This window comes from Chryseobacterium sp. MA9 (genome assembly GCF_024399315.1).
Classification (GTDB): domain Bacteria; phylum Bacteroidota; class Bacteroidia; order Flavobacteriales; family Weeksellaceae; genus Chryseobacterium.
Genome location: NZ_CP075170.1, coordinates 461,374 through 692,059, shown reverse-complemented (window position 1 = coordinate 692,059; position 230,686 = coordinate 461,374). Strand labels below are relative to the sequence as shown.

At 36.3% G+C, this 230,686-nt stretch carries 212 protein-coding genes, 2 tRNA genes and 1 riboswitch (2 of these 215 running past the window's edge); of the genes, 98 read left to right on the top strand and 116 right to left on the bottom strand.

Annotated features, from left to right (window positions below):
- Both KIK00_RS03135 and KIK00_RS03130 read right to left on the bottom strand, forming a co-directional pair.
- Positions 1 to 40 carry the start of a vancomycin high temperature exclusion protein gene (locus KIK00_RS03135; protein ID WP_370647742.1) on the bottom strand. The gene continues 518 nt to the left of window position 1, outside the view, so 40 of the gene's 558 nt are visible here — the first part of the coding sequence; its start codon is at positions 38 to 40; the stop codon falls past the left edge of the window.
- Positions 41 to 96: 56 nt separating this feature from the next.
- Positions 97 to 1,221, bottom strand: coding sequence for a ferredoxin--NADP reductase (locus tag KIK00_RS03130; RefSeq protein ID WP_255815100.1), 1,125 nt, complete (start codon positions 1,219 to 1,221; stop codon positions 97 to 99).
- 33 nt (positions 1,222 to 1,254) lie between these two features.
- On the opposite strand from KIK00_RS03130, the gene KIK00_RS03125 reads away from it, so the two are divergent.
- The 13 genes from KIK00_RS03125 to KIK00_RS03065 all read left to right on the top strand — a co-directional run bounded on the left by KIK00_RS03125 (position 1,255) and on the right by KIK00_RS03065 (position 14,566).
- Entirely contained in the window at positions 1,255 to 1,815 is a 561-nt protein-coding gene (locus tag KIK00_RS03125; RefSeq protein WP_255815099.1) for a TlpA family protein disulfide reductase, read from the top strand.
- 25 nt (positions 1,816 to 1,840) lie between these two features.
- A complete protein-coding gene (locus KIK00_RS03120) occupies positions 1,841 to 2,812 on the top strand; it encodes an iron ABC transporter permease (protein ID WP_255815098.1) in 972 nt (323 codons plus the stop codon).
- A gap of 296 nt (positions 2,813 to 3,108) precedes the next feature.
- The gene (locus tag KIK00_RS03115) at positions 3,109 to 3,486 is read left to right on the top strand and encodes a GxxExxY protein (protein WP_255815097.1); all 378 of its coding nucleotides are present in this window, start codon (positions 3,109 to 3,111) and stop codon (positions 3,484 to 3,486) included.
- Between the two features lie 99 nt (positions 3,487 to 3,585).
- A complete protein-coding gene (locus KIK00_RS03110) occupies positions 3,586 to 4,509 on the top strand; it encodes an ABC transporter ATP-binding protein (RefSeq protein ID WP_255815096.1) in 924 nt (307 codons plus the stop codon).
- 165 nt (positions 4,510 to 4,674) lie between these two features.
- Complete coding sequence (locus tag KIK00_RS03105) at positions 4,675 to 5,127, top strand: MarR family winged helix-turn-helix transcriptional regulator (RefSeq protein ID WP_034694513.1); 453 nt, start codon at positions 4,675 to 4,677, stop codon at positions 5,125 to 5,127.
- Positions 5,128 to 5,181: 54 nt separating this feature from the next.
- The gene (locus KIK00_RS03100) at positions 5,182 to 7,575 is read left to right on the top strand and encodes a 3-hydroxyacyl-CoA dehydrogenase/enoyl-CoA hydratase family protein (protein ID WP_255815095.1); all 2,394 of its coding nucleotides are present in this window, start codon (positions 5,182 to 5,184) and stop codon (positions 7,573 to 7,575) included.
- A gap of 120 nt (positions 7,576 to 7,695) precedes the next feature.
- On the top strand, positions 7,696 to 8,877 hold the full coding sequence (locus KIK00_RS03095) for an acetyl-CoA C-acyltransferase (protein WP_255815094.1): 1,182 nt from the start codon (positions 7,696 to 7,698) through the stop codon (positions 8,875 to 8,877).
- Between the two features lie 36 nt (positions 8,878 to 8,913).
- Entirely contained in the window at positions 8,914 to 9,156 is a 243-nt protein-coding gene (locus KIK00_RS03090; protein WP_370647731.1) for a four helix bundle protein, read from the top strand.
- Between the two features lie 165 nt (positions 9,157 to 9,321).
- Positions 9,322 to 11,100, top strand: coding sequence for an acyl-CoA dehydrogenase family protein (locus KIK00_RS03085; RefSeq protein ID WP_255815093.1), 1,779 nt, complete (start codon positions 9,322 to 9,324; stop codon positions 11,098 to 11,100).
- Between the two features lie 204 nt (positions 11,101 to 11,304).
- Positions 11,305 to 11,616 (top strand): hypothetical protein, encoded by a 312-nt coding sequence (locus KIK00_RS03080; protein ID WP_255815092.1) that lies wholly within the window; start codon positions 11,305 to 11,307, stop codon positions 11,614 to 11,616.
- 28 nt (positions 11,617 to 11,644) lie between these two features.
- The gene (locus tag KIK00_RS03075; protein WP_255815091.1) at positions 11,645 to 11,980 is read left to right on the top strand and encodes a YegP family protein; all 336 of its coding nucleotides are present in this window, start codon (positions 11,645 to 11,647) and stop codon (positions 11,978 to 11,980) included.
- 80 nt (positions 11,981 to 12,060) lie between these two features.
- Entirely contained in the window at positions 12,061 to 12,507 is a 447-nt protein-coding gene (locus KIK00_RS03070; protein WP_047375800.1) for a phosphohydrolase, read from the top strand.
- 10 nt (positions 12,508 to 12,517) lie between these two features.
- Positions 12,518 to 14,566: a M48 family metallopeptidase gene (locus KIK00_RS03065; RefSeq protein WP_255815090.1), complete on the top strand. Its 2,049-nt coding sequence runs from the start codon at positions 12,518 to 12,520 to the stop codon at positions 14,564 to 14,566.
- On the opposite strand, the gene KIK00_RS03060 is transcribed toward KIK00_RS03065, so the two are convergent.
- Positions 14,563 to 15,279 carry a DUF2490 domain-containing protein gene (locus tag KIK00_RS03060; protein ID WP_255815089.1) on the bottom strand — a complete coding sequence of 239 codons (717 nt, stop codon included), beginning with the start codon at positions 15,277 to 15,279 and terminating at the stop codon, positions 14,563 to 14,565. The genes KIK00_RS03065 and KIK00_RS03060 overlap by 4 nt on opposite strands.
- A gap of 71 nt (positions 15,280 to 15,350) precedes the next feature.
- Positions 15,351 to 17,162 (bottom strand): TonB-dependent siderophore receptor, encoded by a 1,812-nt coding sequence (locus KIK00_RS03055; protein ID WP_255815088.1) that lies wholly within the window; start codon positions 17,160 to 17,162, stop codon positions 15,351 to 15,353.
- 628 nt (positions 17,163 to 17,790) lie between these two features.
- On the opposite strand from KIK00_RS03055, the gene uvrA reads away from it, so the two are divergent.
- Together uvrA and KIK00_RS03045 are read left to right on the top strand one after the other, a co-directional pair.
- Positions 17,791 to 20,583, top strand: a complete 2,793-nt coding sequence (gene uvrA, locus KIK00_RS03050) for an excinuclease ABC subunit UvrA (protein ID WP_255815087.1) — start codon at positions 17,791 to 17,793, stop codon at positions 20,581 to 20,583.
- A 128-nt stretch (positions 20,584 to 20,711) separates the two neighbouring features.
- Entirely contained in the window at positions 20,712 to 21,479 is a 768-nt protein-coding gene (locus KIK00_RS03045) for a methyltransferase domain-containing protein (RefSeq protein WP_255815086.1), read from the top strand.
- 64 nt (positions 21,480 to 21,543) lie between these two features.
- Here KIK00_RS03045 and KIK00_RS03040 read toward each other — a convergent pair whose 3' ends face one another.
- Positions 21,544 to 22,185, bottom strand: coding sequence for an NAD(P)-dependent oxidoreductase (locus tag KIK00_RS03040; RefSeq protein ID WP_255815085.1), 642 nt, complete (start codon positions 22,183 to 22,185; stop codon positions 21,544 to 21,546).
- Between the two features lie 344 nt (positions 22,186 to 22,529).
- Between KIK00_RS03040 and KIK00_RS03035 the strand changes: the two genes are divergently transcribed.
- From KIK00_RS03035 to KIK00_RS03020, 4 genes are all read left to right on the top strand, one after another.
- Positions 22,530 to 23,639 carry an epoxide hydrolase family protein gene (locus KIK00_RS03035; RefSeq protein ID WP_255815084.1) on the top strand — a complete coding sequence of 370 codons (1,110 nt, stop codon included), beginning with the start codon at positions 22,530 to 22,532 and terminating at the stop codon, positions 23,637 to 23,639.
- Between the two features lie 8 nt (positions 23,640 to 23,647).
- The gene (locus KIK00_RS03030; RefSeq protein ID WP_255815083.1) at positions 23,648 to 24,424 is read left to right on the top strand and encodes an alpha/beta fold hydrolase; all 777 of its coding nucleotides are present in this window, start codon (positions 23,648 to 23,650) and stop codon (positions 24,422 to 24,424) included.
- A gap of 97 nt (positions 24,425 to 24,521) precedes the next feature.
- Positions 24,522 to 25,952 carry a S41 family peptidase gene (locus tag KIK00_RS03025; protein ID WP_255815082.1) on the top strand — a complete coding sequence of 477 codons (1,431 nt, stop codon included), beginning with the start codon at positions 24,522 to 24,524 and terminating at the stop codon, positions 25,950 to 25,952.
- A gap of 426 nt (positions 25,953 to 26,378) precedes the next feature.
- Positions 26,379 to 26,450 (top strand) — tRNA-Arg (locus tag KIK00_RS03020).
- Between the two features lie 225 nt (positions 26,451 to 26,675).
- On the opposite strand, the gene KIK00_RS03015 is transcribed toward KIK00_RS03020, so the two are convergent.
- Positions 26,676 to 27,116: a lysozyme gene (locus tag KIK00_RS03015; RefSeq protein ID WP_255815081.1), complete on the bottom strand. Its 441-nt coding sequence runs from the start codon at positions 27,114 to 27,116 to the stop codon at positions 26,676 to 26,678.
- Positions 27,117 to 27,693: 577 nt separating this feature from the next.
- Between KIK00_RS03015 and KIK00_RS03010 the strand changes: the two genes are divergently transcribed.
- From KIK00_RS03010 to KIK00_RS02990, 5 genes are all read left to right on the top strand, one after another.
- Positions 27,694 to 28,047 (top strand): hypothetical protein, encoded by a 354-nt coding sequence (locus KIK00_RS03010; protein ID WP_255815080.1) that lies wholly within the window; start codon positions 27,694 to 27,696, stop codon positions 28,045 to 28,047.
- A 98-nt stretch (positions 28,048 to 28,145) separates the two neighbouring features.
- Positions 28,146 to 30,488: a TonB-dependent siderophore receptor gene (locus KIK00_RS03005; protein WP_255815079.1), complete on the top strand. Its 2,343-nt coding sequence runs from the start codon at positions 28,146 to 28,148 to the stop codon at positions 30,486 to 30,488.
- Positions 30,489 to 30,491: 3 nt separating this feature from the next.
- The gene (locus KIK00_RS03000) at positions 30,492 to 31,937 is read left to right on the top strand and encodes a DUF3526 domain-containing protein (RefSeq protein WP_255815077.1); all 1,446 of its coding nucleotides are present in this window, start codon (positions 30,492 to 30,494) and stop codon (positions 31,935 to 31,937) included.
- Entirely contained in the window at positions 31,938 to 33,284 is a 1,347-nt protein-coding gene (locus KIK00_RS02995; protein WP_255815076.1) for a DUF3526 domain-containing protein, read from the top strand. It abuts the gene before it with no gap.
- A complete protein-coding gene (locus KIK00_RS02990; RefSeq protein ID WP_255815075.1) occupies positions 33,278 to 33,973 on the top strand; it encodes an ABC transporter ATP-binding protein in 696 nt (231 codons plus the stop codon). Before KIK00_RS02995 ends, KIK00_RS02990 begins: the two co-directional genes overlap by 7 nt.
- Positions 33,974 to 34,052: 79 nt before the next feature.
- On the opposite strand, the gene KIK00_RS02985 is transcribed toward KIK00_RS02990, so the two are convergent.
- Entirely contained in the window at positions 34,053 to 35,348 is a 1,296-nt protein-coding gene (locus tag KIK00_RS02985) for a deoxyribodipyrimidine photo-lyase (RefSeq protein WP_255815074.1), read from the bottom strand.
- A 173-nt stretch (positions 35,349 to 35,521) separates the two neighbouring features.
- Between KIK00_RS02985 and KIK00_RS02980 the strand changes: the two genes are divergently transcribed.
- On the top strand, positions 35,522 to 35,764 hold the full coding sequence (locus KIK00_RS02980) for a hypothetical protein (RefSeq protein ID WP_255815073.1): 243 nt from the start codon (positions 35,522 to 35,524) through the stop codon (positions 35,762 to 35,764).
- 67 nt (positions 35,765 to 35,831) lie between these two features.
- On the opposite strand, the gene KIK00_RS02975 is transcribed toward KIK00_RS02980, so the two are convergent.
- The 3 genes from KIK00_RS02975 to KIK00_RS02965 all read right to left on the bottom strand — a co-directional run bounded on the left by KIK00_RS02975 (position 35,832) and on the right by KIK00_RS02965 (position 38,036).
- Positions 35,832 to 36,596: a hypothetical protein gene (locus KIK00_RS02975; protein ID WP_255815072.1), complete on the bottom strand. Its 765-nt coding sequence runs from the start codon at positions 36,594 to 36,596 to the stop codon at positions 35,832 to 35,834.
- Positions 36,593 to 37,087 (bottom strand): MarR family winged helix-turn-helix transcriptional regulator, encoded by a 495-nt coding sequence (locus KIK00_RS02970; RefSeq protein ID WP_255815071.1) that lies wholly within the window; start codon positions 37,085 to 37,087, stop codon positions 36,593 to 36,595. Before KIK00_RS02970 ends, KIK00_RS02975 begins: the two co-directional genes overlap by 4 nt.
- A gap of 100 nt (positions 37,088 to 37,187) precedes the next feature.
- Entirely contained in the window at positions 37,188 to 38,036 is an 849-nt protein-coding gene (locus KIK00_RS02965) for an AraC family transcriptional regulator (protein ID WP_255815070.1), read from the bottom strand.
- Between the two features lie 70 nt (positions 38,037 to 38,106).
- Here KIK00_RS02965 and KIK00_RS02960 point away from each other — a divergent pair, with 70 nt between their 5' ends.
- Together KIK00_RS02960 and KIK00_RS02955 are read left to right on the top strand one after the other, a co-directional pair.
- Positions 38,107 to 39,483, top strand: coding sequence for an MFS transporter (locus tag KIK00_RS02960; protein ID WP_255815069.1), 1,377 nt, complete (start codon positions 38,107 to 38,109; stop codon positions 39,481 to 39,483).
- A 38-nt stretch (positions 39,484 to 39,521) separates the two neighbouring features.
- The gene (locus KIK00_RS02955; protein ID WP_255815068.1) at positions 39,522 to 39,911 is read left to right on the top strand and encodes a hypothetical protein; all 390 of its coding nucleotides are present in this window, start codon (positions 39,522 to 39,524) and stop codon (positions 39,909 to 39,911) included.
- Between the two features lie 282 nt (positions 39,912 to 40,193).
- On the opposite strand, the gene KIK00_RS02950 is transcribed toward KIK00_RS02955, so the two are convergent.
- The 3 genes from KIK00_RS02950 to KIK00_RS02940 all read right to left on the bottom strand — a co-directional run bounded on the left by KIK00_RS02950 (position 40,194) and on the right by KIK00_RS02940 (position 43,348).
- The gene (locus tag KIK00_RS02950; protein WP_255815067.1) at positions 40,194 to 41,354 is read right to left on the bottom strand and encodes an MFS transporter; all 1,161 of its coding nucleotides are present in this window, start codon (positions 41,352 to 41,354) and stop codon (positions 40,194 to 40,196) included.
- 204 nt (positions 41,355 to 41,558) lie between these two features.
- Positions 41,559 to 42,473 carry an AraC family transcriptional regulator gene (locus KIK00_RS02945; protein WP_255815066.1) on the bottom strand — a complete coding sequence of 305 codons (915 nt, stop codon included), beginning with the start codon at positions 42,471 to 42,473 and terminating at the stop codon, positions 41,559 to 41,561.
- Positions 42,474 to 42,550: 77 nt separating this feature from the next.
- Positions 42,551 to 43,348 carry an SDR family oxidoreductase gene (locus KIK00_RS02940; RefSeq protein WP_255815065.1) on the bottom strand — a complete coding sequence of 266 codons (798 nt, stop codon included), beginning with the start codon at positions 43,346 to 43,348 and terminating at the stop codon, positions 42,551 to 42,553.
- A gap of 134 nt (positions 43,349 to 43,482) precedes the next feature.
- On the opposite strand from KIK00_RS02940, the gene KIK00_RS02935 reads away from it, so the two are divergent.
- Positions 43,483 to 46,824, top strand: a complete 3,342-nt coding sequence (locus KIK00_RS02935; protein ID WP_255815064.1) for a DEAD/DEAH box helicase — start codon at positions 43,483 to 43,485, stop codon at positions 46,822 to 46,824.
- A 100-nt stretch (positions 46,825 to 46,924) separates the two neighbouring features.
- Here the strand turns inward: KIK00_RS02935 and KIK00_RS02930 are convergent, their stop codons facing one another.
- The 6 genes from KIK00_RS02930 to KIK00_RS02905 form a co-directional block, all read right to left on the bottom strand.
- Positions 46,925 to 48,235, bottom strand: coding sequence for a T9SS type A sorting domain-containing protein (locus tag KIK00_RS02930; protein ID WP_255815063.1), 1,311 nt, complete (start codon positions 48,233 to 48,235; stop codon positions 46,925 to 46,927).
- A 228-nt stretch (positions 48,236 to 48,463) separates the two neighbouring features.
- Positions 48,464 to 49,639 carry an acetyl-CoA C-acyltransferase gene (locus KIK00_RS02925; protein ID WP_255815062.1) on the bottom strand — a complete coding sequence of 392 codons (1,176 nt, stop codon included), beginning with the start codon at positions 49,637 to 49,639 and terminating at the stop codon, positions 48,464 to 48,466.
- Between the two features lie 151 nt (positions 49,640 to 49,790).
- Complete coding sequence (locus KIK00_RS02920; protein WP_255815061.1) at positions 49,791 to 50,291, bottom strand: endonuclease V; 501 nt, start codon at positions 50,289 to 50,291, stop codon at positions 49,791 to 49,793.
- An 11-nt stretch (positions 50,292 to 50,302) separates the two neighbouring features.
- Positions 50,303 to 50,665: a glyoxalase gene (locus KIK00_RS02915; protein ID WP_255815060.1), complete on the bottom strand. Its 363-nt coding sequence runs from the start codon at positions 50,663 to 50,665 to the stop codon at positions 50,303 to 50,305.
- A complete protein-coding gene (locus KIK00_RS02910; RefSeq protein WP_255815059.1) occupies positions 50,662 to 51,111 on the bottom strand; it encodes a GNAT family N-acetyltransferase in 450 nt (149 codons plus the stop codon). The genes KIK00_RS02915 and KIK00_RS02910 overlap by 4 nt, the downstream gene beginning before the upstream one ends.
- Positions 51,112 to 51,201: 90 nt before the next feature.
- Positions 51,202 to 52,242 (bottom strand): M28 family metallopeptidase, encoded by a 1,041-nt coding sequence (locus KIK00_RS02905; RefSeq protein WP_255815058.1) that lies wholly within the window; start codon positions 52,240 to 52,242, stop codon positions 51,202 to 51,204.
- Between the two features lie 161 nt (positions 52,243 to 52,403).
- Here KIK00_RS02905 and KIK00_RS02900 point away from each other — a divergent pair, with 161 nt between their 5' ends.
- On the top strand, positions 52,404 to 53,543 hold the full coding sequence (locus KIK00_RS02900) for an aminotransferase class I/II-fold pyridoxal phosphate-dependent enzyme (RefSeq protein WP_255815057.1): 1,140 nt from the start codon (positions 52,404 to 52,406) through the stop codon (positions 53,541 to 53,543).
- 136 nt (positions 53,544 to 53,679) lie between these two features.
- On the opposite strand, the gene KIK00_RS02895 is transcribed toward KIK00_RS02900, so the two are convergent.
- The 12 genes from KIK00_RS02895 to KIK00_RS02840 all read right to left on the bottom strand — a co-directional run bounded on the left by KIK00_RS02895 (position 53,680) and on the right by KIK00_RS02840 (position 66,795).
- A complete protein-coding gene (locus KIK00_RS02895; protein WP_255815056.1) occupies positions 53,680 to 56,412 on the bottom strand; it encodes a sodium-translocating pyrophosphatase in 2,733 nt (910 codons plus the stop codon).
- Between the two features lie 339 nt (positions 56,413 to 56,751).
- Positions 56,752 to 57,363 carry an inorganic pyrophosphatase gene (locus KIK00_RS02890; protein WP_047375226.1) on the bottom strand — a complete coding sequence of 204 codons (612 nt, stop codon included), beginning with the start codon at positions 57,361 to 57,363 and terminating at the stop codon, positions 56,752 to 56,754.
- A gap of 17 nt (positions 57,364 to 57,380) precedes the next feature.
- Positions 57,381 to 57,893, bottom strand: a complete 513-nt coding sequence (locus tag KIK00_RS02885; protein ID WP_047375228.1) for a hypothetical protein — start codon at positions 57,891 to 57,893, stop codon at positions 57,381 to 57,383.
- A 24-nt stretch (positions 57,894 to 57,917) separates the two neighbouring features.
- Complete coding sequence (locus KIK00_RS02880; protein WP_255815055.1) at positions 57,918 to 59,093, bottom strand: hypothetical protein; 1,176 nt, start codon at positions 59,091 to 59,093, stop codon at positions 57,918 to 57,920.
- 82 nt (positions 59,094 to 59,175) lie between these two features.
- Positions 59,176 to 60,108 (bottom strand): phytanoyl-CoA dioxygenase family protein, encoded by a 933-nt coding sequence (locus KIK00_RS02875; RefSeq protein ID WP_255815054.1) that lies wholly within the window; start codon positions 60,106 to 60,108, stop codon positions 59,176 to 59,178.
- A gap of 72 nt (positions 60,109 to 60,180) precedes the next feature.
- Entirely contained in the window at positions 60,181 to 61,095 is a 915-nt protein-coding gene (locus tag KIK00_RS02870; protein ID WP_255815053.1) for a hypothetical protein, read from the bottom strand.
- Positions 61,092 to 61,769: a DNA repair protein RadC gene (gene radC / locus KIK00_RS02865; RefSeq protein ID WP_255815052.1), complete on the bottom strand. Its 678-nt coding sequence runs from the start codon at positions 61,767 to 61,769 to the stop codon at positions 61,092 to 61,094. The genes KIK00_RS02870 and radC overlap by 4 nt, the downstream gene beginning before the upstream one ends.
- 30 nt (positions 61,770 to 61,799) lie before the next feature.
- Complete coding sequence (locus tag KIK00_RS02860; RefSeq protein WP_255815051.1) at positions 61,800 to 62,312, bottom strand: murein L,D-transpeptidase catalytic domain-containing protein; 513 nt, start codon at positions 62,310 to 62,312, stop codon at positions 61,800 to 61,802.
- An 82-nt stretch (positions 62,313 to 62,394) separates the two neighbouring features.
- Complete coding sequence (locus KIK00_RS02855; RefSeq protein WP_255815050.1) at positions 62,395 to 63,063, bottom strand: ABC transporter ATP-binding protein; 669 nt, start codon at positions 63,061 to 63,063, stop codon at positions 62,395 to 62,397.
- Between the two features lie 299 nt (positions 63,064 to 63,362).
- A complete protein-coding gene (locus KIK00_RS02850; RefSeq protein ID WP_255815049.1) occupies positions 63,363 to 64,958 on the bottom strand; it encodes a pyruvate dehydrogenase complex dihydrolipoamide acetyltransferase in 1,596 nt (531 codons plus the stop codon).
- 86 nt (positions 64,959 to 65,044) lie between these two features.
- Positions 65,045 to 66,046 (bottom strand): pyruvate dehydrogenase (acetyl-transferring) E1 component subunit alpha, encoded by a 1,002-nt coding sequence (gene pdhA, locus KIK00_RS02845; RefSeq protein WP_255815048.1) that lies wholly within the window; start codon positions 66,044 to 66,046, stop codon positions 65,045 to 65,047.
- Positions 66,047 to 66,363: 317 nt separating this feature from the next.
- On the bottom strand, positions 66,364 to 66,795 hold the full coding sequence (locus KIK00_RS02840) for an NIPSNAP family protein (protein WP_255815047.1): 432 nt from the start codon (positions 66,793 to 66,795) through the stop codon (positions 66,364 to 66,366).
- Between the two features lie 198 nt (positions 66,796 to 66,993).
- Between KIK00_RS02840 and KIK00_RS02835 the strand changes: the two genes are divergently transcribed.
- Genes KIK00_RS02835 through KIK00_RS02825 form a run of 3 tightly spaced genes read left to right on the top strand, consistent with a single transcriptional unit; the run spans position 66,994 to position 69,906 of the window.
- Positions 66,994 to 67,596, top strand: coding sequence for a phosphatase PAP2 family protein (locus KIK00_RS02835; protein ID WP_255815046.1), 603 nt, complete (start codon positions 66,994 to 66,996; stop codon positions 67,594 to 67,596).
- 8 nt (positions 67,597 to 67,604) lie between these two features.
- The gene (locus tag KIK00_RS02830; protein ID WP_255815045.1) at positions 67,605 to 68,096 is read left to right on the top strand and encodes a BlaI/MecI/CopY family transcriptional regulator; all 492 of its coding nucleotides are present in this window, start codon (positions 67,605 to 67,607) and stop codon (positions 68,094 to 68,096) included.
- Positions 68,097 to 68,121: 25 nt separating this feature from the next.
- The gene (locus tag KIK00_RS02825) at positions 68,122 to 69,906 is read left to right on the top strand and encodes a DUF4153 domain-containing protein (RefSeq protein WP_255815044.1); all 1,785 of its coding nucleotides are present in this window, start codon (positions 68,122 to 68,124) and stop codon (positions 69,904 to 69,906) included.
- Positions 69,907 to 69,963: 57 nt separating this feature from the next.
- On the opposite strand, the gene KIK00_RS02820 is transcribed toward KIK00_RS02825, so the two are convergent.
- Complete coding sequence (locus tag KIK00_RS02820; RefSeq protein WP_255815043.1) at positions 69,964 to 70,722, bottom strand: hypothetical protein; 759 nt, start codon at positions 70,720 to 70,722, stop codon at positions 69,964 to 69,966.
- A gap of 139 nt (positions 70,723 to 70,861) precedes the next feature.
- Entirely contained in the window at positions 70,862 to 71,227 is a 366-nt protein-coding gene (locus tag KIK00_RS02815) for an RNA-binding protein (RefSeq protein WP_047384580.1), read from the bottom strand.
- Positions 71,228 to 71,590: 363 nt separating this feature from the next.
- Here KIK00_RS02815 and KIK00_RS02810 point away from each other — a divergent pair, with 363 nt between their 5' ends.
- From KIK00_RS02810 to KIK00_RS02770, 9 genes are all read left to right on the top strand, one after another.
- Positions 71,591 to 72,004, top strand: a complete 414-nt coding sequence (locus KIK00_RS02810) for a DUF6157 family protein (RefSeq protein ID WP_255815042.1) — start codon at positions 71,591 to 71,593, stop codon at positions 72,002 to 72,004.
- 98 nt (positions 72,005 to 72,102) lie between these two features.
- The gene (locus tag KIK00_RS02805; RefSeq protein WP_255815041.1) at positions 72,103 to 72,498 is read left to right on the top strand and encodes an acyl-CoA thioesterase; all 396 of its coding nucleotides are present in this window, start codon (positions 72,103 to 72,105) and stop codon (positions 72,496 to 72,498) included.
- Complete coding sequence (locus tag KIK00_RS02800) at positions 72,495 to 73,055, top strand: AraC family transcriptional regulator (protein WP_255815040.1); 561 nt, start codon at positions 72,495 to 72,497, stop codon at positions 73,053 to 73,055. The genes KIK00_RS02805 and KIK00_RS02800 overlap by 4 nt, the downstream gene beginning before the upstream one ends.
- Before the next feature lie 157 nt (positions 73,056 to 73,212).
- Positions 73,213 to 76,077 (top strand): heavy metal translocating P-type ATPase, encoded by a 2,865-nt coding sequence (locus KIK00_RS02795; RefSeq protein WP_255815039.1) that lies wholly within the window; start codon positions 73,213 to 73,215, stop codon positions 76,075 to 76,077.
- 4 nt (positions 76,078 to 76,081) lie between these two features.
- Positions 76,082 to 76,813 (top strand): DUF72 domain-containing protein, encoded by a 732-nt coding sequence (locus KIK00_RS02790; protein WP_255815038.1) that lies wholly within the window; start codon positions 76,082 to 76,084, stop codon positions 76,811 to 76,813.
- Positions 76,814 to 77,111: 298 nt separating this feature from the next.
- The gene (locus KIK00_RS02785) at positions 77,112 to 77,978 is read left to right on the top strand and encodes a polysaccharide deacetylase family protein (RefSeq protein WP_255815037.1); all 867 of its coding nucleotides are present in this window, start codon (positions 77,112 to 77,114) and stop codon (positions 77,976 to 77,978) included.
- A gap of 75 nt (positions 77,979 to 78,053) precedes the next feature.
- Positions 78,054 to 78,713, top strand: a complete 660-nt coding sequence (locus tag KIK00_RS02780; RefSeq protein WP_255815036.1) for a YggS family pyridoxal phosphate-dependent enzyme — start codon at positions 78,054 to 78,056, stop codon at positions 78,711 to 78,713.
- Positions 78,714 to 78,769: 56 nt separating this feature from the next.
- On the top strand, positions 78,770 to 79,954 hold the full coding sequence (locus tag KIK00_RS02775; RefSeq protein WP_047375267.1) for a sigma-54 dependent transcriptional regulator: 1,185 nt from the start codon (positions 78,770 to 78,772) through the stop codon (positions 79,952 to 79,954).
- Between the two features lie 101 nt (positions 79,955 to 80,055).
- Entirely contained in the window at positions 80,056 to 81,417 is a 1,362-nt protein-coding gene (locus KIK00_RS02770) for an MATE family efflux transporter (protein WP_255815035.1), read from the top strand.
- 161 nt (positions 81,418 to 81,578) lie between these two features.
- Here KIK00_RS02770 and KIK00_RS02765 read toward each other — a convergent pair whose 3' ends face one another.
- Together KIK00_RS02765 and KIK00_RS02760 are read right to left on the bottom strand one after the other, a co-directional pair.
- Positions 81,579 to 82,082, bottom strand: a complete 504-nt coding sequence (locus KIK00_RS02765) for a GNAT family N-acetyltransferase (RefSeq protein WP_255815034.1) — start codon at positions 82,080 to 82,082, stop codon at positions 81,579 to 81,581.
- Positions 82,083 to 82,348: 266 nt separating this feature from the next.
- On the bottom strand, positions 82,349 to 82,912 hold the full coding sequence (locus tag KIK00_RS02760; protein WP_255815033.1) for a Crp/Fnr family transcriptional regulator: 564 nt from the start codon (positions 82,910 to 82,912) through the stop codon (positions 82,349 to 82,351).
- A gap of 76 nt (positions 82,913 to 82,988) precedes the next feature.
- On the opposite strand from KIK00_RS02760, the gene KIK00_RS02755 reads away from it, so the two are divergent.
- Positions 82,989 to 83,693, top strand: coding sequence for an HAD family hydrolase (locus KIK00_RS02755; RefSeq protein WP_255815032.1), 705 nt, complete (start codon positions 82,989 to 82,991; stop codon positions 83,691 to 83,693).
- A gap of 136 nt (positions 83,694 to 83,829) precedes the next feature.
- Here the strand turns inward: KIK00_RS02755 and KIK00_RS02750 are convergent, their stop codons facing one another.
- Complete coding sequence (locus KIK00_RS02750; RefSeq protein ID WP_255815031.1) at positions 83,830 to 86,232, bottom strand: S9 family peptidase; 2,403 nt, start codon at positions 86,230 to 86,232, stop codon at positions 83,830 to 83,832.
- 119 nt (positions 86,233 to 86,351) lie between these two features.
- On the opposite strand from KIK00_RS02750, the gene KIK00_RS02745 reads away from it, so the two are divergent.
- Positions 86,352 to 86,504 carry a hypothetical protein gene (locus KIK00_RS02745; RefSeq protein ID WP_255815030.1) on the top strand — a complete coding sequence of 51 codons (153 nt, stop codon included), beginning with the start codon at positions 86,352 to 86,354 and terminating at the stop codon, positions 86,502 to 86,504.
- 64 nt (positions 86,505 to 86,568) lie between these two features.
- Here the strand turns inward: KIK00_RS02745 and KIK00_RS02740 are convergent, their stop codons facing one another.
- Positions 86,569 to 86,997, bottom strand: a complete 429-nt coding sequence (locus tag KIK00_RS02740) for a DoxX family protein (protein ID WP_255815029.1) — start codon at positions 86,995 to 86,997, stop codon at positions 86,569 to 86,571.
- 66 nt (positions 86,998 to 87,063) lie between these two features.
- Positions 87,064 to 87,939 (bottom strand): GTPase Era, encoded by an 876-nt coding sequence (gene era / locus KIK00_RS02735; RefSeq protein WP_255815028.1) that lies wholly within the window; start codon positions 87,937 to 87,939, stop codon positions 87,064 to 87,066.
- A 213-nt stretch (positions 87,940 to 88,152) separates the two neighbouring features.
- Here era and KIK00_RS02730 point away from each other — a divergent pair, with 213 nt between their 5' ends.
- Together KIK00_RS02730 and KIK00_RS02725 are read left to right on the top strand one after the other, a co-directional pair.
- The gene (locus KIK00_RS02730) at positions 88,153 to 88,716 is read left to right on the top strand and encodes a Crp/Fnr family transcriptional regulator (RefSeq protein WP_255815027.1); all 564 of its coding nucleotides are present in this window, start codon (positions 88,153 to 88,155) and stop codon (positions 88,714 to 88,716) included.
- A 246-nt stretch (positions 88,717 to 88,962) separates the two neighbouring features.
- Positions 88,963 to 89,295, top strand: a complete 333-nt coding sequence (locus KIK00_RS02725) for a multidrug efflux SMR transporter (RefSeq protein WP_077414420.1) — start codon at positions 88,963 to 88,965, stop codon at positions 89,293 to 89,295.
- A 132-nt stretch (positions 89,296 to 89,427) separates the two neighbouring features.
- Here the strand turns inward: KIK00_RS02725 and KIK00_RS02720 are convergent, their stop codons facing one another.
- The 5 genes from KIK00_RS02720 to gpmI form a co-directional block, all read right to left on the bottom strand.
- Positions 89,428 to 90,195 carry a class I SAM-dependent methyltransferase gene (locus tag KIK00_RS02720; protein ID WP_255815026.1) on the bottom strand — a complete coding sequence of 256 codons (768 nt, stop codon included), beginning with the start codon at positions 90,193 to 90,195 and terminating at the stop codon, positions 89,428 to 89,430.
- Positions 90,195 to 91,004 (bottom strand): type I methionyl aminopeptidase, encoded by an 810-nt coding sequence (map, locus tag KIK00_RS02715; protein ID WP_255815025.1) that lies wholly within the window; start codon positions 91,002 to 91,004, stop codon positions 90,195 to 90,197. Before map ends, KIK00_RS02720 begins: the two co-directional genes overlap by 1 nt.
- Before the next feature lie 80 nt (positions 91,005 to 91,084).
- Positions 91,085 to 91,516: a BT0820 family HAD-type phosphatase gene (locus tag KIK00_RS02710; protein WP_047422710.1), complete on the bottom strand. Its 432-nt coding sequence runs from the start codon at positions 91,514 to 91,516 to the stop codon at positions 91,085 to 91,087.
- 99 nt (positions 91,517 to 91,615) lie between these two features.
- Positions 91,616 to 92,593, bottom strand: coding sequence for an acyl-ACP desaturase (locus KIK00_RS02705; RefSeq protein WP_047375291.1), 978 nt, complete (start codon positions 92,591 to 92,593; stop codon positions 91,616 to 91,618).
- A 150-nt stretch (positions 92,594 to 92,743) separates the two neighbouring features.
- Entirely contained in the window at positions 92,744 to 94,285 is a 1,542-nt protein-coding gene (gene gpmI / locus KIK00_RS02700) for a 2,3-bisphosphoglycerate-independent phosphoglycerate mutase (RefSeq protein WP_255815024.1), read from the bottom strand.
- Positions 94,286 to 94,546: 261 nt separating this feature from the next.
- Between gpmI and KIK00_RS02695 the strand changes: the two genes are divergently transcribed.
- Complete coding sequence (locus KIK00_RS02695; RefSeq protein WP_255815023.1) at positions 94,547 to 94,870, top strand: translation initiation factor; 324 nt, start codon at positions 94,547 to 94,549, stop codon at positions 94,868 to 94,870.
- Positions 94,871 to 94,872: 2 nt separating this feature from the next.
- On the opposite strand, the gene KIK00_RS02690 is transcribed toward KIK00_RS02695, so the two are convergent.
- From KIK00_RS02690 to KIK00_RS02680, 3 genes are all read right to left on the bottom strand, one after another.
- Positions 94,873 to 95,772, bottom strand: coding sequence for a leucine-rich repeat domain-containing protein (locus KIK00_RS02690; protein WP_255815022.1), 900 nt, complete (start codon positions 95,770 to 95,772; stop codon positions 94,873 to 94,875).
- A gap of 58 nt (positions 95,773 to 95,830) precedes the next feature.
- On the bottom strand, positions 95,831 to 97,984 hold the full coding sequence (locus KIK00_RS02685) for an alkaline phosphatase PhoX (protein ID WP_255815021.1): 2,154 nt from the start codon (positions 97,982 to 97,984) through the stop codon (positions 95,831 to 95,833).
- Positions 97,985 to 98,254: 270 nt separating this feature from the next.
- On the bottom strand, positions 98,255 to 100,084 hold the full coding sequence (locus KIK00_RS02680) for a cytochrome-c peroxidase (RefSeq protein ID WP_255815020.1): 1,830 nt from the start codon (positions 100,082 to 100,084) through the stop codon (positions 98,255 to 98,257).
- 232 nt (positions 100,085 to 100,316) lie between these two features.
- On the opposite strand from KIK00_RS02680, the gene KIK00_RS02675 reads away from it, so the two are divergent.
- Both KIK00_RS02675 and KIK00_RS02670 read left to right on the top strand, forming a co-directional pair.
- On the top strand, positions 100,317 to 100,802 hold the full coding sequence (locus KIK00_RS02675; protein ID WP_255815019.1) for a hypothetical protein: 486 nt from the start codon (positions 100,317 to 100,319) through the stop codon (positions 100,800 to 100,802).
- Positions 100,803 to 100,824: 22 nt separating this feature from the next.
- The gene (locus KIK00_RS02670; RefSeq protein WP_255815018.1) at positions 100,825 to 101,679 is read left to right on the top strand and encodes a nucleoside phosphorylase; all 855 of its coding nucleotides are present in this window, start codon (positions 100,825 to 100,827) and stop codon (positions 101,677 to 101,679) included.
- Between the two features lie 176 nt (positions 101,680 to 101,855).
- Here KIK00_RS02670 and KIK00_RS02665 read toward each other — a convergent pair whose 3' ends face one another.
- Positions 101,856 to 102,617, bottom strand: coding sequence for an NAD-binding protein (locus KIK00_RS02665; protein WP_255815017.1), 762 nt, complete (start codon positions 102,615 to 102,617; stop codon positions 101,856 to 101,858).
- Complete coding sequence (locus KIK00_RS02660; RefSeq protein ID WP_255815016.1) at positions 102,614 to 103,042, bottom strand: MarR family winged helix-turn-helix transcriptional regulator; 429 nt, start codon at positions 103,040 to 103,042, stop codon at positions 102,614 to 102,616. Before KIK00_RS02660 ends, KIK00_RS02665 begins: the two co-directional genes overlap by 4 nt.
- A gap of 192 nt (positions 103,043 to 103,234) precedes the next feature.
- Here KIK00_RS02660 and KIK00_RS02655 point away from each other — a divergent pair, with 192 nt between their 5' ends.
- Positions 103,235 to 103,501, top strand: a complete 267-nt coding sequence (locus tag KIK00_RS02655) for a hypothetical protein (RefSeq protein WP_255815015.1) — start codon at positions 103,235 to 103,237, stop codon at positions 103,499 to 103,501.
- Positions 103,502 to 103,545: 44 nt separating this feature from the next.
- Here the strand turns inward: KIK00_RS02655 and KIK00_RS02650 are convergent, their stop codons facing one another.
- Positions 103,546 to 104,103: a DNA-3-methyladenine glycosylase I gene (locus KIK00_RS02650; RefSeq protein WP_255815014.1), complete on the bottom strand. Its 558-nt coding sequence runs from the start codon at positions 104,101 to 104,103 to the stop codon at positions 103,546 to 103,548.
- 138 nt (positions 104,104 to 104,241) lie between these two features.
- Between KIK00_RS02650 and KIK00_RS02645 the strand changes: the two genes are divergently transcribed.
- Together KIK00_RS02645 and KIK00_RS02640 are read left to right on the top strand one after the other, a co-directional pair.
- A complete protein-coding gene (locus tag KIK00_RS02645) occupies positions 104,242 to 104,541 on the top strand; it encodes a hypothetical protein (protein WP_077414446.1) in 300 nt (99 codons plus the stop codon).
- A gap of 120 nt (positions 104,542 to 104,661) precedes the next feature.
- Positions 104,662 to 105,474: an enoyl-ACP reductase gene (locus tag KIK00_RS02640; RefSeq protein WP_255815013.1), complete on the top strand. Its 813-nt coding sequence runs from the start codon at positions 104,662 to 104,664 to the stop codon at positions 105,472 to 105,474.
- A 229-nt stretch (positions 105,475 to 105,703) separates the two neighbouring features.
- On the opposite strand, the gene KIK00_RS02635 is transcribed toward KIK00_RS02640, so the two are convergent.
- The 6 genes from KIK00_RS02635 to KIK00_RS02610 all read right to left on the bottom strand — a co-directional run bounded on the left by KIK00_RS02635 (position 105,704) and on the right by KIK00_RS02610 (position 116,216).
- The gene (locus KIK00_RS02635) at positions 105,704 to 107,143 is read right to left on the bottom strand and encodes a glycoside hydrolase family 30 beta sandwich domain-containing protein (protein WP_255815012.1); all 1,440 of its coding nucleotides are present in this window, start codon (positions 107,141 to 107,143) and stop codon (positions 105,704 to 105,706) included.
- A 39-nt stretch (positions 107,144 to 107,182) separates the two neighbouring features.
- Positions 107,183 to 107,992 carry a family 16 glycosylhydrolase gene (locus KIK00_RS02630; protein WP_255815011.1) on the bottom strand — a complete coding sequence of 270 codons (810 nt, stop codon included), beginning with the start codon at positions 107,990 to 107,992 and terminating at the stop codon, positions 107,183 to 107,185.
- An 80-nt stretch (positions 107,993 to 108,072) separates the two neighbouring features.
- On the bottom strand, positions 108,073 to 110,295 hold the full coding sequence (gene bglX / locus KIK00_RS02625; RefSeq protein ID WP_255815010.1) for a beta-glucosidase BglX: 2,223 nt from the start codon (positions 110,293 to 110,295) through the stop codon (positions 108,073 to 108,075).
- A gap of 9 nt (positions 110,296 to 110,304) precedes the next feature.
- Entirely contained in the window at positions 110,305 to 111,729 is a 1,425-nt protein-coding gene (locus tag KIK00_RS02620) for a glycoside hydrolase family 30 beta sandwich domain-containing protein (protein ID WP_255815009.1), read from the bottom strand.
- A 3-nt stretch (positions 111,730 to 111,732) separates the two neighbouring features.
- Positions 111,733 to 113,283, bottom strand: coding sequence for a RagB/SusD family nutrient uptake outer membrane protein (locus KIK00_RS02615; RefSeq protein ID WP_149388708.1), 1,551 nt, complete (start codon positions 113,281 to 113,283; stop codon positions 111,733 to 111,735).
- 11 nt (positions 113,284 to 113,294) lie between these two features.
- Positions 113,295 to 116,216, bottom strand: coding sequence for a TonB-dependent receptor (locus KIK00_RS02610; RefSeq protein ID WP_255815008.1), 2,922 nt, complete (start codon positions 116,214 to 116,216; stop codon positions 113,295 to 113,297).
- A gap of 176 nt (positions 116,217 to 116,392) precedes the next feature.
- Between KIK00_RS02610 and KIK00_RS02605 the strand changes: the two genes are divergently transcribed.
- From KIK00_RS02605 to KIK00_RS02590, 4 genes are all read left to right on the top strand, one after another.
- Positions 116,393 to 117,577, top strand: coding sequence for a sugar MFS transporter (locus tag KIK00_RS02605; protein WP_255815007.1), 1,185 nt, complete (start codon positions 116,393 to 116,395; stop codon positions 117,575 to 117,577).
- 16 nt (positions 117,578 to 117,593) lie between these two features.
- Complete coding sequence (locus KIK00_RS02600; protein ID WP_255815006.1) at positions 117,594 to 118,382, top strand: NUDIX domain-containing protein; 789 nt, start codon at positions 117,594 to 117,596, stop codon at positions 118,380 to 118,382.
- Positions 118,383 to 118,510: 128 nt separating this feature from the next.
- Entirely contained in the window at positions 118,511 to 119,689 is a 1,179-nt protein-coding gene (locus tag KIK00_RS02595; RefSeq protein WP_255815005.1) for an acyl-CoA dehydrogenase family protein, read from the top strand.
- Between the two features lie 160 nt (positions 119,690 to 119,849).
- Positions 119,850 to 121,808 (top strand): T9SS type A sorting domain-containing protein, encoded by a 1,959-nt coding sequence (locus KIK00_RS02590; RefSeq protein ID WP_255815004.1) that lies wholly within the window; start codon positions 119,850 to 119,852, stop codon positions 121,806 to 121,808.
- A gap of 140 nt (positions 121,809 to 121,948) precedes the next feature.
- Here KIK00_RS02590 and KIK00_RS02585 read toward each other — a convergent pair whose 3' ends face one another.
- The 6 genes from KIK00_RS02585 to KIK00_RS02560 all read right to left on the bottom strand — a co-directional run bounded on the left by KIK00_RS02585 (position 121,949) and on the right by KIK00_RS02560 (position 130,252).
- Entirely contained in the window at positions 121,949 to 124,312 is a 2,364-nt protein-coding gene (locus KIK00_RS02585; RefSeq protein WP_255815003.1) for a patatin-like phospholipase family protein, read from the bottom strand.
- Positions 124,313 to 124,494: 182 nt separating this feature from the next.
- Positions 124,495 to 127,182 (bottom strand): PD-(D/E)XK nuclease family protein, encoded by a 2,688-nt coding sequence (locus KIK00_RS02580; RefSeq protein WP_255815002.1) that lies wholly within the window; start codon positions 127,180 to 127,182, stop codon positions 124,495 to 124,497.
- Positions 127,179 to 127,715 carry a DUF922 domain-containing protein gene (locus KIK00_RS02575; protein ID WP_255815001.1) on the bottom strand — a complete coding sequence of 179 codons (537 nt, stop codon included), beginning with the start codon at positions 127,713 to 127,715 and terminating at the stop codon, positions 127,179 to 127,181. The genes KIK00_RS02580 and KIK00_RS02575 overlap by 4 nt, the downstream gene beginning before the upstream one ends.
- Complete coding sequence (locus KIK00_RS02570) at positions 127,715 to 128,119, bottom strand: hypothetical protein (protein ID WP_077414471.1); 405 nt, start codon at positions 128,117 to 128,119, stop codon at positions 127,715 to 127,717. Before KIK00_RS02570 ends, KIK00_RS02575 begins: the two co-directional genes overlap by 1 nt.
- 62 nt (positions 128,120 to 128,181) lie before the next feature.
- On the bottom strand, positions 128,182 to 128,817 hold the full coding sequence (gene rsmG / locus KIK00_RS02565; RefSeq protein WP_255815000.1) for a 16S rRNA (guanine(527)-N(7))-methyltransferase RsmG: 636 nt from the start codon (positions 128,815 to 128,817) through the stop codon (positions 128,182 to 128,184).
- A gap of 97 nt (positions 128,818 to 128,914) precedes the next feature.
- On the bottom strand, positions 128,915 to 130,252 hold the full coding sequence (locus tag KIK00_RS02560) for a M20/M25/M40 family metallo-hydrolase (RefSeq protein ID WP_255814999.1): 1,338 nt from the start codon (positions 130,250 to 130,252) through the stop codon (positions 128,915 to 128,917).
- Between the two features lie 229 nt (positions 130,253 to 130,481).
- Here KIK00_RS02560 and KIK00_RS02555 point away from each other — a divergent pair, with 229 nt between their 5' ends.
- From KIK00_RS02555 to KIK00_RS02535, 5 genes are all read left to right on the top strand, one after another.
- A complete protein-coding gene (locus tag KIK00_RS02555; protein ID WP_255814998.1) occupies positions 130,482 to 131,675 on the top strand; it encodes a pyridoxal phosphate-dependent aminotransferase in 1,194 nt (397 codons plus the stop codon).
- Between the two features lie 33 nt (positions 131,676 to 131,708).
- The gene (locus KIK00_RS02550) at positions 131,709 to 134,648 is read left to right on the top strand and encodes a pitrilysin family protein (protein WP_255814997.1); all 2,940 of its coding nucleotides are present in this window, start codon (positions 131,709 to 131,711) and stop codon (positions 134,646 to 134,648) included.
- A 147-nt stretch (positions 134,649 to 134,795) separates the two neighbouring features.
- Entirely contained in the window at positions 134,796 to 135,428 is a 633-nt protein-coding gene (locus KIK00_RS02545; RefSeq protein WP_103235396.1) for a peroxiredoxin, read from the top strand.
- A gap of 129 nt (positions 135,429 to 135,557) precedes the next feature.
- A complete protein-coding gene (locus KIK00_RS02540; RefSeq protein WP_047384463.1) occupies positions 135,558 to 135,866 on the top strand; it encodes a co-chaperone YbbN in 309 nt (102 codons plus the stop codon).
- Positions 135,866 to 136,114 carry a hypothetical protein gene (locus KIK00_RS02535; RefSeq protein WP_002980002.1) on the top strand — a complete coding sequence of 83 codons (249 nt, stop codon included), beginning with the start codon at positions 135,866 to 135,868 and terminating at the stop codon, positions 136,112 to 136,114. The genes KIK00_RS02540 and KIK00_RS02535 overlap by 1 nt, the downstream gene beginning before the upstream one ends.
- Positions 136,115 to 136,588: 474 nt before the next feature.
- On the opposite strand, the gene KIK00_RS02530 is transcribed toward KIK00_RS02535, so the two are convergent.
- Genes KIK00_RS02530 through KIK00_RS02520 form a run of 3 tightly spaced genes read right to left on the bottom strand, consistent with a single transcriptional unit; the run spans position 136,589 to position 138,841 of the window.
- A complete protein-coding gene (locus tag KIK00_RS02530; RefSeq protein WP_255814996.1) occupies positions 136,589 to 137,278 on the bottom strand; it encodes a Bax inhibitor-1 family protein in 690 nt (229 codons plus the stop codon).
- A gap of 44 nt (positions 137,279 to 137,322) precedes the next feature.
- On the bottom strand, positions 137,323 to 137,757 hold the full coding sequence (locus KIK00_RS02525) for a peptidylprolyl isomerase (protein ID WP_255814995.1): 435 nt from the start codon (positions 137,755 to 137,757) through the stop codon (positions 137,323 to 137,325).
- A gap of 49 nt (positions 137,758 to 137,806) precedes the next feature.
- Positions 137,807 to 138,841, bottom strand: coding sequence for an acyl-CoA reductase (locus KIK00_RS02520; protein ID WP_255814994.1), 1,035 nt, complete (start codon positions 138,839 to 138,841; stop codon positions 137,807 to 137,809).
- A gap of 59 nt (positions 138,842 to 138,900) precedes the next feature.
- On the opposite strand from KIK00_RS02520, the gene KIK00_RS02515 reads away from it, so the two are divergent.
- From KIK00_RS02515 to KIK00_RS02480, 8 genes are all read left to right on the top strand, one after another.
- Positions 138,901 to 139,251 carry a 4Fe-4S dicluster domain-containing protein gene (locus KIK00_RS02515; RefSeq protein ID WP_047375361.1) on the top strand — a complete coding sequence of 117 codons (351 nt, stop codon included), beginning with the start codon at positions 138,901 to 138,903 and terminating at the stop codon, positions 139,249 to 139,251.
- Positions 139,252 to 139,360: 109 nt separating this feature from the next.
- Complete coding sequence (serC, locus tag KIK00_RS02510; protein WP_209784798.1) at positions 139,361 to 140,425, top strand: 3-phosphoserine/phosphohydroxythreonine transaminase; 1,065 nt, start codon at positions 139,361 to 139,363, stop codon at positions 140,423 to 140,425.
- A 123-nt stretch (positions 140,426 to 140,548) separates the two neighbouring features.
- Entirely contained in the window at positions 140,549 to 141,514 is a 966-nt protein-coding gene (locus KIK00_RS02505; protein WP_255814993.1) for a D-2-hydroxyacid dehydrogenase, read from the top strand.
- A gap of 2 nt (positions 141,515 to 141,516) precedes the next feature.
- Positions 141,517 to 142,761 carry a DUF1015 domain-containing protein gene (locus KIK00_RS02500; RefSeq protein ID WP_255814992.1) on the top strand — a complete coding sequence of 415 codons (1,245 nt, stop codon included), beginning with the start codon at positions 141,517 to 141,519 and terminating at the stop codon, positions 142,759 to 142,761.
- A gap of 55 nt (positions 142,762 to 142,816) precedes the next feature.
- Positions 142,817 to 144,220, top strand: a complete 1,404-nt coding sequence (locus tag KIK00_RS02495) for a M28 family peptidase (RefSeq protein WP_255814991.1) — start codon at positions 142,817 to 142,819, stop codon at positions 144,218 to 144,220.
- Position 144,221: 1 nt separating this feature from the next.
- On the top strand, positions 144,222 to 145,580 hold the full coding sequence (locus KIK00_RS02490; protein ID WP_255814990.1) for a M20/M25/M40 family metallo-hydrolase: 1,359 nt from the start codon (positions 144,222 to 144,224) through the stop codon (positions 145,578 to 145,580).
- A gap of 2 nt (positions 145,581 to 145,582) precedes the next feature.
- Positions 145,583 to 146,941: a M20/M25/M40 family metallo-hydrolase gene (locus KIK00_RS02485; RefSeq protein ID WP_255814989.1), complete on the top strand. Its 1,359-nt coding sequence runs from the start codon at positions 145,583 to 145,585 to the stop codon at positions 146,939 to 146,941.
- A gap of 820 nt (positions 146,942 to 147,761) precedes the next feature.
- Positions 147,762 to 147,992, top strand: a complete 231-nt coding sequence (locus KIK00_RS02480) for a hypothetical protein (protein WP_255814988.1) — start codon at positions 147,762 to 147,764, stop codon at positions 147,990 to 147,992.
- Between the two features lie 183 nt (positions 147,993 to 148,175).
- Here KIK00_RS02480 and KIK00_RS02475 read toward each other — a convergent pair whose 3' ends face one another.
- From KIK00_RS02475 to KIK00_RS02460, 4 genes are all read right to left on the bottom strand, one after another.
- Positions 148,176 to 148,397: a hypothetical protein gene (locus KIK00_RS02475; protein WP_255814987.1), complete on the bottom strand. Its 222-nt coding sequence runs from the start codon at positions 148,395 to 148,397 to the stop codon at positions 148,176 to 148,178.
- A 139-nt stretch (positions 148,398 to 148,536) separates the two neighbouring features.
- Entirely contained in the window at positions 148,537 to 149,574 is a 1,038-nt protein-coding gene (locus KIK00_RS02470; protein ID WP_255816646.1) for a peptidylprolyl isomerase, read from the bottom strand.
- Positions 149,575 to 149,655: 81 nt separating this feature from the next.
- Positions 149,656 to 150,168 (bottom strand): FKBP-type peptidyl-prolyl cis-trans isomerase, encoded by a 513-nt coding sequence (locus KIK00_RS02465; protein ID WP_255814986.1) that lies wholly within the window; start codon positions 150,166 to 150,168, stop codon positions 149,656 to 149,658.
- A 193-nt stretch (positions 150,169 to 150,361) separates the two neighbouring features.
- Positions 150,362 to 151,432: a branched-chain amino acid aminotransferase gene (locus tag KIK00_RS02460; RefSeq protein ID WP_255814985.1), complete on the bottom strand. Its 1,071-nt coding sequence runs from the start codon at positions 151,430 to 151,432 to the stop codon at positions 150,362 to 150,364.
- Positions 151,433 to 151,517: 85 nt separating this feature from the next.
- Here KIK00_RS02460 and mnmD point away from each other — a divergent pair, with 85 nt between their 5' ends.
- The gene (gene mnmD / locus KIK00_RS02455; RefSeq protein ID WP_255814984.1) at positions 151,518 to 152,192 is read left to right on the top strand and encodes a tRNA (5-methylaminomethyl-2-thiouridine)(34)-methyltransferase MnmD; all 675 of its coding nucleotides are present in this window, start codon (positions 151,518 to 151,520) and stop codon (positions 152,190 to 152,192) included.
- A 110-nt stretch (positions 152,193 to 152,302) separates the two neighbouring features.
- Entirely contained in the window at positions 152,303 to 152,719 is a 417-nt protein-coding gene (locus KIK00_RS02450) for an NUDIX domain-containing protein (protein WP_079241390.1), read from the top strand.
- Positions 152,720 to 152,740: 21 nt separating this feature from the next.
- On the opposite strand, the gene KIK00_RS02445 is transcribed toward KIK00_RS02450, so the two are convergent.
- Positions 152,741 to 153,445, bottom strand: a complete 705-nt coding sequence (locus KIK00_RS02445; RefSeq protein WP_255814983.1) for a DUF4294 domain-containing protein — start codon at positions 153,443 to 153,445, stop codon at positions 152,741 to 152,743.
- 51 nt (positions 153,446 to 153,496) lie between these two features.
- Here KIK00_RS02445 and KIK00_RS02440 point away from each other — a divergent pair, with 51 nt between their 5' ends.
- Positions 153,497 to 154,570, top strand: a complete 1,074-nt coding sequence (locus KIK00_RS02440) for a M42 family peptidase (RefSeq protein ID WP_213279125.1) — start codon at positions 153,497 to 153,499, stop codon at positions 154,568 to 154,570.
- A 90-nt stretch (positions 154,571 to 154,660) separates the two neighbouring features.
- A complete protein-coding gene (gene rpe, locus KIK00_RS02435) occupies positions 154,661 to 155,311 on the top strand; it encodes a ribulose-phosphate 3-epimerase (protein WP_047375387.1) in 651 nt (216 codons plus the stop codon).
- Positions 155,312 to 155,529: 218 nt separating this feature from the next.
- Here rpe and KIK00_RS02430 read toward each other — a convergent pair whose 3' ends face one another.
- From KIK00_RS02430 to KIK00_RS02420, 3 genes are read right to left on the bottom strand one after another with little or no spacing between them, the layout of a single operon-like run.
- Positions 155,530 to 156,015: a DUF1772 domain-containing protein gene (locus KIK00_RS02430; protein ID WP_255814982.1), complete on the bottom strand. Its 486-nt coding sequence runs from the start codon at positions 156,013 to 156,015 to the stop codon at positions 155,530 to 155,532.
- A gap of 35 nt (positions 156,016 to 156,050) precedes the next feature.
- On the bottom strand, positions 156,051 to 157,148 hold the full coding sequence (locus KIK00_RS02425; RefSeq protein ID WP_255814981.1) for a DUF692 family multinuclear iron-containing protein: 1,098 nt from the start codon (positions 157,146 to 157,148) through the stop codon (positions 156,051 to 156,053).
- A gap of 3 nt (positions 157,149 to 157,151) precedes the next feature.
- On the bottom strand, positions 157,152 to 157,373 hold the full coding sequence (locus KIK00_RS02420; RefSeq protein WP_255814980.1) for a hypothetical protein: 222 nt from the start codon (positions 157,371 to 157,373) through the stop codon (positions 157,152 to 157,154).
- A gap of 154 nt (positions 157,374 to 157,527) precedes the next feature.
- Between KIK00_RS02420 and KIK00_RS02415 the strand changes: the two genes are divergently transcribed.
- Both KIK00_RS02415 and KIK00_RS02410 read left to right on the top strand, forming a co-directional pair.
- Entirely contained in the window at positions 157,528 to 158,784 is a 1,257-nt protein-coding gene (locus KIK00_RS02415; RefSeq protein ID WP_255814979.1) for an alpha-L-fucosidase, read from the top strand.
- A gap of 176 nt (positions 158,785 to 158,960) precedes the next feature.
- Positions 158,961 to 159,374 carry a hypothetical protein gene (locus KIK00_RS02410; protein WP_255814978.1) on the top strand — a complete coding sequence of 138 codons (414 nt, stop codon included), beginning with the start codon at positions 158,961 to 158,963 and terminating at the stop codon, positions 159,372 to 159,374.
- A gap of 78 nt (positions 159,375 to 159,452) precedes the next feature.
- Here the strand turns inward: KIK00_RS02410 and KIK00_RS02405 are convergent, their stop codons facing one another.
- The 9 genes from KIK00_RS02405 to KIK00_RS02365 all read right to left on the bottom strand — a co-directional run bounded on the left by KIK00_RS02405 (position 159,453) and on the right by KIK00_RS02365 (position 168,375).
- Positions 159,453 to 159,869, bottom strand: a complete 417-nt coding sequence (locus KIK00_RS02405) for a nucleoside-diphosphate kinase (protein ID WP_034687444.1) — start codon at positions 159,867 to 159,869, stop codon at positions 159,453 to 159,455.
- Positions 159,870 to 160,460: 591 nt separating this feature from the next.
- Positions 160,461 to 161,387 (bottom strand): ribosome small subunit-dependent GTPase A, encoded by a 927-nt coding sequence (gene rsgA, locus KIK00_RS02400; protein WP_255814977.1) that lies wholly within the window; start codon positions 161,385 to 161,387, stop codon positions 160,461 to 160,463.
- Between the two features lie 197 nt (positions 161,388 to 161,584).
- A complete protein-coding gene (locus KIK00_RS02395) occupies positions 161,585 to 162,667 on the bottom strand; it encodes a chorismate mutase (protein WP_255814976.1) in 1,083 nt (360 codons plus the stop codon).
- Between the two features lie 400 nt (positions 162,668 to 163,067).
- The gene (locus KIK00_RS02390; RefSeq protein WP_255814975.1) at positions 163,068 to 163,643 is read right to left on the bottom strand and encodes a hypothetical protein; all 576 of its coding nucleotides are present in this window, start codon (positions 163,641 to 163,643) and stop codon (positions 163,068 to 163,070) included.
- A 38-nt stretch (positions 163,644 to 163,681) separates the two neighbouring features.
- Positions 163,682 to 164,767 (bottom strand): DNA polymerase III subunit gamma/tau, encoded by a 1,086-nt coding sequence (gene dnaX / locus KIK00_RS02385; protein WP_255814974.1) that lies wholly within the window; start codon positions 164,765 to 164,767, stop codon positions 163,682 to 163,684.
- Between the two features lie 98 nt (positions 164,768 to 164,865).
- Positions 164,866 to 165,498, bottom strand: coding sequence for a TetR/AcrR family transcriptional regulator (locus tag KIK00_RS02380; RefSeq protein WP_047375406.1), 633 nt, complete (start codon positions 165,496 to 165,498; stop codon positions 164,866 to 164,868).
- Positions 165,499 to 165,503: 5 nt separating this feature from the next.
- Positions 165,504 to 166,760, bottom strand: coding sequence for an aminotransferase class I/II-fold pyridoxal phosphate-dependent enzyme (locus KIK00_RS02375; RefSeq protein WP_255814973.1), 1,257 nt, complete (start codon positions 166,758 to 166,760; stop codon positions 165,504 to 165,506).
- 421 nt (positions 166,761 to 167,181) lie between these two features.
- A complete protein-coding gene (locus tag KIK00_RS02370) occupies positions 167,182 to 167,544 on the bottom strand; it encodes an AraC family transcriptional regulator (RefSeq protein WP_255814972.1) in 363 nt (120 codons plus the stop codon).
- A gap of 93 nt (positions 167,545 to 167,637) precedes the next feature.
- The gene (locus KIK00_RS02365; RefSeq protein ID WP_255814971.1) at positions 167,638 to 168,375 is read right to left on the bottom strand and encodes a response regulator transcription factor; all 738 of its coding nucleotides are present in this window, start codon (positions 168,373 to 168,375) and stop codon (positions 167,638 to 167,640) included.
- Between the two features lie 88 nt (positions 168,376 to 168,463).
- Between KIK00_RS02365 and KIK00_RS02360 the strand changes: the two genes are divergently transcribed.
- The 3 genes from KIK00_RS02360 (at position 168,464) to KIK00_RS02350 (ending at position 173,465) form a co-directional block, all read left to right on the top strand.
- Positions 168,464 to 169,111: a DUF1349 domain-containing protein gene (locus tag KIK00_RS02360; protein WP_255814970.1), complete on the top strand. Its 648-nt coding sequence runs from the start codon at positions 168,464 to 168,466 to the stop codon at positions 169,109 to 169,111.
- 746 nt (positions 169,112 to 169,857) lie between these two features.
- The gene (locus KIK00_RS02355) at positions 169,858 to 172,848 is read left to right on the top strand and encodes a sensor histidine kinase (RefSeq protein WP_255814969.1); all 2,991 of its coding nucleotides are present in this window, start codon (positions 169,858 to 169,860) and stop codon (positions 172,846 to 172,848) included.
- A 5-nt stretch (positions 172,849 to 172,853) separates the two neighbouring features.
- Positions 172,854 to 173,465, top strand: coding sequence for a response regulator transcription factor (locus tag KIK00_RS02350; protein WP_255814968.1), 612 nt, complete (start codon positions 172,854 to 172,856; stop codon positions 173,463 to 173,465).
- A gap of 108 nt (positions 173,466 to 173,573) precedes the next feature.
- On the opposite strand, the gene KIK00_RS02345 is transcribed toward KIK00_RS02350, so the two are convergent.
- Positions 173,574 to 174,419, bottom strand: coding sequence for a hypothetical protein (locus KIK00_RS02345; protein ID WP_255814967.1), 846 nt, complete (start codon positions 174,417 to 174,419; stop codon positions 173,574 to 173,576).
- Between the two features lie 273 nt (positions 174,420 to 174,692).
- On the opposite strand from KIK00_RS02345, the gene KIK00_RS02340 reads away from it, so the two are divergent.
- The 4 genes from KIK00_RS02340 to KIK00_RS02325 all read left to right on the top strand — a co-directional run bounded on the left by KIK00_RS02340 (position 174,693) and on the right by KIK00_RS02325 (position 178,833).
- Complete coding sequence (locus KIK00_RS02340) at positions 174,693 to 175,649, top strand: AraC family transcriptional regulator (RefSeq protein ID WP_255814966.1); 957 nt, start codon at positions 174,693 to 174,695, stop codon at positions 175,647 to 175,649.
- 114 nt (positions 175,650 to 175,763) lie between these two features.
- The gene (locus KIK00_RS02335) at positions 175,764 to 176,966 is read left to right on the top strand and encodes an MFS transporter (protein ID WP_255814965.1); all 1,203 of its coding nucleotides are present in this window, start codon (positions 175,764 to 175,766) and stop codon (positions 176,964 to 176,966) included.
- A gap of 196 nt (positions 176,967 to 177,162) precedes the next feature.
- The gene (locus KIK00_RS02330; protein ID WP_255814964.1) at positions 177,163 to 177,576 is read left to right on the top strand and encodes a hypothetical protein; all 414 of its coding nucleotides are present in this window, start codon (positions 177,163 to 177,165) and stop codon (positions 177,574 to 177,576) included.
- A gap of 345 nt (positions 177,577 to 177,921) precedes the next feature.
- The gene (locus tag KIK00_RS02325; RefSeq protein ID WP_255814963.1) at positions 177,922 to 178,833 is read left to right on the top strand and encodes a PhzF family isomerase; all 912 of its coding nucleotides are present in this window, start codon (positions 177,922 to 177,924) and stop codon (positions 178,831 to 178,833) included.
- 104 nt (positions 178,834 to 178,937) lie between these two features.
- On the opposite strand, the gene KIK00_RS02320 is transcribed toward KIK00_RS02325, so the two are convergent.
- Positions 178,938 to 179,585, bottom strand: a complete 648-nt coding sequence (locus KIK00_RS02320) for a DUF1062 domain-containing protein (protein WP_255814962.1) — start codon at positions 179,583 to 179,585, stop codon at positions 178,938 to 178,940.
- 517 nt (positions 179,586 to 180,102) lie between these two features.
- Here KIK00_RS02320 and KIK00_RS02315 point away from each other — a divergent pair.
- Both KIK00_RS02315 and KIK00_RS02310 read left to right on the top strand, forming a co-directional pair.
- Positions 180,103 to 181,518 (top strand): aldehyde dehydrogenase family protein, encoded by a 1,416-nt coding sequence (locus KIK00_RS02315; RefSeq protein ID WP_255814961.1) that lies wholly within the window; start codon positions 180,103 to 180,105, stop codon positions 181,516 to 181,518.
- A 127-nt stretch (positions 181,519 to 181,645) separates the two neighbouring features.
- The gene (locus KIK00_RS02310) at positions 181,646 to 182,443 is read left to right on the top strand and encodes an AraC family transcriptional regulator (RefSeq protein WP_255814960.1); all 798 of its coding nucleotides are present in this window, start codon (positions 181,646 to 181,648) and stop codon (positions 182,441 to 182,443) included.
- A gap of 198 nt (positions 182,444 to 182,641) precedes the next feature.
- On the opposite strand, the gene metE is transcribed toward KIK00_RS02310, so the two are convergent.
- On the bottom strand, positions 182,642 to 184,945 hold the full coding sequence (metE, locus tag KIK00_RS02305; RefSeq protein WP_255814959.1) for a 5-methyltetrahydropteroyltriglutamate--homocysteine S-methyltransferase: 2,304 nt from the start codon (positions 184,943 to 184,945) through the stop codon (positions 182,642 to 182,644).
- A gap of 176 nt (positions 184,946 to 185,121) precedes the next feature.
- Positions 185,122 to 185,308: riboswitch (cobalamin riboswitch) on the bottom strand.
- 195 nt (positions 185,309 to 185,503) lie between these two features.
- On the opposite strand from metE, the gene KIK00_RS02300 reads away from it, so the two are divergent.
- Positions 185,504 to 185,965 (top strand): Lrp/AsnC family transcriptional regulator, encoded by a 462-nt coding sequence (locus KIK00_RS02300; RefSeq protein WP_047375447.1) that lies wholly within the window; start codon positions 185,504 to 185,506, stop codon positions 185,963 to 185,965.
- Between the two features lie 83 nt (positions 185,966 to 186,048).
- On the opposite strand, the gene KIK00_RS02295 is transcribed toward KIK00_RS02300, so the two are convergent.
- The 4 genes from KIK00_RS02295 to KIK00_RS02280 all read right to left on the bottom strand — a co-directional run bounded on the left by KIK00_RS02295 (position 186,049) and on the right by KIK00_RS02280 (position 188,606).
- On the bottom strand, positions 186,049 to 186,591 hold the full coding sequence (locus tag KIK00_RS02295) for a hypothetical protein (RefSeq protein ID WP_255814958.1): 543 nt from the start codon (positions 186,589 to 186,591) through the stop codon (positions 186,049 to 186,051).
- Between the two features lie 98 nt (positions 186,592 to 186,689).
- Entirely contained in the window at positions 186,690 to 187,058 is a 369-nt protein-coding gene (locus KIK00_RS02290; protein ID WP_255814957.1) for a hypothetical protein, read from the bottom strand.
- A 48-nt stretch (positions 187,059 to 187,106) separates the two neighbouring features.
- Positions 187,107 to 187,700 (bottom strand): dihydrofolate reductase family protein, encoded by a 594-nt coding sequence (locus KIK00_RS02285; protein WP_255814956.1) that lies wholly within the window; start codon positions 187,698 to 187,700, stop codon positions 187,107 to 187,109.
- Positions 187,701 to 187,733: 33 nt separating this feature from the next.
- Positions 187,734 to 188,606 carry an alpha/beta fold hydrolase gene (locus KIK00_RS02280; RefSeq protein ID WP_255814955.1) on the bottom strand — a complete coding sequence of 291 codons (873 nt, stop codon included), beginning with the start codon at positions 188,604 to 188,606 and terminating at the stop codon, positions 187,734 to 187,736.
- A 283-nt stretch (positions 188,607 to 188,889) separates the two neighbouring features.
- Here KIK00_RS02280 and KIK00_RS02275 point away from each other — a divergent pair, with 283 nt between their 5' ends.
- A complete protein-coding gene (locus KIK00_RS02275; RefSeq protein ID WP_156118360.1) occupies positions 188,890 to 189,033 on the top strand; it encodes a hypothetical protein in 144 nt (47 codons plus the stop codon).
- 378 nt (positions 189,034 to 189,411) lie between these two features.
- On the opposite strand, the gene KIK00_RS02270 is transcribed toward KIK00_RS02275, so the two are convergent.
- From KIK00_RS02270 to KIK00_RS02240, 7 genes are all read right to left on the bottom strand, one after another.
- A complete protein-coding gene (locus KIK00_RS02270) occupies positions 189,412 to 190,320 on the bottom strand; it encodes a hypothetical protein (protein WP_255814954.1) in 909 nt (302 codons plus the stop codon).
- 10 nt (positions 190,321 to 190,330) lie between these two features.
- Positions 190,331 to 191,179, bottom strand: a complete 849-nt coding sequence (locus tag KIK00_RS02265) for a hypothetical protein (RefSeq protein ID WP_255814953.1) — start codon at positions 191,177 to 191,179, stop codon at positions 190,331 to 190,333.
- A gap of 10 nt (positions 191,180 to 191,189) precedes the next feature.
- Positions 191,190 to 192,086 (bottom strand): hypothetical protein, encoded by an 897-nt coding sequence (locus KIK00_RS02260; protein ID WP_255814952.1) that lies wholly within the window; start codon positions 192,084 to 192,086, stop codon positions 191,190 to 191,192.
- An 831-nt stretch (positions 192,087 to 192,917) separates the two neighbouring features.
- Positions 192,918 to 193,382 (bottom strand): cyclophilin-like fold protein, encoded by a 465-nt coding sequence (locus KIK00_RS02255; protein WP_255814951.1) that lies wholly within the window; start codon positions 193,380 to 193,382, stop codon positions 192,918 to 192,920.
- Positions 193,383 to 193,392: 10 nt separating this feature from the next.
- A complete protein-coding gene (locus tag KIK00_RS02250; protein WP_255814950.1) occupies positions 193,393 to 194,439 on the bottom strand; it encodes an alpha/beta hydrolase in 1,047 nt (348 codons plus the stop codon).
- A gap of 109 nt (positions 194,440 to 194,548) precedes the next feature.
- Positions 194,549 to 194,989, bottom strand: a complete 441-nt coding sequence (locus tag KIK00_RS02245; protein ID WP_255814949.1) for a DapH/DapD/GlmU-related protein — start codon at positions 194,987 to 194,989, stop codon at positions 194,549 to 194,551.
- A gap of 257 nt (positions 194,990 to 195,246) precedes the next feature.
- Positions 195,247 to 195,687: a nuclear transport factor 2 family protein gene (locus KIK00_RS02240; RefSeq protein ID WP_255814948.1), complete on the bottom strand. Its 441-nt coding sequence runs from the start codon at positions 195,685 to 195,687 to the stop codon at positions 195,247 to 195,249.
- 119 nt (positions 195,688 to 195,806) lie between these two features.
- Between KIK00_RS02240 and KIK00_RS02235 the strand changes: the two genes are divergently transcribed.
- On the top strand, positions 195,807 to 196,199 hold the full coding sequence (locus KIK00_RS02235; RefSeq protein WP_255814947.1) for a helix-turn-helix domain-containing protein: 393 nt from the start codon (positions 195,807 to 195,809) through the stop codon (positions 196,197 to 196,199).
- Positions 196,200 to 196,224: 25 nt separating this feature from the next.
- On the opposite strand, the gene KIK00_RS02230 is transcribed toward KIK00_RS02235, so the two are convergent.
- On the bottom strand, positions 196,225 to 197,046 hold the full coding sequence (locus tag KIK00_RS02230) for an AraC family transcriptional regulator (protein ID WP_255814946.1): 822 nt from the start codon (positions 197,044 to 197,046) through the stop codon (positions 196,225 to 196,227).
- 187 nt (positions 197,047 to 197,233) lie between these two features.
- On the opposite strand from KIK00_RS02230, the gene KIK00_RS22875 reads away from it, so the two are divergent.
- The gene (locus tag KIK00_RS22875) at positions 197,234 to 197,359 is read left to right on the top strand and encodes a recombinase family protein (RefSeq protein ID WP_370647730.1); all 126 of its coding nucleotides are present in this window, start codon (positions 197,234 to 197,236) and stop codon (positions 197,357 to 197,359) included.
- Between the two features lie 206 nt (positions 197,360 to 197,565).
- Here KIK00_RS22875 and KIK00_RS02220 read toward each other — a convergent pair.
- The 8 genes from KIK00_RS02220 to KIK00_RS02185 form a co-directional block, all read right to left on the bottom strand.
- Positions 197,566 to 197,650, bottom strand: a tRNA-Ser gene (locus KIK00_RS02220).
- A gap of 213 nt (positions 197,651 to 197,863) precedes the next feature.
- Positions 197,864 to 198,358 (bottom strand): hypothetical protein, encoded by a 495-nt coding sequence (locus tag KIK00_RS02215; RefSeq protein WP_255814945.1) that lies wholly within the window; start codon positions 198,356 to 198,358, stop codon positions 197,864 to 197,866.
- 57 nt (positions 198,359 to 198,415) lie between these two features.
- Positions 198,416 to 198,970, bottom strand: a complete 555-nt coding sequence (locus tag KIK00_RS02210) for a hypothetical protein (protein WP_255814944.1) — start codon at positions 198,968 to 198,970, stop codon at positions 198,416 to 198,418.
- Entirely contained in the window at positions 198,970 to 203,754 is a 4,785-nt protein-coding gene (locus KIK00_RS02205) for an RHS repeat-associated core domain-containing protein (protein ID WP_255814943.1), read from the bottom strand. The genes KIK00_RS02210 and KIK00_RS02205 overlap by 1 nt, the downstream gene beginning before the upstream one ends.
- Before the next feature lie 18 nt (positions 203,755 to 203,772).
- Entirely contained in the window at positions 203,773 to 205,032 is a 1,260-nt protein-coding gene (locus tag KIK00_RS02200; RefSeq protein WP_255814942.1) for a lipopolysaccharide assembly protein LapB, read from the bottom strand.
- A 6-nt stretch (positions 205,033 to 205,038) separates the two neighbouring features.
- The gene (locus KIK00_RS02195; protein WP_255814941.1) at positions 205,039 to 207,189 is read right to left on the bottom strand and encodes a type VI secretion system Vgr family protein; all 2,151 of its coding nucleotides are present in this window, start codon (positions 207,187 to 207,189) and stop codon (positions 205,039 to 205,041) included.
- Between the two features lie 568 nt (positions 207,190 to 207,757).
- Positions 207,758 to 209,524: a S41 family peptidase gene (locus tag KIK00_RS02190; protein ID WP_255814940.1), complete on the bottom strand. Its 1,767-nt coding sequence runs from the start codon at positions 209,522 to 209,524 to the stop codon at positions 207,758 to 207,760.
- 72 nt (positions 209,525 to 209,596) lie between these two features.
- Positions 209,597 to 210,100 carry a DinB family protein gene (locus tag KIK00_RS02185; protein ID WP_255814939.1) on the bottom strand — a complete coding sequence of 168 codons (504 nt, stop codon included), beginning with the start codon at positions 210,098 to 210,100 and terminating at the stop codon, positions 209,597 to 209,599.
- Positions 210,101 to 210,273: 173 nt separating this feature from the next.
- Here KIK00_RS02185 and KIK00_RS02180 point away from each other — a divergent pair, with 173 nt between their 5' ends.
- Together KIK00_RS02180 and KIK00_RS02175 are read left to right on the top strand one after the other, a co-directional pair.
- The gene (locus KIK00_RS02180; protein WP_255814938.1) at positions 210,274 to 211,407 is read left to right on the top strand and encodes a lipopolysaccharide assembly protein LapB; all 1,134 of its coding nucleotides are present in this window, start codon (positions 210,274 to 210,276) and stop codon (positions 211,405 to 211,407) included.
- Positions 211,408 to 211,496: 89 nt separating this feature from the next.
- Positions 211,497 to 211,832, top strand: a complete 336-nt coding sequence (locus KIK00_RS02175; protein ID WP_255814937.1) for a nuclear transport factor 2 family protein — start codon at positions 211,497 to 211,499, stop codon at positions 211,830 to 211,832.
- A gap of 179 nt (positions 211,833 to 212,011) precedes the next feature.
- Here KIK00_RS02175 and KIK00_RS02170 read toward each other — a convergent pair whose 3' ends face one another.
- From KIK00_RS02170 to KIK00_RS02155, 4 genes are all read right to left on the bottom strand, one after another.
- On the bottom strand, positions 212,012 to 212,575 hold the full coding sequence (locus tag KIK00_RS02170) for a DUF6624 domain-containing protein (protein WP_255814936.1): 564 nt from the start codon (positions 212,573 to 212,575) through the stop codon (positions 212,012 to 212,014).
- A 63-nt stretch (positions 212,576 to 212,638) separates the two neighbouring features.
- Positions 212,639 to 213,193, bottom strand: coding sequence for an AAA family ATPase (locus KIK00_RS02165; RefSeq protein WP_255814935.1), 555 nt, complete (start codon positions 213,191 to 213,193; stop codon positions 212,639 to 212,641).
- A 64-nt stretch (positions 213,194 to 213,257) separates the two neighbouring features.
- Positions 213,258 to 214,253, bottom strand: a complete 996-nt coding sequence (locus tag KIK00_RS02160) for an MsnO8 family LLM class oxidoreductase (protein ID WP_255814934.1) — start codon at positions 214,251 to 214,253, stop codon at positions 213,258 to 213,260.
- 49 nt (positions 214,254 to 214,302) lie between these two features.
- Entirely contained in the window at positions 214,303 to 214,659 is a 357-nt protein-coding gene (locus KIK00_RS02155) for a helix-turn-helix domain-containing protein (protein ID WP_047375509.1), read from the bottom strand.
- Between the two features lie 106 nt (positions 214,660 to 214,765).
- Here KIK00_RS02155 and KIK00_RS02150 point away from each other — a divergent pair, with 106 nt between their 5' ends.
- Positions 214,766 to 215,908 (top strand): MFS transporter, encoded by a 1,143-nt coding sequence (locus KIK00_RS02150; protein ID WP_255814933.1) that lies wholly within the window; start codon positions 214,766 to 214,768, stop codon positions 215,906 to 215,908.
- Positions 215,909 to 215,957: 49 nt separating this feature from the next.
- Here the strand turns inward: KIK00_RS02150 and KIK00_RS02145 are convergent, their stop codons facing one another.
- From KIK00_RS02145 to KIK00_RS02130, 4 genes are all read right to left on the bottom strand, one after another.
- Positions 215,958 to 216,122, bottom strand: a complete 165-nt coding sequence (locus KIK00_RS02145; protein ID WP_156118363.1) for a hypothetical protein — start codon at positions 216,120 to 216,122, stop codon at positions 215,958 to 215,960.
- A 91-nt stretch (positions 216,123 to 216,213) separates the two neighbouring features.
- Positions 216,214 to 216,489, bottom strand: coding sequence for a hypothetical protein (locus tag KIK00_RS02140; protein WP_255814932.1), 276 nt, complete (start codon positions 216,487 to 216,489; stop codon positions 216,214 to 216,216).
- Positions 216,490 to 216,608: 119 nt separating this feature from the next.
- Positions 216,609 to 216,848: a hypothetical protein gene (locus KIK00_RS02135; protein WP_255814931.1), complete on the bottom strand. Its 240-nt coding sequence runs from the start codon at positions 216,846 to 216,848 to the stop codon at positions 216,609 to 216,611.
- A gap of 61 nt (positions 216,849 to 216,909) precedes the next feature.
- Entirely contained in the window at positions 216,910 to 218,205 is a 1,296-nt protein-coding gene (locus tag KIK00_RS02130; RefSeq protein ID WP_255814930.1) for an Ig-like domain-containing protein, read from the bottom strand.
- 235 nt (positions 218,206 to 218,440) lie between these two features.
- Between KIK00_RS02130 and KIK00_RS02125 the strand changes: the two genes are divergently transcribed.
- The 7 genes from KIK00_RS02125 to KIK00_RS02095 all read left to right on the top strand — a co-directional run bounded on the left by KIK00_RS02125 (position 218,441) and on the right by KIK00_RS02095 (position 225,766).
- Positions 218,441 to 219,322, top strand: a complete 882-nt coding sequence (locus tag KIK00_RS02125) for a cupin-like domain-containing protein (RefSeq protein WP_047375519.1) — start codon at positions 218,441 to 218,443, stop codon at positions 219,320 to 219,322.
- A 138-nt stretch (positions 219,323 to 219,460) separates the two neighbouring features.
- Positions 219,461 to 220,174: a hypothetical protein gene (locus KIK00_RS02120; RefSeq protein ID WP_255814929.1), complete on the top strand. Its 714-nt coding sequence runs from the start codon at positions 219,461 to 219,463 to the stop codon at positions 220,172 to 220,174.
- A 70-nt stretch (positions 220,175 to 220,244) separates the two neighbouring features.
- Complete coding sequence (locus tag KIK00_RS02115; RefSeq protein ID WP_255814928.1) at positions 220,245 to 220,781, top strand: TetR/AcrR family transcriptional regulator; 537 nt, start codon at positions 220,245 to 220,247, stop codon at positions 220,779 to 220,781.
- 14 nt (positions 220,782 to 220,795) lie between these two features.
- Positions 220,796 to 221,329: a Crp/Fnr family transcriptional regulator gene (locus KIK00_RS02110; RefSeq protein WP_255814927.1), complete on the top strand. Its 534-nt coding sequence runs from the start codon at positions 220,796 to 220,798 to the stop codon at positions 221,327 to 221,329.
- A gap of 67 nt (positions 221,330 to 221,396) precedes the next feature.
- Positions 221,397 to 221,780: a hypothetical protein gene (locus KIK00_RS02105; protein WP_255814926.1), complete on the top strand. Its 384-nt coding sequence runs from the start codon at positions 221,397 to 221,399 to the stop codon at positions 221,778 to 221,780.
- Between the two features lie 133 nt (positions 221,781 to 221,913).
- On the top strand, positions 221,914 to 224,724 hold the full coding sequence (locus KIK00_RS02100) for a TonB-dependent receptor (protein WP_255814925.1): 2,811 nt from the start codon (positions 221,914 to 221,916) through the stop codon (positions 224,722 to 224,724).
- Between the two features lie 7 nt (positions 224,725 to 224,731).
- The gene (locus KIK00_RS02095; RefSeq protein ID WP_255814924.1) at positions 224,732 to 225,766 is read left to right on the top strand and encodes a phytase; all 1,035 of its coding nucleotides are present in this window, start codon (positions 224,732 to 224,734) and stop codon (positions 225,764 to 225,766) included.
- Between the two features lie 129 nt (positions 225,767 to 225,895).
- On the opposite strand, the gene KIK00_RS02090 is transcribed toward KIK00_RS02095, so the two are convergent.
- Positions 225,896 to 228,145, bottom strand: a complete 2,250-nt coding sequence (locus KIK00_RS02090) for an excinuclease ABC subunit UvrA (protein ID WP_255814923.1) — start codon at positions 228,143 to 228,145, stop codon at positions 225,896 to 225,898.
- A 51-nt stretch (positions 228,146 to 228,196) separates the two neighbouring features.
- On the opposite strand from KIK00_RS02090, the gene KIK00_RS02085 reads away from it, so the two are divergent.
- The gene (locus KIK00_RS02085; protein ID WP_255814922.1) at positions 228,197 to 228,619 is read left to right on the top strand and encodes a MarR family winged helix-turn-helix transcriptional regulator; all 423 of its coding nucleotides are present in this window, start codon (positions 228,197 to 228,199) and stop codon (positions 228,617 to 228,619) included.
- A gap of 10 nt (positions 228,620 to 228,629) precedes the next feature.
- Here KIK00_RS02085 and KIK00_RS02080 read toward each other — a convergent pair whose 3' ends face one another.
- The 3 genes from KIK00_RS02080 to KIK00_RS02070 form a co-directional block, all read right to left on the bottom strand.
- A complete protein-coding gene (locus tag KIK00_RS02080; protein ID WP_255814921.1) occupies positions 228,630 to 229,352 on the bottom strand; it encodes a sterol desaturase family protein in 723 nt (240 codons plus the stop codon).
- Positions 229,353 to 229,431: 79 nt separating this feature from the next.
- On the bottom strand, positions 229,432 to 229,701 hold the full coding sequence (locus KIK00_RS02075) for a hypothetical protein (RefSeq protein ID WP_255814920.1): 270 nt from the start codon (positions 229,699 to 229,701) through the stop codon (positions 229,432 to 229,434).
- 174 nt (positions 229,702 to 229,875) lie between these two features.
- Positions 229,876 to 230,686, bottom strand: partial view of a S41 family peptidase gene (locus tag KIK00_RS02070; protein ID WP_255814919.1) — the 3' portion only. It continues 527 nt past the right edge of the window; 811 of the gene's 1,338 nt are visible here — the last part of the coding sequence; its start codon lies off the right edge, out of view — the gene reads right to left on this strand; its stop codon occupies positions 229,876 to 229,878.

Sequence of the window (230,686 nt, the reverse complement as noted above, 5' to 3'; positions counted from 1 at the left end):
TGGTAAGCCCGAAAACCCACACATTACAGAAACATATCATCAGAATACCCAATTCCAATGATATAAAACCCAGGTTAAATATGTTCCTAATGACTCTCAACTAAGATCAAAGTTAAGCTTTATTTTTTTACTTTTCACAATAGACATGCAAGCCAATATATGCCCCTGCTGTTCTTCTCGTTCAGTAAGATACTCATTCTCCAGCAGTTCCACTTCTCCGTCTTCTAAAGAACATTCACAGCTTCCACAGATTCCGGATTTGCATGAATAAGGAACCGGGAACTTCTGAATCAGAAGCTGCTGTAAGATTTTATCCTTGTTATCAGGAAGATAAGTAGTATATTTTTTCCCGAGCATGGTAAATTCAATCTCTATATCTTCAATCAAAGGAAATTCTTTTTCTACAGGATAAATATCATCATTAAATTCCTCAAAAAGTTCAAAATGGATGTTCTTTTTCGGAATTCCATGGTGATAGCAGGCATTGGCCAGTGTCTTGATCATTTCTCCTTTTCCGCAAATCAGCACTTCGTCTACAGCATCCCAGATCGTAGATTCTTCATCTGTATCGTCCAAATGGAGAATCTGATTAATGATAAGATTTAATTTTTTGGCATCCAATCTGCCATAAAAAAACTGATCCCCTGTTTTCTCCTGCGAGAAGAAGTAAAATATCTGAAGCCTGTCACCGCATGTTCTGGCAAGATTATCCAATTGATCACGGTACACCAGATCTTCTGAACTTTTATTTCCAAAAAATAAAAACAGCCGGGTTCTGGGTTCTGTGTGAAGAATATTCTTGAAGTGGCTCAAAATCGGGGTAATTCCAATACCTGCAGCAAAGGCTACAATTGTTCTGAATTCACTTGGCTTAGAAACCAATGTAAATCTTCCTCCAGGTTCACTCACCCATAGTACATCACCCACATTATAGTTTTTAAATAACTGGGAAGCAGCACCTTCAGGAGAATTCATCTTTATTCCCAGACCTATTTTTCCTTCATAAGGTGCCGAAGTCATTGAATAATCATTAATAACCTCTTTACCATGTGCTTGAAATTTTATACTAACGAACTGCCCCGCTTCAAATCTGAAATTTTCTTTTAAATTCTCAGGAATATCAAACTCCAGAGAAAAAGTATTTTTGGTCAGCTCTTCCTTTTTCGCTATTTTTAACGGATGAAACTGTATCAGTTTTCCTTTATAGATTTGTTGTTCCATAACTTCAATTCAAAAATAGATAAAAAATAATTTATGAAGAAGATAATTTTATCCACGTTACTCCTTACTGCATTGTACAGCTGTAAAAAAGAAGGCCAGAAAACTGAAAATATTGCAGCTTCAGATTCTCTTTCTGTAACCCAACCTACAGGTGCTGAGGAAAGTACGTATATCCCCAAAGAACTTTCTCCTGAAAATGTAAGTCAGTATTTAGCAAAAAATAATGATACTTTATATGTCACCAACTTTTTTGCAACCTGGTGCGGTCCCTGCATGAGAGAAATTCCTAGTTTTAAAAGTAAAATGGAGGAGCTGAAGAGCAAACCCGTAAAATTCACTTTCATAAACCTTGACGACAAAGCTGACTGGGCTGGTGCTGTAAAGAATTTTGCAACAGAAAATAAACTGGGGAAAAATGTTATCCTACTTGATGGACAAAAACTAGATCAAAATTTCTTCTCTTCCAATTTCAAACAATGGGACGGAGGTTCTATTCCTTTTACTTTCATGAGAAAAGGAGATAAAACCGATGAATATCTGGGAATGATGACGGAAGATGTATTAAATTCAAAAATCGATTCTTTCTTACAATAAAAATAGACTGAACTCTTTCTGAATTATGTTAAAAAGATTTAAAATCCTGTGTTTGCTATTTGTGATTGCCATTATTATGAGTGCTGTCATCAATCTGAACACAGGATTTTTAAGTTTAAGCTTCCAGGATTTTTTTCTGGATTCTGCTCATAATCAAATCGCTGAAATCCGCATCAACCGTGTTTTGGTAATGATGCTGGCCGGAATTTCAATTCCTACTTCAGGTTTTCTGATGCAGGAATATTTTCAAAACCCGCTGGCAGGACCTGATATATTGGGAATCACTTCAGTTGCCAGCTTGTCTGTTGCCTTTTATATTTTCTTTTCCCACAATATTTTACTTCCTGAGTTTTTACAGAACAGTTTTCTCAGTTTATCAGCCATTGGAGGAAGTTTTCTCTTAATGCTGATATTGCTGTCGATGTCTAACAGATTTCAGGACAAATCTTATCTTATTATTTTCGGATTTCTGGTATCTGCTTTTGCCGGAGCAATTGTATCACTGCTTCAGTTTTATGCCGAGAATCAAAGCTTGAAAAACTATATATTATGGTCTTTCGGAGCCAATAATATGGTGACCAGAAACCAGATTTATGTGTTGTTTGTTTTGGTTTTAATTGGGGTATTTATCTGTTTCAGAGCTATAAAACCACTTATTGGAAACTCTCTCGGAAACTCCTATGCACAAAGTTTAGGGGTAAATCTGAAACAGCTGAAGCTTCTGATAATAGTTGCTTCCTCGCTCCTTTCAGCTTCAGTTACTGCATTTCTGGGACCTATTCTTTTTATCGGAATTATTGTTCCTCACTTTTGCAGACTCATCTATAATCCATCCAAATTATGGCAGCAATGGATTCTTAATATGTTTCTGGGAATACTGATTATGTTATTTTTCTCAGTTATTGCAGAAAAAACCCAAATCCCTTTGAATGTAATAAGCTCTGTATTTGGAATTCCTGTGATTCTGATGATGCTTTTGAAGCAGAATAAAGTGTAATTTTTTTGTTGGAGAGCGCAAAGACGCAAAGATTTTATCTCCGATAAAATTGAAAACTGCATATTTAAATCATAAAATTATACACACATGCTTGCTGAAAATCTTTGATTTTCTTGCGCTTTAAAAATATACACAACGTATTACAAACCTTTGCGCCTTTGCGTTTACCTAAACAATAAAACTATACTCACACTTTCCGAAGGTTTTTAATTTTCTTATACATCATAGATTACAGTCTTCCATCTCACAATTATTAACCAACAATTCATATATTTAGATTCAACAAAACACCACAAATGACAGAAAATGAATTATCAAAAGTAGTTTTTGAAACCGGTTTAAAGATTCATAAAAAACTTGGAGCGGGACTCTTTGAACATGTATACAAAGAATGTATGTTCTATGAATTAACAAAATCGGGGTTTATGGTAGAAAAGCAAAAACTTTGTCCCATCATTTATGAAGATTTGAAAATAGAGAACGCTTTCAAACTTGATATGATGATTGAAAACAAATTAATTTTAGAAATAAAAACTGTCGATTACATTAGCCCAACTCATAAAGCGCAACTTTTAACTTATTTAAAAATGACAAACTGTAAATTAGGCATGTTGCTTAACTTTCAATCTGATGTTTTCAAAAACGGAGTGACAAGAATCGTGAACAGCTTATAGATCATACAGAATAAAAATTTAGAAAAGTCAAATTCCCTGCGCCTTAAAAACACTATTTTTGTAAAACATTTTAATCTTTTGCAGATAACTAACAAGAGCATGCACTTACAGATCAAACAGGCAAATATCGGTTACAATACAACCTTAATCTCCAATGCCAATGCGGACTTGAAGCTTGGTGACGTATGCCTGCTGATTGGTAACAACGGTGTAGGAAAAACAACATTAATCAAATCTATTCTGCACCAGCTGCCTTTACTTAATGGGGAAATTTCTATTCATGGAAAAAATGTAAAAAGTCTTTCTGTAAAAGAAATTGCGGAGAATATTGCTATTGTTTTTTCAAAATCGGTCATTCCGCAGCATTATACGGTTGAAGATCTTATCTCTCTGGGAAAATACATCTACTACCCTTTTTATTTTGAGCTAAAAAAAGAAGACCGTGAAGAAGTTGCCCACATCATTGAAGAACTGGATTTAAACCAATACAGATCTGCCCTTCTGAAAAATCTCTCAGACGGAAACCTTCAGAAGGCATTTATCGGACGTGCGATAACACAAAACTCTCCGATCATCATCCTGGATGAACCAACTACCCATCTGGATGAGAAAAACAAAATCATTATTCTTAAAACTTTAAGAAAACTGGCCAAAGAACAAAATAAACTTATCCTGTTTTCTTCTCATGACTGGCGACTGGCCAAAGAGTTTGCAGACAAAATATGGTATGTAAAGGAAAACCATTTGTATTCAGGGATTGTTGAGGATATTTTACTTCAGCATAATGAGCTTACCAACGCATCATTATTTCAAATCAATGAGACTTTTATTCCGTCTTTTATTTCTGCACCGCAGTTTCACAAGGAAATGCTGTATTCTCTCCTTCAAAAAAACTTCCAAAAAGACCTGTCTGACCTAAATTTCGAGTTTCAAAACGGTTTTTGGGTAATTATTAAAGATTCCTCTACTTACCAATGTGAATCTTTTGAAGAAATCATCAATTTAGTCTCAAACATTCATTAATACTAAGTTTTCTTTGATTAATCCATATACTATGCATGCATAGTATTATGCTAATCATACAATTTAATCTATTTATTATCAGCTTATTAACAAAATTTAACGTTAGTAAATACTATGCATGCATAATATTTACTAAATTTGGGTAAAACCATTGGCGCAAAAATGATGGATAATAATAAAGAAAAAATAGAAAACGTAGATTTAATTTTAAAACAGACCTGGTTGGCTGTTTCTAAAATGTACACAGAACTAGCTCAGGAACATGATTCCACAGCGGTACAGGCACTTACTCTTCTTAAAATTGATCCAAAAGAAGGAACCCGAAGTACCAATCTTGGTCCAAAGATGGCTATTGAACCCACTTCATTAACGAGAATTATCAAACTTCTGGAAGATAACGGATATATCTATAAGGAAAAGACAACCACTGATAAAAGAGAGGTTATCATTAAGCTTACAGATAAAGGATTAAACTCCAGAAACATGTCAAAAGAAGTTGTTGTCAACTTCAACAAGAAGGTGATGGAAAAAATAGCCCCGGAAAAGCTGGATGCCTTCAAAGACGTGATGACCGAAATAATGAAAATAGCAAACGAATTATTAAACAACAGAAAATAAATTATGATGAAACCTTTGGGTATCATATAATATTATAAAAATAAAAATTTACATATGAAAAGAAGAATCAAACATGTAACGGTTCTTGGTTCAGGAATTATGGGAAGCGGTATCGCTGCTCACTTCGCCAACATCGGTGTTGAAGTATCACTCTTGGATATTGTTCCTTTTGAACTTACTGAAGCTGAACAGAAAAAAGGTTTGACCAAAGATGATAAGGTAGTAAGAAACAGAATTGCTTCCGAAAACTTTGAAAAACTTAAAAAAGCAAGTCCTGCACTTCTTTATTCACCAAAGTTTGCAGACAGAATTAAAATCGGAAACTTCGATGATGATCTTCCGAAAATAAAAAACACAGACTGGATCATTGAAGTAGTAGTAGAAAGACTTGACATCAAGAAGTCTGTATACGAAAAGATTGAACAGTTCAGAAAACCGGGAACACTGATTTCTTCTAATACTTCCGGTATTCCTATTCACTTCCTTACTGAAGGAAGAAGCGAAGATTTCAAAAAATATTTCGCAGGGACACACTTCTTCAACCCGGTAAGATACCTTCCTCTTTTAGAGATTATCCCTACCAATGATACAGCTCCTGAAATTATAGATTTCTATATGAACTACGGGGCGAAATTCTTAGGTAAAACTACTGTTTTAGCCAAAGATACACCTGCTTTCATCGCCAACAGAATTGGAGTGTTCTCTATGATGGATCTTCTTCATAATGTACAGAAATTAGGACTTACCGTTTCTGATGTTGATAAATTAACAGGTCCTGTAATTGGACGTCCGAAATCTGCCACGTTCAGAACAGCTGACGTTGTAGGCCTTGATACATTGGTAATGGTAGCCAATGGAGTTCGTCAGAGCGGTGCTGAAGCCAATGATTTCAATGATGTTTTTGCTCTTCCGGGCTATATCCAGAAAATGATGGATAATAAATGGCTAGGTTCAAAAACAGAACAAGGTTTCTATAAAAAAGTGAAAAACGCAGAAGGAAAATCTGAAATTCATGGATTAAACCTTGATACTTTAGAGTATGAACTTCAAGGAAAATCATCATTCCCTACTTTAGAATTAACAAAAGCTATTGATAAACCAATTGACAGATTCAAAGTTCTGATCGGAGGTAAAGATAAAGCCGGTGAATTGTATAGAAAATCTTTAGGAGCATTATTCGCTTACATTTCACATAAAGTTCCTGAAATCTCTGACGAAGTTTACAAAATTGACGATGCCATGAGAGCTGGTTTCGGATGGGAAAACGGACCATTTGAAATCTGGGATGCTGTAGGCGTTGCAAAAGGTATTGAACTGGCAAAAGATGCAGGCTACGAAGTTTCAGACTGGGTCAAAAACGTAGAGACCTTCTATAAAGTAAATGATGAAGGACAAAGCATTTATGTTGACAAAAACTCAGGAGAATACAACAAAATCCCTGGTCAGGATGCATTCATTATCTTAGACAATATCAGAAAAAATAAAACGCTTTGGAGTAATTCCGGTGCTGCTATTGAAGATTTAGGAGACGGAATCATCAACTTCGAGATCCGTTCAAAAATGAACTCTCTTGGAGGCGAAGTTCTTGATGGATTAAACAGAGCGATTGATTTAGCAGAAAAAGAATATGACGGATTAGTTGTAGGAAACCAAGGAGCTAACTTCTCAGTAGGAGCTAACCTTGCTATGATCCTTATGATGGCTATCGAGCAGGATTGGGATGATTTGAATATGGCAATCGCTTACTTCCAGAAATCAATGATGAGAGTACGTTACTCCTCTATTCCTGTAGTTGTTGCTCCTCACGGAATGACTCTCGGTGGAGGATGCGAAATGACAATGCACGCCGACCGAGTGGTTGCAGCAGCAGAAACGTACATCGGACTTGTAGAAACCGGAGTTGGTGTAATTCCTGGCGGAGGTGGTACTAAAGAATTGACTTTAAGAACTTCCAGAGAATTCCACAGCGATGATGTTAAAAACAACAGACTTCGTGAAGCTTTCATGAACATCGCAATGGGTAAAGTAGCTACTTCTGCTTATGAAGCTTACGATATGGGAATCCTTGAAAAAGGGAAAGACATCGTTTCTGTAAGCAAAAACAGACAGATTGCAGAAGCTAAAAAAGTAGCAAAACTATTGGCAGAACAAGGATATACTCAGCCAATCGAGCAAAAAGTAAAAGTTCTTGGTAAAGATGCATTAGGAATGTTCTATGTAGGAACTGACCAGATGTTAACCGGAAACTTCATCTCTGCACATGATAAGAAAATTGCAGATAAACTAGCCAACGTAATGGTAGGTGGAAATCTATCTGAACCAACAGTTGTTACAGAACAATACTTGCTGAATCTTGAAAGAGAAACCTTCCTTCAGCTTTGTGGAGAAAGAAAAACTTTAGAAAGAATCCAGTACATGTTACAGAACGGAAAACCATTAAGAAACTAATCATTTCAAAAAAATAATTAACGAACACTTTGTCATTCCGAAGGAATCAAAACATTGGAAAGATGCTTTTTAGCATGACAAACAGTATGGTTAATTTTTATAACAATTAATAATAAAACAATGTCAAAGACAGCATATATAGTAAAAGGTTTCAGAACTGCCGTTGGAAAAGCTCCAAAAGGAAGTTTAAGATTTACACGACCTGATGTCATGGCGGCTACCGTTATTGAAAAATTAATGGCTGAGCTACCACAATTAGATAAAAACAGAATTGATGACCTTATCGTAGGAAATGCAATGCCGGAAGCTGAACAAGGGCTGAACGTTGCACGTCTGATCTCTTTGATGGGATTAAATACGGATAAAGTTCCGGGCGTAACCGTCAATAGATATTGTGCTTCAGGAAGTGAGGCCATTGCTATTGCTTCTGCAAAAATTCAGGCTGGAATGGCAGATTGCATCATCGCCGGAGGTACTGAATCGATGTCATACATCCCAATGGGAGGTTACAAACCGGTTCCTGAAACGGATATCGCAAAAACAAACCCGGATTACTACTGGGGAATGGGTTACACTGCTGAAGAAGTAGCAAAACAGTATAATATTACGAGAGAAGAACAGGATCAGTTTGCTTTTGAATCTCACATGAAAGCTTTAAAAGCTAATCAGGAAGGAAAATTTGCCAGCCAGATTGTTCCGATTCCTGTAGAATATAACTTCCTGGATGAAAATCAGAAACTGCAGACTAAAAAGTTTGATTTTTCAGTAGATGAAGGTCCAAGAGCTGATACTTCTTTAGCTGGTTTAGCAAAATTAAGACCTGTATTTGCCAACGGAGGAAGTGTAACTGCCGGAAACTCTTCTCAAATGAGTGACGGAGCTGCTTTCGTAATGGTAATGAGTGAGGAAATGGTAAAAGAATTAGGATTGGAGCCTGAAGCAAGATTAGTTGCTTATGCTGCTGCCGGACTTGAACCTAGAATCATGGGAATGGGACCTATCTACGCTATTCCTAAAGCATTAAAACAAGCAGGATTAGAACTAAAAGATATCGACTTGATCGAACTTAATGAAGCTTTTGCTTCTCAATCCGTTGCCATCAAGAAAGAATTGGGCTTAAATCCTGATATCTTAAACGTAAACGGAGGAGCTATTGCACTTGGACACCCGCTGGGATGTACAGGAACCAAGCTAACAGTTCAACTTCTTGATGAAATGAGAAGAAGAGGTAACAAATACGGAATGGTTTCCATGTGTGTGGGAACAGGACAAGGAGCGGCTTCTATTTTTGAACTACTTTAATTAATTATAGATTTTAAATTATAAATTTTTGATGTGATGGGGTTCAAAGAAGACAGTTTGATCCAAATAAAAACTTTTGATTTTGCCTTAAGAATAATTAAATTTTATACTGAGTGTAAATCTCAAAACGAGTTTATTTTATCAAAACAAATTCTTCGTTCTGGAACTTCCATTGGAGCAAATGTAGAAGAAACTGTAGCTGCTCAATCTAAAAAAGATTTCATATCAAAGCTTTCTATATTGCAAATAAAGAAGCGAGAGAAACAAGATATTGGCTGAAACTTATGATTCTTCCAATCTTGTTCAAATTGAGATCAATTCATATTTAAAAGACATTGAAATGATCATTAATATTTTGACTAAAATCATTAAAACATCATCTGAAAATTTATAACAATAAAATCTAATTTAAAATTTATAATCTAAAATTTAAAATAATAACAAATGAGCAATATACTTAAAGGTGGGGAATTCCTAATCAAACAAATTCCTGCAAACGAAATTTTCAGTGTTGAAGAACTGAACGAAGAGCAAAAAATGCTTCGTGATTCGGCAAAAGAATTCATAGACAGAGAGGTCGTTCCTCAAAGAGAACGTTTCGAAAAGAAAGATTATGCATTCACCGAAGAGACAATGCGCAAATTGGGTGACATGGGATTGTTGGGGATTGCTGTTCCTGAAGAATACGGAGGTCTTGGAATGGGCTTCGTGACCACAATGCTTGCCTGCGATTACATTTCCGGAACTACAGGTTCATTAGCAACAGCTTATGGAGCACATACGGGAATCGGAACTCTTCCTATCGTTCTTTACGGAACTGAAGAGCAGAAGAAAAAATACCTTCCGGATTTAGCAACAGGAGCAAAGTTTGGGGCTTACTGCCTGACAGAGCCGGATGCCGGTTCTGATGCCAACTCAGGAAAAACAAGAGCAAAACTTTCCGAAGACGGAAAACACTATATCATCAATGGCCAGAAAATGTGGATTTCTAATGCAGGATTTGCAGATACATTTACATTATTCGCTAAAATTGATGATGATAAAAATATCACAGGTTTCGTAATCAACAGATCTGAACTTGAAAACCCTGAAAGTCTAACTTTCGGAGAGGAAGAGCACAAATTAGGTATCCGTGCATCTTCTACCCGTCAGGTTTTCTTCAATGATATGAAAATCCCTGTGGAAAATCTTTTAGGAGAAAGAAACAATGGTTTCAAAATCGCTTTAAATGCATTGAACGTAGGCCGTATCAAATTGGCAGCAGCTTGTCTTGATGCACAAAGAAGAATCTTAAACCACTCTATCCAGTACTCTAACGAAAGAAAACAGTTTGGTGTTTCTATTTCTACTTTCGGAGCAATCCGAAAGAAACTGGCTGAAATGGCAACGGGAGTTTTCGTAAGTGAGGCAGGTTCTTACAGAGCAGCTAAAAACGTTCAGGATAAAATAGACGAATTAGTAGCAAGTGGATTAAGCCACCAGGAAGCAGAATTGAAAGGTGTAGAAGAATTCGCTGTAGAATGTTCCATCCTTAAAGTATTCGTTTCTGACCTTGCTCAGCATACAGCAGATGAAGGAATTCAGGTATATGGTGGTATGGGATTCTCTGAAGATACTCCTATGGAAGCAGCATGGAGAGATTCAAGAATTTCAAGAATCTATGAAGGTACCAATGAAATCAACAGATTATTAGCTGTAGGAATGCTTATCAAGCGAGCAATGAAAGGTGAATTAGATCTTTTATCTCCTGCAATGGCAATCAGCAAAGAATTGATGGGTATCCCTTCATTTGAAGTTCCTGATTATTCAGAATTCATGAGTGAGGAAAAAGCAATTATTGCAAATCTTAAGAAAGTATTTCTGATGGTTTCCGGAGCTGCACTTCAGAAATTCATGATGGATATTGAGAAACAGCAGCATTTATTATTGAATGCTTCTGAAATCCTAAACCAGATTTATATGGCAGAATCTGCAGTATTAAGAGCTGAGAAACACTTCTCACCTGAATCTGTAGAAGCAGCGATGGCTCAATTGAACCTTTACAAAGCTGTTGAGAAAATCATCACTGCCGCTAAAGAAGGAATCGTTTCTTTCGCTGAAGGAGATGAACAGAGAATGATGCTTTCCGGATTAAGAAGATTCACGAAGTATACCAACCATCCGAATGTAGTAGCTTTAACTGAAAAAGTGGCGGCTCACTATATCGAAAAAGGAGCTTATTAGGCTTTAATACCATAAATTTGATTCAAAACGCCTCATTTTTGGGGCGTTTTTTATATATTTAAAATATAAACCAAACATAAAATTACAATTATACGTTATCATTATTCTTTAATATCCGGCTGAATGGAAGTTTAAAAAACTTTAAATATCAAAAATTTTTGTTAATTTTATTATAACTAAAAATCATAAAACGCGAAACATAACATGAAGACATTATTTCCCCTATTCCTTATATCTGCTGCTCTGACTGCGCAAAAAAAGGAAAACTTAATTCCTATTCCCAAAACAGATACCCTAAAAATTGTCAGCAAAGGGAAATTTCCCGGATACTTTGCATTGAAATCAGATAAGTCCCAGAAAGGGCTGTATAAAATGCTGATCAAAAAACCCAGCGACACTATGGTATATCTGGCTTTGAAAGAACCCGAAAAGGACTATTCACAATACAAAATTCTAAACGCTATTACGCCTGATAAACTCCAGATAAATCCAAAGAAGCGCGTACCATTCAAATAATACAACACAAATTCAAAAAACTATAAACATGGGAAAATTTATTATCTCTAAAAGAACAAACGGAGACTTTCAGTTTAACCTCAAAGCAGGAAACGGGCAGGTTATTTTAACCAGCCAGGGTTACAGCACAAAACCATCATGCGAAAACGGAATAGGATCTGTAAAGACCTATTCACAGGAAGATTCAAAATTTGAAAGAAATACAGCCAACGACGGCAGATGTTATTTCAATCTTAAGGCAGGAAACGGACAAATTATAGGAACTAGCCAGATGTATGAATCCGACAACGGCATGGAAAACGGAATAGAATCTGTAAAAAACAATGCTCCACACGCTCATATAGAGGATGAAACAAATCTTTAAAATGAATTGAAATAATCTTAATAAAAATGTCTTATTTTTTTAAGGCATTTTTTATTTTTGTACTCTATTTTTCATTAGAAATGACAAAAGAAGAATTACTGAATAGAGCAATCAAAATTGCCGACAAAGCCCATAAAGGACAAACCGATAAATATCATGCCCCTTACATAGCCCACGTAATGCGTGTAATGAATTATGGTAAAACACTGGACGAAAAAATCGTTGGAGTACTGCATGATGTAGTAGAAGACCATCCGGAGGAATTCAGTCTGGACTATTTAAGGTCTGAAGGGTTTCCTGAATATATCATTTTCGCCATCAGCTGTCTTACAAAGTTTGATCCGGAAGAAGATTACGATGATTTCATTAAAAGAACAGAAAGATCTCTGCTCTCTGTTGCAGTAAAACTGAATGACCTTCGTGACAATATGGATCTTAGAAGAGTAAACAGAGAGCTCACACCTAAGGATATTAAAAGATTCAACAAATATCTGAAAGCCTATCGCTATCTGATAGAGAAATATTAATAAAAAACACATGACTAATAACCTACCTAAAATTTCATCAGCTTATCAATCCAAGCTGGTATCTGCTATTGTATCTATTTCGGTTTTTTTCCTGATCTATCTGATACTTATACTCGCCTCTCTCCTGATGATCTTCTTATTAGGATACGGGGCAATAAAACTGTTAAGTGTTTCTCTCAATTACTTCACAGTTTTTGGTGCAGCAGGATTATTAAGTGTTGGAGTTTTTGTGTTTATATTTCTTGTTAAATTCATTTTTAAAAAGACGCATTACAGCACCCGCCACCTGATAGAAGTCAACAGATCCCACCAGCCTGCACTGTTTGCCATTATTGATGAAATCATAGCTGAAACCAAAGTAAAAGCACCACAAAAAGTTTTTCTTTCACCCGATGTAAATGCCAGTGTAAGCTATAACTCTGTTTTCTGGAGTATGTTTTTGCCGGTAAAGAAAAATCTGACGATTGGGGTTGGACTTATCAATTCAACCAGTGTAGGAGAATTAAGGACCATTTTAGCCCATGAATTTGGACATTTCTCTCAAAAAAGCATGAAGGTGGGCGGTTATGTGAATCAGGCTGAAAAAATAATTTTTGAAACGGTTTACAATAATAAAGAGTATGAAAACTTCATATTGGAATTTTCGGGAGGCAATGCTGTTTTTAAAATTTTTGGTCTGATATCAGTCAGTTTCATCAATGCATTCCAATCTGTTCTTAAAAGTATCTCAAACTTTCTTTTCAAAAATCATGCTTCTCTCCAGAGAGAAATGGAATACCATGCTGATGCAATTTCAACCTTCATTACCAATCCTGAAGAGCAGGCTTCATCTTTATTAAGGCTGGAATTAAGTGATGCAGCTTTTAATTATTCTTTTAATTTTTATGTTGAAAGCCGGCAAAAATATCTTCCAAAGGATATTTATAAGAACCAGATTTCTTTAATGAAAATTTTATGTGAAAGAAATAATCATCCTTATGTAAACGGACTTCCTAAAATAGATGCCGAAGATCTTACCCGATATAATAAATCCAGAATAGAAATTGAAGATCAATGGACTTCACATCCCGATATCCTAAAAAGAATTGAAAGGATTAAAACAAACGAAACAAGGAATACAGCTGCAGACCACAGATATGCAAAAGAAATCATCAGTGGTTTTGATAATATCTGCGAAATCATGACCACAAAACTCCTTACTTTACGCTGTGTAAAAAATGTAGGAGAAGTGATAGATGATGAAAACTTTGTAAAACTTTATCTGGATAATATTACCTATCAAACTTTCAGCTCAGATTTTAACGGGTATTACGAAAGACATAATCCTATTGTAGAAAATATTGATTCTGTAATTTCAAGTTCCTTACCTCATCAGTCTTCTGATCTTTTCAGTGACAAAAAAGTATCTTTAATCTACGAGAAATCCGGAATAGAGAGTGATATACAGACTCTGCAGTACCTGGCGTCCTATCCGAAAGAAATAAAAACCTTCAGATTTGATGGCAGTCTATACAAATCAAAAGATGCCGGAACCCTTATTCCTAAATTGGAAAACCAACTGATAAGGGTAAAAGAAGAGCTTCTGGAAAACGATAAAGCAATCTTTCAGCATTATTACCGTATTTCTAATGAGGATCTGAAAAAAGATCTGCTCGCCAAGTATAAAAACCTGGCGGTCATAGATAAAGAATATGATGATTTCCAGAAAAGTCTTAATGAGTTTACCGCATATCTGCAGTTTATGACAGTCACTTTACCCTTTGACGAAATCCGTAAACATAGAGCCAAGCTATTAAAAGCAGAAGAACCCTTTAAGCAAAAAACCAGAGAACTTCTTGAAAACTCAGCTTATAGGGAAGCCTTAACCGATGAAGATAAAACCCTTTTTCAGGAATTTGTAGATTCTGAATATATTTACTTCAACAAAGACAAATATCTTGAGCATGAGGTAGGTTCTGTATCTTCACTGATTGAAAAATATAGGGCATTACTCAATGATCACTATTTTAATTCTAAGCTGGATTTATTAAATTTTCAATCAAGTTTAAATAAGAATTAATCCGCACCAGGGAAATCGTAGGTTTTCGTGTGATGATCTGTTCCATCTATATTGATGTTTAAAGCAAGGTAGATAAAATGTAAATTTTTATTCCCTTTCGCTTCAAATTCACGCTGCCAAAGATATCCGCTCACGATTCCAAAATAATCATCAATCTGATAGCCGAAACCACCATAAACTCTGTTTCTGGCAAAACTAGGCTTCATCGGGCTTACAAAGAAGACTTCATCATATGCATTAGCGAAGACAGTTCCTTTCTTAATGGTTTTGGAATTTAAAGGAACACTTACATTCAGACGATATCTGTAACGCATTCTCTGGGAAGTAAGATCTGTTTTGGGCTCATAGAACCAGCTTTTTTCAACACGAAAACGGTTTTCAAACTTTACGATGCCTTTTTTAATATCAATGACATCCTGAAGCCATACTCTGAACTCCTCTCTGCTTAAGCTGTGCTCTTTATAGTTCACATATCTTCCCAATCCTACAAAAGGTTTGTGGTTTTTGGTAAGATTATACCCTAGCCCTCCTTTTATCTCATAATAATCAGGGTAGGTATAATCTTCGTTGCCACGCATCTGTCCTTCTGCATAAAGGAAAAATTTCGGATGAAACTTATAGGTCAGAGTCACTGCATTGAAGCTGGAAATGTGTTCCTGTGCTTTAAAAAAAGAAATTCCAAGTAGTAAACCTAGGCCTATAAGACGTTTCATAAAAAATTTTTGCAAATGTATATTTTTTAACAATTTGTTAATATTAACTTTCATTAATATTGAATTAACACCTACTTAATATTAATTGTATAAGAAAACCCAATGTGGAACCACCTTTGCGGCATTGCCACTCCAAACGCTTCCGTATAGTTTGTATTGGTAATATTGTTAATCAAAACATAAACTGAGTAGTCTTTTTTAGCAAAACTCAACTTTTCATCAACAAGATTATAAGTTCCCAGATTCACTCTTTCGTTGTAACGGTAAACAAGCTCATTGGTAAAGTTTTTCAGGAATTTCACCTCTAATTTGGAAATAAACTGATGTCTCAGATTGTCCAGAATATATCTTGAAACCAAACCATTTTTTTCTTCATATTGGCTGTCAATATAAGTATATCCAATCGTATACTTTAGCCAGTCTACCGGTCTGTGGCTCCACTCTGCTTCAATCCCTTTAGTTTTGATATCTCCTACATTTTCTGCAAACCAGACTTTGTCTTTCAGGTCATTTTTAACCCAATCAATAGAATTGCTGGAATTTCTTAAAAATCCGCTTATTTTAGCTAAAATCCTGTTGTTCTGATATTGATATCCAACTTCTGATGATACTGCATTTTCAGGCTGTAAATCAGGATTTCCCTGTTCCGTTCTACTGACATAATAAAGTTCGGTAAAGGTTGGTATACGGTGTACTTTCGCAATATTTCCGTAGATTTTATTATTAGGATTAAAGTTATAGCCGACATCCAGCCCAGGATAAAAGAAATTCCCTTCTTTAGAATAGTTGGCCCAGGAGATCCCCGGACTGATGTTAAGTTTCTTATCCAGTAATGAAAAATGATGTTCAAAGAAAACCTGAGATACAAAGCGGTTTCTGTCACCCAGATTACTGCTCGCCAGAAATTCTTTTCTAAGCTCTACCCCAATTCCGGTTGTTCCCAATCCCCACTGGTAGCTGGAATTCACTTCGCCACCTACATTATTTCCAATGTGCATATTTCTGTAAAAATCCGGATCCCATCTGTCATAAAGATACATATCCTGCCCTCTTCTCCAGTATACATTTGAATTAAGTTTCAGCTTTCCAAAAGTCTGCTGATGTGCTACACTTACAATAGAAGCCTGTGTTTCCTCATATTGTTTTGTTGCAGTGCTGGAAGCATAAAAACCATTGGCCCCGAATTTCTTTTCCGAAAAACCAGCCTGTACTCTCACATCTCCATTTTTGATATTCAGTTTTCCCTGATAAAAGACATTCCTGATCTCATAATCAGTATTAAACATATATCCTTCCGAAGAAGCAGAATTGGCCTGAAGAGAGTTGGTAAACTTTTCATTTCCTATCTGAGCATTGAATCCAAGACCGTAAGTACTGAAATCTCCTCCATCCGCACTGATTTTCACTTTTTTTCCAGGAACAGCTTTGGTAATAATATTAATAACACCGGCATAAGCATTCTGTCCAAAACGTCTGGCAGCCGGCCCTTTTATGATTTCTATTCTTTCTACGTCATCAAGATCCACCGGGATATTCATATTATTATGTCCGGTCTGGGAGTCATTCATCCTGATTCCGTTCAGAAGCAGAAGAACCTGCTCAAAAGAACTTCCCCGGAAACCAATATCACTCTGCACCCCATTGGCACCTCTCCTTCTGATGTCCATTCCTGGCACCTGCTGAAGGATTTCATCGATACTTTTAGCAGGAGAATTTACAATATCTTCTCTGCTGATAACGCTGATATTCTGATTGGCACTTTTATAAGGTGTAGAGATAAATTTTCCCTGAAATTCAATGCTTTCAATATCTGTTGTCTTCTCCTGTGCATTTACCCAAAGTAAAGATCCCAGAAAAAAAGCACTTCCTATCTTTTTGATCATAATCGTTTCCGTAGTTTTTTATAACAGATCCCAAAAGTAAGGGAGTTCACCAAGACAGACAAATGATAGTTGTCATAAAAAAAGATGCAGCGTAATGCTGCATCTTTGTGAGGGAGTAATTCTATCTTTTCTTCATTAAATGTGTAACCAGATCTCTGAATAATTTTCTCATTTCTATATTACATATTTAAGAGTACAATTTTAAATAATTTTAAAACACAAAACAATAGTTCAATAAAAAAATATAACATAATTTCTAAAACTATATTGAATACTGTAAAATAAACAACAAAACAAGAATAAATCACAAAACCTACTTCATTTTATTATTTTCCAATGATTATATTTCAATTTTACCCTCCTAATTTACTGCTTATGATAATAATTTTTAACAATAAGATATGCATAAAATTTCCAGTAAAAATTCGTAATTTTGTGGGTCTTAATTTTTATGATGAAACTATTCTTTTCAACTGTATTTTGAAACTGTATTTTTTAATAAAATAATGTTACAGTGATCAGATAGATTCGGGATTCAATTGATGACAGCCCTGAAATATTCAGTGGCAAAACACCATTATACTGGCGGCCTTAATGCTGTACAGTCACCTTTATGAATAAACAAAATATGGCTAATACAACAGAAATAGACATAAAAAAACAGATCTTCGTTAAGAATGCACATCTTAACAATCTGAAACATATAGATGTCCTGATCCCGAAGAATAAACTGATTGTTATTACAGGAGTTTCAGGAAGCGGGAAGTCATCTTTGGCCTTTGATACCATTTATGCTGAAGGGCAAAGAAGGTATGTTGAAAGTTTAAGTTCTTATGCGCGTCAGTTTTTGGGAAAATTAGAAAAGCCAAAAGTAGATGATATCAAAGGACTTGCGCCGTCTATTGCAATCCAGCAGAAAGTAATTTCTTCCAATCCGCGTTCTACTGTAGGAACATCTACGGAGATCTACGATTATATGAAGCTTCTTTTTGCCAGAATCGGGAAAACCTTTTCTCCTGTTTCGGGAGAAGAAGTAAAAAAAGATTCGGTTTCTGATGTGGTAGATTTTATCAAAGCTTCCAAAAAAGATACTTCTTTTTTATTAACAGCTCCTTTGGAATATGATGCTGACAATTTCAAAGAAACCCTGAATATTTTGAAACTGGCAGGTTTCACAAGACTTGAAATCAACGGAAACTTAGCAGGAATTGAAGATCTGGAAAGCTTTGGATTTACCCCTGAAAAAGGAATGACGATCAATCTCGTTATTGACCGTTTCTCCTATGAAGAAGACGAAAGCTTTTTACAAAGACTTGCAGACTCTATTCAGATGGCATTTTATGAAGGACGCGGCTATTGTTCGTTAAAAAATACAGATACTGAAAAAGTAAAAGAATTCTCCAATAAGTTTGAACTGGACGGAATGGAGTTTCTTGAACCGAATGTTCATTTTTTCAGCTTTAATAACCCATATGGAGCATGTCCTGCATGTGAAGGATACGGAAAAGTAATCGGAATAGATGAAGATCTTGTAGTTCCCAATAAAACATTATCCATCTACGAAGATGCCGTTGTAAGCTGGAGAGGTGAAACCATGAGTGAGTGGAAAAAAGACTTCATCAAAAAAGCAGGAGACTTCCCTATTCATAAACCATATCACCAATTAACAAAAGAACAGAAAAACTTCCTTTGGAAAGGTGACGGAAAAAGCAGTTTCCCATCCATCAATAATTTCTTCAAAATGCTTGAAGAAAACCTTTATAAAATCCAATACAGAGTAATGCTTTCCCGCTACAGAGGAAAAACACTTTGTCCTACGTGTGAAGGATTGAGGCTTCGTGAAGAAACCAGCTGGGTAAAAGTAGACGGGCACAATATCCAGTCGATGATTGAACTTCCTTTGGATGAACTGGCTCCGGTAATCAATGGACTAAAGCTTTCTGATCATGACAAAGAGGTTGCTAAAAGACTGATCTATGAAATCACTACCCGTCTTGAATTTTTATTAAAGGTAGGATTAGGATATTTAACATTAAACAGGACTTCCAATACCCTTTCAGGAGGAGAAAGTCAAAGAATCAACTTAGCAACCAGTTTAGGAAGTTCTTTGGTAGGTTCTATTTATATTCTGGATGAACCTTCTATTGGTCTTCACTCTAAAGACACGGAAAATCTGATTGAAGTATTGAAAAATCTTCGAGACCTTGGAAATACCGTAATTGTAGTAGAACACGATGAAGATGTAATGAGAGCCGCTGATTATATTATTGATATTGGCCCTGAAGCAGGTTACCTTGGTGGCGAACTGGTATTTGCCGGAGATTATAAAGATCTGAAAAAAGCAAACACTCTTACTTCAGAATACCTTACCGGAAGGCTGGAAATTGAGGTTCCGAAGAAACGAAGAAAAGGAAAAGAATGGATTCACATTAAAGGAGCCCGTCAGAATAACCTTAAAAATATAGATGTAGATGTTCCGTTGGAAAGCCTGGTTGTAATTTCCGGAGTTTCAGGAAGCGGAAAATCTACTTTGATGAAAGAAATCCTTACGAATGACATTCAGATTCAACTTGGAATGGGTGGTAAAAAAGGAGACTATGATTCTGTAGAATTCCCAAAAAAACTGATCAAAAATATTGAACTTATTGATCAGAACCCGATTGGAAAATCATCCCGTTCAAACCCGGTAACCTATTTGAAAGCTTATGACGACATCCGTGATCTTTTTGCCAAGCAGAAAGTAGCGAAAATGATGGGGTATAAACCTAAACATTTCTCTTTTAACGTAGATGGCGGAAGATGTGATGAATGTAAAGGAGAAGGAGTTATCAATGTTTCTATGCAGTTTATGGCTGACATTGAGCTTGAATGCGAGGTTTGTAAAGGAACACGATTCAAAAATGAGATCCTTGAAGTAAAATTTGACGAGAAAAACATTTCGGATATCCTTCATATGACCGTAAATGAAGCCCTGGAATTCTTTAAAGACAATAATGAAGAGAAGATTGTAACGAAACTGAGACCTCTTCAGGAAGTTGGTTTAGGATATCTGCAGCTTGGACAAAGCTCTTCTACGCTTTCCGGTGGTGAGGCACAGCGTGTGAAACTGGCTTCATTTCTTGTAAAAGGGGTAACAACGGATAAAACCTTATTTATCTTTGATGAACCTTCCACAGGACTTCACTTCCATGATATTCAGAAGCTATTGAAATCACTGCAGGCATTGATTGATCTTGGACATTCGGTGATTGTTATTGAGCACCAGCCTGATATCATCAAAAGTGCCGATTACATTATTGATATCGGTCCGGAAGCAGGAAAACATGGCGGAGAAGTTGTATTTGCAGGAACACCTGAAGATCTGACAAAAAATAAAAAATCTCACACAGCAAAATACATCAAGGAAAAACTTGAACAATAAATTAAAAGCGACTGTTTCTGACGGTCGCTTTTTTTATATGGATTTAAAATAATGGCTGGTAACATTTTCGGCACTTATTTTTGAGATAGATTCTTTACCTTTATAGTATCATTTTCAAAATTATTTTTATGCCCTGGAATCCCGAACTATACGACCAATACAAAGATGTACGCTACAAACCCTTTTACGATTTAGCAGCATTAATCAAGCCTGAAAGCAATATAAAAGCTATTGACTTAGGCTGCGGTACCGGAGAACAAACTTCTATCTTAACAGAAAAACTAACAGGTTCTACATTTTTAGGAATTGATTCATCAGCAGAAATGCTTGAAGAATCGAAGAAGTATGAAAATGAAAATCTACATTTTAAACTTCAGACCATTGAAGAAACAGCCAAGTCTGATCAGAAATGGGATCTTGTCTTTAGTAACGCCGCTTTACAATGGGCTGATGATCACGAAGCTTTATTTCCTAAAATCATTGGACTGCTATCCCCCGGAGGTCAGTTAGCTATTCAGATGCCCGTTCAGAAAGAAAATATCCTGAATCAGATTCTAACGGAAATGGCAGATGAAGAGCCTTATGTATCACAGTTAAATCATTTCAACCGTGATTCGCCAGTACTTTCAATGGATGATTATGCACAGATACTATTTGATAACGGAATTCAGGATATAGAAATATTTCAGAAGGTATATCCTATCATTGCCGATGATCACGAGGCCTTATATGCATTCATTTCAGGAACTGCACTATTGCCCTATCTGGAACGTTTGGAAGGAGATCAAAAAGAAGGTTTCATTACTGAATTTAAATCACGCATAGCACAAAGGTTTACAAAATACCCGGCCATCTATGCATTTAAACGCATCCTGATGTATGGACATAAACAATAAAGATCTTTATACTAATTAAAAGAAGCTGTCACAATATTGTGGCAGCCTCTTCTTTACATATTCTTTACTCTTTCAGATTATACAAAAACGGACTCTTCCTTATATATTCAGAATCCTCGATCTGAGAAGCTAAAAATTCCGCCAGATCTGCAGCACTGATACCTTCACCTTTACAGTCTGTAAGGCTTGTTTCCTTTGGGAAATTTTCTTCTGTAAGATGAATTAGTGGTAATCTTACTAAAGTCCAGTTGAGGTGGCTTTCAAAAAGAAGTTCATACTCTTTTTGTTTGTCAGCTGTTGTCTCAGGATAGTTCTGATACATCCAGTCTGTAGCCATTTTTACCCTTTCATTTTTATGATCTGCTGATGTATTTACACTCAAACCAGTAGTTACAATATACCGGCTGACTCCATAATGATTCATCGCCCGGATAATATTTTCCGCAGCATCACTGAATATAGATTTCTCTCCTTTTGGCTGCCCCAAAGTGCTCATTACAACACCAGTTCCTTCAATCAATGAACGGACAGCTGTTTCATCTCTTACATCTCCTTTTACCACTTCAATTAAGGAATTTTGAATAGTAAAATTTTCAGGATGTCTTATTAAAAGTTTAAGGGAGTATCCTTTTTTCAAAAGGTTTTGTATCAGATACTGTCCGGATTTTCCTGTTCCGCCGATAACGGCAATTTTATAAGTATTCATAATGATTTTTTTAATATTAAATATCAATAATCAACGGCAGATTAACCGCTAATGACCGTTGATACTACAATTGACATATTGCCTTTGCTTTTTAGATATGATATAATAAATGTATTGGGCTCAGAAATTGAACCTAAGATTTTCAGGTTAAAAATATACCTGAATAATAGTAATATGTATTACGAGATTTTAATGGATTAAAGTTACCTATTTTTCATCATTAAAAAATCAAAAAATTTATGATTTTGACAACATTTATTAAAAGAGAAAGTTTTTAACTTTGATAACATTCTTACTATCAATATATTCCGAAAAATACACTTACACCAAAATAAAATAGTAATATGGAACCATTTACAGTAAACATTCCCGAATCGGTTATAACCGATCTGAAAAACCGTCTGCAAAATGCCCGCTGGCCCGGAGAGTCCGAAAATTCCGGATGGAACTACGGCACAAGCGAAACTTATCTGAAAGAACTTACCCAGTATTGGATCAACGATTACGACTGGAGAATGCATGAGCACCAGCTGAATCAACATCCTCAGTATACAACCCGCATAAACGGAGTTTTGATTCATTTTCAATACATTAGAGGAAAAGGCTCAAATCCAAAACCGCTGATCCTTACTCATGGCTGGCCAGACAGCTATTACCGTTTTCATAAAATTATCCCTTTGCTAACAGAAGGTGAACAGAGTTTTGATCTGATTATCCCTTCTATTCCTGGATTTGGCTTTTCTGACAAAACAGCGGTCAGCAGTGAAAGAGTCGCTGATCTTTGGAAAAAACTGATGACCGAAGTACTTGGATATGGAAAATTTTGTGCTGCCGGAGGAGATATTGGTATGAGCGTTGTAAAATCATTAACTTCAAAGTATCCTGAAGTACTGGAAGCCGTTCATCTTACAGATGTAGGATATCCTACTGGTCAGGAAGATCCAGCAACAATGAGAGAAGATGAGCAGGCATTCGCTCAGTTTGTACAGCGATGGTGGTACAGTGAAGGAGCTTATGCAATGGTACAGTCTACCAAACCTCAGTCTCTTGCTTATGGACTGAACGACTCTCCTATCGGACTTGCAGGCTGGATTATAAGCTTTATCAACGCCGGATCGCCACCGGAATTAATAGAAACTGCTTTTGGAGGAAAAGATGAAATCCTCACCAATATTATGATTTACTGGGTAACCCAAACAATAGGATCTTCTGCCAGAATGTACAAAGAAGACGCTGCTGCTTTATGGAGCGGAACTCACGTTCATCAAAAAAGCAATGTTCCGGCCGGAGTGCTTGTATTTCCCCGTGAAGCTCAGTTTCCCAAAGAATGGGCAGAACGTTTCGTGAATGTGACCAGCTTTAAAAAGATGAGTGAAGGAGGTCATTTTGCTGCACTGGAATTACCTCATATATTTGCAGATGAACTAAGATCATTCTTTTATTCTGTTAAATAAAACAATCCATGAAGTACTCCTTTTCTATTCTTTTTGCTATTCTTCTTTTTATAACCAGTTGTGCTGTACAAAATAGAAATAATCAAAGTCATGATTATGAAGTAAAACTGGATACGTTAACTATGTTTAACCAAAGCAGAAACCGTAAGATTCCTGTTGCCTTTTATTATCCAAAAACTGATAAAAAGATTCCCGGCCAGCAGATTGTCATCTTCAATCATGGGTATGGTTTCAATAAAGGCGGAGATTATTTTGTGTATTCTTATTTAACGGAAAAACTGGCTTCAAAAGGTTATTTTACGGTAAGTATTCAACATGAGCTGACGACAGACAGCCCTTTACCAACAGAAGGAAATTTACAGTTGGTAAGAAGGCCTTTCTGGCAAAATGGTTCGGATAACATTCTGTTTGTAATTAATGAACTTAAAAAGACAAAACCGGAACTGGATTATAAACATCTGACATTAATAGGACATTCCAATGGCGGTGATATGGCGGCGTTATTCAGTAATCAGCACCCTAATCTGGTGTATAAACTGATTACAATGGATAACCGGAGAATGTTCCTGCCGAGAACTTCAATTCCTAAAATTTATACTTTACGTTCTAACGATTATCCTGCTGATGAAGGAGTACTACCAAGCGAAACAGAGCAAAAAAAGTATTCTATGACAGTACAAACAACCTCCATTAACCATGGTCATATGGACAATAAAGGCAGTGATGAAGAGAAAAAAATCTTAAATGATTTTGTTTTAAAATACCTTTCTGAACAATCATTATAAGTCTAAAATTTGTTAATCCTTCTAAACCATTACTAAAATTTGTTAACAGAGTGTAAATTTGTTGACAAGTTCTTTATTTTAGCCAAAATTAATAACTATGAAAAAATTGACCTACACTATTATAGCAGCATTTCTGTTCTGCTCAGTGGAAGCTCAAATACAAAATGCTGGTTTTGAAAACATGACAGATGGCTTACCCAATCACTGGAATATTAAAAAAACAGATTCATACGAAGGAAAAATAGATTACACTCAATACTTCGGAGGAAAAGCCTCGATGCAGCTTATAGGAAAGTCTGATGATACCAAAAACTTTCAATCTTTTTCCCAAAAAGTTCCTCTAGACATTCAGCAATTAGAGAAAATAGAAATCAGTGCTTATGTAAAATCTGAGAATACTAATGGAACAATCAATCTATGGACTCAGGTAAAAGATGAAAATGGTAAAATGATTGACTTCGGAAACTCAGAATCACAGCGAAAGTCCATTGCTGTGAACAAAGACTGGACAAAATATTCTTTGATTTTCACTGTTGATAAAAATGTAAAAAGCCTGCTTCTTGGTGGGGTATTTACAGGGAACGGAACAGTTTGGTTTGATCATTTTGAGCTCAATAAAATTGCGTTTTCAAAAGAGGAGCCTTCAAAAGCTTCTGCAAAATACATTCAGGAGTTTAAAGATATTGTGAAAAAGAATTCTATTTTTTCAGATAAATTAGATTGGAAGAATATTGATACCAATCTGAATTATCTCTCAAAAGGAATGAAAACAGTTGATGATACAGATACCGCTTTAAATTATATCATCAAAAGCCTGAGAGAGGCTGGTGATAATCATTCTTTCATTGATGGCAAAGAACGTACAGAGAAGCAAAAAATTGCCAATACTAATGATGCAAGGCCTGATTCCAGACTGATCGATCAAAACATCGGATATGTTTCAGTTCCCGGTTTTGCTTCTTTAAATACAGAAGTTGGGGATGCTTTTGCCTTACAGATTCATAATATGATTAAAAAGCTGGACTCTGAAAATACGATTAAAGGCTGGATTGTAGACCTGAGAACCAACACCGGAGGAAATATGTACCCTATGATCAGTGGACTTGGCAGCCTTATAGGTGAAGGAACACTGGGGTATTTTGTCTACAATGGTAAAAAGAGTCCATGGATCTATAAAAACAGAAAGTTTGGTCCGCATAAAATTGAGGAACCCTATGAGCTTAAGAGCGGTCAGTCAAAAATAGCAGTGCTGATTGGTCCAAGTACAGCAAGCTCCGGAGAAGCTACTACCATTGCTTTTATTGGGAAGAACAATGTAAAATTAATTGGACAGCCTTCAGCAGGATATACTTCAGCAAACAGACCTTATCCTTTAAGTGATGGTAAAAGCCTTGCCCTGGCTACTTCTTACGAAATGGACCGTAATGAAAAAGTCTATTACGGAAAGATAGATCCGGACATTCCTGTAGAACCGAAAGAAGGACAGGATATGGATATTGAGGCAGCAAAAACCTGGATTTTAAACTAGCTGCAAAGTTATCCACAACAAATTGTGGATAACTTGTGAATTTTAACATTAAATTCATATTTCGTATTAAAATTATTACTACATTTACTATGTAATAAAAATCGAAGTGGAAACTTTATTTGCTTTTCTTACTACTATTGAAATTGCAATTAAATTTGAAATAAAAATTTAAGCACAGCATTGTCGGCTGTGCTTTTTATTGTTGTCTAATTAAAAAAATGAGATGTATTTATCTACTGGATCTGCCTCTAAAGGGCAGATTCTTTTATCCTACAGCTCTTTTATAGAAGCATTTTCGTAACTTTACTATATGTCAAAGACACAAAACGGCACAATAAAAAAATTCTCAAACATCTGTGCAATCTGTGGTTAAATCTCCCACGCTTGTATCACATCAAATAGTTTGTAATTTTATTACCCAAACCAGGCCTCATAGTTCAATGGATAGAATAAAAGTTTCCTAAACTTTAGATCCAGGTTCGATCCCTGGTGGGGCTACTTATATATTTAATACTTTCCAAACAAAAAACCTCCTATGCATTAGGAGGTAAAAAAATGTCTCTTTTCAACTAATTTGAATTATTCAATCTTCAAATATAATGCAAACAGGAATTTACGGATATGACTGTAGTCATAACTCTACGGGAAACCATAATGATTGAGTCTGGAATCTAACGGCTTTTTTAGCTAATAAATAATTCCCACCTAACAATGGGGGATTATTTATTTCGTGAAAAACAGATCAGCTTCAGCCTTTCTTCTTCGGATAAGACCATTTAAAACTTTTCCTCCAGCGGTAATGTATCTCGTAGTAAACCAATTTCTGATTTCTAAATCTGCTGCTCTTTTATTGATGAGAGAAAACAGAGTCTCAGATCCTCCGGTATTATAAGCATGAGAAACTAAAGCATCAAACTGATTCTGATTAAGTGCTATTCTCACTTTTGAGTTCACTATCTTTTCATAAGTTGGCAGGACTGCAGCGAATAATTCTACTCCTTTTTCTTTACTGATTGCAGTATCTTTCATGGTTACTTTCTTTCCTCCCGGATAGTAAGTGTTACCATACCCTATTGTCGGAATTCCTGCAGAATCCAGATAAGGCTTAGCGCTGAAGCCTTCAAATGATACAATCAGATTTATTCCTTTTTGTGATGTTTTCATTTATTTCGTTTTTATATTCAGCAAAATTAAAATTGTAAATCCCAAAATCGTGAGGAAAAAACCCTATTTTAATTCTAGCGCTACTATTTCTTCCTTTTAAATACGTTTTCTTTTTTATACGGTCTCACTGAGAAATTTTTGTGCTTATGTGAACATCTGTGTTACCACTGACTTTAATAGCTTGTAAGGTATTCGGTTCTCAATATTGTAAATTTCAATGGACTTTTCAACTTTACTTTCTATTTTTTAGCGGACATTTTGTTGAATTTGCTCAATCTCTGAATTTATTGAGGTTGTAACTTATAGCTTAATATAAAAACAAAAAACCTCCCGAATCATCGGAAGGTTATACTGTAATTTGTCAGAAATATGAAATTTCGATGGGCCAAATATAACAAGTGTTTATATCACAAAATATGATCCAGATCATACTGTTACGGAAAATATCTCATGCATCCAACGGAGGATAAAATTATTAGGTTTATAGTTGCAGTTTTTATTTTTACTTAAAAATATCTGTTACTTTTCATTCATCGTTCAATTTTTATCAAATTAAATTGTACTTTTGTTTTCTATTATGCAAAAATTTCTCAGAGTCTTTTTTGTTTTCTCTTTACTTCTGATATTTATTTCTAATGTCAGCGGCATAACAACGTGTTTTGATCACGCTAATCATGCCAAAAGTAAAGTGATCTATAAAAAAGGTTCCAAAGAAGAGAAAATCCCTACCTTTTCACAGGACGATGAATGTCAGTGTGCGCTTCATATGCATATGAGTAATGTTCTCCTTCCTGAACCTTTGGATATGGATTTTGCCATCGATATTACAAATGACAACGAAATGCCTCAGCCCAAAGCTATTTCATACCGTTGTCTTCTCGACTTCTTCAGCTCACGGGCTCCCCCATCTTCATTTTTCGCAGCAGCATAATTTATACTGCTCTCATTTTTCATATACAGATTTTTTAGTCTGTACTGTTATTCCGTGGATACCTGTGTTTTCACACAATTAAAGATATCCTTTTATTAATGGGCGTTTTCATTGCCCGTACATCCCTGTTCATGACTACCAGTAATTTTAATTATCCGGGAATAATTCTTTGTATTTCCCAAAATTCTGTGAAACTTTTAAGTTTAAGTTTCATTACCGCCTCCTCATTTCTGTATGCTCAGTCCCATCCTGAAGATTCTTTATCTACAGTGGTACAAACGGTTGAAATTATCGGAAGAAAGTCTAAAGATTATACTTCCGACTACTCTTTTGCCGCCACCAAGATTGCTATGAAAAACAAAGATCTGCCTTTAACTCTTAATACGGTTACCAAGGAACTGATCACCGACCGCCAGGCCTTTCAGCTTGGAGATGTTATGAAAAATGTGAACGGAGTCTCTCCTTCCAGTTATTACAACCAATACAATATCCGGGGAATCAGTCAAAATGAAGAGGGACAGATTATCAATGGGATGCGGACCAGACAGTATTATTTTTTACAGCCTATGACTTCCAATATAGAACGTGTGGAAGTTTTCAAAGGTCCTGCAAGCATTACCATGTCCAGTGTAGATCCCGGAGGAACAATTAATATGGTTACCAAAAAACCATTGTCTGCTTCCCGTCACGAGATCAGTTTATCAGGAGGCAGTTTTGATACGTACCGCGTCACCACAGATCTTACAGGCCCTTTAAATAAGAGTAAAACCTTGCTGTACCGTTTTAATGGTGCTTACCAAAATGCTCAGTCGTTCAGGGATCATGTCAAAAACAGCGGTGTTTTAATTTCTCCTTCCATCACATTTGTTCCGAATGAAAAAACATCTGTGAATGTAGAAATGATTTTCAATGATCTTTATGGAAACCTGGACAGAGGGCAGCCTATTTTTGGCGCCGTTGCAGGAAAAACAGATCTGAACAGTACTCCAAGAACATTGAATCTGGGAGCTCCTGATGATTTTTTCAAAACCAGGGAACTGATTATAATGGGAAGTGCTGCCCATCATTTTAACGAAGCTATCAGTTTTAATGCCTCTTATATGAAGCAATACTGGAGAGAAAATCTACAGGAACACCGAACAACCAATTCCTTTGTTCCTGATATGGATAACAAACCGGTTTCCAGCCTCGCGATGATGCAGTTTGTACAAAGAAAGCAAAGTTGGGCAACGGAAAATATTAATGCTTATTTTAATTTTAAATTCAAAACAGGGGCTGTTCAGCATCAGGCTTTAATAGGCTATGACAGTCAAATCTGGGAAAAGCGTAAAGGCGGACAGCAGAATGCCGCAAGAGGTTTTCTATTGAAGAACGGCTCTGTAGCTTCTTCTTACAAACCTGCTAATGCCGCTGATTACCAGACTTTCAATTACAACGGAATACTCATTCCTAAACCCAACGTCACTCCATTTGATCTGAATCCTGGTGCAGAAAATTATCAGGGTAATGATTTTAATACTTTGAATGTCATAACACCCCTGCCTTCTGCTCTTACAACCACACATGCCGCTTATATCCAGCATTTTTTCACATGGAAAAAGTTCAAAATTCTATCAGGAATACGTCAGGAATGGTTTCAGGACATTACCAATTTCAAGGAATCCAATGAGTCTTCATTCCGGAATAATAAACTTCTGTACAGATTCGGGATAACATACAGTCTTACAGATCATATCAATTTTTACGGAACTTATCTTACCGGATTCCAGCCGCAATCCAATACGGTAACATTAATGCCCAATACCTCCAGCCTTACAGGATCTGCTGCCAGATTTAAACCTTTGACATCAGATCTTAAAGAACTGGGAATGAAAGCGCAGCTTTTCGGGAGGGTATCATTGAATATTGCCGTATATGAGATTAACCAAAGAAATATTTTAATCAATGCCAACAATCCTTCCGAACCTGATGAGCTTGTACAGCGAAGAGCCGACCGGAGTCGTGGATTTGAAGCTGAGTTTTCCGGACATATTCTTCCTCAATGGCATATTTACGGAGGTTACAGCTATATTGATGCTAAAATATTGGATGATACGAATCCTGATCTTGTGGGAAAAAGGAAAGAAAATACTTCTAAAAATTCTTTCAATATCTGGACGCGCTACAACTTTTCAACCATAGAGCTGATAAAAGACTTTGGTATTGGAGCGGGAATACTTTATCAGAGTTCAAAAGTGCCGTGGTTTACAAGAAGTTTTGAACTTCCGGCATATGCTACTATAGATGCTGCCTTGTATTATACTCCTGCAAAATCTGTACAGCTGGCTTTTAACCTGAATAATATTGCCAATAAAGCCTACTGGATCGGAGCTCAGAATTACCTCAGGTTGTTTCCGGGAACACCAAGAAACTATTTACTAACCGCTATTTATAAATTTTAAATTATGGCTATTTCAAACTTACAACTGATGGTAAGAAAGACCTGGCAAGACCTGTTTAAGGGGAAACAGAACCTTCTTATCACCATCACTGTACTCCTCTTCTGTATGCTGAGCATCGGCATCGGTTTTACAAAATACACCGATTCCTTTTCAAAAATAAAGGAATACCGGGAAGAAGTCCGTGAACACTGGGAACACAGACCTGATAAGCATCCGCACCGTATGGCACATTATGGTTATCTGGTTTTCAGAATCGGGCATCCGCTGAATATTTTTGACAATGGGCTAGACGACTATCTTGGAAACGTCATATTCCTGGAAGCTCATAAACAGAATACAGCCAATCTTTCGGAAGCCGGGAGTTCAGGTGCTTTGGTCAGGTTCGGAGCTTTCAGCAGTGCTTTTATTCTGCAGAGTATTGTTCCTCTGATTATTCTTTTTCTAGGGTTTGGATTAATAGTACAGGAACGTGAGAACGCCACCTTAAAAATCATCAGTGTACAGGGCGCTTCGGGAAGAGATATTGTCTGGGGAAAAGTTCTGGGACTGTGGCTGTTTTCTCTATGTTTCCTGATTCCGGTAATTCCGGTAATTTTTGTGGCTGCGTTGCTGTCACAAACCACAGATTCAGCAGATATTTTAATCCGATTGTCATTCCTGCTGCCCGCTTATATGATGTATTACTTTTTCATCAGCACCTTAACGGTTATCGTTTCTGCGATCAGTAAAAGTACATCTTCAGCACTGATCACTCTTATTGGTTTCTGGCTTCTTTTTATTATTGTTTTGCCTAAAGGGATTCAGTTTGCTGCCCAGAATTTATATCCGGCTCCTTCCCGTATTGCTTTTGAAACCAATCTGGAAAAAGATATTTTAAAATCTGGGGACAGCCACAATCCTGACGACCCTCATTTTAAGAAAATTAAAGATTCTTTACTTGCTCATTATAAAGTAAACACCACCAATGAACTTCCTTTTAACTATGGTGGATTTGTCATGAAAGAAGGAGAAAAGATAAGTTCCCAAATTTATATCAGACATCAAAAAGAATTGCAGACCATTTACCACAGACAACAAAATCTCACTGATATTTCAGGATTAATTAATCCTGCCATTGCTCTTAAAAATTTTTCCATGATAGCAACGGGCACTGATTTTTTCTCTTATACTCAATTTCAAAAGCAGGCTGAAGAGTACCGCTACCAAATGGCTCAGCATTTAAATGATCTACAGATTGAGCATATCAGCAATATAAAACCGGAGAAAGGAGGACCGCCTGCTGTGATTGATAAAGACAACTGGAAAAAATTCCCGGACTTTAATTATCAGTATACTGCTGTTTCGGACAGCTTGAAAGAGCAGTTCATCCCTGCTGTTGCTTTAGTTCTTTGGTTAGCAATATGCATTGCCTCAATTGAAATAAGTGGAAGAAAATTAAAATTAATCTAAATGAATCGTTATTTATATACCCAATTTTACCGTAACAAAGCCTACATCATTGCATTGTTATTTTTGTTCATGGCCGGGATTATGGCTATTTACACAGGGAAAAAATTTCTGGACAGGAATGAAGATATCATTTCCAAAAGCGGAGCATTCCAGAAAGAAAGCATAGAAAGGAACACGAAGTTTCATAAAGATGATCTGGGGTTGGTTCTTTATTATATTAAATTTAATCTGGTGAATGAAACTCCCAGACTGGCTGCTTTAAATATCGGAATGCGTGATTTAAATCCTTCGATACAGGGAGTAACCATCCGAAACCTTGAGGAACAGCGTTATAATTCTGATTTTTATAATCCTGCCAATGCTGCTGTCGGAAACTTTGATTTCAGTTTTGTAATTGTATTCCTTTTCCCATTGGTGATTGTCGCCTTCTGCTATAATCTGATTTCTGAAGAAGAAGAAAGAGGAACCTGGAAGCTGCTTTCGGTACAAAGTGGCAATTTACAAAAGCTTCTTGATCATAAAATGCTCATCCGGCTGGGTGCTGTAACGGCTGTGTACCTGGCTTCAATAACTATCGCTTCAGTTTGGATAAAAATACCTTTAGACCTTTATTATATTGCTTTTGTGATCAGTGGATGGCTTTATATCCTATTCTGGTTTGTTCTCTGCAGATGGATTATTTCTTTCCGGAAATCATCAGCTCATAATGCACTGATCCTTCTTATTGTATGGGTAAGCATCAATTTTATTATTCCGATGAGCAGTAATATCCTGATCCAAAAGATCTATCCCGTTCACGAATCCCTTAAAGCTGTCATGGAACAGAGAGAAGGCTATCACAACAAATGGGATGAAGCCAAACGTCCTACTATGGAAAAGTTCTATAAGGTATATCCTCAATACAGAAATTTCAAGGTGGAAGAAAATGATACTTTTACCTGGACCTGGTATTATGCCATGCAGCATATGGGAGATCTGGAGTCTGCAAAATCTTCAGAACTGTATACTGAAAAAATGCAGAAACGAAATCAGGCAGCAACCTATTTAGGCTATTTTCTTCCGAATCTTCATACTCAGCTCGTAGAGAGTCATCTGGCGAAAACTGATATGAATAATCAATTGCAGTATGCTTCTTCACTTAAGAAATTCCATGAGAAAAAACGGTTGTTCTTCTACCCGCTTATTTTCTCGGTAAAGAATGCCGAATCTATAAACTGGGCACAGCAAACCATACAGTTATCCAGCTTGTCTGAACATTTGAAATATGCTCAGCTATTCCTGCCCTACCTTGTATTCATTGCTTTATTCATGATCCTTTCACAAAACAAATACAGAAAACTATGTTAAAAACAATCAACTTACATAAAAAATACAACGATTTTACAGCCCTTCATTCTCTTAATCTGGAAGTAAAGAAAGGAGAAATTTTTGCTCTTCTGGGACAAAACGGAGCCGGAAAAAGCACAACAATAAATATTCTTCTGGGACTTATTAAAGCCACTTCCGGAGATGCTTTCATTAATAATATATCTGTAAAAGATGAACCTCAAAAAATTAAAAAGCATCTGGCTTACATTCCTGAAACAGTGCTTTTATATCCACATCTTACAGGAATAGAAAACCTTGATTTTTTCTCCAAAATTGCAGGATTTGATTATCAGCAAGAAGAATTATCTGCACTCCTTAAGCGCACCGGATTACAGGAAACAGCTCATCATAAAGCATTGGGAGGTTATTCTAAAGGAATGCGCCAGAAAGTAGGAATTGCCATTGCCCTCGCCAAAGACGCAAAAGTATTGCTCCTTGATGAACCTACAAGCGGATTGGATCCCATAGCCACCGCAGAATTTACAGAAATAGTGCGCCAGCTCGGTAAGGAAGGCCGAACTGTTTTGATAGCTACCCACGATATTTTCAATGCTGTAAGTGTAGCTTCCAATATCGGAATTATGAAACAGGGAGAGCTTGTACAGAACTTACCTTCCAAAACATTTACAGCTCAGGAACTACAGGAGCTGTATCTGAAAACGATTTAATATTCAGTTACTTTCATATTAATATCAATTGGTTGATGCCCGGTGACATTTTTGTTACCGGGCATTTTGCTGATATTAATTATGCCAGTGCTTTCTTGTATTCGGACAAAGCTCTTTCGCGGGCCAAATTATGCTCTACTATAGGAGAAGGATATGCTGGCGTATTCCATTCCGGAAGCCATTTTTTTATATAAAGCAGGTCTTTATCAAATTTTTCAGCCTGAGCTGTCGGATTGAAAACCCTGAAATAAGGAGCTGCGTCACAACCGCTGCCTGCTGCCCACTGCCAGTTTCCATTGTTGGCAGACAGATCATAATCATTGAGTTTTGAGGCAAAATAGGCTTCACCCCAACGCCAGTCGATCAACAAATGCTTACAGAGAAAACTCGCCACAACCATTCGCACACGATTATGCATATATCCTGTCTGGTTAAGCTGTCTCATTCCGGCATCTACAATGGGATATCCCGTAGTTCCTTTGCACCAGTGTTTAAATTCTTCTTCATTGTTCCGCCAGTTGATATTATCATACTGTTTTTTGAAGGATTGATGTACCACCTGTGGAAAATGATACAAAATATGCATAAAAAACTCACGCCAGATCAATTCTGAAAGCCATGTCGCATTATGATTCAATGCAAAGGCAACACATTTCCTGATACTTATCGTTCCAAAGCGTAAAGCTATTCCCAGCTGTGTGGTATGCTGTAAGGCCGGATAATCGCGGTATTTATCATAACTATCTATAATGGAGGCATCCAGAATCGGTTTTGTAAAATCAATTTCCGTTTTTTTGAAACCTATTTCCTTTAAAGTAAGGATATCAGAGTATTCCTGTGAAAAGAGGTTTTTAAAGTTTAATTGTACAGATTTATAATGTTCAGGAGTTAATGCTTCCCGCCATTTCTTTGCAAAAGGAGTGTAAACGGTATAGGGGGAACCGTCTTTTTTAATAATCTGGTCTTTATCAAAAATTACCTGATCTTTATAAGCTTTAAAAGGAATATTCTTTTCTGTAAAAAAATAATAGGCTTCTTTATCTCTCTCAATTGCCTGAGGTTCATAATCCCGATTGCAGAAAACGCCCTGAATATCATATTCTTCTGATAATTCCCTGAATATCTCTATGGGTTTACCATAATATACATTAACTCTTGAATGATGCTTTCTCAATGAAATATTGATATCTGTCAAGGCCTGATGGATATAATCAACCCGGCGGTCTTCTTTATCTTCCAACTTTTCAAGAATATCAGTATCAAATATAAAAATGGGCATTACCGGAGCATCAGATTGGAGGGCCTGGGAAAACCCTACACTGTCTTCCATCCTTAAATCCCGTCTGAACCAGAAGAGGGTCACTTTATGTTTCATGTAATTCAAACTACTTTATCATTCTATCGTTATAATACTAACTATGGATAAAGATACAGATTTTACTAAATAGAGTTTTTTAATACGTCATATTATTCAGCTCTAATATTGAGCTATGATGAATATCAATTAAAATTTTCCGACATTTGTCAGATAAATAGATACCCGCAGCAATGGAAGAATTTGAAGTACCGGTAACCTATAAGGGTAAAGAACTGCTTTTCAACGGAAAGCTTGCCACATTCTCTTATGGATATAAATTATATGTAGATGTGGATGGAACTGAAGTCGTTATCGAACGTGATGATCACGGTGACTTAAGAGCTCTCCTTCCGGATGCTGCTTCGGAAAAAAATATAGATAAAGGTCTTATAGAAGCGGTTATTGAAGTATTTAAAGAACTTCAGGTTTTATAATCTGTTCTGAATAAAAAAGAGATTTTGAAAGATCTTTTTTTTATTCAAGTATGCTTTTTCATTTCGTTTATTCAAACACTACATAATTTACCTTATCTACGCCAGTATTTCCCGTTTTTTCATGATATGCATACAGTACCAGTTCATAATTTCCCGGAGAACTGATGATATGGCTTCCTTCAAAAAGATTGGTTGAAACCAGTGACATGTCTATATTTTTTAGAAATTTTCCGTCTTTTTTCAGAATTCCTTTCACTTCAATCTCATCGGAATTCCATACACCTCCTTTATCTATGACACATCCGCACATCATAACAATATTAGCCTGAAACAGGAAAGGTTTATCTTTAATATTGTTCAATGCAATATATTGATGCGTTCTTGGTTTCAGAATATCAATAATGTATCCCGGAATTTCAAGGATAATACCTTCTCCTAAAATATGCTTCCCGGGAATCAGCCACAATTCTGTGCTTACAACCGCCTGAGCCTGTTTGTTGTTCAAAGGAGAAATTACTTCTATATTTACAAATGTGGGTTCATCAATATCCAAAGCAGCCATAAAACCTCCGGTCTGTTCATCTGCAATGGAGTTTCCTCTGACTTTGGGTGTTTTCATAATCAGATCAGTATTTCCGGTACTTCCTGTTGTATTTCCTTCTGCCAGAATTCTTTGATTAAGTTTGTTTCTGATAATGATATGAGCTCCACCCAATGAAGTTCCTATAAATTTGGCATCTCTCGCTTTTGCTCTTATCATAATTTTTGTTTCCGTTGCCGAAATCATAAGATTGGAAAAAAGAAATGCAGTGATGAGAATTAATGCTTTCATGATTTGATTGATTTTAAATATTCATGTTTAAACCTATGATAGAAAGATTCTTCTTTTAATTCCTGATCAATATGATCCAGATAAGTTAAAATCCCCAGATCTTCCGATAATACTTTCAGGATTGTCTTTTCACAACTGTCCCATATCTGCTCCAGCTGAGGAAGCATTTCAATGGCTTTTGGAGATAGTGAAATGATCTGCTTCCGTTTATCCGCAATGTCTTTTTTGATGATGAGATAACCATTTTCATTCATTTTTTTGACAATAACTACAACAGATGGATGTGAATATCCCAGCGGTTCAGCAATATCGGTAATTGAAATTTCTCCTTTTTTTTGCAGCAGCATAAAAACCAGATACCAATTGGGTTCAACATCAATATTAAATTCTTTATAAAATTTCCGAACATCATGGGACATTCTGTCACTGATTCTTTTCAGCCTGCTGTCCAAAGCTTTATATCCTAATTCTTTAATAAAGTCAAAATCCATCTGAAATATATTTGCTGTAAATATATAAAAATATAAAGTCAACTATATAGTTAACTTTATATTTTTTTTTACTGAATTAAAAATCTTAATAAAAAAGGTTCTATTTGAAGTTTTTCCTGTATTCACCAGGAGTCACTCCCCTATATTTTTTGAAAAGTTTAGAAAGATGGCTTTCATCACTGAACTGGAGTTCATAAGCAATTTCACTTAGTCGGATACTGCTGTATTTTAGATATGTTTCTACCAATTTCAGTCTATAATCCAGCAGATAGTCCTGATAGGAAACTCCAGTTTGCTGTTTAAAATACTCTCCGAAATAATTCCCGGAAATTCCGAAATGCTCAGCAATAATCTGAATTCCCGTTTTTTCACGATCCTTTATATGCTGTTGAATATAAGTGATGATCTTCATTATCGAAAAGGCTTTGCGGTTTTCCTGAAGGTCAGAAGTTTCGCTCTGAATAATATTCCGGGCAATCAGGTTCAGAAGGATCGACATACAGTTACGGATAATAAGATAATCTTCCGCTTTGTTTTTAAACTCACTGGTGATCTGAAGGATAAGGGTTTCAGCAAAATGTTCATCATTTCTATTGCGGAAAACACATCCTGCCTTGGCGTGATAATTATTGCTGATATACTGCAATTTGTACAAATTTTCACAACTTTCAATACGGTCTGCTTCCAGACGGATTTTATCGATAAACTCAATTGGACACTGAATACTGATAAGCTGAGCGGCTTCACTTTGAAAGCGGTATACTTCCTGCTGTGGAATAATGAAAAGCTTACCCTGCGAGAAATCAATACTGCGATCATCATACGCAAGTGTACCTTTGCCTTTGACGATATAAATGAATGAGAGAAAAGTCTTTGTTTTAAAAGCTGTTTCTCCCTCTTTCAATGTTATTTCTCTTACATCAATTCCTTCAAGATGTAGTCCTTTCATTACACACTGGTTTTTCCTCCAAAAGTACAATTTTAACAGAATATAAGCGGGTATTTTTGCATAAAAAAATATGAATACATATCCTAAACGGTGGCAGGCACTCAATTTTTTGATCGCAGGTGCTTTTCTCTCGCCTCTGGATTATTTTATTGTCAACATGGCTTTGCCGTCTATCAAAAAAGCATTCAGTGCCAGCGATCATCAGCTTCAGATGGTTATTGCCATTTATGGGCTTACTTATGCAGCGCTTGTTGTTTGTGGCGGACGGCTGGGTGACATTTACGGCCGTAAAAAGGTGTTTATATCAGGATTATATACTTTTCTGTTTTCATCCCTCGCCTGTGCATTTTCTCCTGATGTTACATGGCTGATCATTTTCAGACTGTTTCAAGGAGTTGGAGCATCACTGCTTGCTCCTCAGGTGCTGGCCTCTATAAAGGATCTTTTCAGCAGTCAGGAGCAGCCTAAAGCAGTAAGCCTTTTCAGTTCGGTATTTGGTCTTGCTTCTGTGGTTGGACAATTGCTTGGCGGAGTTCTTTTAAGTATGCATTGGGGAAGTTTTTCATGGGAAATGGTATTTCTTGTGAATGTACCGATTACGGGTATATGTATTCTAGGGATCCATTTTACGATGAACGATGGTAATAAGAAAGAAGAGACAGGTATTGACTTTACAGGAACTTTATTATTAATTCTGGCTTTACTTATGCTTATCTGCCCTCTTATTTTTGGACAAAAATTTGAATGGGCATGGTGGATTTTTGGAATTCTATTTACCGGAATATTCTTAGTAATCACCTTTCTAAAATACGAGATAAAGCAGCTGAAAAAAAATCGCCCGGTACTTATAGATCCGGCACTCCTGCAGCATAAACCTTTTGCATTAAGCCTTCTGATCATTTTCTTTTACAATTTTACCGCAGGCTTATTCATTTGCTATCCTTATTATTTGCAGCAGTTTCTTCATAAGAATTCAATGGAGACAGGACTGGCCATTATTCCCTATGGGATTGCTTTTTTTCTGGGACCTTTGATTACCGCCCGGATAAAACTGAGCGCTGCTAAAATGATCTACGTAGGATTGGGATTGTTGATGACAGGCTTTGTGATAAGTGCAGCAGTTTTTTATTTTCAGCAAAAACCATCTTTAATCACTCATATCACTTTGTTTATAGCCGGATTCGGGCATGGTACCATTATGCCGGTTATGATGCGTACAGCCATTTCTCTGGTTTCTAAAGATAAAGCAGGACAGGCTTCCGGTTTGGTAAGCATCGGCATTCAGATTGGAAGTGTGACCGGAGGAGCTGTTATTGGAACATTATTTTTTAATCTGATAAAAATTCTGGGATTCTCAGAGGCATTTGCAGCGGCAATTGGAATGATAGGTGCTTTTCAGCTGGTTGGGCTATGGGCAGGAAGCAGATTAAGAAAAATCATTGATTAAAAGATAAATTTAAATCAAAAAATATAATACATTTAATTATGAACAATACAGAAAAGATCATTTGGGAAATTGAAGAATTTCACAGGAATATTGAAAAATGGTTTCAAGGCAAAACAGAAAATCAGAAAAGTCTTTATAAGGAATTATTATCCGGATTCTCTCCAGATTTCAAGATGATTAATGGAAACGGAGATACTGTTACTCTACCTATGTTTGGAGACTGGCTGCCAACTGTATTTGGAAAGTTTCCGGAACGAAATATTCAGGTTGAGAATATAGAAATAAATCATTCTGAGTATCATGGGCTTGCCACTTATGTTGAAACACAGGTTACGGGAGAAACGACAACCAAAAGAAAATCATCAGCAGTTTTTCTGCTCAATGAAGAAAAGGCTTTGTGGCTTCATCTCATAGAAAACTGGATATAAATATTCATAATTTTATAACAGCCCTGTTTATCCTTAGATACCCAGGGCTGTATAATTTTAATAGCTGAATTCTTTTGGTTATCAGACCACGGGGAATATAAAATACAATCGCAGAAGTTTTTTCTTTCAAAGTTCGGAATCATGAAGGCACTGACATCGGCTTTTCTAATAAAGATAAAGAGTTTTTAGAAACAGTATTTTTGAAATGCAAGATTAACCAACAATAATGAACCAGAAAATGTCAAAATCTCCTGACAGATATCAAAATCGACCTGTAAACTTTTAATTTTTATTTCTGAATACTTTCATCTGTCCGGCCATAACCGCCAGTAAAATCCCAAAACAGGCAAAAAGGCCGTATGAATACCTGAGATCAAAACTTTCAGCAATATATCCGATAAGAGGCGGCCCCATCAGAAATCCTAAAAACGAAATGCTGGATACAAATGATAATGCAATGCTTGGTGCTATCGTACTCACTTTTCCAACTGTGCTGTAAACGGACGGCACACTTAGCGAACTTCCAAGACCTATAATCATAAAAGCAATGATACATATCCACAGTTCCGGGAAGAAAACACTTAGAAAAAGTCCTCCGCTCATCAATATTCCACAACATTGCAGAACAATCTTTTTTCCATATTTTTCAATGATCCTGTTCCCGATAAAACGACCTAAAGTCATCATTAAAATAAAACTTGTATACCCCAGTATAACAAGGTTTTCAGGAGCTTTAACTATAGTTTGAAAATAAACCCCGCTCCAATCGAACATAGCACCTTCAATCGCCATACTCAGAAATCCTATAATTCCCAAACCAACCAGTGTAGGATTCACAGCCTTGAATATTGAACGGGTTTGCGGTTCTGCTTTGTGGATAATATTGGTCAGATTTCTTTTACTGTAGAGCCAAAGTATTCCTACCAGAATAAAAATAACAGCAAAATGGTAAAAAGTTCCTACATGAAGGTTGATCATCAACAGACCAACTACAGCCCCCGTAAGACCTGCAAAGCACCAGGCTCCGTGGTAGGAAGAAAGAAGAGATCTTTTGGTAATAGATTCTATTTCAATTGCCTGCGTATTGACCGCTATATTGCACATATTCCCGGAAATGCCAAAGAAGAACAGAACAGCCGCCAGCGTCCAGTAAGAAGGCGATAAACCGATCAACAAAAGAAAAAAAGGATATAGTAAAAAAACTCTTTTAATAATCCCGCTGCTTCCGTACACACTGATCAGTTTTCCGGCCAAAACCATTGTTGAAAGCTGTCCTATCGGCATGAGAAGCAAAAGCGTTCCCAGTTGTGCTTCATTGATAGAAAGTGCAGTTTTAATGATAGGAATCCGGCTCGCCCAGGAAGAAAAAACAAGCCCATGGGCAAAGAAAAGTAAAAAACAGGCTGTTGGCATTTTTGCATTAAAAGATTCTTTCTCATTCATTATAGCAGGGTAATAAAAATTCCTTTTGCAAATTTAAATAGGCACACCCATTAAAATCTAGTCCGTTTTTGTCATTTTTATGTTCCATTTTAACCAATAGGCAAGAATGTAGTTGTGCTTGCTTAAAATCTGGCATTTTTTCTTTTTATAAATTATTATTTACAGAACAAAAAAACACCCAGCATTTAGCCGGGTGATATCTATCTAATTGAATGATTGCCTGTAACTCAGAGGTGTTTTATCCGTTTTCTTTTTAAACAGTTTATTGAATGACTGTGGATGCTCAAATCCCAGGGCATAAGCTACTTCAGATACAGAAAACCCTGTAGTGGTAAGATATTCTTTCGCCTTTTCAATCAGTTTTTCATGAATATGCTGTTGGGCATTCAGTCCGGTCAGATTGCGAAGCATATCGCTCAGATAATGAGGAGAAAGATTGAGTGTTGAGGCCAGAAATTCTACTGTAGGAAGACCTTTATTTAATGTTTCCTGCTGATTAAAATAATCTTCCAGCACAACATCCATTTTGGTCAACAGATCACTATTTACAGCCTTTCTTGTGATAAACTGTCTTTTATAAAAACGGTTACTGTAATTGAGAAGAACATCAATATAAGAAACAATAACGTCCTGACTTACTTCATCTATGGCCGTATTTAGTTCATTTCCAATATGATCAAGCAATCCGGTTATCGTTGTTTTTTCCTGATCCGATAAATGCAGCGCTTCATTCGTATCATAAGAAAAGAACCCAAAGTTTTTGATATTCTTTGCTAAAGGATAACTTCTGATAAAATCCGGGTGCACCAGTAAAGTATAACCGCAATATTCTGCATTTTCATCAGTGGAAAGAACCTGCCCAGGTGCTGTAAACATCATTCCTCCCTCATTAAAATCATAATATCCCTGTCCATAACCCATTTTTCCAACAGTAGAATATTTATATGAAATTTTATAAAAATTCAGGATAAAGCTTCTCTTCAGCATATCCTTTTTAATGCTCATTTTCGTATTATCCACAAGACTTACCAACGGATGAAGCGGTTTAGAAAGCTGCAGCATATCGTGCAGTTCCGATATGGATGAAATTTTCAGAGGAATGTTATCTTTCTTTTCCATGATATAAAATTATAAATTATTTGGTGTAAAAGACAGTATAAATGTGATTTACTTTATACTGTCTTCCAAAAACCTGACTAAATAAACTGTTTGCCAAACTGCTCTCTGAATGCTTCATCACCTAGCTCAAGGCGCTGTGCATAGATCGCTTTAGCATCTTCTCCTGCTACATATCTCAGCTGTTTTTTGCCGTCTGTAGCAGCCTCATACACCACTTCTGCAATCTGCTCCGGTGTAGAAGCAGCTTCCATCATACCTTCCATTTTAGAAAACAGAGAATTCGTCATCTCTTCATAAGCAGGGCTGGATGCTGAGTCCAGAGAGCGGCTTACAAAATCGGTCTTGATTCCTCCTGGAGAGACTGTTTTAATATCAATTCCTAAAGTATTAAGTTCAAAAGCTAAACTTTCGCTCCATCCTTCAAGCGCCCATTTGGTAGCATGATAAGTAGAACCCAACGGGAATGCAACCAGTCCTCCTATAGACGTTGTAGAAATGAACATTCCTTTTTTCTGTTCTCTGAAGTAAGGAATAAATGCCTGTGTAACACGTATAACCCCTAATAAATTCGTGTCCAGCTGCTTTACGATCTGCTCATCCGTAAGAGCTTCCAAAGGCCCTATAAGGCCATATCCTGCATTATTGTAAACCACATCAATATCCCCCAGCTCAAGAGCCTGTTTAGCAGTTGACTTTATCTGCTCCGGATTGGTAACATCCAATGGAAGTACAGTTACATTCTCTAAACCTGCAAGATCAGCAGCAGCTTCAGGGTTTCTCATGGTAGCGATTACTCTCCATCCATTGTTTTGAAATAATTGGGCAGTTGCTTTTCCTAATCCTGTAGAAGCACCTGTTATAAAAATTGTTTTCATTTTTCTTTGTTTAAAATTATAGGACAAAGTTCAGCATTAAAAGAAACGCAGGAGTTGCCAAAATGGGGTAAGCTGTAGCCAAAACGGATTCTTAAATACATTTGTTTTTTGTAAGTTTGTCTCCATCTATTTTTATGGCAGAATATATTCTTGACAACATCAATATCAGTACACTTTCTGTATATGACCTACTGAAACATACCTCAGACAGTGCATTTATCGGAATCAGGGATTTCCGTGAGATCTATCCGGCTGCTATTGAAAACAATACAGGAATATTTACAAAGCAATCTTCATTACAGGATTTTCCAATGGTCAGCATCAGCAAGGTTGGCAGTTCATTACTCTGCTCCTGCACCTGTGATAACCAGAAAAACCAGCTTTGTTCCCATCAGGCAGAAATTATCCATTGCATTATTGAGGATAAAAATTACCGCCTGTTTTTTGATGATATTCTCCGTAAAAAAGTCCTTCTCTCTAAAGCCAAGATATATGGACTGGAAAATGAGCCGGACCTGGATCAATATTTTCAGATTGAATACAGGGATCATAAAGTTGAAATTCTTCCTAAGATCAAGGAAATGCTTCCTGTAGATGAGGTGATGCTTCAAAGAAATCTTCTTCCTCAGCTTCCTTCCAGACTGGATGAACTGGCTGTACTGGAAACAGGAAAAAAACAGATATTGGTTATCGGTAAGCACCGTTATTATAATCACATGACCTTCTCCCTGATGGAAGCGGAAATAACTCAGACAGGCAAGATTAAAAATCCTGTGACTTCTGTAGATGCCATGCAGTTGATCTGGAAAGCAGAGAAACCTGCAGACATTAAATTTTATACAGCCATCACCTCTTTCCAGAATAATTACAATGAAGATTACAATCCTTCAGAACTGGAAGCTTTAAAGCTTATTGTACACAATCCTTTGCAGCTGGAAGTCTATTATCACGACCGGGAAATTGCAGAAACAGTTTCCGCAAAGTCACTTTCTCAAGTTGAATTGAATACTTTAGATGCCGAGGTTCAATTATCTGTATTTAAGAAAGATCCGTTTTACGAAATAACAGGAGAAATACAGTTTAATGATATTTCTGTTCCTTTCAAAAATATTGTACTCAGAAATGAATATTTTGTTTATAACAGAAACACTTTCAGCTTTGTAGACCATCCTGACATGCTCAGAATCATCAGATTCTTTAAGGCAAATAATGAGATTTTACTGATCCATTCTTCAAAATACGAAGCGTTTATGCAAAATATTCTCTCTGCCGTTGAAGAACGTATTCACATAAATTACAGCTACATACAACCCGCAACAAAAGTACAGCTTGAATATAAAAATTATCAAACTGAAAGAGTCGTTTATCTCAGCCAGCAGGAAAATTATATAGGAATCACACCGGTAATGAAATACGGAGACGTAGAAGTTCCTGTCTATTCCCGGAAGCAGCTTTTTGATACGGATCAGAATGGAAATCCCTTTAAAATAGAGAGAAATGAATCGTTAGAAGCCCGCTTTACTTCTTTGATCATGCAGCAGCATCCTGATTTTGAAGAGCAGATGGACGGCTATCAGTATTTTTATCTTCACAGGGATAAGTTCCTGGATAACAACTGGTTTCTTGATGCATTTGAGATCTGGAGGAATGAAGGGGTAACTATACTGGGCTTTAATGAAATAAAAAACAATAAATTAAATTCCCACCGGGCTAAAATCAACATTCAGATTACCAGTGGACTGGATTGGTTTAATGCTAAGTTAAAAGTGGGGTTTGGTCCTAAAGAAGCCTCTTTAAAACAGCTTCACCGAGCGATCCGGAATAAAAGTAAATTTGTTCAGCTGGACGATGGCAGTCTGGGAATTCTCCCTGAAGAATGGATCGGAAAGATTGCAGCTTACTTTCATGCAGGGGAAATTGACGAAGAGCTCTTAAAGATTCCAAAAATCAATTTTACAGAAATTACCTCATTATTTGAAAAGGAAATCCTGAGCCAGGAGGTTCAGGAGGAACTCACCACATATTCCACTAAGTTCTCAAAAGTAAAAAACATTCCCAAAGTCAATATCCCGGCTGAACTGAACGCTGAGCTCAGAGACTATCAGCATGAAGGACTGAACTGGCTTAATTTTCTTGACGGATTCAACTTCGGAGGGTGTCTCGCAGATGATATGGGACTTGGGAAAACCATTCAGATCATTGCTTTCATTCTGTCACAGCGTGAAAAACGAGGTCATACCTCCAATCTTATTGTAGTTCCCACTTCCCTGCTTTTCAACTGGCAGGACGAGATCAGCAAGTTTGCACCTTCTATAAAAGTTCTGCTTCATTATGGTGCAGACCGGCCAAAGACAACCGCTCATATGTCTGATTATGAAGTAGTCCTTACCACATATGGGATGCTTCTTTCAGATATTCGTTTTCTGAAAAATTTTAATTTCAATTATGTGTTTCTGGATGAATCGCAGACCATTAAAAATCCGAACTCGGAAAGATATAAAGCGGCGCGGCTGCTTCAATCGAGAAACAGGATTGTACTTACCGGTACTCCTGTTGAAAACAGCACTTTTGATCTTTACAGCCAGCTTTCATTCGCTTGTCCGGGTCTTTTAGGAAGCAAACAGTATTTTAAAGACATTTATGCTATTCCTATTGATAAATTCGAATACAGTAAACGGGCGGTAGAGCTTCAGCAAAAGATAAAGCCCTTTATCCTCAGAAGAACCAAGAAACAGGTGGCTAAAGAGCTTCCTGAAAAGACAGAAACGGTTATCTACTGTGAAATGAATGCAGAACAGCGCAAAATCTATGACGCTTATGAAAAAGAGCTTCGCGAGTTTATTGCAGCCAATGATGATGATGACCTGAACAAAAACAGCATGCATGTTCTTACGGGACTTACCAGGCTCAGACAAATCTGTAATTCTCCTGTTTTGATGAAAGAGGGATATTCCGGTGAAAATGCTGTAAAAATCGAGATTTTGATGGAACAGATCCTTGGAAAATCAAAAGATCATAAAATCCTGGTCTTCTCACAGTTTGTCGGAATGCTGGATTTGATAAAAACACAACTGGAACGCCGCAATATTCAGTTTGAATATCTTACAGGGCAGACTAAGGACAGAGGAGAAAGAGTAGCGAATTTCCAGAAAAATGATGATATCCGGGTATTTCTGATCAGCTTAAAGGCTGGCGGTGTTGGACTCAATCTAACACAGGCTGATTATATTTACCTTGTAGATCCCTGGTGGAACCCTGCGGCTGAGAACCAAGCTATTGACCGAAGTTACCGTATAGGACAGACCAAAAATGTAATTGCTGTAAGGATGATCTGTTCTAATACTGTGGAAGAAAAAATTCTTACGCTTCAGAAAAAGAAAAAGCAGCTGGCTCAGAATCTGCTCACTACAGACGGAAAGAAACTTCAGGGATTCTCTAAACAGGATCTTATGGATTTATTGGAATCCGGATCGTAATAGAATATTTTAAGTTCTTTGTCATAAAAAAACCGACAGGTAAACGACCTGTCGATTAAAAAACAAAAATTGATATGGATATGATTTAGATATGATGTGTCTATCTTTTGATAATTTTTTCTGTGACTGTTTTGTGATTTTTTGTCAGGATTTTAATAAAATATGTTCCAGGAATAAAATTGTCCATAGAAACTGTCATCGAGCTACCCTCCGATATTTTCTGACCGGACATATTGTAAATTTCATATTTCTCCAACCCTTCTTTCATCCTGATTGTTACCGAATCTGCTGTCGGGTTCGGATATATTTTAACACTGGCTGAAGCATCTTTGGAAACTTCCATTATTGAAAGACTTTCCGGCTGAATATCAATCGTATAATCTTCCGCCTGCCCGATAAACCATCCTGAAGGGCAAGGAAGATTCTCCAAAGTTCCCATCCATGAATTTGATTCATAGGCTTTCACCAGTCTGAAACGGATTTCTCCAAGCTGTGCTCCTGCCGGAATTGTAATATTACCGGATGTAATTCCTGATTCTGTCGTAGTAACCGGATTGGAATTGTCCAGATAACCCAGATTAAACTTTTCATCAGCATCAAACTGATTATTATGGTTGAAATCAATGTAAGCATAAACAGATACGGTATTTTGTCCTTGAGTACCTCCTGTTACCGTTATAGGATAATTATTTCCGCGGTTTACAGTAAAAACAGTCGCCGTAAAATTTTCAAGAACATCTGAATTACCATCAATAGCACTGTTTCTTACAGTTCCTGCAAATTCTACCTTACTTATTTCGCTTACCGTAAGGCTGGTCACATTTTCAGCACCACAGTAAGGAGCTGGGAAATTAGTTGTATTTCCTACAATATTGACGGTATAATCTTCAGTCTGCCCTGCTCTTAAACCTGAATCACAGGCTGTGCTGATAGAATTGGCAGCATTAGGATCAGAATAAGCCTGAACATTTGTATTCTTGAGTACCCTCATTCTTGTACTCCCACTGGAAGCATTTGCAGGAATCATTATTGTACTGTTGATTGTAAAAGCATTGGCTGGATTGGCTGCTTCAAGTCTTCCGATATAAAAGCTTTCTCCTGCATCGTCAAAATTACCATTCTGATTAAAGTCTATAAAAACAACTATATCACTCGGAAATGTACTGGAAGGACCTTTCACTGATATCGGATAAGAATTTCCAGACTGCAAATCTGTAGATATGGAAGTAAAATCTTCGTAAATTTGTGCATTTCCCGACGAAACTGATGATGAATTATTAATGTTTCCGAAAGTAACACTACTGATCATATTACTGTCTGCTCCATACTGAAATGAAGGCATGCAATATTGCAATTGAGCATTCGCCAGTGAACAAAGCACAATGCTAGAAAAAGTAGTTATTTTTTTCATTTTTTAGTTTAATTTCTTGAGACAAATTTATATTTATTTAGAATTAATAAAAATAACAACGTAATGATATTTGTCAGTTTTGTGAAAACAGGTCATTAACCATAGAATAATTTTTATCGGATAATCCAATTTACTAATGGATAATCAATATGTTATAAATAAAAAAGACCTTTCTCAATTATTACTCAAGAAAGATCTTTTTGTTATAAAGAATGAGATTTATCCGTTTTAACTTACATTTTCGATAAGAACAGCAGATGCTCCACCTCCTCCATTGCAGATAGCAGCTATTCCAAATCTTCCTTGTTCCTGAAGAAGCACATTGACTAAAGTTGTTATAATCCGGGCTCCTGAAGCACCAATCGGATGTCCAAGAGCAACCGCTCCACCGTAAACATTTACATTATTAAGGTCATAACCCAAAATCTGCTGATTGGATAAAATCACTGAGGAATACGCTTCATTAATCTCGAAATAATCAATATCGGATAAACTGAGACCTGTTTGTTTCAGCACCTTTTGAATGGCAATAGACGGAGAAGTGGTAAACCATTCCGGGGACTGAGCCGCATCTGCATATGCAATGATTCTGGCTAAGGGCTTAAGATTATGCTGTTGTAGAGCCTCTGAAGATCCTAATAATATTGCTGCAGCTCCGTCATTCAAATTACTGGAATTAGCGGCTGTAAGTGTACCATCTTCTTCAAATGCCGGCTTCAAAAGAGAAATCTTCTCCGGAATAAGTTTGTCGATATCTTCGTCTTTATCTACGATTATAGGCCCTTTCTTTCCGTTAATTGATATCTGGATCAATTCATTGCTGAACTTACCGTTTTTCGTTGCTTCCTGAGCCCGATGATAGGAAAGCAAAGCGTATTCATCAAGCTGCTGCCGTGTTAATCCATATTTTTTCACACCCAATTCAGCTGCACTTCCCATATGGAAATCATTGTATACATCCCACAGACCATCTTTGATCACGCCATCTGTAAGACTGGTATCTCCTAATTTTGTTCCCTGACGAAGTTTAACGTAATGAGGAACATTGCTCATACTTTCCATGCCACCGGTCATCACAATATGTTCCAGACCAAGCTGAACCTGCTGAGCACCAATCATTGCCGACTTCATTCCGGAAGCACAGACTTTGTTTACTGTTGTTGCATCTTTATCTACGGGAATTCCTGCAAAAATAGCGGCCTGTCTTGCAGGAGACTGGCCCAGTCCGGCACTGAGTACATTTCCCATATACACACTGTCTATAAGCTCCGGAGCCAATCCGATATTTTCATAAGTGTTTTTAATTGCAACTGCTCCAAGCTGAGGAGCTGTAAGTCCGGACAGGCTTCCCATAAAACCACCCACTGGAGTTCGCTTTGCAGCTAATATGAATACTTCTTTCATTTGAATTACTTTTAATACCGATCGGTATATTTATAATTAAAAAAATTCCCTTTACTTTCACAAGGGATTAATACAAAGATAATTAAAATATACCGATTGGTATATTGAAAGTTTAAAAAAAATCTTACTTATTACAGTAAGACCTTAATTTTTATGTTCTACTTAGCTGATCCAATTTTTTAAGCAGCGTTGGCATTCTGTAAATACCATGCATTTGTTCTACTTTCAACTGAACTTCATCTACATCCATTCCTTTGGCGGTCACAAAAAGTGGTGTTTTACTTTCTCCCCGAAATACACTTCTCCTTTGGGAATCCGGAGTTGTAAATTCATTTTTTGCGATTCCAATAATAGGACACTTTTCTTCCAATGCTTCGTAGAGGTGTCCGCCTAAGCCTATTTTTCCGTCATTGTCAAGAGTAACATATCCGTCAACAATGATAATATCTTCCGGTTTTAGTGTAATTTTCGTTAGCAAACTTAAAATACAGGGTAATTCTCTTTTGTAAAATGCCCCGCTTTCATATTCTGAACTCACAGCAGTCTGCTCTATAAAAACTTCCACTTCTTTTTCAGACGTCCAGTTCTCAAATGCAATACACACGGTATTGGCATAATCCTCATAATAATAAGTATCAAATGCGTAAATCATATTCTATTCCCTTAAAAAAACTCACCGAAATGCCACAAAATCCCTGAAGGATCATGCACAAAGCATTCTTTTCCCCACTCCATGGTTCTTACAGGAGTAAGCTTTACATTCTCATAAGTATCTGTAAGCTTTAAAGATAAAAGCTCCTTCCAGAATTCATCTGTATTGGCCACTTCCATAAAGATCATGGTATTATCAACCCAATCTTTTGTATAATAGTCCTGAAGATAAAAGCCTACTTCTTCCCGCATAAACAGCGATAGTTTGGACTCCAGAACAACTTCTTCAAATCCGAGATCTCTGTAAAAGTTTCTGCTGATTTCAAAATTCTGTGCTCCGATAAAAGGTCTGATGGATTTTAGTTTCGGTGTCATACTGTTTTATTTTTCCAGTGTTCATAGGTTATTTCAAACTTGATCTCTCCTTTTCCATGGGTTCCTGTTTCCTTCCATCCTGATTTTCTGTAGAAATTCTCAGCCCGTGTTCCGGGTGAAGTACCAAGCCATAGATCGTCTTTTGTTTGTTCAAAGTACCAGTTGAGCATGATGTCATGAAGTTTTCTGCCGATTCTCTGGTTTTCAAAGTCAGGATGTACAAACAAAGCCCAGATATTGTTTTCTTTCAGGTCAGCAATGGAAAAGCCTACAATCTGACCTTCTGCCTCACATACCCATCCTTTTCCCCTATGAAAAAGAAATTCCTCGCAGTCTTTATCTGTAACCAAACCTGGATCTGACAATGTGTTTTCCTTCACAGAATTTCTTACGATCTGAATCTGTGGAATATCTTCTGGCCTTGCTTCTCGGATTACTATGTTCATGGTGATTGTTTTGTTGATAAGCGCAAAGGCGCAAAATATTTTTATTCTTAATCCTTGTCAAGGATTCCTTATGTAATTTAAATTTTCTGATTATTTTCTGTCAACCACAATTCTTTCTTCCCTGTTGGCAATATCCCAGGCTGTTGTAAAAATAAGCTGGGTTCTTTTCTCCAATAGCTGATAATCAATCTTTTCAGGATCATCCGTTGGTTTATGATAATCTTCATGAATACCATCAAAGAAGAATGCTACAGGAATATTATGTTTGGCGAAATTATAGTGATCTGAACGGTAGTATAATTGTTCGGGATCATTCAAATCATCGTATTTGTAATTAAGTTCCAGATTATTGGTTCTCTTGTTGGCAGCTTCATTGATTACTTTGAGCTGAGAACTTAACATTTCAGAACCTATGACATACACATATTGTTTTCCTTTGTTGGCAGGATCATCACGCCCTATCATATCAATATTAAGGTCAACAACGGTATTGGCTAATGGGAAAACAGGATTTTCGGAATAATATTCTGAACCAAACAATCCGTGCTCTTCGCCTGTAACATGTAGAAAAAGGATCGATCTTTTAGGCCCTTTTCCTGCTTTTTTAGCCTGCTGGAATGCCTTGGCTATTTCCATTACAGCTACAGTTCCGCTTCCGTCATCATCTGCTCCGTTGTATACTACTCCATTTTTTGTTCCTACGTGATCATAGTGTGCAGAAACCACAACAATCTCTTCCGGTTTTTCGCTTCCTTCGATAAAAGCTAAAATATTTTCAGAATCAGGAAGGTTGCCTCCACCTCTCTTTCTCATAAATTCAGATGGAACTTTCTGATAGTAGGAGCCTAATGCTTTAGGTCCGGAAATACCAAGATTTTTATAGTAATTAATCATATACTCTCCCGCTTTCTTCTGTCCTTTACTTCCTGTATCACGTCCTTCCATATCATCTGCTGCTATGACATACAGATTTTTCTTTAAATCCTCAGCGTTAATCACCTTGTATGCATTGTTGAATGCCTTGCTGTGTTTTGTAGAAACAGGATGTGAAGAATCCCCCTCAGGTATTTTTGCCGTTCCACAACTAGTCACTACAGCCATGGCAAATAACGGGATAAGTATTTTTTTCATAAAGAATAAATTTCTTAAAAGTAACAATTTTTATTGAAACCCAACATGAGGGATCAAAATCACAAAATCATATGTTATCCATTCTAAAATTGACAATAATTCAACACAAAGCCAATTGTGGTGTTAATTTTTTATTATATTTGATTACAATACAAAAATAAATGGATAAAATTTACGGATTTACTCATTATTCCTTTTTTACGGAAATGTCCGAACTGGCAACCAGACACGGAAGCTTTGATCTTTCTCTGGGGCTTCCTGATTTTGATATTGATGAACGACTTAAAATATTTTTAAAAGAAGCTGCCGAAAAAGACACTTATCACTATGAACCTCTTGCCGGCAATTCTATTCTGATCGAAAGTATCATCCGTTTCAATGCAAAACGGACTCACAGAATTCCTGTTACAGCTAAGGAAACTACCATTGTTCCATGTGCAACCTTTGCTTTATATACTTCCCTCAAATCAATTATAAATCAATATGATGAAGTGATTATTATTCAACCGTCATATTACACTTATGGACCTGCTGTTGTCATGAATGGAGGAATTCCTGTTTATTATGATCTTGGCAGTGATTTTATGATCAACTGGGATTTGTTTAAAAACTGTATTACTGAAAAAACTAAAGCCGTCATTGTAAATTCTCCCCAAAATCCAACCGGAAAAGTCTGGAAAAAGGAAGACTGGGATCAGTTATATGAGCTAATTAAGGACCGTAATATCTATTTGATTTCTGAAGAGATATATGATACTTACTGCTATGACGAAACTGAACACTACAGTTCTTTCATACATCCTGAGCTTAGGGAAAAGACGTTTTGTATTTTTTCTTTTGGTAAAATGTTTCATACTTCCGGATGGAAAGTCAGTTATATGCTTTCTTCCGAAGCTTTAACCGCAAAGTTTCAATGCCATCAACAGTATATTTCTTACAGTGCCAATGCTCCGGCGCAATATGCTATTGCAAAGTATCTGGATGTATTTGATCCGGCCATCAATAAAGAAATAATGCAGAATAAAAGAGATATTTTTAATCAGCTGATTCAGGAAACTCCCCTGCAAGTAGAGCAACAGGCGGAAGGAAGTGTTTTCCAGATCGTTAATTTCAGGAATATTTCCGCAACAATGACTGATGTAGAGTTTTCAAAATGGCTTACGATTGAGAAAAAAGTATCTTGCCTTCCACTTTCGGCTTTTTACAATTCAAGACAGAATTCTGATTATGTAAGGTTTAGTTTTGCTAAAAAGGATGAACTGATTATCCAGGCTTTGGAACATTTAAAAAGGAATCTTTGATTTTTTCACGTATTTCCCCCCCGAATTACACAGATTTTTACAGATAATTGTGGCTATTTTATTTTCTTTGCTAAGTTTTATAAATATAATAAGAAAAGCACCGCCAAGGCGGTGCTTTTCTTATATTTTAATGATTTTAAAGAGCCAGAACTCTTACATCAATTCTTCTGTTTTTTGCTTTACACTCATCAGTGTCATTGGCTTCACATACTGGATGCTGTGAACCATATCCTTCAGCTTCCACTCTGTCTGCAGAAACACCCAGCTCCAGTAATTTAAGTTTTGCTGTTTGTGCTCTTAAATTAGACAGCTGAAGATTGCTTTCTTCATTACCGCTGTTATCTGTATATCCACCTAATTTTATTTTCAGGTCAGGATATGCATTTAAGATTTCGGCTAAAGTATTCAACTGTAGCTCATAACCTGCTTTCAGATCACTGGAACCTGTTTCAAAATAAAGATTTTCAATCGTGTACCATTTATTAGGGTCTAAGGCAGATTTATCTTTTTGTTTCACCACATTATAAAGCTGGTAAAGCTGACTTCCATCTCCTATAGCAATTGTTTTTCCACCATCCAGTTTAATTTTCTGAATATTTCCTGTTTCATACACAAAGTCACCGCTTTCATTAAGATGCCCCTGAACTACACCAGGGGAAACCGGAACTGTTGTAAGATCTGTATGGCCAGCTGCTGTAGCCGCAGATACTCCGGTAAGGCTTTCAATCTTTGCCTTTCTATTGGCTTCGATTTTATCTTTATGCAATACTGCTAAAGTAGGTGCAATTACCAAAGAAACGATGGACATTAATTTGATCAGGATATTCATGGACGGTCCGGAAGTATCTTTAAAAGGATCTCCTACTGTATCTCCTGTTACAGATGCTTTATGTGGTTCTGAACCTTTGTAATAGGTCTGCCCATTAATATCCACCCCTTTTTCAAATGATTTTTTAGCATTATCCCAGGCTCCTCCTGCATTATTCTGGAACATTCCCATCAAAACACCACATACCGTAGCACCAGCCAAAAATCCTCCCAACACTTCAGGACCGAAAATAAATCCGATTAAGAGTGGAGAAATGATCGCTATAGCACCAGGCAGCATCATTTTTCTGATAGATGCATCTGTAGAGATGGCAACACATTTTTCATATTCAGGTTGTGCCTTTCCTTCTAAAATCCCAGGAATTTCACGAAACTGTCTTCTTACTTCTTCTACCATGGCCATTGCAGCTTGTCCAACCGCAGTGATTGCCAATGATGAAAAGATAAACGGTATCATTCCACCAACAAATAGACCGGCCAAAACATCCGCTCTGTAAATATCAATTCCGTCAATTCCAGCAATTCCTACAAAAGCGGCAAATAATGCTAATGCTGTCAACGCTGCTGAAGCAATTGCAAATCCTTTTCCGGTAGCTGCCGTTGTATTTCCTACAGCATCCAGGATATCTGTTCTTTCACGTACTTCTTTGGGAAGTTCACTCATTTCTGCAATACCGCCTGCATTATCAGCAATAGGCCCAAAAGCATCAATCGCCAGCTGCATAGCAGTAGTAGCCATCATTCCTGCCGCTGCAATAGCAACTCCATAAAGTCCGGCACACAGATAAGATCCATAGATCCCCCCTGCCAATACGATAATCGGAAGTAAAGTAGATTCCATACCAACGGAAAGCCCCCCGATAATATTTGTTGCATGTCCCGTAGAAGACTGTCTTACAATGCTGGAAACGGGTCTTTTACCCATTGCTGTATAGTATTCTGTAATAATACTCATTAAAGTCCCTACAACCAATCCTACCATTATAGCACCAAATACTCCCATTTTAGTAAACTCATGGCCTCTTAGAACCATTTTTTCAGGAAGGATATAAGTTACCAAGAAGTAAGATGAAATGGCTGTAATAACAATACTTCCCCAGTTTCCAAGATTTAAAGCATTCTGTACACTGGAAGTGGATGAGCCTTCATTATCATTAATCTTCACAAACAAAGTTCCGATCATTGAAAATATAATTCCTGTTCCTGCAATCAGCATCGGCAGAAGGATTGGAGCAAAACCTCCGAAGGCATCATCGGAAACAGTTTCTCTACCTAATACCATAGTTGCCAGAACCGTTGCGACATAAGATCCGAAAAGGTCGGCACCCATTCCCGCTACATCTCCTACGTTATCTCCTACGTTATCTGCAATAGTTGCAGGATTTCGGGGATCATCTTCGGGAATTCCGGCTTCTACTTTTCCTACAAGGTCAGCACCTACATCTGCCGCTTTTGTATAAATACCACCTCCTACTCTTGCAAAAAGTGCTATGGATTCTGCACCTAAAGAAAATCCGGTAAGAATTTCAATGGTCTTTTCCATTTCAAGAGAATCTACTGTGGCATCAGGTGCAAAAATCTGCTTAATAATCAGGAATAGTGATCCTAATCCTAAAACAGCAAGTCCGGCAACCCCCATTCCCATAACAGAACCTCCTGTAAACGATACTTTAAGAGCTTTCGATAGCGAAGTTCTTGCTGCTTCTGCTGTCCTGACATTGGCTTTGGTGGCTATTTTCATTCCGATAAAGCCTGCTGATGCGGAAAATACAGCCCCTACAGCAAAAGCAATTCCAATACTCCAATGTGAGTTAGCATTGCTTGATCCCATTACGGCAAGTAAAATGGCGACTATCACCACGAAATACATTAAGATTTTATATTCAGCCTTTAGAAAAGCCATTGCACCGTCTGCAATATGGCCGCTGATTATTTTCATTTTTTCATTTCCGGCATTCTGTTTATTTACCCAGTTGCTCTGAAGAAATGTATAAAGTAACGCTACGACACCAAAAATTGGCACTAACACAAATAGATCCATAGTTTAATATTTTTTTGGTAATAGAAAATTAAATATAATAAATAATTACCATCAAAGCATTAAAAAACTTAACAGTATGATGTTTATCATCCAAAATAATCATAATTCTGCAATGAAATAATGTGGGTCAAAATCTGTGAAAAAACGGTATTGAATAAAGGTTTCAGAGAATTTATCTGAATGAAAATTCTTTGAATAATTTCAACTATTCAGATTTAATAATTGAATAAAAAAGCTTGCTTAACGTCTGTAATTTCCTGAAAGAGCTTTACTTTATATCAATAAAAAAGGATAAACAGAAATCTGTTTACCCTTTTGTTGTATTGAATTAAGAGAATTTTATCCTCCGAATTTATCTGCATAGTCTGTTTGAGAAGCTTTAATCACTTTTCTTGCGTGCTCAGCTCCGTAAACCTCCTGGATTCTGCATTTTGCAGGCTCATCCGGTAAGTTTTTATACGTAAGGAAGTAGTGCATTAATCTTTTTACTTCAGCTTCTGGCAATTCAGAAATATCTCTGAAGTGTCCGAAAGCGTGGTCATTAATCATTACTGCAACGATTTTGTCATCAGCTTCACCTCCGTCGATCATTTTAAAACCTCCAATTGGAATAGCTTCCATCAATAAACCTCCTGCATGGATGTTGTGAGAACTTAAAACACAAATATCAAGAGGGTCATGATCTCCCATTGTAACATCAGTAGCTCCTGATTCTACAGCAAGTCTCATTACTTCCTTATCACAGTATGTTCTAGGAACAAAACCATATAAAGCAGGAATGATGTTAGAGAATTTCTGTGGTCTGTCTACTTTTAAGTATCCAGTTTCTTTATCTACTTCATATTTAATAGTATCTGAAGGAACAATTTCCACAAATACGTTTACAACATTTGGCGCATCTTCTCCTGCAGAAATTCCGTGCCATGGATGTGCTTTAAAATTTGGAATCATTATTTATCTGTTATTTTTTAAGTTATTATTAAAATTTCTTTTCTTAAGTCTTCTATTGTTTCAACTATATAATCGTTGCCTTCCATGTAGTTCATGATGAAAATCGTTTTGAACTCATCCAGCTGAACCTCTCCTTTCAATCCATCATATGTCTTGTGAAGCAATTCTATGATCGCATTTTTAGAATCTACGATATTCTTCCATGAATTTTTTGTGATATATAACTGCTGTGAAGAGTTATATTCAAATTCTTCATTAATTGTTTTTTCGGTAAGGAAAATAAATTCATGAACGGCTAGTTCTCTATCAAACCTCTGGATAAGGTTTGATGGTTTCATTCTGTCCAGAAACAGGGTCATTCTTTCGTAAGAATGTGCCTTATTCTCAGAATTAGACTTCACGGTGAGTAGTTTGATTTCCTGATTTTTAAGGGTAATGTACGAGTGTACAAATTGTCTGAGCAAAACCAGAAAAGGAATTGCAATAATCAATGCAAATGCATACGGTAGATATCCTGAAAGACTCGTCATAATTTTAGACTGCAAAATTACTAATTATTTTCCGTCTTCTAAAGAGTTTTTAAATATATCCACTCTAGAACTTTGTATATAAATTAATGCCAGTATAATTACGAGATAAAAGCCTAGCATCATCCTATTTACCAAAGACGGAAAAACCAAAAATCTCAGCATGACCGTTACATAAATAATTGCAAAAAACAAAACCTGGGCCTGATTCTTTTTATTATGGAATGAAAAGTGATTAGCCAGAATAATGACGATAAAAATCAACAGAACCGGAAAATAGGAAGCGTTGAATTCCAACATTATATTACTTTTAATAAAGTGAAAATAATCTGAAAAAGAAAACGGATCAGGCTGTGAGACAGGATAAATCTGCACTTTAGTAAACTGATTCATAAAGAGTGTAGACCATGAAACCTGATTAAAAATCTGTATTAAAAAGAAAGAAAGAAACAGATATCCGTATGATATCAATAATGAAGCTGTTTTCACCTGAAGCTTGTTTCTATAAAGATAAATAAGGCCATACAGGAAAGAATAAAAAATAAAATATTCCGGTCTTGTAAGAATACACAGCATGGCAAAGATACCAGCAAGAAAGAAATTTCTTCTTATTAAGAATACATAGAAGCTCAAAAGAAGCAACAGGCATGATAAAGAATCTGCAGAGACATGTCTGCCCGACTCCTGAAAGGGTTTGAACAGAGAAATTAAAATCGTAATGATAAAAGCAAGACTATAATTTTTCAGAATTTTTATCAAAAAACTGAAAATCAGAATAAGAATCAGGGCGTAAGAAATAATTGAAATTAAAGAGTTGGAAGCAGATGCACTGAAACCTAATTTAAAGAACGACCAATTGATGAAATTATAAAAAGGTTTTACTACAAAAAGCTGTAATTCTTCTTCATAGGCTTTAGGATTTTGTGATAATATTTTGTAATAAGTACTTTCGCCCTTCGCCACTTCTTTTACCATTGGGTCTACAGGTCCTAATCCTGCAAAATCAGGATTCTTTTCCCGCAGTTCATCATATACTTTCTGATGAATCTCTTCAATTTTCATTTCGGGATATTCTGTTTTATAAATCAGTCCCATATAGGCTTCCATATCAGTATTGTAATAATGGTTGGTATATAGGTAGTATGACATAAAGCATACATAGATTGAAAATATAAAAACAAGAATATTTTCCCTTTTTTTCATTTGTTGATATTATAAGTATACAAATGTAAAAAAACTATCATTGAAACTTATATTCTTATAAAAAAGCTTTTATGATAAAGGATTACAATTCAAACAATGCAGGTCTTTGGGTCACTTCATGATAACAAACGCTATTTTCATCAAAGAAGTGATAAACAAGGCTCTTTCTTGTTCTGTTTTTATCCGTATGAGGCTCACCACCGTGAAGAATATTCGCATGCCATATTAATAGATCTCCTTTTTTTGCCTTAAAGACTTCTTTTTTCAATCCCAGTTCCTTTACCTTATCCTCAAGGAATGTTTCATAAGCTCTGTAACTTTTCTTACCGATTTTCAAGGCTGTACCTTCGTTATCGTAATCAGAATTAAGGAAATAAGGCAATTTATGGCTCTTAGGAATGTAATGAAGAGCACCATTCGTTTCATCTACATCTTCCAGGGCAATCCATACTCCCAGTAATCCTCCCAAAGGATAAGTCGTCATGTGAATACTGTCCGAATGTGTTTTTTGTTGGCTTCCGTTGATGAAGTTGATACTTTGAAAGAGTTTGGATTTTCCGTCCAGTAAAACAGATAAAAATTCCAGCAGTTCCTTGTCACTTCCAATGTTTTTAATAATCTCTGAATGATGAATGGCAAACATCAGTTTTCCTCCGTAAATAAACTTCAGTGTACCATCCTCCATGAGCTTATCAATTTCTGTATTGATTTGATCAGCCGTTTCCGGAGTCAGGAAGTTTCTCAGAATCATATACCCATTATCGTCATACTGAAGAGCACTTTCTCTATTTTCTCCCGTCAGTTTCTTAAAAAAAGGAGTTTCTGCAAGTTTTACATAATCTACCTTTCTATCGCTGACAGGAAGATTAACAAAATCTTTACTCGAAATACTTGAAAAATAGCTCTTATTAATACCGTATTTTTTATACAGTGGAATATTATGTTTTAACTTATTTTTTTTAAACAAGTTATAAAGCATATATGATAGTTTGTACTGACGAATCTGTTGTAACATAGCTGTTTTACTAAGGATTTATAAAGTTACGGAATATTACTTAATTAGAACCAATCTAAACAATGCTTTTCATCATAAAAATGGCTTCCTTCTCATTATAAGGTAACCTAATTTTTTAAAGAGGTTCTTTTTTGAATTTTCAATAATTGCGTAAGGTCTTAATTCCGGACGAAACCCTCTGAAAAACTCTTCAATATTAGGTAGCTCTCCTCCTTCAAAATCAAAAATATGAGTTTCGATATTTTCTTTAATAACAGTATCAATCAGCACTGATGCTCCTGATAATTTGACGTAATCTTTATCATTAAAATTACCCAAAAGTGCTACCATATTACAATCCGTATAAGTAGCAATTACGTTGACAATCTTGTTTTGATAATAAAAAGCCGTAAACTTCAGGTAATCCAACTTATGAAAACTTTCAAAAATCCTCATGAATTCGGACAAATCATTGTCTTTGCTCAGTCCTATCGTGTTGGCTTCTATAAAAGTCTTTGCTTTGTCAAAAGAAATTGTTTTAACTTCTGATTCTCTTAAAATTTCTTCATTTAAACGAAGTTTTCTTTTTCTTTTGGGGGAATAATTGGTACGTACTTTCTCGTAAGCATCAGGATACAATAAAAAGTTCTTCTTAATTCTGATCTTCGTTCGGAGCTGATTTACATCATTGAACGGATAGGCCCTGATCATGTAATTTTTTTCCAGATATTCTAAAAAAGCCTCATTAAGGTCAACATCATCTTTAGTGGAAAAAATACCAAGTTGCTGGCAAAGTTTCGGATTATGAACAATTTTCATCCCATATTTTCTTACAAAAGGTACAGGCATCACAGCTTCATAATCCTTATAAACCAGAATTTCCCATGGCATTGTAGAAGTTGTATCTAAAAAATCTTTTGTAGCAGAATATTTTCTTTGTTCGGAGTTTTCTAAACATTGAGCATATTTTGCAAAATCAATTTCATGGTATTTCAATCTTCTAATCATAATAATCCTGAGTCCGAGAAACTAAAATAGGAATCCTGCGTGACAATAATATGGTCTAAAAGCTGAATACTTAATGTATTTCCTGCTTCTTTTATTTTTTGTGTAATATTGATATCTTCCCGGCTTGGTTTTAGACTTCCGGAGGGATGGTTGTGGGCAATAATAATACCTGTTGAAAAATGATCCAGCGCTGTTTTATATAGAGTTCTTACATCTACAATAGACTGGCTTATGCCTCCCTGAGTCAATTGTGAAACATGAATCACTTTATTGTTACTATTCAGTAAAATAGCCCAGAATTCTTCTGTTCTTAGATCTGAAAGCTGGTTTCTAAGAACCACATAAGCATCATGGCTGTTACCAATGATAGTTTTCTCAGGAATTTCCTGTACTGCTCTCCTTCTTCCGATCTCTAAAGCTGAAATAATCGAAACGGCTTTTGACTCTCCGATTCCTTTAAATTTCATCAGATCTTTAGCAGAAAGTAAACTTAATTGGTGCCAGCTGTTATTGACAGAGGCTAAAATTTTCCGTGCCAGTTCCAGCGCATCTTCTTCTCTATTTCCACTTCCCATAATAATAGCCAACAGTTCAGAATCAGAAAGGGAGCCCTTACCTTTCTGTAAAAACTTTTCTCTGGGTCTGTCATCTTCAGCAAGGAGTTTTATGGCCATGGAAAAATAAATTATAATGAATATTATCGATTAATAAAAAGCATATAAGATCACCGGTTTTGCAGATGGATCAATATATTTTGCTGTTTCTTTAAGAGCATTCACCGAAAGCATCGGACATCCTAAGCTTAAACATGCCGGAGTCTGAGATTCTACATCCGGAATACATCCGTAAGAATGAAGGACAATTGCCCTTTGCATTGCATTGCTGTTGGTAGAATCAAGGCCTTTTAACCGGTAAGCTTTACCAAACTTTCCTATATAGCTTTCTCCAATGACATATTTTCCAAGAGATGACTGATAGGAACCTTCAACATTACTGAATTTTAAAGCATCTGACTTTGGAATGACTGAACCTGAACCATGGGATACGACAGCCTGCTGTACAATGGTATTATTTTTCAGATTATAAATGAAATAACGGTATTTTCCGGAAGGTATCTTAAAATTGATAAAAACAGCCAGATCCTGATTATACTCTTTTCCTTTAATATAATTTTTAATCTCTAAAATTTTTTCCTGAGGCACGTGTCGTGAATTCAACTGCTGTGATTCAGTTTTTGAACAGGAAATTAAAATTATAAAAAGAAAAATAAAGTGTTTCATTATCTGGTATTATATACTTCTATTCTATAATCATTCCGTCTTTCATAACGAGTTTTCGGTCTGTGATTTCTGCGAGATTTGGATTGTGGGTAACAATGACAAATGTTTGGTTGTATTTGTCTCTAAGATCGAAAAACAACCTGTGAAGATCATCTGCGTTCTTGGAATCCAGGTTTCCCGTTGGTTCATCCGCAAAAATAATTTTGGGTGAATTGATTAAAGCTCTCGCCACAGCTACTCTTTGCGCTTCTCCACCTGAAAGCTGATTGGGTTTATGCTGTAATCTTTGTTCTATTTTTAAATCTTCAAATAAAGCATAAGCCTTTTCAAGTGCTTCTTTTTCATTAGCTCCGGCTATTTTTGTTGGAAGCAGTACATTTTCCAGCGCTGTAAACTCCGGAAGAAGCTGATGAAACTGAAATACAAAACCGATATTCTGATTTCTGAACTTTGAAAGCTGTTTATCATTCATATTAATAAATGATTCTCCTGCTATTTCAATTTCAGTATCATATTTGTTTGATTGGGTTGGATGATCCAAAGTTCCTAAAATCTGCAGTAACGTAGATTTACCTGCTCCTGATTCTCCTACAATAGAAACCACTTCGCCTATTTTGATATGAATATCAACTCCTTTCAGTACTTCTAAATTCCCATAAGATTTATGGATATTTCTTGCTTTAATCATGATTCAAAAATAGTAAATTGCCTCCAAATAAAAAACCGCTTTTTGAAGCGGTTTATATTTTATTTTAGTTTTATTACGATTAGATTTTCCTAATCCATTTATATAGGTCTTTTCTATTAATTTTTTTAATTATTTCCTTCATATTTTGGTGATAAAACTTATGTGAAAAAGTATTATTTTCTTTTTTAGAGTTTATTTTTCTAAACCTAATAAGGTTTTATTAGGAATCTGGATTTTAATTTACCCAAAAACAAAAACCTCCCAAGTTGGGAGGTTTTACTATTTTTCATTTCAGAAAATTACAGTAACAATGTTAATGGACTTTCTAAATATGTTCTTAATGTCTGTAAGAATTGAGCACCTGTAGCACCATCTACCACTCTGTGATCACATGCCAATGAAAGTTTCATTGTGTTTCCAACTACGATCTGACCATCTTTTACGATTGGTTTTTCGATAATTGCTCCTACTGAAAGGATTGCAGAGTTTGGCTGGTTGATAATACTTGTAAAGGTTTCGATTCCGAACATTCCTAAGTTAGAAATAGAGAATGTAGATCCTTCCATTTCGTTAGCTTTAAGACCTTTACTCTTAGCTCTTGATGCCATATCTTTCACAGATGCAGAAATCTGAGTATATGTCATCTGATCTGTATTTTTCAATACAGGAACTACCAATCCGTCTGGAATAGCTACTGCTACACCAATGTTGATATTTCCTCTGTGGATGATCTTATCACCTGCCCAGCTTGAATTTACCTGAGGGTGTTTTCTTAAAGCAATTGCAGTCGCTTTAATAATCATGTCATTGAAAGAGATCTTAGTATCAGGTAAAGAATTGATTTCTTTTCTTGCTTCAATGGCTTTATCCATGTTGATCTCAACCATCAGATAGTAGTGAGGTGCAGAGAATTTACTTTCAGAAAGACGTTTTGCAATAATATTTCTTACCTGTGAGTTTGGAGTCTCTGTATCTTCACCTTGTACGAAGCTTACTGCAACAGGAGCAGCGCTTGCTGCCGGAGCTGAAGCAGCCGGTTTCGCAACTGGCTGATAGTTTTCAATATCTTTTTTAACAATTCTTCCGTTTTCACCAGATCCCTGAACACTGTTGATATCAACCCCTTTATCCTGAGCCATTTTCTTAGCCAGTGGAGAAATTGCTACTCTGTCAGAAGATGAAGAGTCTGCAGCAGGAGCCGTCTTTTCTTCTGTTTTAACTTCTGCTTTTTGTTCAGCTGGTTTTTCAGTTGATGTGGCTGCAGCTTTTGGAGCTCCTACAGCGGAAACATCTGTTCCTGCAGGGCCAATAATTGCTAATACGGAATCAACCGGAGCAGCACCTCCTTCTTCTACACCTTGCTTCAATAATACTCCATTGAATTCGGATTCGAAATCCTGTACCGCTTTATCTGTTTCGATTTCAGCAAGAAGATCTCCTTCTTTTACTGTATCGCCTATATTTTTGTGCCATTTAGCTACTTTACCTTCTGTCATTGTATCAGAAAGTCTTGGCATTGTAATAACTTCTACTCCAGCCGGAACTTCTGTAGCAGCAGGTGCAGCAGTTTCTGATTTGGGCTGTTCTTCTGATTTTTTTTCTTCAGTTCCAGCAGCGGGAGCAGCAGCTCCACCTGTCAATCCTGAAATATCTTCTCCTTCATTCCCGATAATAGCCAAAACAGAGTCTACAGCAGCAGCGCCTCCTTCTTCTACACCTACGTATAAAAGGGTACCTTCTATTTCAGATTCGAAATCCTGAACTGCTTTATCAGTTTCAATTTCAGCTAAAATATCTCCTTCTTTTACTTTATCTCCTACTTTTTTATGCCATTTTGCCACCTTACCTTCCGTCATCGTGTCGGACAGGCGGGGCATCGTAATTACTTCTGCCATAATTTTCTAATATGATAATTTGTTAATGTGATGATGAGAGAATTAAAAAATCTAATTCATTTTCAAATTCTCAAATTATCTAATTATTAATTTTCTAATTTGTCTAGGAATGGATAGTTTTCCTGAGCATATACATACTCATAGATCTTTTCTGCCTCTGGATATGGAGAATTTTCCATAAATTCGATACACTCATCAACAAAGTCTCTTGACTTATTATCCATAGCTTCCAAATCTGCTTCTGTAGCCCATCCGTTTTCTAAAATTCTGTGTTTTACTAGCTCGATTGGATCATCGTTTTTATGAATTGCCACTTCTTCTTTAGATCTGTATGGCTCAGCATCAGACATAGAGTGTCCTCTGTAACGGTAAGTTCTTGCTTCAATAAATGTAGGTCCGTCTCCTCTTCTTGCTCTTTCAATTGCTTCATAAGCAGCTTCAGCTACTTTTTCAGGATCCATTGCATCTACAGCAAGACAAGGCATTTCGTATCCTAATCCTAGTTTATAGATATCTTCGTGGTTAGCAGTTCTTTTTACGGAAGTTCCCATTGCATATTGGTTGTTTTCTACCACAAATACTACAGGAAGTTTCCAGTTCATTGCCATGTTGAATGTCTCATGTAAAGAACCTTGTCTTGCAGCTCCGTCTCCAAAGAAACAGATGTTCACTGCTTTTCTGTCGAAATATTTATCTGCAAAAGCAATACCTGCACCCAAAGGAATTTGTCCTCCAACGATACCGTGTCCTCCGTAAAAACGGTGTTCTTTACTGAAAATGTGCATAGATCCACCCATACCTCCGGATGTACCTGTAGCTTTACCGCAAAGTTCAGCCATGATTCTTTTAGGATCTACTCCCATCGCCATTGGATGGATGTGGCATCTGTAAGCAGTAATCATACTATCCTTTGTAAGATCCATGGCATGCGTGAATCCTGCAGGGATAGCTTCCTGACCGTTATACAAATGTAAAAATCCTCTGATCTTTTGTTTTAGGTAAAGAGAACGGCATTTGTCTTCAAACCTTCTCCACATTGTCATATCTTCATACCACTTCAGGTATACCTCTTTAGAAAATTCTTTCATGTGTTAGCTCTTGCTTTTTTATGATGAAATAGTTGAGCAAAATTATGAAAAAAACTTTGTTTTTATTCTATACATAGATAACTTTTCGTTTTTTCTGTAAAATCTATTTGCAGGCCGAATGGATTATTCTTAATTTTCGACCCCTTGAAAGCTTGATAAAGCAGCGTTTTATCCGTTACATTCTTACCGCGATATATAAGGAATCAGCCTATCCATATGGCTTTTCTGAAACAACACATGATTCGGAGATCTCAGAATTCGTTACTTTTTGTTCTCCTATTTCTTTCCTCTTTAATTATTGTTAATATATCTTTTGGTTATTTCAACAGCTTCTTTTCCGGGGAAAAATCTGTAAGTTTCAGGGTTCTGTCTTCAATTTCATTAACGAAATTACCATATTGCTTTGCTGTTCTGGCTTTAATTTCCTTCCATTCTTTATCTGCCATAAATCCTTCCCACGCAGTTTTCATTGTATCTTCATCTTTCCACTCAAGCAGATAAACAAATTCTGTTTTTTCCCTGAATTCCGATTCCCAGATCGCTACAATAGTAAATCCATATTTCTTCATGATACTGAGTGCATGATCCCGGAAACGGTCCAGAAAAACCTGCTTATTCTCTTTGGGAACTTCATAAATTCTTAACTGATGTACAGGAACCGGCATCGCAGAAATATTTTCCTGAGAAAACTTTTGTCCAAAAATAAAACAACCTGCAATTATCAAGAGAAATGTGAATAGATGTTTCATTATGTAAGATTAAAACTGGTTAGTTAAAGGTATACATTTTCAGCAAAATCTAATATTAATTTAATATAGTTGAAAATATTTAATTCGATCAAAAGCAACTGGCATTGAATCGTTTTCATATGATCGAGTACCTTTCATACCCTGTTTTTCGTTTGTTTTTTGAGGTTATAATGGTATATTTGATTTTTAAACTTGATTATGGAAGAAAAGCAGTCTTCATTACTACATAAAATTTCAAAAGTCATTTCTGACTTCTTTAATCCTCTGGTCTCTCTGATTATTTTTTTTATATATATGAGCATCAGGGAATATACCCTTAAAGATTCTATGATGAACTTCATTCCTATATTAGCTATGATTATTATTCCCGTTGTCATTTGGCTGGTATGGAATGTGAAAACAGGAAGATATACCAATATGGATGTATCCAACCGGGTTCAAAGAAAAACACTGTATATATTTATCGCAGTATGTGTGATTGCTTATCTTATTTTCCATTACATCAGAAACGGATCTGTTGATTTTGTCATGCTGTTTATTTTAATACTTCTGTTTGCTCTTCAGGTCAGCAATCTTTTCATCAAAAGCTCAATGCATACCGCATTCAATATATTTGTAGCAGCGTTATTTTTTAATCTTGACTGGAAAATGGGTCTGCTATGGCTGGGAATTGCCGCTTTGGTCGGGATTACCCGCGTTATTTTAAAACGTCATACGGTAAAAGAAGTATTTATGGGGGCTGGAATAGCTTTTATGGTATCTTTTATCTATCTTTATTGCAATATTCAATTTCAACATTAGAGTACTCTATGAAAATAAATCATCTTACTGCCGCAGAAGAAAACTTTATGAAGCTGTTTTGGAAAATGGAATCTTTCTATCTGAAGGACGTTATGGAGCAGCATCCGGAACCTAAACCACACCAGAATACGGTTTCTACTTATTTGAAAATATTGGTTGAGAAAGGCTATCTATCCACTGTAAAAGAAGGAAGAATTTTCAAATATTCAGTGCTTGTTCCTTTGGAAGGATATAAAAAATTCCTATTGAAAGAACTTTCGCATAACTTCTTTAATAATTCAGGGAAAGAAATCCTGGAGTTTTTATTAAGCGAAAAATTAATCTCCCAGGAAGATATGAAAGGATATTTTGATTTAAAAATCGAAATAAAACCAGCAAAAGTTGAAGAACCAAAGTTTGAAATTGCTGAAGAAATCTTAAGTCCTAAAAAAGAGAAGAAGACCAAAGGAAAAGAGAAAGAAAAGGAAAAAGACAAAAAGAAAAAGAAGAAAAAAGATTAATCTTACTGTCAAAAAACACCAAATCATGAAAACAAAATTCCAGGAAACTTTAAGCCGGGCCAATGAAGTAATCCTTCGTTACCCAATGGTTCTTGCAGTGGCTTTATTAGCTGCAATTGGTGCTATCTGCATTGCTGAAACAGAGCTTGAGGAAGTCACAACGTACATCAAGTTCACTATTTGTGCCTGTCTCGGAATTTCAATGATGTTTGCTCTGAAAATGGTATCACAGAGAATCGGGAAAGAATTACTATTACACCTATGTGGTGTTGCTTTTCTTATTGGGTTTTATTGTATCCTGCCAAATAAAAAGAATAATTTCACTGAGGTTTATGCTTATATCATTGCAGTTACGGCTCTTCTCTCCCACTTATTGGTTTCTTTTGTTCCGTTTCTTGAAAAAGACAGGGAACTCAGATTCTGGCAGTATAACAAAAATCTTTTTGTCAATTTCTTCCTTACTGTAGTATTTACAGGGGTTTTGACCGGCGGAGTTGAATTGGCCATTTTAGCTGTTGATAAACTTTTTGATTTTCATTTTCATCACAGGATTTATACCGATACATTTTTTGTTCTGGCTATTTTCGGGAGCAGTTTTATTTTCCTTTTATTTAGTGACAAAGGTTTAAATAATCTTGAAAAAGATGGAACATATCCTGTTGTTTTAAAGTTTTTCACTCAGTTTATTTTGATTCCGCTACTTCTTATTTACGTAGCGATTCTTTATTTTTATTCTTTTAAAATCCTGATCAACTGGCAGCTTCCAAGAGGCTGGGTTTCTTATCTTGTGCTAGCGTACAGCATTGTTGGGATTCTGGCATTACTGCTGGTACATCCGTTAAAAGAGGAAAATGCGAAATCATGGGTTAAGATATTTTCAAAAGCATTTTATTACACCATTGTTCCTTTGATCATCCTGCTTTTCACAGCTATTTTTACAAGAATTCTGGAGTATGGCTATACAGAACCAAGATATTTTGTTTTCCTTCTTGCACTTTGGCTGCTGAGTATTGTTGTTTACTTTATTTTCAGTAGAAAGGCAACAATAAAGTTTATTCCCGTCAGCTTATTTATATTTGGAGCTTTTGCTTTAATTTTCCCTTATCTCAATGCTTTCAGTGTTGCCAAGAGAAGTCAGAAGACAGAACTGATGAATATTTTAAATCAAAATCAGTTAATCAGTGCCGGTAAAATTAATTTTAATAAAAAAGTTACGGATACAGTCCGTAATGAAATTGCTGATAAATTTGAATTTCTGGCGGAGAGAAAACAAAGTAAATTTTTATTAAACCTCTTGAATCAAAAAGATCAGTCCGAGTTATCCGATAATATTGAAAAGGGTACATTTTATAACATTAATTATAACATTCAAAATAAATTTTCGGATGTAAATATCACCGTTAAAAATAAGCCTTACGAGCTGAACAGAATTGTTCTTGTTCCTGAAAAGCAAATTATAGGAATCGAAAACTATCAATATTTACTTTCTTTCCATCGTTACAGCAGAGATCCGCAGAAGCTGAATGAAGACCAGTTTGAACTTACAGATCAGCTGACTGATAAATTCTCATTGAGACTGAGATTAAATTCTAAGGAAGAAGTAGATTTCGGACCAAAAATCATTCAATTATTTGAAGAAAATAAAAACAAAAACGGAACCGTAAAAGTTCCTGATCTGGCAATGGAATCTGATTTGGGCAAATACCATGTCAAACTTATTTTCAGTGAAATTACAAGAGAAAAATATTCCGATAATGAGCTGGCCAGCATTTATTATGAGAATGTTTATATCCTGATAAGATTAAAATAATGAATAAAAAAAGACTGCCACAAGAGACAGTCTTTTTTTATTGTATATAAAAACGGTTTATCTATTGGTTCCGGAGCTCCATAGTGGAGAATTTCTTCCGTAGATCACAAGGTTCCCGTCATTTTGTACTGTAAGTTTTGTAGCACCTCTGTTCTCTGTATTTGAACTCCAAACAGCTCTATTATAAGAATCATATACTACCAGATTTCCGTCACCCTGAAATTCAGCTTTGCTTCCTCTGTTATCAGTTGCTGTAGCCCAGATAGCATTCCCGTTTCTATTAGCCAAAACAAGATTACCATCATCCTGAAATACCAGATAATAGCGTCCGTCTGAAGAATAAAGTTTTGCATCCTTACGGAATCTGTAGCCTGTTGACACATAATCTTTATTGCCGTAACGATCACGATTACCCCAGCCATTATTGTTTCTGATACCGCCTTTAGATGCCCATAGAGGATTAGACCCATTATAAATAACAAGATTACCATCATCCTGAACAGATAATTTGTCAGCTCCTTTACCGTCAGTATTTGAACTGAAAGCAACTCCGTTCCCACGTGAATATACTACCAGATTACCATCTTCCTGAAAAATTGCTCTTACGCCTCTGTTGGTAGTTTTCGATTCCCATGCAGGAGAACCGGATCTGTTATAAAAAACGAGGTTTCCATCATTCTGGAAGATCAGATAATACTCATTGTTATCTGCCCAGTATTTTTTATCCTGTCTCAATGTCTGCCCTGCATAAATGCTTTGTGCATTGATCAGCAACCCGCCAAACACCATCATTAATGCTAATAAATGTTTTTTCATTATAATTACTTTTTGATTGATTGATAATTTTCTAAAATTATGCCAAAACACTTCAATATTTCAATACAAAACTCTAATCAAATGATTTACTGGAAATTAAATTACATAAAAAAAGCGGCTTAAAAGCCGCTTCATATTTTTACCAACGATTTCCGCCGCCTCCGCCACGGTTGTTGTTACCACCACCATAGCCTCCGCCACGGTTGTTGTTACCACCACCATAACCTCCGCCACGGTTGTTGTCGAAGCTTCTTCTTGGTTTTTCTTCTCTAGGCTTAGCCTCAGATACGTTTAGAGCTTTTCCGTTGAATTCTTTTTGATTAAGAGCTTCAATAGCCTGCTGTCCTTCTTCATCACCCATCTCTACGAAACCGAAACCTCTAGAACGACCAGTTTCTCTGTCTGTAACGATTTTAGCTGATGATACATCACCAAATTCTGCGAATAGATCGTGCAACTCATACTCTTTAGTTGCGTAATTGATGTTTGAAACAAAAATGTTCATTTTGAATAAATTAAAAAATTAATAAAAATTTGGTATATAAAAGAAAAACAACATAAATTAATGAACAAATATTGATTCCAAATATAAACGTATGCAAGATACAATTAAAAATTTCAAATCAAAGCTTTTTTTTAATATTTCTCACATTATGTTGAATCTCTAAAACCAAAAACAATCTAAATATAATAAAAAATACTGATTTACAGTTAGTTATACATACAAATTCATTATTATAAAATTAGTTAATTTTTTTTAAATAAAAAAGACATTTAACATCTATAACTTTGATAATCTATAAGATAGTATTCTATTTATAGAACTCTCTGCCATCTGAATTTAATAAACACCAACTAAAGTCAGAAAATGAAACAGCATACTACTAATTATACCAACACTCTTATTGAAGTAGCCGAAGATTGCCCTGTTTCCCAGGCTCAGATTCCTGTTGAGAAAAAAGAAAAAACAATTGCCCGTCTTCAGTACGAGATACTGATAAAAAATCCTTATAAATATTCATCAGATGATATTATTTTTGAGTGTTATGCCATTAAAAATGATATTTCAGAACACGAAAAACAGAAAGAAAGAGAAAAATTCTTTTCTAAAGGCCAGCCATGTCTCCGCTGCTCTCCCCTGGCGAAGAAATATGGATTTGGGTTTCATCATAACTCAGAAGGAAAAGTTGCCATGATTCCCGTAGAAAGCGAAGAATATCAAACGTTATTGAATGACTCCGCTGTTACAAAAACAAAAGCTATGCGCTCCAAAAGAAAATGATTGAGAAAATGAATCATTATTTTCAGATCAATAAATACTATTCTTTTGAAAACATCAGCTTTTAACACTAAATTTGTGGTACACAATTATTAAAAGATATGAACTACCATACCAGAAAATGGGTAAAACCTGAAGACCTAAATCCAAATCACTCTCTTTTCGGGGGAAGACTCCTGCAATGGATTGATGAAGAAGCAGCATTGTATGCTATTATCCAGTTGGAAAACACAAAAGTAGTGACCAAATTTATCTCTGAGATTAATTTCGTCAGCTCTGCTAAGCAAGGTGATATTATAGAAATAGGTATTGAGGCAACTCATTTCGGTTCCACCTCTGTTACTTTAAGATGTGATGTACGAAATAAGATGACCCATCAAACCATTATTACTGTAGAAAAAATCGTAATGGTAAACCTGGATGCGGAAGGCAACCCTGCTCCCCATGGCAAAACCCAGATTGAATTTGTAAAAGACAGGTTAAACAACAGTTTATGAAAATTTTCATAAAAAACATGGTCTGCAACAGGTGCATTGCGGCAGTGGAAAACATCTTCCGTAATGCTGATGTAAAAACAAGTGCCATCTTATTAGGTGAAGCAGAAACAGAAACTGACGTTTCTCCTGAAAAAATGCAGGCCATAGAAAAAGAACTGCTTGATACAGGTTTTGAAAGAATTATGGATTCTGCACATCAGGTTGTTGAAAAAATCAAAAACCTGATCATCATAAAGATCAGTGACCTCGATATTGCTGAAAACTTTCTGCTTTCAGAATTTCTAAGTTCAAAACTTCATAAAGACTACAGTGCACTTTCAAAAACATTTTCACAAAACGAAAATATCACATTAGAACAGTTCTTCATTCTGCAGAAAATCGAAAAGGTAAAAGAACTTCTTCTCTACAATGAATTCAATCTTACTGAAATTGCCGGAAAGCTCGGCTATAAAAGCGTTCAGCATCTTTCTACTCAATTCCGGAATATAACAGGGTTTCCACCCACTGAATTCAAAAAACTTAAAGAACACAACCGCAAAGCGCTTGACAATCTATAAATAGAGGGTTTGAGTGTTGGAGAATGTAGAAATACAGATATTTAATACCCTCACTCAAACACTCCCACTCTCAAACCTAATTTTATAACTATTATCCTTAAATTTATAACAACCTTAGCATTCCATTTTGGAAATTTGTAGTATAAATTTAAGAATCATGGAACAACAGTATAAAATACTCGGAATGACCTGTTCCGGCTGCCAGAAAAAGATTTCAAATCAACTGAACAGTGTTGAAGGTGTTCAAGCAGATGTCAATCTGGAAAATAATACCGCAACAATTACTTCTGATCATGGAGTAAAACTTTCAGTTTTAAATGATGCTTTGGCAGAAATAGGAAAATACAGACTTGAAGACCCAAATAATCCTGAGAAAGCCTTTGTAAAACCTCAGGACCGCGTATCTCCGTCATCAGTATACTATTGTCCCATGGAGTGCGAAGGGGATAAAGTATATTTCAAACAAGGAGAAAGATGTCCTGTCTGCAAAATGTACCTGGTACCTATTGAAGAAAAACTAGCCAAAGATCCAAATCATAAACCAACCTTTTCCGCAACCAACCTCCCGGAAAACTTTAAAGACAGTATAGGAAAATATTATTGTCCGATGTTTTGCGAAGGGGATAAAGTATACAATGAAAAAGGAGACTGCCCGGTTTGCCATATGCATTTAGAACCGATCACGGAAGAGCTTGTTCAAAAAGGAGATTCACACCAACATCATTCTCATTCCCACGCTCACAATCATCATGATCATCACAGCCATAACCACGAGGCTCCTAAAGTAACTGATGAAATGGCAGGCAGGTATTACTGTCCGATGTATTGTGAAGGAGACAAAACCTATGACTCCAACGTAGGATGCCCTGTCTGCGGTATGGACCTGGTAAAGTATCCGGAAAAGAAAACTGCAAAATATACATGTCCTATGCATCCGGAAATCATTCGTGATGAACCGGGAGACTGCCCAATCTGTGGAATGGATCTCGTAAGAATGCCAGACAGCGGTGATGATGAAGAGGATGAAACATACAATATATTAAAGAAGAAGTTCATTACTTCATTAGCATTTACAATTCCCGTTTTCATTCTATCAATGGGCGGTATGTTTATCAATTTTCCTTTTTCTCATCAGATTCAGGGGTTTATCGAACTTGCTTTAACTCTTCCGGTGATGTTTTATTCCGGATGGTTCCTGTTGAAAAGAGGATGGGTTTCTTTCAAAACATGGAATCTCAATATGTTCAGTCTTATTGCTCTGGGTGTGGCTGCCGCATTTATTTTCAGTATTGTAGCTTTAGTATTTCCTGACATTATTCCGCATGAAATCCGTGGGCACAATCATGAAATCCCTTTATATTTTGAAGCAGTCTGTGTGATTTTAACCCTTGTTATTTTAGGTCAGCTAATGGAAGCTGCAGCTCATAAGAAAACAGGCAATGCCATCAAAGAATTGATGAATCTTTCACCGGATGAAGCCAACCTTATTGTAAATGGTGAAGAAAAGAAAGTCTTGCTTTCTCAGGTGAAAATAGGAGACCTTTTAAAAGTAAAACCGGGTGAAAAAATTCCTGTTGACGGAAAAATCACCGAGGGAAATTCTATCGTAGACGAGAGTATGATCACAGGTGAACCTGTTCCTGTTGAAAAGAATGTAGATGATAAAGTATCTTCAGGAACAATAAATGGTAATCAGGTATTCATAATGAAGGCAGATAAAGTAGGTGATGAAACACTGCTTTCACAGATCATTAAAATGGTAAATGAAGCCAGCCGAAGCAAAGCTCCCATCCAGAAACTTACTGACAAGGTTTCAAAAGTATTTGTTCCCGTTGTAATTCTTATTGCTGCACTTACTTTTATTCTGTGGCAGTTTTTCGGCCCGGAAGGAAAAAGAACCTTATTTGCATTCGTGAACGCTGTGGCGGTTTTAATTGTAGCATGTCCGTGTGCCTTGGGGCTGGCAACTCCTATGTCTTTAATGGTAGGAATAGGGAAAGGCGCCAAAAACGGAATTCTGATCAAAAACGCAGAAGCTCTGGAGCAAATGAATAAAGTAAATGTTTTGATTACAGATAAAACAGGAACTTTAACAGAAGGAAAACCTTCAGTAGAACATATTGAAACCGTAACAGGAGATCAGAATCAGATTTTAAAACTGGCTTTCTCTTTAAATCAGAACTCAGAACATCCACTTTCTAATGCTGTAATAAAAAGAGCAAAAGAAGAAAATATAACTTCTGAAAAAGTAGATCAGTTTGAAAACATTTCCGGAAAAGGAGTAAAAGGAAGTATTAATGGTAAGACCGCGTACCTGGGAAATGAAAGCCTGTTGGTCTCGCATCAGATCATCATTCCGGAAAGTTTAAAACAAAAAGCTGTGGAAGTACAGTCAAAGGCACATACGATCTCTTATATTGCACAGGATCAGCAGGTGCTTGGATTCATAAGCTTTACGGATAAAATAAAAGAAAGTTCAAAAAAAGCAGTTAAACAACTGATGAGCGAAGGAATTGATGTGATTATGATGACTGGAGATAATGAGCACACAGCCAAAGCAGTTGCCGATGAATTAGGAATCAAACATTTCAAAGCCAACTGTCTTCCGGAAGATAAGCTGAATGAAGTAAAAAGACTGCAACAGCAAGGCAAGATCGTGGCCATGACCGGAGATGGAATTAATGACTCCCCTGCCCTTGCCCAATCAAATGTAGGAATTGCCATGGGAACAGGAACGGACGTGGCCATTGAAAGCGCTGAAATCACTTTATTAAAAGGAGATATCCTGGGGGTTGCAAAAGCAAAATTATTAAGTGAAAAACTTCTTAAGAACATTAAAGAAAACCTGTTCTTCGCGTTCATCTACAATGTACTGGGAGTTCCGATAGCGGCAGGATTATTGTATCCATTCTTTGGAATTCTGTTATCACCAATGATTGCTGCTGCTGCAATGAGCTTCAGTTCCCTATCTGTGATACTGAATTCATTGAGATTAAACTCCGTGGATCTGGATATAAAATAACATTATGACAAAAGAAAATCTTTACATAGGGTGTTCAGGGTTTTATAATAACGACTGGAAAGGGTCCTTATATCCTGAAAATGCCCCAAGTAAAGATTTTCTTTCTTTATACTCAAAAATATTCAATGCAGTAGAAATCAATTCTACGTTTTATAGAAAACCTACATCAAAAACATTGTTGAAGTGGCATGATGAAACTCCTGATTCTTTTAGGTTTTTTATTAAAATTCCAAAATCCATTACCCATCAAAACCGTCTTGAAAATTCAAAAGAAGACATTGCAGCGTTTTGCAGCCACATCCAAAGCCATCTGAGTGAAAAACTCTCCGGGTTTCTATACCAACTCCCTCCTTCCTTTAAAAATACTCCGGAAAATATAGAACGTATCATCAGTTCTATTGATCATACATTTCTGAATGTAATCGAATTCCGGCACAACTCATGGTGGCAAAAAGAAATCTTTGATCTGCTAAACAATCTTGGTATTGCTTTTTCCGGTGTAAGTTTTCCGGCTGATCTTCCTGAAGATTTGATAGTTAACCATCCATCCATACTCTATTACAGACTTCACGGAAAACCGGTACTTTACAAATCTGAATACAGCGAAAATTTTTTGAATGAACTTGCCGGGAAGATTAAAAGCTCTCAACAAACTGCTTTTATATTTTTTAATAATACCTGGGGAACTGCAGCCATTAAAAATTCACTGTACTTGAAAAGTATTTTAGAAAAGTAATTATCATTTATTTTTTCAACAATCTGATTCTGCTTATAAAATAATTCCCCACCATATGAAGAATATTGAAACCTTAATAAAAATAGAAAAACCCTATTGGTTTCGCATTTATAAATGTTAAAATTTAAACAAAAGCAAATCATAACTTTACTATGTCCCTGTAAATGGAAATCTCCCTTAAAATAAAGTTCTTAAAATAAACTTAAAAAGGCGAAACACAGCAAAATATGGCATGTAATTTGTTAACTTTCAACTGTTATTTTTAACGATTTTTAACAATTTAAACTCCATTATCTTTATGAGAAAAATTTTTGCGGGAAAGTCTACAAATAAGACTTTTCTCGGGATGTTTGCATTGATGAGTGCAACTTCGGCTTTATTGTATAGCTGTAATTTCAAGAATGAAGTGAATAGCGATCCCGTCGTCAATTCACAAGAGCATCCTTCCGCAGAAATACCCTCTAAAATGGACGATGAAAACATAGATCCGGATAAAAGAGTGATCTACCTTACCTTTGATGACGGCCCCAATCAGGGAACCGAAAATCTTTTAAAAATCCTGGATAAAAGAAATGTTTGTGCAACCGCCTTTCTGGTAGGGAAACACGCCTATGGAAGCAAAAAACAGAAAGATGACCTGCAGCTTCTGAAGCAAAACCCTCTTGTAGAACTGGCCAATCACAGCTTTAGCCATGCCCATAACAAATACACTGATTTTTATAAAAATGCAGAATCAGTAGTCCACGATTTTGATATCGCCAAAGACAGCCTGAGGCTTTCCGATAAAATAGCAAGAACTCCCGGAAGAAATATCTGGAGGCTTAACAATATTAACGTAACCGATATCAAAAGTTCTGCTGCAGCTGCAGATGGTCTTAAAAAAGCAGGCTACAAAGTAATCGGCTGGGATCTTGAATGGAGACCTTCCCAGAAAATGACTTTAAAAGGAAGCCATGAAGCAATGATCAAGAAAGTTGACAGTATTTTCTTTAACGATCTTGAGAAAACTTCAAGACACCTTGTTTTCCTTACTCATGATCAATATCTCAGAGATACAGACTCTATCAATGAGCTGGATCTGTTTATTGAAAAACTGCAGAAAAGCAACAAGTTTGTTTTCAGAAAGATTTCTCAATATCCTAAGATCAATGAAGTTTTGAATTAATTTTTATATAAAAAGGACAATGTAAAATGTATCTATCACTGGCAACTGTCAGGGAATTTTCGGAAATTTGCATCTATGAGTATTAAAGAAAATTATAAATCCATAAAAGATCAGCTGCCATCCAATGTTCAGCTGGTTGCTGTTTCAAAAACACATCCCGCTTCTGCTGTTCAGGAAGTATATGATCTGGGACAGAGAGTTTTTGGAGAAAACAAGGTACAGGAACTGATGGAAAAATATCCCCTCCTTCCTCAGGATATCCAATGGAATCTTATTGGCCACTTACAGACCAATAAAGTAAAATATATTGCTCCTTTCATAGATACGATACAAAGTGTGGATTCTGAAAAATTATTATCAGAAATCAATAAAGAGTCGGGAAAGAACAACAGGATAATTAAGGTTCTGCTGCAGGTAAAAATTGCGGCTGAGGAAAGTAAATTCGGACTTGAAATCACTGAGGCTAAAGATATGTTTCAGCAGTATTCTGAAGGTCAGTTCCCTAATGTTGAAATTACCGGTTTAATGGGAATGGCGACATTCACGGATGATGAGCAGCAGGTAAGAAATGAATTTTTAATCCTAAAGGGCCTTTTTGATGAATTAAATCAACTAAAAACACTAAATACATTATCAATGGGAATGAGTGATGATTTCCCGATAGCTATTGAGTGTGGTGCTAACTCTGTGAGAGTTGGATCTGCAATTTTTGGAAGAAGAGACTATTCAAAATAGAATATTTAGGTACAGTTTTTGCTAATAATTGAAACAAAAAATTTAAATTTGCAACTATGCAAAAAATCCTTATAGTAGAAGACGAAAAAGCAATCTCGGGAGTACTTCACAGTATTCTTTCGGATGAACTAACCGATTATGAATTTGTTATCGCTGAAGACGGCCTTGAAGGTTATAAACAGGTTGAAAAAGAAGATTTCGCATTGGTGATTTCTGATATCAAAATGCCTAAACTTTCAGGAACTGAACTTTTGAAGCAAAGTCTCGCACTAAAACCAGAAACTACTTTTATCATGATCTCAGGCCACGCAGATATTGATTCTGCTGTTTCGTGTTTGAAAGAGGGTGCATACGATTTTATCTCCAAGCCAATTGATATCAACAGATTGATCACGAGTGTGAAAAATGCTCTGGTGAAGGAAACCCTGAAGAAAGAAAACAAAAATCTTCAGACTGAAAACAAAACTTTAAAGAGAAAAGTAAATAAAAAATACCAGATGATCGGTGATTCTCCTGCTCTTCAAAAGATTCAGGATATGATTGAAAAAGTAGCCGTTTCTGACGCCAGAGTTCTTATTACAGGGCCTAACGGTGCCGGAAAAGAATTGGTAGCCCATGCCATCCACAATCAAAGTGAACGCGCAAGAGGACCTATGATAGAGGTAAACTGTGCTGCAATTCCGTCTGAACTTATTGAATCTGAACTTTTCGGACACGTAAAAGGATCTTTTACAGGAGCTATTAAAGATAAGCAGGGAAAATTTGAACAGGCTAACGGCGGTACGATCTTCCTTGATGAGATTGGTGATATGAGTCTTATTGCTCAGGCTAAGGTATTGAGAGCTCTTCAGGAAAGCAAAGTTTCTCCCGTAGGAAGTGATAAAGAAATAAAAGTTGACGTAAGAGTAATTGCGGCAACCAATAAGAATATGCAGAAAGAAATTGAGGAAGGGAAATTCAGAGAAGACCTTTACCACAGACTTTCTGTTATTGAAATCTATGTTCCGCCATTGGATGACAGAAAAGAGGACATCAAATTGCTGGTTGAGCATTTCTCAGGTATGATTGCTGATGAGCATGGTACTGCTGTGAAAAAATTTGATGATAAAGCTGTTGATGCTTTAAAATCCCTTTCATGGACTGGAAATATCAGAGAATTAAGGAATGTTGTGGAGAGATTGATTATTCTTGGTGGAAATACTGTTTCTGAAGGTGACGTTGCAAGTTTTGTAAGGAAATAATAAAGCTATTATTTACGATATTATAAAAATTTGCAGTGTTACCACTGCAAATTTTTTTTTGTCCCTATTTGAATTATAAACTATATGAATCTTAAAATATTATGAAATTTTTAAACAAAAACTATACGAAAGAATGTCTGACTTTGGCTCTGCCTGTGATGCTTACTCAGGTGGGGCAAGTTTCCGTAAACTTATTCGATAATATTATTGTCGGAAAACTTTTGGGTGCTGATGCATTGGCATCCGTTTCATTGGGGAATGCTGTGTTTTTCTCCATATTTGTATTAGCTCTGGGCTTTTCATTTGCTATCCCACCATTGGTTTCGGAAGCACATTCAAGACAGGATCATGCTACAATCAATTCTGTTTTCAGTCATGGTTTTATCATCAACATGTCTGTTGGGATAATCCTGATGGTAGTCTTACTTATGGGGATGCCGCTACTCTATCATTCTGGGCAGCCGGCCAAAATTATTCCTGATACAGTAGGCTTCTTAAGTATCATGGTAATCAGTATGATCCCATTTATGGCATTTCAGACGCTTCGTGAAGTTTCCGAAGGTTTATCCTATACCATTGGAGTTACCAAGGCAACCATTATTGCAAATATCATCAATATTGCCTTAAACTATGTCTTTATCAAAGGGCTTTGGGGAATTCCTGCAATGGGTGTACAGGGATCTGCTCTGGCAACCTTGATTTCCAGAATTTTCATGGTTGTTTTCCTTTATTTTGTCTTGGTGAAAGAAGAAAAAACAAGACGTTATATCAAAGATTTTTCTTTAAAAATTAAGGATTTCTCAAAGCAAATGTTTGATAAAATGGTGAAACTGGGATTGCCTACAGCTTTACAGATGTTCTTTGAGGTAACGGCTTTCGCCGGAGCTGCATTTATCTGCGGACTGATCTCTGCTCATGATATTGCTTCCCACCAAATCGCCTTAAGTATGGCCTCTTTCACTTTTAACTTATGTGTTGGGTTTAGTGTAGCCTCTACAGTAATGATCGGAAGAAAAGTGGGTGAACAGAATTTTGTGGAACTCAGAAAGGTAGGAATCAACAACCTGAAGATTGCCTTTATTTTCATGTGTATCTGTGGATTGGTATTTATTTTAGGAAGGAATATACTTCCAACTTTCTTCACGAAAAAAGAAGAAGTAGAAGTTATTATGCTGGCTTCAAAACTAATGATTATTGCAGCACTGTTCCAGCTTTCTGACGGAATCCAGGTAACTGCTTTAGGAATGTTGAGAGGTTTACAGGATGTGAAAATTCCATCTATTTATACTTTCATCGCTTATTGGGTGATTACTATCCCATTGGGATATTTCTTCTGTGTGACCCTGGAAATGGGTGCATTCGGAATGTGGATTGCACTTGGATTAGGATTGACAGTTTCTGCTGTTTTCCTGGTAAAACGATTCCTGAATATGTCTGCGAAAAGAATTAAGCAGAGTTCATAAAAACAAAAAAGGCTGTTTCAATATTTGAGGCAGCCTTTTTTATATCCGTTAATTTATAACAGAACATTGATTTATGTCCTTTCTTATGCATATTTTCTAAACACAAATAGCACAAATTAAATTCACAAATAGACACAAGCTTATTGGCTTTCCTACTCAATTTAATCTATCCTCTTTCCTAGAATCTTCAGACTTCTTTCAACACCATCCAGAATGGCTACATCAGGAAGACTTCCCCAATCTTCAAACCCGAAATATCTGAACAGTTTTAAGCTAGGTTCATTGTGAAGGAAAATAAGAGCCACCAGATTTTTCACTCCGAATTTCCCTGCATTATCAATACAATACTGAAGAATTGTTTTGCCATATCCTTTTCCTCTGCAGGCTTCATCCAGATAAATGCTTACTTCCACCGTTCCGTTGTATGCTGCTCTCTCATGGAATGAACTGAAGCTTACCCAGCCGATAATCTGGTTTTGTTCATCTTCAACCACCCAAAGTGGTCTTGTCTGAGGGTTATGTTCTTCAAACCACTTTAGTTTGCTGTCTACCGAGACTTCTTCCATATCTGCAGTGACCATTCTTGAAGCAATTGTTGAATTATATATGGCTACGATTTTGTTTAAATCTGCCAACTCAGCATTTCTGAACTTTAATTTTTCCATGAATATTGGATTCAACTTATTTTAATGCAAAAATACTAAATTTTAAAACTACCCCTATAAAATTTCAATATTTTATCTAAATTTCAATATTAAAATAAAACCATCCCTCAAATAAAACACATATTTCTTAATTTTAATCAAACATAATTTTTTTTTGTTGAAAATGGCAAAGACGTGATGGAGTGCAATATTTTGCTGTTATTAATCTCCCTTCTATTTACTGAAAACTTTCGATTTTCTTGTGCCTTTACCTTTTACCAAATATTTTATTTCAAATCTTTCAAGATTCTATTCAAGCTTCTGACTGTAATTCCGAGATAAGCAGCCATATCCTCTTTGGAGATCTGAATATTCTGCTTAGACTGCATTTGCAACAGCTGTTTTAAAGTATGTTCTACCGTATATAGCTGTTGATAAGATGCTCTGCTGGAAGTATTGATAATCCGTTCTGCGAAAGACTCTAAAAGAAGATTGTTTAAGACAAGATCATTTTTAATCAAAGACCTGAAAGCAGGAATCTTTACTGCGTATACCGTAGCTTCTGTGAGCGCTTCAATAGTACACAGACATTTTATATTCCTGATAAGCTCCACTTCTCCTATCACTTCCCCACTTCCGAGAAATTCTACAATATATTCTTTCCCGTTCTCTTCAACGAAATAACATTTAACAATCCCTTTTTTGATCAACATCACATGGGAAGGCTGATGATCCTGTATTAATATTTTATTCCCTGCAGAAAAAGACTGTAATGTAATATCATCACTAACATTCTGCTGTTCATACAGCTCGTCAAGATAGTTTAAAAATGTCTGATTCGTCCTTAACATATTCACCCGGGACAAATGTCCTTTGCTTATTTAATTTTTATACTGAATTTTGCGAACAGAAAATTACAAAACAAAAATGAATAATCATATTACTACGATCGCCTTTGATGCAGATGATACCCTCTGGATCAATGAACCTTATTTTCAAGAGGCAGAAAAAGAGTTCTGTATACTGCTTGAGGATTACCTTCCACAACATTCGGTATCACAGGAATTATTTAAAACGGAAATGCAGAATCTCCATCTGTACGGTTATGGAGTAAAGGGATTTATGCTTTGTATGATTGAAACGATTGGCAGGGTTTCCAATAATACAGCATCATTAGAATTAGTCAACAAAGCAATTCATCTGGGTCAGGAGCTTCTTCAGAAACCTATTGAACTTCTGGATGGAGTTACAGAAACACTTGAAAACTTAAAGGGGAAATACAGACTGGTTGTGGCTACAAAAGGTGATCTTCTGGATCAGGAGCGTAAACTGAAAAACTCCGGATTGCAGGACTATTTCCATCATATTGAGATCATGAGTGATAAAAAAGAAAATGATTATAAAAAGCTTCTGAAACATCTGGACTGCAAGCCTGAAAACTTTCTGATGCTTGGAAATTCTATAAAATCAGACGTTCTGCCGGTATTGGAAATCGGAGGATCAGCAGCTCATATTCCTTATCATGTTACATGGAGTCATGAACAGCATGATGTCAATTTGGAACACCCTAATTTTATGGAGCTTAAGAGTATTGATGAGATATTGACACATCTTCAATATTTAGATCATTAGGGTTTTGATTATTAAGATCAGCTTCGCCTTAAGTAAATATCTCTGGTAGTAAATTCTATAAAATTTTTGCTTCCCTGTTATATTTTTTAATCAAAAAAAATAGACTGTTTATGATAAACAGTCTATTTTGTAATTTTTATTTCTTCAAACACTTTTCAAGGAACTGATCCTGTTCCCATAAAAGGTGTAAAATGTTTTCTTTAGCCTGATATCCATGGGCTTCTTTTGGAAGAAGAACCATTTTCACCGGAGCACCCAAATTTTTCAATGCCTGGAAGTATCTTTCTGTCTGCAAAGTAAATGTTCCTGGGTTGTTATCCGCATCACCGTGAATCAGAAGAAGCGGTGTTTTCATTTTATCAGCATTCATGAACGGAGACATGGTGTTGTAAATCTCCGGAACATCCCAATAGTTTCTCTGCTCACTCTGGAATCCGAATGGCGTCAGCGTTCTGTTGTAAGCGCCACTTCTTGCAATTCCACATGCAAAAAGATTTGAATGTGTCAAAAGGTTTGCTGTCATAAAAGCTCCGTAAGAATGTCCTCCTACTGCAACTTTCTTTCTGTCAATATATCCCAGATGATCCACTGCATCAATTGCTGCTGCTGCATTGGCTACCAACTGTGGAATAAAAGTATCATTAGGTTCTGTTTTTCCTTCGCCAATAATCGGGAAAGCAGCATCATCCAGAACCGCATATCCTTTCGTTGTCCAGTATACAAAAGATCCGTAATAAGGGAATGTAAAGTCGTTCGGGTTTTGGGTGTTCTGCCCTGCTGTATTTTTATCTTTGTATTCGGTAGGATAAGCCCAAATTAGTAACGGAAGCTTTTCTTTTTTTGCTTTTCTGTCGTAATTGGCAGGAAGATAAAGGGTTCCTGTTAAAGTAACACCATCATTTCTCTTATAAGTAATCACTTCTTTGTAAACGTCCTTGATACTTTCAAAAGGGTTTGCAAAATTGGTTACAGCTTCTGCCTTATTAGATTTAATATTCTTTTTGAAATAATTTGGATAAAGGCTTGGTGACTGTTGGGTAGTAAGAATTTCACCCTTTGAAGCATTAAGAATATCAATGATTTCTTCTTTGCCATTTTTTATATTAGAAGTGTAAAGCCTTTTCTTTTTCAGTGATTTTACATCCATTTCGTCAATAAAAGGATGCTGTCCGTCTTTGGTAAATCCATCTCCGATCAGGTATGTTTTTCCACCTTTCATATCTATTACATATCTTCCGTACTGGTTTTTCGTTGTATTAAAATGCCCCGGATCACTGTAAACATCCTGATAATTTCTGTCATCAAACACTTTAGATTCTCCGTTATTGATATCTATCAGGTAAGATTTTGTATTTCTTGTATCATACCAGCCTTCAGAAACAATGGCGTAATGATCATTAGTCCAGACTACATCCTCATATCTCTGCTTTGTTTTGAAGAAAGATTTTGGTGCTGCTGTAAATGGGGCTTCCCAGGTAAATATCTCGTCTCTGTAGTCCGCTGTTTTAGACTGATCTCCCCCATCCAAAGCTTCAGCATAGGTAAGCGTAGCAGGAGCATCACTTCTCCATGCCATATCTCTTTTTCCGGTTCTTACAGAGGAGAATCCTTTTGGCATTATTTCGTTCAAAGGAACTTCATTCACTGTTTTTACAGTATTTCCTTTCATATCATAAATAACGGTTGTAGATGGAAATCTGTTGAGTGGAACGATATAGGAAAACGGCTTTTTAATCGTTGTAGCCATCAGATAATTTCCATCAGGAGAAAAACTTAATCCGGCATACATATCCTGATCTTTCAATTTTTTCAGATTTCCTGTAAGATCTACATTATAAATTTCAGAAGCAGTAAGGGTTTCAAAGTTTTTTTCGTCCTGAGGATTTTTCAAAAGATCCTGATAAGTTCTGTTCTGAGAGACTTTACCATCCGCTGTTGAAACAATTGGACCGGTTGGAAGATCTTTACTTGCATCTATCAGAGCAGGTCTGTTTTGTGGAAGTGTTCTGATCAGGAAACTCTGAGAATCATTATACCATACATAAGGCATGCCTAAATTGGCATTCAGATTATCAGCTGTAATTTTTTTGGCAGAAGCCGTTTCCATATCTACGATCCAAAGCTCTACTCCTTTATTCGTTGTATTGGTAAAAGCCAGTTTCTTTTCATCCGGTGAAAACGAAACGTAGGCAATTTTTGGGTTGGAAGGCAGGTTTTTTACCTGAATCTCATTTTTATCATTGATCTTTCTGACCTTCAGATTATTTGAGTAGGTCATGCTGCTTGAAATATTAGTAACCGGATTGATTCTAAGACCACCAAGCTTCATTTCATTCTGGCTGAGATCTTCCAGTGTTTTATATGTTGGACGATAAGTAAAAACTACCCAGTCTTTTTTGCTGTTCATCAGAACACTTGGAGGTCTTTCATAATCTGCCAGTTTTAAAATCTCAGTAGAAGGTTTCTGATAAGTAATATTTTCCTGTGCATCATAAAAATTGAGAAATGCCAAAAGGCAAATAGTCAGTTTTATCTTCATATAAATTCATTTTCTACGAATGTAGTGAATTTTAACAAATTTCTAACATGAAAAAATAAGACTCTTTTTAGTGTCATATTTATTTTTTTCATTACTTTTATCTCACAAATTAAAATAATATGAAAAATTTAAGAAAATTATCAAAGAGCAATCTGAAAACAATTAAAGGAGGAAGTGCTCCATTATGTGATGCAGGCTATATGGCTTGCAGAGTAGGTAAAACTCCAAGCGGTGCTCCTATCTGGGAATGCCTGCCAAATTGCAATTATTAATAACAAAAAAGGCACTTCAGTACATGAAGTGCCTTTCATATTTTATATTCTTTTTATTCTAAAATTACCAGTCTGAAGCTCTTTTTCTTCTTTCTATCATATGATCCACTGAAACTTTTCCAGCTCCTATTACCATGAGCAAAAGATAAACGGAAAGATAAACCAGTGCCATTTCTCTTTTCTCAAAAGGATCTGCTCCATGTACTGCAAAAGCAGCGATGATCATGGTAAAGATCAGAAAACCTAAAGAAACTCTTGTAAAAAGCCCTAATATAAGCAGTATTGAACAAACAAATTCAGCAAAAACCGTAAGAACCAGAGAGGTCTGAGGCCCAAGTCCCATAAAATCGAAAAACTCGATTTTACCGCCTGCCAATAACATCTGAAGTTTCGGAAAGCCATGAGACAGCATTGCAAAACCAACAAATACTCTCACTGCTAATAAAATAACATCTTTAGGTATTGAGCTCCAATTTGAATTATTATAGTTCATTTACTAAAAAATTTATACTAAGGTAATAAAAATCTTTTAATACAACGGGATTCCAGCCGTTTTAGTTTATCGGTAACCGAAATTTTTAAGATCTCTGTCGTTCTTTCTCCAGTCTTTTTTCACTTTTACAAATAAGTTTAAGTGAATTTTTTTGGTGAAAAACTTTTCAAGGTCCAATCTTGCTTCTGTACCTACTTTTTTGATAGCCTCTCCTTTGTGCCCGATAATAATTCCTTTCTGAGTATCTCTTTCTACATAAATAATAGAATCTATAAAGATAATTCCTTCTTTCTCCTTGAACTGCTCAGTTACTACTTCTACAGAGTATGGAATTTCCTTATCATAATTCAGAAGGATTTTCTCACGAATTGCCTCGTTTACGAAAAATCTTTCCGGTTTATCCGTATACTGATCTTTATCGTAGTAAGGAGGATTTTCAGGAAGCAGAGATTTTATTTTAGGTAAAATGACTTCTGTATTAAAGGCATTCAATGCTGAAATAGGAAGAATTTCAGCTTTCGGAATTCTGTTGTGCCAGTCTTCTACTAATTTTTCAAGGCCTGCCTGATCGGTTTGGTCTACTTTATTTAATAAAAGAAGTACAGGTACAGGGATTTTATTTAGTTTATCAATTAAAAATTCTGAAGGTTCCGCTTTATCGGTAACGTCTACAATAAACAGAAAAACGTCAGCATCCTGTAAAGAGTCCTTTACAAAATCCATCATTTTTTCCTGTAATCCATATTTTGGTTCCAATACTCCCGGAGTATCAGAAAATACGATCTGAAGGTCATCTTCATTATAAATACCAAAAATTCTGTGGCGGGTTGTCTGAGCTTTCTGCGTCACAATCGCCAACTTCTCTCCCATTAATTGGTTGAGTAGGGTCGATTTTCCAGCATTGGGCTTTCCAACTATATTTACAAATCCAGCTTTGTGCATAAAAATAATATTACGAACTGCAAAGTTACTAAAACAAAATTGGTCTTTACAGTTAATCTCAATATTTAAAAGAAAAAAGAGAGTTATCCTACTTTATAACATTGAATACAAGAAACATTTCTTACTTTATTTCCAATCCATCATAAAAATTATAAGATAATTTTGTATTGCATTGTCTAAAACTGATATTTTTGAATATTAGAATTCATATTTATGAATATAGACCAGATTCTTGATCAGATTTACATCCTGCCTGAAACATCAAAAAACAGTTTAAAAGAACATATCACGGAGGTTTCCCATCCTAAAGGTTTTTGCCTCATGGAAGCCAATAAAGTGATCCCCTATCTTTATTTTATAAGAAAAGGGATTGCACGTGCCTACTCTTCAACTACCGACAATGATATTACATTCTGGTTCGGAAGTGAAGGACAATCCATTCTTTCCATGAAAAGTTATGTACAAGACAAGCCCGGCTATGAGAGCATCGAATTACTGGAAGATTGCGATCTGTACAGAATGGAGACTGAAAGCCTCAGAAAACTGTTTAATGAAGATATTAATATTGCTAACTGGGGCCGAAAACTTGCAGAAGCAGAGATGATAAAATCTGAAGAACTTATTATTTCAAGACAGTTCAAAACTTCACTGGAGCGCTATAAAGATATTATGGCCTATCAACCTGATCTGCTTAAAAGAGTTCAGTTGGGTTATATTGCTTCGTATCTTGGGATTACACAGGTAAGTTTAAGCCGGATTAGAGCAGAGATAAAGTAATTTCAGTTTTGGGACTGGAAGCAGGAAGAATGAAGATGGAGGTTATTGTCTCATATAATCAGCAATTATTTCCTATAGAAAGTCTTTAGATTTATTAATAATTAAAATTGAGTACAATGCTTTAACCAGCTATCATAACTTCTATCTTCCAGCTTCCATCTTCCTTTCTTTAATTTCATTTTTTAACAATTGTAAAATTTTTTCTCCTGTCAAATTCTGAACTTTGCCGTAGAAAAATTTAAAAAAATGAATTGGTTAATATTAGTTATCGCAGGATTATTTGAAGTTGCCTTCGCATCATGTCTGGGAAAGGCAAAAGAAACATCAGGAACTGAGATGTACCTGTGGTATACAGGTTTCCTGATAACAATGACTATCAGTATGCTTCTGCTGATCAAAGCTACTCAGACGTTACCTATTGGAACAGCGTATGCAGTATGGACAGGAATCGGGGCTGTAGGAACGGCTTTAATGGGAATTATCTTTTTTAAGGATCCTGTTAGTTTCTGGAGAGTATTTTTTATTGTAACTCTTATTGGTTCTGTAGTAGGTTTGAAAGCTGTGTCTTCCTCACACTAAAAAAGCGCATAAACTTCTATCAATATTTAAAAATGGAACCGTCTTCGTAATGAAGGCTGTTTTTTAGTTATGGAAACAAATTCTCTTCCAGATTACACATAAAAAAACCTGTCATTTTCTGACAGGTTTTACTTATTTTTTGTAAACTATAGGTAAGATTTCATTATGTCTTAACCCATATTTTTTAATTTCTTCTTCTGAGAATTGCTGTGAATAGAAGTTAGGTTCTGTTTCAAAGCCTGCTTTTCTTAAGCGGTCAAAATAATCCATTCCGTACCAACGAACATGATCGTACTGTCCGAAGTGTTTCTGGCGTTCTTTTGGATCTTTAATGGTAAAATCTTCATAGGTTTTCTCCAATGAATTTTTCATCGGAACCTGAAGAATTCCCCATCCGCCGGGCTTCATTACCCTGTACAGTTCACTTATTGCTTTAGCATCGTCTTCAATATGTTCCAGAACATGGTTACAGAAAATAATATCAAAACTTTCATTTTCAAAAGGTAAATCCAGGATATCAGCCTTCACATCTACAATCGGAGAGTATAGGTCAGCCGAAATATAGTTCAGGTTACTCATTCTCTTGAATTTCCTTAAAAATTCCTGCTCAGGAGCAATATGCAGAACTTTATAATTTTTAATAAAAAAATCAGTCTCATTCTGAAGGTACAGCCACATCTGACGGTGTCTCTCCAAACTTAACGTTCCGGGAGAAAGAGCATTTTCCCTTTGCTTTCCATATCCATACGGAAGGAATTTTCTGTAAGATCTTCCATCAATAGGATCATAAAACTGATCTCCTTTGAAAAACTGGTAAATAAGCGGTCTTGCCCAGATGCTCATTTTAATAAGCATTGGACGTGGAATTTTATTCAGTAAAAGTTTCGTTACCTTTTTCATTAAAAATCCAGTTGGAACTGCTTTTCTTCATCACTTACAATCCCTAAAGCTTCATACACATAGTCAAATGTTGAAAGCAATACTGGTTTACCATTGATCACCGCTACATCATGTTCAAAGTGAGCAGATGGCATATTATCTAAAGTCGTCACCGTCCAGCCATCGTTATGGAACTTCACTTTTTCAGTTCCCATGTTAACCATCGGCTCTATAGCAATCGCTAGACCGTCTTTAATTACTTTTCCACTTCCTTGTCTTCCATAATTGGGAACCTGCGGATCTTCGTGCATTTTTCTTCCTAAACCGTGTCCTACAAGCTCTCTTACCACTCCATATCCTTCTTTTTCACAATGTGCCTGGATTGCATGGGAGATATCTCCTATTCTTTTTCCTCTCACACACTGCTCAATTCCTTTGTACAGAGATTCTTTGGTAACCTGTAGTAATTTTTTAACCTCCGGCTTTACTTCTCCGATTTCAAAAGTGTAGGCATGATCTCCTACGAAGCCGTTAAGAATAACTCCACAGTCTACGGAAAGAACATCTCCTTCTTTTACTACATCATTGTTTGGGAAACCATGAACTACCTGTTCATTTGGAGAGATACAAAGAGAATTTGGGAATCCTCCGTAACCTAAGAATGCAGGTTCAGCACCATGATCTTTGATAAAATCATGAGCCAGTTTATCTAAATATAAGGTCGTAATCCCGGGTTTGATTTCTTTTGCCAACATTCCCAATGTTTTAGAAACCAGTCGGGCACTCTCCTTCATCAGACGTAATTCGTCTATCGTTTTTAATTGAATCATTGTATTAATTTACCAATGTATTAATGTATCAGTGTAACAATATTGATTGATAAATTGGTACACTGTTAAATTGTTATATTCTACCAGAAAAGTCCTTTTTTCTTTTCTTTTTTAAGTTTTGAATAGGCAAGAACTTCTTTTCCTTCTACACGGAATTCTATTCTTTCCTGAATAATGTTATAGATCTCACCCCAACCTGGGAATCCTCCTAAATTTCTGTCGTCAATAAACCAATCTGCATCTAGTTTTCTGGATTGAGTTTCATGATCGAAAACTTCTCCTTCAAAGCTTGAGTTTACGGCGTAAAATTCTATTCCATTTTTTTTACAGAATTCTACGGCTTCATCCAATGTTTTTCCGTGTCTGTAAGTCCAAAGAATAAGTCTGTATCCTTCAGCCTGAAGTCTTTTCAAAGTTTCGAATGCAAAAGTTTTCGGTTTTCCAATTGCCGGGTAGGCATCATCAACAATAGTCCCGTCAAAGTCAACAGCAATCTTTTTATTATTTAACATTTTGTTCTTTTTTTAGCTTTGCAAAGATAAGAAATAAAAAGAGTGCCAAAAAGAAAGGCACTCAATACTTTTATATTTTAAATAATATTACAGATCTTATTAGCTTTTTACCCATCTAAACTGGAACTGAAGATCCGGAGTAGAAACTCTGTCGGTGATCTTCTGAAGCCTTGCAGGAAGTTTCATCAGGTATTCCTGAGCCTTTTCTGCTTTTTCTGTAAGTCCTTTTACATGCTCAATTTTCCATTCATCTAAAAGGTCTTTCATAATATTAATATAATCCTGACCTGTATACACCATACATCTTTGTGCAGCATCTGAGAAATGTCCCCAAAGTTCCCCAGCCTTTTGTCCAGACTGTCTCATCAGGTGGGCAGGCATTACAATTTTCTTACGCATCATATCTTCGAATGCAAGAATCATTTCTGAAGGGTCTACTTCAAGGATTTTCGCTACGAAATGTTTGTAAGCTTTAGCGTGTCTTGCTTCATCTGCAGCAATTACCCCACACATTTTTGCCAATTTTCCGTTTCCGGATTGTTTAGCCAATGTACCTACTCTTCTGTGAGAGATATTGGTAGCTGTTTCCTGAAAACTTGTATAAATGAAGTTTCTGTATGGGTCCATACTTGTTCCCAAATCGAATCCGTCATTAATAAGGTATTGAGTAGTAATTTCAACCTCTCTCATGTTTACTCTTCCACACAGATAAAGATATTTGTTTAATAAATCTCCGTGTCTGTTTTCTTCAGCAGTCCATGCTCTTACCCAGTTGGCCCAGCCTAGTTTTTCTTCCTGATTGATTCCGTCAACTCCCATTAACCAAGACTCATATGAAGGAAGAGCTTCTTCTGTGATACAATCCCCGATCAATGTTACAAAAAGATCATAAGGCATTTCGCGGGCAAAGGTCTGAATTTCTTCTAAGTCGTGTTTAAATTCTTCGCTTGAAGGATCTGGTAAATAATCGGAAGGCTGCCATATTTTTTCAATTGGCGTTAAAAATTTATCAAGAAAAGAACCTACTTCCTTTTCCAATAATCCCATTACTTCTTTCCTTACAAGCTTTTGATACATTTTACTATTCAGTTTTAATTTACAAAGATATGATTTATTTATTATTTAACGCATAATAAAGTATGCAACTCATACCTTATCTGACATAAATCATAAAAGAATACCGTCATACAAGGTATAACGGCATTCTTTTGACAATATTATTGAATTTTAATCAACTAAAACATCTCCCGTCATTGCAGCCGGTATTTCAACGCCCATTACTTTAAGTATTGTAGGGGCTACATCTCCCAATTTTCCTGGTTTTAAATTCCAGGTCTGGTCTTTATCCATTACAATAAAAGGCACAAGATTGGTTGAATGCTGTGTATTAGGAGTTCCATCCGGATTCATCATTACGTCTGAGTTTCCGTGATCGGCAAGAATAAAAACAGCATATCCGTTTTCATAAGCAGCTGTTGCTACTTTTTCGATGCATTGATCTACTACTTCGGCAGCTTTTACAGCGGCTTCAAAAACTCCTGTATGTCCTACCATATCGGTATTGGCAAAATTTAAGCAAACAAAATCAGCTGTACCCTGTTCCAGTTCCGGTACGATAGCGTTGGTAATATCATAGGCTGACATTTCCGGCTTCAGATCATAAGTAGGGACATCTTTCGGGCTTGGACAAAGCAGTCTTTTCTCTCCTTCAAACTCCTGCTCTCTTCCTCCTGAGAAGAAGAAGGTAACGTGCGGATATTTCTCTGTTTCTGCAATTCTGATCTGGGTTTTTCCATTTTTTTCAAGAATTTCTCCCATGGTTTCCGTCAGAACATTTTCATCAAAAACTACCTGTACATTCTGGAATGTCTTATCATAATTTGTTAATGTAATATAATAAAGGTTCAGCTTTTTCATATCATATTCCGGAAAATCTTTTTGAGAAAGAACTTCTGTAATTTCTCTACCTCTGTCTGTACGGAAATTGAAGCAGATTACTACGTCATTATCAATGATTTTTGCAACCGGCACTACATTTCCCGTAGCGGTAGTATTCATTAAAATGATAGGCTTCAGAAATTCATCCGTAACGTTATTATCATAAGAAGCTTTAATAGAGGCTAGGGCATCTGTTGATGGCTCACCTACTCCTTCTACAAGGGCATCATAAGCCAGTTTTACACGCTCCCATCTTTTATCTCTGTCCATTGCATAGTATCTGCCTACCACTGTTGCCAGTTTTCCTGTAGTAGCTTCCATATGCTTCTGAAGCTCATCAATAAATCCTAATCCTGAGTGTGGATCACAGTCTCTACCATCGGTAAATGCATGAACAAAAACGTTTTCATTTAATCCGAATTCTTTTGCAGCCGTAAGTAATCCTTTTAAGTGATTGATATGTGAGTGTACTCCTCCATTGGAAACCAACCCAATAAAGTGTACTTTTTTATTTTCTTTTTTTGCGTATTCAAAAGCATCCTGAATCACTTTTTCCTGACCCAGTGTTCCGTTTTCAACCGCCATGTTCAGTTTCACCAGGTTTTGGTAAACTACTCTTCCGGCTCCCAGATTCATGTGTCCTACTTCAGAATTCCCCATCTGTCCGGCAGGTAACCCCACCGCCAATCCACTCGCTTCAAGCGTAGTATGTGGAAATTTTTGGTAACAGCTGTCTATGAATGGTGTATTTGCTTTATCTATTGCAGAAACGTCAGGGTTTGTTCCCAATCCCCATCCGTCAAGAATTGCCAGTATTGCTTTTTTTGACATTTTATAAAACTTTTGTTAGACAAATTTACCTAATTTCCTATGAATAGAAGAATTTGAAGGCTCGAATTTTATTGATTATTGATCATCAGGAAGATATCGCAGGTAATCCCACCATATCAAGGTTTAAAATCTTGATATGGTGTATTAAATAATCCGGGAATGATCAGATGAATTTCTATCGAATAAAAAAAGATCATTTTTATCATAAAATTTCATCTTCAATCCCATTCATTAATCAGTAAATCTTTTTAATTTTGCTGTATGGATTTACGAGATCAATTGAAGAATCTTTTTCCTGATCATGAAGAGCAGGATTTTGAGATGCCTGAAGAGCAATTCAAGCAGAAAGAGCCTTTGGTATGCAAATTTGAGAAAAAAGGAAGAAACGGTAAGCCTGTAACAATTGTTGAAGGTTGGGAAGGCAGTGAAGAAGACTTAAAACAAATCTCAAAGAAAATAAAAACCACCCTGGGTATAGGCGGCTCTGAGAAGGATGGAACGATTATCATTCAAGGGGACAACCGTGATAAAATAATGAATATCCTTAAAGAAATGGGATATAAAACCAAACGTGTTGGCGGATAGATCTAGAAATAGATCTGGGTTTCCGGCAGTAAGGTTTTTAAATTTTCTATTGTAGATTTTTCTATAGGATTTCCTGTAAGAATCAAAGTTTTCAGATTTTTCAGTTGTTTGATTTCTACAGGAATGTCTTTCAGATTATTGTTGGCCAGATTCATGCTGACAATGTTTTTTAACCCTTTTATTTTGGGTGAGATTTCCGAGATATTATTTCCACTTACATTCAGAAATTCAAGGTGCTGAGATTTGAAAAGATTTTCCGGAAGCTTGTTGATAGCATTCTGCTGCAGTTCAAGATATTTTAAGTTTTTAGGAAAAGACAGATTTCCTAGGTCATTGATCTGATTATCGGCAAGGTTCAGAAATTTCAGATTCTTGATCTGATCCAGTCTGTCTGCAATAAAACTGATCTGGTTTCCCTGAAGGTTAATTTCTTCCAACATTGCAATTTCCATAAGCGCTTCGGGAAAGGTGTTCAGGTTGTTGGCATCAAAATGCACTACTTTTAAGTTCTGAAGCTTTGCTATATTGGGATTAATGCTTGTCAGACTATTCAGATTCATTGAGAAAGTGGTCAGTTTCTTAAGCTTGCTTACCTCATCCGGAATATATTTAATGCTGTTTTCATTCACATTTAATATTTCCAGTTCTTTCAACTCAAAGAGCTCCTGATCCATTTTTTCAAGCTTATTGGCCATGATATTCAGAAAAAACAATGAATCCAGCTTCACGATTTGAGGGGGAAGATTGAACAATCCCTTTTCTCTGAAACTCATACTGTACACTGTTTTTTTACTGCTTAAAGCATCTTCAATATTGGTAAAAGTAGGGTACTTCACCGGATCAATCTGTGCATTGATCTGAGAGAGTGACAGGATGGAAATAAATAAGAAAAGCTTTTTCATAAACATAAAAAGGTCTGCCAGCAACAGAAGTCACTGACAGACAAGAATTATAAATAATTTATTTCTTTAAAAGTTTAACTGTTTTCTGGAAACCACCTTCAGCTTCAATATTTAAAACTAAAACACGGGATCCTTCCAACTGTTGTGTGAAGTCAAGATCCAATACTTTGTTGGTTCCGTTGAACTTCTTCGTATAAACAATTTTCCCGTCCATGCTGTAAGCTGTCACAGAAATATCTTTCAATCCTTTTGCTGAATTGATTTTTACGATTCCGGAAGTCGGGTTTGGTGCTACGGTTACTGTATTTTCTGCAGTTTTGTTGTCGATAGTTCCTAAAGTCCCTTCAGTTCCAAGGTTATTTTTAAGTGCAATTACGATGGTTGCTGATTTCCCTTTATAATTGATTGTATTTCCTGTAGCATCCACATCTGTAGAGATTGTTGAATCCGGATGCTGAATAGAGAAGAAACCAAATTTATGATCAGGCGTAAATGTAAGTCCTGTAGGTTCTGAACCAGCCGGCATAGAAGCAAATAGTTTTACTTTAGGATTGGCCTGTGTATGATCCGGAGCAATAACCCAGATATAGTTTTTACCTCCATCCTGAAGTACCCAAAGGTTTCCAAGTTCATCGAAAGTAAGGTTGTCATTTCCGTCTCCCCAAGCTTCAGATTTCATTCCCTGAGCAGTATTGAAAGAATATACAGAAGAACCTCCTCCTACAAATGTTTCTACCTGAGAAGCTGTAGTTCCGTTATCCTGTAAACGGTATACTCTGTCTAATCCTTTTGCTGTAAAATAGATTTTCCCGTCTAATGGGCTGATATCAACATCTTCTACTCCGTTAAACTTCGTTCCTCCTAATGACTGAGCAAGTGATGCCGTATTATTCTGGTCTGCTTTGGTTTTATTAGGAACCTGAATCCATGTTGCAGTAGTTCCTACCGGATCTCCCGCAGTTGATAATCCCTGATCTAATTTTAAAACATAAAGGTTTCCTGAAGAAAGGTTATTTGGAGTATCCATTACATATTTGTACACCATGTGCGTTCCACCGTCTTCACCATAATAAGCAGTTGTTCCTGCATTATTAACAACTACATTTTCGTGGTTCATGATTCCCATCTGCCAAAGTTTTCCTTTGGAACCGTCAGTATTTTTAGAGATCACCTGAGCTGTTGCCGGATCAATCTCTACTAACCAACCGTAATCTTTGTAACCATCATTGTTCACGTCATTAGACGTAACAGATTCTTCAGCCGTCACTACCGTTCCCCAAGGTGTAATTCCTCCGGAACAGTTTCTGATGGTTTGCACCAAACTTGGATCTGAGAAACTTACCGCTCTTGATTTTGTTAATTGCCAAAGCTTTGAAGTTGCGTTATAATTGATTTCTGCCATGGTAACTCCTCCAGGATTCGTTTCATGGTTTACAGAAAGATATCCGTTTGTACTGCTTCCGGCTTTTGCAACATAAGCTGTAAAGTCATTCTGACCTCCAACTAATCCACCTCCTTCAGTATAACTGTCTCCTTCTTTTAAAATAAGCTGGTATTTGTGTTCAGCAGGAATGATCAGCTTATCAGTCTGTGCTGTAGGGACAATTGAAGTAAAGCAGCTGATATGTGTTCCGTTACAAGTTACAGGAATAGTTGTATTAGGTGTAGTTTTCAGGTAAGCATCAATTCTTAAATCTGAACTGGTTGTACTTCTGTTGTGTAATTCTATAGAAAGTCTGTTAACACCGTTTACAAATTTTGATTTTGGAATCGTGAAAAGGTTATAAACGCTTTCTGCTGCTCCATCAATAGTCGTAGATGAAAAGGTATTGAATGTTACAGCACCTGCAGGCATATTATCTCTTACGACTTCCTCTCCGTTCAGGTATACTATAATACCGTCATCTCTCATTACTCCCAACTCCATATTATCGGAAAGCGTTGAAAAATCTACTGTAAAATCTTTAGCAAAATAAGCTGTAGTAAGCCCTGAATTGATTGTTGTGGTTACAGGATCTCCATATCCTAACGGGCCGTTTCCTACTGCCCATGTTGAAATATCATAGGTCTTGGCATTCCAACCGGCAGGCTGAGCCTGATTGTTATCTTTATAGTTCCATGACGCATTCTTATTGAATATCAGAGTCTGCGCCTGAATACCAGAACTGGCCAGTATAGCCAAAGCTCCAACTGTTAGTAGTTTTTTCTTCATTTTTATTTGATTTATTAGACACTGCAAAACTATTTTTTTAGAGCTTTTCCTCTGTTAATAGGATTTTAAATATAGATCAGCAAATATTAACTTATCAAAAACCTAATGTTAATGGGATTAATTTTCTGTTAAATAATGCGGGCTTCGGGATGCGAGATCGCGAGGTTCGAGGGTTTTAGAGTTTGAGAGTCCGCAGAATATATCCAGGATCCCGAAATCCCGCAACTCAAACTATCAAATTCCTCAAATTATCAAACACTCGCACCATGTTTATTTCGCTTTACTTACATCCGTAAGAGCATTCAGAAAGGCGATGATCTGTTTTATTTCTGTTTCGGTAAGGTTTAATTTATCCGGTGCAAGGGTTTGGTTTTTCATTTTTAATCCTAATCCTTCTCCACCTCCTTCGTTATAAAAGTCAAGAACTTCTTCTAATGTATTGAAAGCTCCGTTATGAAAGTATGGTTTGGTAAGGGCAATGTTTCTCACTGTCACAGTTTTGAAAGAGTAATCATAAATCCATGATTTTTCCTTTTTCACGGGACTGTTTCCTCTTCCTAAATCCTGATCAAGCTCCACAGGAAGTTGTTTGATAGGCTTCGTGGTAATTCCCAAAACCTCAGATTCATTTTCATTAAAAAACGGTGGCACCAATCCTGAAAAATGAGGCGCAAAATGGCAGGTTGCACAATTGGCTTTTCCCATAAACAGGTTGAACCCTTTTTTCACATCATCGGAAATATTCTTTTCATTCCTCATAAAACGGTCAAAATCGCTGTCAAATGAGTATAGTGAAGCTACATAAGAACTTAATGCTTTCGAGAAATTTTCTTTACTGATCTTTCCATCCTTGAAAGCTGTACGGAAAGCCTTTTTATACTCAGGTTTTGTTTTTAGTTTCTGAATAATATTTTCGTAGCTTGTATTAAATTCCTGCTCATTATAAATGACGTGTTCTGCCTGCTGTTCCAGATAGAAAGCACGAAGATCATAGAAAAATCTTTTGGCAAAAACAGCATTATATAAAGATGGAGAGTTTCTCAAAACTGTTTTTCCTTCCACATTGCTTTGTGATTTGGCTTTAAGATCTGTAAAAGCATTTTCCTGCAGGTGGCAGGTTGCACAGCTCATCTTTTCATTACCACTTAAGTTTTGATCATAGAAAATAGATTTTCCAAGGTTTCTGAGTTCCGGGTTATCTTCTGAGGATTTCAATAAGGTATAAAAATACGGATCTAAAAAATCGCTGCTGAAAAAGTTTTTGTTTCCTACATTCCAACCGGAAAATTCTTTAAGATCATCAGGTCTTCCGTCCCATTTTCCAAACTCTTCATACAAAGGCTGTACGTACTTTTTATAAAACTCAATTCTGTCAAAAGTTTCAAAATTGGTATTTTTTGAAAGATAGCTGATTGCTTCTGTTAATATTTGATTTGCCTTACCCGTATTATAATTTTTAAAATAAGGATCATCATTAATGTATTTCTGTATCCCGGAAAAAGCGTGGCTTGTTTCTTCGGAAATATGCAAAGAACCTGGAGTATCAAAACCTGTCACTCCTAGTGAATAGATCCTGATCAGCTCTACACGTAAAGGTAATGTCTTGTTGTTGCCTTTACTTAAGCCATTTTTTAAAGCACTTAGATAAAACCCGGAATAACTGTTGTATAGAAATGTCGTAATGGTTTTGATCTTTTCTTTCTCATTGGCTGCTTCTTCTGAAAATATAAGTTCATCCAGTACCTGCAGCCCTTCAGGAGGAAGTGTATATGCTGATGTTCCTGCAGCTTCAATATGAAAAAGAGGTGCAGCATTAAGATGCGTTTTCGTAAATTCAGGATAATGATAAGCCACATAAAATTCTATTTCTTTGAATGAATTTCTGGTACTGCTCAGTGATTTTTGTAATTCTTCCAGTGAAATGCGGTCTTCGGAGAACTTATCAACATCTGATTTCAGCTGTTCAAGCTTGGTTTTGAAGTCGGACAACCCTTTATTGACAAATGTATTTTCGCTTTCTTTTCCTTTATAAATGGGATTAAAAGACATTACTGCAAATCCTATCAAAAGGATGATTACAAGCAGTGGATAAGATCTCATGAATTTTTAGCGACAAAAGTATCAATCTGATGTTATCTCAGTTTTAATAACAGATTAAATAATGTTTATATTTCTGATATCATATTTTTCACTAATTTTAAACCCCGAAATCAAATTCATTATTCTAAAGGAAACGGTTCTTCGAAATACCGGTAAAAATAATGGCGGGAGATTATTGGGCGAGGATTTTTTTAAATTGAATTCAACACATCAAAAAAACTAAAATAGTATTATGAAAACAAAACTATGGTTTGCTGTTGCAGCAAGTTTCCTGTCTCTGACTGCATTTTCACAGAAAAAAAAGCAACCGGAAAAACAGTCCGAAAAGCCGCAGGAAATGGCTGTATATGCTGAGAAAAGAGGTTCTGATTATTACCTGGTCCGCCTTGAAAAGGATAAAAACATTCCCAATGTTTATGTGTATTCCAACGGTGTCACAAAACCCTATAAAAATTATACAGATCTGAAAGATATCGTGACAGAATTTCCCGGAATGATGACTTCCAACAACTCAACAAAGGAAGAACTTATTTCTATTCTAAAAAAAGATGATCATTTCTACGAAATCACATCACAGAGGAAAGATCCTAAAAATATTGAAAAAACCGTCGTTACTGTGTACGAAGTAATGAACGGCCAGAAAAGAATTGTAGAAGAATATAATGATATCTACGAGGTTATGGCATCTCCTTATAAAGACGCGATTATCATTAATTAAAAAAACAAAAAATATACATATTATGCTAAACAAACTTGCTGCCTCAGAACTTGTTCTGAATGAAGACGGAAGTGTATACCACCTGAATCTTTTACCTGAAGATATTGCTGACAAAATCATCCTTGTAGGTGATCCTGACAGGGTGGCAAAAGTTTCAAAATACTTTGATACTGTAGAGATCAAAAAAAATAAAAGAGAATTCTATACGCATACAGGAACGCTTCGCGGAGAGAGAATCACGGTAATGTCTACCGGTATCGGAACTGAAAACATTGATATCGTAATGAACGAGCTGGATGCCTTGGTGAATATTGATCTTAAAAATAAAGAATTTAAGACTGAGCACAAAGCTCTTGAACTATTCCGTATGGGAACTTGCGGAAGTGTAAACCCGGATGTACAGGTTGACAATATGCTGGTTACCCAAAATGTAGTAGGATTAGACGGATTGATGCATTTCTATCAGGATTATAACTTTGAAAATGAATTTTCTAAAAGCTTCCTTGAAAAATTCCCTTACGAAAGAATCAAGCCGATGCTGTACTTCTCAGACTGGGCTGAAGAAATGGGTAACTATTACAAAGATGCCAAATACCATGGAAATACTGCAACATTCCCAGGATTCTATGCTCCACAGGGAAGACAGCTTCGTCTGAAAGCAGTAGATGATCAATTCTTAGAAACATTGAATGATCTTGGAATCACCAATTTCGAGATGGAAACCTCTGCGATCTATGCGCTTTCAAAATTATTAGGCCATAAAGCCATTACCGTAAATAATGTTATTGCGAACAGAAGACGCGGTGAGTTCTCTGCAGATCATCATGCTTCTGAGAAAAACCTTATTGAATGGGTATTGGAAAGAATTATTAAGTAATTATTTTATTTACATATAAAAAACTCCGGGAGCTATTTCCGGAGTTTTTTTATAGCTTTTGGTAAAGCCAATGAAATTTGGTATTGTTGAAAATATTTATTTTTTTTACGATAAATAAACTACCCATCCAGCTTGTCATTTCGTAGGTAAAATGGATGAAAACCCAATCAAAATAATTATAAATGAAACTTTCTCGGATCCGGATATTGAAATACATAATCCAGCTCTGAAACAAGCTTTGACGATAAAACCTTCTTCCCTTTTATTTCAAAAGACTCTCCGTCAGGTATATTTTTCTGTGCATTAATCACCTGACTTTTTGCCGGATGAATCGGGGCCGTAACATTGTAAAGTTTTGATTCAGCTTTACTTTCAATCATTTCTGTGATAATGGCACTGATATCAGCATAATGAATATGATTTACTGCATGATCCAGATTTCCCACATTATAATTTTTCAGAAGTCTGTTGTCACCCATCAAGCCTCCTAATCTCAGGATATTAAGCTGTGAATATTTATTTTTAAGCATTCTTTCTCCCGAAACACTTTCCAATGGAATATCATCTTCTGTAAACTCTTTGCAAAGATCTGGATAAACACCTGTAGAACTCATCAGGAACATTTGCCCTGTAAAATCCCCGATAAATGCTGATAAATTCTGAATTCTGTTATATAAAGAACTTACACAGCAGCTTTTTTCAGAGACAGGAATGGTAATAATCAAAATTTCCATATCTTTAATTTCAGTCCATTGAGAAATGGGTTCTGCCAACTGATAATCTGGGAAAGAAGCCACTACAGCGTTTATTCCCTTGCTATTCAAATCGCTGGCTTTATTTTCTGTTGTTGTCGTTACAGAGATTGTATATTTTTCGGATAAGGAAGATGCTACTCTCTCTCCCAGCCAGCCATAGCCTATAATTCCTATTTTCTTCATATTTCAGATACAGATTGAATTGATAATATTTCGTCTAAAGAATTCTTCAGCTGGCTTTTCACCTCATTACTCAGATGCATACAGCTCTGAACAGCTTCAGGAATATGCCCCGCTCTGTCTTTAAGTTTCACACCCTCCTTTGTAAGATTAATCAGTACTACTCTTTCATCTTCTGAACTGCGGGTTCGGATGATCAGTCCGTTTTTTTCCATACGTTTCAGGAGTGGAGTGAGTGTGCCGTTGTCCAGGTGAAGGTATCTGCCAATCTTTCCGATATTCATTCCACCATTTTCCCACAAAACAATCATTACAAGATATTGAGGATAGGTCAATGAAATTTCATCCAGATAAGGCTTATATAAACCTGTGATATACCGGGAAACCGCATAGGTTTTAAAACATAAATGTTCTGATAAAGGGATCATCTTCTTTTTTTATTAAAACAAAGATAATCTATTTAGTTTGTGCACAATATTTTTGCTTAAAATATTTATTCAAATAATTGATGAAGTGAAAAGTATTATATACAATTGAATGCATTTTGTTTCGGATTTTATTTCATCCTCTGGTTATTTTATTATTTTAGCCAAAATAAAAACCATAAAACTACCTTGAACATGAAAAATGCTAATCAACCTGAAGACAATAAACTTTCAGAACTCTCCATTGAGGAACTTACAAAAGAAGAAAAAAAACGTTACGCAGCACATATTTCCTTTTGCATTATTATGGGAATACTTGTGGCAGCCTGTATCTATGTCACAATAAAGAAAGGCTTTAATGGCATAACACCACTTCCTTTGGCTTTTTTTCCATTGTATCTCATTATTAGGAATAGCTGGCAAAATGTCCGCAAAGAAATCCGTTCCCGAAAGCTTAATTAAAATATACCGCAAAAATATATCTGAATTTCGAATAAAAACAACTGTTATTTCCTGGTAAAGCAGTCTTTTATATGGTCATTTACCATTCCGGTAGCCTGCATATGGGCATAAATTACTGTAGAACCTACGAATTTAAACCCTCTTTTTTTAAGTTCTTTAGAAATAAGATCGGAAATTTCTGTTGTAGCAGGAACATCAGCTAAAGTCTCAGGACTGTTATCAATTGGTTTCCCGCCCGTAAAGCTCCAGATATAGTTGGAAAAACTCCCGAATTCTTTCTGAATTTCCATAAATCGCTGAGCATTGGTAACTGCTGCCAGAATTTTAAGCCTGTTTCTGATAATTCCTGGATTGTTCATTAATTCTTCGACTTTCTTCTCTGAATAGGCGGCTACCTTTTTATAATCAAAATGATCAAAAGCGCTTCTGAAATTTTCTCTTTTAGATAAAATAGTATACCAGCTCAGTCCGGCCTGAAAACTTTCAAGAATGAGGAATTCAAATATTGTTTCATCATCATACACAGGTCTTCCCCACTCTTCATCATGATACTTTCTATAAAGGTCATCTTTTTCACACCACCCACATCGTATTGTTTCCATAATTATCAAATTTTATCAACTAAAGATACTGCTGATTTGGAAAAATATAACAAAAGATTATGAAAAGTTTAACAGAGGCATGCTGTTTTAGGAATGGTTATTGTTTAATTACTGATACCTAACCAAATTTATAATATTATGAACAATTCAGAGTATAACAAAGCGGAAAATGCAGTAAATAATGTAGAAAACTCTTTACAGAATGCAACGGATAAAACCAAATGGAAAATCAATGAATTGGCAGACAAGGCCAAAGATTATATCAATGAGAAGAGGAATAATGATCAGGAGGCCAGCCAGGAAGACTGGCTTGACAGGGTAAAAGCTAATGTATCTGATGCCTGGGAGGATATCAAGGATAAAGCAGATGAGGCATGGGAAAAAACCAAAGATGCGGCAGAGGATGTAAAGGCAGAATGGAATAAGAAAACTAATTAGTATTTCAGTCATATAAATATTTTCAATAAAATGGAGTCTTAAATTGATAAGGCTCCATTTTTTATTATGCCATAAGCACAATTATTGTTACATTTGTATTATAATAAACATTAAAAAATTATGTCATACGGTTTACTTAAAGGCAAAAAGGGAATTATTTTTGGAGCCCTTAATGAACAATCTATCGCATGGAAAGTTGCTGAAAGATGCCATGAGGAAGGTGCTGAATTCATTTTATCTAACGCTCCTATTGCTTTGAGAATGGGAGAACTTAATGGTTTAGCAGAAAAAACAGGTTCTGAAGTAATAGGTGCTGATGCTACTTCTGTAGAAGATCTTGAAAAACTTTTTGATGCCGCTGTTGCAAAATTTGGAAAAATCGACTTTATCCTTCACTCTATCGGAATGTCTATCAACGTAAGAAAAGGAAAACATTATACAGAAATGAACTATGACTGGTTGGAAAAAGGCTGGGATATTTCCGCTGTTTCTTTCCATAAGGTAATGCGTGTAGCTTGGGAAAAAGACTGCATGAATGAATGGGGAAGCATTTTGGCGCTTACATACATTGCGGCTCAGAGAACATTCCCGGATTATAATGATATGTCTGATAACAAAGCTTATCTTGAAAGCATTGCAAGAACTTTCGGAAACTATTGGGGAGAAAGAAAAGTACGTGTAAATACAGTTTCTCAGTCTCCTACAATGACTACTGCAGGTAGTGGTGTAAAAGGTTTCGGAGGATTCCTTGGATATGCAGAAGATATGTCTCCACTAGGAAACGCTACAGCTCTTGAATGTGCAGACTACTGTGTAACTTTATTCTCTGATCTTACTAAAAAAGTAACAATGCAGAACCTATTCCATGATGGAGGTTTCAGCAGTTCAGGGGTTACTCAGAGAGTGATCAGTAAATATGATACTGAAAAATAATTCATTGAAAAAATAACGAACTGATAAAGTTTCGTTTACTATAAAAGAAGCCCATGAATCTGTTTCATGGGTTTTCTTTTTTCTGTTGCCTGGAACCTAATTCATTCTACTATAAAAGACTTTTAAATAGAAAAATTCAGTGATTAAATTGAATGAATAAGCTATATAGAATAAACCCGGCGGCCTCTTCGAGGCCGCCGGATCTGTCAAAAATAATATTAATATGATATTATAAAATTACGGTCTGTATAGAGTGTGCAGGAGCATTCAGTTTGGCAGCCATTCCTTCAATCCATAGATTCGTTTCAATATCATTGTCCGAATCATTCATAATAACAGTTACCAATTGTCCGTTTTCATTCATAAAGGCAGAAGACGTCAGAGCAGCTCTGTTAGAAGAACTTCCGATTCTCTGAGCATTCGGTCTGATATATTTTGAAACATGTCCTATATAATAGTATTCATAGGTATAGAACACCTCTCCTGTTTTGGTGTCTGCAATAATTGGGGCAAAACAGAAGTTTCCTTTATGGTTAGGTCCTCCGGTTTCATCCAACAGAATATTCCAGTCGGTCCATAATGCGTTTCCTTTGTTGAAGTCATTCAGCATATTTTTACTGTACAGTTCTCCCAGGCTTACATCATAGATCTTATCCATACTGAACTGTTCTTTACATCCTTCAGTGAATGCCAGGAATTTATCCGGAAAAGCTCTGTGGGTTTCTGCTAAATTGTCAAAAAGCTGCGTCTTGTTGTTCCATGTTTCATACCAGTGATATCCGATTCCGCTAGCATATTTTGATGTTTCAGGATCACTTAAAGTGGTGGTTGCTCTTTGGTAGATAAGGTCTCTGTTGTGATCCCAGATCATCACTTTTTTACCTTTATATCCGTTCTTCCAAAGGGTTGGTCCAAGATTCTTTTTCAGGAATTCTCCTTCTTCTTCAGCAGTGTAGATACATGATTCCCAGCTTTGAGTTGCCATTGGTTCGTTTTGAACAGTCAGCCCCCAGATATTAATTCCTCTCTTTTCGTATTCTTTGATGAATTTGATATAATAATCTGCCCACGTTTGATAATACTCGTTTTCTAACCTTCCGCCTTTGTATAAACTTTTATTTGATTTCATCCAGGCTGGCGGACTCCATGGAGAGAAATAGAATGTGAAATTATTTCCGATCGCTTTCTGTGCTTCTTTGATCATCGGGATTTTATACTTCTCATCATGAGCAATATTAAAAGTCTTCAGCGAAGTATCATTATCTTCTACATAAGTATAGGAATCACTGGAGAAGTCGCAGGAATTCATATTGGTACGCACTACCGTATATCCCAACCCATTCTTACCAAAATAAGCATCCAGAATTTCCTTCTGCTTATTCTTTGGCATTTTATAAAAAGTTTCTGCTGATGCATCTGTGATAGCACCACCAATTCCTATTAGTTTCTGATATTTAAAATTGGGAGCCACAAAAATACAGGCATCTGTTTCTTTAGGTTGTCCAAATTGTTCAAATTTAACGGCTCCTTTATCCGCCATCTTCTCATCCGCTTTCGAGTTGGTAAGGATCACCTTAGCTGTTTTTCCTGCATTTTTTTTCCAATAATTCTGCGCACTGACATTGATGACAACGCCTACTACAAAACAACTTACAATTAGTTTTCTCATGATTTTTTTCTATTTTTGGACCTCTCGTCCTCATTTTCATTATTTATTCTGATAGACTCTCACATAGTCTATATAATACTTTTGTGGAAAAACAGAGTCATCAATGCCTTCTTTTCCACCCCAAAATCCTCCTACAGCAAGATTTAGAATGATAAAATAAGGTCTGTCAAAAGGCCAGGCCTCATTATTTTTCTCTTCATTTTCATAGGTGAAAAATTTCTGACCATCTATGTAAACGTCAATCTTTTCTGGGGTCCAGTCTGCTTTATAGACATGGAATTTTTCGCTAGCATCCTTTACAAACAAAGTATCTGTTTTCTGTGTTCCCTGGATATGATTATATTTTTTAGTATGGACAGAAGCATGGATAAATCCCTGATTATAACCAACATGTTCCATGATATCCAGTTCGCCATCATCCGGCCATTTCTTCATATTTTCACTCATCATCCAGATTGCCGGCCAGGTTCCACGACCTTTGGGAAGCTTTGCTCTTACTTCTATTGTTCCATATTGAAAAGCAAATTTTCCTTTGGTTAAAAGTCTTGCAGAAGTATATTTATTGTTTTCCCAATTTTCATTTTTGGCCTCAATAATCAGATTTCCTTTTTCCATTCGGGCATTCTCAAGCCTGTTTTTGGTATAAAACTGAGCTTCCTCATTTCCAAAACCTCCACCTCCAACATCGTAATTCCATTTTAATGAATCCGGAAGTCCTTTACCATTAAATTCATCATTCCAAATCAGCGTTCTCCCAGCATCTGGTTTATTTGAGGCACAGTTGAGAACGGAAAGGAAGAGAATTCCTCCTGCACAGATACTGATTATATTTTTGAATTTGATTTTCATGTGTAGTAGTAGGTTTAAGTTTTGGCTAAAGCCATTCTTTTATATCTTAATAAGCGGACTAAAATCTGCACCTATTCACTTTACTTTGTCCAGTTAATTCTTTTGGTCTGCACATTTTGAGAATTGGTTCCGATCATAATATCGAATTCTCCGCCTTCCCAGTCAAAATTCAGATTATCATCAAAGAATTTCAGATCTTCCGGGGTAAGTTTAAAATCTATCTTTTTACTTTCTCCTTTTTTGATGAATACTTTCTGGAAACCTTTCAGTTCCTTCACAGGTCTTACTACTTTCCCGAAAAGATCTCTGATATAAAGCTGAGCAACCTCTTCACCATCATATTTTCCTGTGTTGGAAACAGTAACACTGATATTCAGAGTCTGGTTTCCTGTAAGATTTGCAGAACTTAAAACCATATCAGAATATTTGAAATCCGTATAGCTTAAGCCATATCCAAACGGATATTTCGGATCATTATCAAGATCTATATATGCTGAAACATAGTTTCTGTCTGTATTATTTTTTGCTGGTCTTCCTGTATTATAATGATTGTAATACAAAGGAATCTGCCCTTCTGTTCTCGGAAAACTCATCGGAAGTTTCCCACCTGGATTCACAGTACCAAGCAGAACATCTGCAATAGAGTTCCCGGCTTCAGTTCCCAGCCACCATGTGTACATGATTGCAGGAATATTGTCTGATGCCCAATTGAAAATCAGAGGTCTTCCGGCATTGATCATCAGAATGATTGGTTTACCTGTTTTGGCAATTTCTTTCAACAAATCTTCCTGAACTCCTGTAAATCCAATATTACTTCTGCTTTTTGCTTCTCCACTCATCGCATGGCCTTCACCCAGTGTCATGATCACCACATCCGCTTTTTTAGCTGTTTCTATGGCTTCTGCAAACTGAGTTTTGTCCTGGTCATCCACATTACAGCCTTTTGCATAGAGTAAAGTGGAGTTTTTATCCAGTTGGTTTTTAATTCCGTCAAATTGTGAAACGATTCTTTGGTTATCATCTTTAAAAGCAATAGACCAAAATCCGTGGTTTGCCACTGTTTCTTTACCGAAAGGACCAATCAGAGCTACTGTTTTTATCGTTTTTGAGAGGGGAAGAATATTTCCCTGATTTTTAAGAAGAACAATGCTTTTCGAGCCAAATTCTCTTCCGAATTTTCTGTTCTCCTGATTATCAGTCTGTTCTTTTTGTCTTTTCTCATTGCTGAATCTGTAAGGATCATCGAAAAGCCCCATTTCGAATTTCTTGGTTAAAATTCTTCCCGTTGCATCATCTATAAGTTTGGGATCTACTTTCCCTTCTTTCACCAGTTTTGGAAGTTCTGCCATATAGACACGGCTTTCCATATCCATATCGCTTCCACCTTCTATTGCTCTTTCCGCGGCTTCGTTAGCATCTTTGGCATAACCGTGAGGAACCATTTCTCCGATGCTTCCCCAGTCTGAAACTACAAAACCTTTATAGTTCCATTTTCCTTTTAACAGATCTCTCTGAATATATTGGTTAGCCGTCGCCGGAATCCCGTTAATATCATTGAAGGAATTCATAAAAGTAGCTACTCCAGCTTCTGCTGCGGCTTTGAAAGGAGGAAGATAAGTTTCATTCAGCTGTCTGAGACTCATATCTACAGAATTGTAATCCCTTCCACCTACAGCGGCTCCATATGCTGCAAAATGCTTTGCACAGGCCATTACTGCATCAAGACTTCCTAAACCTCTGCCCTGAAATCCTTTGATTCTTGCTAATCCTATTTTTGTTCCCAGGTATGTGTCTTCTCCGGAACCTTCCATTACTCTTCCCCATCTCGGATCTCTGGCAATATCCACCATTGGAGCAAATGTCCAGTGAATACCGTAGGCTGCTGCTTCTGTAGCAGCAATTCTTTCCGATTTTTCAATCATTGTCAGATCCCAACTTGCTGCCTGTCCAAGATTTACTGGGAATGTGGTACGATAGCCATGAATAACATCCTGACCGAACAATAAAGGAATTTTCAGTCTTGACTGCATTGCCAGTTTCTGAAATGATCTGGTTTCTTCTGATCCTGCCACATTCAGCATAGAACCCACTTTCCCTTTTTTAATTTCTTCTAAAACGGCTGCAGAATTAGATTTCTGAGGTCCTGTAGCATATTCAAACCCACTGTACTGGACCATCTGTCCTACTTTTTCCTCAAGGGTCATTTTAGACAGTAATTCTGCAACTTTCTGATCAATTGTCTTTTGTCCGTAAGCATTCAGTCCAAGTACGGAAAATGCCAGTAAGAAATAAACTCTTTTCATAGTATCAAATTAAAAAATATAGGTTGCTGTAGAACGTCCTGAAATTGTTACAGCAGCGGTTTTCCCGGCAAATTTAATATTAAAATTCTCATCTGAAGGGCTATCGTTCTGCACAATTAAAACTATTTTCCCAAATTGAGTCTTAAAAGCGGCAGTTGAAAGCTTATCCGTCTGTGTGGATGCAATACGCTGAGAACCTGCAGGAACAAATTTTGAGGCATGGGCAATAATATAGTAGGAAACATTTCTTGTGAAATTCTCGCTGTCGGAAACTGTAATGGCTCCTTTACATTCTGTACACCCACCTTCTGTATGTGGAGCAAATTTCGGATCGTTGGCAAGATTCCATTCTAAAGCTATTTTGCTCCAGTTTCTCATGGAACCGATGATTACATTTTTTGTGTGCCAGTTCAGATCTTCAGTAAAAGTTCCTTTTGATCCGGTCCATTGTTCGGTAAAGTATAGATTTTTGTTTGGAAAAGCATCATGTACCGTACTTAATGCAGAAATATCTCCTTCATACAAATGAAAAGCGGACCCGTCTATATATTTGTTGGCTTCAGAATCTTTTAAAATATCAATAGCATATTCAGGTTTGTTACAATTATGATCATAAACAACAATTTTGGTGGTAATTCCGTTAGCTTTAAAAACCGGACCAAGATGATTCTTAATAAAATCTCCCTGTTGCTCAGAAGGCATATATAAGCTTGGGTTATTTCCCGGATGTAGAGGCTCATTCTGAGGGGTTACTGCATCAATGATAATACCCTCCTTTTTCATTCCCTGGATATATTTTACAAAATATTGGGCATATGTTCCATAGAATTCGGGTTTCAAACTTCCTCCTTTTGATTTTCCGTTGTCTTTCATCCATACCGGAGCTGACCACGGTGCAGCAATGATTTTAATAGAAGGATTAATCGTCAGAATTTCTTTCAGCATAGCAATCAATGCTTTATCTTTTGCCAGGCTGAAATTTGAAAGAGAGGGATCAGTCTGTCCTTCAGGCAGATCATCGTATGAAAATACTTCGCCATCAAGATCGGAAGCTCCTATGCTTAATCTTAAATAGCTGATGGAGATTGAATTTTTAGCATTTCCAAAAAGTTCGTTAAGCAGTGCTTTTCTTTTGGAAGGCGACAATCGGTTGATTACCTCAACACTTCCTCCTGTTAATGTATATCCAAAGCCATCAACATATTGAAACTTTTGAGAATCATCAATTTCAATATTCTGAAAGCTGTTGGAAGTATTTACAAATTTAACCGGAGTCTGCTGCTGTAATTTTACGCTTTCATCACCTTTTGTAAGCCAGTACTGCACTTCATTTCCTTTATTGGAAGTAAGTGATGTACACGACAAAGAAAAAAGGGCCACACCACTAAGTAGTGCGGCACCTCTAAAGAAACTATATAAGTTGTGAAACTTCATTTTTTAGTATCCAGGATTTTGTTTTAAAACTGTATTCGGCAATTCATTGAACGGAATTGGAAGAATTTCATTTTTATTGGCTTTAAATCCTTTGAAGGCAAGCTTAGAAGGTGCATCCCCCCATCTTACAAGGTCAAACCATCTGTGCCCTTCTCCTGCAAGTTCTCTTCTTCTCTCATCTTTTATAGCCTGTAAAGAAACCGGAACCGATGCTAATCCAACCCTTGATCTTACCGCATCTAATAAAGCCTGAGCTCTTGCTCCTGCTCCACCTAAAGCTTCTGCTTCCATCAGATATGTATCTGCTAATCTTATTGCAATATAATTCTGACGGAAATTCAGTTCTGCCGGTCCTGGAAGTGAACTTTTTAAAGCATTCGTAGGTAAGTATTTATTTAAGAAATATCCTGTATCAGCAAACGCTGGGCTGTAAGTAATTTTACCATCTGCTACCAGTTTTTTTGCATTGAAAACGGTTACATCCAGTCTTGGATCTCCCTGCATGAAAGTAACAAAATTCTCTGTTACGGTATTAAATGCCCAGCCTGAATAGATATCAGGTGCATTATTATTTGGGATATCTTTTAGTGAATAAGAACGAGGTCCTACCATTACGTTGATAGAGTTTCCTTCATCTTTACCCTGCCCCCAGAATCCCCAATCGGAGTTTCCTTTATTGGTATGCATTACTTCAAGGATAGATTCTGTTGAAAATTTATAAGGATCCGATAATTCAGGACCTACTTTAAATAAGTCTGCATAATTGGCTACCAGTTTATATCCATATTGGCTGGTTCCTCCGGGAGTACCATTTACCTCAGCAAACTGTGCTGCTGCCTGAGGCATTTTTTTATCATAAAGATAAATTTTACCTAAAATAGCTCTTGCAGTTCCCTGTGTGATTCTTCCTTTATCATTCCCACTTGACACCATCATCAGATCTGGAATAGCAGCATTAATATCGCTTTCTATTTGAGTATAAACATCACTGGGATTAGCCTGTGGAATATTCCAATAATTATCATCAAACTTTACGGATTTAAGGATCAAAGGAATATTTCCAAACATTCTTAACAGTTCGAAATAATATAATGAACGAAGAACTTTTGCTTCTGCGATATATCTTTTCTTAATATCATCACCCATATTAGCACCCGGAACTCTTTCTATTAAAAGGTTAGCACGTGCAATTCCCTGATAATAGTCTCTCCAGTAACTGGCTGGCATTGTATTCGGGTTAATCATGTAGTTATTTAGCCCCTGAATTCCTGCTCCATCATTAGAGTTTCCTCCTCCTGAATAAAAATCATCGGACCCTGCATTAAAGAAAGTAACTGAATTCTCGAAACCGCCTGAATATTTTCTCAAAAGATCATATACTGAAACCAAAGCACTGAAAGACTGCTGCTCATTCTGAAAATACAAATCAGTGTTAAAAGATCCTGAATTCTGTACATCATCCAGATAGGAATCACTACAACCCATATTGGTAAAACTCAGACCTGTCAGGAATGCAACGGCAAGTCCTTTATATATAAAATTCTTATTTTTCATTTTGTTAATCATTAAAATTGAATATTAGCACCTATCAGGAATGTTCTTGCCTGTGGATAGTAAGCTCTGTCTACACCAATAATATCCTGTTCGGAATTATTTCTTCCTGCAATTTCCGGGTCGTAACCGGTATATTTTGTGAAAGTAACAAGGTTCTCTCCTGTGATGTACAGTCTTACTTTGCTCATTCCGAAACGTTCGGTAACGTCCTTAGGAATGGTATAGCCTAACTGAACAATTTTCAGACGGACATAATCACCTTTCTGAAGATAATAATTTGACATCCATGAATAGTTATGGTTAGGGTCATTACGTGTAACTCTAGGATTATCGTTGGTAGAGCCTTCACCTGTCCATCTGTCTAGGATTCTTGTCTGATAGTTAGCATCAAGCATATCCAATCTTCTCAGACCCTGGAAGATCTTGTTACCAGCCTGTCCTTGAGCGAACATCATTAAATCAAAATTCTTATAATTAAGATTTACTGTAAGTCCGAAAGTATATTTCGGGATAGAGCTTCCTAAGTTTACTTTATCTTCATCATCAATTTTACCATCTCCGTTGTTATCCTGCCAGATAAAGTCTCCCGGTTTTGCATCAGGTAGTAATTTTACTCCATTTGCATTTACATAGTTATCAATTTGTGCCTGATTTTGGAAAACGCCACTATATGTTTGCCCGTAGAACGATCCATATGGCTGTCCTACTGCTACTCTGGAAACAGCTCCCATTGTTTGGAAAGAAGCAAGATTAAAATATTTAATGTCATCTTCCAATCTAAGAACTTCATTCTTTATCGTAGCAAAGTTACCATTAACTGAAATTCCGAAATCTTCCCAGTTCTTTTTATATCCCAACTCAAGCTCCAGACCGGTATTCTGCATATCTCCTACGTTTGACCAAGGTAAATTCGGAACTCCTACATAGCCAGGAATATTGATCTGTCTAAGGATATCTGTTGTTTTCTTTTTGTACCAGTCGGCAGTAAGAGTGAAATTGTTGAATAATTTTAAATCTGCGGCAATATTGAGCTGACTGGTCTGCTCCCATTTCAAGTTTGGATTTTCCAATGTACTTGGTGCATATCCAATGATGATATTATTTCCAGAGTTAGTATAGTTACTTCCTGAAACCATGAAGCTTGCAAATCTGAAGTTATCCATTTCATCATTTCCTAATACACCGTAACCTCCTCTTAGTTTTAAGTTATTAATTACTTTGTTCTCCGGCCAGAAGTTTTCCTTATGAACATTCCATCCCAGGGACATAGACGGGAAAGTTCCCCAATGCTGATTGGTCGCAAATTTTGAAGAACCATCTCTACGAATCGTTCCGGTGAATAAATATTTGTCCGCATAATCATAAATGATTCTACCAAAATAAGATGCTTTACGGGTCTGAATTCCATCCCATCCTGTTGCAGTAATATTATCCTGCGGAATATTAAAGTTGAAAGAAGCATCCTGCCAGTTATCAATAGGTAGGTTACTATAGGTCAAACTAGTCCCGCCAGCAATGTTGTATCGGTAAACTCCCTGCCCAATCATAATGTTGATATTATGATCCCCAAACTTATTCTGATAGGTCAAAGTATTTTCCATACTCCACTCAAATTTATTTTCATCCACCTTATTCAGACTGTTGAAGCTGGTATTGTTATAGTTTGGACTTAAATAATATTTCGGGGTAAAAGAACGGCTTCCCCAATAGGATTTCTTACCGTTCAGGCTGGTTTTAAATGTAAAGTGATCTAGAAACTTAAGCTCGGCAAAAACATTTCCTACGAAATCGTCAGACCAGCTGTAATTTCCTTGTTGTATATGACGGAAAGCCTGTGGATTGGTCATTTCCTGATTTACATATCTTGAAATTCCATATGGGCGGCCTTCAGAATCACGGATGATATAAGGGTTGGTATAGCCGCTTGGGTCAACCATTGACCAATCTGTAACAACAACCGGAGTGGTAGGATCCAGATTAACTGCGGAAGCTAATGGTCCTCCGAATTCTTCATTGGCACTTACTCCCTGAGATTTTACATGGGTATAAGCAAAGGTTTGGCCTATTGTCAGATAGTCTGTAACTTTATGGGTTGAGTTAAATCTGGCATTGATTCTTTTATAATAAGAAATATCACTCAATACAATACCACTCTGATCAAAATATCCGAATGATGTATAGTAGGTTGATTTTTCATTACCTCCAGTAATGCTTACTTCATGAGATGATTTTTCACCTGTTCCGAAAATAGCATCCTGCCAGTTGGTTCCTTTTCCAAATGATTCAGGATTGGTAAATCTAGGAGTTCCTCCATCGTTTACAAAACCTTCATTGATAATTTTAGCATATTGCGTAGCATCCAGGAGGTCCAGTTTTTTGGAAGCATTTGAGAAACCATAAAACCCATTATAAGAAAGAGTCAGTTTTCCTCTTTTCCCTTTTTTTGTTGTCACAAGAATTACTCCTTTCGCTGCAGAGACTCCGTAGATTGCAGATGAAGCCCCGTCTTTAAGTACTTCTATACTTTCTATATCCGATTGGTTAAGCCATCCGATATTGTCCACCACAATACCGTCGACTACCCATAGCGGGCTGTTACTTCCAGCTCCAAAACTGGTAATACCTCTTACACGTACTGTAGCTGCAGCACCAGGTTGACCAGAATTGGTCACTACCGAAACACCAGCTGCCCTTCCCTGTAATACCTGTTCCGGTTTACCAGATGGTATATTTTCGATATCGCTGGCTTTAATACTTGCTATAGCACCTGTCACATTACTCTTTTTCTGAGTACCATAACCAATCACTACAACTTCGTCTATTTTGTTTTCTTTAGCAATTGTGTCCTTCACCTTGGTGGTCTGGGCACTGAAGTTGGCCGTAAAATAGAGGACGGCAACTACTCCTACGCTTCGTGATATTCTTACATTCATATACAGTTATTGTTTAATTCTCAAATTGAGACAATAAAAATATATTTTTTTTCAATTAATTAACATTCAATTCATAAATATTTTAATTTTTCTTTTATTTTTCAGGGTTAGAAGCCCTATCTTCGCATCAATATTTCATAAAATTTCACAAAAAAACAATAAAGAAGTCTCCCAAAATGATCATCAAGCTTTCTAAAATTTCTATTCCGTTAAAACTTACCTTTCTTATTTTTTCAATGGTTTTGAACTGTATGGGATTGATCATTCTGCAGTTGTCTGAAGAGAAAATTACTTACGGAGAATTGGGTTTTTTAGAATCATTTAAAGACCTGCCCATCGCTTTTATTTCTCTTTTTGCAGTAAGCTTTATCAACAAAACGGGAACAAAAAAAGCATTAATTTCGGCTTTGGTAATTGTTGGCTTTTGTTCTTGCCTGCTGCCATTTATAGAGGTTTTCTGGTTTTTCAAATTATGGTTTGCTATTATTGGAGCCTGTTTTGCCATTGGTAAAATTTGCGTTTTTGGAATTATTAGGAACAACATTTCGGATGAAAAGTCGCTGGCAAAGACCATGAACAGTGTAGAAGCTTCTTTCATGATTGGAATCTTTGTAGTCAATACCTGTTTTGGATGGGTGGTATCAAGTGAATACTCTGAATATTGGAAATTTTGTTTTTTATTAATCGCTTTCTTATCTGCATTAACAATATTCCTGTTATCAAAAATTACAATTTCTGAGGCCAAACCTTTGGAAAATAAAAGTGTGTTCTCTGAACTTTCAGGGTTTGTAACTCCTTCTATAACATTGTTCCTTGGCGTTATATTTTTTATCGTTTTTGTAGAGCAGGGATTCAACTCATGGCTTCCCTCTTTTTATAAGAATCATCTGAAAGTCAATTCATTTTTTGCCCTTCAGGCAACATCTTTTCTGGCGGTATTTTCTTATGTAGGAAGAACAGTAACAGCCAATATTATCCGAAGATTTTCATTGCCAGGCTACTATCTTTCATGTATGGCTTTCATCATTTCTTTGTTGGCAATTATTGTAGGTGTACAGTATTTTGATTCAGCAGATTCAAAGGTAATTCTCTTCTTATTTCCGGTGATCGGTTTATTTTTGTCACCACTCTACCCTGTTATCAATTCAAAAATGATTGCACAGATGGATAAAGAAAAAGTAAACTTATTCACCTCTCTTATTGTTATATTTTCCTCACTGGGCAGCTCTGTAAGCTCGATTATCATGGCTGTTCTGTTTGAAAAACAGTTATTAAATTTTTATCCGTTATATATCTTATCTTTCGTAATTCTTCTTTTTGTGACTAGTTTGGTATTTTTTAACGTTTCAAAAAGAAAATAGTTTTATTTTTACAGCCATGAAAATCAAAGACACAAAAAGTAAAGAAACACTGCGGGAACTTATCGATACCAAAGATTTTGTTGCCCATATATCTGTTGACTGTACTATATTCGGCTTTCATAATAATATTTTGAAAGTCCTGCTTTTAAAGTATCACGATCTTGATCTATGGTCACTTCCAGGTGGTTTTGTTTTCAATGATGAAGATTTAAGGGAAGCCGCAGCAAGGGTTTTATTCGAAAGAACACATCTTAAAGATATATTTCTGAAACAGTTTCACACGTTTGGAAGAATAGACCGTACAGAAAATAACGTTCATCAGATCCTTCTTAACAACAAAGGAATTCAGGTACCGGAAGATCACTGGATTTTTCAAAGATTCATTACGGTGGGTTATTGCAGCCTTATTGACTTTTCAATGGCCAATACTTTCCCTGATGCGTTCAATGAAAGCTGTGAATGGTTTGAGGTAAGCAATCTGCCCAAGATGGCTTTTGATCATGACAGAATCATAGAAACGGGTCTAGAATACCTGCGGATGAATATCAATACAGAGGTAGCAGCCAGCAATCTGCTTCCTGAAAAGTTTACGATGAAAGATCTTCAGTCTCTTTATGAAACCATTTTAGGCCAAAAATTCAGAAGAAATAATTTCCAGCGTAAAATTTTAAGCTTAAATATTCTTGACAGGCTGGAAAAACTGTATGATGGCTCAGCCAATAAAGCGCCCTATCTGTATAAATTTAAAAGCAAGGTTCACAATTCTACCAATCAGTATCCTATATCCAATGATGAGGAGGCTTAAAACACAGAATTTATCTTATAAACAAATAAAAAGAGCATTATCTGTCTGAAAACCAATCTTAAGATAAGTTTTCAAAAAAATTTTCAAGACACCACGAAAAATGTTACTTTTAACCAAATCAAAAAATCATGTCATATTATCCTCTTACAAGCATCCCTGATTATTATGGAATTGATGCTTTACTTACTGAAGAACACAAACTAATCCGCCAATCTGTAAGAGACTGGGTTGAAAGTTTTGTAATGCCGCAGATTGATCATGCCGCTCAGAATCATACAGATATACCTAATCTTATGAGAGAATTGGGGAAAATCGGAGCACTGGGACCTTATATCCCGGTTGAGTATGGCGGTTCAGGATTAGACCAGATTTCTTATGGTCTTATTATGCAGGAGTTGGAAAGAGGAGATTCTGCAGTACGTTCTGCAGCTTCGGTTCAGAGCTCTTTGGTGATGTTTCCTATCAATGAATTCGGTTCTGAAGAACAGAAAATGAAATATCTTCCTAAGCTTGCTGCCGGAGAAATGATCGGATCTTTTGGATTGACAGAGCCTAATCACGGTTCAGACCCGGGTTCTATGGAAACGTATTTTAAAGATATGGGAGATCATTATCTTTTGAATGGGGCTAAAATGTGGATTACAAACTCTCCTCTATGCGACATCGCTGTGGTATGGGCCAAAAATGAGGAAGGAAAAGTACAGGGATTGATTGTTGAAAGAGGAATGGAAGGCTTCACTACTCCTGAAACTCATAATAAATGGAGCTTAAGAGCTTCAAAAACCGGAGAATTGGTATTCAATAACGTAAAAGTTCCGAAAGAAAACCTTCTTCCGGGGGTAACAGGACTGAAAGGACCTTTATCTTGTCTGAACTCAGCCAGATATGGAATTTCATGGGGAGTAATCGGTGCTGCCATTGACTGCCACTGCACTGCTGTTCAATACTCCAAGGAAAGAAGACAGTTTGGAAAACCAATCGGTTCTTACCAGCTTCAACAAAAAAAACTGGCTGAATTCTTAACGGAGATTACAAAAGCCCAGTTATTATGCCTTCAGCTGGGAAATCTTAAAAATGCCCACAAAGCAACTCCGGCTCAGATTTCTATGGCTAAGCGTAACAACGTAAATATGGCTATTGAAATTGCCAGAGAATCAAGACAGATCCTTGGTGGTATGGGAATCATGGGTGAATTCCCAATGATGAGACATGCTGCTAACCTGGAGTCTGTAATCACTTATGAAGGAACACATGACGTTCATTTGTTAATCACTGGTTTAGATATAACAGGAATTAACGCTTTCTAAAGAAAGACAAACATATAAAGAAAGAGTCTGACCAATGGTCAGACTCTTTTGTTTTACTCACTTTGCAGAGAATTGATATTCAATGAATAATTATTGATGCTGTAATATTTTTGTTTATTTATTAAAGTTATTACCTTAATGAACACAAAAAATCATCAATATGAAAAAAATTACGACTTTTTTACTGGGCATTACTGCCCCATTCTATTTTGCACAGCAGGCTGGAGACGTAGTAAGCGCCGAACAGAAACTGGACCTGACACCACAGGGAGTCATCAATTTTATCTCCAATAATCTTGGTGACCAGGATGCTCCGGAGTTTGCCGGCTACCTGAACAGTTTTAATGTAGGTCTAAAAGGCTACAAGATTACTTATTACACCAAAAATGAAAATAATGTTCTTGTAAAGGCCACCGGACTGCTTATGTATCCCAATGTAGGATTTAAATTATCAACAGTTGTATCAGATCATGGTACAACAGACAGGAGAAATAATGTTCCGTCTAATTTCAAAGGAGCATTAACGGCGGGCTTTGTTGTTGAATTGTCTTACGTCCTCAATGGTTATATTTTAATGGCTCCTGACTATGTAGGAATGGGAACTGGAGACGGAGTACACCCTTATGTAGACTATGCAACTGAAGCAGGCGCTACCATTGATTTCATCACTGCTGCCAATAAAGTATTGGGTCAATTGGGTGTCAAACGCTATGATGAGTACTTTTTAGCCGGATATTCCCAGGGAGCTCATGCGGCGATGTCTACTTTAAAAAGATTAAGCATTTCGAATCCCAATAATATTAAATTTAAATATGCCTATATGGGTGACGGGCCGTATGATTTCTCCGGAGTTACTTTAAATAAGGGAGTTCTGGAAAAAGATATTTATCCGTTTACCTCCTTCCTGGCCAATGTTCTTCATACCTGCAACAATACAGGATACAAAACATATAACAGCAATATTTCAGAAGTTATTTCTGCAGAATACCTTGATAAATACAATTACCACGTTGTTCAGGATAATGGCGGGCTTTTATGGGGTCCTGTGATATGGAGAAAACTCTTTACAACCAGCTTCGTGAATGATGTCACCAATAATCCCAATAACAAGCTAAGACAGTGCATGAAACCTAAGGATGTGTACGACTGGTACAACAAAACACCTATGACACTAGGCCATTCTACTGTTGATTTAGCTATTCCGCCTGAAAATACTTCCAAAACTATTGATGTTCAGCGCGGATATTATCCTTGGTGGGATCTGAATAAATACAAACTGGATTCTTTTTACTGGGGACCACTGGGACATGTTGGAGGAATCCTTCCATTCACTCTAGCTTCCAACGCCAAATTCAATACACTACGAAGTGGCGGACTTCTTAATGAATGGGCTATTGCAGGATCTATTTTCGGTAAGCAGCCGGCAGAGAAAATCTCTGAAAAGCCATCCCTCCTATCTTCACAGATCAAACCGGATTTGGGCAGCATGCAGTTGGTTGAAATTACAGATTTTAATAAAGAAAAAACTCAAAGCAGAACAGCCAATGAACGTAACTTATCAACTTTAAAGGACGGAGTTTATCTATTGAAAGTATCGGAAAACAATGAAAATAAAGTAATTCCATACATCAAAAACACCCCTAAAGAAATTGCTGAAAACGAAATTGTACAGTCTGCTACCTCTTCACTTTTACAATTAAAAGTAGATCAGGATGAACTTACAGCCGTGAACATTTTTGATGAAAATAAAACGTTGGTAAAAAGTATTTCTCAAAAACAATATCGTGAAGCCGGAGGTATTAATGTACAGGATATGGAGAATAAAAACTACACCTTTGAAGTGGTAACTCCTTATTATAATCTTCAATTCAATAAAGCGATTGGAAGTACGTTATCTGCTGAAAATACGACCGATATTTATTCTCAGAGACAGCAGATTATTGCAAAATCCGTCAATGATATTAAAAACATCAGCATTTACAGTATTTCCGGGGCGCTGATCGTTCAGCAGGAAGTCAATAAGCCTTTATTTGAATCCAGAAATTTAGAATCCGGTGTATATCTGGTACAAATCACCCTTTCTAATGGAAAAGTCATTAATAAAAAAGTAAAATTGTAAAATCAATCACTCTTCTATATCTCATTTCAAGTTAATTTTGGCACTTCAGCAATGAAGTGCTTTTTTTATATTAATAAATCATTGATATAATAAATAGTCTTACTTAAATTGACAGTTTAAGTAATAAATTCTACTGATACTTAAAACTTAAAACCAACGCTGAAATATATTCTTGAAAAATCAAGCTGGCTGTTTCTGGAAACATTTAAGCTGATAGGCCCTATAAGAGATTCATATCCCAGGTTTACCCCATACCCAAACATGTCGAAACTGTTATTAAAAGGAGAAAGCTCTTCACTCACCTTACCATAGCTGAACGAAGGAGTAAGATAAAGTCTTTTCATGATCCTGTACTGAAATGATATTGCTGTTTTAGCCACCGAAGTCATAGGAAGTTCTTTCTGACGAAGACCGTTGAATTCAGGGCTTAAGAGATCATAATTATACTCACTCCCTCCAAGATTATATTTCTGATTCAGGAAGAGATATGGAACCTGATCTTCCTTCCCTGATCCAAAACTTGCTCCCAAAAATACATTTGCTTTGACAGTCAGCCTTCTTGTGATCGGATAGAAAAAATTCTCATTTAAAGTGAATGAAACCAGGTTTTTAGGCTCGTAATAATAAGATTCTTTGGGATTAAGTATCAGATACAGGAGCGGCTGTACTGTGTTCAGATCATAAAGTTGATATCTGTCACCGTAATAAAATCTTGTACTCACCTGAAGATGATTCCCTTTTGTAGTAAAATATCTTTTATTGAGATTATTCTGTTCAAATTTCAGAAAAGTGTTGAAATTGCTGTGGTTATATAATTTTTTACTGTAATTATCCACTTTTGCCTGATCCACTTTATCCAGTAAGCTGTACATTCTTTCTGTGCTGAACTCTGTTCCCAATGATAGGTAAGCATTTGGATTGATGTTATAATTCAAAGCAATCTTTCCGGTTATATTACGGTACATATGGTTAGGAAAACGATCGCTGCCGTCTTCGCTTATATCATACAATCTGAAGTTCAAGTCATTACTTTTAAGATTAACCATCTTAGCCTCCAGATCCAGCCACAAACGCTCTCCGCTATCAAGGAACTGCTGATAAGCAAGCTTAGCCTTAAAACGTTCGGAAATATCTACAGTTGCCAGAAATCGAGATCTGTTCAGAAGAATATTCCTGTAAGTATAATTAACAATAATTCCTACCGATTGTTCCGTGTCATAGTGCAGAGCCAGCTTAAAAGCTCCTTTTTTTGCCCTTTTCACAAAAATATTCATCACAAGACCGTTATTTTCATTCGTGTAGGTATAATACACCTTTACATACTGACGCATTCCAAATACCCTGTCTATTGCTTCATTTACGGTTTTTGCATCGTAATACTTCCCTTCCGTCAGCCCCATTTGCTTTTTAAGCACTTCAATCTCCGCAGCATCGTTAATAGGAGTTCCGTCTTCTTCGTTAAAAGTGAATTTCGTAGTAGGCAGTTTCACCTCTTCAATCATCTGATGTTCATATTGGATTCCTGCTTTTCGCTGGGCTTCTGCCAGGGCTACAAACTCAGGAAGGTGTTTTCTCGCTTCTACTTCTCCAATTTTGATGATCCTCCTGAATTTGGCAAAATCCTTCGTTGTAATCTCACCCAATGGATCTACAAAGTCTACCAATACATTAGACAGCTCCTTTTGATGTTTAAAGTCCTCTACCGAACGGATGGCATGAGTCTGATAAATCATCTTCATCGGATTTTCAATTTCTTTCTTGGTAAAAAGCCTGAAACCGGTATAACCTCCGATCACAAAATCAGCACCCATCTCCCGAACCTCATTAGCAGGGTAATTACGGTCTAACCCACCATCTACCAAAAGTTTACCGTCAATATAAACAGGTGCAAAAGCTGCAGGAATTGCCAATGTAGCACGTATAGCAAGCGGTAAAGAGCCTTCTTTCTGCATTATCAGACCACCGTTTTCAATATCAGAAGAAGTAAGCTGAACAGGAATCTTCAGCTTGCTGAAATCATTGATATGTTTTGCGTTGAAAGTAAGTGTATTAAGAACCTCTCCCATATACTGTCCCTCAATATACGAGCCTGGAAGAGTCGGAAACCCTTTGACTACCGGAAATTCAAGAATGTATTTGTCATATTCGTCTTTTTCACTGATATTGACTTTGCTGTAAGGGATTTTATTGCTCAGAATCCTGTTCCAGTCCATTTTATAGATCGTATGCTTCAGCTGATCGGCATTATACCCCATTGCATACAAACCGCCCAGAATCCCTCCCATACTGGTTCCAGTGATATAATCTACCTTGATACCCAATGAGTCAATTATCTTCAGAATCCCAATGTGTGCAAACCCCTTTGCACCTCCGCCACTGAGAGCAAGACCAAATTTAGTGTCTTTGGTCACATTCTGAAGCGCAATATTCAGGGAATCATTCTTTTGCTGAGACTTGATAATAAGAGAGAAAGCTATGGCAAAAAATATCAGGATCTTTTTCATTGTTGATTCTTGGTGTATCCGATTGAAACTTTAAAAGTTATAAGGAGTAAAGATACACAAAAAAGTTACCTGCTTTACGGACGTTTGTGTGAAGTAAATAAATGTATTTTCATCTATTACTTAAAATTAATAACATATTGATTTTCAAACAAAATAAATAATCCGATCAATATTAAATAATTTTAATATGCTTTTATAGTTTCCACAAAATTGACATCAGGATTCAGGATTTCAAGGATCAGACTTTTGACCGATTTCATTGCATCATCAATATTTCCTTTATCAAACTGCAGAGAAACCATTCCCTTTTTAGCATCTGCAAAGCTCCATATTCCTGTTTCAATTGGGTATCCCCAAAACTCAGGAAGATGCTGCACCACATAATGATAAATACAAAGCTGAAGCGCCTGCTTTCTTTCACTGTTATGGAAATATTCAGCTACATTGTCTCCATCAATTTTCACGCTGAGATTTTTGATCTTGGCTGTTTTATAATCGATAATTCTTAGCGTTCCGTTCAGTTTATCAATCCTGTCAATGAATCCGAAGAAAGAAATTTTATCATTTCCATCAAGAGGAAAGTCGATGTTTTCGAACTTTCTTTCGATGTCGATTATCTCCAGTTTGTTACCTTGTTTTATCAGTTCAAGATCATGATTCAGGATATTTTCAATCACTTTTTTGGCAATTGCTTTATGAATATAATTCATACCCTTCTCATAGAATTCCGGCTGATGTTTCAGCTTTTCAATGGCAATATTTATATATTCATCTATTGCTTTAACTGAATCTTTTAAATCACTTTCTTTTAAAACCTTACCCTTCAACATCTCATATACTTCTTGAAGTGAATAATGGACCAGATTCCCATAATTTTTCACAGACAGTTCTTCTTCAATTTCATCCGTTTCCGAGGTATTCAAAATCTTGGAAAGATAAAAATCAATCGGATTATATAGATAACTTGTAAGGTGAGATGCGGATACTTTTTCCTTCCATTTCTGAAGACGCTCCTGTACAATCTGCGTCTTGGAAATTTCTATAGGTTTGGTGATAATAGGCTCGGAAGAATTTTCAATAATCAGGTGTTCAATCTCGTGTGAACTCTCCATTTCAATCTGTGTGATGAAACGGCTTTTTTCTCCGGTATTCACTCCAGAACTTAATGCATTGTACAGTAAGTGAACATTCTGAGCATCCTGAATCAGCCTGTAAAAGTGATAAGCATAAATGCTGTCATTTTCCAGGAAAGTATGAAGATCAAAGTACCTTCGGATATCAAAAGGAATATAGGTGTTCTGAGAGTTACCAAGCGGCAGTTTTCCTTCATTCACAGAAAGCAGGATGATGTTTTCAAAATTCAGAAGACGGGTTTCCAGCAATCCCATAATCTGCAATCCTCTCAGCGGCTCTCCCTGAAAATCGATACTTTCAGAATTGATATGCTGGTTGATCAGAATTTCCAACGTTTCCATTTTAATTTCAATATTGTAGGGAGTCAGCTGATTTTTGATAATTCTGAATGCATTTTCAAAGTGAGAAACATTCTCATACTGAATATCATCTATTTCCAGCCATTTTACCTGCTGGCAGAACGTGATGAGCATATCCATATACCTATTTGTTCCCTCAGCTTTTTGAAGAAGGTTAAAATATGATAACCCGCTGAGCATTTCGTAGAGAAGCTTTTTAGAAATATAAACTATATTCCTTTCTTCTACTTTGGCTTTAAAATCATTGATAACAAGCTCGTCTTCATCAGATTTAGGAAGTTCTTCCAGAATCGGAAAAACATCTCTGTAATAATAGGAAGATTTATTTTTTTCCAGTTGTTTCTGCAGATAGAAAAGACGTTTTACAGCATTGGAGAAAGATAAGTTCTTCAATGGAAACCCCATCGTAATATTCAAATTATCAACACCATGCATCACATCCAGGCTTGCAGGAAGAAGGTTTTCATCCAGCAATACCACTGCTGTATTGGAATAGGTTTTGTTATTGATCTCCTTAAAAATTTCGGGCAGTACTTTGGTCTGGGTCACATTCCCGGATACTTCGTATACCTTAATCTTTTTAGGTTGGTTAAAGTCGTCTTCTATCCATTGAAAAGTTCTGTTTTCATCAAATTCTTTCCAGGTTTTATGGTTTCTCAGAAACTTTCCGGCTTCCTGTCTTTCGTCATCGAAATAATAATGGTCTGCCTGAAAGAAACATTGAGCCTTATTCCATTTCAAAAGACTTCTTACCAGCTTTTCCTCCACTGGAGTAAAGGCATTGAACCCACAAAAGACAAATTCTTCTTTGGTGTTTTTAGCAAAATCAATAATCTTAGCTTTAGCAGCCTCATGAATCATTCCCGAAGTCGCCCAGTTCTTTTCCTGCAGTCTCTCCTTCAAAACGGGGAGAAAAACATTCATATTCTGCCAGAAATTAAGGAACTTCTTTCTTGGGACATCATCATCCTCACCAAGGTCCTGGGCCCATTCTTTGATCCTTTCCTCGTCAAACATATACTGAAGAACTGCCTGATCACTGTCTGAAAATTTGAGAATATCATCCCAGTCCTTCTGCAGTGTAGGAAACCATTTCAAAAAGTCCGAAAAATCATCTCTGGGAATAAGATTCAGACTTCTGTACACATCAAATGAGAAAAGCCACAGCGGAATTCCCTGAATCGGTTGCTGATCGGCAATTTTATTGATCAGTTCTTCTACAGTAAAAAAATTGGGAAGAAGCCCTGAATAATTATTTTCCTCCAGAATCTGTCTGATAAATACAATGGGACGTTTTCCGGGCAGAATGATATTAAACGCAGAAAGGTCCGGGTTTTGCGCTAACAGTTCGTGAATGATCTTATTGAGGAATTTCAAGGGGCTTGATAGCTTTTTAAATTGTCTAGTTGTTCAGAAATCGTATTATTATATTCTTCCTGTTTTTCTTTATTGATCCCGTGACGGGTTTCTCTGTCATAGGCCATCTGGAAGTTTTGATAATCGGTGGATATCCCGTCATAAATTGCTTTGAAATACTTGTTATAATCACCGGAAGTCCTGATTTTTTCAGCAACTGCCTTTCTGAATTTTCTCACAAATAATTCTGCAATATCAAAATGTTTCTGCTCGTGAAGCAGGATGTAATCATCCATCTTTTTAACATCCTTCCAGGATTTCTCTTCGTTAAATATGGTTTTAATGGTAATGGTAACCGGCGCTTTTGGATTGGAAGATTTTATAGAGGAAAATTCCCAGCCGCAATGGGTATACGCTGCCACATCAGGATTTTTTTTCCTATTCACCGGACTTTTAAAATTATCCCAGGTCAGTTTTCTGCCTTCTTCCCAGGTGATCTTTTGCCCGAATACCATCTCAGCTGCCAATAAGCACAACACAAAAGCCAATCTCATTATTCTACCACAATTGTTTTCGTAATCCAGTTATTTCCTCCGTTCCAGAATTTAAAAGTATAGGTTCCTTTTCTCTGCGGGCTGAAGTTGATCTGATTGGCTCCTACATAACTTCCCTGCGTACAAGGTCCGTTTGTGATATATTTGTAGGAAGTAACTGTTCTTTCAAGATTAGTATTGTAAATATAATCATAGCCGTAAAAGCCATCACAATGAGACGGATAGGTGGAATAAGTCTTTATGCTCTGTATCGCAAAGACGTCCATAGTATCATTGACAATTTTTACGCTGTCTATTTTGATCTTATCAATAGATTCGATTGTATGGTAATCGTCATCATTACACGAAACCAGAAGCCCGCCAAACAGTAATACTGAAAATCCAATATTTAAAAGTTTTTTCATAACCTTTAATTTTCTGATTATTAACAAATATTAGCAAAAATTATTCCTTATTTACATAAAAATCAGGAATTAAAATTACCTTTTGATACATAAACTACTTTTTTAGTATCAAAAAATTCTTCATCAAAATAGTGTTTAAGGTTGAATATTTCACATTTAATTCCGGCCAGTTCTTCTGCAAGATCACCGCCTTTTAAATATAAAATACCGTTATGTTTAGGGTTAAACTGTTCTTTTTCAAACTTCCCTTTCAGCCATCTTAAAAATTCCGGCATCTGGGTTACTGCTCTGCTGACTACAAAGTGGAATTTTTCTTTCAGTTTTTCTGCTCTTCCGTGGATAGCCGTTACATTCGTCAATCCTACACCTTCTGCTACAGCCTGTACCACACTGATTTTTTTACCGATAGAATCAATCAGAGTGAATTCTGTTTCAGGAAACAGGATCGCCAAAGGAATTCCCGGAAAACCTCCTCCGGTTCCGATATCCAAAACCTTAGTTCCCGGTGCAAATTCCATCACTTTTGCAATTCCCAAAGAGTGCAGAATATGCTTTTCATACAGCGATTCCATATCTTTTCTGGAAATTACGTTGATCTTTTCATTCCATTCATTGTACAGATTTTCCAATTGCGAGAACTGTTCTATCTGTTTTTCAGTAAGATCCGGGAAATATTTTAATAGTAACGATGCAGACATGTGAATTATTATAAACCGCAAAAATAAGTTTTATTTCTCTTGTATTCAAATCTACTTTTCCCGGCAGGCCCAGATCCTTGTTTTCCAGCAGAGGTCATCACTTCGCAATACCCGGAATTACAGGAACGTTCAGGTTCCCGGACTGGCTGACTGTCTGTACCGCAAAAATATAATTGTCTTTGGAAAGCGGAACTTTGATGGAAAGCTCTGTCGTAAACATTTTTTTCTGCCATATCGGGCTGTCTGTTTCCCTTGCCAGCACGTAATATCCTGCAGGAGTTCCTGATTTTGGTTTCTCCCAATGAAGCGTTGTAGAATTCGTCAATTCCTTAACGTCCATTTCCACTTTCTCTGGTTTTGCAGTAGATTTCGCAAGATTGGCCAGTACTGCAATATTGGCAGCCACATTCTTTTTCAGGTATTTAAAATCAATAAATTCCGGAAGATCACCGTATTGTTTATTATTTTCCACTCTTATATCCTGGTGCTGATGGTCATAATTCTCATAGTACTCAGTCAATCTTACGGAAGGAAATCCGTTATTAACAAAGCTGGTATGATCTCCTCCACGCAAAAACCTGTCATTTCTGTACATCAGTTTTATTTCAAGTCCTTTGACGTATTGTTCTGTAATTTCTTTGATATATCTTGCCAACTGTCTGGATTCGCTGTCATTTTCAAAACCCAGATTCCTGATCGTCATTGCCTTTTTGTCTAAATCTTTATATGGCAGGCCTTCACTGAATACACGGAGTGTACGGGTATTGATTTCTCCTGTTTCTCCGGCTTTAGGATTGCCAATCATATCATTATTCAGGACGGCTTCCAGCTGTAAATTTTCTCTTTTAATTTTTTCTGCCAATTGTTTAGATCCCAGCAAGGATTGCTCTTCCCCCGAAAAAGCCACAAAGATAATAGAGGCCGGAAATGAAGATCTGCTTAATATCCTTGCAGATTCAATCACAGCACTTACTCCACTGCCATCATCATTGGCTCCGGGGGCCGTGGAAGTTCTGTTCATCACATCCGTCACCCTTGAGTCAAGATGCCCGCCAATCAAAAAGATTCTTTTGTCATTGGGATCTGTACCTTTCAGAAAAGCAACGGCGTTTCCCAGGTTTACTGGTTTATCAACTCTTTTCCCATCCGGTTGAATATCTTCCTGCTGAAGGTACACCTCCATTCTGCCTCCGGAATTTTTTGCATAATCATTGAATTTTTTAATAACCCAGTTTCTTGCTGCTCCTATCCCCTGTTTTGGATTATCTGTTGTACTTAAAGTGTGTCTGGTTCCAAAACTTACCAGCTTACCGATGTATGATTTTAATGAATCTTCATTTACCTGCGTAACATATTTTCTCACTTCATCATCTTTTGAATATTTCTGAGAGAAAGCAGCACAGGAAATCAGCAATAAAAAAAGGGAATATTTCATAGGACAGGTCTTAGATTGTTTAAAGATACAAAACCCTGAGTCTCAGAAGTCATTTTTTATGATGAATTATCCTCTTTACAGATTGACATTTGCCCAATTGCAAAAAAGCATAATGATTTCGTAACAGAATACAATTGATCAAAACCTGACAAAAATCTTCAAACTAGCTCCATTTTTATTATTCCTGCAAAACGTTTTTATTATATATTTGTTAAAATTCAAAAAATAGATGGACAAACTTTCAGATAGAGTAAAAAGATTAGGATACTCACAGACATTTGTAATGTCAAACAAGGCCAGAGAAATGAAAGCCAGCGGAATAGATGTGATCAGCTTAACTCTTGGTGAACCGGATTTCGATGTTCCGGACAATATCAAACAGGCAGCTTTTGATGCCATCAACCAAAACTACAGCCACTACTCTCCTGTACCCGGATTTCTGGAACTGCGTGAGGCTATTGCTTACAAATTAAAAAGAGATAATAACCTGGAGTACAAACCTACCCAGATCTGTGTTTCAAATGGTGCTAAGCAAGCTATTCTGAATGTTCTTGCATCCATTATCAATGATGGTGATGAAGTTCTTCTTCCAGCTCCTTATTGGGTAAGCTATGATGAAATGGTAAAAATGATGGGCGGAACTTCCGTAATGCTTCCTACATCTTATTTAACAGACTTTAAAGTGACAGCAGAACAGCTTGAAGAAGCTATTACAGAGAAAACAAAAGCAGTACTTTTCAGCTCTCCATGTAATCCGTCAGGCGGCTATTATACTTACGACGAATTAAAATCCATCGCAAAAGTTATCGCCAAATATCCTCAGGTGACAATAATTTCTGACGAGATATACGAGTATATCAATTACGAAACAAAAACAACTTCTATCGCACAGTTTCCTGAAGTATATGAACAGACAGCGGTAATCAACGGAATGTCAAAAGCATTTGCAATGACAGGATGGAGAATCGGATATTCTGCATGCCCGGAATGGCTGGCAAAAGCTTGTGAAAAAGTACAGGGACAGATGACCAGCGGGGCCAACACTATGGCACAGAGAGCATCTATTACTGCATTGAAAACAGACCCTTCTGAATACAGATATATGATTGATGCTTTCAAAGAAAGAAGAGATCTTGTGTATGAACTGATCAAAGAAATCCCAGGATTTAAAGTATTGCTTCCTAAAGCAGCATTCTATTTCTTCCCGGATATTTCGCACTATATCGGAAAAAACCTGAATGGAACCGAAATTAAGAACTCTGACGACTTTGCCATGTTCCTTCTGGAAAATGCTCATGTAGGCTGTGTTGGCGGATTCTCTTTCGGAAGTCCGGAATGTATCAGATTCTCTTACGCAGCTTCTGAGGAAGATTTGAGAGAAGCTATGAAACGAATCAAAAATTTATTGGAACAATTCAATTAGCAAACTAATAACCAAAAATAAAGCACAACAGCAATGAATCTGTTAAAAAAACTAACCATCGCAACCAGTATTGCCGCAGCAAGTTTTGCAGGATATGCTTTTGGCCAGGATTTCCAGTGGAAAGAAGGAAATTCTAATGGCTACAAGTACAAATACGTTACCAATGATCCTACTTCAGCAAGGTATTATACCTTAAAGAACGGATTAACAGTTATCCTGAGCCCTACAAATAAGGACCCAAGGATACAAACGTATATTGCCACAAAGGCAGGAAGTAAAACCGATCCTGCAGATCACACAGGTCTTGCCCATTATCTGGAGCATATGCTTTTCAAAGGAACCAATCAGTTTGGTTCTAAAGACTGGGCGAAAGAAAAACCTCTTTTAGACCAGATTGACGCTCTTTACGAAAAGTACAACCAAACGAAGGACGAAGCTAAAAGAAAAGAGATCTACAAAGAGATTGACAGAGTTTCAGGAGAAGCTGCCAAATATGCAATTGCGAATGAATATGACAAAATGATGGCTGGTATGGGAGCTGACGGAACCAATGCCTTCACTTCCTTTGAACAGACGGTGTACACAGAAGATGTACCCGCCAACGTTCTTGACAAATTCCTTGCAGTACAGGCTGAAAGATTCAGAGAACCGGTTTTGAGACTTTTCCATACTGAGCTTGAAGCTGTATATGAAGAAAAAAACAGATCTCTTGATGATGATGGAGATAAAGTCTTTGATACGATGTTTGCCAACCTTTTCCCTAACAACAACTATGGAAAGCAAACAACCATCGGAACCATTGAACACTTAAAAAACCCTTCTCTACACGCTATCAGAGAATACTATAACAATTATTATGTTCCCAACAACATGGGAATCATTATGTCCGGAGACTTTAACCCGGATGAAGTAATTGCAAAGATCGACAAGGCTTTCTCATACATGAAGCCTAAAGCTATTCCTGAATATAAAATAGGACAGGAAAAAGCAATTACATCTCCGATTGTAAAAGAAGTTGTAGGACCAAATCCTGAAAATGTAATGCTTGGTTTCAGATTCCCGGGAGCATCTACGAAAGATGCAAGAATGCTGAACCTTGTTGGAAATATGCTTACCAACGGACAGGCAGGATTAATTGACCTTGATCTGGTAAAAAAACAAAAGTTACTGGGAGCATATGCAGGTTCTTATGCTTTAAAAGATTATTCAGTATTACTTTTACAAGGAAAACCAACTGAAGGACAGTCTCTGGATGAAGTAAAAAATCTTCTTCTTCAGGAGATTGATAAATTAAGAAAAGGAGAATTTTCTGATGATCTTATTCAATCTATCGTAAATAACGAAAAGAAAGGTATTATTCAGAAGGATGAAAAATATTCATCAAGAGCAAGTATTCTGATGGATGAATTCACTTCGGATATTGACCACAAAGCATCGTTAGAATATGTTGATGAAATTTCCAAGCTTACAAAGAAAGACATCATGGATTTCGTATCCAAATATCTTCAGAATAACAACTACGTTGCAGTTTACAAAAGAAAAGGTGAAGATAAAAGCATTGTAAAAGTTGATAAACCAACCATCACACCGGTTTCCGTTAACAGAGAAGACCAGTCTCCTTTCCTTAAGAAGATTGATGAAATGCCTGAAAACCCAATTGCTCCGGTATGGTTAAATTACGATAAAGACATCGCTAAAAACAAACTAGCTGATGTAGACGTACTTTCTGTAAAAAATACAGACAATGCGCTGTTCAGAATGTATTATCACTTTGATTCAGGAAAATGGAATAACAAAATTCTTCCTATAGCTGCAGAATATCTTCAGTATTTAGGAACTAAAGACAAATCTTCAGAAGTAATCAGTAAAGAATTCTACAAACTTGCTTCAAGCTTCAATGTAGGGGCAGGAAATGAAGAAACTTATGTCTCTCTTGAAGGTTTAAATGAAAACTTCGATAAAACGATTGCTTTATTTGAAGATCTGATTAAAAACTGCCAGGCAGATCAAGGGGCTCTTGATGCTTACAAAACAAGACTGAAGAAAGCCAGAGCAAACGCGAAACAAAACAAAGGAACCATTATGGCCGGACTGAGAAGTTACGCACAGTATGGAGCACAGAATCCTTTCAACAATGTGCTGAGCGATGCTGAACTTGATGCATTAAAAGCTGAAGATCTTATTAATGTGCTTCACGACCTCTTCAATTTCAAACATAAAGTACTGTATTACGGTCCGAAATCAGGAAACGAAGTAGTAGCATCTTTAAAACCCGTACACAAACTTCCTGCAGCACTGAAAGATCTTCCTAAGTCTAAAACTTTCGCTCAGATCCCTACTGATAAAAACAAAGTATTATTTGCTCATTATGACATGGTGCAGGCAGAAGTTTTCTGGGTAAGAAATTCTGACCAGTACAATCCTTCCACAACTCCTACCGTAAGTTTGTTCAACAACTACTTCGGAGGCGGAATGGGATCTATTGTTTTCCAGACGATCAGAGAATCTAAGGCACTGGCCTACTCTACATATTCTTATTTTGCACTTCCTAGCAAGAAGACAGATAAGGATATGATTATGGCGTATGTAGGAACACAGGCAGACAAATTCAACGAGTCTACAACGGCTATGAATGAGCTTTTAACAACTCTTCCAAAATCTGAGCAGTTATTCGAAACAGCAAAAAGTGGATTGAAAAAATCGATTGCTTCTGAAAGAATCACTCAGGACGGAATTATCTTCTCTTATCTGAAATCTCAAAAACTTGGAAACAGTTTTGACATGAGAAAGAATGTCTACGAACAGGCACCAAAACTGTCTTTCACAGATATCAATTCTTTCCATGATAAGGAAATGAAGAATAAAAACTACACATACTGTCTTGTGGCTTCTCAAGATAAAGTGAATGAGGCCGATATGAAGAAACTAGGTGAAGTAAAAAAACTTAATTTAACTGAAATATTTGGTTACTAAAATAAACTAAAAGCCCTGTTCTCAGGGCTTTTTTATTTAATAACACATTAAAAACAATTATAGATTTTATTTATCGCTTTTAGTTTGTTCGATAGATGAATCTTTCATATCTTTGCAATAGAAATTTAAATATAAAAACAGAAAATTATGTCTTTAGTAGGAAAAAAATTCCCAAATTTAACAATTGACGCAATGTCTGAAATGGGTGACGATCTAAAAATCAACATCCTTGATGAAGCAGTAAACAACCAGCAAAAAGTTCTTTTATTCTGGTACCCTAAAGATTTCACTTTTGTATGCCCTACTGAGCTTCACGCTTTTCAGGAGGCTTTAGGTGAATTCGAAAAAAGAAACACTAAAGTAATTGGTGCATCTTGTGATACAAACGAAGTACACTTCGCATGGTTGAACACTCCAAAGGATAACGGAGGTATCGAAGGAGTAACTTACCCACTTTTAGCTGATACTCACAGACAATTGGCAAATACATTAGGAATTGTTGATCAGGATTTCGAATATGATGAGGATGGAAACGAAGTTTTCACAGGTTCTAACGTAACTTACAGAGCTACTTACCTTATCGACGAAACCGGAAAAATCTTCCACGAAGCGGTAAACGATATGCCTCTTGGAAGAAACGTAAAAGAATTCTTAAGATTAATCGACGCTTACACACACGTTCAAAAACATGGTGAAGTATGTCCTGCAAACTGGGAAGAAGGAAAAGATGCAATGAAAGCTGACAGAACTTCTACAGCAGAATACTTAGCTAAGAACTAATTCAATTTAACAATCTAGTAATTTAACAATGTAACAATGTATCGTTGTAGCAATAGATGTTTTTTATTGGTATATTGATACACTATTAAATTGTTACATTGTTAAATTTTAATTCTTAAAATTTAACCTATGTACACAGAATTAACCGAAGATACATTACAAAATATAGTTAACGACAACGAAAAAGTAGTTGTTCAATATGGTGCAACATGGTGCGGAAACTGCAGAATCATGAAGCCGAAATTCAAAAAATTAGCATCTGAAAATGATACGATCCCATTTTTATATGTAGATGCTGAAAAACTTCCTGAAAGCAGAAAATTAGCAAAAGTAGACAACTTACCTACTTTCGCCATCTTTAAAAACGGTGAATTGGTTAACCAGGTTCAATCTAACCAGACAGAAAGTTTAATTAACCTTTTTAACGAATTAGCATAATGAAATTACCCGTAATCAGACAGTTTTATCAGAATCAGACTCCTGAAAACCTTGAAAAAACATTAGAGGTACTGGAAAGTTTCTGCGAATTCAGAGGAACAAGCGAAGAAGACTTAAATGTTGCAGGAGAATTGATCACCAACATTTGCGGAGCTTTAGAAGTTCACGCCAACGTACAGAACGGAATGAGTGAAAAAGATGCTTTAAACTCTTTTGCCCAGAAGGTTTTAGGATCAATTGACAAATAACATCTTGCGATTATTTTTAATCAAAAGACTGTAAAAACACAAAATATACAATACCAGAGGTTTTCCTCATCACTATACTTTTTCTATTCTTTAAGAATCTTTTATTTCAACTGTAAAATGTACTTCAAAGGACTTTAACGGGTCATATGAGGCTGGAAGTTGCATGAAAAATTGTAAAGAATAACCAATTAAAATCCCGGTGATATTTTCATCAGGATTTTTTGGGTTTAAATTCCCAAACCACAAATAACACAAATGGTTTCACAAATGACACAAATAAATACACGCAACTATCTGATCTGTAAAATCTTTAGCTATAAAAACAACTTTAAAATCGTTATGAGTTTCAACTAAAGCCCATTTCTATTGAATTTGTGCTATCTGTGAAACCATTTATTTACATTTGTGTTAAAAAAAATCCCGATGAAAATATCACCGGGACTATTATTTTAAAAGATAAAATCAACTTATCAATTAGTTTCTTCTGCTCATCAAAATACTCAGAATATACCAGAAAAGAAGCATAATAGAAGCAAAAAGCTGTAACGCAGCTCCTACATACTGGTTCGTTCCATAAGAGTCTTTTAACTTACTTGTCTGATATAAAATAGTAGCAGAAGCTAAAAGTACCATTCCTACGGAGAACCATAATCCAAGGTTAAAACCAAAAATCATTCCTGCTACAATCAGCCCGATTGAAATGAATCCACCAATTACAATGATATTTCTTAAGAAAGAAAAATCTCTTTTAGAAGTAAACGCCACTGCAGAAATACCTGCAAACATCGCAATAGTTAAAGTAGCAGCCTGGAAGATCACATTTGTTCCACCTGTCATATTGATTGCAATAAAAAGCAGAGGCATAAAGATAATCGCTTCCAGCAAGATGTAAAATCCTAACCCTAAATACTGGGTAGATTTACTTTGTGAAAGAGACCATTTGGAAGCTAAAACAGAAGCCAGCCAAAAAACTCCAATAATCAGTAACCAGATATATCTCTGACCAAACATCATTGCAATAAGTTCTGCCGGAACAGTTTTCAATAATATAGTTTCAACCCCAATAAATGCAAGAATAGATAAAGCAACATGCAAATACGTCTTCTTGTAAAAACTCGCCTTCTCCACTTCTGAGGAATGAGCGACTAAAACATCTGTCATCATAGTTAATATTTTTTTAGTTGTTAATCGAAAATAAATTTTTAATCTTATTTCGCAGGCAGTACACCCAGAATTTTCCCGTCATCTTCAAATACAGCCGTAATGGCCTCTTTGGAAGATGATTCTCCTGCATATTTATATTTAATACTTGGATGATTGGTACCATCCATTGTTTTATAATATCCTGCTTTTAAGATTTCAAGCTTTTTATTTGGGTCAATGCCATCTTTGACCTTTTTAAGAACATTATCCGTCACAATTTCCTTTACCTTCTCAGAAAGTAATCCATCAATTGCCGTACGGTCAGAAGCTTGTAAAGCCTCAACAAACTTAAGAAAGTTGTCATTGTAAAGACTTACTTTCTCCTTACTTATAGCAGCTGGCTGCTCTTTCTTTTGACTGTTCTCAACCTTCACACCCGTCTTCTGAGCAAACACCAACTGTCCGCCCACAAGAGCAAGTCCCAGCAATAATTTTTTCATAGTATTCATTTTTGTTATCTGGTGAAATAAGTGATGGAAGATACGAAAATCAGACCAGTTCTAAAAATTTCATTGTATCCACGTTATCCGCATAGGTATCAAGCCCTGGATTTTGCGCTTCACCAAATGAAATCGCATTCAGCCCGATCTCTTCTTTTGCTACTATACACTGAATATTTTCTTCATTTTCAGCAATAAAAGTTTTCACATCATCCAAAGACTCATATCTGCTGAAATTGATTACGGAAAGCGGACTAAACAGTTTATCATCTTCTTTCAGCATCACAAAGTTATTATCCCAGAATTTGTCCTGGTTCAAAAGATAAACCGCTCTATTATAATCATAGTTATTGGCATACTTATTATGATTGATAATATCCTGGAATTCTAAGAAGCTTTCAAACAATCTGTCAATGACAAAATCCTGCGGAATAAAAATTCTCGTCACATTTCGGCATCCAAGCCCAAAATACTGGAAAATATCTTTTGCCAGCAGCTCCAGTTCTTCATTCGTTTCATCACCTTTCAACACCGCAACAGAAGTCCTGTTCTTACGGATAATGCTTAAATGATTTTTAAAATAATATTCCAGATATCTGGCTGTATTATTGCTTCCTGTAGCAATAACTGCATCAAAATTTTCTAATCTTTCTACAAATTCAAACACTACACTCTCATTGGAAAATTCATTCCATTTCTTTAATAAAAACGGAATCATGCGCTTATCCTTTGAAGACAGTTTAATAACAGGAATATGATTGCCCAAAACAACAGACATCACATCATGAAATCCTACCAAAGGAATATTTCCGGCTAAAATAAGTCCAACTCTTTTTGATATTTTAGAGATTGAATAATTTCCAAGCCACTTCTTGATATTTTCTTCAGTCAAAAGATCTGCCCACTGCTGCAAAGCAAATTTCTGATTATCAATAGTAAACCACGGGTTCTCTATTTCAGACCTTTTCAACAATAATTCAATATCAACATCATCTTCATTGTGATCCTCCGGTTTCTTCGCTAAAAACGCTTTTATATAATCACTTAATTTAATAAGTCCTAAAACTTGATTTTCGGTATTCATAATTACTTTAAAATTGGGGAATATTTTGTAATTTTGTGCAAATTTAAAAAAAATTAGCGATGGCTATTAAAATAACTGATGAATGCATTAATTGCGGGGCTTGCGAACCGGAATGTCCAAACAATGCAATATATGAAGGAGCTGTAGATTGGAAAGCTTCTGACGGTACGGCTCTTCAAGGTACAATAACAATGCCGTCGGGACTTACTGTAGATGCAGATGCACCACAGGAACCTGTAAGTGATGATGTATATTTCATTGTAACAGATAAATGTACAGAATGTAAAGGATTCCATGAAGAACCACAGTGTGCGGCTGTATGTCCTGTAGACTGTTGTGTTCCTGACGAGGATCACGTAGAATCTGAAGAATCTCTGCTTAATAAAAAAGCATTCTTACACGGCGAATAAAAAATTTCCGTCTCATCATCTGTGAGGCGGTTTTTTTGTCCAAAATTCAATTTAACCAAAAATAAAGCTGAAGGATTATACAGTCCGGAAGCAACCAAAAAATAAAAATATGAACAAAAAGCACAACTTCAGCGCAGGACCATGTATTTTACCACAAGAGGTATTTGAAAAATCAGCACAGGCTATCCTGGACTTTAATGGTATCGGATTGTCTCTTCTTGAAATTTCTCACAGAAGTAAAGACTTCGTTGCTGTAATGGACGAAGCGCGTGCAATTGTAAAAAGACTGATGAATCTTGGTGATGATTATGAAGTACTTTATTTAGGTGGAGGTGCCAGCCTGCAGTTTGCAATGGTTCCTTACAACCTGATGAAAGTAGGTGGAAAAGCAGCTTACCTGGATACAGGAACATGGGCAGCCGGAGCCATCAAAGAAGCAAAAAAAGTAGGAACAGTAGATGTAGTAGGTTCTTCAAAAGAAGAAAATTATTCTTTTATTCCTAAAGATTATACTGTAGGTGCGGAATACGATTATTTCCACTGTACTTCCAACAACACAATTTATGGAACTCAAATGAAGTCTTTCCCAGAAGTGGATACACTAATGGTTTGTGATATGAGTTCTGATATTTTTTCAAGACAGCTCGATTTTTCCAAATTTGATCTGATCTATGCCGGTGCTCAGAAGAATATGGGACCTGCAGGAGTTACTTTAGTAGTGATAAAAAAAGAAATCCTTGGTAAAACAGGAAGAGAGAATATGTTTTCTATCCTGGATTACTCTCAGCATATCGCTAAAGAATCCATGTACAATACGCCACCGGTATTCCCTGTATATGCTTCTTTACTTACCCTTCAGTATCTTGAAAAAAACGGAGGAATTGCTGCTGCAGAGCAGAGAAACGAAGCAAAAGCCAAGCTTTTATATGATGAAATCGACAGCAATCCGTTATTCGAAACTTTCTGCGTAAAAGAAGACCGTTCATTGATGAATGTTTCTTTCAAAATTACAGATGAAAGCAAGAAAGAAGAATTTGATAACGCATGGAAAGCTGCAGGAATCAGTGGATTAAACGGACACAGAAGCCTGGGCGGATACAGAGCAAGCTTATACAATGCCTTACCTATTGAAAGTGTACAGGTTTTGGTGGATGTAATGAAGTCAATCAAATAATTAAAGCATTAAAAATTCAAAGATTGAAAGATTGAAAAGCAGTTAATTTAAATTTATTAATTTGCGCCTCAGTTTTAAAATTTTGAAATATTCATATTTTTCAATCTTTAAATCAAATAACTCATGAAAGTTTTAGCTAACGATGGAATCTCAAAAGCAGGAGAAAATGCTTTAAAAGAAGCCGGAATAGAAATCCTGGACAATAGAGTGGCTCAGGATCACGTTATTAATTTTATCAACGATAATAATGTGGACGTTCTTCTTGTAAGAAGTGTAACAAAAGTGAGACAAGATCTGATTGACGCATGTCCCGGCCTTAAAATCATTGGAAGAGGCGGTATCGGGATGGACAACATTGATGTGGAATATGCCAAAAGCAAGGGTATTAAAGTAATCAATACTCCTACGGCATCTTCAAAATCAGTGGCAGAATTAGTTTTCGGACATTTCATTTCCCTGGCAAGATTCCTTCACGAATCCAACAGACTGATGCCTTTGGAAGGAGATACTCATTTCAGCGCTATGAAAAAGTCATTCAGTAATGCGTATGAACTTTCAGGGAAAACATTAGGAGTAATCGGCTTTGGAAGTATTGGTCAGGAAGTCATAAAAATAGGAATTTCTTTAGGAATGAAAATAACTGTTCTTACAAGAAGCCCTAAAACAGAAGTTCTAACCCTGAATTTCTTTGACGGACAGTCTGTCAACTTTGAAATCACTTCCACCAATGATATGGATGCATTCCTGAAAGATGCAGACTTCATCAGCATCAATACGCCGAAAACGAATGAATATATTATAGACACCCCTCAGTTTGAAAAAATGAAAGACGGGGTCTATATTGTAAATACTGCAAGAGGAGGTGTCATCAATGAAGTGACACTGATTGATTTTATCGAGTCAGGGAAAGTAGCCGGAGCTGCATTAGACGTTTTTGAAAACGAACCAAGCCCGGAGCTTCCTTTACTGATGAACCCTGCACTATCTCTTTCTCCGCATGTTGGAGGAAATACAGTAGATGCTCAGGAAAAAATCGGTATCGAACTTGCAGAACAAATTATTAAGCTACAAAAAGAAACTATAAGATAAATATGCCTGTTTTTAAACCTTTCCGTGGAATAAGACCTCATAGAGACTTCGAGAGCACCTTCCCTACCCATCCACTGGATAATTTTACCCAGGAAGAGATCACAGAGAAGGCTCAAGTTGAAAATACTTACATCAATATGATCAAACCATATGTTGTAAGTAAATCTAAAGATATTGACCGGAACCTGCGAAAGATCCGTTCTACATTTGAAGAACTTCTGGACGAGAAGAAATTGGTCCAGGACAATTCAGCCTACTATCTTTATGAGCAGATCTACCCCAACAAACAGGTGTTCAGAGGACTTCTGGGATTAGCAAGTATTGAAGATTTCTGGAATGGAAAAATCAAAAGACATGAAAGTACCATTCCTCAGAAAAAAGAAAAACTGGCCCATTATCTTGAAAAAGTAAACCTACAGGCAGAACCTGTATTGCTTACCTATCCTGCCAACTCAAAAATTGAGCTGCTGATGAATCATGAGGAAAAAAACGTCCCTATCTTCAACCATGTGGATACCATTGGTATCAGACACAAAATCTGGAGAATAGACAACCGCCTGAAACTACAGCAGTTTAAAGAAGTGATTGATCAGATTGATTCATTTTATATTGCTGACGGACACCACAGAATTGGCTCTACAGCAATAAATGCTAAATATCACAAAGAAAAAAACAAAAAACATAACGGTACTGAGCTTTACAACTTTGTCTACAGTTTTATTGTTTCCAATCAGTCTATTAAAATTCATGATTATAACAGAATCTTACATGATCTGAATGGTATTTCTCCCGAAGCTTTTCTGAAGGAACTTGAACATTATTTCCTTATCCATGAAAAAGGAGAAACCTCCTACTACCCTTCTCAGAAATTCCATATTTCAATGTATATGGATGGGAAGTTCTATTCTCTTCATGTGAAGCACGATCTCCGTTCCAAGGAAATGTCTCTTGATAACCTGGATCACCACCTTATTGACAAGTATATTTTCAAAAATATCCTGAAAATTGAAGATCCGGACAGCTCTGAGCTTATTTCTTATGTAAAAGGAACATCCAATATCAACGGAATCAATCTTTTAAAAGAAAAAGTAGACAGTGGCGAAGGTAAAGTTGGTTTCGGAATTTATCCTGTAAGTTTTAATGACATGATTAAAATTTCGGATTTAAGATTAAGCATGCCTCCAAAATGTACATTTATTGAACCAAAATTGATTACAGCCCTGGTAATGTACGATATGAAACCTTAATAAATTCCCATTTTTTCCCTACTTTTATCAAAGGAAAAAGAAAGGTAAATAAAAAATGAAAAAAATATTCATTATACTTCCACTCTTTTTGAGTGGATTTTTATTTTCTCAAAAAAAGCCACAAAAAAGTCCGGCAAAAAAAACAACACTTGCCAAATTCAATTATCATGATGAATTCAGAAAAATCTCAGATGAAATCATGACCAATGGTAAGGCTTATGATAATCTTGGAGAACTTACGAAAGGAATCGGGTCACGTTTCAGCGCAACTCCCGGCTATACAAAAGCCGTAGAATGGGCTGAAAAAAAGTTCAAGGAAATAGGTATTGATATGATCTGGAGACAAGAAGCCAAAGCACCTGTCTGGATCAGAGGAAAAGAATCTTTGCAGATAAAAGTGGGAAATGGAGACTGGAAAAATATCAGAATGCTTTCTTTTGGAAACTCTGAAGGAACAGGCGGAAAAGACCTGACAGGTGAAGTTGTTCTAATTAATTCCACTTCAGAGCTTAATGCAATGTCCATAGGCCAGTTAAAAGACAAGATCGTTTTCGTGAATGTTCCTATGGACCCGAAAACTATCAATACAAGTGATTCTTATCTGCAGACTGCAAAATCAAAATTAATTTCTGCTTCCATCATTGCTAAAACAGGCGCAAAAGCATTAATTATAAGATCACTGACAACAGCTAATGATGATACTCCTCATGCCAAAATGATTTACTACGAACCCGATGATAAAATTAAAATACCTGCTTTATCCATTGGAGTAAGATCCGCAGATGAGTTGGAAAAAATAATAAAAAAGCAAAAAGTCACTGCTAAAATCAACATGACTGCCGAATCAAAAGGTGATATTACAAATCCAAATATTATTGCTGAAATTCAAGGCAAAAAAGATTCTAAAGTCATTGTTTTAGGTGCTCAGCTTGATTCGTGGGATTTTGGTGAAGGTGCCATTGATGATGGAACAGGTGTGGTTCAGTGTATTGAAGTTTTAAGAACACTGAAGGCACTTGGATACGAAAATAACCACACCATCCGCGTAGTTTTGTACGCCAACAGTGAAAACGGAGGCCAGGGCCGTGAGATGTATGCCGCTTTTGTAAAAAAGAGAGATGAAAAACACATTTTTGCCCTAGGAACAGATGCCGGAGGCTATTCTCCACGAGGATTTTCTCTTGATATGTCACCTCAAAGAAGAAGATTGATTTATCCATGGAAAGAATATTTTCTTCCTTATGGTGTTTATGATTTCGACCAAACAGAGGCTATTCAGGATATTTCACCTTTAAAAAAACTCGACATTCCTTTAGCAGAGCTGGTGGTAGATACACAGAGATATTTCGATTACCACCATTCTGAACAGGATACTTTTGACAAAGTGAACAAAAGAGAATTACTTCTCGGAGCAGTAGCCATTACACAAATGATTTTTATGGTTGATAAAAACTGGTAGTATGAAAAAGATACTAGGCACTTCATTATTGCTTTTTGGAATGGCTGCTTTTGGCCAGTCTAAAGAAGATTCTATCCAGTTCAGAAAAATTTCTACAGAAATCCTGAATAATGGAAAAGGATATACTGAGCTGAGAGAGCTCACAAAAAATATCGGACATCGTTTAAGCGGTTCTGAAGCTTATGAGAAATCTGTACAATGGGCTGCACAGAAACTCCGTGATGCCGGAGCTGATAAAGTCTGGCTTCAGGAAGTCATGATCCCGGTATGGGTAAGAGGAAAAGAATCTCTGCACATCCAGGCCTCGAACGGAAAATGGAAAAGTCTTAAAATGCTTTCTCTCGGAAATTCCGAAGGTACAAACGGAAAAGATGTCTCAGGAGAAATCATCATGGTAAAATCGCTTGAAGAATATGATAAACTTCCTGCAGAAAAAGTAAAAGATAAGATTGTGTTCTTCAACTACCCTTTTAATCAGGGGAATGTACAAACCTTTATTTCTTATCGTGAAGCAGGCGCTTACAGAAGAACTGCCGCTTCATTAACAGCTAAAAAAGGAGGGAAATTTGCTATCATCCGGTCACTTTCTTCCGCTTTTGACGATGTTCCTCACACAGGCAATATGCGCTATGATGAAAACATTTCAAAAATACCGGCTATTACCATTGGAAATACTTCTGCTGATGAACTGGAAATGCTGTTGAAAAAACAGAAAGTAACGGCCAAACTTAACTCCAACTGTGGAATGAAAGGTGAAAAGCTTTCCCATTCTGTAATCGGGGAAATCACCGGCAAAAAAGACCAGAGCGTTATTGTTGTTGGCGGTCACCTTGATTCCTGGGATGTAGGGGAAGGCGCTCATGATGACGGAGCCGGAATTGTGCAAAGTATCGAGGTCTTGAGAACATTTAAAAAATTAGGAATACAAAACAACCATACCATTCGCGCGGTCTGTTTTGCCAACGAAGAAAACGGAACAAAAGGCGGAAAAGAATATGGCAAAATTACCAAAGAAAACAACGAAAAACATCTTTTCGCCATAGAAACGGATGCCGGAGGTTTTTCACCACGGGGAATTTCCCTGGAAATGAATGATCCTCAAAGAAACCAAATCAAAAGCTGGATTAACCTGTTTTTACCTTATGGAGTTTATAATTTCGAAGGTAAATATTCAGGATCCGATATTGCTCCGCTCCATGAGATGGGAGTTCCCACAGCTGAACTGGTTCCCGATCCGCAGCGTTATTTTGATATTCACCATACAGAAGAAGACACTTTTGAAAAAGTCAGCCGAAGAGAACTCTTACTTGGTTCTGCGGTGATGACACAACTTATTTATATGATTGATAAAAATTGGTAACAATGAAAAAGATACTAGGAACTTCATTATTGCTTTTTGGAATGGCTGCTTTTGGCCAGTCTAAAGAAGATTCTATCCAGTTCAGAAAAATTTCTACAGAAATCCTGAATAATGGAAAAGGATATACTGAGCTGAGAGAGCTCACAAAAAATATCGGACATCGTTTAAGCGGATCTGAAGCTTATGAGAAATCTGTACAATGGGCTGCACAGAAACTCCGTGATGCCGGAGCTGATAAAGTCTGGCTTCAGGAAGTCATGATCCCGGTATGGGTAAGAGGAAAGGAATCTCTGCACATCCAGGTCTCTAACGGAAAATGGAAAAGTCTTAAAATGCTTTCCCTAGGAAATTCTGAAGGAACAGGAGGAAAAGATATTTCAGGAGAAATCATTATGGTAAAATCCATGGAAGAATATGACAAACTTCCTGTTGAAAAAGTGAAAGATAAGATTGTATTCTTCAACTACCCTTTCAGTCAGTCATTTATAGAGACTTTCAAAGCATATGGTGATGCTGCAAAATACAGAACAACAGCAGCTTCATTAACAGCTAAAAAAGGAGGCAGGTTTGCTATTATCAGATCTCTGTCGTCAGCTTTTGATGATGTGCCTCACACGGGAGCAATGCGATACGAGGACAAGGTCTCCAAAATACCAGCCGTAGCCATCGGAAGCGCTACCGCAGATGAGCTGGAAACCTTACTGAAAAATCAGAAAATCACTGCTAAACTTAATTCTAACTGTGGAATGAAAGGTGAAAAGCTTTCCCATTCTGTCATCGGGGAAATCACCGGCAAAAAAGACCAGAGTGTCATTGTTGTTGGCGGACACCTTGATTCCTGGGATGTAGGGGAAGGAGCCCATGACGACGGAGCCGGAATTGTTCAAAGTATTGAGGTCCTGAGAACCTTTAAAAGGTTAGGAATTCCGAACAACCACACCATCAGAGTAGTCTGCTTCGCCAATGAAGAAAATGGAGTAAAAGGCGGAATCCAATATGGTAAAACCGTAAAAGAGAAAAATGAAAAACATCTTTTTGCTATAGAAACGGATGCCGGAGGTTTTGCACCTAGAGGAATTGCTCTGGATATGGATGATGCCAAAAGAAATCAGATCAAAGCCTGGTCAAGTCTATTTCTTCCCTATGGAATTTACAATTTTGAAGAGCGATTTTCCGGAACAGACCTTTATCCACTTCATGATATGGGAATTCCTGCCGCTGAATTGATGCCGGATTCTCAGCGTTATTTCGATATTCACCATACAGAAGAAGATACTTTTGAAAAAGTGAACCGAAGAGAGCTTTTATTGGGAGCTACAGCTTTGACACAGATTATCTACTTGATTGATAAAAACTGGTAACAAATATAAAAAACCGTCTTTAGAGGCGGTTTTTGTTTTTTATAGACTTTTTATTATTTCAATAGGAACGGGTTATCATCTGATTTATTGAATTGACACACATGATTGTGTTTTTGATCAATTAATTTTACATCCAATCTGATTTGTGGAATTTGTGCAAAGCCATTCGTGGTATTTGTGTTTTAAAGATTACTAATGGTCTTTTAAATTTCCCGATGCACGTTCTAAATAATTTTAAAGTATTTTAAATCTAAAAAAAATAATTTCACCGTAATATTTTCTTTGTTTCAGACAACTCAACCTTAAAAACAGAAAATTTTTCTTTGTTTAAGGAAATAATAGATGAAAACATGCTTCATCAGGAGCTTCATCAATCCCGTGAAACAAAGTGTTAATCGAGAAACTTTCAATTTGGCATGATATTAGCATGTAAAATATTGAGAAAAAATTAAAAAAACACTAAGGATGAGAAAAAAGGTTTTCTGTGGATTTTCAGTTTTTCCACTGATTCAAATTCATATCTAGTATATGAATCCTTTTTTTTCTACGATGCCGTAACAGATACGGGTTCGTGATTAATTAACCCCCGTTGATTTTTCATAGCAATTTTGCACCCCGTATCTAACTGGTATCACAATAACCAAGAATCATTTATTGATTCAAAAAAACAAAAATATCCCGGACTTTCAGCCCGGTATTATGATATAAATAAATGGCAAAGTCATCGTGAACCTTAGCCCTGTAAAGGAATTTATTCTTTTTACCGTGATGAGTGCGCATTTACCTTATTAATTAATGTATAACCCTTAAAATGTAAGTAATGATGAGAGACTTTTTTGAAATGATTTTTAAGAGAAATGAAGATGCTGCAAAAATAAACATCTGGAGCTTATTGCTCGTATTAAGTTTTGCTGCCTTTTCTGTATTGGTATACGCCTTAAAACCAAGCTTTAACAGCTTAATTATATATCTGACGGCATTTGCCGCTTATATCGGCTTCGGCCTTGTATTCATCAGTTCCCTGTCCGGGACAAGTATGAAGAAAAGATAAGAGAACATATAACTTTCAATTAATTTTTACTAAAAAAACCGTCCTGTTTGGGGCGGTTTTTTAAATTAATAAAAATACATGTTGTCAGTTTTTCATTTTGATCACAAATAATATTTACAGCAAAAAAAGCCACCCCCTCCGGAGCAGCTAGTGATAACAAAGTTATCTTAACATCGTAAAAACTTATTCTTTAAACAGATCCTTCATCATTTCATCAAGAATCTTCTTGGTTTCTTCTTCAATTATTTTTCCGGACTTTTCAACCATCTTTTCCCTGAAAGGTTCACAACAGGCTTTTATTCCGAAGCCTTCATCTGTTTTAATCAATTCCGGATGCAGACCGTGTTCTTCACACATTTCTGACTCAATTTCTTTTTTTATGAGGTCGTAATTCAGATCAAACATATTTTTTATTTTGTTTCTTATAAGTGTTGGGTAAAGATAGACGTAATTGACATTTGCTGAAATCCGTATTTCTACGGTATTTGTATAAACAAAAAAACCGTCCCTTCCGGAACGGTTTTCATATCTTAAAAAGATTCAATTATTTTACTTTTACAAGCTCAACATCGAAAACTAACCAAGAGTTTGGCGGGATCACTCCTCCTGCACCTCTTTCTCCGTAAGCCATTGCTGGCGGAATCAATAACGTAGCAGTTTCACCTTCTTTCAACAACAGGATACCTTCATCCCATCCTTTGATTACTCTTCCCATTCCGATTGGAATTTCGATCGGTTCATTTCTTTTGAATGAAGAATCGAACTCAGTTCCGTCTACCAGTTTACCTGCATAATGTACAGATACATTATCACCAGCTTTTGGAGCTTTACCGTCAGCAGTTTTTGTGATTTTATAGTAAAGACCTGATTCAGTTTTTTGCATACCAGCTTTTAAGTTTTCAACTAATTTCTCCTGGTTAGCTTTGAATTCTTCTTCTTTCTTCTTCTTTTCAGCTTCTTCTTTAGCAATGAAGGCTTTGTTGTTTTCTGCGATTTTAGCTTTTCCCTCGTTGAAAGTTTTAGCTGCATCGTAGTGCTTGTACTCGTCACCTTTACTGAAAACAGAAACTTTTTCTAAAACGATATCTGTTTTAGGCTTATCCTGAGCTCCTTTTTCAACGTTAGCAATAGCATCAATTACATCGTTACCTTTTACCACTTTTCCGAAGATGGTGTGTTTTCCGTCTAACCAAGGTGTAGCAACTTCAGTGATGAAGAACTGAGAACCATTTGTATTAGGTCCTGAGTTTGCCATAGAAAGAATACCTTTTCCTGTATGTTTAAGGTCGTTTCTTTCGTCCTCGAATTTATATCCCGGATCACCTGCTCCAGTTCCTTTAGGGTCTCCCCCCTGGATCATGAAATCTTTGATCACTCTGTGGAAAATAGTTCCATCATAGTAAGGAACTCCCTTAGCCTTAGCTTTGTTGTCGATTTTCCCTTCTGCAAGACCGATAAAGTTGGCTACAGTTACTGGTGCTTTCTTATCCTCAAACTTTACAATTAAGTTACCTTTTGTAGTTTGAAGATTGGCATAAAGTCCGTCATTAAGACCTTCGTAAGTTTCTTTGTCTACGTTCATTTTTTTATAAATTGGGGTACAACTCATCAGCGAGATACTTGCCGCTGCCAGAATTATATTCTTGTTAAACAATTTCATGTATTATAGGGCTTTTAATTTTATGATTAATGGAATGTCGTTGTCTATTTTCTTTTCGTCTCCGTAAGTTCCGTAGGCTAAAGAAGACGGTACCAAAAGCGTTACTTCCTCTCCATCATGTATAAAACGCAAAGCGTTCTCCACAGCTCTCAGTTCATCAAAGTGCCCGAATTTGGCATCTCTTCTCTCAAAAGACTGGTCATAGATTTTAGTCTGGTCAAAATCATACAGATCATAAGAGTAAGAAATCAATGATTCGTCTTTTCTTCTTTCTCTCTGATCATAACCTTCCGCCGTTACCCAGTAATTAAGCTGCGTAGGATAATACTTCACAGACTGACCACTGATCCAATCCTGAATCTGGCCTCTTTCTATGGCGTTAAGATTTTTCATCCTGTTTTTAGAAACATCCAGATCTTTTTGGCTTAAAACACCACCTACAGGAGGATGGGCCGTCTGTGCATTTCTATTGCAGCTCAACAGGCTTATGACTGATATGAAGAGTATTTTTTTCATAAACTTCTGCGAAAATACACATTTCGCGAATTAATTACAAAACTTATCCCGTATTTACAAGAACAATTTGATGAGAATAGAAATCCCAGCTTAACTTCCGCAAAGTGATTTAAATATTTAAGCTAAATTTTAGTTTTTAAGAAAAATAAAAAGCCGGGAAAAACCCGGCTTTCATATAGTTATTTATTTACTGTTAAACTGTTTCTAAAGCATGATCTACAGTAACTCTCCATCCGAAAGGATCTTCAGACAGGTTGTTCTGAAGGTCTACCAAGTCTTTCTTAAGAATAGCAGCAAAGCTTTCTTCGTCAGATAATCTTGGAAGCGCCAATTTCTCACCCTGGTATCCTAAAGCCTGGAACTGAGTGGTTACCACTGCCGTACCTACTCCCCATACTTCTTTAAGAGAACCATTCTTCAAAGCTTCAATCACTGTTTTCACAGGAATTGGTTCTACTTTTACTTCGATTCCTCTTTTCTTAGCTAACTGAATGAAACTGTCTCTTGTTACTCCGTCAAGGATTTTCTCAGATGTTGGAGGTGTATAAATAGTATCGTTGATTCTTACAAATACATTCATTGTACCACTCTCTTCGAAATATTCGTGAGTAGCATCATCCGTCCAGATAATTTGCTCGTAACCTTCTTCAATTGCCAACTGAGTCGGATAGAATGAAGCAGCATAGTTACCTGCAGCTTTTGCAGAACCTACTCCTCCGTTTGCAGCTCTAGAATAGTGATCAGAGATTTTTACAGATACCGGCTCAGAATAGTAGCTCTTCGCTGGTGTTGCAACGATGGCAAACATATATTTATTAGATACTCTTGCTTTCAAAGCTTCCTCCGTAGCAAAAATCAATGGTCTGATATAAAGAGACATTCCTTCCCCCTGTGGAATCCACTCTCTATCCATATCTACCAAAGCTTTTAATCCGTCTAAAAACATTTCTTCAGTTACCTCAGGCATAGCAAGACGCTTTGCCGACTTATTGATACGTTCAAAATTCTTTTCAGGCCTGAAAAGGAAAACCTGCCCGTCTTTGTCTTTATAGGCTTTCATACCTTCAAAACAAGCTTGTCCATAGTTTACTCCCATCATGGCAGGTGTAAATGGAATCGGACCGTAAGGAACTAATTTTACATCACCCCATTTCCCATTTTCATACTCACATATAATCATATGATCTATGAAAGTACCACCAAATGAAAAATCGTTAGGGTCAAATGTAGAAATTCTGGAGTTTTCAGTTTTTTGAATTATCATTTTTTAAAATTTTTACGATGTTCTACAAATTTAACATAATTTTCTAAATATAAAAATTTTAGAGTAAATTTGACAAAAAAATAGCTTGAAAAGAGAGATTAAGACCACAAACGACGGCAGTAAAACATTGTTTATCAATGAATTAAACGAAAACTACCATTCTCATCACGGAGCACTTCAGGAAGCCGAACATGTGTTTATTAAAAACGGACTAAATTTAATAAATGATTGCGAAATTAATATTTTAGAACTCGGTTTTGGAACAGGTTTGAATGTTTTAGTAACAATTAATGAATATTTAAAAACTGACAAAAATCATGTCATCAATTATTTTTCGCTTGAAAAATATCCCATAAATGAATCTGAAGTTAAGGATTTGGCTTACTTTGAACATTTTGACAACCCTGAGTTTAAAAATATTTATCAGAAAATTCATCTGTCAGATTGGGAGAAGTCAGTAGAAATTATTAGTGGATTCCACTTAAAAAAGATAGAATGTGATTTTTTTGACCTAAAAGACATCGATTTGCCTGAAATCAATCTTGTTTATTTTGATTGTTTCGGTGCCAGAGTGCAGCCTGATCTTTGGGAAAAACCATTATTTGAACTGGTTTCTGACAAAATGGCCATTAACGGATTATTAACCACCTACTCTTCCAAAGGCAGCGTAAGAAGAATTCTTCAGGAACTGAATTTCCAGGTAGAAAAAAAACAGGGACCTCCGGGAAAAAGAGAGATGATCAATGCAATAAAGCTGTAAGTACAAAGAAGAAATTGTTCATAAGTAAATGTATATTTTCGCTTTTTTGTTCCTTTTCTCCTCACAAAAATTTCTTACATTAGCTATACAAATTATTATACATTATATATATGATAGATAAGATCAACATTAGAGTGTATGCATGTGCGGTAAAAGATAAACAAGTTCTGACTTTATTTGAAGAATATGCCGGCGAACCTTTAATGAAATTTCCGGGTGGCGGATTGGAATATGGTGAAGGAGTACTGGAATGCCTGCATCGTGAATTTGATGAAGAGCTGAATGTAAAGATCAATGTTCTGGAACATTTTTATACCCAGGAAAACTTCCTGGTTTCCCGCTTCAAAGAAAACGAACAGCTTCTTACCATATATTATATAGTAGATATAGTGAATGAAGAAGATTTTATTATCCTGGATCCCTGCATCGAAAAAACAGAGTGGATTGATATAGACAGACCAGATAACCCTTTCCCTCTTCCGATAGATAAGATTGTATTTGATAAATTAAAAGAAAAATTCCTGTAAGAATACTTACAGGAATTTATATTATTTCTTGACTTTAAAATCATTCGCTCCCGGATAAGGCTGCAGATATCCTGAATTCCAATTGGACTGAAGCAATGACTCTACAAATTCATCAGTTCTGTTATTGTGTGGATCGTAGTGGTCTTTCAGATCAATATCGGCCATTTTTCCTTTTACATTCCACCAGAAAGCACTCCATCCGCCTCTCAGTTCTTTGATGATTTCATAGACGTTTTTTCCGGTAGCTCTGTTCATCAGCTTTGCAAAAACCTGCCCTTCGGTAGTGGTAAGATCTCTCAGTTGTTTTTCATATTGATCTGCCAGCATATTCTGTCGTTCTCTTACAAATTTTCTTTTAGCCTTGCTATCCATATCATTCATATCTTTCTGGATATCCCTGTACTGTTGTAGTGCAGTCACAAATAGCGGATATACTCTGTACAGCTTTTTATTAAGGAAATAGTAGTAATTTTTATCCAGCTGATTATTAAATCTCGGTTTATTAACCAAAACCAATTCATCTAATACAACTACAGGTTCGCCGTTGATTTCATAAATCTTGACTTTTTGCTGCTCGTCATAATAATATTTATTACCAAATTCATCCGTTTTCAAGGATTCAGGTGGATATTGATTGAGCGGTTTCGCCACTACGCCATCCTTTTGGCCAAAAATACTGACTCCAAAAAAGAAAATAAAAAGGCAGATAATCTTACTAAAATTCATTATTTTTACACTTATAACAACAAAAATTAAACGCAAAAATCATTCCTTTTTATGAAATTTGAAAAGAAATCTTTGAAATTTTTAGAGAAATATTTAAATACTTCATCACCAACAGGCTACGAACATAAAGGACAAGAAGTATGGATGGACTATATCAGACCCTATGTTGATAAAATAGAAGTAGATCATTATGGAACCTGTTATGGGATCATTAATCCGGAAGCTGAATTTAAAGTAGTGATTGAAGCACATGCTGATGAAATTTCATGGTACGTCAATTATATTACGGATGACGGATTAATCTATGTCATCAGAAACGGAGGTTCTGATCAAACAATAGCTCCTTCAAAAGTGGTTCATATCCATGGAGAAAACGGAATTGTAAAAGGAGTATTCGGGTGGCCGGCTATTCATACGAGAACAAATCAGAATGAGCCTACTCCAAAAATCGAAAATATCTTCATCGACTGTGGTGCTACTTCCAAAAAAGAAGTGGAAGAAATGGGAATTTTTGTAGGATGTATGATTACTTACCCGGACGAGTTCTTCGAAATGAACGACAGATATTTTGTCTGCAGAGCGCTGGACAACAGAATCGGAGGTTTCATGATTGCTGAAGTAGCAAGACTTTTAAAAGAAAATAAAAAATCTATCCCGTTCGGACTTTATATTACCAATTCTGTACAGGAAGAAGTAGGCTTATATGGTGCAGATATGATCGCTGACACCATCAAACCTAATATTGCTATTGTAACGGATGTTACCCACGACACCACCACTCCAATGATTGAAAAGAAGAAAGAAGGAGATCAGAAATGTGGTGCAGGACCGGTAGTATTTTTTGCTCCAAGTGTTCATCATACGATCAGAGAATTGATTATTGATACAGCAAAAACTAAAAAAATACCTTTCCAAAGAGCTGCTTCAAGCAGAGCTACAGGAACTGATACAGATGCTTTTGCACATTCCAACGGCGGAGTACCAAGTGCTTTAATTTCCTTACCTTTGCGTTATATGCATACTACGGTAGAAATGGTCTCTAAAGAAGACGTAGGTAATGTTATCAAACTTATCTATGAAACAGTTCTTAAGATCAAACCGGAAATGAAACTGAAGTATCATTAAAAAAGAAATTAGAGATTAGTTGTTAGAAATTAGTAATAGCTGACAAATTAATTTTTAATATCTAATAAAGTAAAAGTATAAAAAGTAAAAATGAAAACGAAGCTTATTGCTCCATCCCTTTTATCTGCAGACTTTGGGAATCTGCAAAGAGACATTGAAATGCTGAACAATTCTCAGGCCGACTGGTTCCACATTGATGTGATGGACGGCAGATTTGTACCAAACATTTCATTTGGTTTTCCGGTAATGAAAACTGTTCAGCAGCATGCCAAAAAATTTGTAGATGTTCACCTGATGATTGTGGAGCCTGAGAAATATGTTGATGAATTCATCAATCATGGTGCAGACCTTATTTCGGTGCATTATGAAGCATGTACTCATCTTCACAGAACTATTCACCACATTCAGAGTAAAGGAGTAAAAGCGGGTGTTGTTTTAAACCCTTCCACTCCTGTATTAATGCTTGAAGACATCATTGCAGACGTGGATCTGGTATTGTTAATGAGTGTAAATCCAGGATTTGGAGGTCAGAAATTCATTGAAAACACTTACAAAAAGATTGCTGAAACCAAAGACCTGATCTTAAGCAACAACTCTACAGCACTTATCGAAATTGACGGTGGTGTAAATCTTGACAACGCTTCTAAGCTTTTTGAAGCCGGAGCTGATGTACTTGTTGCAGGAAATGCTGTTTTCTCGGCAGAAAGCCCTGAGAGAACGATTGAGCTTCTAAAGATTTAACAATTATATTTATCATAAAAACAAAAGGCAGCCAATGGCTGCCTTTTCTCTTGTTTGAAATGAAGTCTTCTTGGTTATAAATTTTTTTTCAACACTTTGAAAATGTTAAAACTCTGTTTTGTCTTGCTAACATTACAAAGATCTGAATAAAAGCATACCTATACATCCGTAGAAATACTGAATCTATCATTAAGTATTTTTACTTATTGAGGTGCTTTTTACACTTCCCTGTTCCAAATACAGGCACAGACCACAAAAATGATGGAAACGACAGAAAAGACAGTTCTTATATTATTCAGAAAATTCCATCTGTTTTCAAAATTATCACGCATCTGCCTGATCGCATCTGTTGTAGAACCGGAAATATCAAACTTATCCAACGTATCATTCATCGGAACATTCCCGGCAACCGTCACTCCAAAAACTCCGATCAGATAGGCTAGTGCTGCCAACAGGAGAAAAATAAAAACAGGCTGATGTCCCCGGAACAAAAAGGCAGATACCGGAAGGAGAATTGCTGTTCCCATAAAACTCATGAAGAAAACAGGATTCAGAATTTCCCGGTTGATGTTCTGCATAGCCTTCAGATATTCCACATCAGAGAGCTTTCCCAGCCCGAGAACTACAGAACATGAATAAGCATAGAAAAGTCCTCCTATCAGAGCAGTGAGGACAGCGGTAATGATCAATACTAATGTTGTCATTTTCATATATTTTGATTTTGGTTATCAGGATAGAATTAATAAGGATTCCACTTTTTAATGATATTCTGGGCCGTAAGAATCATTTCGGGATCCCAGTTATCTGTTTTAAAATAATGAAAATCCTGATCTTTGATGACTACTGCTCCTGCATTGTCAAAAAGAAGCCTGGTAAGCCTCGACTGCTCTTCAAACAAGGCCAGATCTTCGACAGGTTTCTTCGGAATCTGTATTTTCTGCTTGCTCCAGCTACCCTTCTCCCTTCTTTTCCAATCTGAAGCTTCTATCACTGTCTTAACTTTATTGAAATCATTCAGGAAATTTTCTTTGTCCTCTTCTGTTTTCAGCGTATGCCCCAGCCTTTCAATAATGATATATTCCAGATTCTGGCACTGTTCCAACACAGAGGGTAAAACAGAAAAGATTGTTTCAGGAATAACATCATCATGAGTATCTCTTCTTACCTGCTTTTTACCATAGACACTTTCTTGCCAGCTCCCCCCGGAAAGATGAATCTCTTTTACCTTATCCAAAGGATAAAGATCAATTATTTCCCGCATTTCTACTTCAAAATTACAGGATTGACAGTAAATATTATGAAGATCCAGAATCAGGAAACCATTGGTATCCTCCGTAAGCCTGTCAAGAAACACACCTTGCTCTTTAACATCGTCTATGGAAAATGAAAAGGCTAAATTTTCTATGCCAATAGGAATGTCCACAGCTTCCTGAAGCCTGTACAGCCTGTCTTTTCCTATCTGTAACGTTTTGGAATGCAGAGATACCGGCAATGGCACTCCCTGGTGAAAGTTTTCAGTGTTCATGAAACCGAAATGTTCCGTGATATGATTGTATTTCCTTAGACTGACTTCTTCATTTAGCTTCTGCAGCCATTCTTCCTGTCTTTCCGTCCACCTTGCATCAAACAGGGAATAATAAACGCCATGTCCTATCAAACGGTTATTTTCTGCATAAAAGTTCAGCAGATCACGAAGCCAATCCGGTTCATTGGTATGGTAAAGGGTATCAAAGGACCATTCCAGAACATCAATAGCGTTGTTCTGCAGCAATGGCAAAACAGCAGAAACAAAATCAGCTTCTGCCATCATTGATATTCCTAACAGTGGTTTTTTCATCTTTTATCCCATTCCACAGGCCGGGCAGCCATGACCACGAAGAACAAGCGTATCTTTTTTTACGATTGGCTTGGGAGTTCCCGGTTTTTTCTTTTCAGCAGTGTCGGGCGCTGTTACTCGCTTTACTTTTTTTATAGGCTTTTTAGTTTTAGCTTCAGGTTTAGTACTTTGTGCAGATACTCCTATTGCTAATAAACTCGCCATTAATGCTACTGGAATTTTCATAATTGCTTTTTTCAGATAGAATTTACAATAAACGTTCCATTTATAAAAATACAATAATAGGTGCTATTTTGATATCATTTATTAAGAAATATTAAAAACTATTTTATGCTGTCATGTTTTCTTTATTTATATTTAATGGCAAAAAAAACTATATATGAAAAGCAGCCTGATTAAAGCTGTTTTCCTTGGGTTGGTATTATCTGCTTATCATATCAGCGCACAGGTTCAAACAGCTGACAACAGCAAGAAAATGGAATGGTTTAAAAATGCCAAACTGGGTATTTTTATTCATTGGGGAATCTACTCCGTGAATGGGATCTCCGAATCATGGTCATTTTTCAACAATTATATCAATCACGAAAATTATATGAAACAGCTGAATGATTTTTCAGCTTCAAAATACCAGCCCGAACAATGGGTAAACCTGATTAAAGAATCCGGAGCAAAATACGCTGTTATCACAACAAAACATCATGACGGAGTTTCATTGTGGAACTCTAAGGCTAAAAATGCAACCACTATTCCCGGGCAGTCTTTGACAAAAAAAGATGTTTTAAGTCCTTTTGTTTCCGCTTTGAAAAAATCAGGATTGAAAACAGGGCTTTACTTCTCTCTGCCGGATTGGAGCCATCCCTATTATGATATCAATACCCGGACAAAAAAGCGATACGAAATAAAAGATGATCCGAAACGCTGGCAGAATTTTATCAGCTACTACCAAAGTCAGCTTGATGAACTTTCCTCTCAGTACTCCCCTGACCTTCTTTGGTTCGATGGAGACTGGGAACATACTTCTGAGGAATGGAGAGCTTCACAGACCCTGGATCTGCTCAAGAAATACAATTCGAATATCATCATCAATTCAAGGCTCAACAATCATGGGGATTATGATACTCCCGAACAGGGAATTCCGGTAGTTCCGCCGCAAAATCAATACTGGGAGCTTTGTTATACCATGAATGATTCCTGGGGATATCAGCCTTATGATAAAAGCTATAAAACACCCAATATGATCGTAAGAACCCTTACAGACGTTATCAGTATGGGAGGAAATCTTCTGCTTGATATCGGCCCCAGATCAGATGGTACAATTCCCGAGGAGCAGATTGAAATCCTGAAGAATCTTGGCCGCTGGACCTCCAAAAATCAGCGTGCCATTTATGAAACAACCCGTGGAATTCCTTTTGAAAATTACAAAGGGAAGTCTTCTTTGTCTACTTCTAAAAAATCTTTATTCCTTTACCTGGAGGAAGCTAAAAACTTCACAAAGATTTATGGATTAGAAACAAAACCTGCTTCAGCAAAAATAATAGGAGATCCTTCGGCCATTATTAAAGCAGATTACGATGCTGAAAAAACACTGACATTGAATTTTTCCAATGTGAAATTGACAAAGATGTCACTGTTGTAGAACTTGCTTTTGATACTCCACCTGTATTTCTGAAAGATTTTAAGAAGGAAGATCCCACTCTCGCTGAAATCCTTGGTAATAAAAATACGCAGGAAGCAGTCTATAATATTGCCAGTACACTGTACAATGGTTATAATCTGCCGACTTCTTCAGGTCTGACTAGTGATGGTCTAGATATGAAAATCAAGAAAACACCCAACACCAATCAGGAAACTTTGCAATGGGTAAGTAAGCATGCAGAGGCACTTTATGAAACCGAAAAAGGATTACCGGATGGCCATTATTCAGGAATGAGTGCATTGTCAAAAGATAAACAGACACTTTATCTTTTTGTGGAAGGAACACCTACAGGCCCAATTGCCTTAAAAGGAATAAAAAACGGAATTGCCAGAATAAGAGTCGTGGGTGAAGGCACTATGCTGTCACATACGATATACAATAAACTTTACTGGAGTGATAGACCTGGAATTATTTATATTGATATTCCAAAGGAAAAGCTTGATAAGCAGATGACCGTCATTGCTGTTTTACTCAATAAACCTATTGAACTTTACAGAGAAAACGTAGGAGCAATTGAAAACAACCTTTAATAAGTTGAAATACCAATATGATATAAAAACAAAATCCGGAGAATTCTCTCCGGATTTTTTATTTTGTAAGATGATTTCTTAGAAAATCTCTCTTCCTGAAAAATGGAACTGAGCTTCGATTAATGCATTCTCGTCAGAATCTGAACCGTGAACAGCATTCTCTCCGATGCTTCTTGCAAACATTTTTCTGATTGTACCTTCCGCAGCTTCTGCAGGGTTAGTAGCACCGATTAATGTTCTGAAGTCTTCAACTGCATTATCTTTTTCTAAAACTGCAGCCACGATAGGACCAGAGCTCATGAATTCTACCAACTCACCATAAAATGGTCTTTCAGCGTGTACTTCATAGAATTTTTTTGCATCAGCAACTGTAAGCTGAGTTAATTTTAAAGCTTTGATTTTAAAACCTCCTTCAGCAATCTTACCCAATATAGCACCGATATGTCCGTCAGCAACTGCATCAGGCTTAATCATAGTGAATGTAATGTTAGACATAAATGTATATTTTTTTAATGGCGCAAAATTACAAAAAATATCTTTGATTTTTATTTTAATTTTTTTTTAACATAAAAATAACTTTTATTAAGAAATCATGAACCAATCTTTGGCACAGTAATTGTTTATTCTATTGCGATTCTCATGTTTAATTTGAGTTTTCATGGTTATTAGTTTTTACCCAGCTTCGGCTGGGTTTTTTATTTTCAAAAAAAAGTACCATTTTTTATTGATTCAATAATTTAAAGAGCTAAATAAGAGCATATTTAATAATATTGTTACTTTTATTTCAATTAATGGAATAATCAGATTTTCTAGAATATTATTTTTTTAATAAACTAAAATATGCCAAAAGTGGAGTTATCTGCCAAATTTGTCATGCCAAAAAGTAGAGTTATCTAAAAAGAGATTTTTTTTCGTCAAAATTTAGAAAAATAAGTCAAAAAAAATAGACCACCAGTAAGAATATTAAATTTGTCCATTAAAAAATAATATTTGAAAAATATTATTCTAAAATAATAACAATAAAATCTGTACAAATTGTCCGAATTAATCTGCAGCAGTTTAATATAGTAAATTGATCTTGTTATATTATTTCTGAGAAGCTTCTTCCGCCTCATCCATCAATTTAATGTAAGTGGCATAGCGCGAATGTTGTATTTCGCCTGTTTCAAGGGCATCAAGAACGGCACACTTCGGCTCATTAACGTGAAGGCAATTGTGAAATTTGCATTCTTCTCTCTTTTTGAAAATCTCAGGAAAGTAATGCTGTACTTCTTCTTTTTCAATATCAATCATGGCAAATTCACGAACACCGGGGGTATCGATAACATTTCCGCCAAAATCCCAAAAGTGCATCTGTGCAAAAGTTGTCGTATGTTTTCCTTTTAGATGGGTATCTGAAATTTCAGATGTTTTTAAATTCAATCCTGGCTGCAAAGCATTTACTAAAGTGGATTTCCCACAACCGGAGTGCCCGAAGAATACTGAGGTTTTATCTTTAAGGATTTCCTCCAGCTGCTCAAGATTCAGTCTCGAATATGATGAAATTTCCAACGTGTTATAGCCAATTTCCTGATAAAGAAACTCTATATCTTTCACAATTTCGATTTCTTCCCCGTGGAGAACATCAATCTTATTAAAAAGAATCAATGGAGTAATATTATAGGCTTCACAGCATGCCAGAAACCTGTCAAGGAATCCTAAAGATGTTTCAGGATGCTTCAGGGTAAAGATAAAGCACGCCAAATCTATATTGGAAGCAATAATATGGGCTTCTTTTGAAAGGTTTACTGATTTTCTGATCAGATAATTGGAGCGTGGCTCAATTTTCGTGATCCAGGCAATATCATCCTGTTCCAGCTGAAACTCAACAAAATCTCCTACAGCAAGTGGATTGGTAAGCCTTGTTTTTATTAATTTGAATTTCCCCCTGATCCTGGCCTCGAAAATTTTATTTGTTTCCAATTCCAAAACCTGGTACCAGCTGCCTGTAGATTTAATGATTTTTCCTTTCATAGATAATACTGGTGCAAATATAAGGAATTAGGGCTTAGCATTCAGGAAATAGGTTAAAAACACATGTTTCAATTCGTCTAAATCCTGAGGTCTAAGCCCTAATAAATATTTTTTGCCGCAAATAGGTAATCGTTTTCAGGAATTAAATCAAATTCTGCTTGTGCTAAATCCTAATTCTCTTACCCGTTATCTGCAGTTTATCTCTTATCGATCATAATGCTATTCTGAACTTCAATAGATTCTTCGTGAATTGCTTTGAAGACTTTTTCAATAAATTCCTGAGACATTCCGGTTTCTTTCGCTTTCTGATTTGCGTATTCCGTAATTACCTTCCAACGTTCAGGCTGGAAGATCGCAATGTCGTTTTCCTTTTTAAGTTTACCAATCTTTTCAGAAATTTTCATTCTTTGAGAAAGAAGTTCAATTAACTGGAAGTCAAGGTCTGAGATTAAAGTTCTGTGTCTTCCCATCTCCCCTTCAAATCCTGCAAGATTAGAGCTTCTTACTTTCAGATTACCAATAAGGTCTGCAAGAACTTCAGGAGTAATCTGCTGGGAAGCATCACTCCAGGCTTCATCCGGATTGCAGTGCGATTCAATGATAGCACCCTGGTATCCTACGTTAAGAGCTTCCTGTGTAATATCAGCAAGACCTGTTCTGTTTCCGCAGATGTGTGACGGGTCAATCAGCATTGGAATATTTGGAAACTGGCTCTTGAAATCAAGGGCAATCTGCCAGTTCGGGTTATTTCTGTATTTTGTTTTCTGATATGTTGAAAATCCTCTGTGGATTACTCCCAGGTTTTTAATATCCTGACCTAAAAGCCTTTCCAATGCTCCGATCCATAATGCAAGATCCGGATTCACAGGATTTTTCACGAATACAGGCTTATCTGTTCCTCTTAAAGCCATTGCAATTTCCTGTACTGTAAATGGATTCACTGTAGAACGTGCTCCAATCCAAAGAACATCTACATCTGCTTCCAGAGCGGCAAATACGTGGTGTGCATTTGCTACCTCAGTAGCTGTTTTAAAACCGTACTCTTCTTTTACTTTTTTTAGCCAGTTCAAACCAATCACTCCTACTCCTTCAAAACCGTTTGGTTTGGTACGGGGCTTCCAGATTCCTGCACGGAAAACCGATACATTGGCATTGGACTCTTTAATTCTCCTAGCGGTTTCCAGCATTTGAGCTTCACTTTCCGCACTACATGGTCCCGCGATCATTAGAGGTTGTGTAAGCCCATTGATCCACTCATTTTTCAAATCATTTAAATTCATATTCTAAATTTTATTGTTTTTTATATAATTTTTTTCGTTGACAGCAATAGCCCTTTGGATTATAAAATTTAATTTATAATTCTTTTCAAAAAATGCCGTTCAAAATTGTTTAAAGGAATCAGGAAAATAATAGGGCTCTACTTCTCCTGTATTTTTTGGAAAGAAATTCAGTTAACAGTACCAATAAAATCGGTAATACGTTCTGAAATTTCTATAATAAGAAGCAGAAAAACTAAAATAACCGCTAAAAAAGTAATTAGCGGGTGCAAAAAAAGACAGATATGTGTTAGTCTGTTTTTCCATTTTATTCTGGAAATGTCTTTGTTTTAGCGTTTCTGGTTGTAATTTGTTTTTGTCAAAAACTTATTTTCGACAGAAATATTTGACAAATATATAAAAATTATGTCAAATCAAACTTCATTAAATCATCAAGATCTTTCAAAAGTGGATTTTTTTCGATAAGTTTTTCAAACATCTTTCTCTTCGTCACCACCTCAATCTTCAGATTTTCAACGTCTCTGACGTATTCTATCTCTATAATATGATTCTGAATTTTTCTTTTAAAATGATTAAAAAATTCTCCACTTATTTTATCAAATTCTACTTTGGCAGAATCTGAAGGGAATAAAACTTTGATTTTGTGCTCCTCAGCTTTTTCCAGCTTAAAGGTTTTTACTGCGTTAAATACAAAGTTATTTTTTACCTGAAGCTGTTTAAGCATAATTTTCCATTCCATCTGCAAATCTGTATCTGTAAAATGGTTTTGGGGAAGGTTTTCAGTTTTTACAACAACATTTTCTGTTGTTTCCACTTTATCTTCTTTATTAAGGAAAGAATTGATGCTGAAACCGGAAGAGATTCCCGGCCTTGACAACGGCTTGGTTGTTTTTGTTACTGAAACTTCCTGAACTGTCTGAGAAGCTGCAGGTTGTTGTTCTGCTTTAACTTCCTTTTTCTCCGGAGCTTTTTCCGGCATCTTCACCTCCTGTTTCTCACTGAGAAACGGAGCTAGAATCAGGAACTTTTTTTTTTAGTATCGCCTAAATTAGCTGTCAGTGAAGCCAGCTGCATTAATGCAATTTCAACCGTAAGTCTTGGGTTTTTGGAATTCTTATAATTAATATCTGCATGATTGCAGATTTCAATGCCATCAATCAGCTGCTGGGCGGCCCACTTCTGCCCCTGTTCTACAAATTTGGATTTTGTCTTCTCTCCCACTTCAATGAGATCAATAGTAGAAGTATTCTGCGCCATCATCAAATCTCTGAAATGATTTCCTAATCCGGCAATGAAAATGTGGGGATCAAATCCTTTTTTTACAATTTCATTGAATGCAAAAAGTACTTCAGGAATTTTGTTTTCCTTGGCAAGATCTACAATATTGAGGTATTGATCGTAATCCAGAATATTCAATACTTCGGCTGCTTTTGCCAGCGTAATATTTTTCTGGGAGAATGTAGAAAGTCTGTCGAAGATAGAAAGCGCATCTCTCAGTGCACCGTCGGCTTTCTGAGCAATCAGGTACAATGCATCATCTTCGTACTGGATATTTTCTTTCTGGGCAATATTTCTAAGGTGGCTCTGGATATCTTCAATCGTAATTCTTTTGAAGTCATAGATCTGGCAACGGGATAAAATTGTTGGAATAATTTTATGTTTCTCCGTTGTTGCCAAAATAAAGATCGCATGGGCAGGCGGCTCTTCCAGTGTTTTAAGGAATGCATTGAAAGCGGCAGAAGACAGCATATGGACCTCGTCAATAATATACACTTTGTATTTACCGACCTGAGGTGCAAATCTTACCTGATCTATCAGTTCCCTGATATCATCTACAGAGTTATTGGATGCCGCATCCAGCTCATAGATATTATAAGCAAAGCCATCTTCTGAAACCGAGCCATCTTTCTCATTGATCTTTCTTGCAAGAATTCTGGCGCAAGTAGTTTTACCCACACCACGAGGACCACAAAAAAGTAATGCCTGAGCTAATTGACTTTCTTCAATTGCATGTTCTAAAGTATCCGTAATATGAGATTGTCCTACAACCGTATCAAACTCCTGAGGACGATATTTTCTTGCAGATACTATAAAATTTTCCATTGGTCAAAAATAAGAAATATAGTTTTAATTTGAAAATTAAAAGTTTTCAAATATCAACAAAAAACGTATTTCTGTTTAAATCGGAAAACTTTTAATCCCTACTTTTTTTTACTGTATGCAAAGTCAATCAACTCAACAATAGCGCCTTCAATCTCTTTTCTACCTTCTTCTGTTTTCAGGTCAATACCGCAGAACTTGTTTGCGTTATATCCTGTATAAAGGTTAAGATAGTAAGCTCCGGAAACAATCAAAGCCATAATTGCTCTGTGTCTTGTAGCTACACCTTCGCCAAAATAAGGATCTGAGATATTCCCAAATAAAACCTCTCCTACTTCTTCACGTTGTTCAACTAATTTTTTAAGAATAGGTTTACTTTCTGAAAGCTCCCATAGGATAATCTTCTGAAGTTCTTTATTCTTCTTCAGGTTTTCGAACTGGTTGAGTACAACCATTTTAGTAAGTTCATGCCCTCCGTCAGAGAAATCCATATCAACGTCCTGGTTGACCTGGCTCCAGTAATCCTGAGATTTGATATATTCATCAATCAGCTTATCAGTACTTCCAAAGTACTCATAGATCAATTTTTTATCAAATCCGGCCACTGCGGCAATTTTACTTACTTTTAGTCCGGAGTATCCTTTTACTCTTAAAATTTTACCAACTGCAGCAAGCAGTTTTTGTTTTGTTTTTTCTTTGTCCCTAATGGGGCCCTGCACTACTTTTCTAGGCATAATTATTATTTTTTTGCAATATGCAATTTTTTATTAATATCATCAAACGCGTTAAGCGTTTTGTCGAGGTGTTCTTTTTCGTGTCTTGCAGTTACACTCATCCTGATACGCGCATCTTTTCTTGGAACAGCCGGGTAAAGAATCGGGTTGGTATAGATTCCTTTTTCTATTAGTAGTTTTCCGACTTCACCTGTTACATAGGGATCTCCTATTTTCACTGGAATAATTGCGGAACAGGTAACTCCGGTATCCAATCCAAGATCGTCAAGTCCTTTTTTGAAATAATTGATGTTGCTCCAGAGCTTTTCTCTCCAGATGGGTTCTTCGTCTATTAAATCAATGGCTTTAACAATTCCTGCGGATGATGGTGGAGCTGTTGCTGAGAAAATCTGCTGACGGGAATGGAATCTCATGAAGGCAGCCAATTTTTTATCGGCAATGACATATCCTCCAAGATTTCCAAACGTTTTACTGAATGTTCCTGTGATGAGGTCTACTTTATCCAATAATCCAGCCTGTTCCAAAGTACCTCTGCCTGTTTCACCAAGGATACCAACGCCATGTACGTCGTCTACCATTAGAAAGGCATTATACTTTTTCACAAGATTGTAGATCTCATTAATACGGGAGGTATCACCATCCTGGGAATACACTCCATCCACAATAACGAGTTTCGTACGGTACAGATTTTCAGATACCTTCAAAATGTGTTCCAAAGATTCCAAATTATTGTGCGGAAATGTTTTTTTATTGGTAAAAGCGCATCCTTCGTGTACACTGGCATGTACTGCCATGTCTAAAATAGCAAGATCTTCTTTCTGCATTAAACACTGTAAACTTGCGCTATTAGCTGTATAACCGGTAGTAAATACTACGGCTTCATCTTCTGTTCTTTTAAAAAAACTTGAAATTCTTTTTTCTAAGGCATTGTGGTAATCAAAATATCCACCTATGAGAGGAGTAGCTCCTGTGCCTGTGCCATATTTTTCGATTCCTTCAATAGCAGCCTGTTTTACTTTTGGATGCTGTGTAAATCCTAAATAATCACTTGATACAAAACTAACAAATTCTCTGTTTTGATCTGCAATATTTACATTCAATATTGCATTGGTTCCTGAAGTGTTCTTCAGTCTGTAATTCATGTGTCCATTAGACTTTACATAGTCTAAATATTCATAAAAAATTTCAGCTCTTTGAGCCATATCATTATCTGGTATATTCTCAAAGTCTTTAATAGTTGCTGTTGTGAAATTGATGCTCATCCTTAATCTTGTTTGTTGTGGTTTAAAAGAGACAAATATATAACTATTTAGAGGGCTTAAACACCTGCATTAAGATTAAATATTATTAAAGACACAATAATTTATTCTTATTATCTGGTAATCAAACTATTTTTTATATCTGTATCTTTTTAACATTTTTTCCTATTGAATTAATTAGTTTTTTCTTACCTAAATTTAGTAAAAAAATCAAACAATAAAGCAACATTAGTATATAAATAATAAAAAAATATGATTATTTTTCACAAACAGCTCATTTATAAAAGATTATTTCTCCAATATTTTAACAGTTTAATTCACTAAACAGCTTTTTAAAACTGACAATTTGAGCGACCAAATCCCTACTCAAAGACAAAATACAGCACAAATCTCCTACTACAGCAATATTAAACAAAAAAAGTAGTCAGATTATGTTCTTTTTGGAATTCCTGAAATTTCCGGGAGTAAAACCGGTCATTTTTTTGAAAAATTTTGAAAAATTGGATGGGTCGTATGTAAAAATACGGGCAATTTCTGCTACAGATTTATCGGAATTAATGAGCATATCTTTGGCTTGTTCTATAATTTTTCCGTCATAAAAATAACAGGGGTGTTCTCCGGTTGATTTTTTAATGGTATCGGTGAGGTGTTTATGAGAAACAGCAAGCTTTCCGGCAATTTCGTTCAGTTCCATAAAATCCTGAACAGTTCCGGAAATAACGTCCTGAATGTGTTTGTCCAGAAAGGTAAAATATTGACGGGTAATTTCTTCACTTCTTTTCATCATGTGTTTTTCTTGCTAATCTGTATTTAAGGTATAAAATTAATCATAAGATACAAAATAACACGGTGAGCTTTTCGGATATTTAAAGCTAAGTAGTTAATAAAAACTGTCTTTGAAAGCTTGTGTAGAATTTTTTACTTTTAGTTTTTCCAGAATATTCTGACGGTGTCTGCTGACGGTATTGATACTTATGAAAAGTATATCAGCAATTTCTTTGCTGGCATAGCCCTCTCCCACAAATTTCAAAACTTCCAATTCTCTTGGGCTCAGAATATTTTTATAATCAAGCTTATCTTTTACAACAACTTCTCCTTTTATTGTATTGATAATCATAAAATCGGAGACTAAAGATGAAGCCAAAGCAATATTATAAAGGCAAAGGGCCAGCCTCAGTCTTCCATTAGAGGGTGAATACACGTAAAACATGCGGTGTTTAACCCAGCGGTATTCTTCATTTTTATCTTTCATCCTTATTTTTGACACGACACTGTATTCTGTGCGCTGTTCCATTTCCATAGTATCCAGTAATTTGAAAAAGCGGAGCTCATGGATATATTTCTTCAGCCGGTCGTCTGGATGAATCTTTTTCAGCATCTCTTCTTCCCAGATGGAGTCTATTTCTGTGGGATTTTCCCCTATAGTCAGCCCAAGTTCTCCAGCTGCTGCAGATTTATAAATATAGCTTTTATTCGCCTGCATATCACTCAATACACATATTGCACCTTCCATCTGGGAGTACGCAAGTGCTCTTTGCTTATAGACTTCTATATCAAGCATGCATTTTCTGGAAGCGTTATCGAGCAATTTATCGCTGAGCTGTTCACGGATTTCCATAATGGTTATTTATCAGTATTGACGCAAATAAGGTTTAAGAATACTTTTGCTAAAATAATAATTTACCCTTAGAATTTATCCAAAGACAATGAAGAAATTGATTTTAAGCTTTTGTGTCCTATTCCTAATTCAAAAATTTTCTGCCCAGAGCCTGGAAAAAATGACATGGTTCAATGAACCTGAAAAATGGGAAATCAAAAACAACAGCCTTTCGATGTTTGTGACTCCGCAGAGTGATTACTGGAGAGTTTCACATTATGGATTTACGGTGGATGATGCTCCCTTTTATTACACCACTTATGGCGGTGAATTTGAAGCAAAAGTAAAAATAACAGGCAGCTACAAAGCCCGGTTTGATCAGATGGGTCTTATGCTGAGAACTGACAAAGAGCATTACATCAAAGCCGGAGTGGAATTTGTAGACGGCAAGTATAACCTCAGCACCGTAGTTACTCACAACAAAAGTGACTGGAGTGTTATAACATTAGAGAAAATACCTCCCGCAGTATGGATAAAAGCTGTGAGAAGGCTTGATGCTGTGGAAATATTTTATTCTTTTGATGATAAAAACTATATCATGATGCGGAATGCTCCACTTCAGGATAATACTCCGGTAATGGTTGGTTTAATAGCCGCCTGCCCTGACGGACAGGGTTTCAATGCTCTTTTTGAGAACTTTAAAGTAAGGCATCTACCTGATGAGCGCAGGCTGAAATGGCTTGAAACTCATAAATAATGATTGAATTATACTTCAATATACAATCAGTTTAATTCACCTCCCGTATCTATGGGAGGTTTTTGTATGTTTAAAAATGAGATTTCTGAAATATGACAATTAAAAAAGAGGCGTTACTTTTGATGCAGCCTCTTTTGTTTTTTGAGATAAAACCGTTTGTGTTCTTAGAATCATTATTTATACAATAAATCTTCTTTAATCGTTGTGAAAATATTTTTGCAAAAATATGAATATTCATAAGCCCTGACAAAGATATTATGTAGAATTAACCTCAGTTTTTTGTCAAACTTTTACTACAAAAATCAATTAAATAAAACTAAAAACTATTCATCAGCAACTCTTAAAAAAATACAAAAGCATAAATATTTATTATTTGTAAAATCCTAAAACCAATCACAAGTTCGGTACAGCACTGAGATTTATAGAAGGAATTTAAAAATGAATCAGGTATAAATTTATCACCTATTGTTGAGGTATTATAATGTTTCGGAAAATTTTATGTACCCTATCGTCAACAAACCGGGATAAAACTTGTACAAAACAGATTTTAAGATACTGATTTATCTCCATAATTTCACTATTTTTACACAATCAAAAAATATAAAACACAAAAGACCTGAAAACTTCAATGATAAAAATTTATTTTCAATCGTTCCTGCCCATTAAAAAAACATTGACTTGTACAGACACTATTATTAACCGTCTTTTGCACTAGTGCAGGAGATATAGATCAGTTTTGCACATATATGAGAGTTTGGGCATTTATATTTGCTTGCATCTATTTAAACATTTACGGACAGAGCCACACTTCTACGTGGTACAACATAGACAATGGGCTTCCGCAAAGCAGTGCAAAGGCCATTGTCAAAGATAAATATGGTTTTATCTGGATCTCTACAGAGAACGGTCTTGTACGATATGATGGAAGTTCGTTTATTACTTTTAATAATTTCAAAGTAAACAATCTTCATTTCGGCGAATTTATTGGTGATCCGCTTCTGGACAGCATTACGGTCCTTAATAATTTCCAGGAGAATAAAATCATCATTAAAAACAGGTTTCCAAAACTTTCCAATCTTACCGGGAGTGATAAAACGGCTTTTTCCAATGGCAATACTATTATACAACGAATTGCCAATAATATTATAACATCAAGCTTTTATAATGATATTCAGTATTTTATACAGCTTAAAAACTCAGCCTATTATTTTACAGAAAAAAATGCCATCATCTATAGAGAGGAGAAAAAGGAAAAAAGAATAGCAATTCCATTTACCAATAAAAAGCTGAACAATACTTTTGTACTGGATGACACTCTTTTTATCAATGATCTGAAAAAAAGAAAAACCTATTCTATCCATAAAGGAGAGCTTTCTGTTTCTGAAGAACCTACACTTTTTAATCATCCGGACACCAAAATTTATTGGCAGCAGATTACCAATCAGACTTTTATCATCAATCATGATAACATTTATATTTTAGAAGGTAATGAAAAGAATCTCCGTTTAAAATTTCTCATTAATTTTGAGGAAATTGGCAATCACTCTTACTGCTCTATGTTTTTTGATAAAGACTTCAATAAACTTTATCTGGGAACGCTTAATAATGGACTTAATGTGCTTAAGCTTACCAATTTTTATATTTCAAAGAAAGAAGCAGATTTTTCCAACAATGTTTATTATGCATCCCTTCCCTTCAGTAAAAGCACAATCATCGCTGAGGACGGAACAGAATTCGGGAAAAACGGCATTGTCCATAAACATCTTTTCGGGTGCAATGACAATTATCTGATGATGTATGATGATTCTGAAAACATTCTGATCAGAAAGAGAAACAGTATTATCAGATATTACAAAAATTCAGGCTATAAAAAGAAGGATTCTACTTTCATCGGTAAGGGATTTGAAGCTTTTATGAAAAGCGGAAATCTTTATGGCACTACATTTACAGATATTTCTGGCACTCAGCTTCGTCTCTATAAAAAAGACCTGTTTACCAATCCTGATTTCATTTATAAGTTTAAAAGTTTTGTCAATATTTTTTACCAATACAGTGACAGTGAAATTCTGACCGGAAATAGTGACGGTTTATACTCGATAATACTGGGAAGCAATACTATAACTCCAATAATCAAAAATATTGATGTCAAAAGTATTTTCAGAACAAAGGATAATCTGATCTGGATTACTACGAATAAAAATGGATTTTATCTTTTCAAAAACCACAAACTCATCAAGATGCCGAACGACAGAAACGGTTACCTGCAATCGGCTCATTATATGCTTGAAGATCAAAAGGGCGCTTACTGGATTTCTTCCAATAATGGCCTTTTTAAAGTTCCTAAAAAACAATTGCTGCTGTACGCAGAAAACAGAAAAACACCGGTTTTCTATTACCGGTTTACCAAAAGAGATGGTTTCCTGACAAACGAATTCAATGGCAGCTCAGAACCTAATGCCTATGCTTTGGAGAATGGAGAATTTGTATTCCCATCAATGGACGGCTTTGTGTTTTTCAACCCGGACAATATTCGGACTTATTATCCGGAAAGGAATAAAATCTATATTGAAAGGGTAAAAATAGGAAATTCTGAACCTCAGTATTTTCATCAGACCCTTGATTTAAAAAACAATTATAAAACTGCGGATGTTTTTATTGATATCCCCTACTTTTCTAATCCGGAAAATCTGTATATCGAAGGGAAAATATCGGGAAAGGAAAATACTGAGTGGGAGCAGATTCCAACAGGAAGCGAATTAAAATATACCATCAGCAATCTTTCTCCCGGTGAATATACTCTCAGCATAAGAATACTTATTTCTCCGGATGGAAAGTATGAGATAAAGACAGTCCGCTTCAATATCCAGCCTCTTTTTTATCAGACATTATTGTTCAGAGTGTCTGCTTCTGTTGTTATACTCATTATCATTATCATCATTGTTCAGCTGACCACCAACTTTTTAAGAATAAAGAATAAGGCATTAAAGCAAATTGTTCGTAATAAAAACTCTGAGCTGAAAGAAACTTCTCTTCATCTTGAGGTGGTAAAAAGCAATCTGCAAAAAGAAACGGAATATCAGAAAAAACTGGTAGAAACCATCAGCCATGACATCACTACTCCTATCCGGTTTATTGCCATGCTTTCTCAGAAACTTCATGAGTCTGATGATGTGGAGCTTCAGAAGAAATATTTTGACAGTATTTATAAATCTTCAGAGCAGCTTTATCAGTTTACCCTGAATTTAAAGGAATATACTGAGCTTTATAAAGCGGAGAATATTTTTGAAGAAAAGGAATATCCTATCAATAGAATTCTTGAAATCAAGAACAGGCTTTTCTGTGAAATTGCTAAGGAAAAAGGAACAACAATTACCCAACTTGCCAAACATACTGTATATTCCAAAGTAAACGAAAGTATTTTAACCGCCATTATTCATAACATTCTTGATAATGCCGTGAAAAATACCTTTGAGGGAAATATAAGCCTGAACATTACAGAAAACCAACAAAAATCCACAATCATAATTGCTGATACAGGCACGGGAATGTCTGCAGAACAGATTGCCACTTATATGAATCTGTTCAGAAATCCTAAGCTGGAGACCCCAAGCTTTAAAGGAAAAGGACTTGGTTTGCATATGGTCATCCATCTTGTAAAAAAGATCAACGCTGAAATCAGGTTCAGTCAAAACCAGCCCTCAGGAACGGTTGTGGAAATAACACTCAATAAAAACTAACCTCTATGAATGTAAGAATTTTAATCGCTGACGATCATTATGTAGTAAGAGCAGGAACCTCTCTGGTTCTTGAAACCGCTTACCCGGAGTTGAAAATAGATTTTGCAGAAAACTATGACCAAGTGAAAAAAAAGCTTGGCAGTTCACGTTATGACCTTCTTATTTTAGATATTGACATGCCTGGAACTCAGTATAAAAAAATGATTCCAGAACTTAAAAACATACAAAATGACCTCAAGATTCTTATTTTCTCAGGATATGATAAAGATGTCGCCATCCAATACATCAGAGAAGGAGCTGAGGGTTACCTGAACAAGCAAAGCAGTGAGGAAGAAATAAAGAATGCAGTGAAAACGGTTATCGAAAAAGGATATTTCTATCCCGCAGAGCTGATTGGTCTTATTATTCAAAACAAAAGAAACAATCCTGTAGAAAAGCTCTCATCCCGTGAATATGAAATTTTCAAACTCCTGGCTGATGGAAACGGAAATCTTGAAATTGCCAACAGGCTTAATATCCAGATGTCTACCGTGAGTACTTACAAAAAAAGAATATTTCAAAAGCTTGATGTTGGCAACATCGCAGAACTGATCAAGGTCTATGAAATGATGCATTAGAAAAAGGAGCCGGAATCTTATATTTCCGGCCCCAAAAACACAAATCTCATTAGATTTTTCACCAGTCGATATATTGATGTATTTTTAGAATCATAGAAAAGCTTTCTGTTAATATAACCTCTGCACAGACAGAAATAATTCTCTTGTGTTATCAGAAGTATTGGAATCTGTTGTAGCAGCATCACTGCTTCCTGTTGTAGATTTGTTATCTACGCGGAATGCATAATAAACTCTGTACCATCTTGGTTCCGGTTCCTGTATGGTAATATCAAAGGTTACGGTCTCATTATGGGTCTGTGTAAGATAAACCCCGTCATCAAACTGTCTGTAGGCTCCTGGTGATAGTTTAATATTTCCGTTGTCAGAATCACCGGTATGGGTAGACATTTCCGAAACCCAGATTTTCACATCTGAAGTACCTGCATTATAAAGTCTTGGATTAAAAGTTGTGGCAGCCCCTGTACCCGCTGAACTGCTGTTAAATTGTGCATCAAGCCTTAAGAAACCACCCAAAACAGGAAGATCAGAAAGATAGGTACTCGCCAATGTACCAGCTCCGGAGGGACCTGCAGGAATGCTTCCATGATAGTAAATTAGATCACCAATTGTAATATCATCATCTTTTCCTCCAAATGCAAATTTCCAGGTAGTTCCGTTAAACATATAATAACCTGCTTTATCTACTTTTGCTGTTTTTACAGAAGGCATTGTCACAGCCTGGGTTACATAGACCAATGCTCCGGTCTGTGCGGCAAGATAGACATCATCTTTAGCCTTCAGCTGATCACCTGTTATTCTGGGAGCCATTACACCATCAGGAATGGTAGTAATATCCGGCTTTCCTTCTACATGTAATGTGACTTTGGGAGAATCTGTATTGATACCTACTTGGGAATATACTGCTGTTGAGCAACCCATCATTATGCTGGCAAGAGTTAATTTTATTTTCTTCATTTTAGTTATATTTGCTTGAAAATTATTTGACTTATTTTAAGGGGTGAATAAATCATGTGGGGTCAATTGAAATGTCATCAATCTGCCTTTGTTGAGCTAGCTGGTGCAAAGTTATCCGCATTGATAAATCAATTTTTTAAATAATCAATGAAAAACCGGAAACGGCTTATAAAAACACAAAATACTAACAATCAATACCTTAATTCAGTTATTTTTTGATATTTGACTGTTATAAAGCGTATTGAAATGATTTAAAATTATCTGCTATCACAAATGGCGACCGCAAAAGACATACAAATTGAACAGTATAAAAGACAGCTGGTGTATTATTACAATATTCTGATGTCTGTCATTCTTGCTGTATTTGGTTTAATATTTACTTTTATCATTCCTGATAAAATAATGGCATGGTATCTTTTTGGGGGACTTTTTTTACTGGTCTACACTTACCTGATTGTACGTAAAACGTATTCCATAAGTGTAATGGTACATTCCTATATTATCATTGCAACCCTTTTTAATTTTTATATCATGCTTGCTTTCTGGAACAATTCTATAGCAAGTTTTGTCTGGCTTATTCCGATTCCGCTGGCAGCATATGTTTTTTTTCAGAGGAAATACGTCTTTATCTACAGCATATTTGTATTGCTGAACATTATTGCAGGATATCTTATTTCAAAAACCTTCAGCTTTAAATTTCCGATACACAGACCAGAAGATGTAAGAATTACGGATACTATTCTTATGGTTTCCAATGTAGCCGTGATATCCCTCCTGCTCTATTTTAAGGATAAAATTAAAAGGGTTGAAATTTACCATGAAATTGAAGATAAGAATCTGAATCCGGAAACTCAGCCAAACTTTGTGACAGAAAAAGTTCCTTTTGCAGATGAACTGTTTGAAAAAATTGAAATTGTAATGAAGGAAAAACAGCTGTATAAAGATGTTAATTTCAATATTTCAAAGCTTTCTGCAGAAATGGATATCAACAGCAGCTACATTTCAAAATCAATCAGGGTAAAGGGATATCCCAATTTCAATAATTATCTGAATATGCACAGGATTGAATGTGTGAAAAGACTACTTACTGAAAATGATATTGAGAAGGTAACCCTTATGTATATTTACACCGAAGCAGGATTTTCAAACCAGTCTACTTTCAACAGAGTATTCAAACAGATGGAAGGTATTACTCCCTCAGAATACATCAGCAGTTTGCAGATGCACTGATTTGTTTCACCAATAAATATGATTGAAATAATGATTTTTAAATCCGGAAAATAATCAGGAAATTTACAGAACTTAATTTTTCTGTCAACCTGTGCATTTTAATTGCAAAAAATCATGAATTCATCTGAAAAAGCCATTCAGGGAAGCTCACGTTTCCGATATATTAAACTTTGTATTTTCTTTTCAGGACTTTCGGTTTTTGCCCAGCTTTATCTTTTCCAGCCAATGCTGCCTATGGCTGCAGAACATTTTGGAGTATCTGTAGGTGATACTTCCCTTCTTGTATCTTCATCTACGATAGGTATGGCATTAGGATTACTGTTTTTTGCTTTTAAAGCAGACAGTTATTCCAGAAAAGGTCTGATGGTCTTTTCATTGATTTCATCTGCTGCACTTACCATTATTTCCACCTGGATCCCAAGCTTAAGCCTCCTGATTGCTATAGGAATAATGAAAGGTTTTGTTGTTTCCGGTGTTTCTGCAGTTGCTCTGGCCTATCTCACAGAGGAAGTGAATGCTTTGGCAGTTCCGGCAGCCATCAGTATGTATCTCAGCGGTAATACCATTGGAGGAATGAGCGGAAGAATAATGGCGACTCTTCTTGCCGGTGAATTCGGATGGCGCAATGCTGTTCTTTTTATCGGGATAGAAAGCTTCGTTCTGGGAGCTGTATTCTGGAAATTGTTCCCGGAATCAAGATTTTTCAATCCACAGAAAACAGATTATCATCTTAAGGTAAAACAGATGAAGTTTTTTCTGACTAATCCTTATATGCTTCGATTATATTGTACAGCTGCTTTACTGATGGGCGTTTTTGTAAGTGTTTATAATTACCTGACGTTTAGATTGGAAGCGCAACCATTTTCATTAAGCCATTTTATCATCGCTTTTATCTTTCTCATGTACATTTTCGGGGTTTTTGGTACGATGATCACAGGCCGCCTTTCCAGAAAGTTTCCCATGAATGATATCCTGAAAGGCTCTATTTTATTTATGCTCACCGGAGCCGCGTTGTTATTATCTGAAAATATTTATATTCTTATTTTCGGACTGGGGCTTTTTACCCTTTCTTTTTTCGCAGCCCATACTATGGCCAGCCAGATGACTGCATTGTATGCCAAACGTGGAAAATCTTCAGCCACTTCTATTTACTGGCTTTTTTACTATTTCGGGTCAAGTATCCTGGGTAGTGGTACCGGTTATCTCCTTCATGCTTATTCCTGGAATTTCTTCATAGGAGTTCTTATCATAGCTGTTATCGCAGCCCTTCTGTTAACTACGGCTAATGTAATCCCAAAAGAAAGAGCAAAAAACTAATACCACATACATACCACATCCGTTTTTTAACAACATCTTGTCAATCGCCTATATATGTAGTATTTTAACATATTATTAATTTTTTATAGTAAAAATTTAACCTAACCTTCAATAAAACAGGCCATAATAATGTAATGCCGGGCATAGTATTTGCTGTTTATATGGGACTATATCATCACCTAAAAATCAAAATATTATGAACGTAGCAGATTTAAAAATCAAGAACTTGGTGGAATATAATAATCAAATTTTTACAATCACCGAGATCTTTCACAATGTTGAACAGGCTTATTTTGTTAAAATTGAAAATGATAATCAAAGTATCTCAGTCCCGGCAGCATCTATCAAGCCTATCAAGATAACAGAAGAATGGCTTGAAAAACTGGGATTCTCAAGAACCTACAGTTCGGATAAGAGTATACGGTATGAAAGGCCGGAACCTTTTATAAAATACGATATAGACCTAAGTTCCAGAAAAATACTGGAAGGTCTGAAAATATATGGAAACGCGATAAAGTGCAAGTACATCCATGAGTTTCAGAATATTTTCTCAAGCTTGTTCGGAAAAGAAACAGCTTTGCATTATGGTTATTTGAAAACAGAATCGTAGTTTAAATAGTTCTAAGCTGCAGAAGACCACAATTTAACTTATAAATTGTGGTCTTCTTTTTTTCAATAGGATCAAAAGGATTTTGCCTCAGAGACTATTTTATTTTCTTAAACTCAATCTGGTTAAGACTGACCCCAGAAACATAACCTACAAATTTTACAGGAGCCGGAAAATATGCTGTTTCTACCCAGAATAAGTGGGATTAAAATAGCTTAGGAATCTTTTCTATTTCTATTAATAAACCAGAATCTCAGAATTTTGGTTTATTTTTTATCAAATGACAATAAAACAGACACCAGTTCCCCGGTTTCATTCCGTATTTTTACAGTAAACTTAATCGCTCATATGAAAGAAGTTATCGTCTATCAAATCGACTCATTTACCAAAGAAAAATTTAAAGGAAATCCTGCAGGAGTAGTATTGAATGCCGAAAATATGACGGCTGAAGAAATGCAGCTCGTTGCCAGAGAACTTAATAATTCTGAAACGGCATTTGTTTTCAAACCAGATATTCCCAACGAAAATTTTGATTATCACATCCGATATTTTACTCCTACCACAGAAGTTCCTTCCTGCGGACACGCTACCATTGCTGCTTTATATGCAAAAGCTCAGGAAGATTCTCTGGATTCCTGTACAATTGCAATACATACACAAATCGGAATATTACCGGTTCATATTGAAAGAAAAAACAATGATTATCTCATCACTATGACACAGGGAAAATTTGAGCTGAGCCCTGCTTTTGATACTTCAATGACCCAAAGAATTGTTCTCGCTCTGGGACTGACAATGGATGATCTTGATGAAAAATGTCCTGTACAAATTGCTTCAACTGGTCATTCTAAAGTAATGATCGGCATTAAAAGCAATATGACCTTAAATCATCTGGTTCCTGACCTTGCTGCTTTGACAAAGCTTAGTAAAGAAATCGGCTGTAACGGATATTTTGTATTTTCTTTCGATACAGATGAAGAAGAGATATTAACCAATGGGAGAATGTTTGCACCCGCCATTGGTATTTCTGAAGATCCGGTTACCGGAAATGCAAATGGTCCTCTGGGAGGTTATCTTATTCAAAACAAAATCAGAGAGACGGCTGATGGCATTTTTGAATTTACCGGAAAACAAGGGCAAGCCATCAACAGGATTGGTGAAGTAAAAGTACGGGTTAGTGTGAAAGACAACCAGCCGGATGTAATCAGTATTACCGGAAATGCAGTATGTGTTTTCAGAACAACTATGGATTTGAAATAATTCTGACATTTATACATAAATCATGGCAAAGTAAATTTCAACATACAAAAGAAGCTGTCTCAAGAATCAAATTATTTGACTCTTGAGACAACTTCTCTTCTTTATTATTTATCATCTGCAATCTTGAGAAATAATTCCTCTTTCCCAATAAGATAAATGTTGATAAGCTCTTGTCTGTTGATATTAACGATGTCACCGTTTTTAATCTTGAATTTCTTTTGTAAAGGCTTTCCGTTAAAATAGACTGTATCTGAATTAAGCAGAAGATTCAATTTAGATGATGAAAGACCTAAACATGTCCTGATAACAGTGGAAACTCTTATGTTAAAATCAAAAGAACATTGTATTTGAAACGAAATCATCTTACTGTCTATATTGATCAGATCTTCAACAGGAATGTTATTGTATAGAATTTCATATTCTACACTTTCCAGATCTGCTTCTACATTATTTTTCCGTCTTATTTCCTGTGAGAAGGCATATTCCCAGGCAATTTCCGTATTGTTTTCTGAAAATTTATTAAATAATTCTTTACTGAGAGATTCTGTTCTTATTCTTGAAAAAACAGTCATGTTATAGGTGTTGCTGCATTTTACACATCGGTAAATCAACCATATATCAATATTCTTTTTTTGAGCATTCAATCTGAATTTATCGCTGCAGTAAAACCTGTCGCTGTTACAATGATTGCATTTCTTTTTTAGTAAGGGAGTATTTTTTGCTTTTACCTCCCAAATATGTTTTGTACCCATTACTTATAATTGTGCTTACTATTCTTTGTTGGATTTTTTCCATATTATTCACGCATTACAAGAAGGTTGATACATCTGATATTTACCTAAAGACTACTCTTAAGGTATAATTAGATCTGTATTTCAGTCTTTGAAATCATAATGATTAAGACTAAAACATAGATATAGCTGCCCTTTGCAGGCAATGCAATATATAATATGATGAAATGAAAACCTGTTCGGGCAGAATTACCCAAACGAAAGAACGATCAGCCTGTGGTTACGGAGACTGATACTAAGCAGTAATAAGTTTAAGTGTTGTTCTCAAAACGACCTATTTACTTGGTTATGATAAAAGTAGTCAATTTCAGGGAAGAACAGTCCATTTTTTCATATTAATTCAAAAGAAAAATAAACAGCTTATATTTCCCATACAAATCGGTCTCTAAAATGAACCATACAACACATAAAAACTGAACCATGCAACAAACCTGTCTTTTCAGTTTCTGTCGAACTTTGTGGTATTAAAATCATCAAAATGAAACAGATTAATAAAATTTACATCAACGGTGAATTTGTTACACCGAATGGAACAGAAACATTTGACCTTATAAATCCTACGACTAATCAAAAAACCGGAGAAGTCGTTCTGGGAAATGAAGAAGATACCCAAATGGCCATCGCCGCAGCGAAGAAAGCTTTTACAACTTTCTCCAAAACAACAAAAGAAGAACGTATCAGCTTACTTAAAAAACTACATGAAGCTGTAAGCAAACGGGAGAACGAGCTGGTTTCCGTGATGGTGAATGAATATGGAGGAACCTTGCAATTCTGCAGAATGAGTGTTCAAAATGCAATTTCAGCCTTTACCACAATCATTACGACTCTGGAATCTTATGATTTTGAAAAGAAAGTTGGACATTCTAAGGTGCGTTTTGAATCTTTGGGAGTAGTAGGAATTATTACTCCATGGAATGCCAGTAACAGCTTCATCTGCAACAAACTGGCTACTGCTATTGCAGCGGGATGTACTGCAGTTATCAAACCAAGCGAAATGAGCGCTGTACAAACCCAACTGCTTGCTGAATGTTTCCATGAAGCCGGTTTACCTGCAGGGATATTCAATATTGTAAACGGGTTAGGAAATGTAGTAGGTGCAGAAATCACCCGGCATCCGGACATCGCCAAAATTTCTTTCACAGGGTCCACCCTTACAGGAAAAGCTATTGCCAAAGGGGCCGTAGATACTATGAAAAGAGTAACGCTTGAACTTGGCGGAAAATCGCCTAATATCATCCTTGAAGATGCCGATCTGGAAAAAGCTATTCCTATGGCTGTTTTCGGAGCGTATATGAACAACGGGCAAGCATGTATCGCTCCTACCCGATTGCTTGTTCCCCAAAACCGATTGGAAGAAGTGAATGAACTGGCAAAAAAAGCGGCAAAACAGGTAAAAGTGGGGAATCCTAATGAAGAAGACACTCTTGTTGGGCCTATGGTAAGTGCCAAACAGTTTGAAAGAGTACAAAGTTACATCCGCCTGGGACAGGAAGAAGGAGCAACTCTGCTCGCAGGTGGTGAAGGTAAACCGGAAGGCCTTGAAAACGGTAATTTTGTAAAGGCAACCATTTTTACCAACGTTCATAATACTATGCGCATCGCTCAAGAGGAAATATTCGGGCCTGTGCTGTCTATTATTCCCTATGCTAATGAAGAGGAAGCAATTGCTATTGCCAATGACACTACTTATGGTTTGGCAGCTTACATCAGTTCTACCGATAAAGGTCATGCGGAACGTGTTGCAGCACAGATTGATGCCGGAAGAATTTGTATCAACGGGTTTTCACATGATCCTTATGCTCCTTTCGGTGGTTTCAAGCAAAGCGGTATTGGCCGTGAGTATGGTGTATTCGGATTGGAAGCTTATCTGGAACCTAAGACAATTCTTGCGTAATATTGCAATCCTCAAAGTCTATGAATAGTAGGCTTTGAGGATTTAAACAATATGTAACCGATTATTGATACTAAAAAAGTTTTGTAAGTTTGAAAAAAGAATCGATCAAGAAATAACCGTTTGAGCTATGAGCGAAAATAATATTCCTTTACCTATCAATTACTCCTGTCACTTTTCAGAATTCAGGGAAGGAGAACAATTTGCACGTATCCACAGTCTGGGACTGGTTCTTTCCGGGGAAATGGAACTGAATGACGGTACTACAAAAACCATATTCAAGGAAGGAGAGCTTTATTCTGCGAGGAAAAACCGTCTTTTGAAATTTGCAAAGTATCCTCCTAAAAATGGTGAGATAAGAACAGTAACCATCTATTTTGATGATGCCGTGCTGTATGATTTCAGTCGTGAATATGGATATCAGGCAGAGAAGAAGGACAATACTCCAGCTTTTATAAAACCGGATCAAAAGGTATTAACTTCTTTTATGTATTCTCTACTTGCCTATGAAGAACTTCCTGCTTCCACCGAACTTCTGCGTCTTAAACAGAAAGAAGCTTTACTTCTGATGCTGAGCTTTGATCCAGGTCTTAAAGATATTTTATTTGATTTCTCTGAGCCATACAAAATAGATATTGAAACTTTTATGAACAAAAACTTTCATTTCAATGTCAATGTGGAGCGTTTTGCTTATCTAACCGGGAGAAGTTTGTCTGCATTTAAAAGAGATTTTCAAAAGATATTTGGTATTCCTCCAAGACAATGGCTGCAGCTTCGGCGATTAAAAGAAGCTCATTTTCTGCTTACCCAAAAAGGAAGATCGGTTTCTGATATTTATCTGGATCTCGGCTTTGAAAATTTATCCCATTTCTCCTTTGCATTTAAAAAGCAGTTTGGTTATCCACCGAGTTCATTACAGACAAAATAACTTAAACTTCATCTAAAAAAAGTATCTGAAAGCGACAATCACCAGAATAACAACAGCTGCTGTAATGATTTTCACCTTCATATCGCTTTTCAGACTTCGGGAGCATAGCGCAATGTTTTAAAGGATTACTATAATAAATCGTGCCATGAATATCATAGCACGATCCAAGTGATTGTATCTAATTATTTTAAAGTTTTTTTAAAGTGCATATTCTACGGAAGCTTCTTTAGCTGCGGCCACCATTGCTATCAGGGCTTTTTCCGTTTCTTCCCAATGTCTTGTTTTTAGTCCACAGTCCGGATTTACCCAAAGCTGATTGGCAGGAATCACGTTTTGGGCTTTTCTCAACAGTTCAATCATTTCTTCTTTGGACGGAACCCTTGGAGAATGGATATCGTATACACCAGGACCAATTTCATTCGGATATCTGAAGTCTGCGAAAGCATTCAGCAGTTCCATCTGAGAACGGGAACACTCTATGGTAATCACGTCTGCATCCATATCGGCAATGTTTTCAATAATATCATTGAACTCTGAGTAGCACATATGGGTATGAATCTGGGTGGCATCTTCTACTCCGCTTGCTGAAATTCTGAAAGCTTCTACGGCCCATTTCAGGTAGTTCTGCCAATCTGTTTTTCGTAATGGAAGCCCTTCTCTTATTGCAGGCTCGTCAATCTGAATAATTCTGATTCCTGCTTTTTCAAGATCTACCACCTCATCACGGATGGCCAGAGCAATCTGCTTACATGTTTCGGAACGAGGCTGATCATCACGAACAAATGACCATTGTAAAATCGTAACAGGGCCTGTCAGCATTCCTTTTACCCATTTTTCAGTTTGTGACTGTGCATATTGAGACCAATATACCGTCATAGGAGTCGGGCGGGAAACATCACCGAAGATCACAGGAGGTTTTACACAACGGCTTCCATAGCTCTGTACCCATCCATTCTTTGTAAACACAAAACCTTCCAGCTGTTCCCCGAAATATTCAACCATATCGTTACGTTCAAATTCCCCGTGAACCAATACATCTATTCCAATTTCTTCCTGCCAGTTAATCGTTCTTTGGGTTTCTTCTTTCAGTAATATATCATACTGTTCAGCCGTCAGCTCTCCTTTCTTGAATTTTGCTCTCCAGCTTCTTACCTCCATTGTCTGTGGAAATGATCCGATCGTAGTAGTTGGGAATAAAGGCAGCTGCAATACTTTCTGCTGTTCTTCTTTACGGATTTTGAAAGTATTTATCCTTTGCGCATCTTTTTCAGTGACAGCATTCGCTCTTTGCTTTACCTCATCATTATGAATAAGAGTGGATGTTTTTCTGCTTGCAATTGCTTTTTTATTTTCTTCAAAAGATGCAAGAATCTGTTCATTTTCTGTTCCGGATGCCAGTTCTTTAAGCGTTACAACTTCTGTCACTTTTTGTTTTGCAAAAGCAAGCCAGTTTTTAATTTCCGGATTAAGACTGGTTTCAAAATCCAGATCACATGGCGAATGAAGCAATGAAGAGGAAGGAGCAATCAAAATCCTTTCTGATCCTAATTTCTCAACTGCTTTATTGATGAAAGACAAGGACTTTTCAAAATCATTTTTCCAGATATTCCTTCCGTCAACCACTCCTAATGAAAGGTTTAAGCTTTCCGGAATAATATTCAGAATACCGTCTAATTGTTCAGGATTTCTTACCAGATCTATATGTAAAACATCCACGGGAAGTGATGCTGCCAGCAACCCATTATCATTTAATCCTTCAAAATAAGTGGCAACAATAAATTTAAGTTTCGGGAAACGTTTTCTTATTTCGGCGTAAACAAAATGATATGTTTCTTTTGCTTTCTCCGTTAAATCCAATGCTAAAAAAGGTTCATCAAACTGAATCCACTCTGCACCCTGTTCCTGAAGTTTTGTTAAGATACCTGTATATACGGGAAGAAGGTTTGCAGCCAGATCCAGTTTATCAAATCCTTCTTCTTTCTCTTTTCCTAATAACAGATAAGAAACCAGCCCAATAATTACAGGTTTTGCATTGATTCCTGCCTGTTTTGCTCCTGCAAATTCATTGAAAATTTTATCTGAACTCAATTTAAACTGCTGGTTTTTATAAAACTCGGGAACGATATAGTGATAGTTGGTATCGAACCATTTTGTCATTTCCATCGCAGTGATGTCCAATCCATCTTTCTGGCAGCCTCTTGCCATAGCAAAATAAAGATCCAGTTCAGAATTGTTCTTTTTAAGCACTACTTCATGGTAACGCGTAGGAATTGCCCCTACCACAAGGCTCATATCCAATACCTGATCATAGTATGAAAAATCATTACACGGAATAAGATCTATTCCTGCTTCTTTCTGAATGTTCCAGTTTTGATTACAGATATTTCTGCCTGTATTCAGAAGTTCTTCCAAAAGGATTTTACCTGACCAATACTGCTCGCAGGCTTTTTTGAGTTCTCTTTTGCTACCAATACGCGGATAGCCAAGAATGTGAGTTTGCATTTTTTTTACTTTTTAATTAAACTTAATGGTAAAGTCTTTTTAAAATGCTTCGGAATGTTTTAACGGATAAAAATTTCTGGAATCATGATATAACAAACAACACAGTTTCCCTTACAGAGAAAATGTATGAATCTGATATATCATCTGTATGACCCAAAAGCTTCAGACCGCGAAAGCATTGTCAATTCAGTAAAGGCAGGTCTCCTGACTTGTAACAGTTTCCGTCATCCTTCCCGTTTTTGGCAGTGGATATGCAAGGACAGAAACCTTCGGTATGTTACTTACAGTTGCGCGACAGCTCGTGATTCACACACGATTCCCTATTAATCTACGTTAAGTAAAACCTTTCCTGTTTGATGAAGTATCTCTAAAGAACTGTACTTTTACCTCTAACGATAGTCATCAGTAAAAGTTTTTAATTTTGCGTAAAATTAACAATACAGAATAAATACACAATTAAAGCCAATTAATTAAGCAAAATAAACTTTTAAAAACAGTAATAAAAGCATAAAATTCTTTAAATTTGACTGTTTTTATAATCTAAAAGAATAATATTCTGTGGAACAACTCGATGATAAGGATGTACAGCTGCTCAGGCTGCTCCAGAAAAATGCAAAACTGACCGTTAAAGAGCTTGCAAAGGAAGTGAACCTCTCCACTTCACCGGTTTTTGAAAGAGTAAAAAGATTGGAACAGGAAGGGTTTGTGAAAAGATATGCAGCTGTTCTTGATGCCGAAAAGCTCAACCGTGGGTTTACGGTTTTCTGCCAAATCAAGCTGAAAATTCACGACAGATCTGTGGGGTATGATTTTGTGAAAGAAATTTTAGAAATTGAAGAAGTTGCGGAATGTTACAATATTTCCGGAGATTTTGATTTCCTTCTGAAAGTTCAGGTGCGGGATATGAAACATTACCAGGATTTTGTATTTAACAAACTGGGATCTGTAGATTCTATCGGGAGTACCCACAGTACATTTGTCATGGCTGAAGTGAAAAACAATCATGGAATCACTATATAATAAAAATAGAAAATTGAGAATTAAAAATAGTATGGCTTAGCCCGTTAGACATCATATTTAATTTTTTAATTCTCAATTTTGATTTAATTAGCAGCCGGGTCAATAAGTTCTGTGGTAAGACCTAAAGATTTTAGCAGGTTTTTATTATCAAAAAGTAAGGTTGCATAATGTTTTCCTTTCTTAAAAACCAGTTTTGAACCTCCTGGAAATTCACTTCCTGCATCAAGTTTTTTTGTTTTAGCATTGTATTTACTGAACCTAGTTTTGCTGTCCTGCAATGTGCTTTTATTCATAATAAGACCAAATGGAAGTCCTTCTATCACTACAGGTTTATTGTCTGAAATGGTAAAAAACATTTCATTAACAGCATTATTTACTCCCAGGCTGCAGTATAGCTCCAAACCTGTTTTTATAGGCCATTTTGCATACTTTTCCTCATTGGCATCTTCATAAAACACAGTTTTTACATTCAATGCTTTTGAGATTTTATCGGTATTCTGTGGAAAAATAAATTCTGTATTTTTATCCAATAAGGAGCTTAGAACTGCTGTTTTCTGTGAAAATGCATTGATACTTACCAGTTGAAAAAAGAAGGTTAAGATGAAAGTTAATGATTTCGTCTTCATGGATTATTTAAAATTTTAATGATTTGAAAGTTAAAGGTATTAAAATTTTGATTAAAACCATATTTTAAGCAATTTCTACATCGTTTTTCTGTTTTTTGCTATTTCTTTTCCTGTAAATTAAACACCGTGCCGGCAGGATCTGTAATCCAGTGCATATTGTCAGGAAGCTCTTCAATCTCGTCACAGGTTTCTACTCCATTCGATTGCAGGTATTCTGTAGCTTTTTCTACATTGGGAACTATAAGCTGCAGCCAGGTTTCAGAATGAGTATAATTATCTACACAATCTAACCAGATAATGTTATTCCCGAATTTTACTTCATGGGTTCTGGAAACAGTTGAATTATTAATCGGTTTTTCTTCAACATTCAGTTGTAAAATGTCCCTGTAAAAAGCAATCGTTTTTTCATATTTGCTTTTTGGAATTTTTATGGCAATATTTATTCCTGCTTCAAATTTTGCATCCATATTGTAGGTTTAACAGTGGTAAAAAATAAAATTAATTAAGACATCCATTTATACTTCAACATTGCCTGTCACAATCTCACCGGAACGTCTATAATTAGCTATAATAACTCCTTTTGATGTTACGTGGCTCTCCGTCAGAACAAAAGCAGCCGGAACCGAATTATCATCAAACAGTTTTTTCCCTTCGCCAAGAATCAACGGATAGATTTTTAAGCGAAGTTCATCTACAAGATCATGCTTCAACAACAGATGAATAAGTTCGCTACTGCCCCAAATTTGAATATCAGCACCTTCCGATTGCTTAAGTTTCCGGATATCATCCAGATTTTTGAGAAAAAAGGTATTCTTCCAATCTGAATTTTCTATGGTTTGAGACAGAACATACTTATTTCCTTCGTTGATTCCCGGCCAGAATTCAGCATGTTGAGGCCAGTAAGATGAAAAAATATCAAATGTTTTTCTTCCAAGAAGATAATCAGCTTGTTTCATTTCTTCATGCATGATTTCACCGAAAAGTTCATCACCGTATGATACAGTCCATCCGCCATATTTAAAGTTTTCGGATGTATCTTCTCCAGGGCCGCCAGGTGCCTGCATGACACCATCCATTGTAATCATTGATAAGACAGTTATTTTTCTCATGATATTCAATTTTATGAATGATATTATATCTAATTATTGTAAAAAGCTGTTCAGGTAATTCAGAATTGTTGCTGTCTGCATCATCAGGCTGACATGGCTTTGCCCGGGAACAATTGCCAACTGGGATTTTGGCATAGGTCCCATATCAGCAGATACTCCACCTCCCAATAATTTATAGGTTTTTGACAGCTCGGTTTTATCTAATCCATCATTATCTCCAGCTATAATTAAAACGGGCGCTGAAATTTTAGAAATATTATCATCACCCAGATCGAATGGCTGTCCTGCAGTGGCAATCATCTGCTCCAGAAATTTTGTCCATTTTGTTTTATCAGGAGCTACGGCATCATAAGCGGTATGCATAGGGCTGTTCATGAAGAGCTCAGGCTTCATCCCTTTAAATGCACTATTTACTTCAGGCAGCCAGCCACTATTTTTATAAGTTGCAGAAATAATGACCAGTTTATTCAGCCTTTTCGGACTCTGTATTGCCAGCTGATAAGCAATTGCCACACCAAAGCTATATCCTGCTACATCTGCCTTATCAATTTTCAGATAGTCCATTACCTTTATCACATCACTCGCCAGATCAGTATGTGATAATTTCCGTTCTGAAAACGGAGTATGTCCGTGCCCTTGTAATTCAACGGCAATTACTTTCCTGTTTTTTGACAGTTCCGGGATCAATTGCCCCCAATTGGTATCAATGGTCATGAAAGCACCATGCAATAATACAATGGGCTTACCTTTACCATAGACTTCATAATAAACTTTGCTGCCATTAGCAGGTGCATAGCCACTTTCAGAAGGTTTCACTTTTTGTCCGTATACCTGGGATGTGATAACGATGACAGTTAAAATCAGTAATGACTTTAATAGGTTTGAGAATTTAAATATACTTTTCATAATATTATCGGATTTGGTAATTAAACTTTTAACCAAAATTAATAAGTCATTATGAAATTCAACTTGCCACAAGACAAGATTTTGCCTAAACGAAATCAGTTCTTATAAATTCTTTTTATTAAGGTATTTCTGCACCTTTAAGCACATTCAATTTCACGTAATTTCAGAAGGTTTAAGGTAAAATATCAAATAAGAATTAGATTGGAAATAAATATTTTCACAATAATTCTACAACAGTTGATAAAAATTTATTAATTTCGGATAGAACTAAACCTAAATTATTATGAAAAATTTAAAAAAAATCGAAAGACAGGAATTGAAAACAATTAAGGGTGGTATTGACTGCAGAGGCGGACAGATTTGTTTAATCGGCGGAAAGTGGCAATGCATGCCGTACGACGGATGTGGCGGTGGAAACCAACCTTAAGTTTTAATTTAATTATCTGGCTATGAAAAATTCTAAAAAAATTTCAAGAGATCAGCTGAAGAGTATTAATGGCGGAGCAGTGAGCTGTTCCGAAGCATGCTGCCCTCCTCCGGGAATAAAGAGATGTCCCTGGGTGATTTGCATAGCACCATGTGAGATATTAAGTTAAAACATTGTATTCTCCAAAATAGAAACCTGTAATTCGTATGAATTACAGGTTTCTATTTTAACTTCCTTTTACATTTCTCTTTTAAAAAGGGCAAAATCATATTGACCGTAGTTTACTGCAAATTTATTTTGCATTCAAAAAAGTCTCCACCATTAGATTGGGAGACTTAAAAAAATATAATTAGATTGTTCAAACCTATTGAAATATCTTTACTGTTCAACTATCGTAAGCGCATTGTAAGCTCCGCTTCCTGAGACATCAAACTGGCTGACTGTACCATCAAATGCTACTGTAATCCAGGTAAAAGGTCTTAATTTGCTGCCTTTATTCAGATAGACACTTACTGTACAGGCTGAACCTACCGGTACTGCATTGGGACTTGCTCCGGTATCAGAAGCATATCCATTATTTGTCTTTATTCTTTGTGTAATGGTGCCTGCAGAATTTCTAACTTCCCAAATTGCTTCAGTTTGATTATTGGCACCGGTATTTACCTGGCTGGATTGTAATGCAAAGGTAAAAGTTGCAAAATAAACTCCATCACGTGGTGCTGTAAATTCGCCTGTAGCCGGGTCAAAATTTGAGGTTGGAACCCCTGAATCAGAGTCTAATTTTTCAGTCCAGTTAGTTAAATAAGAAGATCTCCTTTGAACTACGCCGGATTTGGTTCCTATTTCTGAAGGGGCAGCACTTTCAAATACATAGGTATCCTGAGTAGTTTTACTTGCCATTACTATAATGCGGGGCTTTCCTTTAGGAAAAAAACTGACCCAATTTGAACCGTCGGAAAATTCTAAATATCCTTTTACACCAATGGCAGGACTTGCAACATAACGTAATGCACCTGCACCAGCTTGGGTAGCTGTTTTTGCAGTATTTCCAATAGCCACAGAACTATTTGTTCCACCCCGCAGATCCAGAGCTACCTTGGGATTGGCAACCATAGTACCTGCTCTTCCGGAACTATTAATTATAATATTACCGACATCCGTTTTAACTTCAAGAGGATTTGACGGATTTGGTACTCCTATTCCTATTTGAGCGTTTATATATGTTACTTTCAGTGACAAAACAATAACAGCACTGATCAATTTTTTTATTTTATTTTTTCGTCCCATTATTATGTATTTACAATTCACTAATACTTAAATTATTTAATTTACTGTCATTCAAAGTATTTCGGGCACTGCCTATATTATGCCTGATACTAAATTTTATGGTATCATCTTTTTTAAGGTTGAAAATAGCATTGCAATTACCACTTATATAATTACTTACTGTACCAGCCTGAAAAGCAGGATAAGAATTTATAGTTTTAAATACAGGAATATTATCTGTACTTTGATTGCTTTCTATTGCAGTTTCTATAAATGTATTTTTAGGGATATTTCCATTAGCCAGGGTAATATTGAAAGAAACCAGATAAAAACCATCACGAGGGGCTTTAAAAATTCCTGTGGAAGGATCAAAATCTCCACTAGCACCAGCACCTAAATCAACTGTTTCTGTCCAATCTGTAATAACCGTCGAAGCTGCACTTGGAATACTTTGTGCAGAGCCTTTACTGGCATTTACCAGTGCTTTGGTTGGAGCGGTAAGTGGCAATGCGATCCATTGTTCACCGTCAGAATATTCTAAAAATCCACTGTTATTATAACGTATTGCTCCTCCTCCTGCTGCAGAAGGGCTCTGTGTATTATTACCTAAGCCAATAATTCCCTGGTCAGACGAAGACCTCAGATCAACTTTAGTAACCGGATTTAAAAGCCCAATGCCAACCTGACCACCTGATGTAATAACAACATCATTAGATATTTTTGCTGCATCAGGTGCAGAGCCGTTATCTTTTCCCGCATCTAAATGTAAAGGTTGTGCAGGCGTAGGAGTGAAAAAACCTATTTGTGCTACTGTTTTAGTTGCAGAAAAAAATAAAATACAAGCAAATAGTTTATAAGTGATACTGATCTTCTTTTTCATAATCTATATCTTAATGTTCTATTATGGTTAAATTGTTAAATCCATCATCTGGATTTGCAGGATTCGAAGAATCACTTGTAACTCTAAGCGGAATAGCACCTGAAGTTAGATTTTGATATAATCTGACACTTACTTTAGTTCCTGCAGTAAGAGTAAGGGTAACAGTACTTGATCCTCCAGCCTGTGTTGAACGTGTAGAATTTGCGTCATCAGATGTACCTGTCATAGATTGGCCGAAGGTTTTATATACACTGGCAAGAACAGTACTTGTTGTGGGATTATAAAATTGTGACTCAACTCTGGAACCATCACTAATAACAGCTCCGTTAAAATTGAATGTTAATAAAAAAGTATACGTTCCATTTCGGGGAGCGGTAAACTCACCAGAGCTTGGATCAAAGCTATTGCTCATATCACGTACCTCGTTCCAATTAACAATGGTTGTTGCAGAAGCAGATGGTATAGATTGACTTATAATTTTACGGACAACGATTACAGCCTTTTGAGGGGCAATATAAGCTTTGTGCCATACAGCGCCATCAGACACTTCAATTTTTGCTCCTACCGGTGTACTGTTTACATCATATCGTGTAGCACCCGCACCTGCTGTTACAGCTGACATCGTTGTAGTACCTAAACCAAGAGCATTTTCACTTCCTGCTGATCTGATATCTAACTGAACCTGAGGATTAAGAACTCCTGCACCAATAAATCCTGTTGTTTTATTTACAATAACATCATTAGAAACTTGTATTGTTGTTGGTGTTCCTGAAGCAGAATTATCCTTAGCTCCATCTACATGTAAAATCCCTTGTGGATTATTTGTTCCTATTCCTACTTGACCATTCAATATATTGATCAGGAGGCAACAAGGCAACATCAGTGTTTTATGTATTTTTTTTCTCATATTCTCATTTAAAAATTTGAGATAATAAAGGTTGTTAATCCTTGCTCACAACTAAATGATCAGATTAAACAGCCTTTCATAAATCATTTTAATAATTTATAAACTGGATTTCAAAATGAAAATAATATCTTCAACAAAATGTACATTTATTACATGAATCATACATGTAGGTTTAATAATGTAGAGCCTATCAATAAAAATATTGTGTATGAGGGATTAGGCAAATGTGTTTTTAGAATCTTTTTTTCATTGATGTAAACATCAGTCCGAGCTATTTCAATAATAATTTTTTGCAAAATTGTTGATTTTTCGCAATCAGGCAAAGCATACCATATCGATAGATTTCGATAGATCAATAGATTTTTTATAAGTTTAAGGTTCTTAAAGGATTTCGGTATTACTACCCATTCGGATATTTTCAAACAAAAGAAATAATCAAGTTCATTTTTGAGACTTGGAGCCGGAATTGGCAACAGCAAAATTTCTTGCGTATTTTACTGTAGTGAAGTAGTAAAGGGATTAGAAAAGGAACATTTGTAGTTATGACATATAAATGGTAAGCTTGTTCTTTATCACGATCCCACATACACACAGTCATAACTAATTCACCATTTTGATCAACAGCTTGCTTTAAATGAATATTGGAAGAGCAATGAAGGTCTTACTATGATATCGGTATAAAATGAGGTTCAAAGTAATTAAACGTTATGCTTTTGCAAAAAGCAAAATATAATAATATACATAAAAGCCTGTAAATTAACAGGCTTTGTTTATTTCATGATTGTTGAGTTTAGTAATTTGAATGGATTACAATCTAATTTTTCTCAATTCTTATTCCATTTCAAAAGTAACGGTTACATTAGCTGTTTCAAGTGCAGTAACAAGCCCTGCTGGGTCATCTATCGAACCTAATTTGGTATAACTATAAGATGTTGAAATGGTTTTGTAAAACAGTACCAATGTCTTAGAACCATACAACATGAGATCTCCGTTTTTAATTGTTCCCGGATTGGAGGAATTGGTTGGTAGGCTATTTGGCAAATCATAATATTTCTCATTGTTGTTCAGCTCACTCATATTGATAGTCAAAGGAAGCATTTCTTTAAAAGCTTTTACTGAACTATTTTCAAGAAGGGTTGCCGTAAAAGTCTGTGATCCCACCTTTATTTTAACTTTACCATTTACCATAGGAATTGTATTTTCTGAATTACTATTTTCATCATTCTTTTCACAAGATGAAGCACTGCATACTATCATTGATAATAATGCAAAAAGTATCAAAAAAGAATATTTCATAATCATTCATTTATTTTAAATGCTCTTTAAAAAATGATTCCAACTTATTAAAAGGAATGATATTAATCTTATCATATAAATCCACATGGACAGCGTTGGAAATAATCATAAGCTCTTTTGGTTCTGCTGCCATCTTGTAAATATCTTCACTGAAATACCTTGAATGTGCTTTTTCTCCTGCAATAATCAATGTAGGTCTTGGAGATATTTCTTTAATGTAAGTAAGAATAGGCATGTTCATTAGAGAAAATCCGCTGGTCGCTTTCCATGCTCCATTAGAATTGATTGAACGTTCATGAAAACCTCTCGGAGTGCGGTAATAATCGAAATATTCTTTTACAAACTGAGATTCATCACCTTTTAGTTTTTCTGTATTCGAACGAGGTCCGGGAGCAGGTGTTCCGGCTTCAGCATCTTTCCAACGTTGCTGGCTCATATGCTCTAAAATCTTGTTACGTTCTTCCAAAGTGACTTTGTCATAATAACCTTTTGATGAAACTCTCGGGATATCATACATGCTAGTTGTAGCAACAGCTTTTACACGTTTATCGACAGCTGTAGCATTTAGCGCAAAACCACCAAAACCACAAATCCCAATTATTCCGATCTTGTTTCTATCAACATTTTTTTGAAGTCCCAGAAAATCTACCGCGGCACTGAAATCTTCAGTGTTAATATCAGATGATGCTATATCTCTAAATTCTCCACCACTTTCACCCGTAAACGATGGATCAAATGCAATGGCTATAAAACCTCTTTCTGCCATTTGATTAGCATATAATCCAGATGATTGTTCTTTTACTGCACCAAATGGACCGCTAATAGCAATTGCCGCAAGCTTTTCGTTTCCAATATTTGGGGGACTATATAAGTCTGCCGACAAAGTAATACCATACCTGTTTTTAAATGTTACTTTTTGGCGGATCACTTTTTCACTTAGTTTAAATGTATAATGTTCTTTGGAGTTTTCCATAATACCTGAATTTAATTTGTTCTGTCCGTAGGCTTGAGAAAATAAAAGCAGGACAATCATGGATAATATGTGTATCTTTTTCATTATTGAACGGTTTGATTAATATTTTTAAAAGGCATTTATTTGATAAGAATACTTGTAATGTAATTTATTGGACGTATACAGATGATCAATTTCTAACTTCATATTTCGATCAGATCGCTTTAATAATTTTTGCCGGAATACCACCCACTATGGTATTATCAGGAACGTCTTTTGATACAACAGCACATGCTGCAACTATTGAATTTTCGCCAATGATAACTCCTGGTAAAATAGTGGCACCTCCGCCTATCCATGCATTTCTCTTGATATGAATTGATTTACCGATCAACCCTTTTCTTTGCTCAGGCTTCAATGGATGGTTTTCAGTAAGCAAGCTTACTTTTGGACCGATTTGAACATCATCTTCAATGGTAATACCTCCCAGTGCAAGAAAAGTGCAGCCAAAATTGATAAATACATTCTTTCCAATTTTTATGTTCTTTCCATAATTAATGTAGATTGGAGTAAAGACTGCCACCTTATCTAGTTTATCGCCGACTATTTGGTCAAGCAATAATGTGATCTCATCAGGATCATCTGAATTATTCATTCGGATAAGGATCCTCTTGGTTTTATACGATTCCTCTCTTAACCTAGTGATTTGCGGATCATCAGGCAAAATAGTCTCACCTTTTAATAATCTTGCAAATATATCTTGTGTTGATTTACTTTGTTTTAACATCCTTTTAATCTTTATACAAAGGTAAAACTAAAGCCTCACAGAGATCTTTCTGCGAGGCTCAATTTACTTTACTGAAAAGCTCAAATTAATTCAATAGCTAGGATAACTTAACAACTAAAAAACTATTATGATCCGAAAGCCCTTTCTTCCACAATGATAAAATAACCGGTTCTTTCACTAATCAACCACTTATCATCCTGCAGAACATAGTTATCTTTATATTTTACACTATAATCGGAAATGCTATCCTTTCCATCTTTCTCACGGATCATTTTTATCTGTGAAAATGAAATTCCATGTGCTTTCCCACCATCAATTTCTACGATATGCTGCCCGTTAAGGGTAAAATAGGTTTTGACTAGTGCCGCATGCATATTAAATTCTTTTTCAATAGCTTCTCTTCCTGATATGTCTGCTGCTAAAAAATTACCCATATAGGCTTTGTAGGAAACGTTTTCAGTGAAAAGATGCATTTGCTCTGCAATTTTCTTTTCATCACCAAGTGTTGCATAAGCATCAATAAGATTTCTTAGTTCTTCTTTGATTTTTAAATTTTCTGTTGACATAATTCTAAATTTGAATGTTTTAAAAATTTCTATTTATTTAACAGGACAAAACGATAGTATATTTGCTTACATTTTATTAGTTGTTACCTAAAGGTTATCGACTAACAAACACCTTAGTTATGGCAGAAAAAGAAGAAAATCAAATAGATAGCAAAGCATTTACAGAAGAATGTCATACCATTTTAATGGCTGTTTCTGATGCAATGTATGCAATTGGCGGTAAGTGGAAATTGATGATTATTATCTCAATGGCAAGAGGAAACAAGAGGTTTACAGAGATTCAAAGGCAGGTTACTGGAATTTCAGCAAGGGTTCTTTCCAGTGAGCTTAAAGAATTGGAACTTAATGGATTTATCATCAAAAAGGTTGCTGTTGGCTATCCCGTTAGCATTGAATATGAATTGTTACCCTACAGTGAAACATTGGAGGAAGTTGTAGGAGCCTTAACAAAATGGGGGATGCAGCATCGTGAAAAAATAAAATGTGAAATGTCTTCCAAAAAATCCAGCTAACTCAAAATTCAAGCAGCTAAACCAATTAAATTTCGGATGGTGCAACACCATATTGTCTTTTAAAAGAAGTCGAAAAATGGGAAGGATTTTTGAAACCTACTTCAACATATACATCCTGTACTTTTTTACCTTCTTCTTTTAATTTAATATAAGCGGCTTCCAATCTCTTTTTTATCAACCATTTTTGAGGGCTTAGCTTACTGACCTTTTTAAAATCTCTTTTAAATGTTGCTAAGCTGCGGCCTGTATAAGTTGCAATTTGTTCCATGGTAAGCTCATCCATATAATGGTCATTTAAAAACTCCAGCATATCTATTTTCCAAGGATCAGTAAAATCGAATAATATGGGAAAGAAAACCTCCGAATTATTGAGAAGTGCATAAATACCTTCCAAGAGTTTCAAATGGGTTACCCCTTCTGTTGGTTTTATATTTTCATCAAAGTAAGGAGTTAATGAATTAAACAGACTGGTAACATCAGCTTTGGGCTCAATCTTAAAGATATTTTTATCTGAAACAAATTTGTTCTTAGGAAGGTCTGATTTATTCAGCTTACTGTAAAACTCTCGCAATACTGTTTTGTTGAATGTTAAGGAAATTCCTTTATAAAGGTCATTTCCTTTACTATTCTTATACATCACCAAACGATGGTTCCGACGAATAAAAGCACATTCTCCTGCTTTAATTTTAATTCGTTTATTTCTGTCTTCAATGATCTGTTCACCCGAATATAAATATACCAAAACATGTTCAGGCGCGGCATGAATACATTTTTCACTAAAATCAGAAAAGCAAGAAAGGAAAATCCCTGAATAGCTTATGGTTTTTAATTTATCTACCTGTTCCATTATTTTATTGTTATTTATTCATTGTAAAAATAATAAATAGGTAGATCAATCTCTTTATTCTAAGGCTCATTTAACATTTCTGAGAGGCTCAAAAGTTACAACAACTCTATGTTTTTAAGATACTTTTGATTAATTACTTTTAAATAAAATAGCACTCTTAAAACGTTAATATTTCATACCCATATTTATGAAATCAGCGCATTTATATGTCCGAGTGAGTACTGATGAACAAATGAAAAAAGACTATTCTCTTTCTGAACAGGAAGACAGATTGTTGAAATATTGTGAACAGAATCAAATTGTTGTTAAATGAATCTTCGGGGAGGACTTTAATCGACCAAATGGAAAAAGACCTGCAAAAATATACTATTCGTTAAATGAGACTGCTTTAGCCGTAATATTGAAATTCTTATCAAATGCTTGGTATCCTAAGAGGATTCCCCCCAACCATTCACTATTGATCAACCAATTAAAAATGAATAAAAAAAGGAGACGTTTAAAAATAAACGTCTCCCTAAGCGGAGAGTGAGGGATTCGAACCCCCGGACCTGTTACAGTCAACAGTTTTCAAGACTGCCGCAATCGACCACTCTGCCAACTCTCCTTTAACTCCGGTTATACCGTTGTTTTCAGTGGTGCAAATATAGAAAGTTTTTTATTACTGACAAAATATTTTTAAATAAAATTTGGGTTTCTATAATTTTAAAGAAAACTTCATTTTTTCAGGCGTGCAAAATATGAACATTAATAACTCGACGTCAGTTATTTATCCTGTACAAGTAATATTCAGTCTTCAATATTATTTTTTTTACCATTTTTATCCGTAATAGTATTCTGTAGTAACATCTCCGCTAAAATCCGGATGCATGTCCTGCTTCTGCATATTCAGTTCAAATAATCTTTCGCCATTTTTATTTCCTCCCCGTATTTTTAAAGAATACCATCCGTTTTCTAAGGAAAGGGTTATACTATTACCTTCATTAATAGAAGCAATATCTTTTAAATATCCAATGCCGACAATTTTCACTTCATTATTGGCGGTCTGAAATACCCAGCCTCGCGATTCCACCTCTACCTCGTCATCATTCAAAATCTTTTCGTCATTAACTGAGACACGGAATGCATAATGGTCTTCTTCTACCCCTATAATGGGGATTGCGATTCCTGATTTGGTTATTTCATCTCCATGTTCATTTTCTACGAAGTATTTTAAAATATTAGTACCCGAAAGATGATTATCCTGTAGATATTTTGCTAAAAGTTGCGGACTGAACACCACAAAACCTTTAAGTTCTGAGAATATTTTCTTCATATATATTTGGATTGGATTTGGATTAAAATTACACTTTCAACTTTTTGAAATCGGACACTATCTGTTGATGGAATATAGCGTTGAACTTTTATTCATTACTTCCATAATATCCGACATTTTAATATGAAGACTATTCATGAGATAAAGCGGATAGAAGAAATCATCATATCCTACTGTAGAGTCGGGAATATATTTTACATTGTCTTCAAAATCTTGTTTTTCTCCTGATTCAGTGGAAGAGACTTCACCTTCTTCCAAGTCCAAATCGTACTCTATTCTTCTTATTTGTTTTCCCTCTCTATACACTTCATAGAACATATAAGGAATCCATATGTCTATGGTCATATTAAATAGCAGCGTTTTATGTTGTGCAGAAAACTCTTCACTTATTTTTTTCCCATCATTTTCCAATAATTTACCTTCTACAATCACATAATCTCCGACAGGGCCTGTGATAATCAATGTATTGGATGGGTCGCCTCCATCAGCATCAATCCATTTTTCGTTTTCTTCAATTTTAATAAGTGAAAAATCTTTTATAAAAGAATCTACTTTATTTTTATCAATTAACAGCCAGCTTTTACAGCTAAAATTTTCAAAAATTTCATTCATTATTTATAATATTTTGCAGAAATATCAATTCCGTTTTCTGTAACTTTTCCATCATGATGATAAGTTCTTACATTGGTATTACCTTTTAGATCTGTCCATTTATAAGAAATTGTCATATTATTTGACTTTGCATGACTAAACAATACAGAATCACAATTATTAGACCTAGGTCCACAAGGAGGTAATGGTCCTGCAGGGAATGGTTTTCCACCTTTCCCTCTGAAGAATGAAGTTGTACCATCACCTTTTGGACCCATAGAGGTAATTTCTAAGTGCCCTCCTTTTTGTCCACCCATTTGATTTAGGATCTGTGGTTCAGAATGCAATCCACCTTTTTGGCTGCCAAAACTTCCCACCTGCCCTGTAATTCCTGATGAGTTGGTATATATAGCATCTGCTATATGAAGTCCAAAAACATCTGCTTCCGTATTTGAGTCATTTACATTAGCATATAATGTTGCATTATTACCTGCCAGGCCAATTGGATCTAAACTAATAAAAAGACCGCTATTGGTATCATAATATCTAAAACGATTATAATAAAGGCCATCTGTTTCTCTATCTTCATACTGACCAAGCTGCCTAAATGGAATAAAATATTTATTTCCCTTTAAGTTTTTCAGATTCCCGTAAATATCATAATCTGTACTCCAAACAATTTGTCCGTCTTCATTGTATGCCTGTACCGGTCTTCCTATATAATCAGAAACAATACTATAATTTTCGCCGTTAATAATCTTGGCACACGGTACAAATGCATTTTTTTCATACACCCAAGTTACTACATTGTCTACGGGTTCTTTTCCTGTAATAACATTTCCGTCATCATCTATAACCGTTATAGGGTCTTCTTCAGCATCATAGCTCCATTCGTGCAAAAGAACGTTACTATCCCAAATATAACGAGTTATTTTCTTTAGTCCAATTTTTGAAGTTCGTCTTCCCAATGCATCATATTCGAAGCTTATTTCTTTACCGTCGGGGCGCTTTACTTTGGCCAGCATTCCGTTGGCATTCCAGAAATAGGCCCAGTCTCCGGATTCCCATTCCTGGCTTTGAATTTCAGCTGAAGGATCTGCATTTACATCAGGTAAATCATTCCCATCCGGCAGCTTTGGAGTAATTAGCCAGTCTGAGGCAATGGTTTTGTAGTAAGGATGAATGGCAGCCTCTTTTTCTGTATTTTCCGGCTTCACATTATTGATCGGCCGTTTACTTTTTAGCCGTAAATTTCCTTCTTCATCGTAATGATAAAACCAGTTTTTGTCCCGCATCAGCTTTCCTCCTTTATCATAAACACGATCAGTCCTTCTGGTACTTTCATATAAGCATCCGGTAGCATCCGGATTTTTATACTGTACTTCCCCGTTGGAATATTCTGCAGCAACAAGACTTCCAAATGCATCATAATCAAATCTTGTTCTTCCACCCGTTACCCTGTCCAGAATATGTAACAAACGGCTTCCTGCTGCCCAGTTGTAGTCTTGATGGAAGGTAACATTTAATTTATTAACGGTTACTTTCTGGCTTATCGGCATTCCGATATGGTCTAATTCAAAGGTGCTTTCTACACCGCCTGTCATTTTACGGGAAAGCATCTGCCCATTACGGCTGATATCAAGATTCATCTTCCACGGCAAGCCAGTGTCACCAGCTATTGCCGAAACTGTTCCAAGCTGGCTGAGATCATTATAGGAATAATCAATTTCAGCTCCTAAACTGCTTTGCAGACGAATCAGTTTTCCCTGACTGTCATATTCATATTGAATGGAATATTCTCCTTGCTTCTCGTTGGTAACCTGTCCTAATTTATTTCTCTGGAATTCAACACTGCTGTTTTCATTGTCTGCTTTCACCAATAATCCAGAGGCATTATACTGATACGCTTCCCAGGTTCCATCGGGATAATGGGTTTGGGTTAATCTTCCCCCCAGGTCATATTCGTAAAAAATATCTTTTCCGTAAGGTGTTCTGCTTTGGGTGAGCATTCCGTCTCTATCTCTTACAAAGAATTTTTTCTGCCCATCAAAACCTGTTTCTCCTGTGACATTATTATTATGATTTCTTTCAAACTGATAAATTTCCCCTTTTTCATTGGTAATGCTCATCAGGTTTTCATAAGCATCATAGCCAAATACTAAAGTTTCTTCTTTTTTATGGGATAGGGCATTCCGGCGAACCTGACGCTTCAGACTGCCCATTGGGGTATAGCTCATAAGCCATTCTGCACGGCCGTTTGAAGCATAAACGGGAAGATCATAAGCATCGTAACGGATTTTTAAGGGTAATTGTCCGTTTTCATTAATCTCTACTGCTCTTCCCATCTGATCTCTATTAACAAGAGTCCTAATAAGAGGTTTTGGACTAAACACCAATAATCTTCCATATTCATCATATTTCCAGTACTGTTCGGCTCCGGCAGTGTCGGTCAGCTGAATGATCTGCCCTCTCTCATTGTATTTATAATGGGTAACGATATCCTGCATGATACTTTTTTCAGGAATTCTTTCATAATCGGCATATTCGTAGTGGATGGTTGCTTCCGCAGGATCGGTATAACTTATCAATTTTCCCTCTTCATCATAACTCCACGTTTCAGAAGTGCCTGAAGGTGAAAAACGGGCAGTTATCTGGCCAAATTCATTGTACTGATAATGATATTCTTCCCCGTCAGGACTATGGAAAATCTTGATATTTCCCATTTCATCATAGGTATATCCTTCAACTCTGCCTTCCGGAGACCCTGTCATTTTCAGTTCGTTGTGAACTGTATAATCATACCAGGTTTCACCTCCTTCTCCATCTACTTTTTTATAAACCAGAAAATTTTCATCATAATGATATTCCTCTGATTTGTTATTCTGTTTCGGATAAATAGCTTCTGTAAAACCTTCTTCATCATGATATTGAAGTTTTCCTTCCATATATCCATCTGTTCCTTTTGTATGAATTACCCTTCCTTTTTTATCATATTCCCACTGATAACTCATTCCATTCCGGTTGGTCCTTTTTACAACCTGATTTTTTCCGTCATATTCAAAAACAATTGCTTTTTTGTGAATATCCCAGACATGGGTAAGGTTTCCATGATCATCATAATCATAACGGACCTGCAGGTCTCTCTGTTTTTTATAGCAATAATATACTTCTGTTACTTTTTTATACTCAGGATGAATAACAGTTTCTATGCTGAATCCACTCTTTATATCTTTTATGTTTTTCAGGATAATATTGCTGTCTTCATACTCATATTCTCTGATCGTACCATCACCATATTCAATACGAATTACCTTATAGATTGCTCCTTCTGTAATATGATGAAAGCGTCTATAAGTATAAATATCAGTTCCTTTACGGATAACCCAAACGCTGCTGCTTGGTCTGTACTGCCATATCTTATGATCCCTAAAATAGGTCATCTCTTCACCAATTTCAGGTGCGGGAATCAACATTGCAATATTTTCATCAGGATGCATCCAACCTGCAAACTTATTGTTTTCTTCAGGTAGAATAAACAGGTCATGATTATTAAAGACACCGTTTCCTAAGGGACCAAAATCGTAAGGCCTGTCACTGTGCCATACATTTCTCCATTGTAAAGGAGTACTTCCCTGAATTTCAAAATCATCCCATTCAAAAACCATTGCTCCTGTAACAAGATTAACCGGCTCAAATCCCCATTTACACAATTTTTTAGACAAAGCATTGGCAAATTTGAATTTACTGAAAGGTGCTTTTTTAAGGACACTGTTATTGAATTTCTTTAATCCATTAGCTCCCAGCTTTCCTATTTTCTTGGTCAGACTTCTCATTAGAAACATTCCCGCAAGACGCATCAGCATTTCTCCGGGTGTATAGACATGGGGAACAAAAGCCCCTCCCACCAACACAGGACCTCCTGTATTGATCTGAATATACATACTTGAAAAATTATTATAAAAGGCAAAATAAGCCAGTGGGTTTTTCTTTGGTTTATCCGGCATTGCAGGCAGCATCGTCATTCCGAAAGGGAATCCCATACAGGTAAGAACCTGCTGCGGCTGGTTTCCACTCATTTTACTTCCCTGTGCCAAAACAGTCTGCGAACCATAGTAAACTTCTCCTTCATGCGGTGCCTCCTGAGGAAAAGGAATCAGATACACAGGAATCAATGATGTGATATGTTTAAAAGGAATTACAACTCCCATAACACTTGTTGTAGTGGTTGCTTTATGTCTTCCGTGAACATATATTGAGCCTCCCATCGGAATACTTTCCGGCAGCGAGGGTATCAGATTTCTTGCGAACTGTGGAATCGGAATGGTGATGGTAATGTAATCCATGATGTCAAAAACAATCCCGATAAAAGGATGTGGCAATGGCAAAGGAATCAACATAAATGAAGGTGGCGGCGGGATCAATGTCCAATGGATATCAATTGCCAGCACAATATCAAAATGCTTACTCGTATGCTGAATGGCAGTGGAAGGCATTGCCGGAGTATTCACTTTGATCAGTTTTACTTTACTTTCCGGAGCTGCTTTTTCGGCAGTCACAGCGCTGTCTCCACCTCCTCCGTCGCTACTTTTCGCAGGTTGAGCACCGTCTCCTCCAGCTAAGGATTTAACCATAGAAACAGGATTCAGGGAATCAACATTATTTTTCATCCCGTTCTTCCAACCCTGTTTGGTTTTGTCCCAGCTAACTGAAGTAACGTCTGCGTTCACCTTCAGGGAGCGGTCAGGATTCATATCCGGTTTTGCTACCTTTATGGGTTTTACTGTTTTTTTATTCAGATCTGCCATGATTCTTTTAATTTGAGATTATCCTGCTTTTGGTCTTTCTACACTTACTCTCCAGTCATCACCAAAATAAGTCTTCATTTCATTGTCCAGTATTGTTTTTTTATCATGATCGCCTTCGTATTTGAGAATCAGCATTGAGGCTACAAACCGCAGGCTGCTCTGTTCCCGTACCGAAGGATCCATTAATTTTGCTATGTCAAGGCATTTTTCAAAATACCTTATCATTTTATCTTTTGTAAGTACAGTATCATTCAATGTTCCTATGATTCTGTAACATTCAATAGCCATCGCATATTCTCCAATCTTTTGTGCTGTTTCTGCGGCTTTCTCAAATGTTTTTTCTGCCTTGGATTTTTTGGAATTTCCTAACAAATGGCTTCCGTAATTCATATACATCTGAACTTCCAAGGGTGAGTCGGGCTCTATTTCTTCAAATATGGTCCGGTAAGTATCTTCTGCCCTGTCTTTTTTCTTGTCTGCTGTATATGCCTGGGTAAGCATAAAATAGGCAGAGATCTCTCCCTGTTTATTTTTTTGTTCTTTAGCCAGCTTTACAGCTTTTTTCAAGGCATGCTCTGCTTCTTTGAATCTTTCTTTGCTTAAATGATTACTCGCTATAAGAATCTGCTGCTGAAAATCTGTATCCGGACTGTTTTTCTTCCTGTTTGTATGAGCCGCCGTATTCTGCATTAACTGATGAATGTCTACTTCTACTCTGAAACTGTGTGCTGAAGGAATCTGTGATAGTGTTCTATAGGTATGATGTTCTGCCCAGACCAGTTTAATATCTTTATTTTCTGACATTTCACACATCCTGCACCATTCTTTCACCCAGAGAGACAGCTCTTCCGTATCATTTATCCTGAGCGGAGCAATATAAAGGTAGATTTTTGAATCCTTAATATTGGGGAAGTTTTTCTTTAATTCCAGCAAAGGATAAAATGCCTTGTAAGCGTCTGTTTTAAAAGCTTGTTCCGGATCTTTAACATTCCATTGCGGAATATTTTCTTCACTTTTCTTCAGCATTTCGTAGAATTCGGTCCATTCATCCAGTAAAGTCTGTCCAAAAGATTTCATCCCGTTAAATTCCTGATAATGGAGTAAAAAAATATCATCACCTTCTTCATCTTCGGAAAGTTTTGACTTGATAAATCCATCAAAAAGATCAGTTTCATGTTTTTCTCCTATACAGATCAGCATAGGTTTTTCTTCGTTTTTTGAAACGACTTTCTGCCACTGTCTTTTTAATTTTACTAACTCCAAATCTACTGGATTCATCTGCTTTTAATTCAGTTTTACTGTTCCACTTACAATATTTGTTTCGCTTCCGCCACCCACATTTATTTTTCCTCCGCTGCTGAGATTGGCTTCGGTATCTCCCCTCATTGAAAGGGTTTTGGTTCCAATATCCAGGGTATCTGATTTGATTCCGACTCCGGAAGTAGGGTCACCATCTTCAGGACCTACTCCAACGCCGATACTTGTTGTTCCCCCAACTCCGATATTAACTCCCTGTACAAATATTTCTTTTCCTTTAATCTGAATATTTCCATCTTTATCCATATAAATAGAACTGCTTCCACAAGTAAGTGTAATAGAAATCTTACTGTCTATACTTATATTTCCGGCACCATCCAGAAAAACAGAATTTTGGTCTTTATCTCTCACGGTAATTCCTCCGCCATCATCCAGACTCATGGTGTGTCCGCTTTTACTGCTTAAGCTTTTAATATTATTTCCGGCTCCGCCGCCACCGCCAACTCCACCGTGAAACATTCCTCCCATTACAAAAGGACGGTCAGGGTGCTGATGGGCAAAGTTGACCACTACCTGATCCCCCTCTTCCGGAATGGCCATAAAGCCACGGTTTTTGCTTACTTTTTCGCTTCCACCTCCATCGGGAGTCATCACACGGATATATTCTGTAGTGGTAGAGCCGTTCTGCCAGTCAAACTGAACTTTGACTCTTCCCTGATTTAAGGGGTCCGTATTTGAAATCACTTTGGCAAATTGTGCATCCGCTTTTGGAATATGAAACTCCGGACGGGGAATAAATCCCGTGTCAGAAGCTATTGCTTCAAATGTTCCGGTATAATATCCTCTTGCATCCACCTCATGATGCATATCTATTATCATCAGTTTGGTAAAGTAGGTTGTTTCACTGCTTTCTGCTTTCCTCATTTCAATATCAGCAATACATCCCGGATACAGGAATGGTACTGTTGTAATACCTGAAATAACAAATACTTCTGAAGCTTTACTTCCTGCTGTTCCTTTCTGAGAGTTTTCTACATCCATAAAAGACACTGCTTTTATCGGTGCTACTCTCAATGAAGGGGTTGTAAAGGTTTTTTCTGATATTTCATAAGCTCTTTTAGCAATATCTGAAGTATGGGTAATCTTAGAATTCCCTGCCGTTAATTTTTCATTTTTACTGCTGTTATATCCATAAAATGAAGGATTCACATGCTGGGCTTTCATTTTGATTTTTACGTCACTCACACTGCTTCCGTAGGTAAGTTTCACAGGTTTTTCCTGAGGCGGAAGTTTCCCGAAATGCAGAACTTCACCATCATAATAAAACTGTTCTCCATATGCTTCTGCTATTCTTGCCAGATAGTTGTAATGGGTTTCTTCATACTGTGAACTGTACGAAACGTTTCCGTGTGCGGCATCTACCCTGAAATCAAAAGAATTCTGTCCAAGGCCTTCTTTTATCACCTGGTCTGCAATACTGTTCAGGCTTATCTCCTGTGCTCCGCCAAAACTCTGGATGTGAGGAGCTGCATCTAAAAGAACAGTAGGACTTGAACCTGTAAGAACAATATTTCCCAGGCTTCCTTTTTCCTGACTGAAACCTACTTCGGTGATTACTCCTACAAAGTTTCTTTCAGGGCCGTCTTCAACGTCTTTGTATCTGAAAATTACCGTAATTCTTTTTCCCAGAAAGTTCTGAGCTTCTTCCAGATTATGGTTTTCCGAGCTTCCCAGAGTATCGTGAGCCAGCATAAGATCAAACTCATGATGCTTTACAGCACTCTGTTTTAGCTGAAAATGTTTGAAATGTTTGATTACTTTTCCATCAATTACAATTTCAAGTTTTATCACGCGGTTGATTCCTGCTACCTGATTGCCGGGGATTGTATTGGCATTATAGATCCCGGAAGTAGGCTGTTTTGACCATACTTTGTCTTCTACCAAGGTGGGTGGATTAGGCTGTTTAACCTGGTTCATAAACATTTGAGAACCGCTTTGAACCATCCCGGTGTAAGCCTGTGCCTGAACCATTTTTTCGGTGGCTTTTTTTATAGATCCACTCGATTTTTCCTGTACTTTCTGGGCAGCTTTGCTAACCGCCTGATCTTTCAGATTATCTACAGCTGGAATTTTATCTTTGGAAACAGGCATTTTGGGTGAATGATCGTCCTGAAACATAGTTATAATATTTTGATTGATTGGATGTCAAATTTTTTAAGGCTAAAATCTACCTGAGCCCAAAAGATCAGATACATTTTCGTTATCCGTTTTCTATTCTAAGGAATAAAATCCGGATATTGGGATCAAAACAGGGTATAATGTAATAAGTAAAAAAAGGTAAAGCAGCGTATTGTATCTCCTTTATTACCCTGTTGGATTATAGGATTTCTCCTGAGTTTATCGTGATGATTGGCAAATTTTAATCATTATTCTTTTTTGTAATTGGATTGGTGGTATTACAAAGATAAAACGCTAATCTCTATTCAAAAAATTTTCAGTGATTAATCTGAAATTTTGTAGTAGTTCTACGACTTTTCATTAATAATTCCAAAACAAATGATTAAAAAAATCAAATAAACATCTCTTTATCAGATTAATATTTAACAATTTTTAATAAATAAAAACAATAAATTTATCACTTCAGATAGAAATAAACTAAAATAACATTGAATTTCAACAATAAAAAAACCAGCTGTAAATAATGAATTTACGGCTGGTTTTATATTTAATACAATAAATAAAATCGTTACGGTTTCCGAAGTTCTGATACTTTTTTCAGATAAACATCTGTCTGATCCAGAAATTCCTGATCGGTCTGTTGTATCTGAAGGTGGGGGATAATTCCCTGACCTCTTTTCTGGTCGGGAAGATTCTGTGCATCCTGAATGACATGCACAATAGAGAATCCTGCCTGGATACCGGTATTGGGAAGTTCATATACCAGCGGAAGATGGCCGTTATGCTCATAGTACCCTCCCACTGTTTCTTTTCCGATTACAATGGCATTGGTATAAGATTTAATCAGCGAGGCCAGATGTGAAGCCGCAGAAGCTACACGTTGGTCTACAAGAAGATAAAGCTGTCCTTTAAAAGTTCTTTCATTAGGCATTACAGAAGGATTTTTATCATCTGCCCAATAATATTTTCCCTGAACGGCTTTAGGATATAATGATTTCAGGTAAGCGTTCAAACCGGTTTTATCCGTTACTCCATTCGACAGAAAAAGAGGTGTAATCACCAGCTTTTCTTCCATAGGCACTTCATTAAAGTTAGTATAGGCATATTGGCTGTCACGGAAAGGTCTTTGTGTAAGATAAGAGAACACTTTTTCATAAAGAGCCCCCGTACCTCCGGTATTTCCCCTGAGATCTATGATCAGGCTTTCTATTTTTTCGCGTTCCAGGGTGTCCATCATCTGGTCAAGAAAAGTACTGAATTTTTTATAGGCAGGATCGTCTTTCCCAGTTGCAAAATCAAATCCTCTCAAAGATAAGCGATAGATTCCATCTCCTTCTTTATTCAAACTGTATTTTTCAGACAGCAGTTTTTTGTCAAATTCAAGCGAATATCTTGAATCCTGAAGCTTTTTAAAGTTTTCCAACGATATTCCGGGCAGTGAGATTTCTTTTACTGTTCCGTTCCATTTATAGCTGATGACATAATTTTTATGAGTTCCGAATTCCATATAAAATTTATCCAGCATTCCTCTTTCAAAACCTGTTGTTTCTTTGTAAGGCACTGAATATCCGTCAGAAAAATAATATTGAGAAAGGCGGCTGATCATCTCTTTTGCAGGAACTCCGTTGATGGAAAGGATTTCAGCGCCAAGAGGCAATACATTATCTTTTGAATCCTGAAGCAGACGACCGTCAATATTCTTGAGTGTAATGGGTAAATATTCCGGTTTCTGTGTGAGATAATAGGAAGCATGATTGGGAAGGTCTGTATAGTTATGGCAGCTTCCTTCAAATCCGGTAACCTTTGCAATTACTTTATAAAAATCAAAAATATTTTTACTGTTTCTCGCTTCTTCCTCGGCCTGTTGGTAAATACTGTCAATTTGTTTTTTTGTTCTGTACACATACAGTCCGGAATTTGCTTTTTCCCTTATAGAACGAAATGTTCTAAGGTCTTCTACAAACTGATCAGGAGTGAACTGACCATTCAGAACAGGAACATTTTTGGATTCTGTAATGGAGACTTTGGCTGTTTTACTTTTTTCAGCATAAGATTTGGCCCAGATTTTCAGTTCATATTTTTTCCCTTTTTCCGGGCTAAAATAGAATCGTTCAACACTTTTTATTCCTCTGGAATCATCCTGTTCTTTTCCCTTTTTCCCATCCGTAAACAGCGCTATACCCAGATTGGCATCTGCAGACTGTACTGAGATCCAGGAGGGTTTATGAGATTGGGGAGAATACTTTAAGGTGTCACCGGGTTTCAGATCTGAATGGGTCTGTGCATAGGTACTGTTTAGAAACAGTAAAAGAGGAATGATAAAAGGTCTGGCCATTATTATTTTTTGAATGGGCTAATATACAAATTAACACTAATGGATTGAAATTCTTCCCACACTCCTTTTATTCTATAGTTTCACGCTCAATTTCTGAACTTCTTCGGCAGAAAATCCGTAGATCTGCGGTGTTTTTACATCCAAAAGATTGAGATAGATGTATAATTCTGCTCTGTGATGAATCTCATGTTCTATCATGGCGCGGAGCCATTTCCAGACAGAAATTTCACTGTTGGCCGGAGTCAGGCATTTGCGGGTGAAATCTTCCTCTGAAAGGCCATTGATAATTTCTAACGTTTGTCTGTGCATTTCATTGAAAAACTTCACAGTATTTTCATATCCGTCAGCCAGTTCTTTTCCACATCCCGGATAAGCACTTTTCTTTCCTCTAATCGTTTCTCCATACATATACCTTTCTATGGTGGCAATATGTCTTATCTGATCACCAATGGTAAATTTCCCTGGTTTGTAGGAGTAATCTATATGTTCAGGCGGAACAACTGCGATAATGCGGTTAGTTCTCTCCCTTATTTTCTCATAATAATTGATGAATGATTGTACAGTTTTTATTTCCATATTTATTGGGCTTTGGCTGATCTGCTTTTGCAGGATGAATATAAGAAATCTAATGGGAGATGTTTTTGATTTTACTATAAATTATTCATAAAATTTAAAAAAATTCCTAATATGTGATCGCAAAATTTGGAAGCTTATTAAATATCCAATATTTTAGTTAAAAAATAACCATGATGAAAAGAGGAATTTGCTTGTGCATTATACTATTGGGCTTTAACAATATCACTGCTCAGTCTGCAAAAATTGACTCTGAAAAGCTTCTTGAATATTATGAGACACAACGCTATGCCGATGCTGCCAAATACCTTCAAAGCATATATCCCGGAGATACACAGGATGTAAAAGCTCTTTCACAAATAGCCTACTGTAATATGATGGCCGGAAAACTCCCGGAAGCAGAGAAAAATTACATAAAAATCAATACCATTCAACCAAACAGTCTCCCCACTCTATTTAGTCTGGCCAGCATCAATTCCAGACGGGGCAATGCAACCAATGCCAAGGCTTATCTTCAACAGATCATTCAGCTGGATAGTCTTAACTTCAATGCTTATAAACAGCTTGCCACCTATGCAGATACTCCTGAAAACAAACTGTACTACCTCAAAAAAGCCAGCTCCCTGAATTCTACTGATCCTGATGTAGCTTATGATCTTTCTCTGGCTTACAGTGGTCTGAAACAATACCTGCCTGCTTATGATGTTTTAAAAACAGCCATTGCTTCTGATACTGAAAATTTCACTTTACAACAGACCCTATTACCAGTTGCCAATCAACTCGCCAAGTATCCGGAAGTGATTGAAATTGGTGAAAAACTCCTGAAAAACCATGCTGATGTGAATGTAATGAATGATATGGGACAGGCGTATTTTTATGTAAAGGAATATCAGAAATGCATCAGTCTTTATAAAATGCTGGAAGATATGGGAGTACAAAACGAAGGTACACTCTATTTCATGGCCCTAAGCTATCGTGAACTGAAAGATTATAACAATGCTGCCATCTATGCACAGAAGACTATTGATGAAGCTATTTCAGATCACACCACTCTATATTATGCTGCATTGGCAGGCATCTATGAAGCCAAAAATCAGTATAATGAAGCTGTAACAGCTTATAAAAGGGGATTAACCTTTGGTACAAGTAATATTATTTATTACCGTTTAGGACTTCTTTATGATCTGAATCTGAAACAGCCTAAGAATGCGGCCACCTACTATCAGCTGTACCTTAAAAACCATCCGGATCAGGAAAAAGAAAAAGATCAGATTGCATATGCAAAAGGCAGAATTCCTGTTTTAAAGTAATAGAAAATTTGAGTCATTTTGTGATTATAGTCACAAGTGGGACATCCAATGAACCACTAATTTTGTATTCAACAATAGAAACAATATTTATGGACAATACAATGCAAAATACAGCGGAACAGTTTATTCAATATTTAAATGAAGAAAATTTTGACAAGGCGGAAAGCTGTCTTGATCCTGATTTTAAATTTATAGGAGTATTGGGAAAAAGGGATAATGCTTCTGTTTACATCAAAGATATGAAGCAGATGAAGTTTAAGTATAAAATTCTGAAAGCTTTTACATCTGGTGAAGATGTATGTTTCTGGTATACTATTGACATGGGAGAAAAAGCGATAGAAGCTTCCGGATGGTATCAGATTAAAGATGGAAAGATTTATACCTTAAAAGTTTTGTTTGATCCCAGACCTTTATTGGATAAATAAAAAATGAGCGAATGCCTGAAGAACATCATCTCTGATCAGATTACATTTGAAATACAAAAACAGTTTCAACAGCTGAAAATAAAATTAAAAGGTGGATAAATAAGATGGAGGCAGGAAGATGGGAGTTGGAAGTTATTGCAGTTTAAGTACAAAGTTCCTTTCTTTATTCTGCACTTTTTTTAAATCCAGCCCACTTTTTTTCTCCAAGTCGTATATCCGATATTTTGGCCATCTATTTCGGGAATGCTTTCTGGTTCCGGAATTTTGTTGATTTCTGCCAGTGGCAATGCCGGAAGATTTACTTTTTCGCGTTCTTTGTTTAAGGTTTCTTTGTTTTCTACGGGATATACTATTCCTTCAGCAGTCAGCTGTGTTCCGTATTTTTGAGGTTTGCTCTGAAAGAACTGAATCCTGTCATATAAATAAGCTTTATGTATTGGATTAATATCATTGCTGTTTTCTTCCATCATGGTACAGCATTCTTTCATAAACTCAGGCTCACCAATAGCGTGCTGGATAATCAGCCATGCGGCATTGCTTCCTTTTTCACCGACTTTTGACAGGGTTGGAAATCCGATCTCAGCTATAATTTCCCGAAGTCGCTGTGCATTAGCTTTATGAACCTTTTCCATTTCAGGATGGTAGCCTCCGGACAGTTTTCCGGCAGCGAGCAGATCCTCTCTTACAGTCAGATCTTTATCAGCAAGTTCTATCAGTTCTTTTTCAAATGAGAAATTGTCCATATTATTAATGATAATTGATTGATGATATAGGATATACCTCAGCTGAGCCTATTAATTTCAGTTTTATATCAGAACTCTGTCAAGGATAAAACGGGCCCTTTTATCTACAGTAACTTTCGGCACTTCAATGATATTGAAGTCATATTCCTGATAAATTTCTTTCATACATTCAAAAGTGAGGATGGCTTTTTCAATGGTTTGTTTTCTTTCTGGGTCATTTTCATAAATCTCTTTCCATGGAGGAAGAATAAAAACATTGTTATTATAAATCATTTCTCTGGCTTCTGCTGTCATTAATTCCGGAACAGGAATATTTTCAAGCCTCATATAACCCAGCGTGTCCCATATTCCGCGGTCAAAGAAAACAGGTTTCAAATGGGTCACCTGATTCACTTCCAAATAGGTTTTTACCGATTCTTCAAACATCAGACTGGCAAAAAGTTCTTTGTTCAGCCAGGGAAGCCCTTCTCCTCCAGACTCAATCTGTTCCATAATAATTCTCCTGCCTTCTTCAGGAACTGTTGTCAAACCATATTTATTTAATTCATTCAACAGCGTTGTTTTTCCTGCTCCGGGACCACCCGTAATGATATATAATTTTGAAATATCCTGCTTCATCAGTTTGACTTATTTTTAAAGACAGCCTCCGTTTACAACAGAAATCTCAGGTTTTCTGCAAGGCTTAATTATTATTTTTAATGATACTTTTATAGGTATGAATACGATCTTCTTCCTGGTACATATTACATAATATCAAGAGGTTATCCGTATTGTATTTTTCTGAAATCTGCTGCAATCTATGATCCACAGACTGTGGCGTTTCTATGATAATCCTCTCTAAAAAGGTGAAAAACTCATCTTCATCTTTAGTTCCCAAAATCTTTTGTTCTACAGCTTCAGGAGAAAGAACAGCATTGGGACTGACTAATTGCCGGGATTGTAAAAACTGGTAGGCCATTCCATAAGCATTCCTTCTGGCTGTATCAATAGTATCTGCTACTGATACTGCAACTGCCACCTGCAGAGAAGGCTGAGAAAAATATTGAGTACCGTCAAATTCTTTGAGATAAGCTTCTGTGTTTTCTATTCCGTTTTCACTGTTCATAAAAGCAGCGAAAGAATATCCTGTCCCATGTTTAGCAGCTTCTTTTGCTGAAGTCATTCCTGATCCCAGCCACATGATTTCAGGAATATACTGTACATGTGTGGGTTGTGCAATAAGTCCGTCATAAATGCCTTCCTCATCTCTAATCAATTGAATGATCTCTTCCAGCTTCGTTTCCATATTTGATAAAACTACCGGTTTATGATTATTGAGTGCCATGACAGCATCTTTTAATCCTCCGGGAGCTTTTCCCAATCCGAGAATAAAGCGCTCAGGATATACGGTGGACAGCATTTTGGCCCATTCCGCAATTTTATAGGCAGAATAGTTTCGCATCATAATTCCGGCGGTTCCTATTTTGATACGGCTGGTTTTGCTTAATATAATTGCTGCTAAAAGTTCAGGGCTGGAACTGCCATAAGCTTCTACTCCATGGTGTTCGGAATACATAATACTATGAAAGCCTGTTTCTTCAGCCAATAAAGCAAGGTTGATACTGTTTTCCAATGCAGAGGCTGCACTGCCTCCCGTTGTTACAGGTGATTGGTCTAAGATCCCTAATTTCAGCTTCATACTATAGAATAGATTTTATGTGAAGGTATGAAAAAAGACAATACACCTTTTATTCTTTAGGCGGAAAGACAATTCCTTCATCTTTGATCAGATCGTAGCCGTACTGCATAATGGTCTCAATAACCGGAATGGCTTTTTTCCCTTTTTCCGTAAGGCTGTATTCTACTTTCGGTGGCACTACGGGAAATACTTCACGATGGATCATGTCCTTAGCTTCCAGTTCGCGCAGCTGGCTGGTCAGCATTTTGTCTGTAATATGAGGAATATCTTTTTTAAGCTCACTGAAACGAAGAGGTTTTTCCTGCAATCTCCATAGAACAGGCATTTTCCAGGTTCCCCCAATATGACTTAGCGCAAATTCAATAGGTGTATAATAGAGTCTTTTATCGTGGAAAAATTCAGGCATAAAAACGTTTTTTAGTTACACTTTCAAAAAGGTAAGTATAGAACTAAAAGGTAAGTATATAGTTTTCTGATAGTCTATTCTGCAAATTTGCAAAAAAATAATGAAAATGAACAAAAATCTTTATGTACTGGCACTTGGTGTTTTCGGGATCACAACCACAGAATTTGGAGTTATAGGGGTATTGCCAGACATAGCTTCAGCATTCCGGGTCTCCATCGAAAAAGCGGGATGGCTGCTCAGTGCTTTTGCGTTGACCGTTGCTGTTTTCGGTCCTCTTATGCTGATGGCATTATCTTCTTTTAAAAGGAAAAGTCTGCTGATTTTCTCCTTATTTATTTTTGTTATAGTAAATATTCTGTCAGTTTATATCACCAATTTTTATCTGCTTCTTGCTGTCAGAATGATTCCTGCATTTTTCCATCCGGTTTACTGGTCGATCGCCTTATCTGCCGCCGGAGAAATGTCAGATTCTACAGAAAAGTCCAAGGCTGCGGGCATTATTTTTTCGGGACTTACCCTGGCGACCGTAATGGGTGTTCCATTGGCAACTTTTATGTCTGATCTGTTTTCCTGGCAGTCTTCTTTTCTTCTTACGGCTTTTATTAATGGAGTCGCTCTGGCAGGCGTATGGATCTATTTACCGTCTATTCAAAATAAAAACGGGCCATTTAAGGGTTTTCCTTGTCATATATTTCATAGTAAACGTCTGTTGATCGGGCTTTTTCTTGCATTTTTCACTATTGCAGCCATGTATTCTACGTATGGCTATATGGCAGATTTTTTAAAGAATGTAACCCGGATGAATGGAAAACAAATCAGTTTGATGCTTTTCCTGTTCGGAACGGTAGGTATCATTGGGAATAAAGCCGCGGGAAAATACATGAGCAGATTTCCATTTCAAACCACTCTTCTATTTTTAATATTATTATCAGGAATTCACCTGCTGATCGGATATTATGGAAATCATTTTATACCTATGATCTGGATTATCGGATGCTGGGGACTGATTCATTCCGGAGGTTTTTTGATCAGCAATATCAATGTAACCTCTTCTTCAGATTCTTCGGAGTTTATCAACAGTATTTTTACTTCTTGCGGGAATTTCGCTGTAACAGCGGGTACTTTTTTCGGGGGATTCTGGATCACTCATTATGGCATTGAGAATATAGTATGGTTAAGCATTACAGGTATGATTCTCGCTCTTATGATGTTGATTATAAAAAAGAAATATACAGAGTCTAAGCTTTAACAAAAAAATAAAACCTTCCGATAACGGAAGGTCTGTTTTATAAAAATTTTTATGCACATCTGATGTCAGCACAACCGCCACCACCGCCATTTCCATTTCTGTAATAACATGTTGATGTAGGACAGCCACATGCTATACACTCACTCTCTGCAGGCGGACGACCTCCTGTGATTGTTTTTAAACTTTGTCTCGCGATTTTCTTTAGATTTTTCATAATAAATAAGTTATTAGTTTGAAATGGTAATTTAGTAAAAAATCGCTGAGCGGCTTTGATTTTGATTGTTAAATAATGCTAAATTTTACACCTAGAATTTAAGTGCATTCAGTTGGCTGAATTCTTCCTTATTGTAGATTTTTTCAATTTTTCCATCTTTCAAAAGGGCTATTTTATCACAAGTATGAAAAAGGGTTTCAATAATATGAGAACTCACAATAACTACCTTCTTCTCGGATTTCAATTGCCTGATAATGTCATAAAGAATATGAACCCCTTCAAAATCTACTCCATTGAATGGCTCATCAAGGATATTAATAGGTTTATCCAGCATCAGCATTCCGATAAGGGCCAGCTTTTTCTTCATTCCGCTGGAATAATACTGCTGAATTTTAAATGATATAATAGTTTTTTCAATGGGATTAACTGAAGATTGAAGATTTTAAAGATAAATATTTTCAACAGAAATATGATGATTCCCTGGTATCATTTTCTTCTCACGATAACATATAAAAAAGTCAGTAATAAAGCACCTCCTGTAATGATCAGCCACCAGTAAGGCAAAACCCAAAGCACAAAATACTTCATGGAATTCATGAGATAGAAGATCCCATTTTCTGATGGATAAACCTGTCTGAAAGCAGAGTCTGTAAGCCCAAGAATATAGGCTATCAAAGACAATATTACGGTGTTTATGATAAACATTTTTAATATATTTTTCTTCATAACTCTGTTTTTAAAGAAATCCTATATGATTACAGATAGAAAATTTCAGTGAATAATCAGATTATTTATTCCCCGTTTTAAACTTTATAACAAGTGTCTCATTTTTAAGATAATAGCCTTCTTTAGACTTGAAACTTTTATTAGTGAGTACAAATTCATATTCTTTATCAGGCTTAAGATCTACTCCCGGAACCAAAGTTTTATCATTGTTTTCCATCCCAATGACTTTAGTGATCGGCATGTATTCTTTTCCCTTATCGGAAAGATTGAAAGAATAGTATCCCGGCACCATCTCTTTAGAAAAAGTGATTCGTATTTCTTTTACATCTGGACTTACCTCTACAGAACCATTTGCCGGATCTATTTTTACAACATCCGGCGACATCTTACGGTATTCCTTCATCAAATCACTCGTTTTTTCTTTGAAAAACTTTGATTGGGTAAGGAAATTTTCTACAGCTTTATCACTGTCATAATTTAGCTCAATGATATCTTTAATTGCCTGTTTTTTATCTTTAGCATTCTGATAATATGATTTACAAATTTCATATCCTACATAATATCCTAAATCCGCACTTTCTCCTTTTTGTCTTCCGTTATAAAGCCAATTCGTAAAATTACCTGTGAACATTTCTTTTTTAAACAACTCTTTAATTTCAGTTGTATGAGCCGCTCCATAAGAAAGATATTTCCTTTCCAGAGGCTTATTCATGACAAGTTCAGCAATCAGGTCACAGGCACCTTCTTTTATAGATTGGCTTAAAACTCTTCTACGGTCTCCGGTTTGCTGAGTATGGATATATTCATGAATGTTCAAAGAAACAATATTATCCAGAGACTGCTTTGCAAAAACACCTTTCAGCCATTCATCTTTGAATTCTGAAACATCTGTAGAAGGAAGCCCTGTGGCAAGTTCGGCTCCCACTAATACCATATTTCCGCTTACTGTTCCTCCGGAATTCAGCCCGCCAATGGTAAAATACATTTCGGCATCTTTCAACTCAGGATAAATCTGCTTCAGCCTGTCAACACTGGCTTCAAATTCGTTGGTTTTGGTCTTAATTGTCAATGTATTCGGTCTTACAGAATTCCAGAATTTGGGATACTTTTCAATAAGTTTTACATAAAGACTGTCATTATAATCTCTTGCGCTCATAAATGCTTTTAGGCCTTTTGTTGCTTTATCAGTATACAATTTCTTAATCAGATCCAGTTTTCTGGAATGATCGTTTGTGTTTTGAATGCTGTCATAAGCCACCCAAAAATTATCAATATCCGAAGTAAAAATTTTGGTCCGTTTCTGCGAAAAAACACTTGCAAATACAAGCGAGAAAATAATGGTTGTAAAACGTTTCATGGTATTTTTAATAGCACAATGATACACACAATTATTATATTTTGCAAATATCATTTTATGTCATAAATACAGTACATTTTAAGACTTTAGAAACTATTAAGCCAACATAATAACTCCAACAAAAAGAACTCAGAATATATATTTTCTCATTTATTTATATCAATTCCAAATAATTTTAATTCTTTCCATTTTATTGTCACAAATATTTAATACTTTAGCTTAATAATTTGAACAAATGGGAATAATCCTTAAACCAATTGATATTGTAGATGATATTTCACAAGAAGATTTCCGTGAAAAATATCTAAAGCCATGTAAGCCAGTGGTAATCAGAAATATGGCAAGAAAATGGCCTGCCTACCAAAAATGGACGATGGAGTACATGAAAGAAGTGGTTGGCGACGTTGAAGTTCCCCTTTACGACAGTTCCAAAGCAGATCCTGCCGCTCCTATCAATACTCCAACGACGAAAATGCAATTTCGTGATTACGTAGACCTTATTCAGAGGGAGCCTACTGATCTAAGAATCTTTTTCTTTGATCCTATAAAATTTGCTCCAAAACTTTTGGACGACTATGTTCCGCCAAAGAATCTGATGGGTGGATTTTTAGATAAATATCCGAGTATGTTTTTCGGAGGTAAAGGTTCTGTGACCTTCCTTCACTATGATATAGACATGCCTCATATTTTCCACACCCACTTCAATGGAAGAAAACATGTTCTTTTATTCGAATACAAATGGAAGTCAAGGCTTTACAAGCTCCCATATGCTACTTACGCGCTGGAAGATTATGATATTGCCAATCCTGATTTTGAAAAGTTTCCGGCATTGGATGGTATTGAAGGAATTGAATGCTATTTGGAACACGGAGATACTTTATTCATGCCTACCGGCTGGTGGCACTGGATGAAATATCTGGATGGGTCTTTCTCTATTTCCCTGCGTGCATGGGACAAAAGCTGGGCTGTAAAAGCACATTCTCTTTGGAATCTTGCTGTTCAGCGTAATTTTGATAATTTCATGAAAGGACGATACAAAAAAAGGTATATGGACTGGAAAGAAAGAAAAGCGGTAGAAATAGCAAATAATGCATTAAGAAAAGGACTTCCTAAATAATAAGAAACGTTTTCACCCCATAAAAGAGTGGATGATTGTATTTAAATCATCCACTCTTTTTTATTTGCAGGCTCTATTTTTTGAAATATCGTTTAAAATTTAATTAAATTGCATATATGTTCCCTAATACCCGTGTATATGTTTGAAAAGTTGATCGATAGTTTTGAGAAGCTGTGCCTGCAGATTATTATTGAAATATTGTTGGTTCCGGTTACCATTTTCAAATTGTTTCAGGATCCCCGCCGCTGCTATGATCTTTCTGTACACGAGATGGAAAAAGAAGAGACTGAACGTTTTCAGGATTATCTTTCTCCCATTAAGCTTTCCGTTTATACCTCTGTCATTATCTCTGTTCTTTTAATGGATTATGGAGGTGAACACAATATTATTTCAAAGATCAAGGGATTAAGTATGGTAGAGAAAGCTCTGTTTATATTTCTGATGAACAATATTACTGCAGTACTATTCAGCGTTGCTTTATTATGGTACAAAAAGGAAAAAATAAATACAGCCACTTTCCGGACTTTGCTGTTTTCTTTCATTTATACCACTGTGTATACCTCTACTCCATTTTTTATATTGATCAGTTCGGCTATGTTTTTGGGACAAACCCTAAATGTAGAAGCTTATCTGGATCGTTTTGGCAAGGTGAGTACCTATGGGACAAGAGATTATCTGTTTTTTCTGGCTTTTCTGGTTTTTATTATCATTGGAATTATTGGTGTCTTTAAGCTTTTCAAAGCGCTGCACTATATTCTGAAAAATAATTTTAGTTACCATCCTTATATTGTGTGGTTTTTCACAGTACTCTTTTTTGTTATTCAGCTTTATTATGCCAGAGGATTTATTTAAAATCAATCTATCATGCACCAACATACAAGTCTGTTCATATTTTTTTTAAATTTGCAAAAAATCTTACATTATGCCCCGACCGCGAGAAAGAATACTAAGCACTGCCATGGTTCTCTTCCATAGACAAGGCTACAACAATACGGGCATCAATCAGATCATTGAAGAGGCAAACGTATCAAAGGCAAGTTTTTATCAGCATTTCAGATCTAAAGATGAACTTTGTATTGAATTTCTCAATAAAAGATATGACTACTGGGCTTCTGAGCTTGAACAGTTTACATCAGAAGCAAATACAGTACAGGAAAAAATCCTGAAGTCGTTTGATTTTTTGGTTGATATGAATGAAAGAGAAGACTTCAGAGGGTGTAGCTTTTTGAATATTTTATCTGAAATTCCTGCTGATAAAGAAGAGATTCATAAGGTAATCCGTTATCATAAAAATAAGCTGAGAGAATGCTTCAATAAAGACATCCAGGACGATATTGCTTCAGCCCATATCTACCTTCTTTTTGAAAGCTCAATACTCACCAGCCAGCTCTACAGATCGAATGAACTGATCGAAAAATCTAAAATTATCGTGCAGGATCTATTGAGTGCCTCCCATTAACCCAGCCACTATATATGAATATTCCAGATTTTCATTCTTTTTTAAAAACGGAGCTTCATTTATTAGCTGAAGTTACTTACCCTGCCAAAACAGTACTCCTTGATGAAGGAAAGGTTTCAGATAGGATGTTCCTTGTAAAAAGCGGAGCCTTAAGAGAGTTTTTCTATCAGGATGGAAGAGAACTCACCTTGGAATTTATAACAGAAAATCAAGCTGTTTCCTCTTTTGACAGCTTCCTGAACAGTACTCCCAGTGAATTTATTATTGAAACATTAGAACCCTCTACAGTGTATGAAGTACGCGTTGACACTTTTCACAAACTCATGGAAGATCAGGAATTTCAACACATCTTTCATCCACTTTTTTATAAACGTTTCAGTGAAATCAATAAACGGCTGATCTCTTTTATTAGAGATTCTCCTCAGGAAAGATATAACCAGCTTCTCAAAAACAGACCAGAGCTTCTTCTACGGTTTCCACAGCATTATATTGCCTCTTATCTTGGGATCACGAGTGTTTCATTAAGCAGAATACGAAACCGCAGATAATTTCTTTACAATTGTTATCGTTCAGTCATTAATCTGTAAGGTAATTTTGTTTCAAAATAATAAAGTTATGATACATTTTATCCAACAGGTATTCAAAGAGGTATTAGAAAATCCCCTATTTAACGAATTATTAATTGAAAAATATTTTTCTAAACAATACATTCAGCGTGTAGATCATACTCAGCTCAATTACGAAGAATTTGTCCTGCACATCAAAAAGCTAAAGGAAAAAGTGGCTGAACAAGAAATTGAGATCTTCAGCCATGCTGAAAATGGTAATATCATCTTTACCAATCATATAGCAAAATCTACACTAAAAGACGGAAGTAAGGTTTCTCATAAAGTATTGGCTGAATTTACCATTCAGAATCATAAAATTATACGATGTGATGAGTTGACTTTACTGATAGAGGGAGATGAAACTGCAAAGAATTTGGGATCCGAAAGGTAGGTAACAACTTTATATTACCTTCAATGATCAGTTTCTATATTAACAATTCTTAAGAAAACCTTAATTTTCTCTTCAACACTTTCCCCAAACAGACGTTTAATTTTGTTGTGATTTTTATCTAAAAATAAAAAAAGTGAAAAAAATTTTTACATCTGTTTTATTTTGTGCCTCTATTTTTTTCTATGCACAGACCGGTTCTCTTTCCGGAAACATCAACGACGATTCGAAAATAGCCTTGCCAGGAGCCAAAATCTCCCTGACGCCGGGAAATATCTATACAACCTCGGATGAACACGGAAATTTTGTTTTCCTGAATGTTCCCCCGGGAAGCTATACTATGAAAATTGATTATCTTGGTTACGGCGTACATGAATATAATGTGACAGTTGAGTCTGAGAAAAACACCCGCCAGAATATCGTTTTCGACAAAAAAGAAACGTCTATTGCAGAAGTTGTAGTGTCAGGAGCTACTTTAAAAAATCAGGCAAGGGCTTTAAACAAGCAAAAAAACAATGCCAATATTACCAATGTGATTTCTTCGGACCAGATCGGGCGTTTTCCTGATGCCAATATCGGGGATGCTTTGAAGCGTGTTCCGGGAGTTACCATACAGAATGATCAGGGAGAAGCCAGAAATCTTATTATCAGAGGACTGGCTCCCAATCTTAATTCCGTTACGCTGAATGGTGACAGAATTCCTTCTGCTGAAGGGGATAACCGTAACGTCCAGATGGACCTGATTCCTTCTGACATGATCTCCACCATAGAAGTCAATAAAACTCTGACTCCTGATATGGATGCCGATGCTATTGGAGGTTCTGTAAACCTTATTACAAGAGCTTCTCCGAATGGACAGAGGATTTCTGCAACAGTTGCCGGAGGATACAATCCAATCCGTGAAAAAGGAAATTATACAGCCGGATTTGTGTATGGAAACAGATTTTTAGATAAAAAATTAGGCGCTGTATTCAGCTTTTCTTATAACAACAACAATTTCGGTTCGGATAATATAGAACCTGTATGGAGCCAGGCAAATGATCTGGCCCAAACAGTTTATGTAAGTAAAATGGGTGTACGTTATTATAATGAACACCGTATCAGACATAGTTTTGATCTTAATATGGATTATGAATTCAATTCCAAAAACAAGATCTATGCTTCTGCAATGTATAATTTCAGAAATGATAAAGAAACCAGGCTGGCATTAGGATATAAAATAAAACCGGTCTACAATGCAGATGAAACAGAAATTACAGACTGGAAAGGAAGTATCACAAGACAGAATAAAGGAGGTGATGCTGATAATGACAACACCCGTCTTGAAAAACAGAAAGTTCAGAACTATGCTTTAAGGGGAGAACATTTATTAGGCTCCAAGGTAGATCTTGACTGGTCTGTCAACTATGCAATAGCAAGTGAAGATAAGCCTCACCAGCGTTATATAGAGTTTGAAAACAGCAAAATGAATTTCTCTCCTGACCTTAGTAATCCAGAAAAGCCAATGTTCAATCTCCTTGCTGCAGATAATTTGGGCAGTTATAAGCTGAGCGATCTTTCGGATGCCAACAACTTTACACAGGAAAAGGAACTGGGAGCAAAAGTCAATGTCCGTTTCCCATTTTCTGTAATTGATGGCCAGAAAGGACGTTTTCGTACCGGTTTCCGTATGCGTTTGAAGAAAAAAGAAAGAGAAAATGATTTCTATGCTTTTACTCCTGTTAACACTATGGGAAGTCTCTTATCCGTACCAACGATAAACCTTGACGGTCAAAACTTTCAGCCGGGAAATTATGTTCCGGGAACATTCGTTGACCCATCATATCTGGGAAACCTTGATCTGTTCAATCCTGTTTTATTTAATGGTAAATTAAAGCCTGAGAAGTATCTTTCCAGCAATTACAATGCAAAAGAGCAGATCTATGCAGGTTATATCCGTTGGGATCAGGATTTCAATGATAAATTATCAATGATCGTTGGCGCACGTATTGAAACAACTAATATTGATTACACCGGAAACTATGTAATGAATGAAAAAGACCTGGTAGGACAAATCAATAATACCAATACGTATACAAACGTACTTCCCAATATTTCCTTCAAATATGTTCCAGTACAGGACCTTGTGCTTCGTGCAGCATTTACCACGGCTCTTGCCCGTCCCAATTATTATTCACTGGTTCCCTACCTTAACGTGATTTCAGAAGATGAGATTGTTGCAGCCGGAAATCCAAACTTAAAAGCAACCTATGCGTATAATTTTGATTTTATGGCGGAAAAGTACTTTAAGTCTGTAGGGATTCTTTCCGGAGGAGTTTTTTATAAAAACCTGAAGGATTTTATTTATACCTATTCCAAAAGAAATTATACTGCAAATGATTTTGCGAATGATTTTGCAGGACAGTCAAATCCAATTCCTACGGGAGAAAGCAACTGGAAGTTTACCCAGCAGCGTAATGGTGACAATGTAGATATTTATGGTTTTGAAGTGGCTTTACAGAGACAGCTTGATTTTATTCCCGGCGCTTTCTGGAAGGGACTTGGAGTTTATGTGAACTATACTTACACCAAATCCAAAGCAAAAGGAATCACCAATGAAGAAGGTATTGAAAGAACAGATGTAGGTTTTCCCGGAGCTGCCCCTCATATGTTCAACGGATCTCTTTCGTGGGAGAATAAACGTTTTTCAGCCAGAGTTTCCATGAACTATGCGTCTCATTATATTGATGAACTGGGAGGAAAAGCTTTTGACGACCGTTATTATGACAAACAGTTTTTTCTTGATGCCAATGCTTCTTACAAGATTACAAGCCAGCTCAGAGTTTTCGCAGAAGCCAATAATCTGACCAATCAGCCGTTAAGATACTACCAGGGAATCCAGAGCAGAACCGCTCAGGCTGAATATTACAGACCGAGGTTTACGATGGGAGTGAAATTTGATTTTTAAAATACACATGAAAAACACGCATTATATATTGGCTCTTACAGTTCTTCCTTTTGTGATCAACTGTACAGGGCAGAAAGAATTAGCAGAAAAATTAAAACCAGCTGTTATTACAGAAACAGTGGTTCATGATACTGATGATCCCGCCATATGGATCAATCCTCAGGATGCTTCAAAAAGTATCATCATCGGAACCGATAAAGACACAGATGGCGGACTGTATGCCTTTGACCTTAACGGAAAGATTACCCATAAAGTTTTAGGATTGAAACGTCCCAATAACGTTGATCTTGAATATGGTTTTATTTTAAATGGAAAGAAAACAGATATCGCAGCGGTAACTGAAAGGGAAACCAACAAAGTAAAATTATACTCGCTTCCTGAACTGAAAGAAATGGGAGAAATCGCTGTATTTGAAGGAGAATCAGAACGGGGTCCGATGGGAGTTTCTCTGTATAAAAACCCGGAAACAGGAAATATATTTGTGATTGTCGGAAGAAAATCCGGCCCGGCTGACGGCTACCTTTGGCAGTATAAACTGACTGAGAAGAACGGATCCATCACAGGAGAAGTTGTTCGTAAATTCGGGAAATACAGTGGACTGAAAGAGATTGAAAGTATTGCTGTAGATGATGAAATGGGCTATATCTACTATTCTGATGAGCAGTTCGGAGTTCATAAATATTATGCAGATCCGAAAAAAGGAAATGAAGAATTATCGGTTTTCGGAAAAGGAGATTTTAAATCTGATGTGGAAGGAATTTCCATTTATCCTACTGCTGAAGGAAAAGGATATATTCTGGTTTCAAATCAGCAGAATGACACATTCAATGTCTATTTAAGAGAAGATCAGTCCAAAGGAAGAATTGCAGAAATTCCTGTTTCTACGCTGGAAAGTGATGGTTCTGAAGTGACGAATGTTAATTTAGGTCCAAAATTTCCTAAAGGTGTCTTCGTTGCGATGAGTAATGGCAGAGTATTTCACTTTTATGACTGGAGAATTGTTGAGAAAGCAATTAAATCAGCTGTGAAAGCCGCTAAATAAAAATAATCTTTGAACCATTAAGGTTGACAAGGTTGTAAGAGTATTAAGTTGAACTGTATTGTCATTGCAAACCATAGGTGAAGCAATCTCATGAGTGGAGTTCAACTTAATACTTTTCATTCTTTTATGTTACTGAACATGTTTCTTCAGAAATTCTGCTGTATATGATATTTTGTTTTTTAACAGATCTATCGGAGTTCCTTCAAACAATACTTCACCGCCAAACTTTCCTGCGCCAGGCCCCATATCAATAATCCAGTCTGCCTGTGCAATAATGTCAAGGTTATGCTCGATAACAATAAGCGTATTATTCTGATCTACAAGCCCATTAAAAAAAGTCAGCAGTTTTTGGGTATCACTTGGGTGCAATCCTGTACTGGGTTCATCCAGAATAATGGTCTGATGAGTATTTTTCAGTTCTCTTGTAAGTTTCAGGCGCTGTCTTTCACCTCCGGAAAAGCTATCCAGTCTTTGTCCTAATGTCAGATAATCAAGGCCTAACTGTATCAGCAGATCAAAGTTTTTGAGAACAGATTTTTCTTCAAAAAAAGAGACTGCCTCAGAAATTGTCATATCCATGACTTCTACAATCGTTTTTCCATTGTATGTATATTGTAACACATCAGGATCAAACCCCGAGCCTCTGCAAACTTCGCAAGGTTGTTCAATATCATCCATAAAAGCAAGATCAATCTTTTCTATTCCCAATCCTTTACAGTTTTTGCAGGCACCTTCACTATTTCTGCTGAACAGCTTTTCTGAAGTATGATTACTGTGTGCAAACAGCTTGCGGACAGTATCTGATATTCCCAGATAGGTCAGCAAATTGGAACGGGCACTGGCGGCAAACAGAGATTGATCTATAACCGTCACATCCGGATAAATGTCGGGTAAGATGCGGTTGATAAGTGTACTTTTTCCTGATCCTGCTACTCCGGTAACTACTGTCATTACCCCTGTTGGAATATTCACAGTTACATTTTTAAGATTATATTTTGTAGCATTTTTAATCTCCAAAAAGCCTGTTGGTTTTCTGAATTTTTGTTTTATAACTGGTTTCTCTGCAAAATAAGAACCTGTTTTACCTGTCGAGTTTTTTAAATTTTTAAATGTTCCGTTATATATCACTTCTCCACCATTCCTTCCTGAACCAGGGCCTATATCAATAATTCGGTCTGCCATTTTAATCAGATCCGGATCATGTTCTACTATTAAAACAGAATTTCCTTTGTCTCTGATCTGCTGTATAATCGTTACAATATTCTGCAGATCTTTCGGATGAAGTCCAATACTGGGTTCATCAAAGATATATAAAAGATCTATCAGGCTATTTCCAAGGCTTCTTACCATTTTTATACGCTGAGACTCTCCTCCGGAAAGTGTGTTGGTACTTCTGTCCAATGTCAGATACTGCAATCCGATCGTTATGATATTCTGCAGTTTTGCGGAAAGCTCTTTGATGACAACTTCATATGTCCCTGAATCCAGAGAGGTAATAAATTCCAGCAGTTCATCTACAGAAAGTGCCATACAGTCTGCGATATTCATTCCCTGAATTTTACAGGATAAGATTTTTTCATTCAGCCGTTTTCCCTGGCATGACGGGCAGGTTTTGGTGATAACAATATGATTCAAAGCATCCTTTCTTGTTATATTTTCCTTAGAATCTTTTTTCAGAAACGCTTTTTCAATCCTTGGAACAATTCCTTCGTATTTTACAGTTTTGCCCCAGTCTTTATGCGGATGTCTGGGTTTATGTTCAGGCGCATACAGTAAAGTCTCCCATTCTTTAGCAGTGAAATCTTTCAGTTTTTTTTCATTATCAAAATAACCGGATAGCGTATATCTTGTTAAACGCCATCCCCCCGGCTGAAAAGTCGGAAATCTGACGGCTCCTTCATGCAGAGATTTTTCACGATCAATTAAGACATTTACGTTTAAGGTCTGAACAAAGCCTAATCCCTCACATTCAGGACACATTCCTTGAGGATGGTTAAATGAGAATACATTAGAGTATCCTACAAACGGCTCTCCCATCCTCGAAAACAAAAGCCTTAAAGAAGCAGATACATCCGCTGCTGTTCCCACGGTAGATCTGGCATTTCCACCCAGTCGTTTTTGATTGATAATGATAGGAACATTAAGATTTTCAATTTTATCTACATCCGGCAGACCATAATGCTGCAAACGGTTTCTGATAAAACTGTTTTGGGTTTCATTAATCTGCCTCTGGGCTTCAGCCCCAATGGTTTCAAAAACCAATGATGATTTCCCTGATCCTGATACTCCAGTAAAGACTACAATCTTGTATTTTGGAATTTTTATGGAAATATTTTTGAGATTATTCTGTCGGGCATTGGTAATTTCTATATTTTCCATATTAAAAATGCTTAACTTTGTTAATAATTAACTAAGTTAAGTATAATTCTCATGAAACCTATTGAAAAAGAGTTTTTTAACACATTTACTGATTTTCAGTGTCTTATTCTGGCTCATATGAACCGGGGTGATATTAATGGAGTAACCGCAGCTCATTATAATATTATTGAATTTATCATGAGAAAAGGAACAGCAACAGGAAGGGAAATATCAGTAGCTTTCAACATCAGCCAGGCAGCCATTTCAAAACAGTTAAAATTTCTAATCAGTCATGATTTCATTATCCGGGAACAGGAAAAAACAGATCACAGGAAATTCAATCTTTCAGTAACGGATAAAGGAAGGTTTATTATAGATAATTCGGAAACTTTCCGTAAGGCTATTACTCACCAGACAGCTTCTATACTTACCTCTGAAGAATTGAAAAATTTTAATTATCTGCTGGAGAAAGTGCTGAATCATCTAAAACTGTAATCCCAATCTGTTATTTATACGTACCAAATAATCTATCCCAGATAGAAGTATAAAACCCGAAGTTTTTACTTTCATCCAAATGGTGCAGATTATGAAACCTTGTTGTCCCCACAAAAAAACGGTCAAAGGAAGCAGGAAAAAATTCTCTGTTCAAATGTCCTATCGTTCCCCAGATAAGATTCAGCATAAGGTAAACTGAAATAGAAATTACAGAAAAATCATAGCTTATGAGCAAAACAAGCATCATCAAGCCAAATCCTATGGTTTCAAAAGGATGCAAAACAAAAAGGCTCAAAAAATTGGTACTAACATGCTCATGGTGTTTTCCATGCAGGATTTTATAGATGAACGGTAAATGAGCTGCAAAATGAAAGAAATACATCAGAAGGTCCATCAAAAGAAGCAAGGCTACTACTTCTGCTATTATCCCAGTCACAGATTGACCTTGTCCCAGTACAAGCCATCCGTTCTTCCACAAAAAAGCTCCCAGCAACATGACAAAGCTGTTACAGATTATGGTAAGAAGGCTGAGGTAGAAATCAGCTCTGGTGACAGGGTGATTTTGTTCCTGCAGCTGACTTTTACGACAGGTTTTTTCAATAAAAATATATAAACCTATAGAAAACAGATACAGAAAACTGTTAATGATAATGCTGAATATAATCCATTGCGGCCAGGAAAACTGCCAGAATAGATGCAAATAGCCGGAAAGTTCCGTTTGATTAAAATTCATAAACCTGTCGTCCTTCAACTTGATGTCATAAAGGTATGAATTTCACAGTAAAATCGGTTGATAAAGTAGATTTTAGATACTATTTCTGTCTTGCCTTTCTTCTGAGCTCCCGAAGTCTTACGGTAAGGTTTTTCCGTAAATCATTATGATATTGCCGATAGTTTTTGATGCTGTTCTCCAGATTCTTTTTATTAAGCAGATATTCTTCATACAGATGACCCAGTTCTGAAATCTGTGTAGCCACATCCGAAGGGTGACTTTCAGGATCTTCTGCAGCTTCTATCAGCAGACGGTAATATTCAATACGGCTGGTCAGGTTCATGTGAAGTTTCGGTTCTATTCCCTGCATGATTTTATTATTTTATTGATTTATTGAATAGATTGAAAGCAAACTGGCGCAAAGGCTTTTATAAATTTTACTTTTACTATTCGATATCTTATTTTTTATTTTTCATTATTAAAATTCAGCAAATTAGCTCTTTTGATTTTTGCTATTTTGTTTTTTTCACACTTTCACTTAAAATTACTTTCCTGCCACAATTGGAGGTACATCACTCTGAAATAAGATCTTAGCCCCTCCATTCTTTTCCTGACCTGCAGATTTGAAATACCCCCCGTTAAGAGCAGAAGAAATAAGAGTTTCATTAGGATCACCCAAAGGTAATAACGGAAGTCCTGCATATTCGTTGACGATGACCAGTGGAGAAATTCCATTGCTGTATTCTCCGGTTCCATTAGCATTGAATACTTTATAAATCACCGGATGGATCTGCCAGGAAATTTTTCTTGGTTTTCGCTTGTCTTCCACTACAAATCCGGCCATATCTTTACCTAAAGTAGTATCTCCAATCTGAATAACCTGCATAAACGGCTTCAGATTATTGATGACAATTTCCGCCGCAGATGCTGTACTATTCGATGTGAGAATAAATACTTTCTGTAACCCCAATGCATTGGCACGCAAAGTGTTAAAATCAAGAGCTTTGGGATCATATGCGATCTGCTGGGCAAATGTTCTTTTTACTTCCCCTCCGTTTTTATTTCCTTTAAAAATGATGAATGGCGAGTCAGATGACAATCCTGAAGGAATCAGTGAGCAAAGAGCCGCTGCAGACGACACCGAACCTCCATAGTTGTAGCGGAGATCAAGAATCAGTTCCTGTACTCCGGCAGCCTTCAATTCTGCAAATCTTTGGTTCAGGATTTGTGTCATTCCGTCCGGGAAATCATAAATATAAAGATATCCTACTTTTTTACCATTTTTCTCGAAGACTTTAGATAAGATGGGCTGCTCAAAAGAAAAACCATAGTAAACCGTAATATTTTTTTCATCA

Coding starts and splice junctions, on each gene's coding strand:
- KIK00_RS03130 (WP_255815100.1), bottom strand. CDS start 1,221: ATGGAACAACAAATCTATAAAGGAAAACTGATACAGTTTCATCCGTTA.
- KIK00_RS03125 (WP_255815099.1), top strand. CDS start 1,255: ATGAAGAAGATAATTTTATCCACGTTACTCCTTACTGCATTGTACAGC.
- KIK00_RS03120 (WP_255815098.1), top strand. CDS start 1,841: ATGTTAAAAAGATTTAAAATCCTGTGTTTGCTATTTGTGATTGCCATT.
- KIK00_RS03115 (WP_255815097.1), top strand. CDS start 3,109: ATGACAGAAAATGAATTATCAAAAGTAGTTTTTGAAACCGGTTTAAAG.
- KIK00_RS03110 (WP_255815096.1), top strand. CDS start 3,586: ATGCACTTACAGATCAAACAGGCAAATATCGGTTACAATACAACCTTA.
- KIK00_RS03105 (WP_034694513.1), top strand. CDS start 4,675: ATGGATAATAATAAAGAAAAAATAGAAAACGTAGATTTAATTTTAAAA.
- KIK00_RS03100 (WP_255815095.1), top strand. CDS start 5,182: ATGAAAAGAAGAATCAAACATGTAACGGTTCTTGGTTCAGGAATTATG.
- KIK00_RS03095 (WP_255815094.1), top strand. CDS start 7,696: ATGTCAAAGACAGCATATATAGTAAAAGGTTTCAGAACTGCCGTTGGA.
- KIK00_RS03090 (WP_370647731.1), top strand. CDS start 8,914: ATGGGGTTCAAAGAAGACAGTTTGATCCAAATAAAAACTTTTGATTTT.
- KIK00_RS03085 (WP_255815093.1), top strand. CDS start 9,322: ATGAGCAATATACTTAAAGGTGGGGAATTCCTAATCAAACAAATTCCT.
- KIK00_RS03080 (WP_255815092.1), top strand. CDS start 11,305: ATGAAGACATTATTTCCCCTATTCCTTATATCTGCTGCTCTGACTGCG.
- KIK00_RS03075 (WP_255815091.1), top strand. CDS start 11,645: ATGGGAAAATTTATTATCTCTAAAAGAACAAACGGAGACTTTCAGTTT.
- KIK00_RS03070 (WP_047375800.1), top strand. CDS start 12,061: ATGACAAAAGAAGAATTACTGAATAGAGCAATCAAAATTGCCGACAAA.
- KIK00_RS03065 (WP_255815090.1), top strand. CDS start 12,518: ATGACTAATAACCTACCTAAAATTTCATCAGCTTATCAATCCAAGCTG.
- KIK00_RS03060 (WP_255815089.1), bottom strand. CDS start 15,279: ATGAAACGTCTTATAGGCCTAGGTTTACTACTTGGAATTTCTTTTTTT.
- KIK00_RS03055 (WP_255815088.1), bottom strand. CDS start 17,162: ATGATCAAAAAGATAGGAAGTGCTTTTTTTCTGGGATCTTTACTTTGG.
- uvrA (WP_255815087.1), top strand. CDS start 17,791: ATGGCTAATACAACAGAAATAGACATAAAAAAACAGATCTTCGTTAAG.
- KIK00_RS03045 (WP_255815086.1), top strand. CDS start 20,712: ATGCCCTGGAATCCCGAACTATACGACCAATACAAAGATGTACGCTAC.
- KIK00_RS03040 (WP_255815085.1), bottom strand. CDS start 22,185: ATGAATACTTATAAAATTGCCGTTATCGGCGGAACAGGAAAATCCGGA.
- KIK00_RS03035 (WP_255815084.1), top strand. CDS start 22,530: ATGGAACCATTTACAGTAAACATTCCCGAATCGGTTATAACCGATCTG.
- KIK00_RS03030 (WP_255815083.1), top strand. CDS start 23,648: ATGAAGTACTCCTTTTCTATTCTTTTTGCTATTCTTCTTTTTATAACC.
- KIK00_RS03025 (WP_255815082.1), top strand. CDS start 24,522: ATGAAAAAATTGACCTACACTATTATAGCAGCATTTCTGTTCTGCTCA.
- KIK00_RS03015 (WP_255815081.1), bottom strand. CDS start 27,116: ATGAAAACATCACAAAAAGGAATAAATCTGATTGTATCATTTGAAGGC.
- KIK00_RS03010 (WP_255815080.1), top strand. CDS start 27,694: ATGCAAAAATTTCTCAGAGTCTTTTTTGTTTTCTCTTTACTTCTGATA.
- KIK00_RS03005 (WP_255815079.1), top strand. CDS start 28,146: ATGGGCGTTTTCATTGCCCGTACATCCCTGTTCATGACTACCAGTAAT.
- KIK00_RS03000 (WP_255815077.1), top strand. CDS start 30,492: ATGGCTATTTCAAACTTACAACTGATGGTAAGAAAGACCTGGCAAGAC.
- KIK00_RS02995 (WP_255815076.1), top strand. CDS start 31,938: ATGAATCGTTATTTATATACCCAATTTTACCGTAACAAAGCCTACATC.
- KIK00_RS02990 (WP_255815075.1), top strand. CDS start 33,278: ATGTTAAAAACAATCAACTTACATAAAAAATACAACGATTTTACAGCC.
- KIK00_RS02985 (WP_255815074.1), bottom strand. CDS start 35,348: ATGAAACATAAAGTGACCCTCTTCTGGTTCAGACGGGATTTAAGGATG.
- KIK00_RS02980 (WP_255815073.1), top strand. CDS start 35,522: ATGGAAGAATTTGAAGTACCGGTAACCTATAAGGGTAAAGAACTGCTT.
- KIK00_RS02975 (WP_255815072.1), bottom strand. CDS start 36,596: ATGAAAGCATTAATTCTCATCACTGCATTTCTTTTTTCCAATCTTATG.
- KIK00_RS02970 (WP_255815071.1), bottom strand. CDS start 37,087: ATGGATTTTGACTTTATTAAAGAATTAGGATATAAAGCTTTGGACAGC.
- KIK00_RS02965 (WP_255815070.1), bottom strand. CDS start 38,036: ATGAAAGGACTACATCTTGAAGGAATTGATGTAAGAGAAATAACATTG.
- KIK00_RS02960 (WP_255815069.1), top strand. CDS start 38,107: ATGAATACATATCCTAAACGGTGGCAGGCACTCAATTTTTTGATCGCA.
- KIK00_RS02955 (WP_255815068.1), top strand. CDS start 39,522: ATGAACAATACAGAAAAGATCATTTGGGAAATTGAAGAATTTCACAGG.
- KIK00_RS02950 (WP_255815067.1), bottom strand. CDS start 41,354: ATGAATGAGAAAGAATCTTTTAATGCAAAAATGCCAACAGCCTGTTTT.
- KIK00_RS02945 (WP_255815066.1), bottom strand. CDS start 42,473: ATGGAAAAGAAAGATAACATTCCTCTGAAAATTTCATCCATATCGGAA.
- KIK00_RS02940 (WP_255815065.1), bottom strand. CDS start 43,348: ATGAAAACAATTTTTATAACAGGTGCTTCTACAGGATTAGGAAAAGCA.
- KIK00_RS02935 (WP_255815064.1), top strand. CDS start 43,483: ATGGCAGAATATATTCTTGACAACATCAATATCAGTACACTTTCTGTA.
- KIK00_RS02930 (WP_255815063.1), bottom strand. CDS start 48,235: ATGAAAAAAATAACTACTTTTTCTAGCATTGTGCTTTGTTCACTGGCG.
- KIK00_RS02925 (WP_255815062.1), bottom strand. CDS start 49,639: ATGAAAGAAGTATTCATATTAGCTGCAAAGCGAACTCCAGTGGGTGGT.
- KIK00_RS02920 (WP_255815061.1), bottom strand. CDS start 50,291: ATGATTTACGCATTTGATACTTATTATTATGAGGATTATGCCAATACC.
- KIK00_RS02915 (WP_255815060.1), bottom strand. CDS start 50,665: ATGACACCGAAACTAAAATCCATCAGACCTTTTATCGGAGCACAGAAT.
- KIK00_RS02910 (WP_255815059.1), bottom strand. CDS start 51,111: ATGAACATAGTAATCCGAGAAGCAAGGCCAGAAGATATTCCACAGATT.
- KIK00_RS02905 (WP_255815058.1), bottom strand. CDS start 52,242: ATGAAAAAAATACTTATCCCGTTATTTGCCATGGCTGTAGTGACTAGT.
- KIK00_RS02900 (WP_255815057.1), top strand. CDS start 52,404: ATGGATAAAATTTACGGATTTACTCATTATTCCTTTTTTACGGAAATG.
- KIK00_RS02895 (WP_255815056.1), bottom strand. CDS start 56,412: ATGGATCTATTTGTGTTAGTGCCAATTTTTGGTGTCGTAGCGTTACTT.
- KIK00_RS02890 (WP_047375226.1), bottom strand. CDS start 57,363: ATGATTCCAAATTTTAAAGCACATCCATGGCACGGAATTTCTGCAGGA.
- KIK00_RS02885 (WP_047375228.1), bottom strand. CDS start 57,893: ATGACGAGTCTTTCAGGATATCTACCGTATGCATTTGCATTGATTATT.
- KIK00_RS02880 (WP_255815055.1), bottom strand. CDS start 59,093: ATGAAAAAAAGGGAAAATATTCTTGTTTTTATATTTTCAATCTATGTA.
- KIK00_RS02875 (WP_255815054.1), bottom strand. CDS start 60,108: ATGTTACAACAGATTCGTCAGTACAAACTATCATATATGCTTTATAAC.
- KIK00_RS02870 (WP_255815053.1), bottom strand. CDS start 61,095: ATGATTAGAAGATTGAAATACCATGAAATTGATTTTGCAAAATATGCT.
- radC (WP_255815052.1), bottom strand. CDS start 61,769: ATGGCCATAAAACTCCTTGCTGAAGATGACAGACCCAGAGAAAAGTTT.
- KIK00_RS02855 (WP_255815050.1), bottom strand. CDS start 63,063: ATGATTAAAGCAAGAAATATCCATAAATCTTATGGGAATTTAGAAGTA.
- KIK00_RS02850 (WP_255815049.1), bottom strand. CDS start 64,958: ATGGCAGAAGTAATTACGATGCCCCGCCTGTCCGACACGATGACGGAA.
- pdhA (WP_255815048.1), bottom strand. CDS start 66,046: ATGAAAGAATTTTCTAAAGAGGTATACCTGAAGTGGTATGAAGATATG.
- KIK00_RS02840 (WP_255815047.1), bottom strand. CDS start 66,795: ATGAAACATCTATTCACATTTCTCTTGATAATTGCAGGTTGTTTTATT.
- KIK00_RS02835 (WP_255815046.1), top strand. CDS start 66,994: ATGGAAGAAAAGCAGTCTTCATTACTACATAAAATTTCAAAAGTCATT.
- KIK00_RS02830 (WP_255815045.1), top strand. CDS start 67,605: ATGAAAATAAATCATCTTACTGCCGCAGAAGAAAACTTTATGAAGCTG.
- KIK00_RS02825 (WP_255815044.1), top strand. CDS start 68,122: ATGAAAACAAAATTCCAGGAAACTTTAAGCCGGGCCAATGAAGTAATC.
- KIK00_RS02820 (WP_255815043.1), bottom strand. CDS start 70,722: ATGAAAAAACATTTATTAGCATTAATGATGGTGTTTGGCGGGTTGCTG.
- KIK00_RS02815 (WP_047384580.1), bottom strand. CDS start 71,227: ATGAACATTTTTGTTTCAAACATCAATTACGCAACTAAAGAGTATGAG.
- KIK00_RS02810 (WP_255815042.1), top strand. CDS start 71,591: ATGAAACAGCATACTACTAATTATACCAACACTCTTATTGAAGTAGCC.
- KIK00_RS02805 (WP_255815041.1), top strand. CDS start 72,103: ATGAACTACCATACCAGAAAATGGGTAAAACCTGAAGACCTAAATCCA.
- KIK00_RS02800 (WP_255815040.1), top strand. CDS start 72,495: ATGAAAATTTTCATAAAAAACATGGTCTGCAACAGGTGCATTGCGGCA.
- KIK00_RS02795 (WP_255815039.1), top strand. CDS start 73,213: ATGGAACAACAGTATAAAATACTCGGAATGACCTGTTCCGGCTGCCAG.
- KIK00_RS02790 (WP_255815038.1), top strand. CDS start 76,082: ATGACAAAAGAAAATCTTTACATAGGGTGTTCAGGGTTTTATAATAAC.
- KIK00_RS02785 (WP_255815037.1), top strand. CDS start 77,112: ATGAGAAAAATTTTTGCGGGAAAGTCTACAAATAAGACTTTTCTCGGG.
- KIK00_RS02780 (WP_255815036.1), top strand. CDS start 78,054: ATGAGTATTAAAGAAAATTATAAATCCATAAAAGATCAGCTGCCATCC.
- KIK00_RS02775 (WP_047375267.1), top strand. CDS start 78,770: ATGCAAAAAATCCTTATAGTAGAAGACGAAAAAGCAATCTCGGGAGTA.
- KIK00_RS02770 (WP_255815035.1), top strand. CDS start 80,056: ATGAAATTTTTAAACAAAAACTATACGAAAGAATGTCTGACTTTGGCT.
- KIK00_RS02765 (WP_255815034.1), bottom strand. CDS start 82,082: ATGGAAAAATTAAAGTTCAGAAATGCTGAGTTGGCAGATTTAAACAAA.
- KIK00_RS02760 (WP_255815033.1), bottom strand. CDS start 82,912: ATGTTAAGGACGAATCAGACATTTTTAAACTATCTTGACGAGCTGTAT.
- KIK00_RS02755 (WP_255815032.1), top strand. CDS start 82,989: ATGAATAATCATATTACTACGATCGCCTTTGATGCAGATGATACCCTC.
- KIK00_RS02750 (WP_255815031.1), bottom strand. CDS start 86,232: ATGAAGATAAAACTGACTATTTGCCTTTTGGCATTTCTCAATTTTTAT.
- KIK00_RS02745 (WP_255815030.1), top strand. CDS start 86,352: ATGAAAAATTTAAGAAAATTATCAAAGAGCAATCTGAAAACAATTAAA.
- KIK00_RS02740 (WP_255815029.1), bottom strand. CDS start 86,997: ATGAACTATAATAATTCAAATTGGAGCTCAATACCTAAAGATGTTATT.
- era (WP_255815028.1), bottom strand. CDS start 87,939: ATGCACAAAGCTGGATTTGTAAATATAGTTGGAAAGCCCAATGCTGGA.
- KIK00_RS02730 (WP_255815027.1), top strand. CDS start 88,153: ATGAATATAGACCAGATTCTTGATCAGATTTACATCCTGCCTGAAACA.
- KIK00_RS02725 (WP_077414420.1), top strand. CDS start 88,963: ATGAATTGGTTAATATTAGTTATCGCAGGATTATTTGAAGTTGCCTTC.
- KIK00_RS02720 (WP_255815026.1), bottom strand. CDS start 90,195: ATGAAAAAGGTAACGAAACTTTTACTGAATAAAATTCCACGTCCAATG.
- map (WP_255815025.1), bottom strand. CDS start 91,004: ATGATTCAATTAAAAACGATAGACGAATTACGTCTGATGAAGGAGAGT.
- KIK00_RS02710 (WP_047422710.1), bottom strand. CDS start 91,516: ATGTTAAATAATAAAAAGATTGCTGTTGACTTTGACGGGACTATTGTT.
- KIK00_RS02705 (WP_047375291.1), bottom strand. CDS start 92,593: ATGTATCAAAAGCTTGTAAGGAAAGAAGTAATGGGATTATTGGAAAAG.
- gpmI (WP_255815024.1), bottom strand. CDS start 94,285: ATGTCAAAAAAAGCAATACTGGCAATTCTTGACGGATGGGGATTGGGA.
- KIK00_RS02695 (WP_255815023.1), top strand. CDS start 94,547: ATGGATTTACGAGATCAATTGAAGAATCTTTTTCCTGATCATGAAGAG.
- KIK00_RS02690 (WP_255815022.1), bottom strand. CDS start 95,772: ATGAAAAAGCTTTTCTTATTTATTTCCATCCTGTCACTCTCTCAGATC.
- KIK00_RS02685 (WP_255815021.1), bottom strand. CDS start 97,984: ATGAAGAAAAAACTACTAACAGTTGGAGCTTTGGCTATACTGGCCAGT.
- KIK00_RS02680 (WP_255815020.1), bottom strand. CDS start 100,084: ATGAGATCTTATCCACTGCTTGTAATCATCCTTTTGATAGGATTTGCA.
- KIK00_RS02675 (WP_255815019.1), top strand. CDS start 100,317: ATGAAAACAAAACTATGGTTTGCTGTTGCAGCAAGTTTCCTGTCTCTG.
- KIK00_RS02670 (WP_255815018.1), top strand. CDS start 100,825: ATGCTAAACAAACTTGCTGCCTCAGAACTTGTTCTGAATGAAGACGGA.
- KIK00_RS02665 (WP_255815017.1), bottom strand. CDS start 102,617: ATGAAGAAAATAGGAATTATAGGCTATGGCTGGCTGGGAGAGAGAGTA.
- KIK00_RS02660 (WP_255815016.1), bottom strand. CDS start 103,042: ATGATCCCTTTATCAGAACATTTATGTTTTAAAACCTATGCGGTTTCC.
- KIK00_RS02655 (WP_255815015.1), top strand. CDS start 103,235: ATGAAAAATGCTAATCAACCTGAAGACAATAAACTTTCAGAACTCTCC.
- KIK00_RS02650 (WP_255815014.1), bottom strand. CDS start 104,103: ATGGAAACAATACGATGTGGGTGGTGTGAAAAAGATGACCTTTATAGA.
- KIK00_RS02645 (WP_077414446.1), top strand. CDS start 104,242: ATGAACAATTCAGAGTATAACAAAGCGGAAAATGCAGTAAATAATGTA.
- KIK00_RS02640 (WP_255815013.1), top strand. CDS start 104,662: ATGTCATACGGTTTACTTAAAGGCAAAAAGGGAATTATTTTTGGAGCC.
- KIK00_RS02635 (WP_255815012.1), bottom strand. CDS start 107,143: ATGAGAAAACTAATTGTAAGTTGTTTTGTAGTAGGCGTTGTCATCAAT.
- KIK00_RS02630 (WP_255815011.1), bottom strand. CDS start 107,992: ATGAAAATCAAATTCAAAAATATAATCAGTATCTGTGCAGGAGGAATT.
- bglX (WP_255815010.1), bottom strand. CDS start 110,295: ATGAAAAGAGTTTATTTCTTACTGGCATTTTCCGTACTTGGACTGAAT.
- KIK00_RS02620 (WP_255815009.1), bottom strand. CDS start 111,729: ATGAAGTTTCACAACTTATATAGTTTCTTTAGAGGTGCCGCACTACTT.
- KIK00_RS02615 (WP_149388708.1), bottom strand. CDS start 113,283: ATGAAAAATAAGAATTTTATATATAAAGGACTTGCCGTTGCATTCCTG.
- KIK00_RS02610 (WP_255815008.1), bottom strand. CDS start 116,216: ATGAATGTAAGAATATCACGAAGCGTAGGAGTAGTTGCCGTCCTCTAT.
- KIK00_RS02605 (WP_255815007.1), top strand. CDS start 116,393: ATGATCATCAAGCTTTCTAAAATTTCTATTCCGTTAAAACTTACCTTT.
- KIK00_RS02600 (WP_255815006.1), top strand. CDS start 117,594: ATGAAAATCAAAGACACAAAAAGTAAAGAAACACTGCGGGAACTTATC.
- KIK00_RS02595 (WP_255815005.1), top strand. CDS start 118,511: ATGTCATATTATCCTCTTACAAGCATCCCTGATTATTATGGAATTGAT.
- KIK00_RS02590 (WP_255815004.1), top strand. CDS start 119,850: ATGAAAAAAATTACGACTTTTTTACTGGGCATTACTGCCCCATTCTAT.
- KIK00_RS02585 (WP_255815003.1), bottom strand. CDS start 124,312: ATGAAAAAGATCCTGATATTTTTTGCCATAGCTTTCTCTCTTATTATC.
- KIK00_RS02575 (WP_255815001.1), bottom strand. CDS start 127,715: ATGAGATTGGCTTTTGTGTTGTGCTTATTGGCAGCTGAGATGGTATTC.
- KIK00_RS02570 (WP_077414471.1), bottom strand. CDS start 128,119: ATGAAAAAACTTTTAAATATTGGATTTTCAGTATTACTGTTTGGCGGG.
- rsmG (WP_255815000.1), bottom strand. CDS start 128,817: ATGTCTGCATCGTTACTATTAAAATATTTCCCGGATCTTACTGAAAAA.
- KIK00_RS02560 (WP_255814999.1), bottom strand. CDS start 130,252: ATGAAATATTCCCTTTTTTTATTGCTGATTTCCTGTGCTGCTTTCTCT.
- KIK00_RS02555 (WP_255814998.1), top strand. CDS start 130,482: ATGGACAAACTTTCAGATAGAGTAAAAAGATTAGGATACTCACAGACA.
- KIK00_RS02550 (WP_255814997.1), top strand. CDS start 131,709: ATGAATCTGTTAAAAAAACTAACCATCGCAACCAGTATTGCCGCAGCA.
- KIK00_RS02545 (WP_103235396.1), top strand. CDS start 134,796: ATGTCTTTAGTAGGAAAAAAATTCCCAAATTTAACAATTGACGCAATG.
- KIK00_RS02540 (WP_047384463.1), top strand. CDS start 135,558: ATGTACACAGAATTAACCGAAGATACATTACAAAATATAGTTAACGAC.
- KIK00_RS02535 (WP_002980002.1), top strand. CDS start 135,866: ATGAAATTACCCGTAATCAGACAGTTTTATCAGAATCAGACTCCTGAA.
- KIK00_RS02530 (WP_255814996.1), bottom strand. CDS start 137,278: ATGATGACAGATGTTTTAGTCGCTCATTCCTCAGAAGTGGAGAAGGCG.
- KIK00_RS02525 (WP_255814995.1), bottom strand. CDS start 137,757: ATGAAAAAATTATTGCTGGGACTTGCTCTTGTGGGCGGACAGTTGGTG.
- KIK00_RS02520 (WP_255814994.1), bottom strand. CDS start 138,841: ATGAATACCGAAAATCAAGTTTTAGGACTTATTAAATTAAGTGATTAT.
- KIK00_RS02515 (WP_047375361.1), top strand. CDS start 138,901: ATGGCTATTAAAATAACTGATGAATGCATTAATTGCGGGGCTTGCGAA.
- serC (WP_209784798.1), top strand. CDS start 139,361: ATGAACAAAAAGCACAACTTCAGCGCAGGACCATGTATTTTACCACAA.
- KIK00_RS02505 (WP_255814993.1), top strand. CDS start 140,549: ATGAAAGTTTTAGCTAACGATGGAATCTCAAAAGCAGGAGAAAATGCT.
- KIK00_RS02500 (WP_255814992.1), top strand. CDS start 141,517: ATGCCTGTTTTTAAACCTTTCCGTGGAATAAGACCTCATAGAGACTTC.
- KIK00_RS02495 (WP_255814991.1), top strand. CDS start 142,817: ATGAAAAAAATATTCATTATACTTCCACTCTTTTTGAGTGGATTTTTA.
- KIK00_RS02490 (WP_255814990.1), top strand. CDS start 144,222: ATGAAAAAGATACTAGGCACTTCATTATTGCTTTTTGGAATGGCTGCT.
- KIK00_RS02485 (WP_255814989.1), top strand. CDS start 145,583: ATGAAAAAGATACTAGGAACTTCATTATTGCTTTTTGGAATGGCTGCT.
- KIK00_RS02480 (WP_255814988.1), top strand. CDS start 147,762: ATGATGAGAGACTTTTTTGAAATGATTTTTAAGAGAAATGAAGATGCT.
- KIK00_RS02475 (WP_255814987.1), bottom strand. CDS start 148,397: ATGTTTGATCTGAATTACGACCTCATAAAAAAAGAAATTGAGTCAGAA.
- KIK00_RS02470 (WP_255816646.1), bottom strand. CDS start 149,574: ATGAACGTAGACAAAGAAACTTACGAAGGTCTTAATGACGGACTTTAT.
- KIK00_RS02465 (WP_255814986.1), bottom strand. CDS start 150,168: ATGAAAAAAATACTCTTCATATCAGTCATAAGCCTGTTGAGCTGCAAT.
- KIK00_RS02460 (WP_255814985.1), bottom strand. CDS start 151,432: ATGATAATTCAAAAAACTGAAAACTCCAGAATTTCTACATTTGACCCT.
- KIK00_RS02450 (WP_079241390.1), top strand. CDS start 152,303: ATGATAGATAAGATCAACATTAGAGTGTATGCATGTGCGGTAAAAGAT.
- KIK00_RS02445 (WP_255814983.1), bottom strand. CDS start 153,445: ATGAATTTTAGTAAGATTATCTGCCTTTTTATTTTCTTTTTTGGAGTC.
- KIK00_RS02440 (WP_213279125.1), top strand. CDS start 153,497: ATGAAATTTGAAAAGAAATCTTTGAAATTTTTAGAGAAATATTTAAAT.
- rpe (WP_047375387.1), top strand. CDS start 154,661: ATGAAAACGAAGCTTATTGCTCCATCCCTTTTATCTGCAGACTTTGGG.
- KIK00_RS02430 (WP_255814982.1), bottom strand. CDS start 156,015: ATGACAACATTAGTATTGATCATTACCGCTGTCCTCACTGCTCTGATA.
- KIK00_RS02425 (WP_255814981.1), bottom strand. CDS start 157,148: ATGAAAAAACCACTGTTAGGAATATCAATGATGGCAGAAGCTGATTTT.
- KIK00_RS02420 (WP_255814980.1), bottom strand. CDS start 157,373: ATGAAAATTCCAGTAGCATTAATGGCGAGTTTATTAGCAATAGGAGTA.
- KIK00_RS02415 (WP_255814979.1), top strand. CDS start 157,528: ATGAAAAGCAGCCTGATTAAAGCTGTTTTCCTTGGGTTGGTATTATCT.
- KIK00_RS02410 (WP_255814978.1), top strand. CDS start 158,961: ATGAAAATCAAGAAAACACCCAACACCAATCAGGAAACTTTGCAATGG.
- KIK00_RS02405 (WP_034687444.1), bottom strand. CDS start 159,869: ATGTCTAACATTACATTCACTATGATTAAGCCTGATGCAGTTGCTGAC.
- rsgA (WP_255814977.1), bottom strand. CDS start 161,387: ATGAAAGGAAAAATCATTAAATCTACAGGCAGCTGGTACCAGGTTTTG.
- KIK00_RS02395 (WP_255814976.1), bottom strand. CDS start 162,667: ATGAATTTAAATGATTTGAAAAATGAGTGGATCAATGGGCTTACACAA.
- KIK00_RS02390 (WP_255814975.1), bottom strand. CDS start 163,643: ATGCCGGAAAAAGCTCCGGAGAAAAAGGAAGTTAAAGCAGAACAACAA.
- dnaX (WP_255814974.1), bottom strand. CDS start 164,767: ATGGAAAATTTTATAGTATCTGCAAGAAAATATCGTCCTCAGGAGTTT.
- KIK00_RS02380 (WP_047375406.1), bottom strand. CDS start 165,498: ATGCCTAGAAAAGTAGTGCAGGGCCCCATTAGGGACAAAGAAAAAACA.
- KIK00_RS02375 (WP_255814973.1), bottom strand. CDS start 166,760: ATGAGCATCAATTTCACAACAGCAACTATTAAAGACTTTGAGAATATA.
- KIK00_RS02370 (WP_255814972.1), bottom strand. CDS start 167,544: ATGATGAAAAGAAGTGAAGAAATTACCCGTCAATATTTTACCTTTCTG.
- KIK00_RS02365 (WP_255814971.1), bottom strand. CDS start 168,375: ATGGAAATCCGTGAACAGCTCAGCGATAAATTGCTCGATAACGCTTCC.
- KIK00_RS02360 (WP_255814970.1), top strand. CDS start 168,464: ATGAAGAAATTGATTTTAAGCTTTTGTGTCCTATTCCTAATTCAAAAA.
- KIK00_RS02355 (WP_255814969.1), top strand. CDS start 169,858: ATGAGAGTTTGGGCATTTATATTTGCTTGCATCTATTTAAACATTTAC.
- KIK00_RS02350 (WP_255814968.1), top strand. CDS start 172,854: ATGAATGTAAGAATTTTAATCGCTGACGATCATTATGTAGTAAGAGCA.
- KIK00_RS02345 (WP_255814967.1), bottom strand. CDS start 174,419: ATGAAGAAAATAAAATTAACTCTTGCCAGCATAATGATGGGTTGCTCA.
- KIK00_RS02340 (WP_255814966.1), top strand. CDS start 174,693: ATGGCGACCGCAAAAGACATACAAATTGAACAGTATAAAAGACAGCTG.
- KIK00_RS02335 (WP_255814965.1), top strand. CDS start 175,764: ATGAATTCATCTGAAAAAGCCATTCAGGGAAGCTCACGTTTCCGATAT.
- KIK00_RS02330 (WP_255814964.1), top strand. CDS start 177,163: ATGAACGTAGCAGATTTAAAAATCAAGAACTTGGTGGAATATAATAAT.
- KIK00_RS02325 (WP_255814963.1), top strand. CDS start 177,922: ATGAAAGAAGTTATCGTCTATCAAATCGACTCATTTACCAAAGAAAAA.
- KIK00_RS02320 (WP_255814962.1), bottom strand. CDS start 179,585: ATGGGTACAAAACATATTTGGGAGGTAAAAGCAAAAAATACTCCCTTA.
- KIK00_RS02315 (WP_255814961.1), top strand. CDS start 180,103: ATGAAACAGATTAATAAAATTTACATCAACGGTGAATTTGTTACACCG.
- KIK00_RS02310 (WP_255814960.1), top strand. CDS start 181,646: ATGAGCGAAAATAATATTCCTTTACCTATCAATTACTCCTGTCACTTT.
- metE (WP_255814959.1), bottom strand. CDS start 184,945: ATGCAAACTCACATTCTTGGCTATCCGCGTATTGGTAGCAAAAGAGAA.
- KIK00_RS02295 (WP_255814958.1), bottom strand. CDS start 186,591: ATGAAGACGAAATCATTAACTTTCATCTTAACCTTCTTTTTTCAACTG.
- KIK00_RS02290 (WP_255814957.1), bottom strand. CDS start 187,058: ATGGATGCAAAATTTGAAGCAGGAATAAATATTGCCATAAAAATTCCA.
- KIK00_RS02285 (WP_255814956.1), bottom strand. CDS start 187,700: ATGAGAAAAATAACTGTCTTATCAATGATTACAATGGATGGTGTCATG.
- KIK00_RS02280 (WP_255814955.1), bottom strand. CDS start 188,606: ATGAAAAGTATATTTAAATTCTCAAACCTATTAAAGTCATTACTGATT.
- KIK00_RS02275 (WP_156118360.1), top strand. CDS start 188,890: ATGAAAAATTTAAAAAAAATCGAAAGACAGGAATTGAAAACAATTAAG.
- KIK00_RS02270 (WP_255814954.1), bottom strand. CDS start 190,320: ATGGGACGAAAAAATAAAATAAAAAAATTGATCAGTGCTGTTATTGTT.
- KIK00_RS02265 (WP_255814953.1), bottom strand. CDS start 191,179: ATGAAAAAGAAGATCAGTATCACTTATAAACTATTTGCTTGTATTTTA.
- KIK00_RS02260 (WP_255814952.1), bottom strand. CDS start 192,086: ATGAGAAAAAAAATACATAAAACACTGATGTTGCCTTGTTGCCTCCTG.
- KIK00_RS02255 (WP_255814951.1), bottom strand. CDS start 193,382: ATGAAATATTCTTTTTTGATACTTTTTGCATTATTATCAATGATAGTA.
- KIK00_RS02250 (WP_255814950.1), bottom strand. CDS start 194,439: ATGAAAAAGATACACATATTATCCATGATTGTCCTGCTTTTATTTTCT.
- KIK00_RS02245 (WP_255814949.1), bottom strand. CDS start 194,989: ATGAATAATTCAGATGATCCTGATGAGATCACATTATTGCTTGACCAA.
- KIK00_RS02240 (WP_255814948.1), bottom strand. CDS start 195,687: ATGTCAACAGAAAATTTAAAAATCAAAGAAGAACTAAGAAATCTTATT.
- KIK00_RS02235 (WP_255814947.1), top strand. CDS start 195,807: ATGGCAGAAAAAGAAGAAAATCAAATAGATAGCAAAGCATTTACAGAA.
- KIK00_RS02230 (WP_255814946.1), bottom strand. CDS start 197,046: ATGGAACAGGTAGATAAATTAAAAACCATAAGCTATTCAGGGATTTTC.
- KIK00_RS22875 (WP_370647730.1), top strand. CDS start 197,234: ATGAAATCAGCGCATTTATATGTCCGAGTGAGTACTGATGAACAAATG.
- KIK00_RS02215 (WP_255814945.1), bottom strand. CDS start 198,358: ATGAAGAAAATATTCTCAGAACTTAAAGGTTTTGTGGTGTTCAGTCCG.
- KIK00_RS02210 (WP_255814944.1), bottom strand. CDS start 198,970: ATGAATGAAATTTTTGAAAATTTTAGCTGTAAAAGCTGGCTGTTAATT.
- KIK00_RS02205 (WP_255814943.1), bottom strand. CDS start 203,754: ATGGCAGATCTGAATAAAAAAACAGTAAAACCCATAAAGGTAGCAAAA.
- KIK00_RS02200 (WP_255814942.1), bottom strand. CDS start 205,032: ATGAATCCAGTAGATTTGGAGTTAGTAAAATTAAAAAGACAGTGGCAG.
- KIK00_RS02195 (WP_255814941.1), bottom strand. CDS start 207,189: ATGTTTCAGGACGATCATTCACCCAAAATGCCTGTTTCCAAAGATAAA.
- KIK00_RS02190 (WP_255814940.1), bottom strand. CDS start 209,524: ATGGCCAGACCTTTTATCATTCCTCTTTTACTGTTTCTAAACAGTACC.
- KIK00_RS02185 (WP_255814939.1), bottom strand. CDS start 210,100: ATGGAAATAAAAACTGTACAATCATTCATCAATTATTATGAGAAAATA.
- KIK00_RS02180 (WP_255814938.1), top strand. CDS start 210,274: ATGAAAAGAGGAATTTGCTTGTGCATTATACTATTGGGCTTTAACAAT.
- KIK00_RS02175 (WP_255814937.1), top strand. CDS start 211,497: ATGGACAATACAATGCAAAATACAGCGGAACAGTTTATTCAATATTTA.
- KIK00_RS02170 (WP_255814936.1), bottom strand. CDS start 212,575: ATGGACAATTTCTCATTTGAAAAAGAACTGATAGAACTTGCTGATAAA.
- KIK00_RS02165 (WP_255814935.1), bottom strand. CDS start 213,193: ATGAAGCAGGATATTTCAAAATTATATATCATTACGGGTGGTCCCGGA.
- KIK00_RS02160 (WP_255814934.1), bottom strand. CDS start 214,253: ATGAAGCTGAAATTAGGGATCTTAGACCAATCACCTGTAACAACGGGA.
- KIK00_RS02155 (WP_047375509.1), bottom strand. CDS start 214,659: ATGCCTGAATTTTTCCACGATAAAAGACTCTATTATACACCTATTGAA.
- KIK00_RS02150 (WP_255814933.1), top strand. CDS start 214,766: ATGAACAAAAATCTTTATGTACTGGCACTTGGTGTTTTCGGGATCACA.
- KIK00_RS02145 (WP_156118363.1), bottom strand. CDS start 216,122: ATGAAAAATCTAAAGAAAATCGCGAGACAAAGTTTAAAAACAATCACA.
- KIK00_RS02140 (WP_255814932.1), bottom strand. CDS start 216,489: ATGAAGAAAAAGCTGGCCCTTATCGGAATGCTGATGCTGGATAAACCT.
- KIK00_RS02135 (WP_255814931.1), bottom strand. CDS start 216,848: ATGAAGAAAAATATATTAAAAATGTTTATCATAAACACCGTAATATTG.
- KIK00_RS02130 (WP_255814930.1), bottom strand. CDS start 218,205: ATGAAACGTTTTACAACCATTATTTTCTCGCTTGTATTTGCAAGTGTT.
- KIK00_RS02125 (WP_047375519.1), top strand. CDS start 218,441: ATGGGAATAATCCTTAAACCAATTGATATTGTAGATGATATTTCACAA.
- KIK00_RS02120 (WP_255814929.1), top strand. CDS start 219,461: ATGTTTGAAAAGTTGATCGATAGTTTTGAGAAGCTGTGCCTGCAGATT.
- KIK00_RS02115 (WP_255814928.1), top strand. CDS start 220,245: ATGCCCCGACCGCGAGAAAGAATACTAAGCACTGCCATGGTTCTCTTC.
- KIK00_RS02110 (WP_255814927.1), top strand. CDS start 220,796: ATGAATATTCCAGATTTTCATTCTTTTTTAAAAACGGAGCTTCATTTA.
- KIK00_RS02105 (WP_255814926.1), top strand. CDS start 221,397: ATGATACATTTTATCCAACAGGTATTCAAAGAGGTATTAGAAAATCCC.
- KIK00_RS02095 (WP_255814924.1), top strand. CDS start 224,732: ATGAAAAACACGCATTATATATTGGCTCTTACAGTTCTTCCTTTTGTG.
- KIK00_RS02090 (WP_255814923.1), bottom strand. CDS start 228,145: ATGGAAAATATAGAAATTACCAATGCCCGACAGAATAATCTCAAAAAT.
- KIK00_RS02085 (WP_255814922.1), top strand. CDS start 228,197: ATGAAACCTATTGAAAAAGAGTTTTTTAACACATTTACTGATTTTCAG.
- KIK00_RS02080 (WP_255814921.1), bottom strand. CDS start 229,352: ATGAATTTTAATCAAACGGAACTTTCCGGCTATTTGCATCTATTCTGG.
- KIK00_RS02075 (WP_255814920.1), bottom strand. CDS start 229,701: ATGCAGGGAATAGAACCGAAACTTCACATGAACCTGACCAGCCGTATT.